Consider the following 230,686-nt stretch of genomic DNA (forward strand, 5'->3'; position numbering starts at 1 on the left):
GAAAGGCCACTACCTTAAGACCAACAACCAACAACCAACAACCAACAAGCGCAGAGCAAAAAACCAAGAACCTCAAGCCGCGACCAACATCCCATCCGCGGATCGAACCACGCTAACGGGCCGCGCAGCGAAAGCCTCCCCAATCATGAGCAAACTAGGCTGCGAAGCGTCAACCCACCTCTGCGCGTCGCCAGCGGCCAACTCTTCGAGAGTAAGAGAAAGCATGCGCTCACGAGCAGTAGAACAAGCCTCAACAATTGCCACGGGCGTGGCAACCGACCGCCCAGCATCGATCAACTGCTGCGCAATCTCAACCCCACTATCCCGGCCCATATAGAACACAAGAGAATCCGCATTAACCTGTTCGCGAATCTCATCAGACCCAGGCGCCCGACTAAAAGTAGCCAACGCCACACTGCGCGACACACCGCGAAGTGTCAAAGACCGTTTCAAAGAGGCAGCACTCGCCAGCGCAGCAGTAATCCCAGGCACGACCTCATACTCGATGCCAGCAGCCTCTAAAGCCCGCATCTCCTCATCAGCGCGCCCGAACAACATCGGATCGCCACCCTTGAGCCGCACGACAACCTCATGCTCCAAAGCAGCATCCACAATCTGCTTATTGATGAACTGCTGCGCCGTCGACAGCTGCCCGCAGCGTTTGCCAACAGCAATCCGCCGCGCATGCGAAGGCGCATAGTCCAACATAGCCGGCTCCACCAGCGCATCATGCAGCACGACATCGGCCAAACCGAGCAGCCGCGCCCCACGCACCGTAATCAGGTCCGCAGCACCCGGCCCTGCGCCGATCAGATAAACCTTACCCATTTGCCTAAACCTGTCCGTTAGGTCGCCAGCACGACGCAATGACGTGCCAAGCACTTAAGCCGAAAACGCCCGAATCATCCCCGCCGCGACGGTGTGATGCGTCGCTTCATCGATCAGCACGAACGCACCCGTACCCTGATGCGAGTCATACACATCGCACACCAGCGGCTTCTGCAACGTCAGCGCCACGCGGCCGATATCGTTCATCGTCAGGTCCTTGCGATCGGTCGCTTGCGACAACGTATGCACGTCGAGCACTTCCTTGATCGCACCGATCCGCGCGAACACCGTGTTGGTGGTCTGCTTCAACAGATACTTGCGTTGCGTCGACAGCGGCGTGTCGTCGAACCAGCACAGGTCGGCTTCCAGCTTCTTCGCCGGCTCCGGCGCCGCTTCACGCAGCACGAACGTATCGCCGCGCGACACGTCGACGTCTTCCGCCAAACGGATCGTCACCGTTTGACCAGCAAATGCGCGATCCACCGCAGCCGTGCCGCCGGGCACCGGCGCGATGATTTCGGCAACCGTCGCTTCGCGATTGGCCGGCAACACAACGATCGTATCGCCGAGCTTCACTTCGCCGGCTTCGACACGGCCCATGTAGCCGCGGAAGTCATCAGCCTGGCTGCCGTCCTGACGCGCCACCCACTGCACCGGGAAACGCAACGCCTGGCCCGTCGGCACTTCGACCGGCAACGCTTCGAGCAGGTCGAGCAGCGGCTCGCCCGCGTACCACGGCATGCTTTCGCTCGCCGTCACGATGTTGTCGCCCTTGAGTGCCGACACCGGCACGAAGCGCACATCGCTCAAGCCCAGTTGACGCGCAAGTTCGACATACGCGTCACGAATCTCATTGAAACGCTGCTCGCTGTAATCGACCAGGTCCATCTTGTTGATCGCGACGATCGCGTGCTGCAAACCCAGCAGCTTGACGATCGCGCTATGACGCTTGGTTTGCGGCAGCAGTTGCGCGACGCCATCCACAAACGTCACACGCGTTGCGTCGACGAGAATAATCGCCGCGTGCGCGGTCGACGCGCCCGTCACCATGTTGCGCGTGTACTGCTCGTGGCCCGGCGTGTCGGCGATGATGAACTTGCGCTTCGCGGTAGCGAAGTAACGGTACGCCACGTCGATCGTGATGCCTTGCTCGCGTTCGGCTTCGAGGCCGTCTGTCAACAGCGACAGATCGATTTCGTCGCCGACGGTACGCTTATTCTTCGCGCGCGACAGTGCCGAGAGCTGATCGCTCAAGACAGCCTTGCTGTCGTACAGCAGGCGGCCGATCAACGTGCTCTTGCCATCGTCGACGCTGCCCGCAGTGATGAAACGCAGCACGCCGAGGTCTTCTGGTTGGTGAATACCGCTCATGATTGCTTTACCCTCGTCCGTGTGCTTAGAAATAACCTTGCTTCTTACGCTGTTCCATCGCGGCTTCGGAGACCTGATCGTCCATCCGCGTCGCGCCGCGTTCCGTGATTTCGGTCACGGCCGTTTCGGCGATGATCTTCTCCAGATCATCCGCATCGCTTTCCACCGGGCACGTGCAGCTGATATCGCCCACGGTGCGGAAACGCACCAGCGCCGTTTCGCTGGTTTCGCCTTCACGCATCGGCGTGATCGGCGTAACCGGCACGAGCAAGCCATTGCGGCGCACGATCTCGCGTTGATGCGCGTAATAGATCGACGGCAGTTCGAGCTGTTCGCGAGCGATGTACTGCCACACGTCGAGTTCGGTCCAGTTTGAGATCGGGAACACGCGCAGGTGTTCGCCGTTATGCAGACGCGCGTTATACAGGCTCCACAGTTCCGGGCGCTGTGCCTTCGGATCCCATTGGCCGAACTCGTCGCGGAACGAGAAGATCCGTTCCTTCGCACGGGCCTTTTCTTCATCGCGGCGCGCGCCGCCGATCAACGCGGTATAGCCGTACTGTTCGATGGTTTCGAGCAGCGTCACGGCTTGCGCGGCATTGCGCGAATCCGTTTCACGACGCAGACGCACCGTGCCGCGCTTGATCGAATCTTCCACATGACCGACCACCAGTTCAGCACCGATCTCTTCCGCACGACGATCGCGGAAGTCGATCACTTCTTCGTAGTTGTGGCCCGTGTCGATATGCACGAGCGGGAACGGCAGCACGGTCTTGCGATTCGCGCCGATACCGAAGGCCTTCAGCGCGAGGTGCAGCACCACGACCGAATCCTTGCCGCCCGAAAACAGCAGCGCGGGCTTGCTGCATTCGGCGACCAGTTCGCGCAGGATGTGAATCGACTCGGCTTCGAGCCAGTCGAGGTGATCCATACGGTTTGCCGTGTTGGCGAGCGGTGCGTTCACAGTGGAATCGAGCGTGGTGCTCATGTTTGGGTCCTTCGTTGGTTCGCGTCGCAAGCGGTTGCTCGCGTCGCGGAGGTATTCAAATCGGTATGTGCGGCGTTCGGGCTAAAAACCAAGCCCCATTCGCTCAACCTTCAGGCCTGGGCGTTTGCGCTGCCGCCCACCGCGATCGGCGTAATCGTCGTGATGTGCAGTCCGCATTCCTTCGTATCGCGTGACTCCCACCACCAGCGCCCTGCCCGGCTATCTTCACCGGGACGCACGGCGCGCGTACAAGGCTCGCAGCCGATGCTCGGATAGCCGCGCGCATGCAGCGGATTGACCGGCACGTCGAACGCTTTCAGGTAAGCCCACACTTCGGCCTCCGTCCAGTCGGTCAGCGGATTGAACTTGGCGATATTGCGCGCGGCGTCGTGCTCTTCCGCATGCAGTTCGGCACGCGTCACCGACTGCTCGCGACGCTGGCCCGTGACCCATGCGCTGACATCCGACAGCGCGCGGTTCAACGGTTCGACCTTGCGGATTTCGCAGCAGCGCTTGCGCAGATCGACGCTTTCATAGAACGCGTTCAGACCATGCGAGCCGATGTATTCGTCGACTGCGGCAGCTTGCGGATGAAACTGTTCGATGTCATAGCCGTAACGTTCTTTCACGCGATCGAGCATGCCCAGCGTTTCCGCATGCAAACGGCCGGTGTTCAGCGAGAAAATGCCGATCTTCACGCCACGCGAGAGGATCGCATGCGTGAGCAGCATGTCTTCCGCCGCGAGGCTGCTGGCGAGCTTCACATTCTCATGGCGCGCGGCGATCGAATCGAGCAGCGCATCGAGGCGCTCGACCTTCGCAGCAAGTTCCGGCGTGAGGGCTTGAACTTCGCTCATGCCGATGCCTTGGCCAGTTCACCCGCTTCACGGCGGCGGAACAACGGCGACGAGTTCACCGCGCCCTGATAGTTGAAGCTGAATTCGTCGAAGGCTTTGAGCGCGTCGTCGAAGTCTTTATCGGCGCGCAACGCGTATGCGTCGAAGCCGCAACGGAACATGAACGCGAGTTGATCGCGCAGCACGTCGCCGATCGCGCGCAGTTCGCCCTTGTAGCCATAACGCTCGCGCAGCAGGCGGCCGATGCTATAGCCGCGGCCGTCGCGGAACACCGGGAAGTCCACGCCGATCAGCGCGATCTTGTCGAAGTCGGCGACGATATCCGCCGGTTCGCTATCCGCCGCGAGCCACACGCCGATTTCAGCGGCACCGCGCGAAGCGATCAATGCGTCGCGGGAAGCCTGCCACAACGCGAGCGGCACCAGCACCTTGCCTGCGGGCAATTCGTTCACCGCGGGCAGCGAGCCATCTTCCGCCGGGCGCACGACCGTCCAGTCATCGTTGACGATCGCGCGATTCTTGATGATAGAAGCCATCTGTTCAGTATCCTTTTCGCGGTTACGCGTGAGCCGGTTGACGCGAGGCGTACACACGTTCCTTGAACGGGGTGATGCCGATGCGGTTGTACGTTTCGATGAAGCGCTCGCCTTCGTGGCGGTTTTCCACGAACGTATCGATCACCTTGCTCATCACGTCCGGCATTTCTTCCGCCGAGAACGACGGGCCGATCACGCGGCCGAGATGCGCGCCGGTGGCGCCCGTGCCCTGCTCGCCGCCGAGTGTCACCTGATACCACTCCGAGCCGTCCTTATCGACGCCCAGAATGCCGATGTTGCCGACGTGGTGGTGACCGCACGCGTTGATACAGCCCGAAATGTTCAGCGACACATCGCCGAGGTCGTACACGTAGTCCAGATCGTTGAAGCGTTCCTGAATGGCCAGTGCGATCGGAATCGACTTCGCATTCGCGAGCGAGCAGAAGTCGCCGCCCGGGCACGCGATGATGTCGGTCAGCAAGCCGATATTCGGCGTCGCGAAACCTTGCGCCTTGGCCTTTTCCCACAGCGCGAACAGGTCGCGCTTCTTCACGTTGGCGAGGATCAGGTTCTGTTCGTGCGATACGCGGATTTCGCCGAGCGAGTACTCGTCGGCCCAATCGGCGACCGCTTCCATCTGCGCATCCGTTGCGTCGCCGGGAGCGATCGTGGTCGGCTTCAAAGACAAGGTGACCGACGAATAGCCCGACACCTTGTGCGGACGCACGTTGCGCTCGACCCAACGGGCGAACGCACGGTTTTCCAGCAGATGCTTTTCGAACGAAGCGTCCGTGTCGGCGAGCTTTTCATACACAGGCGGCTGGAAGTACTGCGACACGCGATCCACTTCGGCTTGCGTGAGCGTCGAAGGACCGTCCTTCAGGTGTTGCCATTCTTCTTCGACTTGCGCGGAGAATTTTTCCGGGCTCAACGCCTTCACGAGAATCTTGATGCGCGCCTTGTACATGTTGTCGCGGCGGCCGTAGCGGTTGTACACGCGCAGCACGGCTTCGCAGTACGTCAGCAGATGTTGCCAAGGCAAATCTTTGCGGATGATCGCGCCGATGATCGGCGTACGGCCCATGCCGCCGCCGGCCAGAATGTCGGCCACCAGCTCGCCCTGCTCGTTCTTCCTCAGATACACGCCCATGTCGTGAATCTGCACGGCAGCGCGGTCTTCCTTCGAACCCGACACAGCGATCTTGAACTTGCGCGGCAGCCACGCGAATTCCGGGTGGAACGTCGACCATTGACGCAGGATTTCAGCCCACGGACGCGGATCGACCACTTCATCCGGCGCCACGCCGGCGAACTGGTCGGCCGTGATGTTGCGGATACAGTTGCCCGAGGTCTGAATGCCGTGCATTTGCACCGCCGCGAGCTTGCGCAGAATTTCCGGCGTTTCTTCGAGCTTGATCCAGTTGTACTGGATGTTCGAGCGCGTCGAGAAATGGCCGTAGCCACGGTCGTGTTCACGCGCGATCTGCGCGAGCACGCGCATCTGGTCGCTGCGCAGGTTGCCGTACGGAATCGCGATGCGGTGCATGTACGCGTGGCGCTGGTAGTACAGGCCGTTCTGCAGGCGCAGCGGACGAAACTCCTCTTCGCTCAATTCGCCCGACAAGCGGCGGCGAACCTGATCGGCGTACTGCGCGACCCGTTCATCGACGATGGTCTGGTCGTACTGATCGTATTGGTACATTCGGGGACCCCAATTTTTTTGCAGTGATACACGGCGATCCGGGGGCCGGCTACCCGGTTTCGCCGCGCCTTGGATACCTCCGTTTGTCACCCTCTGCTTATGAACGTTTAGACCCATCGCTCATTTGCTTATGACAAATACAGATATCCATATTGAAAAAGATGGACAGATCGTAATAAACTCGCCTTATATTTCAAACGACTAAAAAATTCTTTTGATATGCGGAGAGGTTATATATGAACCTGCACCAATTCCGCTTCGTCCGCGAGGCTGTGCGGCAGAACTTCAACCTGACGGAAGCGGCCAAAGCCCTGTTTACAAGCCAGCCGGGCGTTTCCAAGGCGATCATCGAGCTGGAAGACGAGCTGGGCGTGGAAATCTTCACACGACACGGCAAGCGCGTGCGCTCGCTGACCGAGCCGGGACGCATCATTCTGCAGTCGGTCGAGAAGATTCTGCAGGAGGTTGAGAGCCTGAAGCGAGTCGGTAAAGATTACGCGGCGCAGGATCAGGGCAATCTGGTGATCGCGGCGACCCACACGCAGGCGCGCTACTCGCTGCCGGCGGCCATCGCCGAATTCAAGAAGCGCTTTCCCAAGGTTCACCTTTCGATTCTGCAAGGCAGCCCGACCCAGGTCGCCGAAATGGTGCTGCACGATCAGGCCGACCTCTGCATCGCCACCGAGGCGATCTCCAACTATAAGGAACTGGTTTCGCTGCCGTGCTTCCAGTGGCACCACGTCGCGGTGATGCAACCGGATCATCCGCTGCTCGACCGCAAACTTTTGTCGCTGGATGATCTGACCCAGTATCCGCTGATCACTTACGACAACGCGTTCGCCGGCCGCACCAAGATCAACGAGGCGTTCCGTCTGCGTGGACTGCATCCGGACATCGTGCTGGAGGCGATCGACGCCGACGTGATCAAGACCTATGTGGAATTGGGCCTGGGCGTCGGCATCATGGCGGATATCGCGTTCAACGCCGAGCGCGACCGCCATTTGCGCGCCATGCCGGTCGGCCACCTGTTCGGCAGCAACGTGACGCGGGTCGCGCTGAAACAGGGCGCCTATTTGCGCAGCTATGTGTATACGCTCGTCGAACTGCTGTCGCCGAGCATGAACCGCAAGCTGATCGAACAGGCGCTCAAGGGCGAACACGAAACCTACGAACTTTGATATCACCATCGCTTCTTGCTACGGAGACCTCTCGATGACGTCGTATAAGAAAAAATTCAGCGGCCTCGCCGCTTTTGGTTTTGGCGCGCTCCTGCTCGCCACCGCTGCACACGCCGACATCAAGGTCGGCATCGATCTGTCGAGCACCGGCCCCGCGGCCGTGATCGGCATCACCAGCAAGAACGCGATGCTGATGTGGCCCGCCACGATCGCCGGCCAGAAAGCCGACTACATCTTCCTCGACGACGCCTCCGACCCCGGCGCCGCCGTGCGCAACATCCGCAAGCTGATCAACGAAGACCACGTGGACGTGATCGTCGGCCCGAACATCACGCCGGCCGCAATGGCCGCGCTCGATCCGGTCGCCGAGAGCCAGACGCCGATGATCACGCTGATCGGCTCGGCCAGCGTGGTCGAGCCGCAGGAAGGCAAGAAGGTGTGGGCCTACAAGATGGCGCAGACCGACAGCGCAATGGCCGACGTGATGACGCGCTACATGTCGAACCACAACGTGAAGACGGTGGGCTTCATCGGTTTCGCGGACGGCTACGGCGAAAGCTGGCTCAACGAGTTCAGCAAGTTCGCGACGCTGCGCCATATTCAACTGGTCGCCACCGAGCGGTATAACCGCACCGACGCGAGCGTCACCGGCCAGATTCTGAAGCTGATGGCCGCCAAGCCCGACGCGATCCTGATCGCCGGCGCCGGCACGCCGACCGTGCTGCCGCAACGCACGCTGATCGAGCGCGGCTTCAAAGGCCCGATCTACCAGACGCACGGCATCGCCACGCCGGAGTTCATCAAGCTGGGCGGCAAGGACGTGGAAGGCACGCTGTTCCCGACCCAGCCGGTCGTGGTGGCGCGCACGCTGCCGGCCGATCATCCGGCGAAGAAGGCGGCGCTCGCCTTTACGAACGAATATGAAGCGAAGTACGGCGCGGGCAGCGTGACGCAGTTCGCGGGCGATGCAGCCGGCGTGTACCCGCGCTTGCAGGACGCCGTGGCGCGCGCGCTGAAGACGGCGCAGCCAGGCACGCCGGCCTTCCGAGCCGCGCTGCGTGACGAACTGGAGCATGCGCATGAGTTGGTCGTGCCGAACGGCGTGGTCAACACGAGCCCGAAGGATCACGTGGGGCTGGATCAGCGCGCGAGCGTGATGGGCACTATCAAGAACGGCAAGTTCGTTTATTTGAGCCAGTAAGCCAACTCGCCCACATTCGGCGTTCGTCGTTCTTCCCGATGTTTTGTTCGGGGTGAACCTCCTTACTGGTTCCTGATCGGTTCGAACGGCCGACAGTCAGGCGCGCGGCGTATTACTGTTAAAGTGGATAGCCTCAATTAGCCGTTTCCCCCACCATGCGCACCACCCGAGCCATCCACGCCGTCGAGCGGTTGAAAACCCGCAGCGGCAATCCGCAGTTCGCCGCGATCAGCCTGTCCGGCGGCCTGTTCTACCTGGTCGACAAATCGAGCGGCACGGACAAGAAGGTCTCCGATCCGCTGACGCTCGACGACTTCGTCAAATTCGTCGACGCTTTCGGGCCGCCGAAGCCACGCAAAGCGAGCAAGCTCGATATCGCGTTCGAAGAGCAACTCAAGAAGAGCAAGGGCGGTTGAGCGGAGCGGCCAACCCCCACTCTTGCAGCCGCAATATAAAGCTGCCTCAAGCGCTACGCGCAATCTCGCGCCACTGCCCATCCGCCGCGCTGCTCGCGAGCATGGCGTCGATAAACCGCAGCCCCGCCACACCGTCCTCCACCGTCGTGAGCAACAGGCTTTCGGCGGGCAACGCGCACCCCGCATCCAACGCTTCGATCTGCAACGCCGCGTCTTTGTACAACTGCGCAAACGCCTCCAGATAACCTTCAGGATGTCCCGACGGCACGCGGGTCGCATGGGCCGCAATCGCGCTCGTCACGCGCCCTCGTGTCAGGCGCACAGCCGAACCACCCAATGGCGTGAACCACAATTCATTGGGATGCTCCTGATCGAAGGTCAGGCTGGCTTTCGTCCCATACACCCGCAAACGCAAGGCGTTTTCCGCGCCGCTCGCCACCTGGCTCGCCCATAGCATGCCGCGCGCGCCATTCGGATAACGCAGCATCGCCTGCACATGATCGTCGATGCGCCGCCCCGGCACAAAGGTATGCACTTCCGCCGCGAGTGTATTCGGCGTCATACCCGTGACGAACGCAGCAAGGTGATACGCATGCGTGCCAATATCGCCGAGACATCCGGCCGGCCCCGCTAACGCGGGATCCGTGCGCCAGCCCGCCTGCTTGTTCGTGCCGCTCGTTTCGATCGGCTCCGCCAGCCAGTCCTGCGCGTATTCGACCTGCACGACGCGTATCTCGCCCAACTCGCCGCTTTCGATCAACTCGCGGGCATGACGCACCAGCGGATAGCCGGAGTACGTATGCGTCAATGCGAACAACCTGTTCTTCTCGCGAGCCAGCTTCGCCAGCGCCTCGCCTTCCGCCAGCGAGATCGCCAGCGGCTTGTCGCACACAATGTGAATACCAGCTTCGAGAAACGCCGTCGCGACCGGCGCGTGCAGATGATTCGGCGTGACGATCGCCACCGCGTCGATGCCGTCGTCGCGCGCGGCCTCGGCGCGCGCCATCTCGCGCCAGTCCGAATAGCTGCGCGCAATCCCGGCCTCATCGGCACTCGATTGCGCGCGCTGCGGATCGGACGACAGCGCGCCCGCAACCAGTTCGAAACGGTCGTCGAGCCGTGCCGCGATCCGATGCACCGCGCCGATGAACGCGCCCTGTCCGCCGCCGACCATGCCCAGCCTGAGCCTTCGTTGTGGCATCACCCTCACTCCTTTTGCGATCGCTCGCCGTCAGATGCCGAGCACGCGCTTTAACTGCGCGGCGTCGACGCCGCTGCCGGCGAAATCATCGAATGCATGCTCGGCCACACGGATGATGTGCCGGCGAATGAACTCCGCGCCTTCGCGTGCGCCATCGTGTGGATGCTTCAGCGCGCATTCCCATTCGAGCACCGCCCAGCCGGGGAAATCGTATTGCGCCATCTTCGAGAAGATCGCGCCGAAATCGATCTGCCCATCGCCGAGCGATCTGAAGCGCCCCGCGCGTTCGACCCAGCCGCTGTAGCCGCCATACACGCCTTGCTTGCCGGTCGGACGAAACTCCGCGTCCTTCACATGGAACGCCTTGATGCGCTCGTGATAGATGTCGATGAACGCAAGGTAGTCGAGCTGCTGCAAAACGAAATGACTCGGGTCGTACAGGATGTTGGCGCGCGCATGCTGCTTCACCGCGTCCAGAAAACGCTCGAAGGTCACGCCGTCGTGCAGGTCTTCACCGGGATGCAGTTCGTAGCACACGTCGACGCCGGCGGCGTCGAACGCATCGAGAATTGGCGTCCAGCGGCGGGCGAGTTCATCGAACGCGGCCTCGACCAAACCTGCCGGACGCTGCGGCCACGGATAGAGATACGGCCACGCCAACGCGCCGGAAAACGACACGTGCGTGCTCAACCCCAGACGCTGCGAAGCCTTCGCCGCGAGCTTCATCTGATCGATCGCCCACTGCGTGCGCGCGGCCGGATCGCCTCGCACATGCGGCGCGGCAAAGCCGTCGAACAAGGTGTCATAGGCCGGATGCACGGCGACGAGTTGCCCTTGCAGATGCGTCGAGAGTTCGGTGATCGTCACGCCCGCGTCGTCTGCGACCTCGCGCAACTCGTCGCAATACGTCTGACTCGCCGCCGCCTGTTCGAGATCGATCAGGCGGCTGTCGCACGGCACCTGAATCCCCTTGAAGCCAAGACCCGCAGCCCACTCGGCAAGATGCGCGAGGTTGTCGAACGGCACCTCGTCGCCCATGAACTGGGCGAGAAAGATCGCCGGCCCTTTGATGGTTTTCATCGTACGGTTCCTCGAACGAGGGCGCGCTCGCCGTGCCGTTGCCGCAGAAAGTCCGGCTCAGGCCCGGTGGCGCGCCCCGGATGCTCAGGTCAGAACGGCGAGTCCGGGAAATAGAACTGCTGCGCGTTTTCCTTCGTGATCAGCACCGACGGAATGATCGTGGTGGCCGGCAGCTTCTCGCCCTTCAGACGCGCTTCAGCGGTGAGCTTGATGGCGTCGTAGATGAACTTCGGCGAGTAGGACACGTCGGCCTTGATCATCGGCGCGCCGTCCATCACATTCTTCACCATGCCCTTCGACCCCGCGCCGCCGAACACGATCTTGATGTCGGTGCGCTTGGCCTGCTCGATCGCCTTGATCACGCCGACGGCCATGTCGTCGTCCGCGGCCCAGACGGCGTCGATATGCTTGAAGCGCGTCAGGTAATCCTGCATGACCTTGAAGGCGTCGTCACGATTCCAGTTCGCGTACTTGGCGTCGAGGATCTTGATGTTCGGATACGCCTTCAGCACACCGGTAAACGCGGTCCAGCGTTCGTTGTCGAGCGTCGTCGGAATGCCTCGCAGTGCAACGATATCGCCCTTGCCGTCGAGCGCTTTCGCCAGATACTCGGCGGGAATCTTGCCGAACGCGGTGTTGTCACCGGCCACGTACGCATCCTGCGCGCTGGTGTCGGTCAGGCCGCGATCCACCACCGTCACGTACACGCCCTTCTTCTTCACCTGCGCAACCGGCTGCGTGAGCGAGGCCGATTCGAACGGGAAGATCACGAGCGCATTGATCTTGTTGACCGTCACGAGATCCTGCAACTGGTTCGCCTGTTCGGGCGCGCCGGCCGCGGTCTTGACGATCACTTTCAGATCGGGATGCGCCTTCTCCAGATCAATCTTGGCCTTGTTCGCCCACCAGACGATGCCGCCCGTGAAGCCGTGATCGGCTGTCGGAATCGCAACGCCCAATATGACTTTTTCATCGGCACGCGCAATATTCGCCGTGCCCAGTATCCCCAACGCCAGCATGCCGGCGCCGACCGCTCGAATGACCTGCTTCATGGTTGTGTCTCCTTTTGTGAGGCGTTCATGCGCCCCGATTTTCAACTCACCGTGATTGCAAATTTGAAGCGCAATTTGAAGCGCCGCCGCTACCGCCGTCCACGTTGTACGAACGCGACGAAGATAATCACCACACCCTGCACCGCCGCGTTCAGATACACGCTGATGATGCTAGTCAGATTCAGAATGTTCGCGATCACCGAAAGCAGAATCGCGCCGATCACCGTGCCGATCACGCGGCCTTCGCCGCCCTTGAGCGCGGTGCCGCCGACCACCACCGAGGCGATCGCTTCGAGTTCCCACAGCAAACCGGTCGTCGGCGTGGCCGAGCCGAGCCGCGGCACGTACAACACGGTGGCGACGCCCACGCAGATGCCGAGCAGCACGTACGTGACGATCTTCACGGTATCGACGCGAATCGCCGCATAACGCGCGACCTGTTCATTCGAGCCGATCGCCTGCACGTGACGGCCGAACGCGGTGCGGTTGAGAATCAGCGCGCCGCCCGCCGCCACCACGAGGAACACCCAGATCGGCACCGGCACGCCGAACAGGCTCGCGTAATACACCGGGCCGTACAGATCGGATAACGAGTTATCGAGCGTCAGCGCGCCGCCGTCGGCAAGCCAGGTGAGCACCGCGCGAAAGATGCCCAGCGTGCCGAGCGTGACGATGAATGGCTCGATCCGTCCTTTGGTGATCAGCAAGCCGTGCGCACAGCCGAACAGGCTGCCGAGCACCAGCGCGCCCACGATGCCGAGCGTGAGAATCATCAGCGGAGGAAACGAGTGTCCGCCGACGCCCGCCGCGAGTCCGTTCATCAGCCAGATCATGCTGCCCGCGATCAGCGCCGCCATCGAGCCGACCGACAGATCGATGCCACCCGAAATGATCACGAAGGTCATGCCGACCGCGATGATGCCAATGAACGACGTGCGCGTGAGCACGTTCATCATGTTGTCGAGGGTGGCGAAATCGCGGTTGAGCAGCGTGCCGATCACGCACAGCGCGATGAGTCCAACGAGCGGCCCGAGCGCATACAGTCGATGCGCGAAGCGCAACGCGCGGCCGGATTGCACGGCTTCAGTGGGTGCCGGTCGCATGGGCGATCAACTCCTCTTCGGTCAGATGCTCGAGCGTGAGCGTGGCTTGCAGGCGTCCCGCGCGCATCACGGCGACGCGGTGGCATAGGCCGATCAGCTCGATCAGTTCGGATGAAATGACGATCACCGCGCGGCCCTGCGCGGCGAGACGATGAATCAGAAAATAGATGTCGCGTTTCGCGCCGACATCGACGCCGCGCGTCGGCTCGTCGAGCACGATTACGTTCGGGTCGGGTTGCAGGAATTTGGCGAGCGCGAGCTTCTGCTGATTGCCGCCGGATAGCATGCGCGCGCGGCTCGACAGGTCGCCGGTGCGGATGCCGAATTCGCTCACGGCTTTGGTCAGCGCGGCGCGTCCCGCTTTCATGTCGAGCAACGGATGCGCGTAACGTTCGAGCGTCATCAGCGTGACGTTGTCCTGCAGGCTCAGGTTCACGTGCAGGCCTTTGCCCTTGCGGTCCTCGCTGAGATACGTGATGCCGTGGCGCATTGCGTCGCGCGGGCTTTTCAGATCGGCGGGACGGCCGGCGACTTCAATTCGGCCCGCCGTGCGCTTGCGCAAACCGATGATCGCTTCGAACGCCTCGGTGCGCCCCGCGCCCACCAGTCCCGCGAAACCGAGCACTTCGCCGGCGCGCACGTCGAAGCTCAGGTCTTCCACCCAATCCGGCACGGCGAGCCCGTCCACCTTCAACGCGAGCGGCGCGTCGGCGGACACGGTGATCTTCTGGGGAAACATGTCCGACAGCTCGCGCCCGACCATCAGGTTCGCCATCTGCTGCCGCGCGAGTCCCGCGGTTTCGCCGCGCGCGACGAAGCGGCCGTCGCGCATCACGATCACTTCGTCGGTGATGCGCTCCACTTCGTCCAGCTTGTGCGAGATGTAGATGATGGTCACGCCGTCGGCCTTGAGCTTCGCCATCAGCGTGAAGAGGCGCTCGGTCTCGGACGGCGTGAGCGTGGCCGTCGGCTCGTCCATGATGAGCAGCCGCGCGCGGCGCGACAGCGCCTTGGCGATCTCCACCATCTGCTTTTCCGCGACGATCAATTCGCGCACCTTCCTGTCCGGCGCTTTTTCCAGACCGACTTGCGCAAGAAAACGCGCGGCCTCGGTATTCATCGCAGCGTCGTCGACGAACCAGCCGCGCTTTTTTTCATGACCGAGATACATGTTCTGCGCGATCGTCAGATGCTCGGCGAGATTGAACTCCTGGTGGATCAGCACGATGCCTTGCGCTTCGGCGTCGCGCGAACCGATGAACTGATGCGCGCGGCCATCGACCAGCAAGGTGCCCGAGGTGGCGGTTTCGTAGCCGGCGAGGATTTTCATCAGCGTGGATTTGCCGGCGCCGTTCTCGCCCAGCAGACCGTAGATGCGCCCCGGCGCCAGCTCGAAGCTCACGCCGTGCAGCACACGCACGGGCCCGAAGTCTTTGCGGATGTCGTCGAAACGGATCGCGAGGCTCATGGTTCACGCGCTCCCGCGAATCACGAGCCGATGCGGCAGCAGCACGCCCGGCACGTTCGCCAACGGATTGGCGAGCCGCTGCAGCAGCAGGCGCGCGGCGGTTTCGCCCAGCTCGCGCATGGGTTGCGCGATGGTGGTGAGCGGCGGATCGATCTGCGCGGCGAGCGAGATATCGTCGAAGCCGACCACCGCGATGTCGTCCGGCACGCGCTTGCCGACGCTGCGCAAGCCGTGGATCACGCCGATCGCGAGCGTATCGGAGACCGCGAAGATCGCGCTCGGCGCCTGCGGCTGATTCATCAGCGTGGCCGCGGCCGACGCGCCCGCTTCATAATCGAGGCTGTTCAGGTTCATGCGCCAGCGTTCGTCCGGCGTGATGCCCGCTTCGATCAATGCGTCCAGATAGCCCTGCTGACGCTGCCGCGCATAGAGGTAGTCGACATCGGAATTGATGAGGCCGATGCGGCGGTGGCCGCGCGCGAGCAGATGCCGGACGGCGTCGCCCGCGGCGCGGTAGTTGTCGATGCCCACGTACGGCACGCCCATCGCCGGGTCGAACTCGCAGCACGCGACCCACGGCAGCGCGCTGGAGGCCTCGCCGAGCGCCTGCTGGATGGTGGCCGGGTCGAGACAGATGGCGCCGTCCGCGCGGCGCCGCCGCAGCAGATCGAAATAGCTGCGTTCGCGGCCCGGATCGGCGCCGGTGTCGCACAGCAGCATGAAGTAGCCGTGCTGGCGCGCCACGCTGTCGATGCCGCGCACGATTTCCGCATAGAAAGGATTGCCCACGTCTGGGACCATGGTCAGCAGCAGCCGGCTCTCGGCAGTGCGCAGGTTGCGCGCGAGTTCGTTGACGCGATAGCCGCTCGCATCGATGGCGGCCAGCACCTTGTCGCGCGTGGCGGGCCGCACGTTCTCGTGGCCGTTCAGCACGCGCGACACCGTGGCCACCGAGACGCCCGCCTGCTCGGCCACGCCGGCAATCGAAATGCCATCGGCCGCGCCGCGCAACGGCTTGACGCCGGGCTGGGGATGCGCCGCGGACGCCGCTGACGGAGCCTTGGTGGACGACGATCTGGACAAGTGAACTCGCCTCAAAAATGTAATCGATTACATTTTTGAGCGATAGACACCGGAAGCGCAAGGACAGATCGCTAGGGATTAACACGGGGGGCGACGTGATCCGGCTGGTGACACGCTCCGGCCTGGGGATGGTCTTCCCTGCCCGCGAGGGCGCGGATCGGCACCGTCATTTGGTACAATCCCGCAGTTACCCTGACGGGCCTTGCGCGCCGAGTCGTGCTGCGAGGCCGGTGGTCAGTGGCTGATAGCAAACCCAGCAAACCCAGCAAACCCAGCAAAACCCCGCAAAACTCGCCAAACCATACAGCCGAACCCACCATGAACATCGAGCAAGCGCGTTTCAACATGATCGAACAGCAGATCCGCCCCTGGGAAGTGCTCGACCAGGACGTGCTGAATCTGCTCTCGATCGTCAAGCGTGAAAACTTCGTCCCCGCCGTGTATCGCGAGCTGGCCTTCGTCGACTTCGAAGTGCCGCTGCCGGCCGGCCAGCACATGCTGGCCCCGCGTGTCGAAGCGCGCGTACTGCAGGAACTGGCGGTGAAGAAACACGAAAGCGTGCTCGAAATCGGCGCGGGTTCGGGTTACATGGCCGCGTTGCTCGCGCATCGCGCACAGCACGTGCTGACGGTCGACATCGAACCGGAACTGGCGGAACTGGCGAAGACCAACCTGATCGCCAACGGCGTGCTGAACGCCGAAGTGACCACCGGCGACGCCGCGCGCGGCTGGGCCGGCGCCGCGCCGTACGACGTGATCTGCGTGTCGGGCGGCCTGCCGGTGCTGCCGCAGGAAATGCTCGACCATCTGAAAATCGGCGGCCGTCTGGCGGCGTTCGTCGGCACCGCGCCGGTCATGAAGGCGCAGATCATCACGCGTATCGACGAGAAGCAATACCGCATTGCCGACGTGTTCGAAACGTATGTCGAGCCGCTCATCAACGCCGTGCAGCCGTCGCGTTTCAAGTTCTGATTCACACGCTCCGGACGGGCGGCACGCCCGCCGTCCTCTGAACTGGATGTTCTGCTGATGCAAAATCTGACCGCTCCGGCGCTCGCCGAATGGCTTGCCGATACTTCGCGTCCCGCGCCCGTGCTGCTCGACGTGCGCGAGCCGTGGGAAATCCAGACGGCGTCGATCGCCGGCGCCGTGTTGATTCCGATGCGTGAGATTCCCGCGCGCAGCGAAGAACTCGACGACGACGCGCAAATCGTCTGCGTCTGCCATCACGGCGCGCGCAGCGCCCAGGTCGCGATGTTCCTCGAGTCGCGCGGCCATACCAACGTCTTCAATCTGCAAGGCGGGATCGACGCGTGGTCGCGTCAGGTCGATCCGTCCGTTCCGACCTACTGATCGCCCGGCGGCAATGACGGGCCAGCAGGCGCTGGTCCTCATCTCATGGCCGCTCTGGCGTTCGCCTGCCGCGCGCTTCGCACACTAGCCGCGCAGGCCGTCGGCTTCTGCCAGCTCTACGACGAAGCCTTCTCCAACGACGCGCAACTGCAAAGCGCGCGTGCTTCGCTCGCCGCCAACAGCGAAGAATTGTCGCGCGCGCGCGTCAAACTGCTGCTGCAAGTCTCGGCGTCATCCGGGTGTTGCGGCTAAAGGCGCTGCGGGCAAGGTTGGGCGGCGAGTGATGTCGGATGGGGGTCGTGCGGTAGGTGCTGTGCGCTTGCGGCCTTCGCTTCTCTTCCTGGCTTTTGTTTCCTGCTTTCCGTCCTTTGGCTCTCAGGCGCTTTTTTCGCTCCGGACGCTCCGGCGCCAGGTTGCGGCGCGGCTCGCACCCAGTTCAACTAGCGCCTCTGCACGCCCCTTCAGCAGAACACTAACGGCCAGCTTTCGTTGCGCCGCTTCTCGCCTTCGCTTCCGAAATTTCATACGGTTTCCTGCGCATCGCACAGGCACCATGCTTCCGACCTTTTGGGGAGCCATGTGATGAGATTTTTGAAGATCGCGATGCTGGCCGCAACCTTGTTGCCGCTCGCGTCGCATGCAACCCTGGGCCGTGCGCCGTCCACAGGCGCATCGTCGGCGACCCTGCTGCGCGCCACGCCGCAATCCGCCGCCGCGACGCCCGCGGCTCAACCCGCGAACGCAGCGCCCTACTCCATGCGCCAGTCGGTCGACGCCAACGGCGTCACCATCCGCGAATACGTGCTGCTTCAGAACGTCGTGTTCGCGGTCAAGTGGAACGGACCGATCCGTCCGGACATGACGGCGCTGCTCGGCAGCTACTTTCCCAACTTCGTGAACGCCGAGCAGAGCCATACCGCCGGTACAGGGCCGCTTATCGACGGCAACGACGACTTTCGCATCGAGTCCGCCGGCCGCATGGGACGCTTCAGCGGCATGGCGTGGCTGCCGCGCCTGATACCCGCCGGCGTGCGGCCTGGCGATCTGAAATAAGGCCTGCGTCGAGCGATGAGACAACGGAACATGAAGACATGGAAAAAGACGCTATGGGTCGCCGCGGCCTTTGCGGGCATCGCGCTTTCCGCATGCGGCGGTGGCGGAGGCTCGAGCGGCAACCAGGGCGGCAATTCCGTCGGCTGGAACGCCACGCCAGACTGGATCCCGCCGCCGGGTGGTTCCGGCGATTCCGGTAGCTCGACCAATTCATCCACTCCTGCTACCGGCGAGAACACCGTGCCGGTCCGCGTCGATAAGTCGACGGGCAACGTCAACCGGCTTCTCGCGTCAATCAAGGTTTGCGTGCCGGGCACACAAGGCGCGCCCCAGTGCGTGACCGTCGACAACATGCTGGTGGACACCGGCTCGACCGGCGTGCGCATTTCAGCCCGCGCGATACCCACGCTGGCCCCTCTGCTGCTTACCCAGGCCGGGGCGGTAGACGACAAGGTCGGCTCGGCGCCGATTGCCGAGTGCGCGCCGTTCGCGTCGGGCTATACGTGGGGTTCGGTCAAGCGCACCGATATCACGATCGGCAGCAAGACAGCGAGCAATATTCCGATCCAGGTGGTTTCCGATGGCGCTTTCTCCACGCCGCCCGACTGCATTGCGCACAACGGCGGCGACCTGGGCAGATCCCTTGACGTGATGGGAGTGAGCGGCATTCTCGGCATCGACAACTTCACGGGCGATTCCCTGGATGCCCTGACCAAGGCGGTGCCCGGTCTTTACTACTATTGCCCTTCGCAAAATAGCTGCGTCAGCACGCGCATGCTCGCTAGCAAAGAGGTTATGAATCCGGTCGCCGCATTCGCCACGGACAACAACGGCATGGTCATCCGTCTGCCGGCCGTGCCGGCCGCGGGCCAGGCAAGCGTGACGGGCCAATTGGTGTTTGGCGTCGGCACCCAGCAGAACAATACCTTGCCTGCAAATGCCACAGTCATTGCGTTGGACAAGTACGGTGCGTTCACGACTCAGTACAAGGGGCAGGTGTTCAACCAAAGCGTGATCGATAGCGGCACCCTCAGCTACGCGTTCCCGGATAACACGATTCCATATTCCGTTCTCGACCTGTACACGCCGGCGAGCTCGTTGAATCTGAGCGCGACGATCGAGCCGAACAACGGATCAAACGCGCCGCTGCAGATGCCCTTTTCGATCGACAACGCCAACACGCTGATGGCAAGCGGAAATGCAGCGTTTATCAACATCGGCCAGTACTTTTCGAATGGTGAAGACAACATGTTCCTGTGGGGACTGCCGTTCTTCTATGGCCGCGATGTCTACAACGTGATTGGCAATGCCAAGGTCGGCAAACTAACCGGACCATTCGTCGCGTTCTGACGACTGGCCGCATGGCCGGGCCAGGAGACGCTGCACACCAGCAGCGTCTCCTCAAGCCATTTCCGATTTTTCATTGAGACTTTTCCGGCACTCCCAATAAAGCCCCGCTGGCACCATGTTCCGACCTGTTTTCTGGAGCATCGTGATGAATTTTGTGAAGGTCGCGTTGGGCATTGCGAGCATGTTGCCACTCGCTTCTTATGCGGCATTGGGCGGTGCGCCGGGTACGGGCGCGGCCTCGCAGTCGTTGCTGCGATCGGCGGTTTCTATCGACACGCCCGCAGCTACCACGCCTTATACGATGCGCGCGACGTATGGCGCTGGCGGCGTCACGCTTCATGAATACGTCCTGCCCAGCAATGTGGTGTTTGCCGTCACCTGGCAAGGTCCGGTGCGCCCGGACATGAGCGCGCTGCTCGGCAGCTACTTTCCCAATTTCACGAATGCCGCGGCTGAGCGTGCGCACGGTATCGGCCCGATGATCGAACACAACGGCGATTTCCATATCGAGTCGGCTGGCCGAGCCGGCCGCTTTTTCGGCAAGGCGTATCTGCCACGCCTGGTTCCCGTCACCGTTCGCGTGGAGCAACTGCAATGAAGCGGCGCGCGGATTTATCCAACTCACTAAACATGACAACTTTGAACAAGACGCTTTGCTGCGCGCTTCTGGGTGGCAGCGTGGTGCTGTCTGCTTGTGGTGGCGGTGGTAGTGGCGATGATGGCAGCGCCAATGCGGCGAAGAATAGCGATAAGCCGGCAGCGGGGTCGATAGGGATACCGCCGGCTTCTCCGTCGGGCGCGAGTGGTGCGTCTATGTCTACGTCTACGCCTACTCCAACTCCGGCGCCAACGGCGGCTCCGACGCCTGCGCCGAGTCCCGCACCTGCGCCTGCACCTGCACCTGCACCTGCACCTGCTTTCAATCCTGCAGCGACGCCAATTCCAACGCCGACTCCAACACCGACGCCAACACCAACTCCTGCACCGACTCCAACTCCAGCACCGACTCCGACTCCTGCACCGACTCCACCCCCCACCTCCAACACCGTCCCCATCACCATCGAACGATGGACGGGCAACAACGCGAACATGCCGTACGTAACCGCCACGATCTGCTTCCCCGGCATTCAGGGCAGCAATCAATGCGCGACGGTCGATCACCTGCAACTCGACACCGGCTCGGTCGGCGTGCGCGTGCTCGGCAGCGCGTTGGGTTCCGCACTTGCTGCCCGCCTGCCGACGCAAACAGGCGCCACCGACGACCCAACCGGCAACGCGTCGATCGCCGAATGCGCCGTGTTCGGCTCGGGCTACACGTGGGGATCCATCAAGCGCGCCGACGTCACGATCGGCGGCAAGACAGCAGGCAACATGCCGCTGCAAGTGATTGCCGACGGCCAGTACTCGACGCCGTCGGACTGCCAGTCGCGCGGCGTCTATAACCTCGGTTCGGCAACGGCACTCGGCGCCAACGGCGTGATCGGCATTGGCCCTGCACAGCGCGATTTCCCCGCGGCGGCGCGGACCGTACTGCCATCGGCTTACTACTACTGCACGTCGGCGACGTCATGCGCGAATACACGTGTTCCGCTCGACACGCAGGTCATGAATCCAGTCGCCGATTTCACGTCCGACAACAACGGCACGATCATCCGTCTGCCTGCGCTACCCGCGGGCGGCCAGGCAAGCGTCACGGGTGAACTGGTGTTCGGCATCGGCACGCAGAAGAACAACGCCATGCCCTCGCAGCCGAACATTCTCGCGCTCGACCAGTACGGCTATTTCTCGACCACGTACAAGGGCAACACGTTCAGCAGCGCCATCGACAGCGGGTCGAACGCGAACATCTTCGCGGACTATACGGTTCCCTTTTCGGGCGACTGGTATGTGCCGGCCACCACGCTCAGCCTGTCGGCGATCTTGACAGGCGTCGACAAGGCCGCCGCGTCCGTCAACGTGCCATTCTCACTGGCTAACGGCTGGAATCTGATGGCAAATCAGTACGCGGCCTACGACAGCCTCGGTTCGCCATCGGCCGGCATGTTCATCTGGGGCTTGCCGTTCTTCTTCGGCCGCAGCGTATACACCGCGATCAACAACGTGATGATCGGCAAGCAACCGGGGCCATTCATCGCTTTCTGATCGAACGCACGCTCAGCAAAAAGGCCGGCGTCTCACGACGTCGGCCTTTTTGCGTGCCGAACAAAAGCGCTGCTATTTACTCCACCTCTTTCAACACCTCCGCCACCGTCCCAAAGATCTCCTCGATCTGCGCTTCATCGACGATCAGCGGCGGCGAGAACGCCAGAATGTCGCCCGTATAACGCGTCAACACGCCCTTCTCAAAGCAGCGCACGAAGACATCATAGGCGCGAGCCCCAGGCGCACCTGAACGCGACGCCAACTCCACCCCACCCACGAGCCCAAGATTGCGCACATCGATCACATGACGCTCGCCTTGCAGCTTATGGATCGCCTTCTCAAACACTGGCGCCATCCGCGCGGCCTGTTCGAACAATTGATCACGCTCATACAGATCGATCGTCGCGCACGCCGCGGCCGCGGCGATCGGGTGCCCTGAGTACGTGTAGCCGTGAAACAGCTCGATGCCGGCCGGCGCGCCGTTCACGATCGAATCGTGAATCTTCGCGCTCGCCGCCACCGCGCCCATCGGCGCGGCCGCATTGTTGGTGCCCTTGGCCATGGTCAGCATGTCGGGCGTGACGCCGAAGTACTGCGCGGCGAACGGCGCACCCAGCCGCCCCCAACCGGTGATCACTTCATCGAAGATCAGCAGGATGCCGTGCTTGTCGCAGATTTCCCGCAGCCGCTGCAAATAGCCTCGCGGCGGAATCAGCACGCCCGTGGAACCGGCTACCGGCTCGACGATTACCGCGGCAATCGTCGAAGCATCGTGCAGCGTGACGAGCCGCTCGAGTTCATCAGCGAGATGCGCGCCCCAACTTGGCTGTCCTTTCGAAAACGCCGCTTCCTTGATGTTCAAGGTATGCGGCAGGTGATCGACCGATGGCAGCAGGCCGCCCGAAAACGCCTTGCGGTTCGGTGCGATGCCACCCACCGAAATGCCGCCGAAGCCCACGCCGTGATAACCGCGCTCGCGTCCGATGAACCGCGTGCGCTGCCCTTCGCCGCGCGAACGGTGATACGCCAGCGCGATCTTCAGCGCGGTATCGACGGCTTCCGAGCCCGAGTTCACGAAGAAGATGTGCTTGAGATCGCCCGGCGTATGCCGCGCGATTTTTGTCGCGGCCTCGAAGGCCTTCGGATGCCCCATCTGAAAGGTCGGCGCGAAGTCCATTTCAGCCGCCTGCGCCTGCACGGCGGCCACGATCTCGTCGCGGCAATGGCCCGCGTTGACGCACCACAGCCCCGCCGTGCCATCGAGGATGCGCCGCCCATCGTGCGACGTGTAGTACATCCCCTTCGCGCTCGCCAGCAACCGTGGCGCGCTCTTGAACTGGCGGTTCGCCGTGAAAGGCATCCAGAACGCGGACATATCGGGTGGCTTGACGCCGGCGCGCTCATTCATGTCGTGTCTCCTCGCGTGAGTGGACTTTCAGTGTAGGCACAGCGCGGCCCATGCACAAAGGGGCGGCGGCCATGCACCGCTGATGCCCGCTGGCGGACACGCGCGCTTCGTTGCGGCGCGGCACGCACCCGAACGATGCGAAGCGGCCCGTCCTGCACCAATTCTGCGCCGCATTACGCATAAGCCGGCCGAGTCACAGCCGCGCTGCAGCATGCACCGCACGCCGTTCACGTCGAATTTACTGCATGGCATGTGCCTTGCAGTACACAAGCGGCAAGTCATGCGGGATAAGCCCTGCTGACCGAAATCGACGCCCATAAACAGTCACCATCAATGGCAAGGGGATATACATGAAACGTCGCAGTCTGTTGAAGTTCGGCTCCATGTCGGGCGCACTGGCGCTTGCAGGTCAGGTTCCTTTTGCGCAGGCGCAGTCCGGCAGCGGTCCGATCAAGGTGGGTATTCTGCATTCGCTATCGGGCACGATGGCGATCTCGGAGACCTCGCTCAAGGACACCGCGTTGATGACCATTGCGGACATCAACAAGAACGGCGGCGTGATGGGCCGTCAACTGGAGCCGGTGGTGGTCGACCCGGCGTCGAACTGGCCGCTCTTCGCTGAGAAAGCGCGTCAGCTGATCACGCAGGACAAGTGCGCCGTGGTGTTCGGCTGCTGGACCTCGGTGTCGCGTAAATCGGTGCTGCCGGTGTTCGAGGAACTGAACGGCCTGCTGTTCTACCCGGTGCAATACGAAGGCGAGGAAATGTCGCGCAACGTGTTCTACACGGGCGCGGCGCCGAACCAGCAGGCGATTCCGGCGACCGAATACCTGATGAGCGCGGAAGGCGGCGGCGCCAAGCGCTTCTTCCTGTTGGGCACCGACTATGTGTACCCCCGCACGACCAATAAGATCCTGCGCGCGTTCCTCAAGTCGAAGGGCGTGCAGGAAGCCGATATCCAGGAGGTCTACACGCCGTTCGGCCATAGCGACTATCAGACCATCGTCGCCAACATCAAGACGTTCTCGCAAGGCGGCAAGACCGCGGTGATCTCGACGGTGAACGGCGACTCGAATGTGCCGTTCTACAAGGAGCTGGGCAACCAGGGGCTGAAGGCGTCTGACGTGCCGGTCGTCGCGTTCTCGGTCGGCGAGGAAGAACTGCGCGGTATCGATACGAAGCCGCTGGTCGGCAACCTGGCCGCATGGAACTACTTCATGTCGCTGCGCAACCCGGCCAACGAGAAGTTCAAGAAGCAATGGGCCGCATGGGTCGCGCAGAACAACCTGCCGGGCGGCACCAAGCGCGTGACCAACGACCCGATGGAAGCGACCTTCGTCGGCATCCATTTGTGGAAGCAGGCGGTCGAGAAAACGAAGAGCACGGACGTCGACAAGGTGCGCGTGGCGATGGTCGGTCAAAGTTTCGCAGCGCCGTCGGGCTTCACGCTGGAAATGGACGGCAATCACCACCTGCACAAACCGGTGATGATCGGCGAAGTGCGTGCCGACGGTCAGTTCAACGTGGTGTGGCGGACCAAGACCGCGATCCGCGCGCAGCCGTGGAGCCCGTTCATTGCCGGCAATTCGAGCAAGCCGGATGTGGTCAGCTCGATCCCGGCGTTCCTGAAGCGCTCGCGCGTCGCCTGACAGGAAGGCGTGCCGCGGCGGCAAAGCCGCCGTGACATGCCGATGCCATCCCGCGACGGGCGTGCCCACCGCGCCCGCGTTCGTGCCGTGATCCGGCGGCCCGGCGGCACGGCCTTCGCGCGCAGCAACCCGACGGCGCGGCAACGGCGCTTGCCCACATACCGCGCCGCTCCGCCGGATTTTCTTCAAAGGCCACCATGGCGTTTTCGATCCTCACCTTCACACGACAACGCGCACGAACACTGGCACGACGACTCGCGCGGCTCGGCATCGCCGGCATCGCGCTCGTGCTGCTCGCCGGCGCGCCGCTGGCCGCCTTCGCGCTGACGCAAGCCGATGTCGCGCCGCTCGCCGGCGACGATTTCGATGCGAAATCCGCAGCCATCGACAAACTGATCGCCAATCACGACAAGGAATCGATGGCGGTGCTCAAAGCGCTATCCGAAGACAGCGCGCTCGCCACCGACGCGGGCGCCGTGCTGCTGCAGGACGGCGACACCGCGCACGATGCCGTCACCGGCAAGACCATCGCCGCGGGCGACGCCCAGCCGATCACGCTAAACAACCTGCTGCGCTCGAAAGTCGCCGGCGCGTTGTCCGGTCTGCAACTCGATGCACCGGACGTGGCGACGCGTGCCGCCGCAGTCACGGCGTTGCTGCAGAACCCCGATCCGTCGATCAAACCGCTCGTCGACGCGGCTCGCGCGAAGGAAACCGATCCCGCATTGAAGAAGCGCCTCGACACGCTGTGGGCGATGACGGCCCTGCACGACGCCGATCCGGCCAAGCGCCTCGAAGCCGTGCAACTGGTCGCCGCGCGGCACGACCTCGACATGAACGAACTGCTGCGGCCGCTCGTCGCGAAGAAGCCCGACGGCACCTTCGTGGAAGCCGACGACCGCGTGCGCGCCGCCGCGCAAAGCGGCATCGACGAACTCGATGCGATCCAGCGCCGCAGCCAGATCGCCGGCACGCTGTTCGCGGGCCTGTCGCTCGGCAGCGTGCTGCTGCTCGCCGCGCTGGGTCTCGCCATCACGTACGGGCTGATCGGCGTGATCAACATGGCGCACGGCGAATTTCTGATGATCGGCGCGTACGCGACCTATGTCGTGCAGAACCTGTTTCAGCGCTTCGCGCCCGGCGCATTCGACTGGTATCCGCTGCTCGCCATTCCAGCCTCGTTCGTCGCCGCGGGACTGGTGGGCATCGTGCTCGAACGGCTGGTGCTCAAGCATCTGTACGGCCGTCCGCTCGAAACGCTGCTAACCACGTTCGGCATCAGCCTGATCCTGATTCAGGCAACGCGCATGCTGTTCGGCGCGCAGAACGTGCAGGTGGTCAACCCGGCGTGGATGAGCGGCGGCGTCACCGTCTTGCCCAATCTGATCCTGCCGTACAACCGGCTCGCGATTCTCGCGTTCTCGCTGATCGTGGTCGGCATCGCATGGGCCGTGCTCACGAAGACGCGTCTCGGTCTCTTCGTGCGCGCCGTCACGCAGAACCGGCGCATGGCGGCCTGCGTCGGCGTGAAGACCGCACGGGTCGATTCGTATGCGTTCGCGTTCGGCGCGGGCATCGCGGGTCTGGGCGGCTGTGCGCTCTCGCAGATCGGCAATGTCGGACCGGACCTCGGCCAGAGCTACATCATCGATTCGTTCATGGCCGTGGTGCTGGGCGGCGTCGGTCAACTGGCCGGCACGGTGATCGGCGGCTTCGGGCTCGGGCTCATCAGCAAAGCGATCGAACCGTTCTGGGGCGCGGTGCTCGCGAAGATCGCCGTGCTCGTGCTGATCGTGTTGTTCATCCAGAAGCGTCCGCAGGGCATGTTCGCCCTCAAGGGCCGCAGCGCGGAGGCATGAGATGACATCGGCAACCTCATCGGCTCACGTCGGCGCAACGAGCGGCGGCGCACTAGCCGGCCGCGACCCGCAAGCAGGTTTCGCACTCGGCCTGCCGCCGCGCCCCGCGCTGTTGTCGCGGCGCGCATGGCTCGCGCTGATCGCGTTGATCATCGTCTTCGGCCTGGGCGTGCCGTTCGCCACGCTGGTGGTGCCGGAGACGAGCGCGCTGCATCTGTCCGCCTACGCGACGACGGTCACCGGCAAGTTCATGTGCTACGCGATCGCGGCGCTCGCGCTCGATCTCGTGTGGGGCTACTGTGGCATTCTGAGCCTCGGACACGCCCTGTTCTTCGCGCTCGGCGGCTACGCGATCGGCATGTACCTAATGCGCTCGATCGGTCACGAAGGCAAATACGGCAGCGACCTGCCCGACTTCATGGTGTTTCTCGACTGGCATCAACTGCCGTGGTACTGGCAAGGCACGCAGCATCTCGGTTACGCACTGCTGCTGGTGGTGCTGGTGCCGGCCGTGGTGGCGTGGGTGTTCGGCTTCTTCACGTTCCGCTCGCGGGTGAAGGGCGTCTATCTGTCGATCATCACGCAAGCCATGACCTTCGCCGCGATGCTGCTGTTCTATCGCAACGAAACGGGCTTCGGCGGCAATAACGGCTTTACCGACTTCAAGCGCATCGGCGGCTTTCCGATCACGCATCCGGGCACGCGCACCGCCCTCTTGCTGATCACCTTCGCGGTGCTGATCCTCGCCTTCCTCGGCGCGCGGGCGATCGTCACTTCGAAGCTCGGCCGCGTCGTGACCGCGGTGCGCGACGGCGAAACGCGTTTGATGTTCCTCGGTTACAGCCCGCTCGCCTACAAGCTGTTCGTGTGGACCGTGTCCGCCGTGTTGTGCGGCATCGCCGGCGCGCTGTACGTGCCGCAGGTCGGCATCATCAATCCGGGCGAGATGTCGCCGGGCAACTCGATCGAAATGGCGATCTGGGTCGCCGTGGGTGGACGCGGCACCTTGATCGGCCCGATCATCGGCGCCTTCGCGGTGAATGGCGCGAAGAGCTTCTTCACGGCGAACTTCCCTGAATACTGGCTCTTCTTTCTCGGTCTGATTTTCGTGCTGGTCCCGCTGTTCCTGCCGAACGGCATCATGGGACTGATCGAACTCGTGACGCGCAAGAGGAACCGCTCATGAACGAAAACCCGATGGTTCCTGATCTGGCTTTACCGGAAGAACCCGCTGAAACTTCGTTGAGCGGTGTCGCGAGCATGGGGCATGCGGTCGTGCCCGGCGAGATCGACGTGTCGCACGGCACGATCCTGTACCTCGAAGACGTGACCGTGAGCTTCGACGGCTTTCGCGCGCTGAATGCGCTGACCCTGCAGATCGATGCCGGCGAATTGCGTTGCATCATCGGTCCGAACGGCGCCGGCAAAACGACGATGATGGACGTCATCACCGGCAAGACGGAGCCGGATTCCGGCAAGGTGTATCTCGGCCAGTCGATCGACCTGACGCGCATGAACGAGCCGTCGATTGCGCGTGCTGGCATCGGCCGCAAGTTTCAGAAGCCCACGGTGTTCGAACAGCATCCCGTGTGGGAAAACCTCGAACTGGCGATGAAGGCCGACAAGGGCTGGTGGGCCTCGTTACGCGCGCGTCTGGATCGCGAGGCGCAAGCACGCATTGAAGAGACGTTGGCGCTGATCGGTCTGGAGAGCGAAGCGCGACGTCTTGCGGGCGAGCTGTCGCACGGTCAGAAGCAACGGCTCGAAATCGGCATGTTGCTGATGCAGCAGCCGGCGTTGCTGCTGCTCGACGAACCGGCCGCCGGCATGACCGACGACGAAACCATGCAGCTCGCCGAGCTGCTCAATCATCTGCGCGGCACCTGTTCGATGATGGTCGTCGAGCACGATATGGAGTTCGTCGCAGCGCTATCAGGCGAAGCCGGCAAGGTCACGGTGATGGCCGAAGGACGCGTACTCGCTCACGGCACGCTCGACGAAGTGAAGCGCGACGAGACGGTCATCGAGTCTTATCTGGGCCGGTGAAACGGGTCGGTGTAACAAAAGGGTCGAACGGACATGCTAGAAGTAGAAAACCTGAACCAGTACTACGGCGGCAGCCACATTCTGCGCGATGTGAAGCTCACCGTGCCCGACGGCAAACTCACCGTTCTGCTCGGCCGCAACGGCGTGGGCAAGACCACGCTGCTGCGCTGCCTGATGGGCGTCGTGCAAACGAAGAGCGGGTCCATCGCCTGGCGCGGTGCGTCGATCACCAAACTGCCCACCTACTCTCGCGTGGAAAAAGGCCTCGCTTATGTGCCGCAGGGGCGCGATATCTTTCCGCGGTTGACCGTCGAAGAAAATCTGCTGGTGGGCGCCGCCAGCAAGAAAGCGCCCAAGAAGATCCCGGATCGTATCTACGAACTGTTTCCGGTGTTGAAGGATATGCGCAGCCGCCGCGGCGGGGATCTCTCCGGCGGTCAGCAGCAGCAGCTTGCCATTGGGCGGGCGCTGATGAGCGATCCGCAATTGCTGATTCTCGATGAACCCACTGAGGGTATCCAGCCGTCGATCATTCAGGATATCGGCCGCACGCTGCGTCAACTGGTCGAGGAAATGGGCATGACGGTGCTGCTCGTCGAGCAGTACTACGACTTCGCCAAGGACATCGCCGATCGGTATTGGGTGATGAGCCGCGGCGAGATCATCGCGGGCGGAGAAGGCGCCAATATGGATGCGGATGGCGTGCGGACGTTGATCGCCGTGTGAGCGGCACCTGCGAGCCGGCGTGCTATTCTCACCGCATCCTGTGGCAACGCCGTTGAGCGTTGCCTGACGTGCGCAGGCACGATTTGCTTTTCTCCGTCTGGTCGCATTCCATTCGCATGTCGCTTCACGAAAATCACGTTACGCTCGCTGCCGCTCAGGCCGGTGCGCATTCGCTATGGCGCGCGCGTCTTGAACTTGGGTTCGTCAAAGATGGCGAACGGACTACGCTCAAGCACCGGTTGCATGATGGGCCGTTGCGGGTTCAAAGGGCGCTTTATCCTGAAGGACATGGCGTCTGTCATGCGGTGATCGTGCATCCGCCTGGAGGGATCGCGGGTGGGGATCGGCTTGCTATTGATGTCGATGTCGGTGACGGGGCGCATGCTGTTATTACCACGCCGGGGGCGACCAAGTGGTACAAGTCCAATGGACGTGAAGCGCAGCAGCATATCGCCGTGCGCGTCGGTGAGCGGGCTAAGCTCGATTGGCTGCCGCAGAATAATATCGTTTTCGATCAGGCGAATGCGAAGCTCGATTTTTCGTTGACGCTTGGTGAAGGCGCGACTGCGATCGGGTGGGATGCGACGCAGCTTGGGCGGCAGGCTGCTGGTGAACGGTGGTCCGATGGCCGCTTGTGTGCGGTGTCGCGGATTGTTGGGGCTAACGGGGAGTTGCTCTGGTTTGAACGGGCCAGTCTCTCGGCAAATGATTCGCTGCGCGATGCTGCTCAAGGGTTGGCAGGGTTTCCTGCCTATGGGACGCTTTGGGCCGTTGGGGATGCTTGTGATGATGCGCTTGCTGAAGCGTTGACTGCTCAACTGCCGTTTGATGATTCTGTTCGGGTCGCCGCTTCTTGTGTGACTTCTCGAGTGCTCGTCGTGCGCGGGGTTGCGAGGTCGATGGAGATGCTGCAGCGGGCGCTTATCAAATGCTGGATTCAGTTGCGGCCGGTTGTGCATGGGGTTGAGGGGGTGCCTTTGCGGATTTGGGCTACTTGAGGTTGGCCTTTCCTTGAAGTCACGGTGGTCTATTGGCGTTGCCCCTGTGCGGGGCGGCACCTACTTTCTTTGCATGCCGCAAAGAAAGTAGGCAAAGAAAGCGGCTTCACACCGCTAGCCCATAAGCGGGTCCCCCGCGCAGTCGCGGTAGTGGTGCATCTGGAATCCGTGCTCTCGCCCATTCCGCGTTCGTGACACAGCCGTCATTCTTCCGGCGGCGCTGCGCGCGCCGTCGCGGTCTTCGTACATGCATGTCTTGAAACGTCTGGACATTTAGATCGTATGGCCTAGCCTGGGTCCGTGCGGCCATTTACGTGCGAGGTCGCACATAACGCATTCCGCGATCCCCTTACAATCGTCCAGCGCAGATGAACGCTAAGGATCACCGAATGCGTTTCGTATACCTCGTCTTACCGGCCATCGTATGCTGCGCGTGCTCGCAGCATGATAGTCGCGCGGCCTTTTCTCCAGAGGATCGCGGTATCGAAAGCGCTGTGCACGAATGGAGAGACAAGTTCGACCCGCTGTGGCGATTTAACCGCACAACGTGCGGAGCCGGGAGCGTCGCGCTCGCTGATGTTAAAAGTCTGGTCCAGCAGCTCTTGCATGTGTCGACGGCGACTGCCTGCGATCGCTTGACAGCGCTGCCTGAAACCTACAACACGCAAGTCGACGGCAACCACGCGAACGTGGTGGTGCAAAACGTCGACGGCCGGCCGGGTAGTCGGATCCAGTTCGTTCTTGCTTCGTCGGCCGGCGGCTGGGCGGTGCAGAAAGTGTCGGCGGCAAGCCCGCTGTTCGCGACGACTATCTTCGACGCATCACAGGCAGGTTCTGGCGATGGGCGCATCGAGCCGGCTTATTCGGCATGGATTCCGCACGGCGCAGCGCCTTGGGACATCACTCACGTCATTAGCTACGGCCAATCGCTCAGCCAAGGGTTTTTTAATAAACCCGTGCTGTCCAACCGTCAGCGTTATTCCTCGTTACGATTCAACGGCGGCGTGCGGGCTCAAGACGGCGTGCAAAGCGAAGGCGTCGAAGTGGCGTACAAGCAGTTCGTACCGTTAGTCGAGACTCAATGGGGGGACAAGGCCGAGACGCCGACCAGCGGGACGCTGAATATGGCCATGCAATTGATCGAGCAGGAGAACCTGCAAAGTCATACGGAACTCCCCTACCGGTTCATTGGATCGGCACCGGGTGAAGGATCGATGGACATTGCGACGCTGTCGGCACCAGGGCGCTATTACTCACAGTTGCTGCGAGACATCGCCCAGGGAAAGCGGCTCGCAGACGCCCAAGGCAAGACTTACGGCGTCGGCGCAATCACGTGGACGCAAGGGGAAGCCGACGATTCCAGCCAGACATCGATTCCGACTTACATTGCGAAGCTAAGGAGCTTGCGGGCCGACGTCGATCGCGATGCCAAGGCATTGACGGGACAGAAACAGGACGTCGAGATGATCACCTATCAGGTGGCCACGCATCGCCATTTCGATCAGCGGTATCCGCACATCGCGCTCGCGCTGCTGGAAGCCAGCCACGAAGATCCACACATTCATCTGGCTGTGCCGATGTATCTCTTTCGTTACGTGGACGGTGGACATACCGACAATCGCAGCACCGAATGGATGGGCGCCTACTATGGGCTGGTCCTGAAGAGGATTCTGATCGACAAACAGACGTGGACGCCTCTCGAGCCGTTGAACTGGCGACGCGAGGGCACGACGGCCGTGCTGCGCTTCAATGTCCCCGCCCCGCCTCTCAGATGGGACACGACGCAGGTTGCGGGCAATTCGGACTATGGTTTCTCGTTGCGCCTGCCGTCCGGCGAGTTGCTGCCGATCCAGTCGGTATCGATCACCGGACCCGACGAGGTGAGCATTACGGCTAAATCGCCTATCCCTGCCGGTACGCACATTGAGTACGCATTCAACGGCGTTGGCGTCGCGGGAAGCCGTTATGGTCCGCGTGGCAATCTGCGGGATTCACAGGGCGACGCGATCCGCTTCAATGACGGACGCGAATCGATGCGCCTCGACAACTGGTGCGTGATTTTCGATGTGCAGCTTTAGCACTACATGAAGGCCCGGCCGCATCGCATGGCAACATGAACCCGAACGAGGGAATGGTGAAAGAAGAACGCATCAGAGGCGGCCTGGCAATTTCCATCATTGCGATCGTGTGCGCCGAAGTGCTGCACCGGATCAGCGACGCCGGTTTCCTGCAAGATGGTCACGTGTCTCGCGTCCTGAAGATTCTTCAGTACGCCGCAAGCACGTTGGGATACCCGACGGTCTTCTTCCTTCTCGGCATGAGTACGCTAGCGTGTTTGCAACTCTCTCGCGCTGCGCTGCTGAAATCAATCGCCCTGGCCGTGCTCTATCCCTATCTGCTGTGGTCGATATTGCAGATGGCTGTGCAGTGGCTCGTCGCGGACTATAAAGACTACGCCGCCGAGCAGTTCGAATTGACTCGTCTGGCATCGGCACCCGTTGGGCAATTCTGGTTTCTTTACGCGCTGTTCATCTGTCAGATCGTCGCGTGCATCACCGTATGGCCACGGCCCACAAAGGTCCGATGCGCGTTGACGGTGGCAAATCGCGGCCTGATTGCCGCGATGATCCTCGTCAGTGCCACCGTCGCGATACGAAGCCACTTGGGCATTGTCACAATGACGTGTTGGGGCCTTGTCTTCTTTCTGTCCGGCGTGCTGCTCGCCTCGCGGTCCGACCGGCAAAGCGGCAACGCCTCTGGCCTTCGCGTCGCGTTGGTATCGGGAATCGCATTTGCGGCCGCCGCGATCATGGGGCAACGTTCAGGCCACTATCTGAACTTATATTCTCTGCTGACAAGTTTTCTGGGTATCGCGGCGGCCCTTTCGGTTGGACGGTGCCTGCCGATATGGCGAACGTCGCGCTGGATCGCGTCGATCGGCTCCTCGTGGAAGCCGGTCTACCTCCTGCATGTGTTCGCAACCGCGTTGGTCTGGAACGCGTTGCTGGCCCGCGGCATCAGTCAGCCACTTGTCCACTTCGTGCTCGGGAGTGCGGCCGGTTTGGCGTTACCGATAGCGATCTATCTGATAACGAAGCGCCTTGGAATCGCGAGTTGGGCAGGCTTCGATGAGCTTGCGGCAGTGCGGAGCGAAGGCACGCCGTTTTCAGGCGCCGCTCCGCGGAGTCCTGACAAGGCCGCAAAGTCACGTGCGTGACTTTGGTCATTGGGACAGTCGTGTCGGCGTCAAGCAGGAGCGCTGCTTCACTGACACGTTGTGGCCTTTCACCGGCGTAAGACAGGGCACGCACCAATCCGGCGCATGTCGACGCCTCAACTGAGTGCATTGCTCGTTCTCCCGTCCCGCCAGCCCATGCTGCACCGCCATGGCACATACCTTGCATCGCCATTCCCCACGATGCTGCCGCGTCCTGACGGCAGCCGACCGGCTCGTCGCCACCACCGCTCACAGAACATGACTCGATCGACTCTTCGCCCCGCGCGTCGCGCCTGGCTCGCCGCACTGCTGCTCTCGCCCGTCCTCGCCGTCAATGCGCCCGCCGCTCACGCGGATACGCTCGATAACATCGCCAAGGCGGGTGTGCTCAAAGTCGCCGTGCCGGAAGACTATCCGCCGTTCGGTTCGGTCGGCGCGGACATGAAGCCGCAAGGCTACGACATCGACACCGCCGCCCTGCTCGCGAAGTCGATGAACGTGAAGCTCGAACTCGTGCCGGTCAATAGCGCCAATCGCATCCCCTATCTGCAAACTGGCAAGGTCGATCTGGTGATCTCGTCGCTCGGCAAGACGCCGGATCGCGAGAAGGTGATCGATTTTTCGACCGCCTATGCGCCGTATTACCAGGGCGTGTTCGGTCCCGCCGATATCAAGGTCAGCGGCCCCGCGGATCTGACCGGCAAGACGGTCGGCGCAACCCGCGGCGCGCTGGAGGAAATCGGTCTCACGCAAATGGCGCCGAACGCGACCATCAAGCGCTTCGAGGACAACAACGCGACTATCGCCGCGTTCCTGTCGGGACAGGTGCAGTTGATCGCCGCGGGCAACATCGTCGCGGCCGCGATCCTCGCGAAGAATCCGCCGCGCCGTCCGGAACCGAAGTTTGTCATCAAGAATTCGCCGTGCTTCGTTGGCATGAACAAGAACGAGCCACGCCTGCAGCAAAAAGTGAACGCTGCCATCGTGCAAGCGAAGCAGGACGGCACGCTCAACACGATGTCGAAGAAGTGGTTCAGCGCGCCGCTGCCGGCTGATCTGTAAGCGCGCCGTTAGCCGAACTTGATACCGTGACTGGCTTATCCGGCATTGCACTCGTCATGGACACATCCCGTGCAGCGCACGCGATCGCGGCCATGACGCGCAGCGTCTATCATTGTCGCGGCCGGTCCCGCCCGGGATCGTCACAACGACCGTTGCAACCCTACGCACTCATTCGATGAAGCTGACACCTCGCGAGAAGGACAAGCTGCTGATCTTCACCGCCGCACTGCTTGCCGAACGGCGCCGTGCGCGCGGCCTCAAACTGAACTATCCGGAAGCGATCGCCTTCATCACCGCCGCGCTGATGGAAGCGGCTCGCGACGGCAAGACCGTCGCCGAGGTGATGCACTACGGCACCACCCTGCTCACCCGCGACGACGTCATGGAAGGCGTGCCGGAGATGATTCCCGACATTCAGGTCGAAGCCACGTTCCCCGACGGCACCAAGCTCGTCACCGTTCACCATCCGATTCCCTAATCACCGAAATCACATAAGGCAGCCCCAGATGATTCCCGGCGAACTCCTCATCGACGATGGCGAACACGAACTCAACGCGGGCCGCGCCACCGTCACGGTGGTCGTGTCGAATACCGGCGACCGTCCGGTGCAAATCGGCTCGCACTATCACTTCTATGAAGTGAACGAGGCGCTCGCGTTCGATCGCGAAGCCGCGCGCGGGTTCCGGCTGAACATCGCGGCGGGCACCGCCGTGCGCTTCGAACCCGGCCAGGAGCGCACCGTCGAACTGGTTGCATTGGCGGGCGATCGCGTCGTCTACGGCTTCAACGGCAAGGTGATGGGCAAGCTGTGAGGCCCCTCCCTCTCTCGTCACGAGCCCAGATCGCCCTGTTCATTTCCGGACCCACACCATGACCTTACGCATTGGCCGCCGCGCGTACGCGGAAATGTTCGGCCCCACCACCGGCGACCGCGTGCGCCTCGCCGACACTGAATTGCTGATCGAAGTCGAGCGTGACTTCACCACCTACGGCGAAGAAGTGAAGTTCGGCGGCGGCAAAGTGATTCGCGACGGCATGGGCCAGTCGCAGCGCGTGCATGCCGACGTGGTCGATACCGTCGTGACGAATGCCGTGATTCTGGATCACTGGGGCATCGTCAAGGCCGACATCGGCATCAAGGACGGCCGCATCGCCGCGATCGGCAAAGCGGGCAATCCCGACATCCAGCCGAACGTGACGATCGCGATCGGCGCCTCCACCGAAGTGATCGCGGGCGAAGGCCTGATCGTGACGGCGGGCGGCATCGACACGCATATTCACTTCATCAGCCCGCAGCAGATCGAGGAAGCGCTCGCGAGCGGTGTGACCACCATGCTCGGCGGCGGCACCGGTCCGGCCACGGGCACGAACGCCACGACCTGTACGCCGGGTCCGTGGCATCTCGAACGCATGCTCCAAGCCGCCGACGGTTATCCGATGAATCTCGGCTTTCTCGGCAAAGGCAACGTGAGCCAGCCGCAGCCCGCGCTCGAACAGATCGCCGCGGGCGCCATCGGTTTGAAGTTGCACGAGGACTGGGGCACCACGCCGGCGGCGATCGACAACTGTCTCTCCGTCGCCGACGATACCGACACGCAGGTCGCAATCCACACGGACACGCTGAACGAAGCGGGTTTCGTCGAAGCGACCGTGGCCGCGTTCAAGGGCCGCACGATCCACACGTATCACACGGAAGGCGCGGGCGGCGGCCACGCGCCGGATATCATCAAGGTGTGCGGCGAAGCGAACGTGCTGCCCTCCTCGACCAATCCGACGCGCCCGTACACTGTCAACACGCTCGAAGAGCACCTCGACATGCTGATGGTGTGCCATCACCTCGATCCGTCGATTGCGGAAGACATCGCGTTCGCCGAATCGCGCATTCGCCGCGAAACGATTGCCGCCGAAGACATCCTGCACGATCTCGGCGCGCTGTCGATGCTGTCGTCGGATTCGCAGGCCATGGGCCGAGTCGGCGAAGTGATCATCCGCACGTGGCAGACGGCGCACAAGATGAAGGTGCAACGCGGCGCGCTGCCAGAGGACAATGCGCACCACGACAACTTCCGTGCGAAGCGCTACGTCGCCAAGTACACGATCAACCCGGCGATCACGCACGGCATCGCGCATGAAGTCGGCTCGATCGAGCCGGGCAAGTGGGCTGACCTGGTGTTCTGGGAACCGGCGTTCTTCGGCATCAAGCCGTCGCTGATCCTCAAGGGCGGCATGATCGCCATGGCGCAGATGGGCGATCCCAACGCGTCGATTCCGACGCCGCAGCCGGTGCATTATCGCGAGATGTTCGCGACGCGCGGCGGCGCATTGGGACGCACGTCGCTGACCTTCGTCTCGCAGATCGCCGCCGATGCCGGCGTCGGCGAACGCTACGGCCTGAACAAGCGTATCGTTGCGGTCAGGAACTGCCGCAACATCTCGAAGGCAGACATGATCCACAATGCGTGGCGCCCGGCGATCAGCGTCGATCCGGAAACCTATCAGGTGATCGCCGACGGTCAGTTGCTGACCTGCGAACCGGCCACCGTGCTGCCGATGGCGCAACGCTACTTTCTGTTCTAAATCATGCGCACCATCGACAAACTCATCGCGCCGCATCTGAAGCTCGCACCCGTGCTGGTCAAGCGCGCACCGACCCTGACGCTGGCGTTCGACGACCGGCGCAAGAGCCGGCTCGCGGCCACGCTCGATAGCGGCGAAGAAGTCGCGCTGCTGCTGCCGCGCGGCACTGTGCTGCGTGAGGGCGACGTCCTGGTCGCCGACGACGGCGGCCTCGTGCGCGTCGTCGCCGCGCCGGAAACGGTGCTCTACGTGCGCGCGAAAGATGCGTTGACGCTCACGCGCGCCGCCTATCACCTCGGCAATCGCCACACGCCGGTGGAAGTCGGTGCGGACTATCTGAAGCTCGAATACGATCCGGTGCTGGCCGACATGCTCAAGCGCATCGGCGCGACGGTCGATCAGGTCTCGATGCCGTTCCAGCCGGAATCCGGCGCGTATGGCGGCGGCCATAAGCATGGTCACGACGAAACCTTCGCCGAAGACTATGCGCTCGCGCAGCAGGTGTTCGGCGAGCATCATGGGCATGAGCATTCGCATGACCATGAGCATGGGCATAGCCACGCGGCGCAAGGGCATGCGCATTCGCACGGCCATGAGCACGGCCATGAGCACGCGCACGATCATGACCACGATCACGGCGATCACGTCCACGACGAATCGTGCGGTCACGGGCATCACCACCATCATGCGCATCGCTGAACTGACGGCGCTGCTGCATCTTGCGTCGCCGGCGCTGCCGATTGGCGCTTTCAGCTACTCGCAGGGTCTCGAAGCGGCCATCGAAGCACAACTGATCACCGATGCCGACTCCGCCCGCGAGTGGATCGCCAGCGGCTTGACCGACGTGCTCGCGCACGCCGAACTGCCTTTCCTTGCGCATCAGATGGAACGCTGGCGCACGCATGACGCCTCGGCCCTCGCGCACGCCAACAGCGAATTCCTGGCGAGCCGTGAATCCGCGGAATTGCGCCGCGAAACGGAACAAATGGGCTGGTCGTTGCGGCAGCTGTGCGTATCGCTCGAATGGGGCGATGCCGAGCGACGCGCGACGCTCGCCTCGATGACGCCGCTCGCTCAACCCACCGCGTTTGCCTTCGCCGCCTACGCCCACGACGCAGCCGTCGACGCCGCCCTCGCCGCCTACGCCTTCAGCTGGGTGGAAAACCAGGCGGCCGCCGCGTTGAAGGCCGTGCCGTTGGGCCAGCTCGCCGGTCAACGCATCATCGTCGCGTTGCGCGAGCCGATCGATGCCGCCGTCACGCGCGCCATGGCCACGTCGCCCGAAAACATCAACACCTTCGCGCCGCAACTCGGCATTCTCTCGGCGCGTCACGAGTCGCAGTATTCGCGGCTCTTTCGCTCATAACACGAACTACCATGAACGCACCTCATCATCCTGCCCATTCGTCCGTCCGCACGAAGAAACTGCCGCCGCTGCGCGTGGGCGTCGGCGGCCCGGTCGGCTCGGGCAAGACCACGCTGCTCGAAATGCTCTGCAAGGCGATGCGCGAACAGTACGACCTCGTCGCCATCACCAACGACATCTATACGAAAGAGGACCAGCGTCTGTTGACGGTAGCGGGCGCGTTGCCGGCTGAACGGATCATGGGCGTCGAGACGGGCGGCTGTCCGCACACGGCGATTCGCGAGGACGCGTCGATCAATCTCGAAGCCGTCGACCGCATGCTGACGCGTTTTCCCGATGCCGACATCGTGTTCATCGAATCGGGCGGCGACAACCTCGCGGCGACGTTCAGTCCGGAACTGTCGGACCTGACGATCTATGTGATCGACGTGGCGGGTGGCGAGAAGATTCCGCGTAAAGGCGGCCCCGGCATCACGAAGTCCGATCTGCTGGTGATCAACAAGACGGACCTTGCGCCGATGGTCGGCGCGAATCTCGAAGTGATGGCGTCGGACGCGAAGAAGATGCGCGGTGAGCGGCCCTTCGTGATGTGCAATCTGAAGGCGCTCGACGGCTTGGATGTGGTGGTGAAGTTTATCGAGGAGAAGGGGTTGTTGAAGGTGTAAGGCGCGGGCGCGCGTGCCGCGTTTGCGCCCACGCTCTCACTCCCCCTCCGGCAACAACGCCATCAACACATCCACGGTCCGCGCCGTCGCGCCGCGATGGCGCGCCGCGAACGCCGACGCTGCGCCGCCCATAGCCAGCCTGCGCGCCTTGTCGCCAAACAGTTCACGCAACGCGCGCCCCAGATCGGCCGGATCTTTCACCTGCACGGCGGCGCCCGCCGCCACGGCATCCGCGGTGGCTTGCGTAAAGTTGAATACGTGCGGGCCGATCAGCACCGGGACACCGACCGCGCACGCCTCGATCAGGTTCTGCCCGCCCAACGGCAACAGACTGCCGCCGATGAACGCCAGATCCGAAGCGGCATAGTAAGCGCCCAATTCGCCCATCGAATCGCCCAGCAGCACGTTCACGCGCGCAGGCAGCGCAGGCACGCCGCTGCTTGCCGCCGATGCCACGTTCGCATCCGGCGCCCACGCCGAGCGGCGCTCGAGCCGTAGCCCGGCCTTCTCGACCAGCCCCGCCACTTCGTTGAGACGTTGCGGGTGACGCGGCACGAGAATCAGCAGCGCGTTGTCGATACCGAGCGCCGCGAACGCCTGCAGCACCAGTTCCTCTTCGCCTTCGCGCGTGCTCGCCGCGACCCACACTGGACGCGCGCCGATCGCCGCGCGCCATGCATGCCCGCGCGCCGCCAGCTCCGGCGGCGTGCTCATGTCGAATTTCAGATTGCCGAGCACGGCGGCGTTGCGCGCGCCGAGCGCGGTCAGCCGCTCGGCATCCGATGGACTCTGCGCCAGCACGCGCGCAAAGCCGCCGAACACGTCCTTGGTCGCACTGCCGAACTTGGCCGCGCGCTTGTACGAGCGCGCCGACATCCGCGCATTGGTGAGCACCAGCGGCACATCCGCGCGACGGCATTCGTCGATCAGCGTCGGCCACACTTCGGTTTCCATCACCAGACCGAGCGACGGCCGCCACGTCCGCAAGAACCGCCGCACGGCATGCGGCATGTCGTACGGCAGATAGCTGCGCAACACGCGGTCGCCGAAAATCTGCTCGCCGGTGGCGCGCCCGCTCGGCGTCATGTGCGTCAGCAGAATGCGTGCGTCGGGACGCGCCTTCATCAACGCGTCGATCAGCGGTTGCGCGGCGCGCGTCTCACCCACGGACACCGCGTGCACCCAGATCAGCGGGGCATCGTCTTCAGGCAACCGGCCGCGCGAGTAACCGAACCGCTCACCGATATGCTCGCGATAGCCGCGTTCCTTGCGCGAGCGGATCATCAGGCGCAATACCGCCAGCGGCGCGATGATCCACCAGAGCGCGTGATAGATCGCCCTCAGCATCGGCGCTCCGTCCGACTGAAGGAACCAGCCAACGCGCAGAGCGGAATCGGCAAATGGAGGGGCGCGGCGCTCAAACCAGCGCCCTGCCCTTCAGGCGCTCGAGAATGCCGAGCGGCGCGCATTCCGGTTGCGCCATCGACTTGACCGGCAGGAAGAAGGTCTGCTCCAGCATGAACTGGCCGGACATCACCGCGTGCGAAGTCTGATCCGAGAAACACACCCACACGCTGCCGGGCGGAAACGGCATGGTCTCCTGCGGGCTCGACTTCTGATAGTCGAGATCGGCCTTCATGCCGTCGTGCAGATGCAGCATCAGATGGTCGTACTCGCTGCGCGGCGACTTGGTCACGTGCAGCAGGTTCAACAGCCACGCCGCGCCCGGCATCTGCGGCTTGATGCGCGGCAGGAAGCGTTTGGCCATGTCCTCGAACGGTTCGCCGACACGCCATACGCGCGGCGCGCCATGCGGATTGACGTTGGTGAACACGCGCAGAATGCGCTCGCCGTAGTTCGGCCGCGAAGGAAAGGCGTCCACATGCAGACGGCTATCGTCTTTGCGCCATGACGTCTCGCGCGTTTCCACCTGATGCAGCCGCAGGCTGGTCGGCGCCACGCGCAGCCTGCCGTTGTATTCGGGAAAAAGCCCGTCGACCAGCGTGCGCGCATTGGTCTGATAACGCGCGATCAACGCGCGCACGGCGGATTGCGTAACGGCGTCGCCGGCCACGCCGTGCAACGCGCCGCCATTGGGTTCGAGGCTGATGTTCTTGCGGCTCGGATCGGCGAGCGCGGGGTCGAGCAGCGCCTGTTCGCCGCCTTCGATCGCGAAGCGCAGATTGGGGAAATACAGCACTTTGCCGCGTTCGACGCCGGCAAGCAGCGTCTCGCGCGGCACGGACAGATTGCGTCCGTGCCAGTCGGCGTTCGCTACTTCGATGATCTGGGTTTCGTTCATGGTCGCCCTTGAAAACGGTTGGAGCGCAAGGCGAAGCGCCCCGGACGGGTCATAGCAGGCCGAAGCCCGCGAGTGCCGACTTCACCTGTTGCAGCGTGGGCGGCTGTCCGGCCGTGCCGAGATTGACGACGTCCGGCGACCAGTAGCCGCCAGTACGCCACGCAGTGGAGAAATTGTACAACTCGACCGTGGGCCGCTTCAGCGCCGCGGCGATGTGAACCAGACCTGTGTCAACACCGACCGTGGCGGCCGCGCCTTCGATCAGGCCGACCACCGCCGGCAACGAGAGCTTTGGCGGCACGATGGCCGCCGCACCGAATTCCTTGGCGAGGCGCTCGCTGGTGGCGCGCTCCTCCTCGCTGCCCCACGGCAGCACGATCGACGCGCCGCGCCGCACCAGCGACTGCCCCAGTTCGATCCAAGCGGTGTCGGGCCACTGCTTGTCGGCGCGCGACGTGGCGTGCACGAACACGACGTACGGCACCGGCAGATTCAGATTCGCCTCCGACAAAGCCAGCGCGGCGCGCCCGGTGTCGATGCCGAAGTCGATGTCGTCGGTGGGTTGCGGCGGCGGGTCGTCCAGCGCCGCGGCCACCAGTTGGCGCGTGCGCTCGACCACATGGGTGCGCGGCGCGATCGGCACGCGCTTGTCGTAGAAGAAGCGCACCGGCCATTCGAAGCCCGCGCCGTCGGTGCGGTTCGCAAGGCCGGCCAGCGGCCCGCGCGCCATGCTCGCGACCCACGCGGTCTTGATAAGCCCCTGGCAGTCGATCACGAGGTCGTAGTGTTCGGCGGCAAGCGCGCGGCGGAAAGCGCCGATCTCGCGCCAGTTGTCGACCGACAGAATGCGCTTGCGCCAGCGCCGCAGGGACACGGGAATCGCCCGCCGCACGCCGTTCACGAGTTGCACGAGGCCCACGAAGCTTTCTTCGACCAGCCAGTCGATCTGGGCGTCGGGATGGCGGCGTCGGATGTCGGCGATCACCGGCATGTTGTGAACGACGTCGCCCAATGACGACACCCTCACGATCAGTATCTTTTGCACGCTCAAGAGTGGGAAAACCGGCTATCCGGCCCGAAGATGCGTTGAGAGAGCCCCCGAACCCCGGTGGGCGATGAGAAAACCTAGGGCGGCCCGGCGTTTTCTCGCGAGGACGGCAATTCTAGCGCGTTACATGTAAATGGCATGAAAAAACGCGGCGCGGTAAGAGCAACCCGCGCCGCGTTCGACGGCCACCGCGGTTCGAACCGAACCGCGGCGCCGCTCATGCGTTTAGAACGGCAGCTTCGCGTCCGGCTTCTCCGCCATGATCACACGGCGGAAATCTTCCTGGATGCGCTTGAGCGCCGCGTCGTTATCGGCTTCGAAACGCATCACCACGACCGGCGTAGTGTTCGACGAACGCGCGAGGCCGAAGCCGTCCGGATACTCGACGCGCAGGCCGTCGATCTTCACGACGTCGTCCGCGCCGGTGAACTTGGCGTTTTGCTGCAGGCGCGCGATCAGTTCGAAGTTTTCGCCTTCTTCGAGCTTCAGTTGCAGTTCCGGCGTGGAGTTCGAGTTCGGCAGCGAGTTCAGCAGCTTGCTCGGGTCTTCCACGCGCGTGAGGATTTCGAGCAGACGCGCGCCCGTGTACAGGCCGTCGTCGAAACCGTACCAGCGGTCCTTGAAGAACACGTGGCCGCTCATTTCGCCCGCCAGCGGCGCGCCGGTTTCACGCAGCTTCGCCTTGACGAGCGAGTGGCCGGTCTTCCACATGAGCGGCTCGCCGCCCTTGTCCTTCACCCACTTGGCCAGGTTGCGCGTGCACTTCACGTCGTAAATGATCTGCGCGCCCTTGTTGCGCGACAGCACTTCTTCGGCGAACAGCATGAGTTGGCGGTCCGGATAGATGATCTGGCCGTCTTTGGTGACCACACCGAGGCGGTCGCCGTCGCCGTCGAACGCGAAGCCGATTTCAGCGTCCGTTTCCTTCAGCGCGCGGATCACGTCCTGGAGGTTTTCCGGATGAGCCGGGTCCGGGTGATGGTTCGGGAAGTTGCCGTCGATCTCGGTGAACAGTTCGACCAGTTCGCAGCCGAGCTTCTTGAACAGCAGGGGTGCGAGGCCGCCGGCCACGCCGTTGCCGGTGTCCACCACGATCTTGATGGGACGCGCGAGCTTGATGTCGCCGGCGATACGCTCGAGATAGGCGTCGGCGATGTCGTACTCGGTGTACGTACCGCTACCTTCGGAGAAGTTCTCGTCGACGATGCGCTGATGCAGCGCGAGAATCTGTTCGCCGTAAATCGCCGCGCCGCGCAGGACCATCTTGAAGCCGTTGTAGTCCGGCGGATTATGACTACCCGTCACGACGATGCACGAATCGACGCGGCGCTCGCCGCCGTCGAGCTGCAACGGTACGCTGGCCGCGAAGTAGCCGACCGGCGTGGGCACCATGCCCACGTTGACCACGTCGACGCCGGCCGCACGCAGGCCGTCCGACAACGCCTGGACCAGTTCGGGGCCCGACAGGCGACCGTCACGCGCGACCACCACGGCGTCGCCGCCTTGCGCCCGCACTTCGCTGCCAAACGCGCGGCCGATCGAACGCGCTGCATCGGCGTCGAGCGTCTTGCCGATTACACCGCGAATGTCATACGCCTTGAAAATAGATTTGGAGATCATGTTGGCTCACTTGCGTGCAATGGAAAATTTTGACCGGCGCACCGCTGATGAATCGGTAAAACACAGCGATGCGCCCTTGCCGGAAGCGATCCGGTTCCAACTTATAATTGCGCTTTTCGGACCAGCCTTATAGCACCATTCTAATGCTTAGACGCCCTCCAAATGTAAAGTTGCCGCGACAGTCGGCTGGGTGGGCAAACGCGCGCACGCCGCTCGGGTCATGCGCGCCGCTCGCGCTCACGGCGCCGCCGGCATGCCCGGCGCAAGCGGACCGGCGAGCGGCCAGAGGATGCTGACGCTCAAACGCTTCGCCAATCCGGACGTCACGCGCGCCTTCACGAATATCGTCTGGCTCGGGCTGGAGCGGCTCACGCAGATCGGCGTGGCGATCGTGATCAGCGGCATGCTGGCGCGCTACTTCGGGCCGGACACGTTCGGCAAATGGCAATACGCGAACACGCTGCTGCTGGTGCTCTCGCCCATTACCTGGGTGTGCGGCGCCGAGATTCTGGTGCCCACCATCGTCAACCGGCCGCCGGCGCAGCTCGGCACGGTGCTCGGCAGCGCCTTCGCGCTGCGCATTTCCGTGTCGGTCGCAGCCTTGCTGTTGACCTGGCTCGGCATCGCCCTGCACTTCTTCGAGCCGCTGGTCGGCGCCATGCTCGCCGGCCTCGCCGTGACCATGCTGTTTCGCGAACCGTTCGTCGGCGTGATCAACGCGTGGCTGCAAAGCATGACCTACAGCAAGCCGCAGTTGCTCACCAGCATGAGCACCGCGGTGCTCAAGGCCGCTCTGGTCTATCTGCTGGTGCGCGCGGCGGCCACGCCCGCGCGCTTCGGCTGGCTGTGGGCGCTCGAATCGGCGGCGATCGGCGCGGTCCTGCTGATCTATTACATGCGCCGGCATGGCGGCAAGCTTGGCTGGCATCTCGACCGTTCTCTGTTCAAGCACTTCGCGAGCGCCGGCACCGTGTTCTGGCTTGGCCTGATCTGTATGTATCTGTTCCTGAAACTGGACCGGTTGATGCTCGAACGAGCCATTTCCTTCGCTGATCTCGGACGCTATTCCGCCGCCCAGCAGTTGAACGAAAACTGGATCACGCTCGCCTTGATGCTCGCGCAGACCATTGCGCCCGCCTTCGTCTATCGTGTGCAGGAAGCCGCCCAGTTGCGCCGCAACATGTGGCGGCTCACCGCCATGACCGCGGCGCTGATGGTGAGTGGCGCGATCGTGCTGGATCTGCTCGCCGGACTGATCATCCGCCGTGTGTTCGGGCCGCAGTTCGAAGGCGCGATCGAGATTTTCCGCTGGGCCGTGTGGCTGTCGGTACCCGCCGGCATCGAGGCGATCGGCAATCTGATCGTGCTGAAATATCAGGCCAAGTTCGTGTTGCTCGCGAAGTGGCTGCTGGCGCTGGCCGTCGCGTTCGTAGTCAATCTGCTGGCCATTGCGCGACTTGGCGCGTACGGCGCGCTGGTGGGCCTCGCGGCCGGCTATCTGGCGGCCGCGTCGGTTAATCTTTATTACATTCGTTTCAAATTGCGCCCATGACGAACGCATCCGCCACCGCGCAAATGACTCTCGACGACGTCGCGGTCCTGATTCCCGCCTACAACGGCCAAGCCGACGTCGACCTCACGCTCGCGTCGTTCAGTGAAAGCGCGCCGGTGCACGTGTTGATCGTCGATGACGGCAGCTCGCCGCCGATCGTCGCGCCGGTCATCGCCAATATGAAGATCGAAGTGCTGCGCATGGCGCGCAACGGCGGGATCGAACGCGCATTGCAAACCGGCATCGACGCCCTTGCGCAGCGCGGCTTTCGCTATGCGGCGCGCATCGACGCGGGCGACCGCAGCGTGCCGCGGCGGCTCGCCAAACAACGCGTGTTCATGGAATTGCATCCGCGCGTGGCCGGCCTCGGCATGTGGACGCAGGTCGTCACCCGCGAAGGCAAGCCGCTCTTCATGCTGACGCCACCCGCTGAACCGGACGCGATCCGTCGCTTGCGCTTCTTCCGTTCATGCCTCGCGCATCCTTCGATGATGCTGCGCATCGACGCCGTGCGCGCGGTCGGCAACTACCGCGCCGAGTACCCCTCCGCCGAGGACCTCGATCTGTTCGTGCGGCTGATGGAGCGCTACGACTGCGCGAACCTGCCTGAGCTAGGGCTGTACTACGAACTGAACGAAGGCGGCATCAGCGCGACCAAACGGCGCCGCCAGGTGAGTTCGACGCTGCGGCTGCAACTGCGCTACTTCAACGCCGCCAATCTGTACGATTGGCTAGGCCTCGCCAAAAATCTGCTGCATCTGGTGACGCCTTACCGCGCGCTGCAGCGGATCAAACGCAGCCTGCTCACGCCGCGCGCCAGCCATTAAATCATTCACCACCCCATTCACCGCCGAGCTCGTTCCCGCATGAAGCCTGCCTTGAAGTCGACGCCCGCGTTGCGCATTACACTCGTCTGTAACACCGCCTGGGCAATCTATACCTATCGGCAAGGGCTGATCCGTATGCTGGTTGGACGCGGCGTCGACGTGACGGTGCTCGCGCCGCGCGACCGCACGTTCGAACTGCTCACGGCCATGGGCTGCCGCTGCATCGAATTGCCGGTCGCCTCCAAAAGTACCAGTCCACGCGACGACCTGCGCACGCTATACGCGCTCTACCGGCAATACAGGACCATCCGCCCGCACGTGGTGTTCCATTACACGATCAAGCCGAATATCTACGGTTCGATCGCCGCGAAGCTGGCGGGCGTGCAGTCGGTTGCGGTCACAACCGGATTGGGCTACGTGTTCATCCAGCACAGCCGCGCCGCGCAAGTGGCCAAAAAACTGTATCGTTTTGCGTTCCGTTTCCCGCGCGAAATATGGTTTTTGAATCGCGACGATCAAGCCGCGTTTGTCGAACGGAATTTGTTGGTGCATCCTGAGCGCGCGAGGTTGCTGCACGGCGAAGGCGTCGACCTCGCGCAGTTCGCCTTTACGCCGTTGCCCGAGCGGACCGATTACCGCTTCGTGCTGATCGGGCGGCTGCTGTGGGACAAGGGCGTGGGCGAATATGTCGAAGCCGCGCGGCGTTTGCATGAACGTTACCCGCACGCACGGTTCCAATTGCTCGGTCCGGTGGGCGTCGACAATCCCAGCGCGATTACACGCGAGGAAGTGGCGGCGTGGGAGCAGGAAGGCATCATCGAGTATCTTGGTGAGGCGCACGACGTGCGGCCTCTCATCGCCGAGGCGGATTGCGTGGTCCTGCCGTCGTATCGCGAAGGCGTGCCGCGCACGCTGATGGAAGCCTCGGCCATGGGCCGGCCGATCGTCGCGACCGACGTGCCGGGCTGCCGCGAGGTGGTGGCGGACGGCGTCAACGGATTGCTGTGCGAAGTGCGCAATGCAGAAAGCCTTGCGGCCACGCTGGCGCGCATGCTCGACATGAGCGGCGCGGAGCGGCGGGCCATGGCAGAACGCGGCCGGAAGAAAGTCGCGGAAGAATTCGACGAGCGCGTGGTCGTCGAAACGTATAAGGACCTGGTGCAGAAAATGACGGGCGTTTTACTTTAACGGAGCAACAGCATGACCACGAAGGGCACGATTCTGGTAACGGGCGGCGCGGGCTTTATCGGCTCGCACACCTGTGTCGAACTGCTGAACGGCGGTTACGACGTCGTGGTAATCGACAATCTCGTGAACAGCAACCGCGAATCGCTGCGGCGCGTGGAAAAGATCGCCGGCAAGGCGGTGACCTTCTACGAAGCCGATGCGCGCGACGAAGCGGCGCTCAACCGTATTTTCGACGCCCACCCGATCACGGGCGCGATTCACTTTGCCGCGCTGAAGGCGGTTGGCGAGTCGGTGGCCAAGCCGATCGAGTACTACAGCAACAACGTCGGCAGCCTGCTAACCTTGCTCGGCGTGATGCGCGACCGTCACGTCAAGCAGTTCGTGTTCAGTTCGTCGGCCACCGTCTACGGCGTGCCGAAGAGCTCGCCGATCGACGAGTCGTTCCCGCTGTCGGCCACCAATCCCTACGGCCAGTCGAAGCTGATTGCCGAGCAGGTGCTGCGCGATCTGGAACTCGCCGATCCGTCGTGGCGCATTGCCACGCTGCGCTACTTCAATCCGGTCGGCGCGCACGAGAGCGGCCTGATCGGCGAAGATCCCGCCGGCATTCCGAACAACCTGATGCCGTATGTCGCGCAGGTCGCGGTCGGCAAGCTCGAGAAACTGCGCGTGTTCGGCGGCGACTACGACACGCCCGACGGCACCGGCGTGCGCGACTATATCCACGTCGTCGATCTGGCGCGCGGACATCTGGCCGCGCTCGACGCACTGGTCAAACGCGACGCCAGCTTCGTCGTGAACCTCGGCACCGGCCAGGGCTATAGCGTGATCGATGTGGTCAAGGCATTCGAGAAAGCCGCCGGCCGGCCGGTGCCGTATGAAATCGTGGCGCGCCGCCCCGGCGACGTCGCCTCGTGTTTCGCCGATCCGGCCGCGGCCGAGAAGATCATCGGCTGGCGCGCTCAGTTCGGCATCGAGCGGATGTGCGAGGACCACTGGCGCTGGCAATCCACGAATCCACAAGGATTCGCGTAAGTTGAATGAAGTCGACGGCGGCGCGAAGGAGCCGCCAGGCAGGGGTTCCGCCGCCGTCGATTGAGGGATTGCACCACACGGGTAATTCCGCATATTACTAATACTTTACGATTTCTATACTGACTTACCGATTGACGGTCAGGCTTCCTAAGAACGTGTGAATCGGCGCGCATGAGCCCGCATCGAGGCTGCATGCAAGAAAAGACATGCTACGGAGACAGCTATGGGAATTCGCTTGAAAAGCGTTGTGGGTGCGCTCGCCCTTTGCACCCTCGCCAATGTCAGCTATGCGGCAGATCCGATCAAGATCGGCGTCGACGGCCCTTTCACCGGTGGCTCATCTTCGATGGGCGTGAGCATGCGTGACGGCGTGCGTCTCGCGACCGCGGAGATCAATAAAGCCGGTGGCGTACTAGGCCGCCAGATCGTGCTCGTGGAACGCGACGACGAAGCGAAGAACGAACGCGGCGTGCAGATCGCGCAAGAGCTGATCAACAAGGAAAAAGTCGTGGCGGTGGTCGGCTACATCAACACCGGCGTCGCGCTCGCTTCGCAGCGCTTCTTCCAGGAAGCGAAGATTCCCGTGTTCAACAACGTCGCCACAGGCAGCATCGTGACGAAGCAGTTCACCGATCAGCCGGATAACTACGTGTTCCGCAATGCCGCCGCGGATCGCATCCAGGCGCCGATGATCGTCGAAGAGGCTGTGACCAAACGCGGCTTCAAGAAGGTCGCAATTCTTGCCGACTCGACCAACTACGGTCAGCTCGGCCGCGAAGACCTCGAAAAAGCGCTCGCCGCCAAAGGCGTGAAACCCGTCGCCGTCGAGAAATTCAATATCAAGGACGTCGACATGACCGCGCAACTGCTCAAGGCCAAAGAAGCCGGCGCGGAAGCGGTGCTGACGTACGGGATCGGACCGGAACTCGCGCAGATCGCGAACGGCATGGCCAAGCTCGGCTGGAAAGTGCCGCTGATCGGCAGCTGGACCCTGTCGATGGCGAACTATATCGACAACGCGAGCACCAACGGCGAAGGCGCGCGCATGCCGCAGACCTTCATTCAGGAAGCGAACACGCCGAAGCGCAAAGCCTTTATCGAAGCGTACCTGAAGGAATTCAAGCCGAAGAACAACCGCATCGACTCGCCGGTGTCCGCCGCGCAGGGTTACGACTCGGTCTATCTGCTGGCCGCCGCGATCACCCAGGCCGGCTCGACCGACGGCCCGAAAGTGCGCGCCGCGCTCGAAAACCTCAACACCAAGGTGGAAGGCGTCGTGATGGTCTACGACAAGCCGTTCACGCATGACGACCACGAAGCGATCAGCCCGAACGTGCCGGTGGTCGGCGAGGTCAAGGGCGGCCGCGTGGTCTATGCGTACGAAGCCGACAAGAAAGGCGGCAGCCAGTTGCGCAGCAAGCAGGCGAGCTCGGCGAACTGAGCGTGGAATAAGCGCGGAACAAGCGCTAAGCAAGCGCGGCGGCATGTTACGAAGCCGCACCCGCCTCGAGGCGGGCGCGGCTTTGCTTCATATCCGGTGAACTCCAAGGCGTTCGACGATGGCCATTCTTCTGCAGCTCATTTATAGCGGCATTGCGCTCGGCATGATCTACGCCGTGATCGCATTCGGCTATCAACTCACATTCGCCACCTCGGGCACGCTGAACTTCGGCCAGGGCGACGCGCTGATGCTCGGCGCGCTGGTCGGTCTCACGCTCGTCACGCTCGGCGTCAATTACTGGCTGATGATTCCGCTCGTCTGCGTGTTCGGTCTGCTGCAGGGCGCGTTCGTCGAACGGATCGGGGTGCGGCCGGCGATCAAGATCAAATCCGAGTTCGGCTGGATCATGTCGACGATCGCGCTCGGCATCATCTTCAAGAACGTCGCGGAGAATCTCTGGGGCCGCGACGATCTGCGCTTCCCCTCCCCGCTGCCGGAAGCACCGCTAAAAGTGTTCGGCGCCAATGTGCTGCCGATGGAATTGCTGGTGGTCGGCGGCGCCCTCGTGATGATGCTGGCGGTCGAGTTCTTCAACCGCAAGACGATCTTCGGCAAGGCGGTGGTGGCCACGGCGAACGACCGCGATGCCGCGGCGCTGATGGGCATCAACACCGGTCTCGTCATCACGTTTTCGTATGCGCTGTCGTCGCTGACCGCGGCCTTTGCCGGCGTGCTGATCGCGCCGCTCACGCTCACCGGCGCGACGATGGGTGCGGTACTCGGGCTCAAGGCGTTCGCGGTGGCGATCATCGGCGGGCTGTCGAGCGGGCTGGGTATCGTGGTGGGCGGCGTGATTCTCGGGATCGCGGAGACCACGACCGGCTTCTACCTCTCCACCGGTTACAAGGACGTACCCGGGCTCGTCCTGCTGCTGATCGTGCTCGCGTTGAAACCTGCCGGCCTGTTCGGCAAGACGTCGATCAAGAAAGTGTGAGGACCGCCGTGAATCCGAAGAAACTCATTGTGTCCGCACTGGCGCTGATCGCGCTCGCGGTGTTTCCGGTGCTGTCGGGGAACCCGTACTACATCCACCTGCTCGAGACGATCATGATCTACGCGATCCTGCTCTTCGGTCTCGACATCGTGGTCGGCTATACGGGGCAAGTGTCGCTCGGGCATGCCGGGTTGTTCGGCGTGGGCGCTTACACGGCCGGTGTGTTGTTCTTCAAGCTCGGCATGCCGTTCATCGTCACCGCGCCGCTGGCGATTCTCATCACCGCGGGCTTCGGCGCGATTCTCGCGCTGCCGGCCTTGCGCGTGTCCGGTCCCTACCTCGCGATGGTGACGCTGGCGTTCGGCACGATCCTCCAGATTCTCATCAACGAGATGGATTTTCTGACCAACGGACCGATGGGCGTGAAGATCCCGAAACCTTCGATCGGCGGCCGGCCGATGAACGAGGTCGAGTACTACTGGCTCGTCGCGGCACTGCTGGTCGCCTCGCTGATCGTCGTGCACCGCGTGCTCAGATCGCATCTGGGCCGCGCGTTCGAGGCGCTGCGCGACAGTCCGATCGCGTCGGACTGCATGGGTGTCTCGGTGTACCGCTACAAGGTCTACGCGTTCGTGATCAGCGCGGGGTTCGCCGGCCTGGCGGGCTGCCTCTATTCGTATTCGGAGCAGTACATCTCGCCGAATACGTATAACTTCGAACTCACCATCCTGTTCCTGCTTGCGATCATCATGGGCGGCCGCAAGACCCGCACCGGCGCGCTGCTCGGCTCGGCGATCATCGTGCTGCTGCCCAAACTGCTCGACGACATCGACATGTTCCGCACCGTCGCCTCGGTGCTGGCAGCGGTCGTCGTGATCGGCGCGGGTGTCGCGCTGGCGCGCAAGGTGTCCACGCCGCGCAAGGTCGCGATTCCGGTTTTGGGCACGGTGGGTCTCGCCGCGTTTTCCTACCGGATCGACACGCTTGCCGACTGGCGGTTGACGATCTTCGGGCTGATGATTCTGCTGGTGGTGTATTACTTGCAGGACGGCGTGGTCGGTTTCGTGCGCAAGATCGTGATGCATGGCCGCGTCCGCACGGTTACTGTCGACACCACGAAACCGGCCACGATCGGTGGCGATGCGATTCAGGCGGTGCAGGCGAGCGGTACGGAAGACATTCTGCAATTGCGCGGCATCCTGATGCAGTTCAGCGGACTGAAGGCGCTCAACAACGTCGATCTGACCGTGCGGCGTGGCACGATTCACGGCCTGATCGGCCCGAACGGATCGGGCAAAAGCACGATGATGAACGTACTGACCGGTATCTATGTGCCGACCGCCGGCACGCTCGACTATCGCGGCGCGTCGCTCGCGGGCAAGACCTCCGCGCAGATTGCGCTGTCCGGTATCGCGCGCACGTTCCAGAACGTGCAGTTGTTCGGCGAGATGACCGCGCTCGAGAATGTGCTGGTCGGCCTGCATCACACGTTCAACGCCAATCTCGCGGATGTCGGGCTAATGTCGTCGCGCTATCGACGCGAGGAACGCGCCGCCCGCGAGCGTGCGTTCGGCATGCTGCGCTTCGTCGGTCTGGACAATGTCGCCGCCGAAGAAGCACGCAACCTGCCGTACGGCAAACAGCGGCTGCTCGAAATCGCGCGGGCGCTCGCGCTCGATCCGCAACTGCTGCTCCTCGACGAACCCGCCGCGGGACTCACTGCGCCGGATATCAAGGAACTGGTCGCGATCATTCGCAAAGTGCGCGATCACGGCATTACTGTCGTGCTGATCGAGCACCACATGGACGTGGTGATGAGCGTCTGCGATCGAGTTTCGGTGCTGGATTTCGGGCAGAAAATCGCCGAAGGCAAGCCTGCCGATATTCAGTCCAACGATAAAGTCATCGAAGCTTATCTCGGCGGCCAGCCTGCCGGCCAAGCGGCGTGAACCGACTCAACGCGCCTACAGGAACAGACATGTTATCGATCAGAAATCTGCATGCGGGCTACGGCAAGGTCAAAGTGCTGCACGGCATTTCGATCGATGTGCCGAAGGCGTCGGTTGTCACGCTGATCGGCTCGAACGGCGCGGGCAAAACGACGACGATGCGGGCGATCTCCGGCATGATCCGGCCGAGTGCCGGCGAGATTACGATGGGCATCGGCGCGAACGCGAAGCGCATCGACGCGTTGGAGTCACATCGCATCGCACGGCTCGGGCTCGCGCATTCGCCGGAAGGCCGGCGCGTGTTCGCGACCATGAGCGTGACCGACAACCTGATGCTCGGCGCGTTTCCGCGCCTGACATCGGCGCGGCCGCGCGGCGACGTGAAGGCCGATCTGGAGCGCGCGATCGAGATGTTTCCGCGGCTCAAGGAGCGGCGTCACCAACTGGCCGGCACGCTTTCCGGCGGTGAGCAACAGATGCTGGCCATGGCGCGCGCGATCATGATGAACCCGGAGTTGGTCTTGCTCGACGAACCGTCGATGGGACTCGCGCCCATTCTGGTCGAAGAGGTGTTTCGCATCATCGGGAATCTGAAGAGTCAGGGCGTCACCATGTTACTGGTCGAGCAGTTCGCCGCCGCGGCGCTCAATGTGGCCGATTATGGCTATGTGCTTGAGAACGGCAAGATCGCGGCGCATGGGCCCGCGGCGGAGTTGCGCAACGATCCCTCGGTGAAGGCGGCCTACCTGGGGGCCACTCACTGAGGTGCATCGGCTAGTTCGTGGCACGAACCGTGCAGGTTGCGCGCGCAACCTTCTCTTTCAACTCGACAAGCCAGATGAAAGATCTAGCATATTCCGTGCGAGATCGAACACTCTTCTGGCGGCCTAGCCAGCACACTTAAGGCAACGGAATTCTCGCCATAGGCGTGGCTGGAATCCGGAACACGAACGCGCAATACGTTGCGACGGCCATCCACACTCATCTCGTCGGAGCCCGGCGTCTGCGCGGCGAGCCGCTTTCATCATACACATGGACGCGGCGATTGACGCATGCCCTAACCGAGCTTTGTGTGCTGTACCGAACGGAGTAGCGGCATTCGTACAGATACTCTACGTCTACACATGCTCGACCAAACACGGAGCGGGCGCGTATTTATTGAATTGATCGCCATCGTGGGTCAATGCGGGAATGGCCAGAGGCGGCCTGCCACGTGAAACCGGTTTACCTATCGCATCCGGCTTCGGCTGCGACAATTGGAATTTTGATAACGATCAACATTTTCGCAGTGCCAACGGTGGCCGTCAAATGTATCGCGACACTGATTGGCATATCTTTCTGAGTCGGCCAAGACATCGGCATTTTACGACTTGTCCGCAAACGGACGCCGAATTGCCAAGCTATACTTTCTACTGAAATAATTAGGATTTATGTTGCCGGGGAATGCGATGCTTCGCATGCTTCTAGCGTGCGCCCCTGCTTCGTAGGAGAAGTTTTTTTATTAATTTTTCTTGAGCTTTTCTTCTTAATTATCCGAAGTACTTTTTATAGCAATTAAAGATTGCTATATCCCTATTTTCCTATCTCGCGTTGTCCGCCGAAATAACCGGCACGACCTGCAATGCCGAAACACTGATGTACTCGTCAACGAACTTCGCACCGGGGGCAGCAATGGCTTTAGTCGGCAAGGTATCGGAATCAGTGTCAAAGGACGTCAATCCTTTCGATGCCCGCTACGAAAGTCGTTCACACGCCGATCATCCTGAATTGGGCGGCCGCGGCTTTTCAGCTTCACATGTGGATAGCACCTCGGAATTGAACCGCGCCGACGAGTCCCTTTCTGCGGACGTGTCCGCGGATACCGCTGCAGGCCCCGTGGCTCGCCGTACGTTGTCGGCGGCTAATGACTCTGACATCCCGTCGAGAAAAGGTGACTTCACGAAACGCACTTTCGACATTCTCGGCGCATCCGCCTTGCTCCTTGTGCTGCTACCGATTTTTCTCGTCATAGCTTGCGTCGTGCTGAGCGACGGCGGGTCGGCTTTCTTTGGCCATCCGCGCGTTGGAAGAGGCGGACGATCGTTTCGCTGTCTGAAATTCCGCTCCATGGTGCCGAAGGCCGACGTCGTTCTTGCCGAGCTCCTTGCCACCGACGCCAATGCGCGCGAGGAATGGAATCGCGATTTCAAACTGAAGAACGATGTACGCATCACCACCGTCGGCCGGTTTCTGCGCAAGTCGAGCCTGGATGAACTGCCTCAACTCTGGAATGTCCTTCGGGGCGACATGAGTCTCGTCGGTCCTCGCCCCATCATCACCAAGGAACTGGAACGCTATGGCTCCGACGCCCACTATTACCTGTCGGTCAGGCCCGGCGTGACAGGATTGTGGCAAGTCAGCGGACGAAATAACGTTGACTACGCAACGAGAGTCGCACTGGACGTCTCGTACGTGAAGGAACGCTCGACCCTGCTCGACATCAGCATTCTGCTGAGAACATTCAAAGTGGTCTTCGACGGAAGCGGGGCGTATTGAACATCGTGTACGCCCGGCACAGCAAAGTAATCCGTATGGAGTGCCCATGCAAATTGTTCACGTCGTCGAATCGGCTTCTACAGGCACGCTCTCCGTGGCGTGCATGATCTCGAATCGTCTCGCCAGTGAAAGTCACGAAGACTGCGTTGAATTCTCACGGCGTAGCGAAACACCCGACAACTTACCTTCTCTCTCCCCTCGAACGTTCTGTCGCGGCAATTTCATATGAAGGCCGAGCGGTGAACGTTTGTGCTGGCTGACAGCGCCTTCTCGATGCTTACATCGACTGGCATACCGGAGCGATATCTGATGAAACAGTTAGCGGAGCGGTCCAACGTGCACCGGGAAGAGGCCCCCGTTCAGACTGCGTTGCCAGCCGACGCTAGCTCGGCGCGAGACTCTCATTGGCGGGGTCCGTCTGCTGGGTTTGCAATCAATGGCAAGTTTGCATCTCAACGCATAACAGGAGTGCAACGTGTCGGTTATGAACTGGCGATGGCGTTCCAGCGTCTGTTTCCTGAAGAAGCCGACCTGCCCTTGTTGATTCCCTCGAACGCACGAACTGACGTTGTCTTGCCGAAAGCAAAAATGATCGGCCGGTGGTTGAAGGGTTCTCTGTGGGAGCAACTGGCACTGCCATTCGCGATTGGCGGCCGAACGCTTCTCAGCCTTTGCAATATGGGCCCCTTATTCGCTCGTCGGCAGGTCGTGATGATGCACGACGTTGCGATCTACGATCTGCCGGAAAATTACTCGTGGAAGTACAGGCTCTGGTATCGCGTTGCGTTTTCTCTGCTGAAGCGCAACGCTAGTCACATCGTGACGGTGTCGGAATTCTCGAAGACACGAATCATGGAGCGCCTTGGCATCGACGCGTCACGCATTTCGGTGGTCCTGAATGGCGTGGACCACTTTGAAAAAATCACACCGGACACGGCGATTCTGTCGCGGTTGAACCTGCAGAACGATGGCTACGTGCTCGCTGTCGGAAATCTCTCAGTAGGAAAGAACCTTCCACGCATAGTTGCCGCGATGGAGCGCCTGAGTGACCGCCATGACTTGAAGTTTGTTGTCGTTGGCGGATGCGATTTGCGGGTCTTCAATTCACAGGCGAAGGTAGGGTACGACTTATCGAAAAACATCATCCCCGCAGGATTCGTATCGGACGGCGAATTGAGAGCGCTGTACGAAAACGCAGGCTGCTTTCTGTTTCCGTCCTTATATGAGGGCTTCGGATTGCCGCCGCTTGAAGCGATGTCTTGTGGATGTCCTGTCATCGTGTCACGTGAAGCGTCGCTTCCAGAGGTATGCGGCAATGCAGCGATGTACTGTGACGCGCATTCGGTCGACGACATCGTCGACAAAGTGACGCAGATGATGGAGGACGCCGCGGTGCGCGAAACCTGGCGCGAACGCGGAAGGGAGCATGCCCGTGGCTTCCGGTGGGAGTGGTCTGCACATCAATTGCTCGACGTTCTCGAGCGTGAGCTCGCGGGCGGAGTGGCTCGCCCGGTTCACGCGCGATCCGCGCCTTCGCGCGTTTAGCGCGGATCGCGCAACACCTATCAGGATGCGCCGGTCCAAGCATCTGCAAGCTCGTCGCGCCTCACTGCGGCAAGACCTTTTTTACGACCTATTCGAAGGAGCTTCGCAGCATGAATACGCCCGCCTCCACGATCGATCTTGCCGCCACGCTACGAGATCACTTCGCACGCGTCGTCCTGCCGATCTGGCGCGGGCCCGGCTTCAATACCGCGATGCATCTGCCTTACGAGGCCGTCAGCGCCGACGCGGGCCACGTTCCGATGCCGGTTGAACGCTATCGCGCGATGGCGTGCGCGCGGCAGTTGTTCGTCTTCTCGCAAGCCGGCGAAGCAGCCCATGCCCATGTGCTGTTCGAAGCCCTGCTGCACTACTTTCAGGACAAGCAGCGCGGCGGCTGGTTCTACAGCGTTGATGCACAAGGTGCGCCGCTCGATACGACGAAAGATCTCTATACGCACGCGTTCCTGGTCTTCGCGTGCGCTGAATATGCCGCAAGCTTCGGCAATCGCGATGCACTCAACCTCGTCCATAGCACCTCGGCGCTAATCGAAACGCGTTTCGCCGCGCAGCACGGATTGTTCAACGCGGCGCTCGATGCGGAATTATCGACGGTGACCGGTACGCCGGTGCAAAACCCGTTGATGCATCTCACCGAAGCCTGGCTCGCCGCGCGCGAAGTGACCCAAGACACTGCGTTCGATTCTGCGTTGCGCAAGCTGGCTGGCGCCATCGAACGCACCTTCGTGCATGCGCCGACCGGCTGCATCGCGGAACTGCCGTTGGGTGTCGACGACAACCGTCTGGAGCCCGGCCATCAGTTCGAATGGTTCTGGCTGATCAGGCAAGCGGGCACGCTATTGGGCGGATCGGGGCTCGACGACTCGCTCTCGCGCGCGTTTGAGTTTGCGCAGCAACATGGCGTGGATCCGGTCACGGGCGGCGTGTGCGCGTCGCTCGATGACGCCGGTCGAGTAAAGGACGCCACGCAGCGGATCTGGGCGCAAAGCGAATATCTGCGCGCACTCGCCACCCGCAACGATGACGCGGCGCGTGCGGTGTTGCCCGGGCAGATCGAGCGCTTCCGCGAGCGGTTTCTGCACGCGCAAGGCTGGTTCGAATGCAAGACGGCCGCGGGTGACGTGTCGCGCGCCGACATGCCGTCGACTACGCCTTATCATCTCGCCACCGCTTACGCGGCGCTACCGGCTGAAGTTCGCGACGCTCGCAGCATTGCTGCGGCGTGATTGCAGCCTGAGAAGGACAAGGTCCGCGCAATCGTCCGGTTCGCGGGACTGAACTCGTTCATTTCGGCATGCCAATCGATGTGGGCATCGAGCGGGAGCGGGTCACCAGCCGGCACAACGAGTCCACACCGTGTCGGCTCTCGACGTTCCGCTCACGTCTGCGCGTCAGGTGCTCACGTTACTCGGCTTTTCAGAGCGGGGTTTCGCTCGCCAAGGTAATAGTGAAATTCGCGCGAGAATATTGCCTCGACGTGCGGAATGCAAGTCAAGCTGCAGTGCCTGCTGGAGTTCGGGGCGACGGACCGTCGCGGTTCCCAATTTAGCCACGACGATGCCTGCCGCGACATTGGAAAGCACGACTGCTTCGTCCAGCGGCATGCCCGCGCCGAGCGCGGCACTAAGCGTGGCAACGACAGTGTCCCCGGCCCCCGTCACATCGAACACCTCGCGCGCGCGCGTTGGCAAATGCAAAGGGGCGTGGCCGCGAGAAATTAACGTCATGCCTTTCTCGCTGCGTGTGACGAGCGCCGCTTCGAATTCAAACGCATCGCAAAGGGCGGCACCCTTCTGCTCGATCGTGGCATCACTCTCGCACCGCCCAACGACAGCCTCGAATTCGGACAGGTTGGGCGTAATGACGGTGGCGCCGCGATAACGCTCGAAATCCGTTCCTTTCGGATCGACGATGACGGGTTTTCCTGCACGGCGAGCGGCGGAGATGAGGTTCTTCGAATCGTGCAGTGACCCTTTCGCGTAGTCGGATAAGACCACCGCATCGACTTCGTGCAACTGCCGCTCAAAGCTGAAAATCAGCTCATCTCCATTGCGTTCGGGAAAATGGTCCTCAAAGTCCGCCCTGATCATCTGCTGATGGCGGGAAAGAATCCGAAGCTTGGTGATCGTCTTGCTGCCCGCGACGCGTTGGAGAACGCAATCAACCCCGCCTTCGCGCAGCAACTCTTCGATCCGATCGGCGTGCGCATCCTGCCCGGCCAAGCCGAGAAGGCGAACACGAGCTCCAAGTGCTGCCGCGTTCAGCGCGACGTTTCCCGCCCCACCGACACGCGTCTCTTCAGCTTGCACATGGACGACGGGAACGGGCGCCTCCGGCGAGATCCGCGAGGTCGAACCGTGCCAATACCAATCGAGCATGACGTCGCCTACGACCATTAATTGAGCGCAGTCGAAATCAGGAGGCGAAAGCTTCACCGGCGGGTTTCTTGTCATGGCGGCCTAAATTGATCGAATAAACTTCACTCAGAACGTCGGCGACAGAAGCGACGCTTATTTTTTCCATCACGTACTTCGCATTTCTCGGATATTCAAATCCGAGGCTCAGGAACATTCCGCCTTCTCGCTTAGACACAGCAAGGACTCCACGCTCTTTGCCGACAGGGCCCCATCGAAACGGATTGGTAGGACCATGCAGACTAATCATCGGCGTATCCAGCATTGCGGACAAATGCATGATTCCGGTGTTCACACAAACTATGCATTCCGCCCGCCTTACTATTCCGACCACTTCAGTCAGACTCACCTTGGCTGCCACGCTTACGACCTTCTGGCTGCCGATCAGCTCAACCAATTGTTGAGCCCGTGTGGCATCTTCAGGACCGCCCGTGATGACAATGGCGTGCCCGTTATCAATCAATACATGCGCAAGATCGCGCCAGCACTCCATGGGCCATTCGCGCATGGCGAAATTTGTTCCAGAGGCCCACGGGTGAAAAACAACATATTTATCGTCAATGACGAACGGCAAACTGGAAGGACGAATAGCCTTGGTGATTTTCGGATGTTCCGTCGACTCGATGCCTAGGGGGCGCAATAGCCTTCTGAAATTATCCAGCTCATGAAGGCCTTCGCAATGCTCAACGCTGGCATCATAAGCATAATGGCGGAATTGATTCCTGGTCTTAAAACCAATCGTAAACTTCGTCTTCGTGAAAGCTGCCAATATGGCCGAAATCCTTGGCCATTGCGAAGTGTCGATTAAGACATCGACCTCGTATTTCTTTATTTCCTTGAGCGCGTTCAACGGGCTGGTCAAAGGGACTACGACAACTTCGTCGAACCCGTCGAACAGATCATAGATACGCGCGTTGCTTCGTGATGCAAATATCACTATTCTGGAAATCTTTTTGACTTTCCTCAACTCAGAAATAATTATCGACGACAAGATCGAGTCGCCAATTGCAGCGAAGGCAAAAATGCCTGCTGTCGTGCACTCAACCGGCAGGCGTCGTTTTTTGCGAAGCGCCCCTAATATGTACAAGAAAGCGCCACCGACAATAAGGTCGACGCGCTTGAGAAGGTTCTGTCCGCGCTCATTTTTCATTTCAGGTCCAGCAACATCGAGTTGAACGTCGAGCTAGAACCCGAGCGGCTGCATACCTTCGCCGGCCGGGGTGCGATAGGCGTGACGACCGTGCGCCTGGGCGAATGGGCTTGGCATGCCCCCGTGCGCTTGTCACCACAGGTCTTCACGTTGTCGTACTGTTCGAGCAATGTCGCCAATTCCGCCTCGGTCGTCTGGAGGGATGATCTGACAGGCACCGCGCTGGATCAGGTCACCCAGGCTACCCAACGTCGCCGCTGTACCGTTGTTCGCTGATCCCGTCAATTTGTGCCTTGACGGTGGATTCCCGTTAGCTGGTCGTGACTCTCGACAGGCACCGTGCTCGGCTTACCGCCGCTGCCATTCGACCGCCCCGCGTCAGTCCATACACCGGGTCCGACGATACCTTTGAGGGCTCACACTCCGAAGCAGAAGATCACAACAGTCGGCGGCATCGAGCGCCGAAAGTCTGCAATGGCCGATGATGCAACTGCATGATCCGTGCTGGAACGCGCGCTGTCTGTGCGGCGCCGAACGTTCGAATGCCCGAGTGCATGTGGGGCACCCATTGCGGAAAGCTTTTGCCGCAGAACGACCGGCACAGGAAGGTCGATCGATATACTAAGTACTACTTCTATATCCAGTCCGCAGAATTATTCCGCGAAGGACACTTGGTCTGCGCGAAGCTACCTATCTGTTTCTCCGCGCTTATGCGGATCACTACGACACCGCCTCACGAGGATTCAGGCATGGCGACACGAATTGAACCCGGCATCGTGCAGGGGCGCCGCCTGGTTGGGATATTGCCACTTCAGTAATTTATGCAGGCTTTCGTGGTTCCTATCGGGCGAAACTTCATACCGCCTATTAATGCAACTGTAATCAATCCTGCCACACCACTATTTGCGAAACAAATAGTTTTGCCCGCCTGTCGGCTATCCACCTACCTAAACTGATTCGGCGCCGCGCAACGTGCGCTAAACCACAGACTCCGACGTGGCAAAGGAGGTATTCCTATCACATTTGCGCAAGTCGCGATGGACGCGGCGAAGCTTGTCGCTCCATCGAGAAGCTTGCTACCCGCATCTTGGAGATGGCGCCTTTGAACACGCATATTCTCAGTTTTGGATCGTCTCGCGCAGACAACGAAGCGGGTAACTTTTCGTTGCGCGACATGCTTCATCTATTGCGAGACCCTGTCTGGACACTGCTGGCATTTATCGCCTTTGCGACGTTCGCAGCCTCTCCTATTTTCTTGCGGCGCCTATCCGGCCGTCAGAGCTTTTGGTCATGCACGACTTCAAGAAGGTCGCGGCTCAACTGACCGAGCAGTTCGATCTCGTACCAGTCGACGCTCCGCCTTGCCTGATCTACAAGCAGGCCGCGCAGTCCACACGCACCATCTGTTAGACAGACGAAGTGTCACGCTACAGAACAATCTCCAGTTGAGATCCACAGCAAGGGACTTCACGCAACTTGCTTATTGAAACACCTGGCGAGTTCGCCGGAACGCGGGGCCTTGAAGCCGGGCAGCTTCGAGATCCAAATATGTGTCGCAGCGAGAACTATTGATTCTCGATCATGTTGGGGTGAACTATTCATGAGCCGATCTACGCCGCAAATTGGAATCGAGGTAAACGAGAATCGTATTCCCTTCAATACGCCCGCTATGACGGGTAATGAACTGAAGTACGTCGCAGAAGCTCACTTCAGTAAAAAGCTCGCTGGCGACGGCTCCTTCACAGGACGTTGCAACGAGTGGCTGCAGGAAAGAAGCGGTGCCGGCAAGGCATTGCTGACTCACTCCTGCACAGCCGCGCTTGAGATGGCAGTCCTGTTGCTGGACATCCAACCCGGCGACGAAATCATCATGCCGTCGTACACGTTCGTCTCGACGGCGAACGCATTCGTCCTGCGCGGTGGCGTGCCTGTCTTCGTGGATGTCCGCGAAGACACTATGAATCTCGACGAGCGATTGATCGAAGCGGCGATCACGCCACGAACTCGAGCGATCGTCCCGGTGCATTACGCCGGCGTGGCTTGCGAAATGGACACGATCGTATCCATCGCTCAACGCCATGGACTCAAAGTCGTCGAAGACGCGGCGCAGGCGGTCATGGCAACCTATAAGGGCCGTGGCCTCGGCTCCATTGGCCACCTCGGAGCCTACAGTTTTCACGAAACAAAAAATATCATCTCAGGCGAAGGTGGCGCGTTGCTCGTGAACGATCCCGCCCTCACGAGGCGCGCGGAAATAATCCGTGAGAAAGGCACTGATCGAAGCCGCTATCTCCGCGGAGAAGTCGACAAATACACCTGGCAGGAAGTCGGCTCTTCATTCTTACCAAGTGAGTTGATCGCTGCCTATCTATGGGCTCAACTGGAAAGTGCTGAAAAGATTACTCAGGCGCGCCTCGCGCACTGGGAGCGATATCATGCGCTTCTCGAGCCGTTCGAGCGCCGAGGCGCGCTCCGTCGTCCGATCGTGCCGAAAGAGTGCCAGCACAATGGACATATGTATTACGTTCTGGTTGAAGACGAACATGTGCGCCAGCGTCTACTCGATGAATATAGAAGGCAGGAAATAGGTTCGGTATTTCATTATGTTCCGCTTCATTCATCGCCTGCCGGGCAACGGTACGGCAAAGCTGGCGGCCCATTGGACGTTACCATCGACCAGTCAAAACGCCTGATTCGGCTTCCCCTCTGGGCCGGCTTGACCGAAACGCAACAAATGCGCGTGGTCGATATTTTTAGCGCGCTGGTGAAATAGGGCTGAGCCATGCTAAACACGCATGTGCGAATCGCATCCGGGCGTTGACGAGAGGTCGTCGGCAGCGGCCCGGATGTGCTCACGCACCGGAAGGTGCGGGGGGGTGATGATGTTGCCGACCTCCGTCCCGGAGTTCTCTTATCTCGCGCCGTAGACTTTCGTCGCCATCGCTTGTGCCCGGGTGCGCGCCGGGAAATTGGCAGCACGCCGGAGTAACGAAGCGCTGCCACGCAGTCTTTCAGTCAATGATCGGCGACTGACAATGAGAAGCCGGCTCTAAGTCCTTTGAACACGCTCGATCTGGCCGCCGGCGAAAACTTCACGCATTTAACCGTCAACGTGACGACGGCATAGGCAATCGCAATTGCACGGTGTGCAGGTGCGAGGTGCTTGCGGCTGAAATAAACGCGATTGCGCGCCGTATAGAACAGGCTGAAGGGACTTTCATTGCCGCCGGTAGACACCGCCACCTTGTGACCGACACTCGATGTCGGCACGTATAGCAGGCCGATACTGGCACTCTTCATGCGCCAGACGAAGTCGCTGTCGTCGTAATAGACGAAGTACTTTTCGTCCATCATTCCGACTGTCTGAAAGATGCTTTTGTGCAGCAACATAAAGCAGGTCGGCGCGTATTCTGTAAACATTTCTTCGTCGAACTGCCCGCGATCTTCCTTCCGATCGCCCACGTGCGGCGTGGTGGCGGTAAGGGGCGAGAATCTTCCGCCCGCACACCATATCCGATTGGTGCCGTGATAGGTGATCTTGGGCACCGAGGCCAATGCGCCCGCCTCCTCGGTGTGCCGCACCAGTCCCGCGATCACGTCGTGATCCGGGAAATCGGTGTCGTTGTTGGCCAGCAGAACGTATTCGCATCCGTCTGCAAGCGCCATCTCTATACCCTGATTGTTGCCGCGAGCGACGCCGACATTGTCGTTATTGAACACGATATCGGCTTGGATATCGTTGAGAGCCGCAAGCTCGCGCGATATCGCACACCCCGTATCCTTCTCGCTGTTGTCGATCACGTACAGCTTGAAGTTCGCATCGCGCTGGGCCGCGAGACTCTTGAAAAAATCAGGAAGCACGGAATCGGAGCGATACAACACGGTGACAATTCCGATCAGCGGCGAACCATATCTCGTTGACATATCGCGTCCTTCAAATGAGTTGCGGAGGCGGCCGTCGCGGCGCCTCCGTCATAGCGCGTGAGGGCGTCACACCGATGTGTCATGCGGCGCGTTCACAGCCCTTGTATAGACCCTTCTCCCGCATCTCGGCGATGCTCTTCTCGTAGGTATCGGCCATCACCTCCTGCTGGTCGACCCACCGGGCAAACCGTGCGATGCCTTTGCTGAACGACACCTTGGGCTCGAATCCGAGCATGTCCCTTGCCTTGGTCAAATCGGCGTAGACATGGCGTACATCGCCCAGGCGGAATGCGCCCGTCACGGTGACGCTGACATCGCTGGCATACACCTCGCACAAAGTCTTGGCGACGTCCATGACCGAAGTGCGCACGCCCGAACCGATGCCGAACACGTTGTCCGCCGCGTTCGCGTTCGTGAGCGCTGCGTAGGTCGCATCCACCACGTCATCGATGTAGACGAAGTCACGGCTTTCCAGACCATCTTCGAAAATATTGATCGGATTGCCGTTTTTTATGCGCGTCGAAAAGATCGAGAGAATGCCCGTGTAAGGGTTCGATAACGACTGCCCCGGGCCGTAGACATTCTGATAGCGCAACGCCGATGCATCGATGCCGATAGAACGGCAAGTCGTCATCACCATCTGTTCCTGAGTCTGCTTGGTAATGCCATAAAGCGAGGTCGGATGGATTTTCGATTCCTCGTCGGTGGGCACGCATTCCATCGCTTCGCCGCTTACCGGGCAGAGATGCTCGAACTGGCCCTCAAGCATGTCCTTTTCCTTCCGCGGACCAGGATACAGAATGCCGGCGGCCGGGGAACGATACTTGCCTTCGCCGTAAATCGCGCGAGACGAAGCAACGACCACTTTGCGCACGGAATTGCGGCTATTTTTCACCAGTATGTCGAGAATCAGCGCTGTTCCATGCACGTTCACGTCGACATAGCGATCGACCTCGTACATCGATTGGCCCGTACCCGTCTCGGCCGCAAGATGAACGATCGCGTCCTGCCCCTGCATGACACGTTCGAGCATGGCTCGATCAGTCACCGACCCCTTCACGAAGTGCACGCTTTCCGGCAACGATGCGAAGATCGCAGACGTGACGCTGGGATTCTCTCCGTGAATCTGCGGGGAGAGGCTATCGAGGACCGTGACTTCCGCATTGTTGGCGCAGAGCTTGCGCGCCAGACTCGAGCCGATAAAGCCGGCGCCACCCGTAATCAGGACTTTCATTGTTTCTCCCTCTCCCAACATCTGGTTTCGAAGTTGTAGCGCTTGATGATTTGCGCCGGATTACCTGCGACCACGCAATAGTCGGGAACGTCGCGGGTCACTACCGAATGCGCGCCGACCACGACGTGGCGGCCAATTTTCACGTTGGGCAGAATGACTGCGCTAAATCCAATAAAAGCGCCCTGCCCGATCACCACATAGTTACCTCGCGTGCGAATACGCTCGCCAATGCGGGTGGTGTCGTTGACGTTCTCATACGGATGCTCGACATCGACAATGGCAACGTTGCCGGTAATGGTCGCGCCGTCGCCGATCTCGATTGAAGAGCCGCATACGATGTGAACGTTCTGCTCGATATTGACCCGGCTTCCGATCGTGAGCCGCGGCGGCGCAGCCGAATCCGTCACGACAAGTTCGATGCGCGCACCGGGCCGAATCAGTACACGCTCGCCAATCGACGCGTAATGCACGTTGACGAGTAGCATGGGACGAAAGATCGTCGTTTTCGCGCCGACCGACTTGAACACATGCGCGTACCACAGGCGTGTCTTGAGTCGGTACCAAGCGAGAAGCGCGCGGTTACACCGATCGAGAAGCCTCAATCTTTTAGTGGCACGACGCTCGTTCTCCTGTACGGTGGTACTCATGCGTGGGCCCGTTGTCGTCCGGTCACTTGCTTGAGCCGCGTATAGACAGCGCGTGACAGACGTGGCCACCGGCGCGTCGAGTACAAAACCAGCTGTTTCGTGCTGATTCTTGCCGCGCGCCAGCTCGACTCGATGCAGTCCTCGAAGTTATCCTCGTGTCCATGCTCCAGATAGAAGATGGCCGAGGTCAGATAGAACTTTGCGCGCCCCCGGTTGACTGTGTCGCTCGCCATGCCGAGATCGGCCGCAATCTGGCAGGTCTGGATCATGTCGGCCATGTATTCCCTATGACGCTCGGGATTGTTGATTCGTGTCGAGGTCATGCCGGTCCGGTTGACACGGTAAAGGCCCCACTCTTCCTCCAGGTAGCAGCCTTGCCAGCCGAACACCACCTGGAGCAGGTGTGCCACATCACAGACTGATTTCAGACCTACGTCAACGGGGCTGCGATGACGCAGATGGGCCCGATACATCTCCGAGCTATGAAAAAAGTACGGTCCGTTCTTGATGAGGAATTCGGCATCGAACGTTGCGGGCTTATTTTGGGGTAGTGGATACGGCACAGACTCCAACGTATCCTGGTCCACCGTGCGCATCCTATGGACCACGAGACCGCATTCAGGATGCTCTCTTAAGAAATCGAGTTGGCGCTGCAGCTTGCCAGGAAGCATGACATCGTCGCCGTCGATGTTGGCGATGTATTCGCCCTTCGCCATCGCGACGGTATCGGCGAAGTTCGCCGCGAAGCCGACGTTGGCGTCGTGCGAAATGACCTTGATCACATCCGGATAGCGCGATCGAAACGACTCGATGACGTCGAGGGAGTTGTCTGGCGAATTATCATCGCCCACGATCACCTCGAATGGCACATCGAGCTTCTGGTCGAGTACGCTTTGGAGGCACGGACCGACATACTCGCCTTGCCGGTAGCAGAGCACGATGACCGATAGTACGGGCGTGGCTTGCTCCTGGACCGGAGGGTAAAGGTTAGTATCCATGCTGTTGTCTCAGTTGAGGACCAGCCGCCCGGCCAGGTGGCGAGCCTTTCGTTGAATAATCGGCGAGACCGCGATGGTCAATGCGGCCATAGCGAGCCACGCTCCTGATAGAACAAAGAACAGACCAATACGCGAACAGCTTGTGAGATCCGCGAAACTCAACAACAGTCCGACGGGGGTGAGCGCAGCGATACGCGCAGCGAGGCCGCGATACCAACTGGCGTTGATACCGGGGATAAACTTTCGATGTACGATCGCAACCCAGCCGAACAGGAGCAGAAAGTTCATTCCCGCCCACGCATAGGCAGCGCCGACCGCACCGAGATGAATGCCGCCAAATAGGACCGCGGGCGCATAGAGGACAAGAAAGCCGATATTGCCTTTCAGATGCAGCGACAGGTCCCCTTTCGCGTACTGCACGATAAACGCCAGCGAAGCGATCGCTGAAAATGCGTTTCCTGCCGCATAGCATTGCATCGTTCGCAATGCGTCGGGACTCAACGGTGCGCTTGCGGACCAGAATCGAAGCACGGCCTCGGGCGCACAGATGAACACTGCCGCAACCGGGATCACCGCCAATGACGTCAGTTCAGTGGCCAGTGCATACATCTGGCGAATTCGTTCCCCGCCGCCGAAGCTTTCTGTAGTCAGCCGTGGAATGAACGCCTGTTGAATCGGGTTGGCCAACAACAAGATTCCGCTCGCCAACAGAGTCGCCAGGCTGAACACCGCAAAATCCGCCAGCGGCAAAATTTTCGAAAGGGCGATCTTGTCGATCTGTGTGGTGCAGGCCCAGATCACCGTCGCCAATGCAATCGACAGCGACAGCTTCGCGCGGGACGACAGTACCTTCCATGAAAAACGCGTCGACAGAAACGGTATGTCGATCGTACGGCCGAGCAGTGTCCGCATCGCGGCCGCTTCTACGACAATCGCCAAAAGTTGCCAAACAAAGAAGAACTCGATACGCGGCCAGATCATGATGATCGGCACAACGAGCACCGTGCGTATCACGGCAAAGGTGATGACAATTCCGTTGAGTGCAACCTGTCGATCGATGCCGACCACACCCCCACGGTATAGCGCACCGAGCCACCGCCCGATAGCAGTCAGCATCATCAGCACAAATGCCGTACGAATCACGCTCGGAGGCAGTGTGGACGCGTTCAACCATCGTTCGGCGAAATAAGGCGCGATGAAGATCGACAAGACGAACAGGATGGCGCTGGTGCCGAGAATCAGCTTTTCCAGTGATTCCAGCAACAACCCGACTTCAGCTTTCGAACCAGTACCGGCCCGGAGGCTGCCGAGCTCCCGGCACAACGTGGGCGAAAGACCGAAGTCCAGAACGAGTACCCATGCGAGAACCACCGCGTTTATCGCAATCAGCCCATAAGCTTCGACCCCGAGATGACGCACGTATATCGGGACCATGACGATGCCGAGCAACGCGGTCACCATCTGTCCAACGAAATTTGCGAGCAGGGTTCGTCTCAACATCGCGGTCTGCCAGTAAATTAGGTAAGGGCTGAAGGTACCGCCAGAGTCGCCGCGAATTCTGAATTGACATCGTTAATATCAACTCATCGCGAACGTGTCTTAGGGCGAGCGCTTGATCTGCCAAACGACCGAAAGATGTCACCTCCATTCCGGCCGGTCGATGCCGGAATGACAATTCGCGCTGACCACAACGCGTTTCGACGATAGGGAAAAATGACTACTTGTGAAACTTGATGTATTACGAAAGTATTTGATGCGGGCTCAGGGCGTATTGTGACTATCGGCAAAGCCCCTCGACTGCGTGAACAGACGCGCATATGAACACTTATGCGCAAGCCAACTTACGATGCGCATCACTGCGGTCTACGCCTTGAAGCGTACCTGTGCAGCTTCAATTTAAATGTGCGGCGGCGCACGTTCAGCAAGTTGCGGATGAGCTATCGCATGGAAGTCGGAAGCAGCTTCGCTCCATTCGAACATGACGGGGTCAACGGCTTGGCCACGCCACCTGATCCTTCGGAAGATTAAGCAGATACTGGCCATACGCATTCTTGGCGAGCGGTTTGGCGAGTTGGAGCAATTTCTCCTCGTCGATCCAATGTCGGCGAAATGCAATCTCTTCCGGACACGCCACTACCAAACCCTGACGCTTTTGCAGCGTTTCGATAAACGTAGCCGCCTGGATCAGTGAATCATGCGTGCCTGTGTCGAGCCACGCGTAGCCACGGCCCATGATTTCCACTTCGAGCGCATTGCGCCGCAGATAGCACGAGTTGACGTCGGTGATCTCGAGTTCGCCACGCGACGACGGTCTGATGTCCGCAGCGATGTGGCAGACCTGGTTATCGTAGAAATAGAGGCCTGTGACCGCATAGTTCGAACGCGGCTTTTCGGGCTTCTCCTCGATGGAGAGCGCGTGAAAACTCTTATCGAACTCGACTACGCCGTAACGTTCCGGGTCATGCACGTGATACGCGAACACGGTCGCGCCGCTGTCACGCGCATTTGCGCGCTCGAGCTGCGCGGCGAGATCGTGACCATAGAAAATGTTGTCGCCGAGAATCAGCGCCGACGGATCGTTGCCCACAAAATCCCGGCCGATGATGAACGCCTGCGCGAGCCCATCCGGCGACGGCTGAACCGCGTACTGGATGTTCATGCCCCACTGGCTGCCGTCGCCCAGCATCGCTTCGAAGCGCGGCGTGTCCTGCGGCGTCGAAATGATCAGCACGTCGCGAATGCCCGCCACCATCAGCGTGGAGAGCGGATAGTAGATCATCGGTTTGTCGTACACGGGCAGCAACTGCTTGGAGACCACATGCGTGATCGGATACAGGCGTGTGCCCGAGCCGCCCGCGAGAATAATGCCTTTGCGCGCCATTGCCGTGCCTTTACGCGCGCTGCGCGTAGTTGGTCTCAACCCACTTGCGATAGTCGCCGGAGGCAACTTCGTCCGACCACTCCTGATTGTCCAGATACCACTGCACCGTTTTCGCGAGGCCCGTTTCGAATGTTTCCGCAGGCTTCCAGCCGAGTTCGCGTTCGAGCTTGCGCGCGTCGATCGCATAACGGCGGTCGTGGCCCGGACGATCCTTCACATAGCTGATCTGATCGCGGTATGACGCGCCCGCCTTCGGACGCAACTGATCGAGCAGGTCGCACAGCGTATGGACGACCTCGAGGTTCTTCTTCTCGTTCCAGCCGCCGACGTTGTACGTCTCGCCCGGCGTGCCGCGCGCGAGCACCTCGCGGATCGCGCTGCAATGGTCGCCGACATACAGCCAGTCGCGCACGTTCTGACCGTCGCCATAGACCGGCAGCGGCTTGCCGCCGAGCGCGTTGGCGATCATCAGCGGAATCAGTTTCTCGGGGAACTGGTACGGACCGTAGTTGTTCGAGCAGTTCGTGGTGAGCACCGGCAGGCCATACGTATGATGGTAGGCGCGCACCAGATGGTCGGAACCCGCCTTGGTGGCCGAGTAAGGGCTATTCGGCGCGTACGGCGTAGTTTCGGAGAATTGCGGATCGGTAGCGGAAAGCGAGCCGAACACTTCGTCGGTCGACACGTGCAGGAAGCGGAATTCCGCTTTGCCGGCGTCGTTCAACCTGCTCCAATACGAGCGAGCCGCTTCCAGTAGCGTAAAGGTACCTACGACATTGGTCAGCACGAAGTTCTCCGGCCCGTGAATGGACCGGTCGACGTGAGTCTCGGCCGCCAGGTGGATGATCGCGCGCGGCTTGTATTCGGCGAGCAACTCGTCCATTGCAGCGCGATCGCATATGTCGGCGCATACGAAAATATGCAATGGATTGTGCTGCAGAGATTTCAGCGTGCGTAGATTGCCCGCATAGGTGAGCTTGTCGACATTCACGACGGGTTCATCGAAGATTTGCAGCCAGTCGAGCACGAAGTTGGCGCCGATAAAACCGGCGCTGCCTGTCACCAAGATCATGGAAGCCCTTTGGAAGCCGCCTTCATGCAGTTGCGCGGAAGGTCGATTGGAGTCTGGCTGACATCCGTTGAACGATGCGTCCACGGGACGTCGGTAAGCAGCTTTGATATAGCTTTCCATCGCGACTTCCAGCGCCGCGAACAGATGCAACCAGCTTAGTGTAGGGTTCTAGAAATCTTGTTTCAGTGCGGAAAGCAACATACACGCTTTCTCCCGCACTAACGGGGGTAAGGAGGAGAGCTTCGGCGGTCGGGCAACGCTTGCAGTGTTCACGTTGCCCGTGTCTCCACCACCCGGCGTTGACGGGGTTCGGCCTTATCGCCGATTGCCGGCCATTTCTTTTGCTGAGAGCCGCGCCTGCGTCGTCGCGATGATAGGCGCGGCCTTCATGGTTTGCGGCAGATGCCCCTGCCGATGCGCATCGGGACGCAGGCTGCCTGCGCGTCCCAAAGAAAGAGTTAGTTATCGTCTCGTGGCGTTCTGGAACGTGCGACACATAATGCGCATACGAAAACGCCAATCACCACGCCGAATATGAAGCATAAAAAATGTGTCAAAACGCTCGACATTTACCTGGTCCTTTCAATTGAGGCGAGATTGAATTTATAACGATTCACCTCCTTCGCGATTCACCGGAAGTCACCGCACGCAGCCGGTAGAACGTCAAAGACACACAGGCAGCAGCGATGGTATGACGCGGCGGTTAGCGCGCCAATCATCATACTTTACTAGAATCGCGACCAGGTCGGAAAACGGCACAACTGAAGCAGTACGCGTATGGCGTGGCAGTGGATGCGACATCAGGCTCCAGCCGGATGCGGATGATCGCGCCCGTTGGAGGTCACAGCGTGAAGCCAGCCGCGCATACGAGCATGGCAAAGTCGGCGAAAGCGCGGATTTAGTGCGACGCGAGGCAAGAACTGCAGGCCGCCGCGTAATGACAGTTTGACAGACAAAGCAGACGACGAACGGCAACTTCCGATCAGATCGCGCGGCCTATGCAAGGGCAGTAGGCCGATGAGTCTTGGGCGGGCGCTCCGCGCGAGTGTGATTGCTGACACGCGCGAATAGCTCTCCGCGGGAGAGAGAAACTGCCGCGCACGGTCCCGAGCACACGGACCGCGGCACGGTATTTCGTTGGCGAGTGCCTGACCATTTGTCTCCAGGCCTTCTTTCTTCTTGCGCTACAAGCACCGCGGCCGATCAATCGCGAGCTTACCGATATCACGACACGTGAGCGGCACGCCTACTCTTTCCGATACCGGCGTCAGGCTCCCTCAAGTCAGGTGCTCGCCACATTTTATAGTTCCGCAAGGCCAGCAATCTGTGCGAACACACAACATATTGCCGGCCGTCCCAGACTCCAATTCGATTTGTGAATACGGCAAAACCCTCAGCGCGTGACTTCCATCGCGTTGATACGCGGCAATAGCCGATCGAATTCGCGTTTCACGATCTCATAACATTCGCATGAGCGCGCCTCGAGTCCGGTCCGATCAAGGATCCGCACACGGCCACGGCTGTGATGGATGAGATCGGCTTCGCAAAGCTTGCCGGACGCCTCAGTCACGCCTTCACGACGCACGCCGAGCATGTCGGCAATGAGTTGCTGCGTGACTTGCAAATCGCTTGTGCCCGAACGATCGATATCGACCAGCAGCCACCGGCACAGTTGCTCGTCCAGTCGATGCAGCCTGTTGCACGCCGCAGTCTGTGCGACCTGCGTGAGCAGGGCCTGCATGTATAGCAGCATCAGTGAGCGCAGCGAAGCGCAATTGCGCAACGCTTCGCGCAGTGCTGTAGCGCTGATTCGATAAGCGAAACCCCGGCATTGAGCCTGAACGCTGGCTGGCATGGTGTCTCCGCCCGTCAGGATCGGCACGCCTGTCGTGCCATCCCTGCCGATCGCGGCAATTTCCACCGAACTGCCGTTTTCCATGGTTTGCAGCAGAGACACGATCGCTGTGGCCGGAAAATAGACGGTTCGTATGAGTTCACCGGATTTCGACAGCAGTTGCCCCGGACTCAATTCGACGAGTTCAAGATGAGGAAGTATTGCGTCCCATTCATGCGTTGGGAGCGCCTCGAACAGACGGTTGCCACGGCGGTATGACTGGAATGTCGTCATCATTTCCCTCACGTAAGTATCGCAGCCCGCCTTGGTACGGCAGGCCTCGCTCGAATCGAGGAACCAATGACGATGCATTGCCCTCATTCGCGCGGTCGGCAAACAGAAGCGGTAATGGAGACGATCAAAGCTTCGCATTGGTCATCGCGTTGCATTCGATGTCGCAGTGCAGCATAGCCGTCAAAGAAGGTCGCGCCAATAATGCTGGCGGAATAGCCCGCACGATCGGCGGATATAAGAGGACTTATTTGCGTTGAACGTTCGTTGAAACGCTGGACGCCAATGTCACTTTGCTGCAGACCGAAAGGACCCCGATGCTAGCTGAAGTGTCAATAGGTCGTAGTGTGGATTCACAACATGTCCAGTTTATTAAGGAGGTCTATGGGACGACATAAAGCGGACGAACCCGCCCTATCTCAGCGACTCGAGTCGGTGAGCCAGTGTGGTGCTGAGTGGTCATGCTTGCCCGTCAGTCAGCGGCGATGGTCCGCTCGGCCGCGACGTGGCCGGCCCCCGGCATGTGTGTCCTCATCCGCCGTCGCGATCATTTCCGCTTCCTGTGCAACAGCCTTCTCGGCCAGCGCTTTCAGAACGCCGGTCAGAATCCGCTTGCCGATTTCATGATGAAAGATCCAGACGCCATGGATTCGTCCGGTGAATGCGGCCTCGCTCCCGATCTCCGGGTCGGGCCGAAAGCCGGAACCCAGCCCAAACGTGAAGAGTCCGCGTACCACTTTGCCGTTCATGTCGAGCGGACGGCCGAATTTGTCGACCTCGATGCCGCCCTGGCGGAACAGCAGAGGAATCTCCGCCCCTCGATGGTCGACCAACGCGGACATGTTGGGCCCATAGCCGGCGCTATGAACCACGCCACATGACTGCGTGAGACAGGTGGCAGCACGGGCGCGCTCGCTTTCCCCGGAGGCGGCATCGATCAATTCGACACGCGGCTTCGTTCCCGCGACGCGGCCCTGCGACATCACCGAACATGCAATCTCGAATGCGCGGTAGCGCAGACCGCTCGAACGATTCACGCGCCGCGTGATCGGGCAAATATCGTTGACTGGGTCGACCATATAACCCCATGCGCGCGCTTCCTCCTCGGTTTCAAAAAACAGCCGGATCGGCGAGCGATGAATGATGGCGATTTCATCGAGTCCGGCGCCGCCGAGATCAGTCGCAAGACGCTCGGTCATCGTGAACGCGCTATGCGAGCCGCCGATGATCGTGATCCGGTTCGTACGCCGGGCCGCGGCAGGGGCGAACACGGGCGCGAAGGTGTCGACCAGTTGCGTGCTCGTGAGGCGAAGCAGTTCATCCGACGTGCAGGTGATGACGCCGTTGCCCGGCAATGGAATGTCCAGAGTGCGGCACAGATCATCGACCTCTTCGACGCGCTGCGTTCCGCCGAGATTCATCACGACGGTGTCGCTAATCACCATCCGGCGTGCCGCGGGTCTGCGCGTGTCGTGATAAGCGATTTCGAAGCGGCCGTCCCGGTTGTGACGAATCGCATCGATTTCGTGTCCGCGCAGTACATCGACGTCGAAATGTTCGACGAGGTGCGCGATGAGTCGCTCGGCAGCCAGCGTGAGGAGTTCGCCGACCTCGGAGAGCAGCGGCGCACCGTCGGGATCCGCGGCCAGTTTCCTATGCAACTCGTTGTACTCGCGGATGTCGCCGAACACTTCGTCGAAGCGTTCGTGCTCGAGGCACGCGAGGAAGGATTTTGCGACCGAGTTGCCTGTAACGTTCACATAGTCGCCGAGCTTGCCTGCTCCTAGGCTCGCGCGTTTGTCGATGATCAGCAGCCCGTTTCTGGCCACCTCTGCCAGCTTGCCGCTCTTGAACGCGTAGAACAGGAAGCCCATTCCTGCCGGGCCGGCGCCGCACAACACACACGAGTAATCGCTTGGTACGCTCCCGGAACTATCCGGATCTACTGCTGAGGACCTCTGCATGACTTTTGGGCTCGATAGTTGTCCGCTGTGAATTGATGCGCCCCATGCGCGTTGCCGGAGTCGAGGACATTCCTCGGATCGGATTCAACACACAATATCCCTTAACGAGACGCATCGCTCTGTGCGCTCGCGCACGGACAAAATTTCGAAACCTTACTGCAAGGTATCTATAGCCCAACATTTTGCTGTACGGAATAAATTTCCTGCCACGCATTGCGTCGGGAAATTGTTCTTTGAGCAAGCAATCGACGTACCACCGCAGCATAAAATGCCACACACATTGGCATATTTTACAAAATCTAACAATTAGGATTTCTGAATTAAATCGTCGTTAGTGCCCTGTTAAAAAACCGGCGCTCGCGAACAACGCGAGCGCGGCCCCTCCGCCATTACGCCATCTGGAATACCGCCACGGCGTCGCGCAATATGGTCGCCTGCTCTTCCAGCGATTTCGCCGCCGCAGCTGCCTCTTCCACGAGCGCCGCATTGTGTTGCGTAACTTCGTCGATCTGCGAGACGGCCTTGTTGACCTGTTCGATACCGTCGCTCTGTTCGAGTGCGGACGCCTCGATCTCGTTCATCACGCCAGTCACTCGCTCGACGGCGCTCATGGCTTCGTGAATCGTCTTCTGCGCGTCGGACACGAGGGACGCACCCTCCTGAACCTTGGCGGCCGATTCGCCGATCAGTTCCTTGATTTCCTTCGCCGCCGCACCCGAGCGCTGTGCGAGGCTGCGCACTTCCGAAGCCACCACCGCGAAGCCACGCCCCTGCTCGCCGGCGCGCGCCGCTTCCACCGCGGCGTTCAACGCCAGAATGTTGGTCTGAAACGCAATCCCCTCGATCATGCCGATGATTTCGGTCACCTTGCGCGACGACTCGCTGATCCCATCCATCGTTTCAGTGACACGCGAGACCACTTTGCCGCCACGCGTGACCGTGTCGAGCGCGCCGTGCGCGAGCCGGTTTGCCTGCTTCGCGTTGTCCGCGTTCTGTTTCACGGTGGCCGACAACTGCTCCATGCTCGCGGCGGTCTGTTGAAGCGCCGCTGCCTGCTGCTCGGTGCGTGAAGACAGATCCGCATTGCCCGACGCAATTTCGTTTGCCCCTTGTGTGATCGCCGTCGTGCTGCCGCGCACCTTGGACACGGTTTCGACGAGGCCGTCGCGCATCTTCGTCAACGCGCCCAGCAGCTGGCCCATTTCGTTGCGCGATTTGATCTTGATGGCGACAGTCAGATCACCGGCGGCGATGCGCTCGAAGTGCTTGACGGTTGCGTTGACCGGCTTGATCAACGCCACTGACAAACCGATGCGCGCCGCCACGCCGATCACGAGCGCGATAGCGCCGATCGCGGCGAACAGCAGCGTCGCGATCTGGAAGCGCTGCGCGGCCGTCTGGGCTTGCTGATGCTGGCTGTCGATCCGCGAATGTTCGAGCGCGTCGATCGCTTTCGAATAGGTGGCGTAAAAGCCGTTCGCCGTCTCGCCCTGAATGTTGCGGAAGGTATTGAAATCGAAGTCGGCCAGCGCCTTGAACTCCGGCTCGATCGCCTTATCGACCAGCGCGCCGCGTGCCTGCTCCACGTTTTGCGCGAGCTTCTGCTCGTTTTCGTCCGCGAACGGACCGGCCATGTAATTGCGGAAGTCTTTGTTTGATTCGACCAGCACCTTGTGCGCGGCCGGCAACAGGTCATCGGTCTGCTTGCCGACGCTAAAGAGCGTCTGATACGAACCCAATGCGAGTTGCACTTGCAGCAGCTTCTCGGAGCTTGCCTTCAGATGCGACAGCGCGGCCGCACTACGCTGCGTGTCGTCGAGGCTGCTGTTGGCGAGCTTGAGCGCGCCATAGCCGACACCGATCACTGTCAGCAGGAAAGCGACGAATACGCTGATCACCAGCGTCAGGCCGCCACGAATTGTGATGTTATTTAGCATTGGGTCTCCGGAACGTCTTGCCGATCGGCGGCGGAACAGATTGGCAGGCGCGCGCGCCGTCTTTTTTTGCGCGTGACTTACTCTTCGCCGCATCCAGGTTAACGACCTCGCACGAACCCTGCTAAATAGGTGGAATCCATGACCGGCGGGCGTTTGCGAGTGTCTTTCACCTCACTATCTGGGATATTCGTGCGACTACGCCGCATCGCTCGTTTTCCGGGCGTTGTGCGTTTCGTTTGTATAATTCGGCGTCTTCGCTCAGGCCCACTTTCATGCTTAGTTTTGCGCTCGGCTTTCTCGTTTCACTGCTGATCACGCTGTTGATCGTGCGCTACGCGCATCTGCATGAAAAATTCTCCACCGACACCGATCTGGCCGGCGTGCAGAAATTCCATGTTCGCCCGGTGCCGCGCATCGGCGGGACCGGGATTCTGCTCGGGCTGATCGTCTCCGCCGTGCAGTTGCATCACGCGTATCCCGCCGTGTCAGGCGGCATTCTCGGGCTGATTGCGTGCGGCATGCCGGCCTTCGGCTCGGGTCTGGTCGAAGACCTGACCAAGCGCGTGTCGCCGCTTGCAAGGCTGATCTGCACGATGGCCGCGGCCGCGCTCGCCTATTTCCTGCTGAACATCGCCGTGACGCGCATCAGCGTGCCGCCGCTCGACTTCCTGCTCTCGTACGCGGTGATCTCCTGCGCGGTCACGGTGCTGGCGGTTGCCGCGCTCGCCAACGCGATCAATATCATCGACGGCTTCAACGGACTCGCATCGATGGTCGCGTTCATGATGTTCGCCTCGCTCGCCTACGTCGCGTTCCAGGTGTCCGATCCGATCGTGCTGTCCGCCTCGTTCATGATGATGGGCGCGGTGCTCGGCTTCTTCATCTGGAATTTCCCGGCGGGGCTGATTTTTCTCGGCGACGGCGGCGCGTATTTCATCGGCTTCATGCTGGCCGAACTGTCGATCATGCTGGTGATGCGCAATCGCGACGTATCGGCGTGGTATCCCGTGCTGCTGTTCATGTATCCGATCTTCGAGACCTGTTTCTCGATCTACCGGAAGAAATTCATTCGCGGCATGTCGCCGGGCATTCCCGACGGCGTGCATCTGCATATGCTGGTGTACAAACGGCTCATGCGCTGGGCGGTCGGCGCGCGTACCGCACGTGAATTGACACGGCGTAACTCGCTGACGTCGCCGTACTTGTGGCTGCTGTGTCTGATCGCGGTCGTGCCGGCCACGCTGTTCTGGCGGCATACGCTGCATCTGTTCTGCTTCGTGGTGGTGTTCGCCGCGACGTATGTCTGGCTCTACGTGAGTATCGTGCGGTTCAAGTCACCGCGGTGGATGGTGGTCAGGAAGACCAGGCGGTAACGAAAAAAGGCGCTCGAATGAGCGCCTTTTGCTTTGTGACTTTCGAGACTTCCGCCTTGCGGTGTGAGGCCGCCGCGGAAGGCAGCCTCACAGGTTCATGCTCACGAAGCCCGCGTTGCCGGCGCCACGCTATGTAACGCCGGCGCGGCAGCCGGTTGATACTCCGGCACCCAGCGCCGCAGATCGCGGCGCACTTCCTGGTCGCTCGGCACACGATGCTGCATCAACCAGGGCAGCAGTTCGTCGAGCAGATTGTCGGGCGCTTCACGCGCCTGCGCGATGCGTAGTTTCGGATGCGGCGTGCGCGTGGTCGCTTCGTCGTCGGCCAGCAGTTCCTCGTAGAGCTTCTCGCCCGGACGCAGGCCAGTGAAGACGATGCGGATGTGTTCCTCGCTGAAGCCATACAGGCGGATCAGGTCGCGCGCCAGATCGACGATCTTGACCGGTTCGCCCATGTCGAGAATGAAGATCTCGCCGCCGTGTCCCATGCTCGACGCTTGCAGCACGAGTTGCGATGCTTCGGGGATCGTCATGAAAAAGCGCGTGATCTCCGGATGCGTGACCGTGACCGGCCCACCCTTCGCGATCTGTTGCTGAAACTTGGGAATGACGCTGCCCGCGCTGCCGAGCACATTGCCGAACCGCACCGTCTCGAACTGCGTGCGCGTGCTCGTCTGCTGCAGCGCCTGACACGCCATTTCCGCGAGGCGCTTGCTCGCGCCCATCACGTTAGTCGGGTTCACTGCCTTGTCGGTGGAGATCAACACGAAGTGCTTCACGTCATGGCGAATCGCCGCGCGCGCGACACGGTACGTGCCCAGCACGTTGTTGCGCACCGCCTGCCATGCGTTCAGTTCTTCCATCAGCGGCACGTGCTTGTAGGCCGCAGCGTGAAAGAGAATGTGCGGCGTATAGCGCGACAGCACCTGGTCGAGCAGCAAGGAATCTTTGGCGTCGCCGATCATCGGCACCACGGAGAGCTTCGGGAAACGGTCATGCAACTCTTCCGTGAGACGGTACATCGCGTACTCGGACAGATCGAACGCGATCAACTGCGCGGGTTCGAAACGCAGGATCTGTCGGCACAGCTCCGAGCCGATCGAGCCGCCCGCGCCGGTCACCATCACCACGCGGCCGCTCAACAGCGCTTCGACGTGCGGCATGTCGATACGTACCGGCTCGCGCCCCAGCAGGTCTTCCAGATCGATCTGACGCACGCGCGACAGAAACGCTTCACCTTGCGTCAGCGTGGTCAACGCGGGCAGCACCATGGCCCGCACACCGGCGCGCACGCACAGCGTTGCCACGCGACGCTGCGCGTCCACCGACGCCGAAGGGATCGCGATGATCGCGTGCTCGATCTTCATGTCCGAGGCCCACTGCTGCAGGTCGCTAATCGGCCCCCACACCTTGTAGCCGTAGATTTCGCGACCCTGCTTGGCCGGATCGTCGTCGAGCAGGCCTACCAGCCGCCATTCGCTCGAACGCGACAGTTCGCGGGCCAGGCTCGCGCCCGCGTTGCCCGCGCCGAGCACCACCACCGGCTTGCCTTGCCCGACCAGGCCGCCGTAGAGATAGAACTCCTTGGAGGCGCGATAGAGCGCGCGAGAGCCGCCCATGGCGAGGAACAGCAGAAGCGGAGAAACAGCGAGGACGGAGCGCGGAATAATGGGATGCGGCTGCGCCATGACGGCCACCATCATCATCAGGAATGCGCCGGCCAGCACCGCTTTCGCGATGCGCATCAAGTCCGGCAGGCTCGCAAACACCCACATGCCCCGGTACAGGCCGAAGATGCGGAACATCACACCGTAGACAGGGAGAGCCCAGAGCAGGGTTCGGACGGCGCCGGACCAGAACTCGACTGGAACGTAGCCATTGAAGCGGATCAGATATGCCGCGAGCCAGGCGCCTGCGACTGCGCATAGGTCGAAGGCGAAAGCGCTAAATGATAGCCATGAGGCTTTGTGTCGAAACATCGGCGTCACACCTCAGGTTGTTCGGAATCTGCTATCCGGAATCGACGCCAGCGTGAATCGACTCCGATACCAATCAATACCAGCACGATCACCCATGCGCCCACGCTACACCATTGGAGGGCCGAAGACCAGCCAAGCAACACGACAGCAAGTACTATACCAGCCGCCATTACTGCATACCATAGGATGGCTGTCTTCGAATGCCCAAGTCCGTACTGGACCATGCGTTGATAGTAGTGCTCGCGATGCGCCTGCCAGATTTTCTCGCCGCGCAACAACCGTCGCAGCAGCGTGACCGAAGCGTCGCCGATGAACGGCGAAAAAACCAGTGCGGGAAACCAGATCGGCCAGACGCCGTCGCTCCAGCCCCAATAGCCGAAAGCGCCCGCCAGAAAGCCGAGCGGAATCGATCCGGCGTCGCCGAGGAAGATTTTCGCGGGGTGGAAGTTAAAGAGCAGAAAACCCGCGGCAGCGCCTGCCACGGCGGCCGAAGCCATGCTGAGCTCTGGTGATGGATGCGCGGTGAGCGCGGCCCCAACGGCGTAGCCTGCAAAGCCGAACAGCGTCATGCCACCGGCCAGGCCGTCCGCGCCGTCCATAAAATTGTAAAGATTGACCAGCCAGAGCAGTAAAAACGACAGGGCCGCCAGCAGCCAGACCGGCACCGGCGCCGGATGTGCCCAGACGAAGACCACCACCGCGGCCAGGTGCGCCGCGAACCTGACCCGCGCGGGCAGTCCGCGCCGGTCGTCGATCTGCGAGACCGCCGCCAGCACGGCAGCGCACAGCGCGGCAAGCCATAGGTGTGGCGCGACGATCAGCGTCGCCACGACCACCACCGGAACGATGCCCCAGCCACCCACGCGCGGCGTGGGCCGTGTGTGCAACGAGCGGTCGTTGGGAACGTCGGTGGCCAGACGCCACGCGAGGCCGGTTCTGAGCAGCGTCCACAGAATCGCCGCGCAAGCGCAAGCGCAGCCGAGCGCGATCAGAATCACGCTCGGCCAGCCCGGCAACGTGGAATGGGACATCAGCATGCGCGCCTCAATGCGTGGATCGGTACCAACGGGCTGTCGCGGCCAGCCCTTCGTCGGTGGAATGCGGCGCCCGCCAGCCCAGCACCGTGCGGATCCGGCCTGTATCCAGCTGCAAGGATCCCACCAGCCGGTCGACGGCCGCTGTGCGCCCTGTCAAGCGGCCCGCCAGCCTCAGCCAGTTCGCGGGCACCGGCAGCAAGCGGGCGCGCTTGTGCAGATGCCGCCCGAGCGAACGTGCGAGCTCCGCCACGGTGAGGGCATCGCTGTCGGCCACGTGGAACGTTTGACCCGCGGCGCGCGGGTCGGTCGCGCAATGCATCAGCGCGTCCGCCAGGTTGTCGACGTAGACGAGGCTGCGGCGCGCGTCGATCGCGCCGAGCGGCAGCGGTACGCCCTTCCAGATCGCGTCCATCAGCCGCAAGAAATTGGCGCGCACTCGCGGGCCATAGACGAGCGGCAAACGCACGATCACCACCTCCAGGCCGGTTTCCTCGCCGTAGCGCACCAGCGCCTGTTCGGCCGCGAGCTTCGAGCGCCCGTAGGCGTCCTGCGGCGCCGGCAGGTCATCTTCGCGTAACGGACGACCCGCGTCCCCCTCGGCTAGCGCCTTGACGCTGCTGGCGAAGACGAAACGCCGCGCGCCATAACGCCACGCCGCCTTCGCGACGCGCAAGGCGCCCTCGACATTGGTTACGTGAAACGCGGCGTCGGGATCGGCCGCGGTGTCATGCATCACATGCACGCGTGCCGCCAGATGCACGACACAATCGACCTGAAGCGCGGCGGGCCAGCCGGCGTCGACGCCGGCAAAATCCGCCTGAGCCTCGACCCACTCGCTTACGCCCCGCTCGAGCTGCCCGGCCTGACGCACGAGTCCGCAGACCGTATGGCCGGACTGCATCAAGACGCGGCACAACGCCTCGCCGACGAACCCATTGGCGCCCGTCACCAGCACGCGGCTCATAGCCACTTCCAGCCGAAGCGGTTGAAGAACTTGTACGCAGACGCCAGGAACATCCGGACGTGCGCGGAGCCTTTGCGCGCGGCGCCGCCGCCGTGATGCAGCACGCGCACCGCGGGCGCGTAGGCGACACGGGTAACGTCATGCGCGCGTAAGCTCAAATCGTAGTCCTCGAAGTACAGAAAATAGCGTGTGTCGAAGCCTCGAAGCTTTTCCAGCACGTTCGTTCGAAACAGCATGAAACAGCCGCTGACAATGGGCGGATCCCAGCAGATGTCCCGATCGTTGATCACGTCGCGCATCTCGTAGCGGGCGATGCGGCGCTGGAACAGCCGTCGCAATCCTGCCGGCAGAAAGCCGCGCACGAACAGGTCCAGCAACGTCGGATAGCGGCGGCAGAGGAACTGCTGATGCCCTGCTTCGTCGCCGATCCACGGCGTCAACAAGCCCGCGGCCGGATTGGCCTCGAAAAATTCAAGCGCGCGCAGCAACGCGTGGCGGTCCAGATCAATATCCGGATTGAGCACGAGGTGGTAACGGCCGACGGCGCGCTCGATGGCCAGATTGTGGCCACGACCGTAGCCTACATTGCCGTGACCGCTAAGGATCGTGCTGGTGACGCCTTGGGCGCTCAATGCGTCCAACGCGGCACGTTCGTCCGGCAAGCCGCCGTTGTCGACGAGATAGAGGTGAACCGGCAGGCCCGGCCGCGTGGCGCGAAGTGCCTCGCAGGCATGACCGAGGCTGGCGAACGTGGTGGCCAGTTGTGCCTGATCCGGCCGATAGACGACCACGGAAACAGACAAGCCCTCGAGTTCAGGACGCGGCGCGCTAGTAGCATTCATGTAAGTTGGACTGCGTGCCTTATGGACGACACTTGGGAACGACAATTCGTTGTATGGCCGCAACAAGGCCGCAGTTTGCGCAAATCCGCCGCCTTCGGCAACTGGCTTTTCCTTTTGTTACGGCTGGCCGGATACGGTTACCGTCGAGCCTGAAAAAGGGGACCATTCGCGCGGCGCTGCCGCCCCGGCGGGACTCGGCGGCGCAGCCCTCACTGCGCAACCGGCCGCTGGCCGTGAACCGGCGCTATTTTATGCTGGATTCGTCTGGCCGGGCCGTCTCTCGGCCTCCTGCGGCGTCGTGCGCCTCCCACAAACCGGCCGCCTGCCGCTTACCCAAAAAATGGGACAGGATTGGCCCACTGTCCGCTTCGTGAAGGCCGGGTTTCGCACGATCCGCCCTCAGGTTCGGAATACACCGCCCTGTAGAATGTCGCCCTTTCCGAAGTCCACGACACCTTCATCGTGACGATGAACGACACGGTTCGCACGTCAGAACCATAATGAGATGCCGCGACATGCCAGACATAAAAGATACGGGCGATTCAACGCACCGCATTGCCATCACCGCTGTCATTCTGTTATGTCTTGCTCCGCTGCTAGTCAAAGCGCCGCTATTACTCGGCCTGCTGAACGCTGACCCGACCTTGCTCTACGCGGGTTTGCAACAAGGGTTGCAGCATGGTCCGTTCGGCGGATTCCCGCCTCTGCCCACGATCGACCCCAACATCGCGTTCACCAGTCATGCGCTGGGACATCGCGCGATTCTCGACATCCTGCATGGTCAGTGGCCATGGTGGAACTATTACGAAGGCGTCGGCACGCCGCTTGCCGGCGAAATGCAGTCCGCCGCCCTGTTCCCGCTGACATGGCTGCTGTACTTCGAGAACGGCCAGTTGTACATGCACCTTGCGTTGCAGATCATCGCCGGTGTGTCGACTTACGTGCTGTTGCGCAGAATGCGGATCGCGCAAGTCGGCTCGGTCGCCGCCGCGCTCGCCTTCCAGTTCAACGGGACGTTTGCGTGGCTCGCCAACGCGGTCATCAATCCCATTGCATTCTTGCCACTCACGCTGATCGGCGTCGAGATCGCCCTAGAACGGGTTGCCAGCGGCCGTCGCGGCGGCGCCTTCTGGATCACGCTCGGGCTTGTCGCAGCGTTGTATGCCGGTTTCCCGGAGATGGCCTATCTCGACGGACTGCTTATTCTTTGCTGGACGCTGGTGCGAACGGCAGCGCTGCCTTCGGCGCTGCGCCTGCGTTTTCTACTGAGGGTCTGTTTTGGCGGCGTGGTCGCGCTAATGCTGTCGGCGCCCATCCTGATCGCATTTTTCGACTATCTGCCGTTGAGCTTTACTGGCGGCCACGAGGGCGATGGTTTTGCATCCATGCACTTGCCCGCGTCGGTGTTGATCGCCACGCTCGTTCCGTACATTTTTGGCGGCATCTTTCAGGACCCCGCCGCGGGCAGTTTCTGGGGACACGTTGGCGGATACGCGGGCATTGTCCTCGTGATGCTCGCGCTGTGCGGCGTCGTCGGTCAGCGATACCGTGGCCTGCGGGTCATGCTCGCCCTGTGGGTCGTCGTGACCGTGTCAATGTCGTACGGTTTGCCCGGCGCGAGCGCGCTGGTGTGGATCATCCCCGGCCTCAAGCTGGCGGCGTTCTTCCGTTATTTGCCGCCTTCCTGGGAATTCAGTCTATGCGTCCTCGCCGCGCTCGCGCTAAACGACGCCGCGAGCGGGCTTCTGCAACGACGGCTCAAGTATGCCTATGGCGCGGTGCTCGTCCTACTCGTCGCGGGATGCGCAATTGCCCACGGCGCGGGCCTCAGGCCACATGGACGATATGTACTGGGCGCTGTGATCTTTACTGGACTGCTGCTGGCCACGCTTGCGCTCGTCCTTTTCGCTGGACGTCGCAACACCGGTTCGCGGCGCTTCGCGCTCACGCTGTCGATTCTTCTCGCCGGCGAAAGCGCGCTGTATTTCATCGCGCCGGTCATGAGTAATCCGTCGCATGGCACGGTCGATCTGGCGGGCGTGCGCTTCCTGCAGGCCAATCTCGGCATGCAGCGCTTCGTCACGTTTGGTCCGGTGCAACCGAATTACGGTTCCTACTTCGGAATCGCGTCGATCAACCATAACGATTTGCCGATTCCCCGCATCTGGACGGACTTCGTCACCAGCAAGCTAGACGCCAATGCTCCGCCTATTCTGTTCACGGGTTCGTCGCGCGTAGATGCGTCCGGCCCATCTTCGCAAGACAGCTTGCTGCAGAATTTGCCGAACTATCTTGCCATCGGCACGCGATACGTATTGACCAGCATCAATGCCCCGCTGCCGGAAGAAACCAAAGCGATCGGCATCAAGCAAGTCGCCGCCGACACCAACATGCGCATCTACGAATTGAGCAACCCGCGTCCATACTTCGACGCACCGGCGTGCTCGCTGGAAGCGGCAACGCGCGGCGAACTTCGCGCCAACTGTACGCAACGCACGACGCTCACGCGGTTGGAGCTCTATATGCCGGGCTGGCGAGCCTTCGTCAACGGACAGGACACCGCGATTCGTCAGGTTGACGAAATTTTTCAGCAAATCGACGTCCCCGCGGGCACATCCAAGGTTCAATTCGTTTTCCGGCCTCCGCATATCGAATGGGCGTTCGTTGCGTTCGCAATTGGCCTGCTGATGATGCTGGTGGAACTCGGCATGTCAGCCACATCGAGACGCGCCGCCATGCGCGTCTGACAGACCAACCGGAAAGAGCCGGCTTTCGTATGCGCTACCATTACGCCACTCGCCGAATTTGCGTCTGGCCCGCATAACACGCTTCGCGGCCAGCGCAAAAGCAGCTCGCCGCACTTTAGACCGTCAAACCAGAACACAATCGCCAATGCAAGACTTCAACCCAGGCACCGTCGCCGTCGTGATTCCCTGCTACAACGAGGCAGCTACGATCGCCACGGTGGTTCGCGATTTTCGACGCGCGCTCCCCGAGGCTTCCATCATCGCCTTCGACAACAACTCGACGGACGACACCGCACGTGTCGCTCGCGAAGCGGGCGCGGACGTCATCAAGGTTCCGCTGCAGGGCAAGGGCAATGTCGTGCGCCGCATGTTCGCGGACGTCGAAGCCGACGTGTACGTGATGGTGGATGGCGACGCGACGTACGACGCATCCGTTGCGCCTGCATTGATCGGCAAGCTCGTCGAGGAGCGGCTGGACATGGTGGTCGGCTCACGCGTCAGCGACGAACAGGCCGCATACCGATTGGGCCACCGCTTCGGCAATGTCATGCTGACGCAATGCGTGGCATCGATTTTCGGCCGCACGTTCAAGGACATGCTGTCGGGTTACCGGATCTTTTCGCGCCGCTATGCAAAGTCGTTCCCGGCCCATGCATCGGGCTTCGAAACCGAAACGGAATTGACAGTGCACGCGCTCGGCATGCGCATGCCCGTGGCCGAACTGCCCACGCGCTACATCTCGCGCCCGGAAGGCTCCGAGAGCAAGCTGAACACCTATCGCGACGGCTTCCGTATCCTGATGACCATTTTCAAACTGGTCAAAAGCGAGAAGCCTTTCGCGTTCTTCACGGTCGGCTTCGCGATCTGCGCGCTGCTGTCCATTCTGCTGGCAATTCCGGTCTTCGAAACCTACGTCGAGACCGGGCTCGTGCCGCGCCTGCCCACCGCGTTGCTCAGTACCGCGCTGATGCTGCTCGGCGCAATTCTGCTGATCTGCGGCATCGTGCTGGATACCGTGACGCGCGGCCGGATCGAGGTCAAGCGGCTGGCGTACCTCGCCATCCCTGCGTCACGCAAGCAGGAGCAAAGCCAGTAAATGCGCACCCAGTTTTTCAGGTTCGCCATTGCCGGCGCCATCGGCTTTCTGGTGGATGCCGGCGTGCTGTATGTGGCGCTGGCAGTCGGCCTCGGGCCATATCTCGGCCGCGCCGTCTCCTTTCTCTGCGCAGCTTTCGCAACGTGGCAGATCAACCGCCGCATGACCTTCGTGGTGAAGCGGACGGAGTCGCTCTGGACCGAATGGGTGCGTTATCTGGCCGCCATGTCGGTGGGAGGCGCATGCAACTACGGGACCTATGTGGTCATGCTGCTGTTCCTGCCGAAGGTGACCGTCGCGCCGCTCATCGCGCTGGGGGTGGGCTCGATCGTCGGCATGTTCGTCAACTTCGCATTTGCGAAGTGGTGGGTCTTTCGCGCCCAGCATTGAACGACAGCGCCGTAAGCTGTCAGGGATTATCGGCGTGTTCTTGCATGCTGATAGCTTGCTAAATCATCAGTACGCCCACGCATCTGGCCTTCCGCGGCCAATCAGTGCCCTGCTCCGTCACGAACGAACATTCACCCCATTCGCCGAATAAGCTGCCGTTTTCGGCGAGAACTTACGGCGCAGAGCTCGCGCGCCATTCTGCGAAGGCACTTCGACCAGCTTATTCATCGCGTAACCGAGGATAAGCGCTCCGAACACAGTCGCGAACCAGACTGGCACGGCGCCGAAGCGCGGATAGAGAATCACTAGCGACACGCTCAATACCACGTAGTGGTTGAGATACAGACTGTAGGAGATCTTGCCAAGCCAATGGCCCACGCTGAAGATCCGGCCCGGCTGGATCGTAAAGGACAGCGCCATCAACAGGAACGCGCCGGTCGACGAACCCAGATCGCCGAAGATGCGAGCGCCCATGCTCCAGGGATTGTCGAACGGATACGCGAACAGGGCCAACGCAACGATCCACAACATGGCACGAGACGCCGGCCGCAATGCATGCGCCCACGCCAGGATCCTGGAGCGGCATGAGTAGAACCACGCTCCGATCACGAAGAAAGTGCCGTAGTGCGTGGTCAATAGCGCATCCTGAAGCGGCCATGGAATATGGCTCGGCGATCCCGCCAGTGCCGCGATACCGATCAGCGTGGAACTGACGACCGCGAGAATGACCGCCTTGAATCGAAGATGCAGCACGAGAAACGCAATCACCGGAAACGCCAGCGACAGTCTCATCTCATGCACGATCGACCACATGGGCGGATTGATGATCGAGGTATCGTAGCTGCCGATCAATTTCAGATGGTCGAAGATCATCTGTTTGTCCGGATGCGGATGCGCCGTGTACATCCAGCCTTTTTCCCAGACGAAGCCGGCGCGCGCAACCAGCCAATAGAGGCCTAGCGCGACCACGAGCGATGCGACAAACGGCGGATACAGCCGCACGACTCGCGCAGCGGCAAAGGTCACGTAACGGCGCGCACGCTGCTCGCCATACATGTGCGCGAGTGCATAGCCGCTAAGCATGAAGAAGACGATCACCGCCTGGTGTCCGGCCCACAGAACGCGCAGGGGCGTCCATTTCAGGAAGCCCCAGAGCGGTTCGACCTTGTACAGGCCTGCTACCGTCGTATGGGAGATCACTACGATCAGCGCGGCATAGCCTCGCAATATGTCCAGCGAGGGGGCTCGGTCATTACCCGCGCGCGCCGAATCCACCATATGCCGCCTCTTCACCCAAGTCCTATTTGAGATAGCGATTCTATCAGCTATCGCTCACGTGACCGTCCGGGCGGCCTTTGGACGATGGCGGTCGGTCCCTTCTGGCTGGCGGTTTCGGTCGCCGCATCTCTTGCCGCCGATCTTTTCCATGGAAAGGATTGGCAAGATTCTGCAATAATAAGATAGGAATTGTGGCTGATCGGATAACGTAAATGAGTGAGAGAGACACGACGGTTGATGTGCTTCGGGGGCTTGGCATCATTGCTGTCGTGGCGGGACACGCGTGGAGTGGCACTGGCTGGGCGCCCTTCTCGCCTTATTCGTTTCACATGCCGTTGTTTTTCTTCCTCTCTGGCCTGTTTTTCCGAGAGGAAAAGATGGAGGCACCGGTCGCTTTCGTTCTGAGAAACGCTCGCACCCTGTTGCTCCCCACGACGATTTTCTTCCTTGTCTATGCGCTCGTCTGCCAGGTCATACGCGCCGCCGGTTTCGTGAGGCTGTGGCAGCCGTTTTCAATCTCGAATGTGCTGTTCAATCAGTTCGGTAGCGCCGCAGCGTATGGATTCACTTCGCCGTACTGGTTCATCCCATGCCTGTTCTTTGTCCGGGTGTACTTTGCGCTCGTGCACGCGCGAGTGAACGCGCCTCTCGCGCGTATGGCGCGCGGACGTGAAGCGGTTTTGCAAACCGCCTGGGTTTTGCTTTACCTGGCTGGAGCAGGCTGCGCCATCTATTTTGCACAGCGTATGTACGCCGAAGGCCCCGTCACTTATCGCGAAATCGGTCTGCTGCGCGTGATGTTCGCGGCTTTCTTCTATTACGTCGGCTATCTGGCCGCGCATTGGAAAGCAACGCGATTCCTGCCCAATGTCCTCGTGCTCGTCGCCTTATACGTGATTCAGCAACAACTGTGGGTGACGGGCAAGACGTTGGACTTCTGGATGCAGATCATGCAATTCGAGCATCCCGTTCTGCCCATCGTGACAAGCCTCACGGGCATCGCCTTCATGTACGGCGTGGCCGGCATAATCGCGAATAATCCGACGTCGAGAAGGATATTGGCTTTCATTGGCGTCAACGCCCTGCCGATCGTGTTTCATCAGCTGTTTGCGTTCTTTCTCGTCAACGCGGCGCTCTGCGGCCTTGGCATCATCAAGCCGGCGGACGTGACGGGCGGCGCCTTCCAATGGCATACCGAACACATGTGGTACGTCTACGTGCTGGCGGGTATCGTCGTGCCCCTCGCAATCGACCGGTATCTCGTGAAGCCGCTTGGTCTTCTCTTCAAGAGCGCCTGGCGCCGCCCCGCCGCTGAAACCTGACAGCGAGCCGGGCGCGCGGTTCGAACGTCTTACTTCGACGCAAACATCGACTTCAGAATGGCAACGATCTGCTCGCCAGCCGTACCGTCGCCAAACGGATTCTTGCCAGCCGACATCGCCTGATACGCGGCTTCATCATCGAGCAAACGCGCAGTCTCACGAACAATCGTGTCGACATCCGTACCCACCAGCTTGTTGACGCCGGACTCCACACCTTCCGGCCGCTCGGTCACATCGCGCATCACCAGAACCGGCTTGCCCAACGCGGGACCTTCTTCCTGAATGCCGCCCGAATCGGTAAGGATGATATGACTCGCCGCCATGAGCCGCTGGAACGGCTTGTAGGTCAGCGGCTCTTCCAGATAGACGCCGGCCTGATCGCTCAACACGCGGTTGACCACTTCCCGGACCTTCGGATTCATGTGCACCGGATAGACGATGCGCACGTCCGGATGCGCCTCGGCGATTTTCCGCAACGCCGTGCAGATGTTCTCGAACCCAGGCCCGAAACTCTCGCGACGGTGCCCCGTCACCAGCACGATCCGCCGCCCTTCCGAAAGCGCGGTCTCGACTCGCTCCGGCAATTCGACGTGCTCGTTCTTCAGGCGCTCGAGCATCAGATACAGCGCGTCCACCACGGTATTCCCAGTCACGAAGATCTGGTCCGCGGGCACCCGCTCCGCAAGCAGATTCTGCTTCGACAATTCCGTCGGCGCGAAATGGACGTCGGTCACGAGCGACGCCACACGGCGATTCAGTTCCTCCGGAAACGGCGCAGCCATGTCATGGCTGCGCAGCCCGGCCTCGATATGTCCCACGCGAATGCGTCGATAGAACGCCGTTAACGCGGCCACCTGGACGGTCATCGTGTCACCCTGCACGAGGATGATATCGGGCGACTGCGCGGCGAGGAACTCGTCGATCGCGGTGAAGAGCCGCGCACTCAATCCCGCCAGCGACTGATTCTGCGACATCACGTCCAGACTCGCGTCCGGCGTCACGCCGAAGTCCGCGAAAGCCTGCATCAACATTTCCCGATGCTGCCCGACCGAACACAGGCACACGTCGAAATCCTCGTGAGCCGCGCGTAGCGCCTGCACGACCGAAATGACCTTGATCGCTTCCGGCCGCGTGCCGGCAAACACCACTACTTTTTTCTTTGCCATGGTAAATATCCTTTGAAACCGGCAGCTTCAGACCACTTCGGGCCGCGCATCGGTCAACTTGAAGTAACGGCTTTGACGCTGAGGCAGAAACGACGCATAGCGAACGCAATCGGCGTTCGTGCGGGTCAGGATGGCCGCGAAAATCTCCGCGTGCCGCGTATAGGCTTCCGCCGGCGTCATCGACTGGAACGACTGCTGCAAGCCCTCGCGCGGCTGGCGCATCGGCCGCCCGGCGTGCTCGACAATCGTTCTGGCCAGTTCGTCGCGAACTGCCTGCAAGTCCCACTCGTTGGCGATGGCCTGATAGAACTGCGGACCGTCCAGCGTCGACCAGTCATCACGATAGGCGCGAATCACCGTGCTTGCCTCACCAATCAACTGTTCGCGGGCGCCGCCGACGTCGGTGGCGATAACCGGCGCGTTACGCTGAAGCGCCTCTGATATCGCCAGACTCCAGCCTTCGGTAAAGGACGGCATCACAACTGCGCGCGCCAGATCGACGAATCGATAGACGTCGGACCGGTAGCCGGGCATCGACACCGCGTCTTGCAGGCCGTGATGCGCGATGCGCTCCTGGAGCTGCGCGGCGTATCGGGCATCCGAGTGCTTGCCGAGGATCACGAGGCGGATATCGGGCCGCTTCGCATGCGCGATCGCAAACGCATCGATCAGCAAGCCCTGTCCCTTCACCGGATTGATCGAAGCGACGTTGACGAACACCGGACTATCCGCCGGAAACCCGAGTTCCTCGCGCAGCGCGACGTCGCGCTCCGGTTCGAGCAAGGGTTTTGCGCTGCCCGAGTCACAGCCGTTGGGGACGACGATCATGCGGTCCGCGCTCAAGCGCAGGTTCACGTCGGCGAACATCGCGACGTTGGCCGACACGCAGATATAGGCGTCTGTCATTTCGTCCACGCGACGCCACTGTTCCTTACCCGCCGCGTCGAGCCACATGTACATGTTATGCACGGTCTGGACAAAGGGGATTTTCAGCGAAGCGCAGACCTCGCCGAGCGACAGCGAATAGTGAGCGTTGACGAGCGCCACCTTCCGCTCGACCAGCACCGCGCGAAGCTCGGCGGGATCGCTGGGCAGGCGCACGTAGTTGAACTGCCGTTGCTTGAGTTCGGCCTCGGCCTCGTTCGCGATTTCGCCGGTGACGCCGAGCATGGGCTGAAAGCCCGCCTTGCCCAGGCGGTCCAGCAAATCGAAAACGACACGTTCGAGACCGCCGACCATGAAGCTGTCGACCTGCAACATGACGACCGGTGCGACCGACGGGTCGAAGGCGAGCGCGTCCGGCACCATCAGCGATTGCGTGCTATTGGTCGCCTTCCAGAAACGGCGCGCGGAGTCGACGACGTTCGCTGGAGTCGCCTCGATCACCATGGGATGCAGCAGCGCCAGTCCCAGGAATACCTGATGGTCGAGTGCGATACACAAGTCCACATGGTCGTAGACGTCGCTGCGTAATGCGTACGGATTGTCGCCCGCCTTGAACACCACGACGATCACCACGCCGGGCGCTTGCGGCGCCAAAGACGGCAAGTCGGCGGCGGCGATAATTTTCAGTTGCGCGTCATCGGCATTCAGGTCGCTCGCACCACGCTCACTAGCCGGCAAGACAGATGCGAGCGCCTGGCTCGACGCCCAGCGAGGCGCGTCCGTATCGAACTGACCGAGCCACTGCGCGACACGTTGTTCGTCGAGCAATAATGGCGCATTTGGAAAGCGCTTGACGGGCGTAGGGGCCGAGGCAACCGGCGTTGGCTGAGGCGCCTGGACTGCCACAGCCTTGACTGCCACGCGAGTCCGCCTGGCAAGCGTACGCAACACGCGACGCATCCGCGCCCCCAACGTTCGCGCCGCCGACGCGCGCAGCGCGTCGCCAACGCTCTGCTGTTCCTCGAGCGCCGCCACAAGACGAGTCTTCTCTGCTTCCCCAGCAGCAACGGTCTGTTTGAGAGCTGCCACTTCGCTATCCTTCTCTCTAATCACGCCTTCGAGGCGACCCGCCTCGATCTTAACTGCCTGAATCACGCCTTCGAGGCGAGCTTCCTCGTTCTTGCCTTGCTGAATGACGCCCTCCAGTCGATCGGCTTCGCCTCTCAACTCCTGGACGAAAGCCTCCAGACGTTGTGTCTCGCCATACAGGAAGGTGTTGCGATCCAACAGCGCCCCGATCTGCGTATCCTTTGCTTCGAACCCGCGCTCGTAAAATCCCCGGTGTTCACGCCACACCAGTCCGGGCCGATATCCGGCGTCGGCGAGATAGTTCAGAAGATACGCGCACCGCGCACCCAGTTCGGCCAGTTGCGAAACTTCCGGCAACCCGAAGCTCAATGGCTTCGTCACGTCGCCGAGGATATTGACCCAGTCACCCGACAGAACCCGCTGGACTTCCCGCACCGCCCGCTCGAGATACTGGCGCGCAGTCTCGTAGTCGCGGCGAGCCACGGCAAAGCTGGCCGCCAGGTCGAGCGCAGCAACCGTCTTGGTTGCCAGCAGCGGACTAAAAGGAACCGGGTCCATCGCGGCGCACTTCAATGCCCACGCCTCGGCACCCTTCAGATCGCCTATTGCCTGCAAGAGCTTGGCGGCGACATAAGTCTGCGATATCGACCATCGCAGATACTGCGCGTCATTCTTGTTCGTATCGAGGTACGCCTGAATTTCCGCCACACACGTGCGCACCGTTTCCGACGAAGCCCGCGCGGCAAGCACGCGATAGGCGTGGCCGCAAAGCGCGGCGCCGTAATCGGCGGTGTCGTGCGGCGCCTGCTGCAAGACTCGCGCTTGCAGGCTGCCCAATTCAGCGTCGTTGTTCATGCGCGTGCCGATGGTCACCATGCTCCTGAAGAGCCATGGATTCGCCATGCTGCGTCCGTCCGGCAACACATTGAACGCCGGCGAATCGGCGTGCTTGTACATCGTATCGACAAAAGCCGACGGATCCGCGCTGACGGGATCGCGCATCGAGACGACGATCAAATGACCGTCGCTGGCCACCGTGGGCTGGTCGAGTTCTATCTTGCGCCAGGCGACGTGGGACGGCGCATCCGGCCGCGAAATAAAAGCGCATTCCGGCAGCCAGCTTGTGTGGGCCGAACCGGTACTCGAGCACAGCAGTTCGACAGAAGACTGCGTTTTCACAGAAGCGTCGCCCGTGCTCTGCGGGGCCGTCAATCCGAGAATCAATCGTCCACCCGGCCGCACGATGTCGGCGAGCCGCGGCCAGTCGAGCGGCGCGAACCGGCGAACGTCGCGGCAAATCACGACGTCGAAAGAATGGTTCGTCAGGCCGTTCAATTCCTGACCGGACCACGGCTTGAAATCGACGCGACCCGCCACGCCATATTCACTCGACGCATAGCCGCACTGCAACGCGTCGGGCACGATGCCGAGCACGTGGCTCGCCGTCGAGTTCTGCGCAACGACGTAGGCGCCGCTGCCGGCCGTGTCGTCCAGCACGAGAACGGCGTCGCCGACCCGAACGAAACTGCCGACCTGCGTGAGCTCGGCGACTTTGGTTTGCGACGCCGCGTCGGTGTGCCGCAAGACGTCTTCAGCCATCGCGGGGCGTTGCTCCGTCGACGCGTTTGCAGCACGCTCGAAAGCGCAGACTTCGTAGCTGCCCAACGAGGGCAGCGGACAAGTCAGCCGCGCGAATGTCAAACGGGCGTGGATGCGAAACCCGAGTTCGAAGGCCCGTGCTTTGACGTGGCCGCTAGAAGCAAGGCCGGCTTCGTCTTGCGCGACCGGGCTCATCAGCGCGACGTTCGTGATACCCGCATCCGCAATCAGCTTGAGCCAGACTGCCGCCTCGGCGGCCTTGCTGTCCGGCGGGAGAACCACGATCGCCGCGTCGAAGGATTCGCGCTGGGCAATGCCGAGGGAAGGGGCCGTGACAGACGCCGCTTCGAGCCGATTTGACACGAACCGATGATCGGCTTGTGCCCCGCCATCCGCGTCGAGCGAAAGCGCGTACGGATCGGTTCCCGCGGCCAGCAGGAAGTCGAGCGCATCAGCGGCATGCGCGCCGATGTACAGGATCTTGCCGTGCCCGAAACAGGTTACGCACTGGCGCAAGCATGCTCGCACATCGTGGCTTGAAAACACGGTCATACAGTCAACACCAAGGTTTTGTACGGCGAGCCGTTTTGTCGAAGGACGCCAGCCGCCCCTCGTCGTTGCGACTGACAGGCGTTCACTTACGAGGCCTCGCCGGTGGGTGCTTCAAGTTCGGCGCGCATGTGCAGATCGCACACGCCACCGAAGAAATGCGTGTCGACACGCGCGCGGACCATGAAGAACGCGGCCTCGTCGATCCAGTGCAAGATTGCCTGATCGGAGAAGTTCATCGACTCCTGGTGGATCAGCGAGGCCTGCACCTCGTAGAAATTTTCGCCGAGCGAGCAGGAGTCCATCGTGAAGACGACGGAATGCTCTTCGCCCGCACGGAACTTCCGGTTCCAGAAAATGAAGCCGTCCTGCTTCCCGGCAATCAGTTCGGCGTCCTGGTTGAACGTCCCCCAGGAGTACATCTTGATGCCTTCCTTGTTGCGGATCCGCAGATTGACATAGAGCTTGTCCATGTCTTCCCGGATCGAGAATTTCACCACGATCTTGACCGTATCGCCGGTGTAGAACGTGGTGCATTGCTCGCCCGCGCCGTCCAGCACGGAGACGTCCGTAATCAGCGCTTCGAGGCTGCCGAATTCGAACTTGCCGCCTTCGTTGCGCGCGTCGGTTTCCATCTGATCCGCTGCGTCCGAGACATTCGACACGGCTTGCGCGAGGTGCCCTTCAGCGGCAGCGGCCTCGAGCGGCTCGGCCGTCGCGGCGGGCGCCGTCAACTGCGGCGATTCCACGGGCGCCGCGACCTTCGGTGCGGTGTCCGCCTTGACCGCCTGCTTGTGCTCGGCGATCTCCTTTTGCTTGGCGAGGTTTTCCTCGTCGTGCAACAGCTTGCGATAGGCCAGCACGACTTCGCCGGACGGCCCTGCCGCCATCACCTCGCCGTGGTGAAGCAAAATGGCGCGGTCCGTAAAGGTTCGGACCGACTCGATGTCGTGCGACACGAAGAGAATCGCGACGCCACGATCGCGCAGCTGGCGAATGCGCTGATAGCAGCGCTTCTGGAACAGCGCGTCGCCCACTGCTAATGCCTCGTCGACGATCAGCACATCCGGGTTCAGTTGCACCTGCACCGCAAATGCGACGCGCACCATCATGCCGCTCGAGTAGTGCTTGACGGGTTGGTCGAAGAAATCGCCGATCGCCGCGAAGCGGATGATCTCCGGCATGGCCGCGTCCATCTCCTTGCGCGACAAGCCGAGAATCGAGCCGTTCAGATACGCGTTCTCGCGCCCCGTAAACTCCGGATTGAAACCGCTGCCCAATTCCAGCAGAGCCGCGACCCGGCCGTGCACCTCCACGTCGCCCTGAGTGGGCGACAGGACGCCCGCGATGATCTGCAGCAGCGTCGACTTACCGGCGCCGTTGCGGCCCACGATACCCACCGCTTCGCCCTTCTTCACGTTGAAGGAGATGTTGCGCAGCGGCCAGAATTCGCCGAAAAACTGGCGACGGCCACGAAGTAGCATCTGCGCCAGCCGATGGTGAGGCTTCGCATAAAGTTCGTAACGCTTGCTCAGCTCGCGAACGTGGATAGCTATATCGTCCAAGACCACTCTCTTTGTTGATGAACAGCTTTAAACAAAGCTGTGATCGGGAGCCGCCCGCCTCTCGCGCGCGGCCCCGGTTAGCCGACTAAGTCAGCGCCTCGATCAGTTCCTTCTCGCCCGTGGCCTTCTGCTCGACCAGCCGCTCGCAGATCGCCCGATTATGCGCGGCCATCTCCATGCGCGTCGCCGCGTCCGGAATCAGCCCCTTGGCAAAATCCTCGACGTTCACGAAACGCATGCCGTACGTGTTGAAGTCGCCGATGTTGGGCGTATCCACGATGGGCACGATGCCGAACGCCAAATACTCGATCAACTTCGTCGGGCAGGACACGTGGTTCACCACCATGTCGTCCCGCAGAATGAAGCCGAAATGGCAGTGCTGATACACCTCATTGAGTTCGGCGCGCGTCGCGCTGGCCACATGGAAGTTCGGGTGGCTTTGAACCTCGGGCGCCGCCGCGTTTCTCATCACGTCGACGTCCGGCGTGTACATCCACCAGTCGGCGTGTTCGAGCGCTCGCGCGACCACGCTCATCATGGCAGGTACGTTTTGCCACTTCTGCGTGCCGCCGGCATAAATGACCGTCGGCCGGCCATCCTTGTAGGGCCGCACCGCTTCGCTGCCCTCTTCCAATGCGAAGATCGGCAACACGATCACTTTCGCGCGCAGCAGCTCGCGATACTTGTGCGCAAGATAGTTGCCCATTGCCTGCGACACGACGATCACACGGCTCGCCTTCTCCACCGCCGTGCGCTCGCAATCGTCATGGATGCGCGCGGAGAAGAAATCGTTGTGCATCCGAAATTCTTCCGGCACGACACCGTGCACGTCGAGCACCCATTTCAGGCCCGGCACGCGGAGCGCCGCCTCGGCTGCCGCATTCGGCATGCGCAAGACGCTGTGGAAATAAACGCGCTTGAAGCGGCGCGCCAGCAGCGCCACGACCCGGCATTGATTGACCGACTGCAGGGAAATATTGAGGACCCAGGCGTTATGCGCCGCCCTTTCGATAAAAGGCTTGGCCTCCGGATGACCGCGTACATCGCAATACACGCGGTGCTTCGTGGGAAACAGCGAATCGATCGCCTTCACGCGCTGGAAGTAGCCGTCGCGCTCTCGCTCCTTGGTCGGATACGGAGCGAAGAAAAGAATTCCTTCGCCGTGCAGCATCAGTTGCAACAATTCGTATCCGCGCACGAGGCGGCTCACCTTCGAGGTGGGGAACTGTGCCGCGCGAGCCAGCCGGTTGATCACGCGCTGCATGAGTCCGAGCGGCTTGTCTTGCGGCTTGGCGGCTTGCATTGCGGTTAGCTGGCGAGCCATGCCCGACGTCCTGGCGACCAGCGCGGTCAGTTCATGAGCGAGCGATTCGAACCGGACCGTCATGCGCTGTACGATCTCCGGCGCGACACCTTCGCCGTCCGTCGACAGGTATTGCTCGATGTCCGCGTCGATACTGTTGATCACGGGAAGCAAGGAAGCGGCCGACGCACGTTCGTCGACATGGCGCCCCATCACCAGCGAACGGAGGTCGGTCAACCCCTCCGCCTGGATGCGCGCGATTTCTCCGCTCAAGTGCTTCGAATAGTCCTCGAGACCTGCCACGAGCGTGCGCATCTGGCGCGCGTACAGGTGATGCGTTTCGAGGTGAATCGGAAACCGCTTCGGCGAGGCAATCGCAAACAACGAATCCTGCATCCAGGCGGTCACGGACAGGCGCGTGCGATCTTGCCATGCGCGGCCATGCTTCTCTTCGAATCGCGCGCGGTTTTGCGCGGCGAATCCTTGGGCCTCGACGACATCCAGCTTGCCGAACGACGCCGAGCCCCAGTGATGGATATACACATCACGCGCCACATGCATCTTGAAACCGGCTTCCAGAATGCGGACGCAATGGTCGTCGTCTTCGTAGGCGCCAGGAAAGAATCGTTCGTCGAGCGTGCCCACGCGTTCGATCAGCTCGCGCGAAAACAGCACGCAGTAATAGCTCAGAAAGTCGCTGTCGACCGTCAAGCCCAACCAGCCTTCGCGCCGGCGAATGGCGAATTCGGTGAGCACCGGCATATCGAGCGCGGCGCTGCCCTCGCCCAGTCGGTTGCGGTCGCCGAGATGGTAGGGAATCGGAATGCCCTGCTCATTGTTCGACGCGTTGGTCAGCGGGCCGATCGCATCCTTATCCGCCGCGACGAGGTAGTCCAGCCAATGGTCGGTGACGATGACGTCGCTATTGAGCAGGCAGATATGCGTGATCGCCGGGTCCGACAGGCAGTACTCGATACCGACGTTATTACCACCGGAAAATCCGAGGTTCTTGTCCTGCTGGAAGAATTTGCCTTGCAGGCCATGCTGGGCGACGGCGTTCTCGAACGTGGCCTGCACGGCGGCACGCTCGGCCGGCCGGGATGCGTTATCGATCGCGGCCACCACGAATTCCGTATCGCTTCGGGTCTTGATCAGGCTCTCGATCGCAAGCGCGAACACCTCCGCTGAATTGAAGGTTACGATAACAATACCAACACGCGCCTTCTTGCTATTCATTATATTAATCCAATACCTGCCGACGTTAATTCGACTTATACCTTTTAAGCGAATTTCTTAAAGCACATCAGGAAATCCTTTTTTGGATTTCATGAAAAACCAGTAGCACACGCATAGAAAAGCAATCGAAATCGCCAATTGAATAATCATGCCGACCGGATCGGGCCATTCGCCAAAGAAGAATGCGTGCCGTACGTTTTCCAGCACCGGAGTAAAAGGATTCATCGCGACCGCGAATCGCAGGATTTTCGGCACCATGTCGAGCGGATAAAACACCGGGCTCAGATACATGATCGCCATGGAGATTGGCGGCACCAGCAGCTTGATGTCGGGCAGATAGACGCCGAGCGACGCCAGCAGATACGTCACACCCAGCACGGCGAAAAACATCGGCAACAGGACAACCGGCAGCGCAATGGCGGACAGCGGCGGCAAGCCGACGAACACCAGGTTGAACAGGAGCAGAAGACCGTAGCCGATCGCCGCGTTCACGACCGCGGACAAGGTAATGGCGAGCGGCAATACTTCGAGCGGGAACACGACCTTTTTGATGAAGTTCGGATTCTCGCGCATCAGCATCGGCGCGCGCAGAAAGCATTCGGAAAAGAACGTGTAAGTGATCAGTCCGCTGAAAAGAATCAGCGCGGACGCCTTACTGTTTAACCCTTCGCCCGCCCAGCGCGCCTTAAACACGACGCTAAAAACAAAGAAATAGACCAGCAAGGTGAGGATTGGCGTAACGATCATCCAGACGGAGCCGAGCGCCGAACCGCGGAATTTAGTCGCAAGGTCACGGCGGACAAAGTCCCACAAGAGCGACCGATGCCGCAAAACAGAAATTTGCATTGATAGATTCCGACAAACCGTCTGCATTTCGATTGTCCAAACCGATGCAAACGGTGCTAAAAATTCCGGCGGCTCGTTGACAGGCGCGCCGGAACGTAATGAATATTTCTGGATACAGCCGCCGCCATCTTAACCCGGCATTCTGCCGTAGCGGACTGAACCCAGTCAAATCAGGCCCTGCGCGCCGCAAGGCCCTTCGTGCAGGCGTCAGGCCGCCTGAGCCGCGCCGCTATTCGAATTGACCGATGCGCGGCGGCGACGCCAGCGTAAACGGCAGAACCTCGCAGTTGAGCGACAGATTGGGGTTGTATGCCGGGTCCCGTTCGAACCAGCCCTCCCAACGTGCCTCCATGCGGCGAATCTCGCTGACGAAGCGCTCGTACTTCACCGGATCGTGGTCCGAGCCGCGCGTGGCCGATTCGTGGTGGTACAGCTCGGCGTACGGCGTCCAGATATTGCGGTAGCCCGCCTTCAGCAGCTTCATGCAGAAGTCCACGTCGTTGAAGGCGACCGCCAGCTCTTCTTCCAGGCCGCCCACTTCGTCGTAGACCGACTTCCTGACGACGAGGCAGGCGGCGGTCACCGCCGACAGATTCTGCGTCGCCACCGCGCGGCCGAAGTACCCGTAATGCCCACGCTTCATCATGTGATGCATGTGGCCGGCAATGCCGCCGAGACCGAGCACCACGCCGCCGTGCTGCAATGCATCACTCGGATACCACAGACAGGCGCCCACCGCGCCGGCGCGCGGCAGATTGGCCAGACTGACCATTTCATTCAACCAGTCCGGCGAGATCACTTCGATATCGTTATTCAACAGACACAGGAATTCGCCGGTCGCCACGCGTGCCGCGCGATTATTCAGAGCCGAGAAATTGAACGGCGATTCATCGCGCAAAACACGCACATTAGGACGCTGCGACACCTCGTCGAAATATCTCAGTGTCTCCGGCCTCACGCTGCCATTGTCGACGATGATGATTTCGAAATTCTGATAAAGCGTCCGCGCAAAAATACTGTCGAGACACTGCTTGAGCAGCGCGAGCCCATCGCGCGTCGGAATCATGATCGACACTTTGGGCTGCGGGCTCGGCAACGTATAACGCACGCGCAGCACGCCAAGTGTTTCGATCGGGTGCTCGACCGTCGCGCTGATGTTGGCCCGCTTCAGATGATCTTCCAGCGCGCGAATCGCGGCGATCAACGCATAAGGCTTCTCGCTGCCGCTGCCCGCCGTGCTGCCGGGCACGATGCGCCAGTGATACAGCACATGTGGAATGTGGATCACGCTGTCGTCGCCGGCAAGCTCCACGCAGCGCAACGCCAGGTCGTAGTCCTGGCTGCCTTCGAAGCCCTTCCTGAAGCCGCCCGCTTCCCGAACCAGCTTCGTCTCGAACACGCCCAGATGGGAAAACATGTTCTGCGTCAGGAACATTTGCGGGTTCCAGTCGCACTTGAAGTAAGGCGTGGTGCGCTTGCCCTCGGTGGTGAGCTTGTCTTCGTCGCTGTAGAACATCCGGCCTTGCGGATGCTGATTGATGTAGCGCGCCACCATGTAAAGCGCGTGCGGCGGCAGCAGGTCGTCGTGATCCAGCAAGGCGACGTATTCGCCGGTCGCGAGCGCGAGCGCACTATTGCTGGCTTCGGAAATGTGGCCGTTCGTCTCGCGGAAGACGACCTTGATGCGGCTGTCGGCAGCGGCCAACTCCTGCAGGACGACCTTGACGTGCGGCTGGGTCGACGCATCGTCCGCGATGCACAACTCCCAATGCGGATAGATCTGCGCCTGAACCGAGGCCACCATTTCGCGCAGCAAACGTTCGTCGCTATTGAACGTCGGCACGACGACGGAGATCAGCGGCTTGCGCGCCAGCCGGCCGATATCCGCTTCGATTTCGAGTTTCCTGGTCGGCGTGACCGTGTCGTACAGGCCGATCCACTCGTGATAAACCTCGTCACGCGGCGGACCGTCGGCGAAGCCGCGGCCGCTTTTGAGCCGGCGCACGCGCGCCACGACGCCCGGCAGACCTTCGCGCCGGATCGTCGACGCGTAGTAGCCCAACGCGCTACCCAGCCCGCCCCTGACCTCGGCCTGGCGGCTAATAGTGCTGAACGCGAGGCGCACCGCCTTCACGACGCGGGCAAGCGAGCGCAGCGGCGCCGTCACCCGCCACGAGGTCGAATTGATTAAAGCGGCATTCTCAACTTCCAGTTTCAGAATCCGATTGTTCAGCTTTGCGATCGACTCGCCATCGTGCAGCGCATCATCAAGCAGTTTTTCGAGCAGTGCCACACGCCCCTGAAGATGGCGCATATCCTCCGCGCCATGCGACAACGGCTCATCTTGGGAGACGTCCTGACTGACTACATCCTGCTGATGCTCACCAAATTTTGTGTTCATGCATTTCCTTCCTGCTCATCCGACGAGCTGACTGCTGCTCGTCGGTTTCCTGACCAATGGCACTGACTACCGCCGCACCGCGTTCTAAAGCCTGCCCAACCGCCCGCGAATGCCGTCCCACATTCCAAGCAACGCCATTTTCAAATGGGCCATCCGCTGCGAGGGCATCAATGAATAGATGACGAGCCGCACGGGAAATTTGACCAGTTCGGACGACTTCCACGTCCAGGGCACATAGGAACGGCCAATCAGCACAACGGCATTGCGGAACAGGTAGTAATGGCGCAACGGGCTATGCATCGGATACGCGCGGCCCAGTACGCGGACCGGCTCGCCGCCGAGTTCATGGCTCATGTGCACCCATGGCACGCCCAGCACCCGATAGCCCTTCTGCTTGGCACGCACACACCATTCCAGGTCGACAAAATCGATGAAAAGCGCGTCGTCCATCGGACCGATGCTCGACCACCAGCGCAAATTGATGCACGACCCCGACGAAATCAGGAAGTCGACCTCGATGGGCTGATCGCCCTGCGGCACGATGCGCTCCAGCGTGCCCCACTTGAAGCGCACGAACGGCGCGAGGCCGCGCAGGCGCGCATCTTCGTAGGCCGGGCCCGCCAGCGCGACACGCTCTCCCGATGCGTTGGCCGCGTCGATGACCTTCGGCAACTCCGTGAACAGCGACGCGGGCGGCTCGCTGTCCTGATCGAAGATGATCGCCATGTCGAAGCCGCCGCGAATCAGCGCTTCGACGCCCTGATTGATCGCTGTCGCGATGCCCGCATTCTCACCGTTGGGCAGGTACTCGATCGCGCCGGCTAGTCCCAGCTCGCTCGCTGGGCGCACGTCCGGCGTGTTGTCGACCACCACGCAGTGCATCCTTGCGGCGAGCCGGTTGGCCCGCTCGATACAGGCCGCATCGGGGTTGTAGAAAACAACGACGGCCCCCGTACGCGATGTCAGCGGCGTGCTGCTCAACGCTCGGCCAGGCAAAGTTGCAAGGCGTCGCGCCAGTCCGGCGCCTGCACGCCGAACGTCCGTGCAAGCTTGTCATTCGACATGCGCGAGTTGCCGGGCCGCTTCGCCGGCGTCGGATAGGAAGCAGCCGGGATCGGTTTGACGGTCGGCGTTTTCGCCAGACCCGACAGTTCGAAAATGGCCTCGGCAAAACCGTGCCACGATGCCGAACCCGTCGCGGTCAGGTGATAAACGCCCGAATGCTGCTGCCACCAGTCGCTCTGGCCCGGCGCCGCTGCCTGCGCGAGTACGTTCGCAGTGAGCGCCGCAATCGTTTTCGACCAGGTCGGCGCGCCGACCTGGTCGGCGACCACGCTCAGCTCGTCACGGTCCGCGCCGAGGCGCAGCATCGTCAACAGGAAGTTCTTGCCGCGCGTGCCGTACACCCAGCTCGTGCGGAAAATGAGGTGCGCGCAACCGCTCGCGGCGATGGCCTGCTCGCCGGCCAGCTTGGTGCGTCCATACGCGTTTTGCGGATCGGTGGGATCGTCTTCGACGTAGGCGCCGTCTTTCTCACCGTTGAACACGTAGTCGGTCGAATAATGGACCAGCGCTGCGCCCAGCTTCTTCGCTTCTTCAGCGAGCACGCCGGGCACTTCGCCGTTGATGCGCATGGCGAGATCGAGTTCCTCTTCCGCCTTGTCGACCGCGGTATAAGCTGCGGGATTGACGATCAGCGTCGGCCGGATGTTGCGCACCACGGCACGCACCTGATCCGGATCGGACAGATCCATCGCGGCGCGGTCCACCGCGACCACCGTGCCGAGCCCTTGCAGCGTACGCGCGAGCTCGAAGCCCACCTGGCCATTTACGCCGGTGACGAGGATCGTTCGCTTGGCATCATGTGCGCTCATGCTCCAGCCCCTTACTCGAACACGTCAGCATCGGCAAGGCGCTTGGCCGCCGCGTCTTTCGCAGCCAGCAGCGGCTCGGCGTCGATCGGCCATTCGATGCCGATCTCCGGATCGTTCCAGACGATGCTGCGCTCGTGCTCGGGATACCAGTAGTCGGTGGTCTTGTAGAGGAACTGCGCGGACTCGGACAGCACCACGAACCCATGCGCGAAACCGGGCGGCACCCACAACTGCCGGTGGTTATCGACCGACAAAACCACGCCGGCCCATTTGCCGAAATTCGGCGAACTCTTGCGGATGTCGACAGCGACGTCGAACACTTCACCTTCGACGACGCGCACGAGCTTGCCCTGCGCATTCTGGACCTGGTAATGCAATCCACGCAGCACGCCCTTCGCGGAGCGCGAATGGTTGTCCTGCACGAACTCGACGCCCGGCTCGACCTGCTCGGCGAACTCCTTCGCGTTGAAGCTCTCGAAGAAAAAACCTCTCGCATCGCCGAACACCTTCGGCTCGATGATCTTGACTTCAGGCAACGCGGTAGCGGTTACTTGGATGGCCATGCCACTTGATCCGTAAGAATGTTTTGCAGATATTGCCCGTAGGCGTTTTTGGCGAGCGGTTTGGCGAGCGCCTGCAACTGCTCGCCGTCGATCCACTGTTGCCGGTAAGCGATCTCTTCTGGACACGCGACCACGAGGCCCTGACGCTTCTGCAGCGTAGCAATGAACGTGGCCGCTTCGATCAGCGAATCATGCGTGCCGGTATCGAGCCACGCGTAACCACGACCCATGATTTCCACTTCGAGCGCGGCATTGGCGAGATAACGCGAGTTGACGTCGGTGATTTCAAGTTCGCCACGCGGCGACGGCTTGATGTTCGCGGCGATGTCGCAGACCTGCTTGTCGTAGAAGTACAGACCCGTGACCGCGTAGTTCGAACGCGGCTTGGCCGGCTTCTCTTCGATCGACAGCGCGCGGAACTGCTTGTCGAATTCGACCACGCCATAACGTTCAGGATCGTGCACGTGGTACGCAAAGACCGTGGCGCCTTCCGTTTTCTCGTTGGCTCGCTCGAGCTGTTTCGCGAGATCGTGACCATAGAAAATGTTGTCGCCGAGAATCAGCGCCGACGGATCGTTGCCCACAAAGTCCCGGCCGATGATGAACGCCTGCGCGAGCCCATCCGGCGACGGCTGAACCGCGTACTGGATGTTCATGCCCCACTGGCTGCCGTCGCCCAGCATCGCTTCGAAGCGCGGCGTGTCCTGCGGCGTCGAAATGATCAGCACGTCGCGAATGCCCGCCACCATCAGCGTGGAGAGCGGATAGTAGATCATCGGCTTGTCGTACACGGGCAGCAACTGCTTGGAGACCACATGCGTGATCGGATACAGGCGTGTGCCCGAGCCGCCCGCGAGAATAATGCCTTTGCGCGCCATTGCCGTGCCTTTACGCGCGCTGCGCGTAGTTGGTCTCAACCCACTTGCGATAGTCGCCGGAGGCAACTTCGTCCGACCACTCCTGATTGTCCAGATACCACTGCACCGTTTTCGCGAGGCCCGTTTCGAATGTTTCCGCAGGCTTCCAGCCGAGTTCGCGTTCGAGCTTGCGCGCGTCGATCGCATAACGGCGGTCGTGGCCCGGACGATCCTTCACATAGCTGATCTGATCGCGGTATGACGCGCCCGCCTTCGGACGCAACTGATCGAGCAGGTCGCACAGCGTATGGACGACCTCGAGGTTCTTCTTCTCGTTCCAGCCGCCGACGTTGTACGTCTCGCCCGGCGTGCCGCGCGCGAGCACCTCGCGGATCGCGCTGCAATGGTCGCCGACATACAGCCAGTCGCGCACGTTCTGACCGTCGCCATAGACCGGCAGCGGCTTGCCGCCGAGCGCGTTGGCGATCATCAGCGGAATCAGTTTCTCGGGGAACTGGTACCGACCGTAGTTGTTCGAGCAGTTCGTGGTGAGCACCGGCAGGCCATACGTATGATGGTAGGCGCGCACCAGATGGTCGGAACCCGCCTTGGTGGCCGAGTAAGGGCTATTCGGCGCGTACGGCGTAGTCTCGGAGAATTGCGGATCGGTAGCGGAAAGCGAGCCGAACACTTCGTCGGTCGACACGTGCAGGAAGCGAAACGCGGCCTTGTCGGCCTCGCCGAGCGCATTCCAGTAATGGCGGGCCGCCTCGAGCAGCGTGAAGGTGCCGACCACGTTCGTTTGCACGAAATCAGCCGGGCCATGGATCGAACGATCCACATGGCTCTCGGCGGCAAAATGCAGCACGGCACGCGGCTTATGCTCGGCAAAGAGCGCGTCGAGCGCGGCGCGATCGCAGATATCCGCGCGCACGAAAATGTGCTTCGGATTGTTTTGTTGCGACTTGAGCGTACCCAGATTGCCGGCGTACGTCAGCTTGTCCACGTTCAGTACCGCTTCGTCCGACGCATTGAGCCAGTCGAGCACGAAATTGGCGCCGATAAAACCGGCGCCGCCCGTTACCAGAATCATGAAATTCCCTTCTAGATGTTTGGTAGCAGGTCGAATTAGGCTGACTGACCTGCTCCCACGCGTTGTGGTGTCGGAATCTTGTCGACGCCCGCCGCCGCCCCTGACATTGCGGGCGGGCGCTCAAACGCCAATCTTATGAAGCCCCGATTATAAAGCCGCCTAAGGCAAAAACTAGAACCCTAACAACTTGAAACAGCTTGACAAGTTTGGTTTCCATCATTCAATCCCGCCGTCACTTTCATGATAAATGTCGCTGTGAACGGCCGTAGGCATGATGGAGCGCCGCGCCGATGGAACGGCTAGCGGCCTGATTCAACGCGACGCACCGGCAAAACGGGAGGCAACACCGCACACATCTGAACAAATCAGCATGCAATGCGAAGCATTATGATTGTTTATACGCGATCGAAAGTCGCGCGTCACCATGGCCCAAAAAGATGGCGGATTGCCGCGCGGGTGCGGCCGATTATGCCGCCAGCATCCAGCGCAGCGTATCCATGAACGGAATGGCCTCGACTTTCGGCACGAGCGTGCGCAGCTTGGCGGGCGAACCGGCCAGCATCTTTACATCGGTTTGTCGCACGAAGGCGGGATTGATCTGAATCTCGAGCTCATGCCCCGTCAGATTGCTTGCCGCCGAGAGAATTTCGCGCAACGTGAAAGGCGTGCCGGTGCAAACATTGACCGTTTCCGAAGCGGCCCCGGAGTCGAGCAACGCTTCATAGGCGTTCGCCACGTAGCGCACGTCGGAGAAATCGCGCGCAACGTCGATATTGCCGAGTTCGATCGACGGTTCGCGGCGCGCGAAGTGCTCGACGATCTTCGGCACGAGGAAGTTGGACGCCTGGCCGCGGCCGGTATAGTTGAACGGCCGCACGATCAGGATCGGCAGGCGGTCGAACCAGGTCCGCACCATGGTTTCCATCGCCGCCTTGCTGGCCGCGTAGTGATTGACCGGCGTGACCGGAAAGCTCTCGTCGATGGCGTCGCTCGTCACGTTGCCGTAGACGTTCGCGCTGCTCGCGATCAGCAGCTTGCGGGGCGTATGGCCGACTGCGGCGCACGCCTCCAGCAGATTCAGCGTGCCGATTACGTTGACGCGGTAAAAGTCGAGCGGATCGTTATGGCCTACGAAGCTGATCGCGGCCAGATGGACGATGTAGTCGGGGCGCGCGGTTTCGATCACGCGCCGGCAGGCATCCGGCGACGTGATGTCGAGCCTCAGGCGCGTCGGCGTTTCTGGCTCGTCGCGCCCGGCGACCGTTTCGATCACCGTGTGGCCGCGACCGAGCAGGTTATCGACCAGATAGCGGCCAGTAAAGCCGCTCGCCCCGGTGACGAGCGTACGGATAGGTTGCTCTGCATGAAAAGACGACATGCTTTCTCCGTTCATGAAAGTCATCCTGTTGTGTCGCAATATCGCGGGGTCCTGCACCAGGCCGCTTGCCAGCCGCGCCTGACGCGATATCAACCCTTCAAACGGGCTATTATGTCACGCTAATATGTTGCATTGCCCAACGCGGCACGCCTCGTGCGTAACAGCGTGTATCAACCGCACCCATTTCCTTGATGACACCGTCCACCACGTCTTCCGCTGTTTCCGATCCGTCCCCACTCCCGCTCGCTTTCGGCGATCTGCAAGGTTGCCGCACGCCGTTCCAGCAGCTGCTGGCCAAGGCCGCGCCGCCGACCGGTACGCCGCTGTGGTTCGCGGGCGACCTGATCAACCGCGGCACCGAGTCGCTGGCCACGTTGCGCGACGTCATCGCGCTCGGCAAGCAGGCGGTGCCGGTGCTGGGCAATCACGACCTGCATCTGCTGTCGGTGTCGGCGGGGATTCGCAAGTCGAAGAAAGGCGACACGATCGACGAGATTCTCGCCGCGCCGGATGCCGCCGACCTGCTCGAATGGATCCGCCACCGTCCGATCGCGCACTTCGACAACGGCATGCTGATGGTCCATGCGGGCGTGCTGCCGCAGTGGGATGTGAATCTGACACTCGAACTCGCCGACGAATTGCAGCGCGCCCTGCGTGCGCCGAACTGGAAAGAGACGCTCGCCGGTTTGTACGGCAACGAGCCGAACCGCTGGAAACCGGGACTGAAGGGCATCGAGCGGCTGCGTTTGACGTGCAGCGCGTTGACGCGCGTCCGCTTTTGCAACGCCGAAGGCGTGATGGATTTCAGCAGCAGCGGCGGCCTGAACGCGGCGCCGCCGGGTTGCATGCCGTGGTTCGATGTCCCGTCGCGCAAGACCGCCGATGTGACGGTGGTGTTCGGTCATTGGGCCGCGCTCGGACTGATTTTGCGTGACAACCTGATCGGTCTCGACTCAGGCTGCGTGTGGGGCGAACAACTGTCCGCCGTGCGTCTCGCGCAAAAGCCCGCGGAACGCACGCTGACGCAGGTCGATTGCGAAAACTGCCGCGCGCCGGGCGGCGGCAACTAACTCGCCGCGGTGACGCGGCCGGATGAAAGGCCCGAGGTCAGCCCAAATGTTAGGCCGAACGTCCTGACTGGTCGACCTGATCGACTGGTCCTTCGATCAGCGTTGCCACGGCGGCGGATGTGGCGGCCCGCTCCGCCATCACCGCGCCGGTTGTCGCGGTGCCGCTTTGCATCGCCTGCAATGCGGCCGCAATCACACCTTCCGCTTCTGCCGCCAGCGTGCGCCGGTCCGCGCCTGGCGCGAGCGGTGCGCAGACATAGATATGCGCGGTGAGCGGTCCGCCGCTCAGCAGCAGATTCAGAGAATCGGCGAGCGACAGATCGTCGATATAGGCAGGCGCGGTGGATTGCCGGCCCTGCGCGTCCTCATACATGATGCACAGCGGCTGCACTGCGGCCGACGCCGACACGGCCGCCTGAAACATGTTCGCGTGAAACGGCAGCAGCGCAAGACCATTGGACGTGGTGCCCTCGGGAAACACGCACATCAATTCGCCCGCGCCCAGGCGGTCGGACAGTTCATGCATGATCCGCTTCGCGTCGCTGCGCTTTTCGCGCTGAATGAACACTGTGTCCAGTTGCTGCGCGAGCCAGCCGACCACCGGCCATTGCCGGATCTCGGCCTTCGAGACAAACGGTGTGGGCCGCCACGCATTGATCACGTAGATGTCGATCCACGAGATGTGGTTGGCGACCACCAGCGCACCCCGATCGAGCCGTGCGCTGTCGTTATGCACGACGAGCCGCATGCCGCACAGGCGCAACATCTTCAGCGACCATTCGCGATTGAGCGTGTGACGCACATGGGCGCTGGCTTTGGGAAAGCGCGTCGCCACGATCCACATGCCGTGCAGCAGATGGGCGACGAGACGGGCCTTGCGTAACGCGAGCTTCATGGTCGGAGCGTTCCTGATTGGGCCACGAACTGGCTTATGAGCGGGACGATGAGAGTAGCAACACTGCGGCGATCAACGCTGTTCGAACGCGACGCGCCCGGACACGATGGTCGCACGCACGCGCGCCGGCAATTCGTAGCCGAGGAACGGCGTATTGTGCCCCTGGCTCTTCAACGCGCGCGGCTCGACGCGCCAGTAAGCATTTCGGTCGAACACGCAAAGATCGGCCACGCCGCCCACGGCGATACGACCGGCCGCGTCCAGATTGAGCACATCGGCCGGCGCCGTGGTGATTCGGTTCAGCGCCTTGGCGAGCGGCACGCCTGCTTCATCGGCCCACTTTACCGTCAGCGACAGGAACAGCTCCAGCCCGGTCGCACCGGGCGTGGCCTCGGCGAACGGCAGCAGCTTTTCGTCGTCGTCGACGGGCGTGTGGTCGGAGCAGATCGCGTCGATCGTGCCGTCGACCAGACCGGCGCGAATCGCTTCGCGATCGCGCTGTTGACGCAACGGCGGGTCGAGCCGGAACTGCGCGTCGAAGTAGCCGATGTCGAGGTCGATCAGATGCACGTGATTCACGGTGACGTCGCACGACACCGGCAGGCCCTCGGCCTTCGCCGCGCGCATCAGCGCAATGCCCGCCGCCGACGACACGTGCGACAGATGCACCCGTGCACCGGTCACGCGCACCAGTTCGAAGACGGTGTGCAGCGCGATGGTTTCCGCCGACACCGGCACGCCCGACAGCCCCAACCGCGACGCCAGCGCGCCGCTCGCGGCCACGCCGCCCTTGCCGAGATAAGCGTCCACGGGACGCAGCCACACGGTGTAACCGTAGGTCTTCGCGTATTGCAGCGCGCGCATCAGCACCTGAGTGTCGACCACCGGCACGTCGGCCTGCGAAAAGCCGATGCAGCCCGCTTCGGTCAACTCGACCATCTCGGTGATGACCTGCCCCTTGAGGCCGACCGTCAGCGCGCCGAGCGGATACACGTGCGCCTGATCCAGATTGCGCGCGCGGAACTTGAGCATCTCGACGAGGCCCGGTTCATCGAGCGTCGGATCGGTGTCCGGCGGACACACGAGGCTCGTCACGCCACCCGCGAGCGCCGCGGCCATTTCGGATTCGAGCGTCGCCTTGTGTTCGTAGCCCGGCTCGCGCAAACGCGCCGAGAGATCGACCAGACCCGGCACGACACACAGGCCTTTGGCGTCGATCGTCTTCGCCGCGTTGAATTCCGCGGGCGCGTTGCCGATGGCGACGATCTTGCCCGCTTCGATAAAAATGTCCTGCTGCTGTTCGGTGCCCGCTGCCGGATCGATCAGCGTGCCGCCTTGAATATGAATCTTCATGCGCTGCCTTATGTTCAGCTGAGTTCAGCTAGGTTCCGCGTCGTGTGTCGCGGGTTCGTGTGCGTGAGTGACGCGGCGCCGTGGCGCTCGACGTCTGCAAGATCAATCGTGGTTGCCCGCGACGATCCCCATCACCGCCATGCGCACCGCGATCCCGAAGGTCACCTGGTTCAGAATCACCGATTGCGGGCCATCGGCCACTTGCGAATCGATTTCGACGCCGCGGTTCATCGGGCCCGGGTGCATCACGATCGCGTCGGGCGCGGCGAGCGCGAGACGCTCCGGCGTCAAGCCCCAACTCTTGAAATACTCCTGCGCCGACGGCAGCAATGCGCCGCTCATCCGCTCGTTCTGCAGACGCAGCATGATGATCACGTCGACGTCCTTCAGACCTTCGTCGAGGTTGTGAAACACGCGCACGCCCATCTGTTCCAGGCCGCCCGGCAACAGCGTGCGCGGACCGATCGCGCGCACTTCCGGCACACCGAGTGTGGTCAGCGCATGAATGTCCGAGCGGGCGACCCGCGAATGCAGAATGTCGCCGACGATCGCCACGCGCAGCTTCGTGAAATCCTTCTTGTAGTGGCGGATCGTGTACATGTCGAGCAGCCCCTGCGTGGGGTGCGCATGACGGCCGTCGCCGGCATTGATCACATGCACATGCGGCGCGCAATGCTGGGCAATCAGATAAGGCGCGCCGCTCGACGCATGGCGCACGACGAACATATCCGCATGCATCGCCGAGAGGTTGTTGATCGTGTCGAGCAGCGACTCGCCCTTGCTGGTCGACGACGCATTGATGTTCAGATTCAGCACGTCCGCCGACAGACGCGTCGCGGCGATCTCAAAGGTGGTGCGGGTGCGCGTCGAGTTCTCGAAGAACAGGTTGAACACCGACTTGCCGCGCAACAGCGGCACCTTCTTCACTTCGCGATCGGTCACGCTGACGAACTGGTCGGCGGTGTCGAGAATGTGATTGACGATCGCCTTCGGCAAGCCCTCGATCGACAACAGATGTTTCAGCTCGCCATTTTTCGTGAGCTGCGGATTGCCCTTCAGGAAGCCATAACGGAAGCGCTCGGTGGCGCTATCGGCGGAATCCTTGGGAGCCTGGGAGGCGGTGTTCATGGTGTACCTGCTTCAAATACGGGCTTCAACGTGATCGGTGTCGATGCTGACTGCGTGTGACGATGCCAAGCCGGCTTTCGCGCGCGATGCCGCGGCGACCGGCTCGAAAAATCTCTCTTGTGTGGCGTGTGATGGCTCGATGCAATGCGCCGATTGCGACGGACTCGCTGCGCGCCTGGCGCATCGCGCCGTGTTCAATCGACGCGTGCTTCAGTGTGAAAAGTGAAACGCGGCTGACCGGGTGCGCCGCCTGCTTCAACGCTTTCCGAGCGGGCTAGCACGAGCGTGGCGTCGGCGGGAATGTTCACCACGCCGCCGACAAAGCGCGCCGCCATCGGCAATTCGCGCCCGCCGCGATCGGCGAGCACCGCCAGTTCGACCGATGCCGGGCGGCCGTAGTCGTACAGCTCGTTCAGCGCCGCGCGAATCGTGCGGCCGGTGTACAGCACGTCGTCGACCAGCACGATACGGCGGCCGTCGACCGAAAACGGCAGCGAGGTCGGGCTCGCCTGCGAGTGCAGGCCTTTCTTCGCGTAATCGTCGCGATGCAGCGCGACGTTCACCACGCCGAAGCTTGGCAGGTTCAGGTCGCGCGCCAGCCGCTCGGCAAGCCACGCGCCGCCGCTGTAGATGCCGGCCAGCACCGCGCCTTCGGTGCCGTCTTGCCCGCCGCCGAGCTGGTCGCCATACACCGCGCGAATCTGGTCGAGCAGCGCGCGATAAAGCGCTTCGGCGTCAATGGAACTCATGATCGTCGGAAAGTCCGTCTAGATATTGCTGGAGGATGATGCTGGCGGCTTCGGCGTCGAGCATGTCGGCGCGGCCGTTGCCGGCGCGGATTTCCGCCTTCGCCTCGACCGACGAATAGCGTTCGTCGATCCACGTGACCGGCAGATTGAAGCGGCCGTTCAGCTGATTGCCGAAGCGCTTCGCGAGCTGCGTCATTTCGTGCGGCGTGCCGTCCGGATGCATCGGCAAGCCGACCACGAGCGCGTCCGGCTTCCATTCGGCGATCAGTTTGCCGACCGCCTCGAAGCGGTATTCGCGGCTGCGGTTCTGCACGATCACGAGCGCCCGCGCGCGACGCGTCAGCGAATTGCCGACCGCCACGCCGATGCGTTTTTCACCGTAGTCGAACGCAAGCAGCGTCGCCTCACGTCCGCCCGGCAGGCTCATGCGTGACCCGCCTCGCCCGACAGCATGGACAGGTTGATGCCGAGCAAGGCCAGCGCGGCTTCGAGACGCTCTTCGGCGGGTACGTCGAAGACGATTTTCGGGTCGGCTTCGACCGTCAGCCAGCCATTCTTCGAAATCTCTTCTTCGAGCTGGCCCGCGCCCCAGCCGGCATGGCCGAGCGTGAGCAGGAAACGCTCGGGACCCGTGCCGCTCGCCACCGCTTCGAGCACGTCTTTCGAGGTGGTCATCTCGAGACCGCCCGGCACCGACATGGACGAGGTGTACGCGTTGCCATCTTTCGGATCGTGCAGCACGAAGCCGCGCTCGGTCTGCACTGGGCCGCCGAAATAAACGGGCACATGGAGAAGGGGTTCGATCTCGAGCTTGAGATCGATGCGACTGAAGAGCGCTTGCAGGTCGATATCGGTCGGCCGGTTGATCACGAGGCCGAGCGCACCGCGCTCACTGTGATCGCAAAGGTAGACCACCGTTCCTGAAAACGTCGGATCCGCCATGTTCGGCATGGCGATCAGGAACTGGTTGGTCAGATTGATGCGATCGGTACTCTTGGACATAGTTCGGATTTTAGCAAAGACGATGCAGGATGGCGGGCTTTGAGCGTGGAACCGCGATGTGTGCCATGGAGCGTGCCGCGAGCCATCGACGGCGATTCAAGTTGCACTCTATCACGCACGCGGGCGCTCGCCACGGTGCAGGTTCGCAGGGTTTCGCGGCACGCGTATTGCGTGCCGCCGGGATATGTCATTGCGGCCCGTTGCGTCCGGCCGGCAGACGGTCCGGCGGGCCGAATCCGCCACGCGTATTGTTCACGCGCCGCCCTGCTCGATCGAGCGCGTCAAGGCCGCCAGCGCGGTGTTGCCGCCGGGCGGCGCGACGCCCGCTGCGACTTTGTGAAGCGTGGCACGCAAAGCTTCGGCGGCCTGCTCGAGCGTGCTCGCCGCCGGCGCGCCGACTATCACATGCGCGCGCACCGCGGGCGTCGACACGCCGGCATGCGCGCGACGGCGCCACGCGAGCCCCAGCGCGTCGGCCAGCAGCGCCACGTGGCCGAGGCCCAGCGCGCACGCGGCGGAGCCGAGCCGGTAGGCGGCATCGCCCGCCTGCAGCGCTTCGCTCGGATCGGCTTTTTCGGGCTGGTCGGCGGCGCGGGCGTGCTCGGTCAATGCGGAAATCGAGGCGTCCGCGGTTTGCAGAAAATCTTCGTACGCGTTCGCGTTAACCGCCAGCACGCCCAACTCGCGCGTCAGTGCGCCACGGGTGGCGCTGATCGCCTGGGCCTGCACCGCGCCCGCTTCCCAAAGCATTTCGGATGCCTGGGTGCCCGCGACGTGCCAGTCGACGGTCAAGCCGTAGTCGTGCAGCACTTCCACCTGGTCGGCGTCTTCCGCTGCGGCGCCGAATAACGCGTAGTCGCGCCACAGCAGCGCAAGCGTCGCGCGCACGAGGGAGCGCGGCGCAAGTTCGATGCCGCGCGCATGATCGGCGAGCGCGAGGTTGCAACGGGCGTAGAAACGCCGCGCGTCGGTTTCCCCGGTGGCGCGGCCGCTGACCCGTAAAGCCTTGGCGCAGGCCTTGGCGAGGCGCCAGAAATCGTAAGGGTCCGGGCCGGCGAGTTCACTGAAAACGGCGTCCAGTTCGTCGAGTGCCGCATTGGTCACGGCCAGCGCCGCCGCACTGCCGGAATCGGCCTGCGAGCGCAGCACCGGCAGCAGCGCGCGCTCATAGCGAGCCCGCAGATGAGCCAATTGATCGGCGGACTGCGCGTGCAGCGAGACCGGTGGCACCGGCCGCGCGGTCAACGCGAGATCTTCGAACGCGACGGTGGAACCGGGCGTGTGCTCCGACAGATGCGTGCAGAGCGCCCGGTAATGATTGAACAGTACGGGCGAGCAGGACAGCTCGCGCAGATTGTGGCGTTCGAGCGCGGCGCGGAAGTCGCGCAAGGCCGCGCCGAACACGGGCCGCGCGTTGGCCGCATCTGCCGGGTCGCCCTCCAGGAGCGGCGACAGCCGCACCAGCGCGTCAGCAAAACGCTGCGCGCTCAGCCAACCGGCTCCGCGCAATGCGTGCGACGCACGCAGCAACGCCGAGGTGCTCTCGCTGTGCTGTTCGAATGCCAGCAGCGCCTCGGCCAGCGCCAGTTCGGCCGGACGCACAGCGCCGCCGCGCGGGTTCGGCAAGGCATCGAAGGAAACGGGTGCAGCGGATCGAAGAGTCATGGGCAGGCGACACGAAGCTGACGGGCCGTCGCCTCGCGCCGCACGCAGACTGATCGGCTAACGCGCGAACCGGCAACAGGACAATGACAGACTAACGTTGCGACACGGCACAGCCGAGGACGTTCCGCGTCGACGCGTTGGGGCAAACTTCAGAGCGCACCGGGTGCGTTCGATCCGGCGCGCCACGCCGGCTGCGAAACACCATGCCAATGCCGCGCCGCAGGCATGCGGCACGGCCTGCAGCCGGCATGCCGGCTGCTCCCGGACTTCAGATCTGGACCATCTCGAAGTCTTCCTTACGCGCGCCGCACTCCGGGCAGGTCCAGTTAATGGGGACGTCTTCCCAGCGGGTGCCCGGCGCAATGCCTTCGTCCGGCAAACCGGCTTCTTCGTCGTAAATCCAGCCGCAAATCAGGCACATCCAGCTTTGATATTCCATTCTTGTGTCGCGTCGTAGAGTCCGTGGAAACGGGAGCCATGATGGTACCGTGTTGCCGCCCCAATGCCTAGCAATCAGAAACGCGCAATCGTAGCGTGCTACGGCCTTTGGCTATGCAGTTTGCGTCGGCCGGCACGGTGGTTGCGGCGCCATGCCGCGCGCCGGCCGCGGCTGGCTTGCTGCAATGCATCGCGAGATGCGAAAAAACGCCCTCGCGACGGTTTAGGCCGCATAATTGAGTCGATTGCGCACTCTCTGCGCCTAAATTTAGCTCCTTTCTGTCAATCTTCATGCCCAGCGACACGCCTCCGATCGTCCTCACCTTCGGCCTTTCCGATCCCACTGGCGGCTCCGGCCTGCAAGCCGACCTGATGACCCTTGCCAGCATGGGCTGTCATGGCGTCTCCGTGCTCACGGGCTACACCGTGCGCGACTCGGCGAGCTGCGACGAAGTCACCGGACTCGACCCTGAAGTGGTCGCGACCCAGGCGCGAATGCTGCTCGAAGACATGCCGATCGCCGCGTTCAAGGTCGGCGCCTGCACCCGTGCGGAAGTGGTGAGCGCAATTGCCGAAGTCGTCGCCGATTACGACGACATTCCGCTGATTCTCGCCCCCGATTTCACGCTCGACGACGAGCACGTGCTGTCCGCCGACGAACTGCGCGAAGCGATCGCCGATCTGCTCGCGCCGCAAACCACGTTGCTGGTCGCCGATTCCGCCACGCTGCTCGCGCTCGCGCAGCCGGACGGCGACGCCGAAGCGCCGAGCCTCGACGCCGCCATCTCGCATCTGCTGTCGCAAGGCTGCGAATACATTCTGTCAACGGAAACCGGCACACACCGGCACGTCAACACGCTGTTCAGCGAAGACGGCCAGTTGCGTCAGGACATGTGGGACCGCGGCAGCCATCGGATCATGGGCTTGACGGATACGCTGGGCTCGGCGATCGCCGCGTTGCTGGCCAACGGCCAGGAGCCCGCTGAAGCGGTGCGCGAGGCGCAGGAATATTTGTACCAGGCCCTGCGCAACGCCTTCCGGCCGGGCATGGGTGCGTATATGCCGGACCGGTTCTTCTGGGCGCGCAGCAGCGACAACGATACGCCGCCGACAGCTGGCAAGGATGCGGCGCCGGGCGAAGCGCGGCACTGATAGCTGGCGCGAAGCACCGGCCGCTTTCCCGGCGCTTCAGCCCGCAGCAAGCGCCATAAAAAAACCCGCATTTCTGCGGGTTTTTTCTTTTGGGAAGCACGCCTCGCGGAGCACTCCCCCATGTGCTTCCAACTGGACCTCGTAACGAGGCCCAACTGAAATTACATGTCCATGCCCATGCCGCCCATGCCGCCGGGCATACCGCCGCCCATCGGAGCATCTTCCTTCGGCAGTTCGCAGACAGCTGCGTCGGTCGTCAGCAGGAGACCCGCCACCGAAGCTGCGTTTTGCAGCGCCGTGCGCGTCACCTTCGTCGGATCCACGACACCTGCGTCAACCAGGTCGACGTACTCGCCGGTTGCTGCGTTGTAGCCGTAGTTGCCCTTGCCAGCAGCAACAGCTGCCACCACGACGCTGGCTTCTTCGCCACCGTTCGTGACGATCTGGCGCAGCGGCTCTTCCATCGCGCGCAGCACGATCTTGATACCTGCGTCCTGATCGGCGTTCAAGCCCTTCAGGCCGGCGATTGCCGTACGTGCGCGGATCAGCGCGACGCCGCCGCCAGCAACGATGCCTTCTTCCACAGCTGCGCGCGTTGCGTGCAGTGCGTCTTCGACACGTGCCTTCTTTTCCTTCATTTCGACTTCGGTCGCAGCGCCGACCTTGATCACCGCAACGCCGCCTGCCAGCTTGGCAACGCGTTCTTGCAGCTTTTCACGGTCGTAGTCCGACGTTGCTTCTTCGATTTGCGTGCGAACTTGCTTCACACGTGCTTCGATGTTCGCACCTTCGCCAGCGCCGTCGATGATCGTCGTGTTTTCCTTGCCCACTTCGATGCGCTTCGCTTGACCCAGTTCAGCCAGCGTTGCCTTTTCGAGCGTCAGGCCGGTTTCTTCAGCGATGACTTGACCGCCGGTCAGGATCGCGATGTCTTCCAGCATGGCCTTACGACGATCGCCGAAGCCCGGAGCCTTGACAGCAACCGTCTTCAGGATGCCGCGGATGTTGTTCACCACCAGCGTTGCCAGTGCTTCGCCTTCGACGTCTTCTGCGATGATCAGCAGCGGACGGCCAGCCTTGGCGACTTGCTCCAGGACCGGCAGCAGATCACGGATGTTCGACACCTTCTTGTCGTGCAGCAGCACGAACGGGTTGTCCAACACGGCAACTTGCTTGTCCGGGTTGTTGATGAAGTACGGCGACAGGTAGCCGCGGTCGAATTGCATACCTTCGACCACGTCCAGCTCGTCTTGCAGCGACTTGCCGTCTTCAACGGTGATGACGCCTTCCTTGCCGACCTTGTCCATGGCTTCAGCGATACGATCGCCGATCGACGAGTCGCTGTTTGCCGAAATCGCGCCGACTTGTGCGATTTCCTTGTTGGTCGTGCACGGCTTGCTGATCTTGCGCAGTTCTTCGATCGCTGCGAACACAGCCTTGTCGATACCGCGCTTCAGGTCCATCGGGTTCATGCCCGATGCGACGTACTTCATGCCTTCGCGGACGATCGACTGAGCCAGAACCGTTGCGGTCGTGGTGCCGTCACCTGCGTTGTCGCTGGTCTTGGAAGCAACTTCCTTGACCATTTGCGCGCCCATGTTCTGGAGCTTGTCTTTCAGTTCGATCTCTTTCGCGACCGACACACCGTCCTTCGTGACCGTCGGGCCGCCGAAGCTGCGTTCCAGGACAACGTTGCGACCCTTCGGGCCCAGCGTGACCTTCACAGCGTTCGCGAGGATGTTCACGCCTTCAACCATCTTGGCACGGGCGGAATCACCGAATACGACGTCTTTAGCTGCCATCTTCTAACTCCTTGAATTCTTTAAGATATGACCGGGAAAAGTAGCGACCAGCGCTTACTTTTGCACCACGGCCATGATGTCTTCTTCGCGCATCACGAGCAGTTCGTTGCCGTCGACCTTAACGGTCTGGCCTGCGTACTTGCCGAACAGGACGCGGTCACCAACCTTCACGTCGAGCGCGATTTGAGCGCCCTTGTCGTCACGCTTGCCCGGGCCGACTGCCAGAATTTCGCCTTGATCCGGCTTTTCTGCTGCGGCTTCGGGGATCACGATGCCCGACGCGGTCTTGGTTTCTTGATCCAGACGTTTGACGATCACGCGATCATGCAAAGGACGAAGGTTCATACATACTCCTCTCTTGATTGAGACTGAAGAACGCTGAGAAAACCCGGCTGGCTGAGCCAACCGGCGATGTTGTTAGCACTCTCGTGCAGCGAGTGCTAATTATATGGACGGGTGGTGACAAATTCAAGAAGGGATGCTGCTGTTGGGTGAGATTCACTTAACTTTGGACCTTGTCCACTTAAGTCTGAGCGCCCGAGCGGCGCCCGGCCGCCATCATGAAAGGAAATATCATTTTGAAACAACGGGTTATTGTTAAACCAGCTGTTCCACAATGCCGCGAGCGCAGTGCGGCCGCGCGGCTTTTTCTGACCGCATCTGTCCGCGCGTCCGGGTGACTCACGCTAAATCCAGGGGAAAACCCCGCCCCGAGTGCAATCGTCAGTGATGTTCGGGCAAATCGAAAATCATGTTTCGGCCCCTGCCAGCACCTAACTCTCTCTCCCAGCCGGCTGAGGACGGAATTGACAGTCAGCTCGACACGCGCGGCGGTCATCGCGCTGCGCCAGAGACAAATTGTACGTTGTGTCTGTATTGGCTCGGTGTCACCCCTTGCTGACGAGCAAAGAAGCGCGTGAAGTTCCCAGGCGAGTCAAAGCCCAGATTGAGCGCAACATCCTGAAGTGCCATTTCCTGCTGCGAAACACTTTGAATCGACAGATCCATCCGCAGCATGCTGCCGAATGTCGCCGGCGTCATGCCTGTCTGCTTGCGGAATAGATGGAAGAAATGTGGACGCGATAGCCCAACCGTTTGTGCAAGATCATCGAAGTCGAGTGCGATGCCCCGCACCTCTTTCATCGCTTCGATCACGCGACGAATTCTGATGTCATAAGCGATTCCGCCAACGGATCCGACCGCTGACAGCTCATTCCTCTGGGGCAATACACCGACGAGTTCGCCGGTCATGTCGGCGATCAGCCCTTGGAGCGCTTGAAGCGACTGGCCCTCACGGTCGGTCAGGATGTCGAGCAGGTCAGTATGAAGGCGGCCAAGCTTCCCCTGCAACGCTACGGACGGCCTCGAAAAAAACCGGGGATGAATGCTGTAAGCGAAGCGCCGGTCGACCTCCCTCAACCAGTCCGGCTCCAGGTAAAGGGCCAGCAGCACAGTCGGCTGCGATTGTGGGCGATGCTCATAGAAGTGCGGCTCCCACGCATTCACGAGCAACACGTTCCTGTCCGACAAAACGTGCTCACGATTGCGGATTCCGAACTGGATGTCCGGACCGTCCTCCTTGAAGATAACGTGAGAAACCCGGTGTGCGTGCAAGACCATGCTTTTGTCCAGCATGAGCAACGCCACTCTTCCAACCGGCCCGTGAATGATTCGCAAAGGTTCCGACATGGTGATTGGCTCTTGCCGCCCCGATGAATTCAAAGCGCTCTTATTCGCTCGGCCGCTTCGCGCAAAAAATCATCATCCGGAATGATAAATCGGGCCCGTCCGGGACAAGTTTGCATACTGCAGGGACAAGGACAAGTGGGAAATTCGCCTACTCTGGCGGATAGGTTCGCCGCTATCGAAGTACGGTCCAGCGGCCAATCAACACGCTTCGAAGTCCGAACGTGAATGGCGTCTGCTGCGATGCAGAACGCCTCCCGTGACATTCGCAAATCAAGGAGACGATCATGGCTGGTGTCGGCAGTGAAAAGGTGTTGGAGAATGACAAGGTCATCGTATGGAATTTCGTCCTCGCTCCGGGCGAGGAAACACCGGTACATACCCATACGCATTCCTACATGTGGTACGCGATCGAAGGTGCCCCCTTGCATATCTTCGACGAAAACGGCGGGGACCTCGGTATCTTCGACGTGCCAACGGGCGCGATTTATTCCCTCAAATGCGAGGACGGATATCTGGAAGTCCTGTCCGAGATCGGCAAGGGCGCCAAGGTCCCTGCGACGCACAAGGCGCGCAACGAGGGAAGCAAGCCATACCGCGAGGTGCTCGTCGAATACAAATAGCAGCGCGTTTGATTGAGACGCCCTGGTACCCGATCAAGGTGACACTAACGCAGACGGCACGAGCGCGGGCCATGGCACACGCTCGACGGGACTGGCAACTTGAAGTCGCCAGGACGACCGGAGGCCGCCGCTGGATTCGCTGCGGTCCGGACATAGCTTAAGCCCGCTGCTGCAAGAGTGCGTTCATGTTGCGGGTCTCGAGCTCGGTGAACTGGGCCACGGCATCAGCGCCATCTAGCGACAGATCCGCGTCGAGCCCATCCGCCAGACGTTCGAGTTGCATGTTGTTCCATGGAAGAAGATGGAACGGATGGAGCATGGCTTCGGGACTGGACGCACGATCGACTTCGCCCGAGAGAATGCGCTTCGGAACTTCAGGATCGGCGATGATTGGGCGCCCGAGTCCGATGACGTCCAGTTCGCCGCGCTCCAGCGATTCGACCATGGCGGCCGTCGTGCGGAACCCGCCTACCACCATCACGGGCATCGTCGCCGCGGCACGAACCGAGGCCGCGAAATCCACGAAAAATGCTTCGCGCTTGACGGTACTTTCGCGCGGCGCGTCTTCTCCTTCGTCCTTCAATGTGAGGCCGGCGATCTTCGGCTGCTCGAGCGAGCCGCCCGAAAGTTCAAGCAGATCAAGTGTCGAATCGTTGAGCTTCTTCACCAGCTCGATGCATTCGGCATTCGTAAAGCCGCCCTTTTGAAAGTCCGACGAATTGAGCTTGATCGCAACGGGAAAGTCGGGTCCAACGGCGGAGCGGACCGCCGCCAACACTTCGAGCAGGAAACGCGAACGGTTTTCTAGCGAACCGCCCCAACGGTCGGTGCGTTTGTTGGCGAGCGGGCTCAGGAATTGCGAAATCAGATAGCCGTGTGCCCCATGCAGCGAGACACCCGTGAAACCGGCCTCGCGGACTTTCCCCGCCGCGAAGGCGAATTGCCCGATGGCCTGCTGGATCTGCTCTTCGGTCATCTCACGCGGCGTGGCAAACGAAAAGCCGGCGCCCCGTATCACATCGATATCCACCGAGGAAGGCGCCAGTGGCGACGTATTGATCGCGTCTTGCACCTGTCGTCCGGTATGACTGAGTTGAGCCCAGAAATGCGCACCTTCCGATGTTCCTGCCGCCGCGAGCCGCGCCAGTTGCTCCTGTCTGCTATCGTCATGGATGACGATGTTGCCCGGGCGCTCGAGGTGCCACCGATCGACCTGGATATTGCCGGAAAGCAGAAGGCCTGCGCCGGAATGCGCCCAGCGCCGGTACAGCGCCTCGAGACGCGGCGTCGAATGATTGTTGGTATCGGCCATGCCTTCGCTCATGGCCGCTTTGGCCAGGCGGTTTGTCAGGATCGCGCCGCTGGGTAACCGGAGCGGCTGTGAAAGGGCGTTGTTCATCCGAATGTCCTTCAGGGGAAAAATTGTATGAAGACCAAGCCCTTCCGTCGCAAAGCATAAGGGGTGGCTCGGCTGTCTAACGACAGTCATCGCTGTCGTTTGTTGTATAGTGATCGCTGTCGTATGATGCGTCAAGCAGATAAAAGAGGGACACGTTATGGTCAAGACCTGGTCGGATGACAATCCGAAAGCCGCGCTGATGTCGCGCAAGCGCACGATGATCGTCGACGCCGCGCTGCGGGCGTTCCTTGAGAATGGCTATGCGGAAAGCTCGGTGAACCGGATCGCCGAGGAAGCCGGCGTATCGATCAAGACGCTCTACCGGCACTTCGAGAGCAAGGACGATCTGTTCAGTGCGGTGATGGAAGCGGCCTGCTCGACGACCGGCACGCAGTCCGGTTCGGCAGAGGGAGTCGCAGAGCTTCGCGAGCCTGATTGGTTTAGCGAACCGCCGCCCGTCGCGTTGCCGATCGCGGGGGGCGAATATCTTCGGCACGCGCTTTCGGAAGAACAGTTGGCGCTGTATCGCGTCGTGACCCGCGATGCCCCTCGCTTCCCCGAACTCGCGCGCCGCTATCGCGAACAGGTTGCGGGTGCACGCGACGCGCTATTCGCGAGCTATCTTGACCGATGGCTACCTGTCACAGGCTGGAAAGTCAAAGACAAGTATGGTGCCGCGGCAACCTTCGCGGCACTCCTTAAGGCCACGCTTTTCGACGAGGCGCTGTTTGGCGTGAAGAGCGCAAGCGAGGAAGAAATTGCATCGTGCGCGAGGAACGCGGCCGTCCAGATAATGGTTCTCATCGAAGCCGGTCAGTTCTAATTCGTTCCGCTGATTCCAAGCCGCGATGGATTCGAGGCGTTGCGGAACATCGTGTGCTGGCCTGCCTCGCCGGCGGCGTGATGGAACAGCGGGCCGCTGCGGTCAACCACCATTGCCGCAATGCCGAACAGCGCCTTTCGCGACACATCGTCGAGCGACGCCTTGATGGCCGAATCGTCAAAAGATCCGTACGCGGGCAAGCGGGCCGATTTTGCGATTGACGGGATCGCCGCCCTCGATTGAGATCGCATCGACGCGTATCAGGACTTCGTCAGCCCCGCAGACCGCGCCGGCGACATCTTCATAACGGAAGATCTGCGGTCCTCTATTCCGAGAGCAGACGACGGCTTCCGTCTCTCTGCTCTCGTTGACAGAGAAAATCGGATCTACTGCGCAGGCGCCGGCACAGGCACGATCGACGCAATCCGCCACCCTTCCGGGGTTCGGACAGCGACTTCATAGACGAGGAACGGAGCGCTCCTCGCTGACGCTTCCGAAGCGCCAAGGGTAATCTGCGTAGGGGCGTACAACTGGGCAACGTCTGCGGTCAGGGGAACAATTTTGATGCTCTCGACGTTCGGCTCGAACTTCCACACCCCTTTGAAGGTTTCCTTGAAATGCTCGATGAGCGCGGGCTTCCCCCAGAACTGGTAGGCGCGAGCCACGAATGCGATCGGGTCGGGTTGGCCAGCTGGCGCGGATGCCAGTACGCGCTCGAACGCGACAATGTCATGCGCCGTAGCGGCCGCTGCCTGCCGGAGAAAGACGTCTTTGACCTCTTGCCTGTCTTTCTCCGTGAAACGATGCGTGGCGGCGGCGTATGCAGTCGCATTGGCGGCCGCAAGGATCACAACCGCGAAGAATGAAACGAGTGTTTTCTGTATGCGCATGTGCATCTCCCATTCACTCGGCAGGAACGGGAATTACCGCCGAGATCTTCCAACCGGATGGCGTCCGGATCGCAAACTCGTTGATCAGAAATGTCGCCGTTCTGGCGGGTTGGCCGGCTGCTCCGAGTGTGACGCGAGTCGGTGCATAGATCTGCACCGTGTCGCCGTTCAACGGAATGATGCTTATGGCGCTCTGATCCGGTTCAACGCGCCACGTACCCGTGAAAGCCTTGCGGAAGTGCTCCATGACGGCATCCCTGCCCCAGAACCGGTACGCGCGAGCCACGAACGAGACAGGGTCTGGCTGACCTGGAACGGCATGCGCCAGCGTGCCGTCGAGCGCGTCGATGTCATGGGCCGTTTCGGCGGCGGCCTGACGCAGGAACAAGTCATGAATCTCCTGCGTATCGCTTGCGGTAACTTCGGCAGCGTGCGCGGAAGTCACGGCAGTCATCAATGAAAAGGAAAGTGCAAAGAGGAGGTTGCGGCGCACACCCAACGATCGAATATCCACGATATATAGTCTCATATGCCCGTATATGGAATTTTTTTGCGGCGAGAGAACGGGATACTCTCGCCGCATGTCGCGGGGATCTCAATGCAGATGTGGCGCCCTTGACCTCAGAAAGTCTCTTGATCCATGGTCAGGTCCAGTTGCACGATTCGAGCCATGAATCGCCGCATCGCCAACGCGTCCTCCGTTCCAAATTCCTTTTCGAAGCGTGCTTGCGCCTTCTGCCACGATGGTTTGCTTTGCGCCTCTATCTTGGCGCCCAAGGTAGACAACGCTAGTTCTCGCTCCCGGCGATCTTCGCGCCCGACCTGAATCGTGATCAGCCCGTCGCGCTCGAGCGGGCGAACGTTGTGTCCCATCGTTGCCCGATCCATCGACAACACGTCGGCAAGCGCGGCCATTGTCGTCGGCCCGCGGCTGGCAAGGAGACTCAAGATCGTGTACTGCGTGGCCCGCAAACCGGTTTCCACCATGCAGGCATCATAGAAGCGGGTCAAGCGCCGCGCGGCTTTACGCAGAGCGGTGTTGTTACATACACCAGGATTGATTGCCGGCCGAGACGCAGTCATGTTGGATCAAACGTTAAGATCTTGGAGAAAATATTATGGGCATATAAGACCATTGTCAAGCGAGTTCATGCCGGCCGATTAGCACAGAAGTTCGCTTAGCCCACACCTGGCCGGCCGCGTTCGCAACGACGGCTACGTTGCCCGATCGAACTTGTGTGCAAACCGCTCCGTCGCCCATTCGATAAAGACGCGCAACCGCTGGCTCATATGCCTGTCTGGCGGATACACGAGGAAGAAAGGGTATGGATCCGGTTGCCACGTCGACAGAACAGGCAGGAGTTCGCCACGCGCGATCGCGTCCCTCGCGGCAAACGAGAAGGTTTGAATCACGCCGAGACCGGCCAGCGCAGCCGCGACATGGGCGTTGCTCTCGTTCACCCCCATGCCTTGTAAGCTGCCGATTTCGATTCGCTCGCTGCCCTTCTGAAAACGCATCGGCAACACGCGTCCCGTCCGTGCAGAAACGTAGCTCACGATCCGATGGCCGCTTTTCAGCTGGTCGGGATGCATCGGCCTGCCGTGCTCCTTCAGATAATCGGGCGTCGCGCATGTCACCCACGATGCACGGCCAAGCGGACGTGCGACTAGCGAGGGCTCGTCTACGCTGCCACCGCGGACGACACAATCTACGTTCTCGCCAATGAGATCGATCTGCCGGTCGCTCACGCCGAGATCGACACGAATGTCGGGATATCGCGCAATAAAGTCGGGCAGTGCCGGGATCAACACGCCGCTTGCGTTCGCCGAGCCGATGTCGATGCGCAACCGTCCGCGCGGACGCTGATGTGCGCTCGCGAAACCCGAGTCGATGTCCTCGAGTTCCTTCAACACGCGCGAGGTGCGCTCGTAGTACGCGGCACCCTCGGCCGTGACGGTGACGCGTCGCGTCGTTCGTTGAAGCAGTTTGACGCCGAGATGCTGCTCCAGTGAACGCACGAGTTTGCTCACCGTGGCGAGCGGCATCTCGAACGAGTCGGCGGCACGGGTGAATGCGCCCGCTTCAACAACACGGGCGAACACGCGAATGGCAAGCAGTTGGTCCATGTCGATTATCTATCCACGTAGATAAAGTTATCGGATTTACCCACTTTTTCAACAATCTCCTGCTTTGTACAGTAGCGCTCACGTCTTTGAAAAGGAAGTTGATCCTGACTACGAACGCACTTGAACGACTGCTTGCGCCCATTCGCCTCGGCAGGCTGGAACTGAAGAACCGTCTGGTCATGGCGCCGATGACCCGCAGCCGCGCCGGGTTCGACGGCACGCCGGGAGAGTTGGCCGCCGAGTACTATGCGCAGCGCGCGAGCGTCGGCCTGATCGTGACTGAGGGGACTCAGCCCTCGGACGATGGGCAGGGTTATCTCGCCACGCCGGGCATCTATTCCGACGCGCATGTCGCCGGATGGAAGAGGATCATCTCTGCCGTGCATGATCGCGGTGGCCGTCTATTCATCCAGCTCATGCACGCGGGGCGCATGTCGCACCCGGAGAACACGCCGCATCATCGCCAAGGCGTCGCGCCTTCGGCCATCGCGCCCGCTACGCCGATGTTCACGGCCAAGGGGATGCAGGATATTCCGGTACCGCGTGCGCTGACGACCGAGGAGGTGCGCCAGACCGTGGCCGACTTCCGCTTCGCGGCACGCCGCGCGATCGAGGCAGGCGCCGATGGCGTCGAGATCCATGGTGCGAATGCCTACCTGGTCCATCAGTTCCTCGCGCCAAGCGCCAATGCCCGCACCGACGAATATGGCGGCTCGATCCAAAACCGCGCCCGCTTTGCCATCGAGGTAGCCACTGCTATCGCCGACGAAATCGGAACTGACAGGACGGCCATTCGCCTGTCACCCGGCATGACGCGGTGGGGCATCGACGAAGGCGCCGAAGGACCGGCGCTCTACCACTATCTGGTGGCTGAACTGGACAAGCTCGGTCTGGCGTACCTGCACATCACGCATCAGGGCAATGAGCCGCTGGTCGCTGACATTCGCAAGCTTTGGACGGGCGTCTTGATCCTGAACCGGCCGGGCCGCCCCCGTGACGAGCTTGGAGCCGATGTAGCCTCGGGGCTCGCCGAGCTGGAAGCCTATGGCCAGATGGTGCTGGCCAACCCGGATTTCGTCGCGCGCCTGAAAACCGGCGCACCGATGAACGCTGCGAACCCCAATGCCTTCTTCGGCGGCGACGGGCGCGGCTATATCGACTATCCGGCGCTAGCCGAAGCCGTCGAACCCTGAGGGAGTGCGCGTTACCAATCACGCCGGGCGCGAGCCTACTTCGCATCATTGGCAAGATGCGGCTCGCGCCGGCAATCCCGCTCGACGGCGGTGCATGAGCCCCGAGTCAGTGCCTAACCGACATACCGCCACACGACAGACAGTCAGTCACTCGACCATGATCAAGGCAAACCACCTTGTGTACTTCGCCTGCGTAGTCAAGCACAGAAGCTTCAGCGTAGCCGCGAAGGAAGTCCGCGTAAGCAAGTCGACGTTGAGTCGTGCCGTCATCGACCTGGAACAGGCGCTTCGAGCATCACTTCTCACGAGAACGAGCCGGCGCGTGGATGTCACGCCCGCGGGCGAGCGGCTATACGCACGCTGCCTCTCCGTGTACAACGCCGTACTGGCGGCGCAAAAAGCCCTCGAAAATATCGAGGCGGAGCGCAATATCACTCCAACCGCTCACCGGGAAACCAGTGCAGTTGACCAATGAGGTGGATGACCGCTATCCGCGCCGTAACGACGTTTGAGTGACTACTCACGTCGTGCTTCGCGGCGCCTGAATCATCTTCCAGCCGTTGCCGGCGGGGTCGCGGAAACCGGCGTCGACGCTGCCGAATCGATCAACCGGCTCCTGGGTGAATTCCACGCCACTTGCCTTCAGCCGGGCGTAGCTGGCGCGGCAATCGGACACCACGAGGACGAGCGGCGGCATGGCGCCCTTCGCGACCATCGCTTGCAGGGTCTGCGCGGTGGCATCGTCGTGGATGGGCGGGCCGGGTTTGAACAGTCCGAGCTGGAACGAGGGCTGGTCTGGATGCTGGACCGTGAGCCACCGGTAGGGACCGTTGACCACGTCCGTATGGACGCGGAATCCGAGTTTGTCGACGTAGAACTTGAGCGCTTCGTCCTGATCGTCGACGTACAAGCCGACCACACTAATACCTTGGTTCATGACACCTCCTTGGTTGATGGCCGGAATGTACCTTTGGCCACGCGGCGGCGCTTCTCCAAAACTGCGATGGTGAGATCGGGACGCTGTGCGGCCTTCAGAACGCAGGCGGGCACGCGGTCGAGCTGCTGCATGGCGGCCTGCGCCTCCCGGCGCATGGCGCTGGGGCTTCGTCCAGTGATGTCGCGGAAGATGCGGCCAAAGGTACCCAGGCTCTCCCAACCGGTGGCGAACGCTATTTCCGTGACGCTGAGCCCAGTGTCGCGCAGCAGGGTATTGGCCTGCTCGATGCGCCGCGTCAGCAGGTAGCGATGCGGCGGGATGCCGAAGGCCCGCTTGAAGGAGCGAGCGAAATGGGCCTCGGAGACGCCACTGACCGCGGCCAGGCGTTCGACGGGCCAGGCCTCGTGCGAGGCGGCATCCATGCGGTCTTTGGCGCGTAGCAGGCGGCGCAGCAGGGCCGGATCCTGCAACGGGTCGACGACGGCCGGCGCTGGCGACGAGGCAGGCGGCTGATTGAATTCGGCCATGATCATTGGTCGGCATCCTTGGCTGCAAGGGCAGCCTATCGAAGAATGATTCCGGAACCTCTCGATACTTTCATCGGTCTGCGGCTAGAGCGAATCGGTCGGCACGATTGCCAATTATTCGAGCAAGTCCGTGCGTTCAACGCGCGGCATCGATGAGATCGATGAACAAGTGCGACGCGTTCGGACCGCCTGTGATCGTAGCATTCCGGACCCGCACACAAAACCGTTCGAGGCTGACCAGTATCTCATCAGTCGACTTGCTTCAGACAAACGGTTTGGGACTAGCGATATAGACGTCCGGGTAGTGACGCCTGCATGAAGCCATGCATCGCCAGCCGCGATCCGGCGCATTCGATCGCGCCTGCGGTTTCGCGATCCGGCGTGATCGACTGCCGACACGGCTCGTGTTCAATCAGTAGTGCTCTGTCGCTGCCGCGTTGCCGGTTGTGGGTGCGGGGCCCGCTGTCGTTACGCCGTGACTGTCAGCAACCGGTCGCGCGCCGGCGCCGCTCGGCCGCCCAGGACGCAACAACAAACCGCCCAGCACACCCGCCGCCGCCGCGAAGATCGCACCGACCAGAAACGCCACGTGATAGCCGCTGTTGAGCGCCGCAGTGGCGCTTTCGGAAGCCTGCATCGCGTCACTGCGCGCGGCGGCGAGACTTGCGAGCACCGCGAGGCCGAGTGCGCCCCCCATCATCAACGATGTATTGACGATACCGGACGCGAGGCCCGAATCGCTCGGATCGACGTCGCTCATGGCCGCCAGCAGCACGGCATTGAATGCGATGCCCGCACCGAAGCCGAACAGGATCATGCCGGGCAACACGTCGAGCACGAAGCTGCCGGTCATCGGTGCCCGTGCGAACAGCGCGAGGCCACACGCCGCGACGAGCAGCCCAACGGCAAGCGGAAGGCGCAGACCGAAGCGCATCACCACGCGCGCCGACAGCCCCAGCGAAAAGAACGCCATGATCAGACTGGCCGGCAAAAACGCGAGCCCGACCTGCATGGGCCGGTAGCCAAGCACGCGCTGCAGATACAACGCGGAGATGAAGAACCACGCGAACATCGCTGCCGCCCAGAGTACGCCGACCACATTGGCAGTCGCGAGATTGCGCAACCGGAACAGGCCGAGCGGCATCAACGGATGCTGCACGCGCGCCTCGATAACGAGAAACACGGCAAACAGCGCCAGCGCGGCAAACAGCAGGCCCAGCGTCTGCGCCGAGGTCCAACCCGCTTCATTACCGTTCACGACTGCGTACACGGCGAGCATCAGCGAAGCAGTTACCGTCACCGCGCCGGCCACGTCTAGCCGTTCGCCATGCGCATGACCGCGTGCCGCGGGCAAGAGCGCGACGCACAGCGAATAGACGGCGATGCCAATGGGCAAGTTGACGAGAAAGATCCAGTGCCAGCTCAGCAGGTTGGTCAACAGACCGCCGAGCAGTACGCCGATGCTGCCGCCTCCCGCGCAAACAAAGCCATACACGCCCATCGCTTTAGCACGCTCGCCGGGTTCAGTGAACAGGTTCATGATGAGCGACAGCGAAACAGCGGAGACGACCGCGCCGCCCAACCCCTGCACGGCACGCGCGCATACCAGCAGGAGTTGCGAATTAGCCATGCCGCATGCGAGCGACGCCAGCGTGAACAGCGTAATGCCGCCGAGGAACAGCTTGCGGTGGCCGTAAAGATCGCCCAGCCGCCCGCCAAGCAGCAGGCAGCCGCCGAAGGTCAGCATGTACGCGTTGACCACCCACACCAGCGAGGTTTCGGTAAAGCCGAGGTCCGCGGCGATCGACGGCAATGCAACGTTCACGATCGTCGTATCGAGCACGATCATGAGCACGCCGAGGCACAGAACGATCAGCGCTAGCCAGCGTTTATTGCCGTGGATGGAATGGGTCATGCAGAGACTCCTTTGCCTTGGTCAGACAACTGCAAGCGGATGCCGGCCATGCCGATACCACCAGAAGGCATCGGCATGACCGGTTCCCTTCCGGTTTCGATCAACGCTTGCTGAGCATCGCAAACTGCTGGCGCAACGCGTCCGCCATGTACGACCACGAACCTGCACCGTGACCCAGGAAGCAGGTAGGCAAGTGTGGAACGGACATGGCGGTGCTACGTCATGCAGCGAGTGCGGCGGTATCTTTCTTCGCCGAGGCAATGGCCCCATTGCGTGCCTCCTCACCCATCGCCACGCCCTCCGCGCGAATGAAAGTGATATCCGTGATGCCCAGAAAACCGAAGGCCGCCTTCAGATAGGTTTCCTGGTGATCGAAGAAGGCTGCAGGCGAGCCTTCGCTATAAACGCCGCCGCGCGACGAGGCGATGATCAGCTTCTTGCCGCCGCATAGTCCGACCGGGCCGTGCTCCCCGTAGCTGAACGTCTTCCCGGCGACAGAGATGCGGTCGATCCAGGCCTTCAGTTGAGAAGGCACGCCAAGGTTGTACATCGGTGCGCCGATGACCACGATGTCGGCGGCCAGGAACTCCTCGAGCGCGAGCTGGCCCGCGGCGACGTCGGACTTCAATGCGTCGTCGACCGGGGCGCCTTGCGCGGCCGCGAGGTGTGCGGCCGTCAGATGGCCGATCGGTGTGACGGCCAGGTCGAGATGAGTGACAGCAAGGTCGGCATGGCGGGCCCGGAAAGTTGCGGCAACCTCCGCCGACAGATCACGACTGACCGAGCCTTGCCCGAGGATGCTGGAGTCTACGTGTAGCAGTTTCATGCGATATCTCCGAAGTGGCAGACGATGCGTATGCCGGAAACCCGCACGATAGGCTCTGACCTCCAATCTGAATAGCCTATATTTCTAGATGAAACCCATCGCTCGGGTAGATACCCACCTCACTGAGTGACGCAGGCTGAGTGTGCCTTCAATGCTGGGCGAGCCGAGCCAAAAAGGCGTCGATCTGGTGTTCTTGCGTGGCCCAGGACGTTACCAGGCGAATCACCGAATGATCGTTATCCGACTTTCTCCAAACGTAGAAAGCAAAGTGCTGCGTCAAAGCCGAAATGACAGAATCGGGCAAGATTGCAAACACTTGATTCGTAGCCGTTTCCGCCTCGAGCGCGTAACCGCCGGACGCGATCCCGGAGGCGAGCTTGGCCGCCATGGCATTGGCGTGTTTTGCATTTTCGAAGAAGAGATTCTTGACGCCAAATAACTCCTGAAACTGGATACCTAATAGCCGCCCTTTGGCTAACATGCCGCCGCGCTGCTTGAGGTGGAAAGCAAAATCCTCCGTCAACGCCGGATTGCAAACAACAATGGCTTCACCCAAAAGCGCCCCTACCTTGGTTCCACCGATCCAGAAAATGTCGACGAGCGAAGCAATATCGGCCAATGTCGCGTCGCTCTTGCTTGACGCCAACGCCGCGCCCAAGCGCGCGCCATCGAGAAATAGAACGAGGCCTCGCTGCTTTGCTAGCGCCGAGATCTGCCGCAGTTCCTCGAGGGAGTAGACGGTGCCTGTTTCGGTTGCATTCGACAGATAGATAAGTCGAGGCTTTGCCATGTGCGGAAAATGAGCATTGCTGGCAAGCGCGGCCTCGATATTGGCGGGCGTGAGCTTCCCGTCTACAGCGGGAACGACGATGAGCTTGTGGCCAGTTGCCTCAATGGCACCGGCCTCCCTGACTACGATATGTCCCGAGCTCACTGCAATGACGGCTTCGTGCGGACGCAGGCAACTGGATATCGAAACGATGTTGGCCATGGTGCCGCTCGCGACGTAGTGGATCGCTCCGTCGAACGTGTCCCCCAGGCGAGCCCTGATCCGGGTCGTCGCCTCGGCAGAGTACGAGTCTTCCCCGTAAGGTGCCTGTTGGATGTAGTTGGAGTCAGTCAGGGCACGGAGAATGTCGGGATGTGCGCCTTCGCTGTAGTCGTCAAGAAAGCTGAAAGTAGTCATTCGGTGTTTCTGCCTTGGATGGAGGCCGCCCAGGATGGGCGCGAGGCCAAAAACCGAAGACTACCGATCCGTCAGCAAAACGCCTTGTAAAAAATTGCTGCCCCGCCGTCAGAAGCGAGCGGGAGTCACGCCGTACGCCTCGCGAAACGCCCGCGTGAAATGGCTTTGATCAAAGAAACCAACGGCGTGCGCGATTTCGGTGATTGGCATGTTCCTATTCGCGTTGATCAACGCCATCGCCTTTTCCAGCCGCATGCGCAGTAACCAGGCGTGGGGCGTCATGCCGACAGTGCGTTTAAACAGTTTCAAGAACCGGAATCGAGCGAGGCCAACAAGAAGAGACAGATCTTCCAGAACGATTTTGTCGGCAAGATGCGCCTCGACAAATTCCCGAACAAGTCGCAGTTGTTCAGACGACAGAGCACCGGCGATAGTTTGGGGGGACGGTTGCTTCAAACGGGCGAACAGCGACTCCAGCAATTCCAGAACGTAGGTCTCGTTCATGATCGGATCGTTTATCCCGTGCCGAAGGGTTGAATGCATCTTGAGCAACTGGTCTGCGAGGCGGCTATCTTGCAGCACCACTGCGGCCTGCGAGGGGAAATAGTGCTTGCCCGTGATTTCCTCGCCGAAGCCATTCAGCAGTGCAGGCGATAGTCGAAATGTCTGAAGCGTGTACGACTCGTCCGCATCGGCCACTCCGTCGTGAACCTCGCCCGGAGGCATGAGCTGAATGGTGCCACGCGTGAGCAACAGCGATTCCCCACGGAACGATTGACGCTGCACGCCGCTGGCAATGAGTGCGATATGGCTGTCGAGATGATAGTGCGGCTCAAAGCGAAACTCGGCGAACCGAGCCGTGCTGAGGATCAAACCGGGGATGTCGGCTGAGTGACTGTATTGGACTTCTTCGGGCATGACTCACCTCCGGTTCGCCGCCGACACCTTGGAGACTAGCCCCGAAAGTTGCGCCGTGAGGCCTTCATTATCCCAGCTTCCTTTGGTCTGCACTTACGCTGTCAGATTTCGCGCTTTCATGTGATCTCCCGATCGAGTTGATTAGCCGATTCGTTAGCGTAATCCGATTGCAGGCTTCTCCCTGGAAGTGCCTCCCGTCGACTCCTTCAACAAAGCGATCAATGCCCGCAGCCCTGCGGGAATATGGCGATTGCCAGGAAAGTACAGGAACAGACCGGGTACGAGCGGACACCACTCGTCCAGCACGGTAACGAGGCGCTTGCGGGCAAGCGCAGCGCGTGCGTACATCTCGGGCACGTAGGCGATCCCGAGCCCGTCGATCGCAGCCTCGATCATCAACGCATTGCTATCCAGTGTCAGCGCACCGGGCGGGTCGATCGTGAATTCCTGTCCGTGCCGCGAGAACTCCCAACGATACCGTTTGCCGCTCGGCAAACGCTGCCGGATGCACCGGTGCTAAAGAAGATCGTCTGGCGTGACCGGCTTTCCTTGTTGGCGAAGGTAGCCCGGCGACGCGACCGTCAGAAAGCGCATGTCGTCGCCGAATCGCACTGCAATCATGTCCTTGTGCAGCGCCTCGCCAAGCCGGACGCCCGCATCGAATCCGCCTTCAACGATGTCGACTAGACGTCCGTCGGCGACGAGGTCGAGTTCCATCGCCGGATAGAGCGCAAGAAAGCGCGGCACGACTGCCTGCAACAGTAACCTGATCGCCCCTTCACTGCCGTTGATTCTGAGCGTTCCGCTCACTTGTCCATCGGTGCGCGCGACGTCCTCCAGCACTTCCTCGAGATCGCCCAGCACCGGATTGAGACGTTTCAGGAAACGCTCGCCCGCGTCGGTCAACGAGACGCTGCGCGTGGTCCGATGCAGAAGACGCACGCCCAGGTCGTTTTCCAATCCGCGCATGGCGTGGCTCAGAGCCGAGCGGGACACACCCAGCTGGTCGGCGGCCTGCCGGAAACTGCGCCTTGCGGCGACTTCCATGAACGCCTGGAGGTCGGCCAGAGTTGGCTTGTTCATTGGTGAAAATTCCTCACCTCATCATGCAAATTGAAGGTGGTTCTCATCACAATCATACCGCTCTAGTATGAATGGCAAGAACTCAACAGGAGCTGAGCATGACAAAGAACTGGTTGATTACCGGCGCATCGAGCGGGCTTGGGCGCGAACTCGCCGAGCGGCTGCTGGCGCGCGGTGACCGAGTCGTGGCGACAATACGCAAAGAAGGGGCGCCGGACGATTTGCAGGCGCGGCATCGCGAGCGTTTGCATGTGGTGGAGTGCGACGTGACCAACGTGAACGCGGTCAGGGCCACGGTCGCCGAGGCGTTCGAAGTCATGGGACGGCTCGATGTCGTTGTCAGCAATGCGGCTTACGGGCTATTCGGTGCCGCGGAGGAACTGACCGACGCGCAGATCGACCGTCAAATCGCGACCAATCTGACCGGCTCGATTCAGGTGATTCGTGCAGCCCTTCCGTCCCTGCGGAATCAGGGCGGTGGCCGCATTGTTCAAGTGTCGTCGGAAGGAGGTCAAATTGCGTATCCGAGTTTCAGCCTTTATCACGCGACCAAATGGGGGATCGAGGGCTTTGTCGAAGCGGTTGCAAAAGAAGTCGCATCTTTCGGCATCGATTTTCTGATCGTGGAACCCGGTCCGACGCGGACAAATTTCGGCGCCGGTCTCGATCGCGCGACGCCGATGAGTTGCTATGACCCTACGCCCGCCGGCGAGATTCGGAATGCGATTGCGTCGGGGAACTTCGCCAGCTACGGAGACGCTGGGAAGACGGTGGACGCGATGATCGTCGCGATTGACAGCCCGAATCCGCCGTTGCGCCTGGCTTTGGGCCAGTCCGCTTACCACTCGGTACGCGAGGCACTCCTCGGCCGATTGAGGGTACTGGAATCGCAAAAGGAGGTCGCGTTGTCAGTCATGGAGCAGTCTTAGAACGCAGCAAGCATCCTGGCCGCACAGGCGAGCGATGCGAAGGCGATGCATCACGACTGTTCAATATGTCCGGCTGCGCCTACCATTACCGCAATAGCAGTAGGGAGGCGTATGGACAGCTTCGGTACCGATACTCGCTTCACGGGCTCGATCCCCGAGCTCTATGAGAGCCACCTTGTTCCGCTGCTCTTCGAACCTTACGCCGCAGATCTCGCGAACAGGGTGGCCGGGCGTCATCCGTCACGCGTGCTTGAGACCGCCGCCGGCACTGGCGCAGTGACCCGCGCGATGGCGCATGCACTACCCCTGAATGTCGAGCTGGTTGCGACCGACCTGAATCAGCCGATGCTGGATCGTGCGGCGGCCATCGGCACCCCAAGGCCGATCAAGTGGCAACAAGCAGACGCGACCCGGCTGCCGTTCGACGACGCGAGTTTCGACGTCGTCGTCTGCCAGTTCGGGGTCATGTTCTTTCCGGACAAAGCGCGTGCGTTTTCCGAAGCTCGGCGCGTACTTCGGAACGGTGGCGTGCTGTTGTTCAACGTCTGGGATCGCATCGAGGAAAACGACTTTGCCAATACCGTCACGGCAACGCTTGCCGGTCTCTTCCCCGCGGATCCTCCACTTTTCATGAGGCGCACGCCGCACGGCTATTTCGACACGAAACTGATCTCACGCGACCTCGCGGATGCGGGCTTCAGCGCGGCGCCCCACTTCGAAACGATTGCGGCGCGTAGCCGCGCGACATCGGCTCGCGTGCCAGCCGTCGGCCTTTGCCAGGGAACGCCCTTGCGCAGTGAGATCGAGGCCCGTTCTGGCGGCGGTGCGGACGACGCTACCTCCGCGTGCGCCACTGCGATCGCCGGGCGATTCGGCACGGGACCGGTCGACGGAAAGATCCAAGCGCACGTGGTCATCGCTCAGCGCTGAGAGGCCCGGCATTGCTGCAGCCGGTTGCAAAGTCAAACGGCCATTCACGCGGCGACTCGCATCCAACGGCTGCGAATCCGCGGACGCTACCTCCGTTATGTAAGCCCGTGTGACCAAAGCCGATACACAGACCAGCAGTACCAGTGCAGTGGGTGATCGCCACTAACCCAGCCCAAAGAGGCATCCGCCCACGCATGCTGACCTTCGTTAGCGCAGCCTCAGACATCACTTCCGCTTCCGCCTCCCCTGCACCCTGATCCCGAACCTCCAAATCCAGAATTGCGCGCTCCGAGTTAATATGGATAGCTGAATGACAACGTGAGGATAGTCTATGAATGCATCGGTTATCTCTGCCTTGGCTGCACTAGTCGGCGCCGCCATCGGCGGCATGACTTCGGTTCTTGCCTCGTGGTTGACCCAACGCACCCAGGTTCGCGCGGAGTGGCTAGCGCATGACCTCACCTGGCGGCAGGATCTGTACAAGGCGTTCATCGAGGAAGCGACGAAGTGCTATGTCGACGCGCTGCAACACAACCAGCCCGATCTCGCCGGGCTCGGCAACCTCTACGCGAAGATCAGCCGCATGCGCGTCCAGTCGTCGCTCGAAGTCGCGGACGAAGCCGACGTGATCGGACGCAAGATCGTGGACACTTATCTCGCGCCAGACAAGTCCTTCATCGAGATTCGCGAGATGCTCGCGGATGGCTCGATCGACATTCTCGGCAAGTTCGGCGACGTGTGCCGCGCGGAATTCGAATCGCTGCGCGCACAGCAGTTCTGAACAGAATACGTGCGCCGTTCAACGCGGCTTCAGTTCGACAGGCGGATCGGCGAGATAGCCGCCGCCGAGCGCCTTCGTCAACACAATCTCCTGACTGAGCACTTGACCCTTGAGCGTGAGCAGGGCGACCCGTTCCGCGACCACGGGCTGGCGCGCTTCGAGCGCCGCGAGCCGGCTCGTCAGCCCGCGTTGATAGTAGGCTTCGACGCTGTCCCTCGTGAACGCGACCGATTCGATCCGTTGTTTCTGCAACGCAGTCTCCGCGTCGAGGGACTGCAGACGGCTGCCCGTCTGCGCGACATCGCGTACGGCGTTGAGAACGGCCTGGTTGTACTGCTCGATCAACAGGTTGCTGCCCTCGCGGGCGCCGTTCAGGTTCGCGTTGAGCCTGCCGCCGTCGAAAATCGGCAAGGTCAAGCCCGGAATCAGGTTGATCTGCTGGCTTGCATGCGTGAAGAGGTCGGCGAGGTGCAAGGCGTTGAAGCCGAAAAATGCCTTGATATCGAAGCTTGGATAAAACGCCGCCTTCGCCGCGTCGATCCGGTCGAACGACGCCTCGACATACCATCGCATCGCCTGCAGATCGGGCCGCCGGGCCAGCAGTTCGTACGAGAGCGTCGTCGGCAAGGCAGCCTGCGAGCGCGGCAGCGCAACGGGTTCGATGGCGGGCAGTCCGGCGGGCCCCGCGCCGACCAGCGCGCGCATCGATTCGCGCAACTGCTTGATCTGCCCTTGCGCCGACACGATCTGCCCTTCAATGGCCAGTTGCTGCGCGCGTGCCTCTTCGAACTGGGTGCGGGCTTCGAGGCCTCGCGCCGCTCGCCCTTCGTGTGCTTGCACCGCGAACTCCGCGATCTCATGCGATTCGTTCAGCAGATCGATGAGCTGATAAGTCGTTTGAATGCCGTAGTAAAGCTGGGCGACATCCGTCGAGATTTCGATTTCGACAGCGGACGTCTCGGCGAGCCGCGCATTGCTCACGCCGAGCGACGCGGCGACCTCCGCGCGTTGCTTGCCCCAGATGTCCACGTCCAGGCTCGCGCCAAGCCCGACGACACCTTCCGTGTACCACGGCCCCGTCAGCCCCGCAGCCGGTTCGTTCCTCGCGAACGGGCCGAGAAAGCCGTTCGCCGAAATATGCTCGCGATCCAGCGACGCCAGCGCCGCTACCTGAAGATTGGATCCCGCTCTGGCAAGCTCCACATCCGACTTTGCTTGCGCGACGCGCGTGCGCGCGATCACCATGGTCGGCGCATCGGCGAGCGCCTGATCGATCAGCGCGTCGAGCTGGGCATCGCGATAGCGCGTCCACCAACGCGCGGCGGGCCAGCCGTCGCGTGCGAGGTGGATGTCGTCCGCGAGATTGATTTGCTCGGGCGCGATCTCGGTGTAGGGCGTGCCGTTGTGATGGATCAGCGCGCACCCCGACAGCACGGACGATATCCACGCGATGCATAGAAGGCACCGACGCCATCGCCAGTCGCACAAACCCGATCGCGCGTTCATGCTCGCACCGCCGGTGATGCCGACGCCGCGACCGGTGCCTCGACGCGCCAGTCCGGCAGCCCCGCGATCTGCCGCGACAGGTCGTCCGCTGCGGCGATGAGCGGCCGATCGGCCAGTTGAGCCGGTTCGACCGCTTGCGCAGCGACCTCGATGCGCCGCGGCGCGTGTGCATCGGGTGGGTTGGCCGCGAGTTCCTCCGCGTACCGGTTGAGTTCGGCGCTGGCCTGTTGCTGGGCCGCGTGCACTGCGTCGATGGTGTGTGGGCTCGACGATCCCGCTTGCGCCACGAGCGCGCTGCGCAACGCATCACCCGCCAGCATGATCTCGCGTCCCTGCGCGAGCACCGTTTGCGCGCGCAGTGTCAGTTGCGACTGCTCGCCTTCCTGCCAGGCGGGCTCGAGCGCGACACGCGAGAGCGTCGTCTCGCAATCGGCCAGCACGGCCCACGCCTGCAACTGGCGCTGTGCATACGGCAGATCATCCCCTTTCCCGGCGCCAACCTGCGATGGGCGCAACTGTGCGGCAATCGCGCGCAACAGGGTTGCGAGCTTCTGTCGCAGCACATCGCCCTCGCCCTCGCGCCAGAACGACATCTGCACGAAAGTCGCCACGCAAACACCCAGCAGAATGCCGACCATCCGGTCGCGGATTTCAGTGAGGTTCGTGGTTGGGCCGAACTCTCCGAGCAACGCAAGCGAGAACGTAAACATCACCTGGAGGCCGGCATAGCTGATCCTCTCCGAACCCGCCGTTATCCACGCCCCTAAGGCAACGATAGGCAACACGATCAACAGCAGGGCAACGATGTCGTCGAAATGCGGAACGATGAACACGACCGTGAACAACGCCAGCGCGCTGCCGACGGCGGCCCCGGAGAGCCGCAGCAACGCACGCTGCGTCGATGCGCCGAGGCTCGGCAGCGCGACGATCAGGCAGGTCAGCATGACCGTGTGGACGCCCTGCCAGTCCACGGCGTTGTAGAACACATAGCAGACAAGAACAGCGAGCAGCGTCTTCAGCGAAAAGCGCGTGTACGCAGGATTGGTCCATGCGTCGGGCGCGACCATCGGTTCGCTGGCGGGCGGCTTGCCGGCCGCAGCGGCACCGCTTGTAACAAGATCGGCGTACGCGCGCAGCGCTCGCTGCGATTCGGCAGCAGCAGGAATCGTGTCGGCGGCATTGCGCTCTTCAGGTGTCGCCGTGCTCACGTAGCGATAGGGCTCGCCAGTCATGACCGAGTCATCGAGCGCGCGGCAGTTCGCACGCAACTCGCGCAACATCGCCAGTTGCGCTGCCGACACGCCAGGCCAACTGAGCGGCAGTTCACTCGCTCCGCGATAAAGCCGCGACACGGTCGCAATGCACGCAAGCTGTGATGCCTGATGCTCGCGATAGTTTGCATCACGCATCGTCGTGAACCGCAGCAGCTTCTGCAGCGTGAGCGCGCCTTGCTGGACGGCCGCCAGCGTGATCGGCGCGGCGCTCGCCGTGCCGTCGATCAGCTGCGTCAGGCGCGCGTCCAGCGTCACGAGTTGCCGATGGATTTCCGCCTTGAGTTGCAATTGCGGTTCGGCAGGCAACAGCAAGGTATTGACCACGAGCGTCAGGGCGATTGGATAGTTGACGGCGATCCAAACCCACAACACCGCGCGGATCAGCAGGTCGGCCTGATCGGTCTGGTCCACGAAACTCTGCACGTAGATCACGACGATCGCGACGATGAAAAACACCACGCCGATCTTGAGCACCCGGAGCAGGTACACGCTGCCAAAGAACATCAGACTCGCGATGACGATGCGCAGCAACGGATAGTCGAATGTAAACTTCAACAGCAGGATCGACAGGCCGATGGCGAGCGTCGAGCCGACCATGAACATCACGCCGACCAGCCGCGTGACCACCACGTTCGACTGCGTGACATAGAACACCACGAGTAGCGACAACGCGAGTTCGGGCACCTCGAGCGACATCGACACGACGATCACGATGGCGCTCGTCAGCATGGAACGCAACATGACGTTCAGACGCCCTGGAAACGGTGCAAGCTCGCGGCTCAGGAAAGCGCCTGCATCGCGCAGCGTGACGGGCAGATAGTCGGCGGCGGTCATGGGTTCCTCAATGGTGCTCGCCGTCGTCGCCGCGCCCGGGTTCCAGCACGGCCACCGCCGACGTACCGACGCGAAACAGTTCCGGGTTCGGCTTGTCGATGCGGATCTTCACCGGGAAGCGCTGCGACACATGCACCCAGTTAAGCGTGCGTTGAATGCGCGGCAATCCGCCGGGCAATGCGAGGCCGGCTTCATCGGGCGCGATACCATAGCTGATCGAGTCGACGCTGCCCTGGAAACGCTGGCCCGTATCGCTCATCAGGTAGACCGTGGCAGGCGTCCCCGCCCTGACGCCCTTGAGTTCGGTCTCGCGAAAATTCGCGACCACGTACCAGTGGCGCGTATCGATCAAGGTGAAGACCGGTTTGAGCGCCGTGGCAAACTGGCCGGTCGATGTCTTCAATGACACGATGCGTCCGTCGAACGGCGCTCGCACCGTCGCATACTCCAGGTTCAGTTCGGCCGTCGCGATCTCCGCCATGACGACGGCGCGTTGCGCGACCAGCGCATCGACGCCGCTCACAGCCGCCGCCGCCTGCTGCGCCTGCAATTGCGCGGCGCTGAGTTCGGCCTGGGTGGAGCGTTGCGCGGTGCGCGCACGGTCGACGTCTTCCGCCGACACATAACCGTGTGACAACAGCGGCTCCATACGGTGCAGCGTATCGGACGCCTGGCCGGCTGCGGCTCGCGCGCGCTCGACGGCCGCACGCACCGACTGCGCGTTGTACTGCTGCGCATTGACCGTGCGCTGGGTCAGCTCGATCTGGCGGTCGAGCGCGACGAGGGACGCCTGGCCCCGCGCGAGCGCATCCTGGTACGGGCGCGGATCGATACGGAAGAGCAGATCGCCCTGCTTCACCGCCTGATTGTCGCGCACGGCCAACTCGACGATGCGGCCGCTGACTTCGGGCACGACGTCGATCGTATCCGCGTAGACATAAGCGTCGTCGGTGCGAGGCGCCCGGTCCCACACCCGGATGACGTAGACGAGCAGCAACAGCGTCACCACGACCATCACGATGGCCGGCCATTTTCTCTTCGATGTCCTGCTGGCTGGGGTCGCCATTCATCCACCCGACAAAAATTCAATGTTGGAAGAACATCAACCAGACAGCGAGCGCGAGGAATGCGACAAGCGTGGGATACACCACGGCGGAAGGTCCCATCAGATTGTCGGCCTGTAAGCGCTTGAGGATCAGATAGATGACGACCGTGAGCACGACGCCCGCGACGATACAGAACAGCCAGTCGGGAAAGTACGCGCCCAGCACGCCAATGGATGGCGAATTTGCGCACCCTGACATCGGAATGGCGGCAATCGCGGCCGCGCCGATTGCACGCTTTGAACATCTGCCTCTGGCTAGTGGCATGTGTCGTTTCAAAGTCGTCTCTATGGTTGAAATCAATGTTACGCCTTGCAGATACGCCGATGCGTCTCGCCTCGGATTTCGGGTTTTGGGCAGTGAGGGAAACGGCTTCGTGCGCACCGGAGATGTGACGCTTGCTTTGCATTTCCAACAAAGCGCCTTCATCCAAAGGCCTTCTGAAGAAACTGACAGCGCACCTTTCAAGATCGTAGCCTGTGGGCCGCCCGTCGACAGATGGCAGGCGCACCAAGCCGTCACAATAACGCCGAAAAAGGTATTCCGCATTACATGAATATGTAATGCCGCCGCCATGGCTCCTCTTCCTGGTCAAACCCTGACGCACTCCACATTCATGTAGTAGCGGCCCGCAAATGCGCTGACTATCATCAAGCCGGGGTCGAAAGTTGGCTCGAGAATCCGGCACGTCACATTGATTGTGCACGGTATCTTTTTGTCTAATGAGAATCGAGGAACCGCATCATGCAAGCGCCCTTTGAAGAAGACAGAACGTGGCAGTCCGCGACGGCGCGCCTCTCGAACGAACGCGAAACGCAACGGCCCATTGTGTCCAGTCGCGTCCGCCCGATGTGCGGCAAAGGCAAGTTTTCGAAATGCGCGATCCGGATTCTGGAGCGCAATGGACAGATCTCGGCAACCATTGCGTGGAGCGACGCGACCTCCTGCTGCTACGGCGAACAGACATGGCGGCGCTGCATCGCGAGGAAAGCCGGGGTTTGCGCACTGAGCGGCCAGACCATTGCAACAGGCGATGCCGTGTATCGACCCAGGCGTGGCCGACCTGCCCCACGAAACGTCGAAGCGATGATTCTGGCTACCGTCATGGACGCTACCCCCGTGGAGGAAACGGTCTGACAGGTCAAATCCGGCTCTGCGTCAACAACGATGACGTCATGCTCGGCCGACGTATTTCATATCTACGTAATCCGAATCTTGTTCCGGTGTCCTGCCGTAACTCAATCAGTGTCGAGCGCCAATAGCCTGTCCAGGCTGATTCCAGATTCATGTAATAGCCGCGCTTCGCCACGCTCACTAACATCAAGGACCTGACACTGCGGACCGTTCAAAACAGCCACTACGGCTGGGTGATTGCACCGCGCTCATGTGGACGTGTCTCTTTGGTCTCTCTGCGAAAGCATCGCACTCGTAGTAATTCATTCACCTATGGAGATGTGAAATGGCGACGATAGCTGCCGACTACATGGTTGGTGCACTAGTCAACGCGGGCGTGAAGCGCGTGTTCGGTGTCGTGGGGGATTCGCTCAATGGATTCACGGACTCGCTGCGCCGGGATGGTTCGATTGAATGGGTTCACATGCGGCATGAGGAAAGCGCGGCTTTCGCCGCTGGCGCCGAGGCTCATCTCACGGGGCAGCTCGCAGTGTGCTGCGGAAGTTGCGGTCCGGGGAATCTGCACCTCATCAACGGCTTGTTCGACTGCCAACGCAGCGGCGTTCCCGTTCTTGCTATCGCCGCGCATGTCCCAAGCACGGAAATCGGCATCGACTATTTTCAGGCGACTCACCCCGAAATCCTGTTCAAGGAATGTAGCCACTACGTCGAACTCGTCACCAGCCCGGACCAACTGCCGCAAATTCTGGGCCGCGCCATCCGGACAGCGGTTGCGCGTAAAGGCGTCGCTGTTGTCGTCATACCTGGAAATGTGGCGCTCGGACCTCTCACCAAACCTGTGCCGACCTGGAGCGCGCCTTCCGCTCCGGTGATTCACCCATCAAACGACGATGTGACGGAACTCGCAGGCCTGCTGAACCGGTCGTCGCGAGTGACGTTGCTGTGTGGGGCCGGCTGCAAGGATTCCCATGCGGAAGTCGTAGAACTCGCCCGCAAACTGCAAGCACCGATCGTGCACTCGCTGCGAGGCAAGGAATACATCGAATACGATAATCCATTCGATGTGGGCATGACGGGCCTTGTCGGTTTCGCTTCTGGTTATTCCGCGATGAAGAGTTGCGACATGCTCCTGATGTTGGGCACCGACTTCCCTTATCGACAGTTCTACCCGGAGAAGGTGACTATCGCGCAGGTCGATACAAGGGCGGAAGCGCTCGGCAATCGATGCCCGATAGAGCTTGGCGTATTGGGAACCGTCAAGGATACGCTCAATGAACTTCTTCCGAAGATTCAGCAGAAAACGGACAGCAGCTTTCTGAATCGCGCACTCGACGACTATCGCAAGGCTCGCCAGAGTCTGGATGCGCTGGCGGAGCCGGAAGCGGGCAGCAGCACGATCCATCCGCAGTACGTGACGCGGCTCGTCAGCGAACTCGCGGACGAAGATGCGATCTTCTCCTGCGACGTCGGCACGCCCATCGCATGGACCGCACGATATTTGAAGATGAACGGCAAACGACGACTGGTCGGTTCGTTCAACCACGGTTCGATGGCCAATTCGTTGTTGCACTCGATCGGCGCGCAGGCGGCTTTCAGGGACCGACAGGTGATTTCGATGTCGGGTGACGGCGGCTTCACCATGATGATGGGCGAGTTCCTGACGCTGATTCAAACCGGTTTGCCGGTCAAAGTCGTCGTGCTCAACAACGGAACACTCGGCTTCGTGGAAATGGAGATGAAGGCCAGTGGGTTCATCGATACGGGATGTGACCTGAAAAATCCGAACTTCGCCGCGATGGCCAACGCGATAGGAATCAAAGGCGTGCGCGTCGAGCATCCTGCGGAGCTGGAAGGCGCCCTGGCCGAAGCATTCGCCCATCCGGGCCCGGCTCTCGTCGACGTAGTGAGCGCGCGTCAGGAACTCGTGATGCCTCCCGCGACCACCACTGATCAGGCCTACCACTTTGGGCTGTTCATGCTTCGTGCCGTCATGGACGGTCGGGGCCAGCAGCTCATCGATCTCGCAAAGGTCAACCTGTTCCGGTAACGCGGTCCGCAAAACTCAACGGAAATCGAACCATGTCCAGCAAGGCCGTCAGCACCGTCAATGTTGCATCAGACCGCCAGCCCATCCACATGGGTTTCGTCATCGCCTGGCTTTTCTGTGCCGCGTTCTACTTCATGCAGTACATGCTGCGTTCGGCGCCGGGCGTGATGATACCCGAGCTGAGTGCGGCGTTCGCCCGCGATGCGCTGGGCGTGGGCGCGCTAGTCGGCCTGTACTACTACACCTATGCGCTGTTCTCGATCGTTTGCGGTGCGTTGCTCGATCGACTCGGCGGCAAGGCCGTCATTCCGGCCGGCATCGTTCTCGTTGCCGTCGGCGCGGCGCTGTTCGGTCTGGGCAGCGTGGAGGCGGCGCAGGTCGGCCGCCTGCTGCAAGGCGCGGGTTCGGCGTGTGGGTTCATCGGCGCGGTGTATCTCGCCACGCACGGCTTTCCCCCGCGTTCTCTTGCGACGGCGGTGGGATTCACTCAATGCTTCGGCATGCTGGGCGGCTCCGCAGGGCAGTTCGCCGTTGCCCCGCTGATTCACGGCCTCATCACGTGGCAAAAGTTCTGGTGGCTGTCCGGCCTTGTCATCCTTTTGATCGCCGTGCTGGTGTTCTTCGCGACGCCCGCAGTCCATGACGACAGCCCAGCCAACCAGGGCTCATGGATAAAGATGTTCGCGCCGTACAAGGAAGTGCTGTCCAATCCGCAGTCGTATCTCTGCGGTTTCTGCGCCGGCTTGCTGTTCCTGCCGACTACGATCGGCGACATGATCTGGGGCATTCCGTTCCTGCACAACGGTCTCGACGTCAGCTATGCGGAGGCCGTCAATCGTGCGAGCATGGTGCCGCTCGGCTGGGTGATCGGCTGCCCGCTGTTAGGTTACCTGTCTGACCGTCTGGGGCGTCGCAAGCCGGTGTTGATTGCCGGCGCGTTACTGATGCTTGTGTCGGGCGCGGGCATTTTCTATCTGCCAGCCGGTGTGGCGCCGCCTTATGTACTCGGGCTGCTCCTCGGCATCGGCTCCGGTGCGGCAATGCTGCCCTACACGGTCATCAAGGAAGTCAATCCGGACAACGTGAAGGGCAGCGCCAGCGGCGCGATCAATTTCCTGGTATTCACGTTCAGCGCCTTGCTCACGCCCGCGTACGGCAAGCTGCTTGCCCACGTCGCGAGCGGCGGCGCAATGGATCTGCCGGTGTTCCGCGCAGCCGGCTCGTGGCTGCTCGGTGGCATCGTGCTCGCAATGGTGCTGGCGATGTTCATGCGCGAGACCGGACCACGCGGACGTGCGAACGCGTGAGACTGTACGGCCAGGCTAGCGTTTTGTGATCCCATCCGAAGGATGGGCCGCCGACGCCGCGACGTTCGGGCGTTTGGTGGCCGCAAGATTTCCGTATCGGGTCGGTGCTAACACGCATCAGGCGTCAGGCATCGAACGTGGTTGTCGACGACGTTTCGAGTTGCAGTTTGCCGGCCTGCCGGACGAGAGTAGCAAACGAATCCGCCTGCATTTTTTTCATGATGTGGCCGCGATGCACCTGCACGGTGTATTCAGTGATGCCAAGGATTGCCGCCGCCTGCTTGTTGAGCAAACCGCTTGCGAGTAGCGGCAACAGCTCCTGCTCACGAGGTGTCAGCGATTGATAGAGCGCTTGAAGCGTCGCTGCATTCTGCGCTTCCTCGCGAAGAACGTATGCTCTCGCGAGAGCCGCGTCGACCGCGCGCATCAATGCATCTTCATCGACAGGCTTGGTGAGGAAGTCGACAGCTCCGCCCTTCATGGCAAGAACTACGGACGGCACATCTCCCACTCCGGTAATGAAAATGACCGGAATCGGAGAGTCCATGCGAAGAAGCTTCTGGACTTCCAGGCCATTCATGCCAGGCATTCTCATATCCAGGATCAGACATGCCACCACATTTCGATGCGGTTTGTCCAGAAACTCTCCACCGGAGCTGAATGCCTGGACGTTTCTTCCGTTTGCGCGCAGCAGCGCAGAGAGTGCTTCTCGCACCCGGCTGTCGTCGTCCACCACATAGACCAGTTCGTTTGCGGATTCCATGGAACCCCCTGTAGTCAGGCAAACCTCCCCTAACGTCGGTACAGTCGATCTGCGATAGACGCGCAGAATGTGCCTCTCAGGCGGGCGTGCCGACGAGAAATTATAGCCGTGGGAATCGTTGCCCGGAAGCGTAGGGAGCCGCATCGTGCATTACATGATTATGTAATGTCAGCGCCGTATATGAAATTGTAGGCTGAGCGTTCCGCCTTGTCCGCTTGATTGGAAAATCCCGATGCGGCGCACTCGGAAACACGTCATTGCTATCAGCCCACTATGCTCTTCCAAACCGCGTCTTCGAAAAGCTTTGATCCCCAAATGCAAGCAGCGAATCGCTATGGTATGACGGATCGCTGTCTCCTCGTATCCGATTCGTGCGCACTGCACTGCGCGCGACCAGGCCTCGCACGTACTACATAAAACAACCGACGACACCCCGCTAAGATCCTGCCATGGGCGGAGACATGCAAAAGTACCACCGTCCAATGCGCCGACGAACTCGGAGGTTGACATGCTTACCGTGTTGATACCACGCTCGTCTCGGGATATTGCCCTCAGCGTCGCCATATCCAGTGCGTCAAGCATCGCAGGGTTACTAGAACCGATTTCCGGCATCCTCAGCCTCCTCTTTGTTGTCCTGATCGCGCACTTTTTCGGCAGGAGTTTCGGGCGTCTGGCCGCTGGGTTCGCCTCGCTTGGGATAGCCGGAATGGCATTCACCGCCGGTCACCCTCCGCTTGACTCCGGCTCTATCACCCATTCCGCGGTCGCAATCGCGGCGGCATGGCTTTGTGCCGAGCTGGCCTCCCGGCGCCCCCCGCAGCCTGACTCAACGGCCGGATCGAAGGATGGACAGTTCGATGAGCAACTCCGCCAACTGAACCAGACACTTCAAAGTATTAGCAGTCTTTTTCCCGGCCATGTGTGGACCGCGCTGCCCACTGGTCACATCGAATACCTGAGCCCCAGCCTGTGCGAATACACAGGCATAAAGGAAGCACACCACTGCGACTCTTTCCGAGCCGCAATCCACCCTGACGACCTGCAGACAAACGACCGATACTGGGGGGCGCTTCTGGCCCGAAACGACATGGGAGAGCTCGAGCTTCGACTCCGACGTACTGACGGCGAGTACCGGTGGTTTCTCTGCCGTGTCAAAACGATAAGAAACGAAAGTGGACGGCTACTGCGATGGATCGGTGTGAGCTGGGACATACACGACCGGAAGACCGCTGAATCCCTGCTTCGAATCGAAGAGGAAACCTATCGGCGCATTGTGGATAGTGTGCCGGCCTGCGTATGTGTCGGTGGACCCACCGGCGAGCTTGTCTACGTGAATAAAGTCGGCGTCGCCGCGTTGGGACGACCGATGGAGGAAATAGTCGGCGACCGATGGATGGCTTACATTCATCCCGATGACCTGCCCGCCGCACTACAGCGATGGAAAGCGTGCATTGCCGCGCGTGAGCCGGTCGACATTGCCGTGAGGATGCTGCAGCACGACGGCATATACCGCTGGCAGCGTCTTCTCGCCGAGCCATCACGCTCGTCGAGCGGAGACGTCATCAACTGGTACCTCGTCGGAATAGAAATCGAGGAGACCATCAAGGCTCAACAGGCATTGGCGGCCAGTGAGAAAGAAGCCCGCGAACTCCTCGATCGATTACCCGGCCGCTTCGCTACCCGGACAGAGCACGAGTTCGACTACGTGAGTCAGCAGATTCTTGAGGAAACGGGTACGACGCTTGAGGGCATACAGAATCTCGGCTTTCTGAGTTTCATTCACCGCGATGACCGCGACCGGATAGAGGCGGGCCATCGTCGCTCTCTTCAGGAAAAGTGCGCGCACGATACGACCTATCGATGGGCAGACCGCGACGGTAACTATCGATGGCACCACGCGCGCTCGATCCCTTACTTCAACGATGACGGAAGCGTTTACAAGTGGTATGCCGTGACCATCGACATTGACGATCTTTACAGGTCTAAAGAGGTCATCCGCGAAAATGAGGTTCAACTGAACTGGCTGGCGGAAACCGTTCCGGGCCTGCTCTGGCGTACGGACTCCCATGGCCGCCTGCAATACGCCAACAAGCGCACTGAAGACTACACCGGGCTACGGCTCGATGATTTGGTGGCGAACGGCTGGCTTCACCTGGTGCACCCGGATGACTCCGCGTCGACCGTTGAAGCCTGGCAGGATTCCATCGATAGCGGGAGGCCTTTTGACTGGGTCTATCGGCTCCGCGCGGCAGACGACACGTATCGATGGTTTCAATGCAAAGGCGCACCTATGCGGGGTGCCAATGGTGACATTTTGAATTGGTATGGGCTTTCGACGGATATCCACGACCGGCAGTTAGCCGAGGAGGCGCTTCGCTCGGAAGAGCTTAATTTGCGAAGGCTCGTGGACGCATTGCCCGTGATGATCTGGCGCGCCACACCGCAAGGAGATGTCGACCGGTGGAATCGACAAATGCTGAAGTTTATGGGCAAGGGCGAGGAAGAATTCGACAGAGAAATGTTACTTAACCTCATCCCTGAAGCTGACCGCCTTCGCGTCCGTTCGCGCTGGAGGCAAGCTGTCCAGGAAGGTGTGTCTTATCAGGACACGTACCAGGTGACGGGCGCCGATGGGAAACTGCGCTGGTATCTCGCTCGCGGCGAACCGTTTCGCGACGAAAGCGGACAGATCCTGCACTGGTACGGCGTATGTACGGACATCAACGATCTCAAGCAAACGGAAGCAGTGCTCGAACAGCGGGAGCATCAGCTATACGAGCTTATCGAGACCATCCCGGCCATGCTCTGGTGCAACGACCCACAAGGCAGGCTCACTTACGTCAATCGGAAGACCTCCGAATTTGTTGGCCTGGATATTTCGCAACTCGAGAACCTCGGCTATCAGAAGACCTTTCATCCTGACGATCTGGACAGCCTGCTTCAGGCGTGGACACACTCGATCGAGACTGGCGAACCGTACTGCCATGTTGCGCGGCTTCGCCGAAAAGACGGCGTCTATCGCTGGTACCAGAACACTGCCGAAGCAATGAGAGACGCCGACGGCAACATTGTTCAATGGTATGGGCTCAGTCTTGATATCGACGAGCGCAAGCGCGCGGAGGACCGGCTCAGACAGACTCAGGCTGAACTCGCGCGTGCAACCCAGATTGCCACGGTCGCAGAACTCTCGGCGTCGATCGCACATGAACTCAATCAGCCTCTCACGTCCGTTATCGCCAATGCGCAGGCTTGCAAACGGTGGCTCGCGGCGTCTCCGCCCAATTTGGGCGAAGCCAGGGTTTCCGTGGAAAGCGTCGTTCGAGATGCCCGTTCCGCGGACGAGACGATGCAAAGCATCCGCGCATTGTTCAAGCGGCAAACATTCCAGAAACGGGAACGGAATGTGAAAGACATGGTCCTCGAAGCCGTCCGTCTGCTACGGGAAGACGAAACCAGGCGTAGCGCCGACATCGAGTTCGACTTGCCCGATGGCCTGCCTCCAGTGTTCGTCGATCAGATACAGATTCAGCAGGTCCTTCTTAACCTCATCACGAACGGCATAGAGGCCACGGAGAACTCGGGACGCACACCCAGGATTCTGATTGCCGCGAGCCCGGTTGACGACCGGTCCATACTGCTCGAAGTCATCGATAACGGCTCGGGCATCGTCGACGACGACGACAGCATATTCGACGCATTCGTCACGACCAAGTGCAAGGGGATGGGCATCGGACTTGCGGTGTCCCGTTCCATTATCGAGGCTCATGAGGGTCGGCTTACCGCCTCCAATAACGAGGGCTACGGAGCGACCTTCGGCGTCGTCCTCCCCGTCTTGCCTGTCCAGATTTCCCAACCGGAGGTGGGCGCGAGATAGTGCAACCGGGCGACTTTCGCCATGCGTCCGCCGCCTGCTCCAATGCCCTCCGTCGCTTCAACCACAGAGCCTCGTCGACAAAAACAGACTTGACTCCAGATTCATGTAATAGCGGTCAGACATACGGCCAACTACCATCGAAACCAGGTAGAACACTGGAGCGACCACGGCTCGATGACTTCAACGCTGCTATCGCAGTCGCCGGTCTGCGCCGGTTACTGTCCCAATACAGCGGCCTCAAACGAATGGATATTTAAGCAATGATTCGCATTGGAAATCTGACTGTCTTCCCGGACCGGCGAGAGATATTCGTCGACGGCTCGCCTGTCGAGCTTGGCTGCAGAGCGATGGATGTTTTTCTCGTCCTTATCGAAGCAAACGGCGCATTGGTGACAAAGGAGAAGCTGATAGATCAGGTGTGGCCGACCACCATAGTCGTGGACAACAATCTTCACGTGCACATCTGCTGGATTCGTAAAATGATGGGCGAGGATCGTAAGTTGCTGGTATCCGTACCTGGCCGCGGCTATCGTCTGTTGAGACCGGTTCAGCTGCCGCATGCCGCCTCGATTTTCGTCGACTGTACTGACTCAAGGCGGGGTGCGCAGTAGTTTTTTCTCTTCGAGCGCGCAACTCGCCTGGCGCGACACGTCCCGCTCAAAACAACTTGCCGGCGCCTGCAAGTCTGGCAGCGCTTGTCCTAAGGCAAAGGTGGACCGACCACCGACGCCTTCAGGCGATGCTGTCGAGCAGGTCCAGCAACGCGTCCCCGTCGACAGGCTTTCTGAAGAAACCTAGTGCGCCTCTCTGCTGATAGTAGTTCTCCGTATGCTCGCCCGGCTTGCCCGTGATAATGACGACGGGCATTGCTGCGCCAGAAAGAACCACACGCTCGAGTACTTGCAAGCCGTCGATGGGCCGCATTCCCAAATCCGTTATAACGCATAACAGCCCCAGGTAGCCGTCGGAAAAGAAATCTTGTGCCGATTCGTAGAGCCGTGTTCCATACCCGCCTGAGGCCAACAGGTTCGCTAGAGAGGTCAGAACCCGCCGATCATCATCAATCACGGCAACGGTTCGAACCGGAGGCGCGAGCATTTCTTTCCTCCGGGCCATGGAGTCTCACAAAGGTTTGGCGTTGGCGTCAGGCATCGAACGTGGTTATCGACGAGGCTTTGAGTTGGAGTTTGCTTGCCTGCCTGACAAGAGTCGCAAATGAATCCGCCTGCATTTTTTTCATGATGTGGCCGCGATGCATTTGCACGGTGTATTCGGTGATACCAAATCGAAAGGCTTTGTGAGGAAATCAACTGCCCCGTCCTTTATGGCAAGACCGTAGTTGAATGCCTGAGCGTTCGTTCCGTTTGTGCGCAATAGTGCAGAGCGTGCTTCTCGCACCCGACTGTCGTCGTCCGCCAGATAGACCAGTTCGTTTTCGGATTCCATAGAACCCCTCTGCGGTCAGGTAAAAACCTCTCCTAACTTCGGTACAGTCGATCTGCAGTAGGCCCGCTAAATGTGCTGCTCAAAGGGCGTGCCGATGAGAAATTATAGTCATCGGAATCGTCGTCCGGAAGCGTGAGGAGCCATGTCGTGCATTACATGATTATGTAGTGTCACCACCACGTATGAAGTTGTAGGCTTATTGTTTGGCCTCATCGGCCGCGGCGCATAGCGTCGGTCGTTCCAGATACACCATCTTCTACAGCGTAATCACGGCCGTCACCAGAGCCAAAGTAACTATTTATGCCTGAACGCTGCTTACAAGGGAATATTGGCACTTGTCCAACTGTTCAATGATTTGAGGCTCGATTGCGAGCTGAAGGCCAATCATTCTGGAGCGACTTTAGTATGAATTCAAACGCCAAGCATACTTACGTATTGATCGCGGGCGCGTGGCATGGTGGATGGGTATGGCGCGATGTGATTCCAGGCTTACGCGAATTAGGACACGCCGTGACCGCACCCACGCTGACCGGACTCGGCGAGCGTCGCCACAATGGCACCGGCGACACAGATCTTGATAGCCACATCGACGACGTGATTGCTCATATCGAAATGGAAGGCCTGCGCTCCGTCACCCTGGTTGGATGGAGCTATGGCGGTATGGTCATCACTGGTGTGACCGCACGAATCCCCGACAGGATCAAATCGCTGATCTACCTGGACGCCTTTGTACCCGAAGACGGAAAATCTCTGGTTGACTATATCCCGGCCGAGATGCGCGCCCAGTTCGATGAGTTTGTAAAAAAGGACAATTCAATTCCTCCAATCCCACCGGAAGTATTTGGCGTAACCGCCCCGACACTCGCCGAATTCGTGACGCCCCGCCTCGCCCATCAACCGTGGCAAACTTTCTATGAACCGGTGCGGGCTCGGCCTCTACGCCAGGACATTTCCGTCGGATACGTGTACTGCTCGGGGTGGAATGCGACTCCATTCACACAGTTCTATGAAAAGTTCAAAAGCGATCCGCGCGTTCAGACAGCCGTCATTGATACCGGCCATCACTGTATGCTCACCGAGCCATTGAAAACCATCGAGGTCCTCGCTAACCTCGCATAAGCGGGTGTCTCTCATTGCTGTCTACTGACCATGCTCGCAGATGTGCGGCGCGCATTGTCTTTGGATAAGCCGGGTCGAAATATAGTCGTGGTTCACTTGGCTTCCGAACGATGAGCGAGTGCGATCGCATCGAGACCCGCCAGCACGAATCGCACAAAATCCTCTGCAAGCGCATCCTTGTCCCTGGCGATAGCGGGCAATAGAGCGGACTGCATCTGCTTTGGCGCGATCATCATGGCGATGCAGGGCAACACTGAAAACATCAAAGCCCGCTGAACCACGGGCGTGGTCGGGTCCAGCCCCAACACGCCGCCGATCACCTTGAGCAGGAATGCGGCCTTCGGACGCACCGCTTTCTCGATGAGCGCCGGGATGGCTTTCGACGGTGACAGCACTTCGCGCAGCATCAGCATAAAGCCCCAAGGCGTGCCCGCGTTCGTTGAAAGACCGACGAAACGCGAAAGGACCGCGCGCAACTGATCCTTGGGATCGTCGAGGCCCGCAGCAAGCGCGGCCAGCTCGTCAAGACCCACGACTTGCCGGTGCGCCTCGACCAGCGCTGCTTCGTAAAGCGCTTCCCTGCTTCCAAAGTGATAGTTCACCGACGCCATCGGTGTGCCCGCGCGTTCGCAAATTTCCTTGCTGGTGGCATCCGCGAAACCACGTTCGGCGAACACCCGGCCTGCAGTCTCGAGCAGGTGCTGACGGGTCGCCGCGCCGTCAGGGCGCGAGGCCCGTCTAGGCTGGGTCGCGGCTGTCTTTTTCGGGGTGGTCGGCATGGTCGAAGACTTACATTCCAGAAATAGTTTGAATTTGAATTCAAATTCGCATAGTATCCATTCTACTTGATCTGCGTCCGGTCCGCGAACGGACGCGCCGGCATGAAATGCTCAGTCACCAAGGCAGCCGGATCGCCCTCGCGGAGACTGCAGATTGAACTCATCGCGCGCGTTCCGTCGTGTTGAGTCGATTCGCCCAGTGTCCCGATCGGGCCACCACAGGGTTTTAATTATGGATGACTTACTAAATAAACATCTCTCGGTGGGCGTTTTGTCTAACCCCACGCGAGCGCAACGATTTGCCGGCGCCGCACTTTCCGTGCTGCTCGTCGCCCTGCTATCGGCCTGCTCGCGTCACGAAACGGCGACTTACCAAGGCTACGTCGAAGGTGAATTCGTCTACCTCGGCTCCTCGCAAGCCGGCAAGCTCACGGCGTTGTCGGTCTCTCGCGGACAAACGGTCAAGTCGAACGCCTCGCTATTTTCCCTTGAAGCCGACGATGAAACCCACGCGCTCGTCCAGGCGCAGCAGCAACTCGCGGCGGCCCGCGCTCAACTCGCCGACATCCGGACCGGCAAGCGCGTGCCCGAAGTCGACGTCAACCGTGCGCAACTGGCCGAGGCCGTAGCCAACGCCCGCAAGGCCGCGCTGCAACTGACGCGGGACGAAGCCCAATACCGCGCGGGCGGCATCGCAAAAGCTCAACTCGACGATTCGCGCGCGAATGCCGACTCCACCGCCGCACAAGTTCGGGAGCTCACCCATCAGGTCGACGTGGCTCGCCTGCCGGCCCGTTCACAACAGATCGTCGAACAGGAGGCGCAAGTAGCCGCTGCCGATGCCGTGGTTGCGCAGGCGCAATGGAAGCTCGATCAGAAACGCGTCAGCGCGCCATCAGAAGGCCTTGTCTATGACACGCTCTATCGCCAGGGTGAATGGGTGTCCGCCGGCAGTCCGATCGTCCAGATGCTGCCGCCGCAGAACGTCAAGGTGCGTTTCTTCGTTCCGGAGACGATCGTCGGGCAACTAGCACTCAATCGCGGCGTGACGCTGCATTGCGACGGCTGCGCGGCTGACGTGCCAGCGAAGATCACTTACGTGTCGAATCAGGCTGAATACACGCCGCCCGTCATCTATAGCAACGAAAGCCGCGCCAAACTCGTGTTCATGGTCGAAGCCCACCCGTCGATTGTGGACGCGACGAAGCTTCATCCGGGCCAACCTGTCTCGGTGGTGCTGCAATGAACGACGACACCCGACAGTACGTGATCGACGTGCATGACCTGAACAAGCGCTTCGGCAACAAGCACGTTGTCAACAACGTCTCGTTGCAGGTCGGCCGCGGCGAAATCTTCGGCTTTCTCGGGCCAAACGGCAGCGGCAAGACGACGTCCATCCGTCTCATGTGTGGATTGCTTACGCCGGATTCGGGCAGCGGCACCTGCCTCGGCTACGACATCGTGCGCGAGAGCGAGCAGATAAAACGCAACGTCGGGTACATGACTCAGCGCTTTTCCTATTGGGAAGACCTGACCATCCGCGAGAATCTCGACTTTGTCGCGCGCATCTACCAGATGCGCAACCGGCGCGAGGCGGTGGATCGCTCGCTGGAATCGCTCGGCCTGCAAACGCGCGCGAACCAGTTGACCGGTTCGCTGTCGGGCGGGTGGAAGCAGCGGCTCGCGCTGGCCGCCTGCATGTTGCACGAGCCGAAACTGCTGCTGCTCGACGAGCCCACCGCCGGCGTGGATCCCACCGCACGGCGCGACTTCTGGGAAGAGCTGCACCGCCTCGCCGCCACCGGCATATCAGTGCTCGTCAGTACCCACTACATGGATGAAGCCGAGCGCTGTCACAAGCTCGCTTATATCGCTTACGGGAAGATGCTCGCGCGCGGCACCGCGAGCGAAGTGATCGAATCACAAGGCCTTTCGACGTGGTCGATCCATGGCGAACACCTGAGCAAACTATCCGAGCAGCTTCGCACGACGCCCGGCGTCGACCAGACCGTCGTGTTCGGTTCCGCGCTGCACGTCAGCGGGCGCGATCATGAAGCGCTCGAAGCCGCGGTGCGGCAAGCGGTGGTCGGAACCTCGCTGCGCATCGAACCGATCAGCGCGGGGCTCGAGGATGTGTTCATCTATCTGATGAGCCATTCGAAAGACAACTTCGGAGCGCCGTCATGAGGAATCGCACCGTCTTCTCTTTGACGCGCTGGTGGAGCATCGTTCTCAAGGAGTTTCTTCAGCTGAGGCGCGATCGCGTCACGTTCGGCATGATCGTCGGGTTACCGATCATCCAGCTGGCACTGTTCGGCTTCGCGATCAATACCGACCCGAAGCATCTGCCGACAGCCGTCATCATCCACGACCAGAGCGAGTTTTCCCGCAGCTTCGTTGCGGCGATGACGAACTCCGCTTATTTCGACATCGTCGAAATCTTGCCTGACGAGGAGGCCGGACGCCGCGCGCTCGCTCAGGGCAAGGTCCAATTCGTGCTCAACGTGCCGGTGGATTTCTCGCGCAAACTGCTGCGTGGCGAGCATCCGTCACTACTGGTCGAAGCCGACGCGACCGATCCCACCGCAACGAATACCGCCGTCAGCGCGCTGCCGAAACTCGTCCAGCCGGTCGCGAACAAAGATCTGACGGGTCCGCTCGCACACCTGAACGGCACGCAAAACGCATTCGACGTGCAGGTTCACAATCTCTACAACCCCGAAGGCGTGACGCAATACAACGTCGTGCCCGGACTGATGGGCGTGATCCTGACTATGACGCTCGTCATGATGACCGGCCTCGCCGTGACTCGCGAACGCGAGCGCGGCACGATGGAAAACCTGCTCGCCACTCCTGTTCTGCCAATCGAAGTGATGACCGGCAAGATCGTGCCCTATGTCGTCATCGGGCTCATTCAGGCGTCGATCATTCTTGCCGCGACGCGCTACGTTTTCCACGTTCCGTTTGTCGGCAGCGCGCTGGCCATCTATCTCTCGGCGCTGCTTTTCATCGCGGCGAATCTGACGGTGGGCATCACGCTTTCTTCGCTCGCACAAAACCAGTTGCAGGCGATGCAACTCACCGTCTTCTACTTCTTGCCCAACATCCTGCTTTCGGGCTTCATGTTCCCGTTCGCGGGCATGCCGGCATGGGCGCGGTTTATCGGCAACCTCTTGCCGCTGACCTATTTCAACCGGCTGATTCGCGGAATTTTGCTCAAGGGCAATGGCTGGGCCGACCTGTGGCCATCGGTGTGGCCAATGGCGCTCTTCACGGCAATCGTCATGGCCATTGCATTGCGCTTCTACCGGCGCACGCTCGACTAGGGGGACACGATCATGAAGCAACTCGTTTTCCTGTGTTCACTCGTGCTATGCGGCTGCGCAGTGGGACCGGACTTTCACGCGCCCGCTGCGCCGGACACGCAAACCTACACGCACAAGGCCGAGTCATCTCGTACGGTATCGGCCGGCGGCACAGAGGGTTCCTCGCAAACCTTCACGACGGCGGACACGCCGCTACCGATGTGGTGGCGCCAGTTTCACTCGGCGCAGCTCGACCGCCTCGTCGAGCAGGCGCTCAATCAAAGCCCTACCTTGGCGCAAGCCCGCGCAAAGCTGATCGAGGCGCGCGAAAACTACAACGCCCAGTCGGGTGCGACACGGTTTCCGAGCGTCGACGCGAAGATTTCGGCAACGCGTCAACAAGTCGATCTCGCGGCTTTCGGCATTCCGAATGTCGAGAACCCCGGGCCGTTTTCGCTATTCAATGCGTCGGTGATGGTGTCCTACACATTCGACGTTTTCGGCGGCAATCGCCGGGCGCTCGAAGCCACGTTGGCGCAGGTCGACTATGAGGCGTTCCAACTGGATGCAGCGCGCTTGTCCATTGCGGGCAATGTCGTGTCGACGGCCGTGCAGCGCGCTTCGCTGCAGCAACAGGTCTTGCTGACGCAGCGTCTTGCAGATGCACAGGCGCAGCAACTCGGCATCATGGAGGCACGCTTTGCCGCCGGTGGTGTGTCGCAGCTCGACGTGAACAGCCAGCGCACGTTGCTCGCGCAGACGCGTGCGTCGCTGCCGCCACTCGCTACGCAGCTCGCGCAGGCGGATCACCAGCTTGCGATCCTGGTGGGCGATGTGCCGTCTAAAGCAGATTTTGATCAACTCACGCTGGACTCGCTTCATCTTCCGGTTGAGATACCCGTCACGCTGCCATCGACACTTGCACGGCAACGTCCTGACATCCGCGCCTCTGAAGCGCTATTGCACCAGGCCAGCGCAAACGTGGGCGTTGCAACGGCGAATCTGTATCCGCAGTTTTCGCTATCGGCGGGAATCGGCTCTGAACGCACGAGTATTCAGGACATTGTGAATGGCCTGAACATCTGGAATATCGGCCTGAATCTGACGCAGCCGATTTTTCACGGCGGCGAACTGCATGCGAAGAAACGTGCCGCCCAGGCCGCCTACGATGCTGCGTTTGCGAGCTATCAGCAAACGGTACTTCAGGCGCTGCAACAGGTCGCAGATGCGCTGACGGCATTACATAACGATGCGCACGAGTTGCATGCACGCGACGACGCCGCGCGACAGGCTCGAGCGAACCTCGAGATTGCGCGCGCGCAGTATTCAGCGGGTGGCGTCAGCCAGTTCAGCCTGCTCGACACGCAACGTCAAGCGCTGCAGACCGCTCTCGACCAGACGCATGCGCAGGCTGCCCGGTTGGGCGACACGGCTGCGCTGTTTCAGTCGCTGGGTAGCAGCGAGTCCGACTTGACGTTAGGAAGCACGCCGTAAGGGCGAGAGGCCGCTTTGCGTGACCACATATATCATGGAGTGATATATAATCGGATCGAAGGCCCACGGCGGAATCCGGAGTGTGGCCTCGCCCCATGTGATATCGCCCTCTCAAATTCCTATTCGACACTTGTCCCGCTACGCTCTCATCCGCTGGCTCGCCAGCTTCGCCCCCCACCCCATTGCCGTCCGGTGGCCGGAGCGCCTGAGATCGGGTCTCGGCGCATTGCTCGGGATTGCGTTCACCGGCGGGACCATGCACGTCCTTCTCGGACCGGCGGCGAACATTCCGCTTCTCGTCGCGCCAATGGGCGCTTCGGCCGTGCTGCTGTTCGCGGTTCCCGCCAGTCCGCTTGCGCAACCGTGGTCGATTATCGGCGGCAATATCGTCTCCGCGACAGTCGGCGTGGCCTGCGCAAGCTGGATCGCCGATCCAGTGGGCGCGGCTGCCTTGGCCGTCGCGCTGGCGATCTGTGCGATGTTTGCGCTGCGCTGCGTTCACCCGCCGTCGGGCGCGGTCGCGCTGACCGCGGTCCTCGGCGGTCCGGCGGTGCACGCGTTGGGCTACCGCTTCGTGGCCGAACCGATTGCGATCCAGTCGGTGACGCTGCTGTGCGGTGCCATCATCTATCACGCTGCTACCGGGCATCGATACCCGCACGTCGCCCAGGCGAGTTCGGTCAAAGGCGCGGGCGCATCGGCTTCGGCGTCGAATGAAGGTTTCACGCGCGCGGACCTCGAAGCAGTGTTGAACCGGCGCGGCGAATTGCTCGATATCGACACGGACGATCTGGAATCCCTGTTGCGCGATGTTCAGTTGCAGGCCTACGCCCGCACGTTCAATGAATTGACCTGCGCGGACATCATGTCGCGGTCGCTTGTCGCCGTATCGGCCACCACGCGAGCTTCCGCCGCATGGAGTCTGCTGAAGCAGCGCCAGATCAAGGCACTTCCGGTCACTGACGAAAAGCAGCACGTGATCGGCATCGTGACCCGCGCCGACCTCGTCGACAAGCGCGCGTTCGGCAAAGCGCCCGGCCTGTCGTCTCCCATGCAGCGCTGGTTCAGGCGCAGCGTCACGCCGGCGCCGCTGGTCGGCGCCCTGATGAATGTCGACGTCCGTACCGTCGACGCAACGACGCCCATCGTCGAACTGGTGCCCGTGTTCGCGAACTATGGGCATCACCATATCCCGGTTCTGGACTCGAGACAGCGGCTTGCCGGAATGATCACGCAGGCCGATCTCATCGCGGGACTGTATCGCCAGGCTTACGCCAAGCAGCGAACCACGGCATAGCCACCGTCATACACACCGAGGTCGAACACGGACATACATATCACGTCATGATATAATTCGTGTTTCACTTCTTTCTCCACGGCACTACGATGAAAACACTCACGCGCGGCTTGACCAAGGCGAACTTCGAGCAACTGTCCGAGTTTCGCTACCAGATGCGGCGCTTCGAGCGTTTTTCTGAACAGGCCGCCCAGGGCGAAGGCATCACGCCGTTGCAGTATCTGCTGCTCCTGCATATCAAGGGTTATCCGGAGCGCGACTGGGCGACCGTCGGCGAGCTTGCGGAACGGCTGCAGGCGCAGCATCACGGCGTAGTCGCGCTCGTGTCCCGCTGCGAGGCGCTCGATCTGGTCCGCAGGAAGGTCAGTGAGACGGACCGCCGCCAGGTCGAGGTTCATCTGTTGAAGGCGGGCGAGCAGGTGCTCGCCCGTCTCGCCGAGATGCACCGTACCGAGCTGAAGTCGCTCAAAGGCGCGTTTAATGTCCCCCAGATCGATATTTGAGTCGCCATGAGTCTCGATACCCATAAGCGCGATTTTTCCATCAATGCGCGGCTTCCTGGCATTTCCGCGCTCGCCGCGGGGATCGGCGCTCTCAGCACGCTCGCGGCGTTCGTGCTGTTGAGCCTGATTCATCTATTCACCAATCTGTTTTTCTTTCAGCAATTTTCGTTTGCGGACCGCTCACCCGCCGTCAACACGTTGGGTGTCTGGGTGGTGGTCATCCCTGTGATCGGCGGTCTGATCGTCGGTCTAATGGCGCGTTACGGCTCGGAGAAGATTCGCGGGCATGGCATTCCCGAAGCGATCGAGGCCATCCTGTTCGGCAAGAGCCGCATGTCGCCGAAGGTGGCGATTCTCAAGCCGCTGTCTTCCGGCATCGTGATCGGCAGCGGCGGCCCGTTCGGGGCGGAAGGCCCGATCATCATGACAGGCGGCGCACTGGGCTCGCTGATCGCGCAGTGCGTGAAGGTCACGTCCGCGGAACGCAAGACGCTGCTGGTAGCCGGCGCGGCGGCGGGCATGACAGCGGTCTTCGGCACGCCGGTGGCGGCCGTGCTGCTGGCGGTCGAACTGCTGCTGTTCGAATGGCGCCCGCGCAGTTTTCTGCCGGTCGCCCTCGCGTGTGCCGTCGCGGGATTTGCGCGCGCGGGATTCTTCGGCACCGGGCCGCTGTTTCCGCTCGAAACCGCGCCGCCCGGCGCGCTGTCGCTGCTGTCCTGCGTCATCGCGGGTCTGCTCTCCGGTGCGCTCGCCTCGGGTTTGTCGGCCGCGCTTTATAAAGTCGAGGACCTGTTCGGCAAGCTGCCCATCCACTGGATGTGGTGGCCCGCGCTCGGCGGGCTCGTCGTCGGCATCGGCGGCTTTCTCGAACCGCGTGCGCTGGGCGTCGGCTACGACGTGATCGGCGACCTGTTGCATCAGCACATTGCAATCCAGATCGCGCTGGCGATTCTCATCGTGAAGGCCGTCATCTGGGTCGTGGCGCTGGGCTCGGGTACTTCGGGCGGCGTCCTTGCTCCATTGCTCATGCTGGGCGCGGGACTCGGCGTCTTGCTCGGCCATGTGCTGCCGGGCGGCGAACCCGCCCTGTGGCCGCTCGTCTGCATGGCGGCCACGCTCGGCGCGACTTTGGGCGCGCCGTTGGCCGCCATCGTGTTCGCATTCGGCCTGACGCACGACAGTAACGCACTGCTGCCGCTGCTCGCCGCGACGCTGATCGCGCACGGGTTCGCAACAGTCGTCATGAAGCGTTCCATCATGACAGAGAAAATTGCCCGGCGTGGTTATCACATTTACCGGGAATACGGTGTCGATCCACTCGAGCGCCACCATGTCGACGAGGTGATGTCGCGCACGGTCAAGACAATCGATGCCGACATGTCCGTGGCTGAAGCGCTGGCAACGTACTTCGGCGCGACGCAGACACATCGCGCCTATCCGGTGGTGCGTCAGGGCGCGCTGGTGGGCGTCGTCGATCGCGCGGTGCTGGAGAAAATCCGCGATGGCGACGCAAAAATTGCGCTCGACTCGCGACTCGCCGACGTATTGCGCCAGCGTTCGCCCGCTTTTGCATTACCCGGTGAAACCTGCCGGCTCGTCGCAACGCGGCTTGCGGTGCATGGTCTCGAACGGTTGCCGGTGGTTGCGGATTCCGCAACGTTGCAACTGATCGGCATCGTGTCGCGCAGCGATCTGATCAAGCCGTCTCTCGCGCACTTCGACGAAGAGCACAAGAAAGAGCGGTTCCGGCGCTTGCGAATGGACACCGGCAAGCGGCACTTCCCACCGGTTCCGTAAACCGCCAGAGCTGTCAGCGATTCTTCCGTGCCCCTTCGGGGGCACGCTTGCCTCCTTTTCCCCGCTGTTTCACAGCACTGTCTCCCGCACGACATCGTCCCGACGCCGCGAAGCCACGTCGCGCGTTTCATCGCTATTCGCAAGCGTTCCAAAGACACGCGCGTCGCAAGCCACAACTGGGAACGGGGCTCGCACACGTGACATCCAACACCATATTGACGATCGAATCAGCCGCCGATCGCGTGCGGACCGACCCGGACTCGCCATCATTATTCAGGAGACGCAAGATGAAGATGATCAGCGCAGCACTGCTCAGCGCACTCACGTTGACCGGCCTTCCATGCTGGGCGCAGAACGCCGGTCCCACCGATGCGCAGATCGCAGCCATCGTCGTGACGGCCAATCAGGTGGATATCGACGCGGGCAAGCTCGCGGAATCGAAAACGAAGTCGAAAGATGTCAAAGCGTTCGCGCAACGCATGGTCACCGATCACAGCGGCGTCAACAAGGCCGCCGCCGACCTTGTGCACAAACTGGGCGTGACGCCGGAAGACAATCCGACGAGCCAGAGTCTCAAGCAAGGCGGCGATGCAAACCTCGCCAATCTAAAGTCGCTCAAGGGCGCGCCATTCGACCGGGCGTATATCGATCACGAGGTCACCTATCACGAGAACGTTCTCGACGCGCTCGACAAGACGTTGATTCCGGACGCGCAGAACGCGGAATTGAAGGCGCTGCTCGTCAAGGTGCGCCCAGCCTTTGTCGCGCATCTCAAGCACGCGAGGCATTTGCAGGCTGCGCTGGGCAAGAGCGGTGGGTAATCCGACAGTTCGCGCGGCCGGGAAGCGCCGGAGCAAGAGACGTACGAGTGGTTTCGTTCGCGCCTGCGCGCTCCTTGCGATCGTCGTGACGTCACTGGCCGGCGTTTCCAACGCTGTGGCGAAAACCTATCTGATCGTGATCGAGCAGATGCGTTTCGATCCTCCGGTGCTCATCGTGCACCGCGGGGATCGTGTGATGTGGGTCAATAAGGATCTGTTTCCCCACACGGCGAGCGCCATGTCGAAAGCGTTCGATTCACGCGAAATCGCGCCGAATGCATCGTGGACCTATGTGGCACGGGAGACCGGCAGCTATCCGTATCGGTGCACCCTCCACGCCACGATGCGTGGCACAGTGATCGTGCAATAACGGATGCACAATGCGTGGAGGCAACCTGGCGAGGCAGTCATGACGAACATCGCTGAAGCACGTTCAAGCTTTGCCGCGGACGACGAACGTGAAACAGTCCGCCGCATCGTCGCGGGAGATCGATCGGCGTTCGAACTGCTGATGCGCCGGCACAACCGGCGCTTGTATCGTCTCGCGCGCGCCACGCTGCGTGACGCGGCGGAAGCCGAAGACGCGCTGCAGGCGGCGTATCTATCGGCCTACAGATCGATCGCCCGGTTTCGTGGCGATGCCACCCTTCTCACCTGGCTGTCCCGTCTGGTGCTCAATGAATGCTATGGACGCCTGCGCCGGGAAGCTCGCCGTCAGAACGTGATTCCGATGGTGGACGCCAACACTCACGTCGATATCGATGCCATGATCGCGCAAGATTCCGATTCCCCAGAAAAGGCGGCCGCGCGCGCCGAGTTGCGGACATTGCTCGAGCGCAAGCTGGACGAATTGCCGGAAGCCTTTCGCGTTGTGTTCGTGCTGCGTTCAGTCGAGGAAATGAGCGTCGAGGAGACAGCGCAATGTCTCGACATCCCGGAAGCGACGGTGCGCAGCCGGCACTTCCGCGCCAAGAGCCTGCTGCGCGAATCATTGGCGCACGAGATCGATCTCGCCGAGCGCGACGTCTTCGAATTCGGTGGTGCGCATTGCGACCGGGTGGTCGCCAACGTACTAAACCGGCTAGCCGATGAGGATGGTCAGCCGTTCACTTGTGGTTGAGATTTGTTTGCACGCTGTTGGCAGATGGAGAGAGTCGCCTATGCGCCGTCGATACAAATCGGCCGTTTTCGCCGACGCCATTCGCAGTGTCTGGGCGATCCTGGCCCTGCTCGCCGCGGCGGCAAGCTCGAGCGCCGAGGCGCGCGAGATCAAAGTCGTGTCGGGAACCTATGGCAAGAACTGCGGCGCGTCACGAGGCAACGCGACTGCAGACCTCGCCCGCCAGTGCAACGGTCTGCAGACCTGCCGGTACGTGCTGCACAAGGCACCCACAGGCACTCCATCCGAGCGCTGCCGCACGGACTTCCGCGCCGAATGGTTTTGCACCGGCACCGAATTCCATACCGCCGCGCTCAGCGCTCAAGCAGAGCCGGGCAGCACACTCGTGCTGAGTTGCGTCGAAGAGACCGGCGCGGGCAAATAACCGCCTCACTTCTGCGGACGGGCCCGCAGGGCGTTCTGCGCCATCCACCTGAGCCGCTCGCAGTCAGCCTTGACTCTCGATTTGAATTCCGCCGGATCGTGCAACCGCATGGCGTTCATCTGAATGCCTTCCTTCTCGCCGCGGCGCCATCCGGTCTGCCATTGCAGGTCGAAGTTGCTGGCATCATGCAGCACCTTGCGCAGGCGCTCCTTGTACGCGCCAATACGTTCGGGCGAGGTCCCGCAGAATTCCTGGGCGAAGTGAGCCCGCTCACCCGCGGCTTGCGCATTGGCGTTCGCGGTTTCCTCGTTCGCCACGCCCGGCAGTGGCCATGCCACCGACAGCAACAACACGGATGCCACCGGCAATAGCATTCGATAGCAGTACTGCCATTTCCTCATGTCCGACTCCTTATCGTCCACGACGGCGCATCCGTCCAATCAGCCCCGCACGGCCGCATCGCCCAGGGATACTCCCTACGTTTTCCGCCATTTCACGCCGATCTGTCTTGATTCGACTGCAGGATGGCGGTTTCGCGCGCTATGCCAGTGTATTGCGTTGACAATACACGGTGTTACGCTCAAGAAAGCAGCCTTCGCGGCAGTGAGCCGCCGTTCAGCGGCAGAACAGCAGCCATAGAACATACCGCGAAGCGCGAATGCCTACGAGAGGCGAAACATCGCTGCGGGAGCGACTGCGATGCAAATCAAAACATATACCGGACTGACGCTATTGGTGTTAAGCAGTGCTGCTTTCGCATGGCAGCCACTCACCTATCCAATTCGAAGTCAAAGCCCTTATCAGCGCAGCATCGATACCGCAATGTGTTACGCGACGGCGAACAAGCAGACCAAGGTCAACATCGTCCGCGAGCCGCAGATTCCACCGCGCAAGCCGGCTGCCACCAAGACGTCGTCGACCGGCGTGCCGTCGCGGCCGCCATTGCCGCCCAGCACCTTCTCGTCCGCGCCGATCGGCGCGAGCATGCCGGCCGCCGCCGCGCCGGGCGCGAGCGCGCCCGCAGAGACTACGGCGGCGACGGCGACGGCGACGAAGGGCGCCTCGGCGCCTACGGCGGCGAGCGCGACTTCGGCGGGCACCACGACCACGGCCGCCACGGCGGCATCGGCGACGAGCGCGGGCAACAGCGCCTCGGAAACGGCGGCTGCGAGCGAGGCGCAGATGGCTGCGGCATCCAGTGTGAAGCTGCCACCTCTGCCGGCGCCCGAGCCGCCAATGACACAGTATTGGGCCGCGTATGGCGCGTGCATGCAAGCGCGGGGTTACGTCGTCGCACAGTAACCCTGCTTGCAAGCCTCGTTACGGTGCCTTGTTTTTTTCTGATTGTGGCGCCGGCATTCGACGCCCCTTTGCGACACGGCGATGCTTAGCGACTTTACTTCCGATCAGCACGATCCCCTCCGATGCGGGCACTGCGGTGTCCCGCTAGCCGGTCGCTTCACGCCCTGTCCTTCGTGCCATCGGCGGCCGGTCGATTCGTTCGGCGCGCGTTCGGCGCCGCCTCCCTCGCTCAAAGTCCCGCTGAAGGATCGATTGGACGATCCACAGCCGCTCGTCGACAGCCGTCTGCCGACACGCAGGATCTGGAATCCGTCCTCGCGCGCGCTGGTCAATCCCTACGAGTTCATCGAGGAGCCCGTGGTCGCCGTGTCCGCCTATCAGCGACTGCGCCAGCCCCTCGTGCTGGGCGCATCGGTGCTGGTGGTGACGTCCGCGGTGTATCTGGGGTTCATCCATAGCAACGATTCGGATGTCGGCACGCCTATCGCGGTTTCCGGCAAGGTGCGCACGCAAAACGTCCCGCCGCTCGTCGTCATTCCGCAGAAACCCACGGCCGCTGTCGCGCAGCGGTCCGCGCCTGCCACCCCGCCGAAACCCGCGACCATCGTCGCCCAGAAGCCTGCAGCCGTCGCCACCCAGAAACCCGCCACCATCGCCACCCAGAAGCCCGCCACCGTCATCGCGCAGAAGCCCGCGGCCGCGCCCCCTGTCGTCGCACCAAAGCCCGCGGCCACCGTCGCCGCCGCGCGGTCCGTGCCCGTGCGTTCGCCGCCGGTTCTGCCACCGGCCGCCACGCCACCGCTTTCGCGCCGAGTCGCATCCGTTGGACCCGAGACGAAGCGAAATCCGGGCGGCCAGTCAGGCAACCCGCCGGATCAACCGCGCGCGGATGTGTCGCGGCATCTCAGAGCTGCCCGTGCCAATCTGCAGCAGAACAATCTTTCGGCGACCCGAGGGCGCCTCGCAGCAGCGATCGCCGCGCAGCCGGATAATCGCGACGCGTTGAACATGCGCTCGACAGTGAGCCAACGCGAACAGCAGCGCGACGCGCTACTGAGCCTTGCGCGAGGCTGCGGATATATCGCTCGATGGACGTGCGTCTCGCACAATGCCGGCACGGCACTGCAGATCGATTCGAGCAGCAAGGAAGCACAGCGTCTCGTGACGCTTGCACAGCGCGAAACCGAACTGCAGATGCCGCCGCCCGCGGAACCCGCACCCGAGCCGCCGCCCGACACACGCGACGTGGCCATCCATCATTGACGCAAGAAGCCGCTTCGATCAGGCCATTCAGGAATGGAACAGGAACAGGTGCGCGCTGCGCCCTAGCGGGCCGGCACGGCCAGACTCACCTGACGCGCGATCGCGCGATAGCGGTCAGCGGTATCCCTGAGCGTCAAGCCGGCCAGCGAGCGTTCCGCCCGCGCCTGCCCTAGCGCAACGATCACCGCCTCGGCATAGCACTGCACATTGCCGGTATCGACCAATTGGACGCCGGGAAATCCGCTCGCGAACGCGAAGGCCGGAATCTTGCTCGCCACGATCGGCACGCCGGAAGCCAGCGCTTCGAGAAAAGCCACACTGTGCGCCTCGGATTGCGACGGCATGACGAACACGTTCGACTCCGACAGCACGGTCGCGACATCCGTGCGCGGACCTGCCACCGCGACGCGCTCCGCGATGCCCAGCGTCTTCGCCAACGCGACGACCGCGCGGTGATAGTCGGGGTCTTCGATCACGCCGTACAACACGAGCCGTGCGTCTTTCTCGTGCTTGAGGACTTCGTTGAAAGCCCGCACCGTCAGCAGTTGATTTTTGACCGCCGCGTATCGGCCGATCTGCACCACCTGCGGCGTGTGGCCGTCGCGCTCCACGCCGTCGGTGAACGCGAAGCGCGCGATGTCCACGCCGTTCGGCACGACGGTCATCGACGGATGTGGCCCGATGGCCTGCACATAGTCCGTCACCCCCTGCTCCGACACGCCGATCACCATCCGGGCGCGTCCCGACAGGACATGTTCGACGCGTCTGAACAGCGGGCGCTCGAAGTCGTTGGTCGCCGAATGCATGACGTAGACCACCGGCACGCGCAACGGCAATGCGCGCGCGTAAAACGACGGAATGGTCGCGTGCGCAAAGATCACATCCGGATGAAAACGCCGCACGGCGCCGAACAGATGGCACAACTTGATGAACGCACGATGCCGCCGCTCTGGAAAGAAGCACTGCACGCCGTGGCTTTCGAGGTCGTTCTGCAAGGGCGCGAAATCGGCATGCGCCGGCAACAGCGAAGCCACGCACACTGCCATGCCTTCGGCACACTGATCGAGCGCGAGGTCCTTAGCCAGGACTTCAGCTCCCGACAGACGCGGCGCAAGAACCAGGTGAAAGACACGCATCATGGTGTCCTTGCCGTCAACGTCCTGAAGAGCATCCACGCGGCGGCGCAGCCAAGGCCGAGCGTCATGGACCAGGCAATGCCCGTCACGCCCCAATAATGCACGGCGGGAGGCGCGCTCAACACCAGCACCACGACCTGGATCGCCGACGCATGCACGGTCGCCTTCGCGTCTCCCACCGCGCGCAGATAGGCCACGAGCACTGCGATCAAAGCGCCGATTGCCATATTGATCACCAGGATCCTGAAGAGCGGCACTGCCGGCAGCCATGCCGCGCCGAGAATCAGCGAGAAGAGCGGCTCGGCGATCAGCCGCAGCACCGCGACGAAAGCCGCGAGCCCGATCGCGATCACCAGCAGATAGATCTTGATGATGCGCGACGCCGACTCCGGACTACGGCGATGATGCGCCGCGAAGGTCGGAAAGAGGTATTGCGACATGGCGATCGCGGCGTCGGCGAGCAGCATCTGCGCGAGCCGCGACGACATCTGATAGCTGCCCAGTTGCGCCGGCCCGAGCAGTTTGCCGACCACCACCTTGTCGAACTGATTGAGCAGTAGATTGATCACGCTGCTGGCCCAGATCCAGCGGCTGAAACCGACATAGTGGCCGATGCCCGACCACACCGCGCGGATCGGCGGACGCGGTTTCATGGTCGCCCAGGTCAGCGTGCTTTTCAGGCTCTCGCCGGCCACGAGGCCGATCAGCACCGAAGACGCGCCGGCGCCGAAATACGCGAGCGCGAGCCCCACCGTGCAGTCGACGAATGACGCCGCCACCTCCACACCGGCGATATGCTGGAAGCGCCGCTCGCGCTGCACCACGTAATAAGCGGGCGACGCCAGACCGCGCAGCAACGGCAGCAGCGCCGCGAGTTGGATCAGGATCAGCGAGCCGTCCAGATGGAACTGGCTGCTCAGCAATGGGGCGAGCGCGACCAGCAGCAGCGAAATGAGCACACCTCGCGCCGTCAATGTCGTCCACACCGCGCCGAGCTGCGAGCGCGACGGCGGATGTTCGCCTTGAATGACCGCTTGCGCGAGGCCGGTATCGGACAGCGCCTCGGCAATCGCCACCGCGAGCAGAGCCACGCTCACGCTGCCGATCGCCGCCGGCCCTAGCATCCGGCCAATCGCAAGAAATTTGATCGCTACAAGTCCACGCACGGCGAACTGCTGTAGCAGGACCCACGTCGCCGCACTCGCGCCGAAGCTGCCCGCCACCGAGAACGCCGGAAGCCTGATCGCCCGCAAGCTATTTCTCCGTCGAATCGGAGCGCCGTTGAATCGGCCGCGCAGAGCGATTTCAAGCATCGCTCTGCGAACGCCGCCGGCGCATAATTTGTTAGGTTGCACCAGCAAGCTGGCGAGGTTTTTTCATCGAACTCTATGCACGACCATACCGCGAGAGAATCGCCTACAACCGCCATCAGCTAGGCCGGTTCGGCCTAAGCCGACACCCCCTAGTACGCTGAACCACAAAGCCGGACAAATTAGTGGTTACACGGATTCCGGCGGTGCTAACGTTGCTCAGCTAGCGCCATGCGGGAACGGGCGCACGGGTACTTTTTTTGCAACGCAAATGGCTACCGAAGCGATGGAACAAGACTACGTCCTGATTGTGGAACCGAATCTCACCGGTCACCGCTGGCGATATGTCGAGTGGACCATGCAGGCCTGCGCTGAAGCCGGCTATCCGTGCATGCTCGTGACCGAGTGCGCGAACGAAGACCACCGGCTCCCGAGACAGATCACCGCCGCGAACCGCCCGGACCAGCAGATCGCGTTTGTCGATCCCGAGGAGCAACCCCGCGGCCTCATGCGCGATCCCAACGAATACTGGCGCTTTCACCGCTATTTCAAGCGCGTGCACACGATCATCAGCCGGATGCAGTCGATCCGCCTCGTGGTCGTGCCCTATGTCGATTATTTCTTCTATTCTCTGCCGTTTCTCGGCTCGCCGTTCGGCAAGACGCCTTGGATCGGCATCACGATGCGCTCGACGTTCCATCATCACAAGGTCGGCATCAAGGCGCCCGATCGTCCGGTCGTCAATGCGATCAAGGCGCTGCTCTTCAAGCGCGCGATTCGGACCACCGGCCTGCGCACGCTGCTGACGATCGATCCCACCTTGCCGGAATGGTCAGCGCGCAGTGCATCGAAGCACAGCGCGGCCATTGCCTACGTGGCCGACCCTTTTCCCGATGAACACGCGGAAAACCCCGTACTGGCCCGCGAGCGTCTGGGACTCGATCCCGAGCAGCGCTATCTGCTGGTGTACGGCTCGATCACGGAACGCAAGGGTATCTACGAACTGGTGCATGCGCTGACGCGTCTCGAGCATGCGCCCACGCTGATCGTTGCCGGCGAGCAGGATGCGGGCACGCGTCATTTCATGCGCAATCATGTGCGCAGCCTCAAGCCCGCGCCGCTGGTGCTCGACGCCTTCATTTCCAACGATATGGAACGCGATCTGTTCTCCGCGTGCGACGCCGTCTGGCTCGGCTATAAGGGGCACTACGGCATGAGCGGCGTGCTGGTGCAGGCGTACCGTTTCGGCAAGCCCGTAATCGCGACGGAAGACGGTTTGATCGGCTGGTTCAGCCGGCGTTGCGAGCTGGGGCCGATTCTGAGCGACCTGAGTTCCGCGTCGATCGGCCGCGCGATCACCGAGACCATGACCTCGTGGCCGCATGCGCCTCAAGCCACGCCGTCCGCGCGTGAAGACCTGCTGTCACGGCATACGCTCGGGCAATTCAAGCAGACCTTGCTGCAGCAGATGGCTTGATTGCACGGCAGGTTCTTCAATAAAACACGAGGCGTCCATCATTGCGATGGACGCCTCGTCACATGTGGCGTCGGTTTCGTCACTGACACGGCGAACTCATGTCTTGAAGTACCGCGGAAGTGGCTGGAATTGACGCGAAGGCTCCAAACGGTACGCGCTGTATGCCGCGAATCGAGGCCAGTAGCAAATCAGATAGGCGAGCGGAATAAAAGAGGTGACGGTAGTGACGCTGACGGTGGCGCTGATAAACAGAAATATCATCATGACGAAGCCGTCGCTCGCGGTAAATGCAATGACAGCGAAAACGACCAATGCGCTGAAGATCCCCAGTTCCGCTATCGTGCCGGGAAGACCACCAAACAGCGCACCGAGCGCCATGTCGTCCTGGATCAAACGGATATAGGGAAGGTACTTGTAGTGCGCCATCATGTCGGGTGCGCTGATGCCCTTGACGAGATCCTCCAGCCGCGCATCGAACACGAACGCATAGCCGGCCAACCGGTGGGCAAAGGTGTCCGACCCGAAGAAATTGTTGGACGCAAGGTACACCGAGATCGCTGAAATCACCGCATAGTAGCCAACCATGACCACCACTGGATGGAGCGAGCGCAATCTGTAACGGAAGGGATACAGCGCAGCGAAAAGGAAAAGCACCATCGACGACTTCGAGAAGCTGATGAAGAGGCCGAAAAGATAGAGAGCAATGAGTTTTTTATTGGGTGAATCGCTGAAGAGATGCAGGATAAGAGACGCCACCAGCAACGACGAGAAAAACCCCGCTTCGCGCGAAAATCCCGAGACCCGAGTGAAGTAGAACACCTCGTAGAAGTTCGTGTTGGTCATCGTCGCGTAGTCGCCCCAAATCAGTTTCGACAGATTGGTTGGCCCGAGCAGGAGCGAGAAATCACGATTGACGTAGTACATCGCGAATTGCACGGTTGCGAACAGGATATTGATGACCATCCACGGATGAAGGTAGCTGATGCGGCGCTCTGTCGTGTACATCAGATAGCCGATGCAGATGCCGATCGACAGGACCCGCACCGCCGCGGAGGGAGAAGTCAACGCGCTTGCCATAACCGCGATCAGCAATGGGCCGGCCCAGCGACGCGCCGTACCGGCGAGGAAGCGGGAAAAATCCAGATCGAGGAACGGGATCACGAGATAGAAATAAAGGGTGATTCCGTTCACCTGCGGATTGAGAATCACGCAGGTAAAAAACATGTAGAACAGCACGGATACTAGTCTGGAGTACATTGTTTTCTCAATGCAGGAACGCGCGACAACCGGCGGCCGACCGGCCGGCGGCGATCACGATGCGCCATGCTGTTGCGGTGGCGGAGCACTCGCCGCGGCATAGGCCGCTGCATAGCCGTAGCTGCGTTTCTCGCTGCGCCGTCGCGGCATCGCGTTGAATATCATGCCGATCAGACGCGCGCCGGCGCGATCAAGACTTTGCGCGGTGTCCTCGAGTTCCCGTTCGCTCTGGGCGCTCGGACGTACTACGAGCACCGTCGATCCGCCGAGAGAGGCGATCAGGTTTGCATCGCTCACCGCGAGCACCGGCGGTGTATCAACGATGATCACGTCATACAATTCGCCAAGACGGTCGAGGAGTTGTTGCATGCGGGGAGTCGAGAGCAGCCGGGACGGATTGGACGGGTACCGCCCTGCAGCGATAAACGAAAGTCCATGAACACCTGTGTTTCGAATCACGTGATTGACGTCGACCTGGCCAGCCAGAACTTCGGCGAGGCCACCCGCACCGGTCTGCTTCATGATGGCGGCCAATTGGCCGCGGCGCATGTCGCCGTCGATCAGCAGTACCCGTTTTCCGGCCTCCGCGCTGAGGACGGCCAGATTCGAAGAGATAAAACTCTTTCCCGTGCCGGGCGTCGCGCCTGTCACGACAAGCACGTTATTCGGCGCGTCCTGAATCTGCCGTTGCAACGACGCGCGTATGCCCCGTAAAGCTTCAAGCGGCATGTCATCGTACCCGTCGGTGGCGAGCAGGAAGCGGCCGCCGGCCAACACGGGATCTTGCGGAGCAGAGCCGCTATAGGCCAATCTGGGCGGCGATCCGGTTATCCTTTCGGCCCCTGTTTGCTGTGCTCTCCCCGAAAGGCCTTTCTTCGCCGGCTGCAAGTTCAGACTCTGCGCACGGTCCAGCCGGGCCTGCTCGTCACTGAACAACACGTGACCAAAGACAGGCAGGTTCAGATGGCGCTCGGCCGCCAGCGAGTTCTCGAGCGCCGACGACCATAGGCGCCGCACAAAGACGTACAGGAACGCCGCGATCAGACCGCCGGCGGCGCCCACGCCGATCACCAGCGGGCGCTTGGGTTTCACAGGGTCCACGGGCAACAGCGCGGTGTCGATGATGTGTACGTTCCCAAGCGTCCCAGCCTGCGTCACCGCCAGTTCGTTGGATTTGTTGACCATAGCAACATAGATATCTTCGGCGACCTTGACGTTGCGTGTGAGGTCGGCCGACCGGCGCTCGGACGCGGGCAACTGGTCAAAGCGCGCTTCGAACGCGCTCTTGGCATTCTGCAGAAGTTCGAGTTGGCTATTGACGGTCTGCACGTCACGCGAGTTTGCTGCAAAGTGACTTTCCAGCGCCGCTTTTTGCACCTTGAGCATCGCGATCTGACGGTCGAACTCAATGCTGCCCTGGAGGTAGGACGCGGCTTCGGTACCCGCCTGCATCGAGCTCGACGCGGTTCTGTACTGGCTCAGTTCGGCCTCCGCTTGCGTCAGGTTGGCGTGAAGCTTCGGCAGTTCTCCAACGATAAAGTCACGGGTCGTGAGGGCCTCGGTGCGGTGCTGCGCTATATGAGAAGCGATATAGCCCTGGGCGATGCCGTTGGCAATTGCGCGAGCCAGTTCCGGATCGGTGTTTTCATAGATGATCTGCACGACGCCGGTGTCCTTACCCGACTCGCTGACTTTCAACTGATGCTGGAAACGTTCGATTGCCTTGACGTCGCTAAAGCGCACGAGCGTGAATTCGGTTCCGGGGCGCCCGACGAGCCGATCCATCGTAAGCGCCACGCCGTTGGCCTGGGAGGGTACGCCGGGTGCGCCCGTGAGCAAGGTCCGCCCTTTCGGATCGGTGAGACGGTAGTGACCGCCAGCGAGAGCGGTCAACGTCAGTGATTCGTCTTCGAGCCAAGCCGGAACAGTCAGCGAACCGACCGACGCTTCCTCTCCGCCCCATGCAAAGGAGCCCAAACCGATGGGCGCCGGCATTGGCTCACCCGGCGTGGCAAATTGGCTGGTGATCGCTCCGATAACGGGGATGCGGTTCGGCGTGATTGAGGTGTCCTGCTTAAATTTCTTGATCACCGGCGCAATCACGCTCCGGCTTTGGATGATCTGAATCTCCGCCTCGGTAGGCAACGTGGGCGGAACGACCTGCTCCGGCGTCTTCGACGCTTGACCGAGCGCATTGGGCTGAGGGAAATCAACTTTGACCAACGCATCCGCGGAATAGACGGGGGTTGCTGCGAATGCATACAGCGCGGCCAGTCCCGTGACCACCGCGACAATGCCGACGATCAACCACACGTTGTCCACGATCAGGCGTGCTAGTTCGCCGGCGGAAAACGCATCGACGTTGTTCCGTAGCCCAACCGGCGCAGTACGGGAAACACTCGAATTCATACGACGAACTCCTTGTTTGTTAGAACCAGAGTGAACCACTGGCCGGGAAATCCTCTTCCCGAACGCGCCTCGCAGTTCGACAGGCGCATCAGATTGGATCAGGGGATCCGTCACGCTTGCGTGAGGATCAAGGGGTCGTTGGTGGCAGGGGTGGAGCGGTCCGGTCTCGCCTGACAGATTGCGGCGCCGCAGCGACATCGTCTGTGCTGTAACGCACACGACTTAAAAATCGCGCTACACAGAAGGGACGGACCAAAAGAAACAGCCCGCGGCTTATAGAAAGCGCGGGCTGCGGAGGTAGAAGGCTTGCTGCGCCGGGACGCCGGCGCGACGGATCGGGTTAGACCGGATTGGCGGCAACGAAATTCTTGAAGGCCGCATAAGACGGATTCTTTGTGACGCCGTCTGCCTGTATGAGGCCGAAGTCCGGATCGATCAGGCAGTACATCTGGACGGATTGAATGTTGTATTGATCCTTGAGCGATCGATACTCCGTCAGCGCCTTGGTTACATAGCTAGCCTGTTGCGCCGGGGTGACCTGGTTGCCCTGCCAGCCCCATTCCGTCAACCAGATCGGCAGGTTAAAGGAGTCTTTCAGAACTTGCAGTACATTCAGGCAAGCGTTGTTTCGCCAGCCACAAATGATATCGCCTGAACTCTGGTACCAGTGGTAAGTCGTGTAGTCCCAGCGAACCTGCGCTGCGCCTGAAACGCCGTTAGCCGAGCCGTTGGGCGTGATGCCGCTCCACAGCATCTGCAAGGCGCGATAGGCAAGCGGGACACCAACGTTGACGCCGCATTGGATCGTCGGGTCGATCGCCTTCACGCCGTCGATCATGCCCCGAATCACGCCGCGGAATGCCGGCCAGATCGCGGGACTATAGTTGTTCGTGTTGCTACCGTCACCGTTCGTAATCAGGCCGTTCGAGTCGAGCTCGTTACCGCACTCGATGTACTTGACGAGGCCCTTCAGCGGCTTGGCGATGGACGATCCCAGGTTGTAGCCCAACGTGTATGCGGCCGATTCGGAACCGTTCTGGTTATACGCCGTCGACCAGACGTTAATACAGGGCATGATGGACACGCCGCTGCCGGCAAACGCACCGGTCAATGCGTTGGCGACCGTCTGAGCCATGCCTGCGTCTGCTACGTCGACGCGATAGGTCGTAACGCCGAGATCCTTGAGCAACGCCAATTGGGCAGCTGCCGACATGGTGTGGTAGATACCGTCGGGCCACGCAAGGTGGCCATTCATGCCGTAGAACAGCGAGCCCGAAGTCGACCCGGAAGTCGCCCGGGTGACGTTGACCGTGATGGTCTGCGTGGTCTTGGTGCCGCCCGCTTGTCCCGCCGCAACGGAAAATGCGACCACATCGATCTGATGCGAACCCACGGTCAATTTAGTCGTATCAACCTGGATGGAAAATTTGCCGCTGCTCGGCGTCGTGTCCGCGCCGATCTTGGCGACCGTCGCGTGGTCGTAAACGGCCACGTTGCGCCAGTTGGTGCCGGCTGTGCCGGTCACTGTGATGGTACCGGAGATAGTCGCGTTGGCCGCAGGGGTCGTCACGGTGAAGCCGCTTGAGCCGGCCCTGTTGGCCACACTTGCGTCATTGGCTACCGCCGCGGGTGAGTCGCCGCTGCCACCGCCGCCGCATGCGGAAAGTGCAATCGACCCGGCACCTGCGACGAGACCGGCGAGGAACTTCCTTCGAGGTACTGATTCAGCAGGAACCAAAGAAGGGACGGACAGTGGAAGATGTTGCTGATTTTTCGGTCGGGTAGGTAAGGTCATGAGTACAACTTACGCAGTTCGGTTGGGGATCGCAGTATATGTGCCCGCCTTTTTCGTATGTTGTAACTGGATGTAAAAGCGCAGCGATAAGGCGAACTATCTCCAGACTTATGCGAAGAAGCAAATATCCGCATTACGCGTATCTAAAAAGAGAACATATGTGCGCCGCCGCACATACGAACTGTTGTGTCCGCGCAGCAGTAAAACAATTATTTACCTATTAATTAGGGGTTTTCAGCACTTAATTTTTGTGCTTCATCCCGGCTCCAAGCGAGTTCTCGCTTTGTTTTCGGACAACCCGTCCCCGATAAAAGATTAAGTATCGCGCGGATTTATTCAGACAAATACCAACTCCTCCTTCTATTTTGTCTGATGAATAAGGGTAAAAACTAACGACACAAAAAAGTCAGACCCTTAAATCGTTAGAGGGCCGACCGCATGTTCGCCATAGAAACTCTTTACGCGCGCACTTCTTCGAAGTCGATTACGCCATTGGCTTGAAAGAGTTTAAGTTTTCATAATTCATTTAAATTATTCTCCATACGAAATGCCGGCCGCCCTTTTGGATGCCCGTAGCCATGGGCAATCAACAAAATGCGAGTGCGCCTGTCTGCCGCGCGGAGTGCCTGTGCGCCGGCGTGACGCTACATACTCGAACGCAAGCGCGGCGGCGAATGCTCTGAAAGTTCGATTTCGTACTGACGAGTGGTCCGGCGCACCGTATTTTGGTTCTGCTTGCCGCTAAAGAACGCGGAGTTCCGCGTTGCCTTCAGGTGCCTGCAGACGCCTGCCTCTTGCTCATCGAACCGACTGAGCCATTTTCATAAGATTCAACGAGGATTGATCCGATGCCGACGATTCATCGCCGCCGCAGCCTATTCAGATCACGCATATTCGGGCGCGCTACGCTGTCTGCTCTACTGTTCCTGACTTTCTCAAGCGGTTCGTACGCGCAGGTGAAGCTGCAACTGGCCAACCCGGCGGGCTCGCAAGTCATGCTGACAAGCGGAAAGAAGACACTCCAGTTCAAAGTCGTGCCGCCGGACCATCTGCGCGCGGCGAAAATAACGGTGGGCGTTTATTCCTATGACGGCGACGGCAAGCCGGCGCCCACTCCAGTCGCCTCGTACGAGAAAACCATCGGCAGCATGCAGGGTGGTAAGGCGATCGACATCGACGTAGCGATCCCGCGTGCGGGTCTATTCCGCCTCGACGCAACCGTGGAATCGGCGCATGGGGAAACGCTCGGCAAGACAACGAGCACGCTGGCTGTCGTCGCGAAACGCGACGAGGTAGGGCCTTCCGACTTCGGGGTCGGCACGCACTTCGCTCAACACGTCACACCACCAGCGTCGGTGCTGTTGCCGCTCGTCAAGCAGGCTGGATTCTCGTGGATTCGGGATGACCTCTATTGGGCGGCAATCGAGAAAAAACCCGGTGTGTTCAAATTTCCCAAGAGCTACGACGACTATCTTGCCTTATGTAAGCAGCTCGGCATTTCGCCGTTAGTCGTTCTCGGCGAGGGTAATGAGGCCGCCTATCCGACACTCTTCCCAAAGTCGAATTTCCCGCTGTCAGCCGACGCTCGCGCGCGCTTCGCGGATTACGTCGACGCGGTGGTCTCCCGCTACGGTGACGATGCTGTGACTGCTCCCTACGGCGGAACAGTTAAACATTGGGAGGTGTGGAATGAGCCGGACTTCAACAAGATCAGCTACGCCGCCTACCTTTCACTACTATGGGAAACGTTCGGCGCCGTTAAGGATGTCAACGCCGATGCATCGGTCATTTCCTGCGGCGGTGGCGGCTCGGGCGGCGGCCCCGGCGGCGACTGTGTTGTCGGTTTACTCAAGGAAGGAGGACTGAACGATCAGACCGGATTTAGCGTACACCCCTATATGTCGCCGAATACGCCAGAAAGGGGTTACAAAACCGAAGGCGCTCCAATCGACTCCGTGAGCATTCCGACGGTGTGGCCCTACCTGAAAAACTTCACTGCCGACCGTGTAAAAGCAGACGGCCGACCTCTGCAAGTTTGGGTGACGGAGTTCGGCTGGCCTGTGAATCCTAAAGAGCCGGGGCAGGATGAGGCCACGCAGGCGGCCAATCTTGTGCGCAGCTATTTGCTATCGCGACGCTATGGCACAGTTCGCGTCATGTTCTGGTATGACTTCGTCGACGACGGCACCGACCTCAACAACATCGAACATAATTTTGGCTTGCTGCATCACGACCTGACACCCAAACCCGCATTCGTCGCGGCGTCCGTATTGAGCACCACGCTCGGCAAGCGTAACTGGGCAAGAGCGCTCGTCGACGAGGAGAACCTCAAGGCGTATCAATACGGAACCGATGATCCAGTTATCGTCGGCTGGACGGTCGACGGCAAGCAGCGCGTTGCATCAGTCAGCCTGCCGCCTGGAAAATATATTCTGCGCGACTGGCAAGGCGTCGACACACCGGTCACGATTACCGCGCAGAAATTCCAGTGGCGAGTGGGTCCGATTCCCCGTTACCTTGTGCCAAACCGACCGTAGTGTCAGTACACGCCAGTGCGCCGGACCGCCACGCAGAGCGGCATGCATGCACGCTCAGGATAACTGCCCACCCGCAGCAGCGGCGGGCACTTCCTCGCGCACCGAACTGCTGCGCTTTTCTGGGAACAGTGCATTGCGCATCAACAGGAACGGATACTCGATAGCACGCGTGGTCACATAGCCGATCGCAATCGCGATCGCAAACTGCGCCGTAAGCGCGACGACCCAAATGAGGCTCGGCGCAAAACCCAGCGCGGTCGCTTTACGAATCAGCATGTCGCCGGGCGCGAGCGCGAGCGAATGCCACAAGTAAATACCGTACGAATAGAGGCCGATCCACGCCACGCCGCGATAGATCCACGACTTACGCAGCGATCCGGAGTATTCGAGCACCAGCACGATCAGCGCAGCAAAGCCAAGCGCTTGAATCGTGTAGCCGATGCTTTCATCCAGTGCGAGGTTCTTGGTGGCGAAAGCGAGCCATGCGCAGAGCAGGACGACGCTGAAGATCAGCAGCCACTTGCGCTTGGCGAGCTGATGGTAGACGCCGGGTTTCATCCAGTAGATCGCGGAAAGAATCACGCCCACCAGCAAGCTGTCGATACGATATTGCGTGTAAGCAAACGCCCCATCGAGATTACCGCCCGCCACTGCGAAGCAACGCGCCGTGAGCACCACCGCGCAGATGCCGGTAAGCACGCTGACGATCGTCCACGCGCCGAGACGCCAACGCGCAAACACCAGCAGAAGCGCCGGCAGCACCAGATAAAAGTGCTCTTCGACCGCCAGACTCCACGTCTGCGTAATCGACGTGCCCAGATAGTTCTGCAAGTGGGTGAGGTTCTGGAACAGGAAGGTATTCCACGGGTGGCGGCCGGCCAGCACATGGAAGACGATCAGCACGTAATACGCGGGCCAGATGCGGAAAATCCGGCGGATGATAAAGCGCCGTGCATCGACCTGTCCTGTTTCGGCGTACTGTCGAAGCAGCAGACCGCCCACCAGAAAACCGCTCAACGTGAAAAACAGGTTCACGCCTTCACGGCCGAAACTCTTCAGTGGGTACTCAATAATCTGGATGAGGTAATTGCCGGTATGTACAGCATGAAAGTGAAAGCCCATCACCATGATGATCGCGATGCCGCGGACGAAGTCGAGTTCGATCGCCCGTCCGGCTTTTGTGGGTCCCGCCCCGCCGAATAACTTCATGTTGTGCTCCGGTCCCATGCAAATGCGGTCATGCAAGATTGCGGTCGTCTCTCGCGGGCCCATGTCCCTTTTTGCATCTTCGGTGTCGGCAAGCGTGCGTGCGCGCCAACTTCAAGGCATTGACCGACAACATACGCAAGTGTGCGCGCGTCTTGCAGAGCTTACGCTTGCCGCGACCGCCAGAACCCAGGCAATGGTCGACGAATGCGGTCCAGCCCACTAACAGGCGTGCAGATTCCTTCAAAATAACCCGATGCGAGACCGTCCACTGTAGACCGACGGCGAAACGACGGTGACGGGGAGGAACTCGGTAATGCGCCACCAGTATGCAACGCCCTGGATATGGTTTTTTCTGCTGCCGCTTGCGTTCGACTATAAGGCGACCGACGCGAATACGGGTCACTTCGCGCAGTTCATCTTCGTCCTGCCGGCGATCGCCGCAGGGATTGCCCTTCTTCTCATCGCGCCGCGTTTTCACGAGCGCTCGCGGCTGCGCTCGGTCGTCACTTGGAGCTTGATCCTGTGCGTGTTCGGCAGCATCGTCGCCCAACTGGTTCAGGATAACGACACCGGCAACTATTTACGGACGCTGCTGCCGTTCACTCTCTTCATGCTGGGTTATCTCGTGGCGTGCCGCCCGTGGAGCGAATTCCGCATCGCCCAGTTCGAAAAAGCCCTGTTCGTCGCCAACGTCATCAGCCTCGTGTTCACCATGGTCTACGGCATGGCGACGGGCGGCGGTCTCGACGACGTGCGCTTCCGTATCCTCTCCGTGACGCTGCTGGGTTTGCAAGGCGTATTGCTCCACGAATTCATCGTGGCAAAGCGTTTTTCGCTCTTTACCGTGTCGATCTTCGCGCTGAGCGTCGTGATCGAATTGCTGAGCGTGACCCGCAGCGTGATGGTCGGCACAGTGCTGCTGTTCCTGATCGCCATGGGACTGAGCGCGCCGTCGATCCGGCATATCTGGCGCGCAATGAGCCGCACCATGATCATCGGCGCCGTGCTCGCCGGCATGGCCGGCGTCGCGGCCCTGACTTTCCCGACCGTCGCCGAGCACTGGACGCAGCGCATTTTCTTCTCCGAGGAAACCCGCTCCGGCAAGGATCCGACCACGATCACGCGTCTCGCGGAAATGCGCGACCAGTACGATCAGGTCACCGCGCAGCCGGAGACCTTGTTGTTCGGCGAAGGTTACGGCCACTACTATCGCTACTCGCCGGTCTATCTGCCGGACCTTGCCGGCCAGATCAGCGAGAAGGACTTCTACGCGATCAACGAATGGGCCGCGGGCCACAACTTCTGGGTCTATCAGTTCTTCGCGGGCGGCCTGTTGTTCGGCATCGGCATGCCGTTGGCCACGCTCGCCGCACTGGCGATCTGCTTCTTCTCGTATCGCTATTGGCGCTCCGTCGTGCCCGACGCACCCATGCTGCCGGTGCTCGGGCGCGCCATCATGCTGTTTGCCGCGCTGCCGGCCACGTCGATCGGCGGCAATCCGCTTGGGCCGCGTTTTTCTGGCCTCATATTCGGCGTCGCGCTCGGCTTGATGATCGCCACCCACGCGCGTTTGCAGCGCGCGTTGCCGGCGCGCGCGCGGCGCTTCCGCAGGCCGCCTTACGTGCGCCCGGAAGCGATGCCGGAATTGCCCGGCCGGATCCAGCCGGGCATGGGCCGCGCGGACCTCACGTCCACGCTCGGCGTGTCGCGCACGGCCGGCTCCTCGTCCGACGCCGGCCAGTTCGGTGCGCTCGTCCCGCATACGCCGCCCAGGCATCGCTCCAACCGACCGAATATCGCCCGATGAAAATCCTCCACCTGCTTGCAAGCGTCGACCCACGCGCCGGCGGTCCCGTTGAAGGCGTCCGCCGCAGCGGCATGGCGATGCGGGAGGCCGGACACGAGATCGAAGTGGCGACCTGCGATGCCCCCAACGACGCCTACCTTGCGGCCTTTCCCTTTCCGCTCCACGTCTTCGGCCCGACCAAAGGCCGCTACAGCTTCAGCGAACGCCTCGCGCCGTGGCTCGCCGACAACGCGAAGCGCTTCGACGCGGTGATCGTCCACGGCTTGTGGCAATACCACGGCTTCGCGGCATGGAAAGCGCTGCACAAGAGCGAAGTGCCGTATTACGTGTATGTGCACGGCATGCTGGACCCGTGGTTCAAAGAGGCCTATCCGCTCAAGCATCTGAAGAAGTGGCTGTACTGGCCGTGGGCCGAATATCGCGTGTTGCGCGACGCGCGCGCCGTCATCTTCACGACCGAGGAAGAACGTACGCGGGCGCGCCAGTCGTTCTGGCTGTACCGCGCGCATGAACGGATCGTGCCGTTCGGCACGACGGTGCCGCAACTCGAAGCCGCGCCGCTGCGCGAAACCTTCCTCAAATCCATACCGAGCCTGCGCGGCAAACGCATCGTGCTGTTCCTCGGCCGCGTGCATGCGAAGAAAGGCTGCGATCTGCTGATCGAGGCATTCGCGCGCGTTGCCAGCCGCGATCCGGCGCTGCATCTCGTGATCGCAGGTCCAGACGAAACCGGCTGGGCCTCGACGCTGCGCACCCAGGCGCAGGCGGCCGGCATCGCGCATCGCGTGAGCCTGCCGGGCATGCTGCAAGGCGAACTCAAGTGGGGCGCTTTTCATGCGAGCGACGTGTTCGTTCTGCCGTCGCATCAGGAAAATTTCGGCGTGGCGGTAGCAGAGGCGCTCGGCTGCGGACTGCCGGCGCTGATCTCCGACAAGGTCAACGTGTGGCGCGAAATCGAAGCGGACGGCGCGGGGCTGGTGGCCGCGGATACCGTCGACGGTACGGAAAAGAATCTCGTGCGCTGGCTCGAACTCGACGACTCGGCTCGCGAGGCGATGCGCGCACAGGCGGCCCGCACTTTCAATGCGCGCTTCCGTGTCGAGACCATGGTCAGCGCGCTGACTGCCCTGCTCGAGACCAAGGGCGGCCACGACGACGTGCGTGAAAACGACAACACCCTCACCACGCTGCGCGAAGCAACCCAGCAAAGCCGCTGATCACCGGCGGCATTCCACGGCCTGAAGGCCTCACTTAAAACGAAGATGGCGCGCCTCGTGCGCGCCATCTTCGTTGGTCTTCATCAAACGCTCACTGCTCTTTCATCACCGGCGTCAAGGTCGAGGCCGCGATCGGCAACGTCTCGACTTGAGGCGGCGTCTGGAGCGACATGGTCGCGCTGTTCGCGGCTTCGGTTCGCGTACTGCCTACGGCGTCCGGCACATCCAACTGTCGCATCAAATGACCGGCGAGACGCAGCGACAACGCGGCAATCGTGATGGTCGGAAAATTGGCGCCGACAGTCGGAAACACCGAGCTGCCGCCAATGTACAGATTGCTGATCCCGTGCACCTTGCAATCGCGATCGACCACGCCCTCGCGCGGTGAATCGTGCATGCGCGTCGTGCCCATGTGGTGCCACGTGCCTTCCAGCTTCACCGGCCACGTCCGGCCTTCGAGCGGCGCATCGAGCGTGACGTCCGCGACGTTCGCCATCTGCAATTCCTGCGCGAGCAACTGGAACGTTTTATCGAAAGTGCGCTGCACCTGGTCGCCCAGGCGCCACTCCACCCGCACGCGCGGCATGCCGAAGTGGTCGCGCTTGTCGGCCGACAACGTGACGCGGCTATCCGGATTGGGCTCCGCTTCGACGATGGCCTGCAGCGTCACGTCGGTGATCAGCGCGGGCCATTGCAACAGCCGCGTCAAACCGAAACCGACAGTGTGCAGCGGGTGCGCGATCATGGTCTCGATGTCGCGCTTCACGCTGCGGCCGGGCTGATCCTTGCCCATCAGCGCTTCCTTGAAACGGATCAACGCCTCAGAACCCGCGCTGCCTTCGCCGTACCATTTCGAATAGAGCCACACGCGTGAATTGAGCAGCTTCTCGCGTTCCATCCACTCCTGCTTCGGCGCGAACTGGGACGAGATCTTCGTGCCGTGCGCGGAGACCGCCACATTCTGGTAGTGATACTTGATGTCGTACAGCTTGTTGCGCGCGATGCCCGGACGAAAGCGCACCTTGCCCGACATCATCCGCGGATGGTCCATGAAGTAGCGGCCGACCAGATCGTTGGCATTGCCGAGCCCCGCAGCCTGCACGTTGTTCGACGCAAGCAGTAGGCGCGCGTTTTCGATGCCGCCCGTGGCCAGCACGAAAATCCGCGCGCTCACCGACATCGCGCGGCCGCTGATGGTGGCCACCTTCACTCTGGAAATCGTCGTGCCTTGCGCATCCGCGTCGATATTGAGCACGTTCGCATGAAGGAACACGCGCACCCGTGTCGAGCGCGACAGTTCCTCGCGATACACCTTGCCGAAGCGCACCGGCGGGCTGAACTGCGCAACGGTATCACGCATGTCGCCGGTGGCGAGCGGCAGACGGCGCACGTCCTGACGCCCGATCTCCTGCTCCCAGTAACCAGGGTCGAAATTCTGCGGACCGAGCTTCAGCAGTTCATGCGTGCGCGCATAGTAAGGCTCCAGTTCGTCGAGGCCGAACGGCCAGCCGCTGTGCGCAATCCAGTCGCGCTTTTCGAAGTCCCAGGGATCGAGCGGGCGGCACCAGCCGCCCCAGCAGTTGCTGCTGCCGCCGAAATACCGGCTGCGCGAGCCGTCCGCGAACGTGTAGGGCAGCCCGATGTTCTCGCCGCGATAGAGGTCGCGGGTTGCGTCGTCAGGACCAAAACCACCGCTTTCGAGCATGCAGGCGTCGATACCCGCCCTCGACATTTCGAGCGCGAGCGTAATTCCCGCCACGCCTCCGCCGATGATGCAGACGGTCGTTTCAATGACCGTGTTTTGTTCAACAGTACGCGTATCGATGAACATCCGCTACTCCCCATCTGCTTCACGCATTTCCTGAGCGCGTCACGGTTCGCCAAGCGGAGCTGGCAACCAGGCCACGCAAACGTCGCGGCCGGAACTTGCATTGGTGCTGCCACGAACGCCGCTCATCATGCAGCGCGGCAATCCCCATTGTGGCAGTCGACATTCCGGCAAAACGACCTCGGCCTCCCAGCGTACAAAACGCTGTGGTTCTATGTCTGTGGTTCAGGTCACGGAATCGAACCGGTTCCTGATAAATCGGCAAGGATTTCCGCCGTACACGCCCTCCGCTTCCAGCGAACGATGCACGACCGACAAAGGTGTCACGACCGCCGAGCGGCCGATGGTCACGCCCATTTGCACGACGCACTTCGAAGTGATCCAGACGCCGTCCTCGATGATGATCGGCGCGACGTGCAGATCCATCGTCGTGCTCATGTCGTGAGAGCCCGCAGTGAGGAACGTGCCTTGTGAAATGCACACGTTCGAACCGATGCGAATCAGCGTCTGGTTGTAAATCCACACATCGACACCGAACCAGCAGTTGTCGCCCACCTCGAGATTCCACGGCGCCTTCACGCGCACCGGATGCACGAATCGGCAACCTGTACCGATCTTTGCGCCGAACAGTCGCAGCAACGCAACGCGCACACCTGAGAACGGTAGCAGTTTGTTGTTGATCACACAGGCTTCCAGCACGAACCAGATGAGCTCGATCAGCGCACCGCGCTTGGCCTGATAGTTTCCTTTTCCGGCCTGCGACAGATCGATGACGCGGCCGTCTTCGCGCGCGCCCTCGGCTTGCGGCATGCGCCCGACGTGTGGATCGTCGGCTACGTTACCCATCAGCTTTCTCCGAACCACGAACAGTGGTAAACATACGCAGGCATGCCAGGCAAACCTCTCACATTATGTTGCCGCGCCTGGCTCGACTTCGCGCGGTGGCTGTGAGGGCAAGCGTTTTGGCGGCTACACGCGTACCGGTCGGCGCACGATAGCTTTATCCCGACAGCATTTCCCTGGGGAATGAGATGATGACCTCGCTTCGACACACCGCTACCTGGACGTTTCTCGCGATCGCATCGTGCGCGATGCCGGCGTTCGCACAGAATGCCGCACCCAATCCCGCCACGGCCGCCCGCCCTCCCGCCGCGACGGCGGCCAACGGTTACGGTCTGAACGCACAGCTTCCCGCCGACCGGCGCGCCGCGCACCGCAACAGCGAGCAAGGCCTGCTCGGTGCCCCGAACCCATACGGCACCGACGGCGCGCAAGGCAATACCAACGACGCCCAACGCGCCGCGCTGCTCGACTCGCAACGCATGACGGTGCTGGGCGGTGATCAGGCTGCGCAACCGGCGGTGGGCAAGGGCAAAGGCCAGCGCAAAGCGCCGGCTGCGGCCAACGGCCAGGTCCGTGTAGCCGGCCAGCCGGGACGGCCGAATGCGGCCGACGGTCTGACGCCCGAAGGCGCCGCGAGAGCCACCTATACCGACCCCTACGCCAGCAAGCAGGGTGTCTACCGTTCTCCGTGGTGATTTCGCCTTCATGACAAGGGCCACGCGCCGGATCAATCCGGCGCGGCTTCCTCCGCAGTAGCCGGTTTTCGCCGGCGCCTCGCTGCAACACCTGAAGGCCGCGCGCCGAAAGACGGCGTGCCGCCTTTGCCGCGTTTACCGTCCACCTCAAGCAACAGCATCGCGAGCCGTTCCTCGAAGGCGCGAATCGTCGACTCCGGCGAGAGCGCGCGCTCCGCATAATTGCGCGCCGCCTTGCCGAGTGCCGTGCGCCGTTCCGCGTCGCTCGCCAGCACCGTGATCGCCGCCGCCAGCGCTTTCACGTTGTCCGGCGGCACGACCACGCCGCGCGGCGCCACGGCTTCGTAGAGCGCCGTGCCGCGACGCGCCATCGCCACGGTCGCGCGTCCGCTCGCGAACATGCCCGTGAGCTTGGACGGCATGACGAGATCCGCAGCGTCGCCGCGTTGCGGCAGCACGTGAATGTCGGCGAGGTTGAGCAGTTCGTTCAGGCGGTCCACCGGTTGCAGCGGCAGGAACACGCAATTCGTCAATCCTGAGCAGCGCGCGACCAGACTCTCTTTCGCGGCGCCGCTGCCGCAGAACACGAAGGTGAGGTCCGTGCGTGCGGCCAGCGCGACCGCTGCATCCGCAAGCGTTTCGATGCCCTGCTTCGCGCCCATGTTGCCGGAGTACAGAATCACTTTCTGCTCGGCAGGAATCCCGAGCAAACGCCGGAATTCGCTCGGCCGCGCGAGCGGAAAGATGGTCGACACGTCGACCCAATTGGGCAGGCAGACAACCCGTGACGCGTCGACGCCCTTGGTCGTCGCGCGCGCGCTCATCTGCCGCGTGATCGACGACACCGCGTCGAAGCGCCGCAGCAATGCACTTTCCACCCAGCGTGCGGTGCGAGCCGCGAACGAGCTTTTCAGCAATCCCAGATCAAATGCCGCATCGACCTCGTAGTCCTGAATATGCAGCCACGCGCGCGCGCGCGTGATGCGTGCGAGCATCAGCGAGCCCGGCGCGCACATCAAGGTCGGTGCGATCAGCATGACCGCGTGGGGGCGCCACAGCACGTGCCGCACGAGCAGCGGCAGCGAGGTCGCCGCGAAGGTCGCGAGATGCAGCATCCGCTTCAGGCCGCTCGGACGCGCCGGCACCCATAGCGGCGCGCGCCAGATCGCCACGCCGTCGCGCGTCTCGTGCTGATACCGCCACGAAACGTAGCCTTCCCCAATACGCCACTCCGGGTAGTACGGCGGCGCGCACACCACGCGCACCTCATGTCCGCGGCTCGCCAGCAGCACGGCCATTTCCGCCGTGTACTTGCCCACTCCCGTCAGCTCAGGCGCATAGTTGATGCCGTAAATCAATATCTTCATCGTGGCTGCCAGAACAAGTTAGGGCGTGATGCGCGCGACGTGGCTGGGCGGAGCGACTCAGTCGCTCAACATCAGTGCACAGCCGCGGGCGATGTTGGCAGCCGCGGAAGGCGGATCGAAACGGCGAATCACGTCCATGCACCGGCGCGCGGTGCCGCCCGCGTCGGCGAAGGCCTCCATTGCCTTGAGCATGGTGCGTTGCAGGCCAGCGACATCGCCCGCTGTAAACGCATAGCCGCTCACCCCGTCGATCACCAGTTCCGGCACGCAGCCGCAACTTTCGCTGACCACTGCCGGGCAACCATGCGCGAGCGCCTCGTTGACCACCAGTCCCCAAGGTTCGCTGTAACTCGGCAGCACCATGCAGGTGGCACCGTAGTATTCCCGTGTAAGCGGCTCGTCCTGCAGACTGCCGACGAACGTCACCGCGTCGCCGAGTTCGAGCTCAGCCACCTTGACATGCAACGCTTCGCACATCGGGCCGGTGCCGACAATGCGCAGCTTGGCCGCCGGAATACGCCGCCGTAATCCGGCGAGCGCCTCGATCAGCGTGCCGATACCTTTCTCTTCGGACAAACGCCCCACGAACAGAAACACCGGCGGATTACCCGCACGAGCGGCGACCCGCTCGACCAGCGCACGTTCCGGCGAAAACGAACCCGGCATCGCCGCGGCCTGACATGGCACGAAAATCTTGTCGCGCTTCGCGCCAAGCGACAGCAGATACTCGCGGCTGCGCTCGCCGAAGCCGAAATAGCCATCGCACAGCGAGAAAAACACGCGCTTCGGAATCGACGTCAGCAGCTTTTTAGGCCGGTCACGCGCGGTCGAGTCGCAGAACACCGCACGCCGTTTGCCGGTCACGATGCACGCCGCGAGCATCGCCCAGTATTCCGGGCGGTGATAGCCCGGCAGCACGATCAGATCCGATTTGGTGCGCAAGACTTCCCACGTGAGCCGTGCGATCAGTTTCATGGTGGGCACGTCTTCGTAGCAGCCGTCGAACAGCTTTTGCATCGGATAGCGATGAAACGAGTAATCGACGTCGGAAAAGCCGACGCGGTCGTGCTCCGTATCCGCGATCTGCACCATCGAATAGCGAATCGCTCCGGAAGCCGAAATGTTATGCAAGGCGGAAAACACGACACCCTTGTGGCGCGACCACACGACGTTGTGGAAGATCGTGACTGACGCTGTCATTTTTATGCCACTCCTCGAAAAATCGACCTGCGTGCCTTGCGCGTCCTGCGCATGCACAGCGTCCCAAGCGGTCCTTTACTCCAAAGCCGCGCGCCTAGGCCTCGATGGCGGCAGCCGGTGTCGAACCAGCGTGTGATTCGACGAAGTCCCGATACGTGGATGCGATTCCGTCCTCCAGACCGATCGTGGCCTGCCAGCCCATTTGCGCGAGGCGCGAGACGTCGAGCAGCTTGCGCGGTGTGCCGTCGGGTTTCGAGGCGTCGAATACGAGCTCGCCTTCAAAACCGACGACCTTGCAGATGCATTCGGCGAGCTCACGAATCGACAGGTCCTCGCCCACTCCGACGTTGAAGAGGCCCTCCGTCACGTTGTGCTCGAGAACGAACAGCGTGGCCGCGGCAAGATCGTCGACGTGCAGGAACTCGCGGCGCGGCGTGCCCGATCCCCACACCGTCAAAGCGGCGTCGCCATTCAGCTTCGCTTCGTGCGCCTTGCGCACCAGCGCCGGCAACACGTGGCTGCTCTTCAGATCGTAGTTGTCGTTCGGGCCGTACAGATTGGTCGGCATCAACGCGACGTACTGCGTGTTGTACTCGCGGTTGTACGCTTCGCACAGTTTGAGGCCGGCGATCTTCGCGATCGCGTAGGCGTCGTTGGTCGGCTCCAGCGGTGAGGTCAGCAGGTACTCCTCCCGGATCGGCTGCGGACATTGCTTCGGATAGATGCACGACGAACCGAAGAACACCAGCCGCTCGACTTTGGCGCGGTACGCGGCATGGATCACGTTGGTTTCGATCACCAGGTTTTCATAGATGAACTCACCCGGCTGCGTCGCGTTCGCGAGAATGCCGCCTACGCGCGCGGCCGCGAGCAGCACCACGTCGATCTTTTCGCTTTCGAAGAAGCGATTCACGGCCGCCTGATCCGTGAGGTCGAGCTCCTTGCGCGAGCGGGTGATCACATTCTGATACCCCTCGGCAGCGAGACGCCTGACCAGCGCGGAGCCCACCATGCCGCGGTGGCCCGCGACGAAGATGCGTGCTTGTTTGTTCATCGCAAGTTACTCGTGATGTTCCAGCGCCGTGAATCCGGCCAGCGTGACGAGCGCGTCACGTCGTGCAATCTGATAATCCGAGCGCACCATTTCCTTGACGAGCGACTCGAACGAGGTGGTCGGCCGCCAGCCGAGCTTCGCATGCGCCTTCGACGGATCGCCGAGCAGCGTCTCGACCTCGGCGGGCCGGAAGTAGCGCGGATCGACACGCACGATCACGTCGCCCTGCGACATCCTGATCTCGCGCCCTTCCACCTTCTCGACGACGCCGACTTCATCCACGCCGGTGCCTTCGAAACGCACGGTGACGCCCAGTTCAGCGGCAGCGTGCTGCACGAACTGACGCACGCTGTACTGCACGCCGGTGGCGATCACGTAATCCTCCGGCTGTTCCTGCTGGAGCATGCGCCATTGCATTTCCACATAGTCGCGCGCATGGCCCCAATCGCGCAGCGCCGACAGATTGCCGAGATACAAGGTCTTCTGCATGCCCACGGCGATACGCGCAACGGCGCGCGTAATCTTGCGCGTCACGAAGGTCTCGCCGCGCACCGGCGATTCGTGGTTGAACAGAATCCCGTTGCAGGCATAGAGGCCGTAAGCCTCGCGATAATTGACCGTGGTCCAGTACGCGAACAGCTTGGCGACGGCATACGGGCTGCGCGGATAGAACGGCGTAGTTTCCGACTGCGGCACCTGTTGCACGAGGCCGTACAGTTCCGAGGTCGAAGCCTGATAGAAGCGCGTCTTCTCCTGCAAGCCGAGAATCCGGATCGCTTCGAGAATCCGCAAGGCGCCGAGGCCGTCCGCATTGGCCGTGTATTCCGGCTCCTCGAACGACACCGCGACGTGACTCTGCGCGGCGAGGTTGTAGATCTCGTCCGGCTCGACGCGCTGGATCACGCGCAGAATGCTGGTCGAGTCGGTCAGATCCGCGTGGTGCAGAAAGAGGCGCTGGTCCGGATCGTGAGGATCGCGATAAAGGTGATCGATCCGGTCTGTGTTGAACAGGGATGACCTGCGTTTGATGCCGTGTACGTCGTAGTCTTTGGCGAGCAGCAACTCCGCCAGATACGACCCGTCCTGTCCAGTGATGCCGGTGATCAGCGCGACCTTACGTTTCATGGAGCCTTCTCCTCGTTAACCTTTGCAATGCGAGTGCCACAAGCTTTGCCGCGCGGCCGGCAGTCGGCCGCTGTCTCAACCGGCGATGCTGTCGTAGCCGTAGTAGCCGCCCTGATAGCCCGAGCCGAGGAACGCGCCTTCCTGCGGCACATCCGTCAGCAGCACGCCTCTGAGCCCCACGCCGCCATTGCGCAGCCGCTTGGCCGTCTCCATGACCTCGTTGAGCGGATGGCGGCCGTGGCGCACCACCAGCAGCGTCGTGCCCGCGTACTTGCCGATCACCGTCGAGTCGGTCACTGCCAGAACCGGCGGCGTGTCGACGATCACGAGGTCGTAGTGCGATTTCAGTTCTTCGAGCATCGTTTCGAAACGCTTGCTCATCAGCAGTTCGGCCGGATGCGAGGGCAACGTGCCCTTGGCGAGCACGTCTAGACCCGGCAGCACGTCGCGCTGGATCATCGAGCTCAGATCACCGCCGCTCAGCACGTCGGACAGACCCGGCTGATGCGCGACACCGAAATGCGAATGCACGTCGCCGCGCCGCATGTCGCCGTCGATGATCAGCACACGCTTGTTTGCCGACGCCACCAGCGCCGCCAGATTCACCGACAGGAACGACTTGCCGGAATCGGGCCGCGAGCCGGTGATCATCACCACGTTGTTCTCGGCGTGATCGAGCGAGAGCTGCAACGAGGTGCGCAGATTGCGCACGCCCTCCACGGCGATGTCTTCCGGTGCCTGCTGCGCCAGCACATGCAGCCCGCGACGGCGCAGCATGACGTTTTCCTGCAGCTTCAGCTGGGTCTGGCTGCGCGGCACCACCGCGAACACCGGCACGCCGAGCATGCCTTCGAGTTCGTCCGGACGTTCCACACCGCCGTACATGGCGCGCTTGAAGAAGGTCAGCAGAATGCCGAGCACGAGGCCGCCGCCGAGCGCGATCAGGATCGCGATCACGCGCTTCGGACGCACCGGTTCATCAGGTGCTTCGGCGAAGTCGACCACGCGCACGTTGCCCACTTGTCCCGCTTTCGCCACGCGCAGTTGCTGCGCGCTATTCAGCAGATTCGTGTACAGCTCCGTGTCGACGTGCACGTCGCGCAGCAGCCGCAATGCGGTTTGCTCCGTATCCGGCATCACCGCCACGCTGCGATTCATGTTGGCTGCCGCGCCTTGCAACGCGGCGATCTGCGCGTCGAGCGAGGCCACCGCCGGGTGATTCGCCGTGAAGCGTTGCGACATCTCCGCGCGTTGCTGCTGCAGATCCATCAGCTTGGTCTTGTTATCGACGATCTGTTGCAGCAGCAGGCGGCTTTCTTCGCCCAGATCGACCGTGCCGTGCGTGTTGCGGAACTTGTTGTAGCGTTGCTCGGCGTCGTCGAGTTCCTTGCGCAAGCCCGGCAGTTGCTGATCGAGAAAAGCCAGCATGTGCTCGGCCTCGGTCGAACGGCTCTCCACATCCTGACGCACGAACTCGCGCGCCATGCTGTTGACGATCGCGGCCGTCAGGCCGGCGTCGCCGCCTTCAAGGCTCGCGCGGATCACGCCGGATTGCAGCGTGGTTTCCTGCACCAACAAAGCCTTTTGCAAACGGTCCACGGTGCTCAGCGTCGAGGCTCGCTGCAATTCGAAACGCGAGCCGGCGGCGCCGACCAGCTTGTCGACGCGCAGCGTGATCGGGCCGTCGGCGGTATCCGTTTCCACGGTTTCGCCGACTTTCCCCGACAGAATCGCAATACCGTTCTTGTCCCGCAGCACGTACGACCCGTCATTGCCGGAAATCAGCGTGAAAGTCGCGTCGTACATTTCCTTCGAGGTGTCGAACCGCGACACCGAAATGCTCTCGTCACCCCATGCATAGCCCGACAGGTTGATGAACTGCGGCAACTTGAAGCCCCATTGCCCGTTCACCAACCCCGCAATCATTCCGCCGATGAGCGGAAAATAGCGCGGCGTAGCCGTGATATCGAGGTGCAGTTTCTTGACGGTTTCTTCCGTGACGAGCCGCGACTTCAGCAACTCGATCTCGGCCGCCGTCGAAGGCTTGGTGTCGAACATGCCGGTGAGCGGCGGCAAGGAATCCTTGCCGTTCGCATTGGCATTCGCCGTCTTGTCCTCGACGTGAAACAACACATCCGCGCGGTACGTCGGCGGCGCGAGGAAAGCGTACGCGCACCCCAGCGCGAGCGCGATCAGCGTCACCATCACGATCGTGCGCCAACCTCGCACGATCGTCCGCAGATAGTCCGACAAGTGAAGCTCGTCCGGACCGGACACGTCGGTGTAACGGTTTTCAAAGTTGATTGCCATTTTCTTCACCCAACAAAGCCCGGCGGTTCAAGATCACGTTGTACGGTTACTATTTCGCGAGGACGGCGCCCGTCACAGCCGCATTGATTGCCGGCAGCAGCAGGTTCAACACACGGTTGAAGCGGACCAGCCCGCCTTGACCGACATACACCACGTCCTTCGGCTGCAGTTCGAACTGATTGGCGAGCACCATCGACACCGGCGAGGTCGCGTCGAGGTGGTACACCTCAGGCGCTTCGCTCGTCGAGTTGCGGATCACGAACAGTTGCCGGGCCGCGGCCGTGTTCGAGTCGAAGCTGCCGCTGTCGGAGATCGCCTGCGAAAGCGTCAACGAGCCGTTGCGCATCGGCAGGATGGTCGCCGGTTTGTTGACCTCGCCCATCACGTAGACACCGCTGTCTTCGCGCGACGCCACCCGCAGCATGTCGCCCGGTTGCAGATAGATGTCCGACGGATTTTTGCCACGCTTGATCAGATCGTCGAGGTTGAGCTGATACGGGACGCCATTGCGGATCAACACCACGCGGCTGCGATCCGCATTCGCGCTGAGGCCGCCGCTCAAGCTGATCGCGGTCGTCAGCGACATCGGAATGTCGTTGACAGCCTGAGAGCCAGGCGTGCGCACTTCACCGTCGACATAAACCTGCTGCGCGCGGAACGAGGCCACCCGCACCGTCACTTCCGGCTTCTGGTACACCTTGCTCAGACGCTTCGCCAGGTCCTTCTGGATCGAGGCGACGTCCCTGCCCGCCACATGCACGTTGCCTGCGTACGGAAACTGCACATCGCCGTTTTCGTCGATCAGGAAGCCAGGTGCGGCATCCGTCGTCTTCGTGTTCTGTGCCGGCTGACCGAGTGCGGCAGCCAGTTCCGGGTGATCCCATACGACGATCTGCAGCACGTCGCCGGGGCCGACCTTGTAAACGGTCGGCTTGCCGAACAACGCGACCGTTGCCGGCGGCAGCGCCGAGCTCGTCTGAGCCTGGTTCATCTTGCGCAGCAGCGCGAGGTTGATATCGGTAATCGGGATCTGCTGTTGCGATGCCGCTTCAGTACTGTAATCACCACCCGTGTCCTGAATTGCGGCAGGCGTGACCATCCGCTGGCCCGGAGCGATGCCGCATCCGGAAATCAACGTTGCAGTAGCGAAAACCAGGAGACTTCCCGTGCGTAGACCAAGCGAGCTCATGATGTTTCCTCCTTGTGCCACGGCGTTTTTCCTCAAAGTAGAAAGCGCGTAGCGTTTTTAACAACTAATAAGCGTTTCGATGCACCAGTCCGGCGACTATCGTCGCGCCGATAATCCGCATGTCGAGTGCGAACGACCAATGGCCCAGGTAATACAGGTCATGTTCGACACGACGTTCCATCTTTTCGATGCGGTCGGTTTCGCCACGAAAACCGTTGATCTGTGCCCACCCCGTAATCCCCGGTTTTATGCGGTAGCGATTGATATAGCCCGCGACCACTTTCTGATAGAGGTCGTCGTGCTCGAGTGCATGGGGACGCGGTCCTACGACCGACATGTCGCCACGCAACACGTTGTAGAATTGCGGCAGTTCGTCGAGGCTCGTGCGGCGCAGGAAAGCGCCCACTTTGGTCACGCGCGGATCGTTGCGCGTGGCCTGCCTGACGGTGCCTTTTGGCTCGATATGCAAACGCATCGAGCGAAACTTGTAAATCGTGAATACGTGACCGTCTGCGCCTTTGCGTTTCTGCTTGAACAGAACCGGACCGCGCGACGACAGCTTCACCGCGATCGCAATGGCGAGCATGACCGGTGCAAGAGCGATCAGCGCGGTCAACGCGAACAGACGGTCGAAAATTTCCTTCTTCAGCATCGAACTGGCGGACAGCGGCGAAGCCACGAGATTGATCGCCGGCACGCCGAGCAGATCGATCACGCCGCTGCCCTCGAAGAGCGCGAGGCTGCGCACGTCCGGCATGAAACGGATGTTCACCAGATCGTCGCGGAATTCTCCGACCAGCGAACAGATCAACGGCTCTTCGGAAAGCGACAGCATCAGCCACAGTTCGTGCACGTCGTTGGTCCGCATGTAGCCGGCCAAAGCATCGACGGTATCGAACACCGGCACGCCCGGGCTCGCGACCGACGACACGTCCGGACGCGCGTTGTACACGGCCGTAGCGCGAAAACCGGTGGTCGGCGCGGCGTTGATCCGGCGAATGATCGCGTCGCACTGCGAGCCGCTGCCGACAATGGCGACCTGGTGCAGATTCATCCCGGCGCTGCGCGCGCTCGCCAGCACGGCGTGCGTCATCAGCCGGTACGCGATCAGCAGGCCGCCGGTCACCGCCGTCCAGTACGAGAACCACAGCCGCGACACGAAGTCGATCCGATGCAGCGAATACATCAACACGAGAGCGCTGCCCTGCACCATCAGCCACGCGAGCGACACCTGGCCGGCCAGCACCAGCTTGGAGCGGCCGCGCCATGATTCGTAGACGCCGAACGCCGGAAAGATGGCCAGCGCGAACGCCGCGGAAAACATCACGAGCGCCCAATAGAACCCGGATTGAGCGAGGTAATCAAAGCGGATCTGCGACGCCACCGCCGCTCCCGCCAACACCAATGCAACATCGAAAACCCGCGCGAGCAAATCCTGAAACTTGCGCATTCTGGTCACCTCGTTCTTGCCGTTCTTGTCCGCAGTTGAGTCCGGCGTGCTGTTTAGGAGCAGCGGCCGTAGTTGTCGTTAAACCTCACAATGTCGTCTTCACCGAGATAGGTGCCTGACTGGATTTCAATGATTTCGAGCGGCACCTTGCCCGGGTTTTCGAGCCGGTGGCGGGTGCCGAGCGGAATGTAAGTTGATTCGTTTTCACTCAACAGAAACTGCTCTTCACCGCGAGTGACGAGCGCCGTGCCGCGCACGACGACCCAGTGTTCCGCGCGGTGGTGATGCAATTGCAACGACAGTTGCGCGCCCGGCGTCACGACGATCCGCTTGACCTGGAAACGCTCGCCATGGTCGATCGAATCGTAGAAACCCCACGGGCGGCGCACCTTGCGATGCGCGTCGGCCTCCGGCGCGTGCTGCGCCTTGATGCGCGACACCAGACCCTTCACGTCCTGCACGTGCGAGCGGTCGACCACCAGCACCGCGTCGGCGGTTTCGACCACCACGACATTGGTGGTGCCGACGCAGGCGACCAGCCGCCCTTCCGAATGCGCGTAGCTCGATACCGCGCCTTCGAACGTCACCCGGCCGCGTCCTGCGTTACCGTTGGCGTCCTTCTCCATCGCGGCCCAGACGGCGTCCCAGGAACCCAGGTCCGACCAGCCGGCATCCAGTCCGACCACCACGCCGGCGGGCGTCGCCGGCGCGCTCGCAGCCGAGCCATCCGTCGTTTCCGGCTCGGCCGTCTCGGTCAGGCGCTCCATCACCGCGTAGTCGATCGAATTCGCCGGCGTACTGAGGAACGCGTCGACCAACGGCCGGAAATACGCACCGTCGACACGGCCACCGGTGAATGCGCGTTCGCAGGCCGCGTGCATTTCCGGTTGCAAACGCTTCAACGTATCGAGCCACACGCTGGCGCGGACGATGAAGATGCCGCTGTTCCACCAGTACATGCCCGCCGCGACGTACTTCGCCGCGAGTTCTTCCGCGGGCTTTTCGACGAAACCGTCGATCGCATGGCCGCCGCCCGCCAGCTCGGCACCGATGCGGATATAACCGAAGCCCGTGTCGGGGCGCGTGGGCGGCACGCCCAGCGTCGCGATCGAGCCCTGCTCCGCATAGCGTGCCGCGAGTTCCAGCGCGGCCTGCAAGGCGGGCACGTCGGCGATCGAATGATCCGCGGGCATGACGACCAGAATCGCGTCGCTACCATCCGCGCACGCCAGCGACGCCGCCAGCGTCAGCGCAGGCGCCGTATCGCGTCGCGCCGGCTCGACAATAAGACGAGCGTCGACGCCATTTTCATGAAGTTGTTCTGCGATCACGAAGCGATGTTCTTCGCCGCATACGATGATCGGCGATGCGTCCACGCTCCAGCCGGCCGGAAAGCCTTCCATGCGCCGCGCGGTGGCTTGCAGCAGCGAGTCGGAACCGACTACGTCGATCAGTTGCTTCGGATAGTTTTCCCGCGACACCGGCCACAGGCGCGTGCCCGAACCGCCCGCCAGGATCACCGGGACGATGCGCGCGCAACGCGCGCCTGCCGTCGCGCCATCCGCACCGGTCGGGGCGACCGACGCGGTGCCTACAGCTCCCTGATTCGACATATTCGCATTCCTTATAATTTCCAAAGATCAACGGAAGTACGGACCGGATGCCGTGTTGCCACGGCGATCCGGCTGGCCCCGTCGCGCTATTCGCCGACTAGTCGGCGACTTTGAATCCGAAATTCGGTCGGCGAAATTCTCATCCGCTTGCGAAACACTTTCGCGAGGCGGTCGCCGTTACCCATACCCGTGCGCCGGGCAATCTTGTCGACCGGCAATTCCGATTCGGTCAACAGGCTGCAAGTCACCGCAAGGCGTTCGTGCAACAGAAAACTCGAGGGCGTAATGCCCATTTCCATCTTGAAGCGGCGCAGAAAGTTGCGCTCGCTCATCGCGGCGAACTGCGCCGCGTCGGCAATCGAAATCGCCTGCTGGCAGTTCTCTTGCAGCCAGCGAGCTGCCGCGCGCACCTTGTCGCCGGGACTCAGACCACCGTCTTCGCCGAGCAGCGGCGCGAGATTCGAGCACGAATCCGCCAACAGGCGCTCGGCAACCGTACGCGCCGTGGCGCCGCCGAGATCGCGCTTGATCATGGCGAGCGCGCTTCGCATCGATTCGAGGCGATCGCCCGCATCGGCCGTCTGTTCCGGCTGGCGCGCCGACACCGGCTGCGCCTGTGAGTCGCCACCTTCCTTGCTGTCGGGCACATACGCCGCCTCGAGCAGCGCGCGGCCCTCCGCGATCGGCCGGATCATGCCGGTGTTGCGGCGCACACGGCGCAGCCACGCGATCAGGCGTTCATCGCCGGCGGCGGCGAATGCGCCTTTGCCGCCCGCCACATACAACGCGTCGAAACCACCGTAATGCCGCGCGTCGAGGCCGTCTGTCCAGACCCGCAGCGCGGACGACGAAGTCACCATGCCGCCATCGGCCGACAGGAAGGACACGTCGTATAACCAGCCGCCCGAGCCAGACGAAGCCATTTCGTTCGCTGCCTGGAACACCTCGGCAACGACCCCGGCTCCCTGCAGCGAGCAGTCGTTGAACATCAGTATCGCGATGCGACGCATACCCTTGTTTGGAGCGTGCACCCAGCGCAGCATTGCGGACTCGAGACTCGCGCAGGTCATAGTCATCCTCTCACCAGAAAACGGATCTACTTTTCACCTTGGACGGCCGCAGAGAGGCCGGCCTCTGTGCAGCGCATCATAGTCACCGCCAATCAAGCATTTAGCCGCCATGACCGAAAGCGCAGACATGTTGGCGTATGGACAGGGTGACCAACCAGGGATTTTCGGAACACCCCCACTACCGCCGTCTTTTCAACGAATTAATTGCCGATTCCACATAGGAATGAATTGGCATTCTGCGAATGTTAATGCAAATAAAAGCGCCATTTCGTACGCCACCGCACACACCACGACTACTCGAAAACGGCGCAATTACAATTTGATCCATCCATCGCCATGCCGATTTGAAGTGACTTTTTCCCATCGGGACGCCAGAATGAGCGCAACCTGCTTCGCTATTCCAGCGCCCGCCGCGCCCCTTGCCTACTTGGGTTTCTTCTGACGATATATCCGCGGGGATGGCAATAAGTAAAACGAACATCCAATATAAGCACTTGAGAGTGCGACAAAATTATTTAGTTGGTTGTTATTGGATCTCACGGATATAAACGTGACGATTAATGTTTCAAACGTGAAACACGGGAATAAGACCACTTTAGGCGGCACGGCAATAGACGGGCCAGTGGCGGAATGTGTCGAGTGGCAACCGGGCTATTTCCGCCAGCGGTTTGCGGAAATACACTATGCGGTTTCCGCAACACATTGCTTCGAGAGGCGGGTCGAGGCGGCTTTGACCTGGTGAACTAGTAGTTCGGCGACGCGTCTGTTGCCTTGGAAGGACAGCGAACGACACGGGGAACACATGTCGAATGTACGCGAACAGCGCGCGCCGCGAAAGCGCGTCGACGGCTTTTCCGGCGGCAGTCGAGGACTGAGGAGTGGCATTGCCGCCTCGGTGACGGCCGTCGTCCTGCTCGGCCTCGCGGCCGGTCGATGCGCTGCGGCCGATGCTGCGCCGCAGGCAAATGGTGGGGGCAATGGCGAATTCACCGCGGACGGCAGAAAGTGGACGCCGTGTGCGGCGGAATACGGCACCTGCCGTTTCAACGGCACGCGCGACGTGCTGTATGGCACTGCACAACAGCACGTCGTCAAAACGTTCTCGAACAGCGCGGAGTGCAACAACGGCGTATTCGGCGATCCTGCACCGGGCGTGGAGAAGCGTTGCGCGATGGCGCCAACGGTGGCGAATAATGCAACCGCGTCTGTCGCGAAGCAGGACGCAACGCCGAATGCGGCAATGCAATCCGCCACACCCACGGACCTGAAGGCGCCGCCCGGACAAGGGCTGCGTTGCTCAGCGCCTTCGTCACAGGTCCCCACGGCCGCGAGCGGCGATCTGCTCGAAGCCGACACGCCCAGCGACGGCACGCGTCTCTTCGCCATGAACAAACCGTTCGCGCTGGTTTTCGCCACCCGCCCAGCGCAAGCCGACACGCTCAACTGGCAGATACGCGACACATGGAATGCCGTGCGCGCCAGCGGACGCTTTCCCGTTGCAGCTGGTGCGACGCTGTCCACGTTGAGCTGCGCGTCGAGCGTGGCGGGCTACTTCGCGGTGTCCGCATCGCTGGAACGCGGACACGGGCAGTTCGAATCGCGCGGCACGCGTCCCGCGGGCATCGTCACCTTCGGCGTGCTGCCGGATCCCTCCGCTGCGTTACCCGGCGTGCGTTTTCCGTATGAAGATCTGCATCGGTTCGGCGGACAGGGGGCCGCTTATCTTGCGCCGGGTCAGCACTGCTGCGACGGCGACGGCTATCGGCCGGTCTATACCGCTCTCGGCCTCACGTGGGTCAACGACAATCGCAACTGGTATATGGAGGAGCCGAAAAAAACCGGCACGTTCGACCCCGCGAGCAAACAGCTCACGCCCTTCTTCCGGCGCGGCGACCTGCTGCGGCTGATCCAGCTCGACGGCATTCCGCAGTGGGCAAGTCCGACGAACAAGGAGACCCACAGCTATGTGCCGACCTCGCTCGCACAAATGAAGGACTACATGGCCAAAGTGGGCGCCGAGTCGAATCGCGTTCGCATGACTTACTTTCCCAAACAGCGCGACAACTACTATCAGGTGACGTGGGAACCGGACGCCGACGGCGGTCTGCCGTGGCGCGACACGGACGCGAATTTCATCGCCATGTACAAGGCGGTCTGGGAGGGCATCCATCAGACGGATCCGCATGCGGTGGTAATGGGTCTGACCTATTCGTCGGTGCAGGGCAACGTCACATGGATGCGCAAGCTCGGCCCGCTTGGAATCGGCCGCTATATGGACGGCATGACGATTCACGGTTACTACGACATCGGCACGACGCCTTCGCATCCGCCCGAGCGCGCCGCGGATTCCGGCAATCAGGGCACGGTGCCAGGCGCGTTGCCCGCCGCGATGCGGGCGCTGCGCCACGAAATGCGTCTTTACCTGAAGCCCGGCGCGCCGCTCTTCGTGACTGAAACCGGCATCAGCTACGACATCGGGCAGTCGTATGGCAAGAACTATCCGGGCGCGAACGTGCTGTATGCACAGGCTGCCGTGACGGCGCGCACGCATCTGATTTTGCTCGGCGAAGGCGCCGACATGACCTACGTGTTCTATCTAGCGGATATGCCGGACGCCGCGCCGGGCTACGGCATTTTCTTCGAGCTCGATCATCCGAAAGGCGCCTACGGTCCTTCCCGCATCAGCCCGAAACCCGCGGCGCTCGCGGTGGCGGCGATGACGCGAATCATCGACGGCACCGACACGCTCGGCCCGCTCAAGGATCTGCCCCAAGGCGTCTACGCCTACGCGTTCCGCCGGCTCGGCGGCGGCAAGATCGTGACCGCGTTATGGACGCATGACAACGACAAGTGGAACGCCAAAAGCGGCTTCGACGCGAGCCGCAGCGTGGACTATCGGCTGCGGGTCGACGCGCCCGGCACGACCGGCGAAGTGACGGCGTTCGACATGATGGGCAACGCGACGAGCGTGCCCTACCGCGACGGAATGGCTAGCCTGAAACTCTCGCCCGCGCCGGTCTATGTCGTCTCCGGCAATGCCGAAGTCTTCAGGAACGCAGTCACCACGCCCGAGGGTTACATGGCGCATTAGCGGCGCGATGTGACGATAGTTCGGCGTGATGTGACAGGTTCTGTGGCCCTTGGCGCACATAGTATGCAGGCGGAGGCACGTTAGCATGCCTATCAACACGCTGGAGCCGAAACATGAGCGGCCTTGCATGGATGATGCTGATACTGGCCGCGATGATCGGCGCATTTCTCTTTGCGACGATCGGCGCGATTGTGCTCGCGCTTCTTCTGACGAGCGTCTCAAGCCGGCTCACGCGGGACGATGATCAACATCGTGACTACTAGCTGACCTGGCGCTCAACCAGCGCGAGAAGCGGGGGAGATGACATGCTGCTGACCGAGATCGATTTCCTGGACGTGGTCCGCCTCACGCCCCTGGTCGCATTCGATCTGATCGTCAGCGATGCTCAAGGGCGCGTGCTGATCGGCCGACGCCGCAACCGCCCTGCCCGTGGCACATGGTTCGTTCCCGGTGGCCGCATTCATAAAGACGAAACACTCGACGCCGCGTTCACGCGCATCGCCGACGCCGAGTTGGGCATTGCGCAACTGGCGCGCTCGACGGCACGCTTCGAAGGCGTGTTCGAACATCACTACAGCGACAACTTCGCGGGCGAGCCGGACGTGTCGACGCATTACATCGTGCTCGCCTATTCGCTGACGCTCACGGGCACCGCACCGCTCGGACGGCCCGAGCAGCACAGCGAATATGTGTGGCTTGCGCCTTCGGAACTGCTCGCGCGCGCGGACGTCCACGAAAACACCAAGGCCTATTTCCGCTGATACGGGAGCAAGCCATCACGCGGGCCTGAACCCGCGCCGCATCGCAATCTGGCGCTGACTGTGAGTTCGGTAACGTGCCGGCCACGGTCGCTACAGTATGATGCGAGCTCACCGTCAGAGCTCGAATCACTATGCGACTACCGGCAATCAGGCTCGTTCGCGATTCTTTCACTGCTTTACTCGCGGTTTTCTTCTTCACCTTCCTGCCGGGCACGGCGCGCGCGGCCGATTGCGGCGCCGGCACGCTGGTCACTGTGGTCGCGCACCTCGACGACGATCTGCTCTTCGTGGACCCCGCCATCAGCGAGCGTCTCGACGCGGGCTGGTGTATCACCACGGTGCATCTGATCGGCGGCGCCAACGGCGGGGACTTCGCTTATGTTCAAACGCGCGAGCGGGCCTCGCGGCTCGCCTATGCGCGCATGGCAGGCGTGCCTGACGAGTGGCTCGAATCCAACGTGACGATTGCCGGCAAGCTCGTGCATCAAATGGTGCTGAAGGCCCGGCCGCAGGTGCGCCTGCTCGAATTGCGCCTGCCCGGCGGCGCCGTGCGCGGCGGCCGCGTGCCGCTCGGCCTGCTGTGGGAGCAGCACGCCACGATCTCCACTTATCCGATGAACGCGGACGGCTCCGTACGCGTGAAATACGATCGCGACGCGTTGTCGGCCACGTTGAAAGTGATACTCGCGCAAGCGACGCTGATCTACACGCTCAATCCGGACACCGTTCCGTTTATCGAGCATCCCGATCACATCTATTCCGCGCGCATTACCCGCCACGTCGCGCAGACGCTCGGCAAAGGCGTCCCGATCGTCTATCACGTCACCTATCCGACCGGCGGCTGGCCCGGCAATCTTCCCGCCGCCGAAGTGCAGCGTAAGCGCGACATCGTCGCCAGCTATTTTTCGATCGACGGCAGCGAGTCGTCGCATGTATTCGGCGAGTTTCAATGGGACGGCAACTGGATTTCGCGCCGCTATGCGTTTGCCGATCGCTCCGATCGCCGCGTGCCCGATTTCGTGTCTCATCCGATTCAGCTCTTCAATGCGGCGGCGAGCCGCTGCCTGACCTCCGCGGGTCCAGGCCGCGCGCCGACACTCGCCGCGTGCACGGACTCGTCCACGCAGCAATGGCGATGGGATCCGCTGACCGTGTATCCCGGCAATACGCGCAACGCGGCGCTCGTGAGCGTCGCGACTTCGCAATGCATCGCCGAGCGCGACGGCTATCTGGTCGCCGAGACTTGCGATCAATGGGACCTGGCACAGCGCTGGACGCCGTGGGACTTCGGCCTCGTCTATACGCCGATGCGGCATTGCCTCGGCGAAAACGATGGCAAGCTGACCATGCGCGGCTGCACCGCGCTCACCACCCGCTACCGTTGGGCCACCACGCAACGCACCCAGGCGAACGACCTGAGGCTCGCCACGGCGATGGTCGGCGACATCGCCGGCTCGGGCGAGCAGTCCGCCGTGTACGTTCAGCGGCAACACGACGGCCCGGGATTCGACGTGTATGCCGCGTCGCTCGCGAAAGCGTCGCCGCCCGCGCTCTGGTACGCGGGCGCCGTCCCATTCGATCCTCTGGCTACCGCACCGAGCTGTGCCGGCGACAAACTGTGCTTCGACAGCGTGCGCTTCCTGCTCGGCGATTTCGACGGCGACGGCAAGGCGGATCTGATGATCGTCGCGGCGCGCCAGGGCGGGACCGCATTCTGGTTGCTCCGCAGTGCCGGCGACCGGTTCGAGGCGCCGCGCCTCTGGCTGCAGACCAGCAATGCGTTCAAGCCGGAACTGACGCAGCAATATGTGGCGGCGGACTTCACGGGAACGGGACGGGCCAGCGTGCTGATCGCGCAGAAGCGGCCCGACAGTGGGCTCGATCTGTGGATCGCGTCTTCGCAAGGATCGGGCGTCTCAACGGGAGCGGCGCCGGCGCTCTGGGCGCAGGCCAAAAACCTGCCGCAGAACGTCAATCTGCTGGTGCGCGAAACGGCGGGCGCGCGCGCCTCGCTGGTCGCGGTCGACGGCGCGAACCGCCGCCTCGCGCTCACGCCCATCACCAACGAGGGCTCGCGCATGAGCGTCGGCGAACGCAACGTCTTGCCGGCAAGTTTCGCCCCCAACTTCGTGAAGGTGACAATGGGCGCCGTGCACGGCCGCGACAGCAACACGCTGATTTTGCTGAGCCCGCATCTCGACGAGTCGAGCGAAGAAGCGATGGTCGACGTCGCCACCCTCGACCTGAGCGGCGCGGCGAGCGCGCCAGCCCAGGCGGCGATATTGCACGGCATGACCTGGTCGGATGTGTTTCCGCAATTCGTGCGCGACAGACAGGGTGCCGCACTCGTGCTGTTTCGACGGACGGACGCGACTCTCGGCGATTTCTATTTCACCGGCGGCGCGCCCGCGCTCACGCGCTATCCATCCGGAAACGGCCTGACACTGGGCGAAGCTCAGGAACTCGGCAAACTGCCGGGGCTTTTCTCGGAGACAGTGCGAATCGACCGGCTCGCGCAGTAGCGCGGACCGGCCGGTCCGATAGACGTCAGGCCGAAACCTGTAGCTGAACGAACTTGCGCGCGATCGTCATGTAACGATCCGCGGTGTCGTGCAGCGTGTAGCCGGCCAGTTGCCGGTTCGCGCGCGGCGTGTCGAGCGCGTGCAGCAGCGCGCGGCCGTAGGCTTCCGGGTCGGTCGTATCGACCAGGTTGACGCCGGCGAAAGCGCTCGCAAAGCCGAACGAGGGAATCCGGCTCGCCACGACTGGAATACCCGACGCAAGTGCCTCGAGAAAACCAATGCTCTGCGCTTCGAAACGCGATGGCATCGCGAAGACACGCGAGGCGCGCAGAATCGCGGCGACGTCGGAACGCGGCCCGCCCACCGTCACCTTGCTTTCCAGGCCGAGCTGACAAACGAGCGACAGCACCGCCCTGTGATAGTCGAGATCTTCGACAACACCGCAGAACAGCAGATGCGCTTCCGGCTCCGATTGCAGCACGCGCTCGAACGCGCGGATCGTGTCCAATTGGCTCTTGCCTTCGATATAGCGGCCGAGCTGGACGATCTGCTTCGCGTGCATGCCGATATCCGGCGCGACGGCGTCGTTGGCTTGCGCGAATAATTGCGCGTCCACGCCATTCGGAATCACGACCATGGACGGATGCCGGCCAATCTCACGAAGGTAGTCGTCGATATTCTGCTGCGACACGCCGATGATCGCTCTCGCCCGTCGCGAGAGGAGGCGTTCGGCCCGCTTGAGCGCGCCGTTCTCGAAGTCGTTGACGCCGGAATGCATCACCCACGCAATCGGCGTATGGACCGGCAGGAGGCGCACATACAGCGCGGCAAGCGTGGCGTGAGCCACGATGAAATCGGGCCGGAACCGCCGTACCACGCGATACAGGTGCAACAGCTTTCCCACCCTGCCGTAGCGAACCTCGGGAAACAGACACGTGACGCCCGCCGCCTGAAGTTCTGCGTGAATGGCGGCGAAATCGTCCTGCTCTGGGAGCAGCGACGTCATGCAGACTTCATGGCCACCGCGCTGATGGTGAATGGCCAATCCTTTTACGAGTACTTCTGCTCCGGACAAGCGCGGTGCATGAACCAGTTGAAGAATCCTCACGATTTATCTCTCTGGATAACCGCCTTTTTTGCGCAGCGGAGGGATACCGCCCCCGTTATTGCAGACCCCAAATAACGTCGGCATCCATCATCGTGTATCGCGCGTTCCCTTTCGCGGAGCGCGTCAATGGCTCAGTAAAACAGCGACAGTTCCGCTGCGAAGTCCATGTCGCGAGGAAACGTTACACCCAAGGCCCAGCACTTTTACGCCAACCCCAAGAGCTTTTCGGCGGGTCAATGAGCGCTAGCGCCCATTTCTCAGTCGATTAGCCGTGCCAGATAGTTAGGCATCCGTTTCAAATTATTGCGACCCCAATTCGTTATGGCGAAAAAATACTAGTTTCGCCTGACGGATATTTTCATGCGATCAAAGCAATTAGTACTGCATTAATGTTCATACGTAACGACTCGTTACTTCTTTTAAACACACTAATGCGTATTGTTGCGGTCGATTCTTCCCAAATTGAGCTTTTCTAGCTTACAGGACAGTAAAAAATTCATCGGCTCGCGCCGTGAATTCATGTAATGCGATCTGAATCGCGCTGTTCCTCAACTCGCTGGCCGTTTTCGTCGTACCTTCCCCGGTCGTCCGATTCCGCCAAATCCGCTTCTGTCAGCGGTTCGGTTTCGTATGACGAGAGTTTCTCTACAGAGAAATGCGTTCGGGGCCGACATCCCGGGAAGGCATCACCTTCGCGCAGCCGCAAAGCTGCGCACACAGGACGCCAGTGTCGAAGCCTCGGTCATCGGCTGGCTTGCAAATGAACCCCGATGTTCGCTCCACCTCCCGACGCGCTTTGCGCGAGGACACGGACGAAGCATCAGCTAACGCATTGCTTACAGATTGATGAAATCGCACCTACTCGCACTCTCGACACTCTCCCTCGCACTCGCCGCATGCGGCGGCGGTGGCGGTGGCAGCACCACCGGCACCGCGGCAAGCCAGTCCAACGGCAACAGCAGTAGTTCGAACAGCTCGGCCAGCACGTCTGCCGCTAACAACCCCAGCACCGGCACCACTGCGCTGAACGCCACGGGCGGCACCGCGGCCATGAGCTGCGCCTCGCCCTCCACGTCGGCCGGCTCGGGCAGCGCGACGATCTCCGCCGATACGCCCAGCGCCGACGGCACGCGCATCTTCGCGGCCGGCAGCACCTTCCAGCTCGCCTTCAACACCAACGCGCCGAGCGCGGACACGCTGAACTGGGCCGTCACCGACACGCTCGGCCGCGTCGCCGCGAGCGGCAGCACCGCCGTGCCGAGCGGCGCGAAGACCATCACGTTCAATTGCACCTCGACGCTCGCCGGTTATTTTGCGGCGACGGGCACGCTCGCCAAGAACGGCGGCCAGCTGCCGCAAGCCGGCACGCGTCCGGTCGGCATCGCCAGCTTCGGCGTGACGCCGAACCTGTCCGGCGTCGTTCCGGCCGTCACCTATGCGCGCCAGGAACAGCATCGCTTCGGCATGCAGGGCGCAAACGACAACGGTCCGCTGCTTGCCGCGCTGGGCATTTCGTCGACGATCGACGACCGCCAGCTCTCCACCATGGAACCGAACGGACCGAACACGTTCAATCCGTCGGCCAGTAATCTCGATTCGTTCTACAAGAGCGGCAACGTGATGCGCCTGATCCGCCTCGACGGCATTCCCGCCTGGGCGAGCAGCACCGGGGCCTTCCAGGACGACACGACGCTGCCAACCGATATTTCGTACTACCAGAGCTATATGAGCCGTGTCGGCACGGAATCGAACGCGATCCGCGCCGCGTACTTCCCGACCCAGTCGGCGAACTACTATCAGGTGACGTGGGAACCGAACCAGATGTGGACCGATACCGACGCCAACTTCGTCGCGTTGTACAAAGCGGTCTACCAGGGCATTCATTCAACCGATCCGCACGCGATGGTGATGGGCCCGGCCGATGCCTTCCCGAGCCTGACCACGACGCACCTGAAACGCCTCGCGCCGCTCGGCTTCGGCCAATACATCGACGCGGTCGCCACGCACGGTTACTACGACGCGGGCACCTCGCCGTCGCACCCGCCTGAGCGCTACGACAGCGACCCGTCCACCGCGGATGGATCGTTGCGCGGCCAGATGCGCAACCTGCGCACGGAGATGGCCACCGACTATCGCACCGGCATGCATCTGTTCTCGACGGAAGCGGGCATCAGCTACGACCTCGGCAGCTCGTACGGCCCGAACTATCCGACCGCGAACGTGCTGTACGCACAAGCGGCGGTCGCGGCGCGCATGCACATCATCACGCTCGGCGAAGGCGCGGATCAGACCTACGTGTTCTACGGCGCGGACTATCCGGATGAAGTCGGCTACGGCACCTTCTTCGACCTGAGCGATCCGCAAGGTGCGTTCGGCGCGTCCAACATCAGCCCGAAGCCGGTTGCCATGGCGATCAGCGCGATGACGCACACGCTCGACGGCACCACGACGCTCGGTCCGGTGAACGGCACGCCGACCGGCGTGTACGCCTACGCGTTCCAGCAGGTGGGCAACGGCGCGGTGGTCACCGCTTTGTGGGCGCATAACAACAACGTGTGGAGCGCGAGCGCGGGCTTCAGTTCGACCTATAGCGTCGCGTACAGCCTCAACGTCGATGCGCCGGGCACGAGCGGCACCGTGAAGGTGGTCGACATGATGGGCAACGCGACGAATGCGAATTACAGCAACGGTGTGCTGACGCTCAACCTGACCGAATCGCCGGTGTATGTGGTGTCGAACAATGCGTCGGTCGCCAAGGCCAACGCCACGACGCCGGTGGGATACGTCGCCATGTAAGTGGCGCGTTTGATGGACCCGAATTCGGGTACTCGGCGGACATGAAAAACGTCAGCCGGCTCGTGGGCCGGCTGACGTTATTTTTTGGACGCTCGAAACAGGGAAGACATGCTCGGCGTCGAGATCGAGTCACGATGTTCTCGTGGTGCTGGCGATTGCTTTCATCGCGCTGGCAAAAACCGGTCAGATTTCTTGCATGACTTGTGCGCCAGCCAAACTGCTGGGCCTGATGTGAGCTTCGCCGAGACCACAGCCAGGCAAGCGCCTTAAAAACCAGAAACCCCAACATAAAGCACAAAACAGGCGCACACTACCTTATTGCTCCCCTGCGGAGCAAAAACCGCCAATTTGGGAGTCCATCATGGCAAAAGGTCAAATGCGCAGTAACCGCGAAGTCAAGAAACCGAAACAGGCGAAGAAACCCCAACCCGCCACCTCGCCATCAGGCGCGCCGCCGATTCGCATAGCACCGAGCGTGTCAGCGACCCAGAAGAAGCACTAAAGCGAGCAAGCCCGCCCCACACAGGCGGGCATCCTCCTCGACAAGCTACTTCGAAATATCCTCCAACGCCACGTCCCGCGTCTTCGGCCCAAGCGTCCCGATGGCCAGCATCACCACTGCCATCGCGCCGGAGATAAACACGAACACGCCGTCCACGCCGAAGCGGCTCAAACATCCCGCGATCACGAACGCGGAGAACATCGCCGAAATCCGGCTCCACGAATAAACGAATCCCACGGCCCGCGCCCGAATGCTAGTCGGAAACAACTCGGCCTGATACGCGTGATAGCTATACGAAATAATATTTCCCGCTAGCACGAGACAGACGCCCAGGCTCACCAGCAACACCGTCTCGCGCGCCTGGCTGAACGCCAGCCCGCACACCACGTTGACCGCCGCCATGCAGATAATCACTGTCTTGCGCTCGAAGCGGTCGGCGATCAGCAATCCCAGCAACGGCCCGAGCGGTGCGGCAATCGCGATGATGCTCGCGTACATCAGACTCGTCGTCACCGTAATGCCCTGCTTGATCAGCAAGGTCGGAATCCAGTTTGCGAAGCCGTAATAGCCCATTGTCTGGAACACGTGGAAGATGATCAGCATCAGCGTGCGCTTGCGATATGGCGGCACCAGCAGATCTCGAAACGCCGCCCGTGCGCGCACCGGTTCGGGCGAGGCCGGCTCCGGCAACGGCCGTCCGTATTCGCGCGCCACGCGTGCTTCGAGCCGCGTCATGATCGCGTCCGCTTCGTCGATGCGGCCTTTCTGCGCGAGCCAGCGCGGGCTCTCCGGCAAACGCAGGCGGATCCACCACACCACGATCGCGCCGACCACGCCGGTCAGCACGACCAGACGCCAGCCATCCAGGCCGAAGTAGCGATGCGGCGCCAGCAGATACGAGAGAAACGCGACGATCGGCACCGCGCAAAATCCCACCGCCTGTGAACACGCCGACGCGCGTCCGCGCACATGCTTCGGCACGAGTTCGGAAATGTACGTGCCGATCGTGACGATCTCCACGCCAATGCCGATCCCCGCAATGAAGCGCCACAGGTTGAGCCCGAGCGCCGTGTCCTGGAACGCCATGATGATATTGGCCGCCGTGTACCAGAGCAGCGACCACGTGAAGATCGCGCGCCGGCCAAAACGGTCGGCGAGAAAGCCGCACGCCGCCGTGCCGATGAACAGACCCGCGAACAACGCCGCGATGAAACTCGCGACGCCGCTGGTGCCGAACAGACCGTGCGTGGTCGCGGTGAGAATGCCGCTGCGCACGAGTCCCGGCGCGATGTAGCCGGAGAACATCAGGTCGTACAGTTCGAAGAAGAGCCCGAGGCTCAGCAGCATCACCAGCTTCCAGATCGAACGCGTGGCCGGCAAGCGGTCGAGCCGTGCGGAGATACGCGCGCCATCGAGCGCGATTTCGTCCGCGCGGCCGTCCGCCGACGCACCCGCGCCAGAGGGCAAACCGCCGAGCGCGCCGGCATCGCCGACCGCTGTTGCATACACCGCATGATTCGACGACTTCATCGTCTGTCTCCTTTGTCCGGTCTTGCGCCGGATGAGATTGATTTGATTGCGTTCCATGCATCGAACGCCGCACTCATGCAACGGCCTCACGCGGCTTCCTGCGGCGCCTGCTTCGACCCGCCGCCCAGCGCCACGATCTGCGCCTCGTCATAGCCGAGATCGCGCAGCACTTGCGCCGTGTGCTCGCCGATCTTCGCGATCGGTTGACGTGGCTGCAGACGCGCGCCATCGAGTGAAATCGGCAGCAAAGGCATGCTGGTTTCGCTGCCGTCATCGAGCGTGAGGCGAGCAAGACCACCGCTCTGGTTCAGATGCGGATCGTCGAACAGCTCTTCGGGTTTCGTGATCGACGCGAACGGAATGTGGTCGCGCTCGAACTGGGGCGCGAGCGCCGCGCCTTCGAACTGGCTCAGCGTTTCGCCGAGTGTCTTCAACAGCCATTCGCGCGCCAGCACGCGGTCGTTGTTGCTGGTGAGGCGCGGGTCGGCCAGCAGATCCGCGCGGCCGAGAATCGCACACAGCGCGCGCCACTGTCCGTCGCCGGTCGCGGCGATGAACATCTGCTCGTTGTTGGCGAGCGTGAACACGTCGTACACGGCCCACGCGCTGATGCGCTCGGGCATCGGCGCGGCTGGCACGCCGGTCGCGGCGAACTGCTGCATGTGCTGCGCGGACAGCAGCACGCAGTTCTCGAACAGCGCGCTCTGCACTTCCTTGCCGCGTCCGCTCGCATGCCGTTCGTGCAAGGCGGCGAGCACGCCGATCGCGCCGAACATGCCGCCCATGATGTCGTTGACCGAACTGCCCGCGCGCAGCGGACGGCCCACCGGCCCGGTCATGTAGGCGAGGCCGGCCATCATCTGCACGACTTCGTCGAGCGCGAGACGGTGTTCATACGGACCGTTCAGGAAGCCCTTGTGCGAGACGTAGATGAGCTTCGGATTGCGCTCGCGCAACGTCGCGTAGTCGAGACCGAGGCTCGCCATGCGGCCCGGTTTGAAGTTCTCGACGAACACGTCCGTGGTATCGACCAGCTTGTGCAACGCGGCCAATCCCGCTTCGCTATCGAGGTCGAGCGCCACGCTCTTCTTGTTGCGATTGAAGGTGCGGAAAAAGCCCGCGCCGGTGCCGAGCAAACGGCGCGTACCGTCGCCGCGCGGCGGTTCGACCTTGATGACTTCAGCGCCGAGATCGCCGAGAATCATCCCGCAGGTCGGGCCCATCACCATATGCGACAACTCGATCACACGAATGCCCGCGAGCGGCAGCGCGCCTGGCTGCGGCAAAGAGGTGGAAGTAGAGGAAAGCGGATTCATTGCAGTACCTGCGAGTCGGAGGATTCGAAACGTTGACGGGCGGCGCTGAACTGCTTCGGCAAGCCGGCGCGCGCCAGATAGCCGTACAGCGGTTCGCCGGGCAAAGCGTCGGCGAGCACGGCGCGCGACGCGAGCAGAAGGTCGAGGTCGATGCCGGTCGTGTAGCCCATGCTGTCGAGCATGAAGACGAGGTCTTCGGTGTTGACGTTGCCGGTCGCGCCCGGCGCATGCGGACAGCCGCCGAGGCCGGCCAGCGACGCGTCGAATTCGCGGATGCCGTGTTGCAGCGCGACCAGTGTGTTGGCGAGACCGAGGCCACGCGTGTCGTGGAAATGCAGCGAGCGCAGCTTGCCGCCCGCGACATCGCGCACCAGTTCGATGATCTCGCCGACCTGGCGCGGCGTCGCTTCGCCGGTGGTGTCGCCGAGCGCGATCACATCGGCGCCTGCTTGCACCGCGGCGTCGGCGATCGCGGCGATATCCGCGTACGGCACCGCGCCTTGCAGCGTGCAGCCGAACACCGTGGACAAGCCGGCGATCAGTTCGACGCGTCGCGCGTCCGCGTGTGCCGCGCCGTCGATCAACTCGCGCATCGCCGCGAACGCCTCGATCATTTCCGCCGGCGTCTTGCGCACGTTCGCAAGGCTATGCGCGGCGCTCACCGAAATCGGCGCGACGATCCGATGCACGCCGCATTCGAGCGCTCGTTGCGCGCCCTTCAGATTCGGCACCAGCGCCGTGACGATCAGATCGTCGTAGGTGAGCGCGTGGGCGATAACTTCGTCGGCGTCGGCCATCTGCGGCAGCAGCTTCGCCGGCACGAAGGAGGCGACTTCCATATGGCGCACGCCGGCAGCATAGGCGGCGTCGATCCAGCGCCGTTTGAACGCGGTGGGCATCGTGCGGGCCATGCTTTGCAGACCGTCTCGCATACCGACTTCGGTCACGACGACGCGCTCCTGGGTGTCACTCATGGTCTTGAATCCCGGTCTTGACTGCGGCGGAGAATGAGGGGAATGAAGCAACTGAGTGACAGCGTGCCCGCGCATCGACGCGCGGCAAAGTCTGCGTTGGCGACGTACTCCATCGCCGCTCGCGATGGCGGCTCAGGCAGGCCGGACGGGCGTGAGCCGCCGCAAAGGGGAAACCCTTAAGGGCTTTTCAGAGGGAGGAGAGCAGGCAGATCGCGGCCGGGTTTCAGCTCAGACACTCAGCCCGCCTTCAGCAGATGATCGAGCAGATGTGACGCCGCGAGCGTGAGCGCCTGACGGTCGCGCATGCAAATCACGAAGCGCCGTTCGGCCCAAGCTTCGCTCAAGGGCACGGCCATGATGCCGTATTCGTCGGCGGCGTGACGCGGCAGCGCTTCGCGCGGCAGGATCGCGACGGCGAGGCCGGCCTGAATGAAACGATAGGCGGCGTCGAACGTCGATACGTAGGTGCGATAGTTGAGTTCGCGGCCCTTCTCCACCGCGATGCGCTGCATCAGTGCATTCACCGAGGCGTTCGACGAGAGTCCGAGGTGGTCGAACGCCAGCGTCTGCTCGAAGCTGACCGCGCCCTCGCCCGCGAGCGGATGGTCGCGCGGCACGATCAGCGCGAGATGATCGGCGCGATAGGGCAACGCGTCGAGACTGCCCATCGGCACGACATCGCGGCAAATGCCGAGATCGGCGACGCCTTCTTCCAGCCCTCGAACGATCTCCGCGCTCACGCGCTCTTCGACGTCCACGCGAATTCGCGGGTTCGCCTTTAGAAACGCCGAGAGCGCCTCAGGCAGAAACTCCACCATCGACGACACGTTCGCCAGCACCCGCACATGGCCGCGCGCGCCGGCCGCGTATTCACTGAGTTCGGCTTGCAGGCGTTCGTGGCCGCGCATGATGAGCCGCGCATGCCGCAGCAGCGCCTCGCCGGCAGCGGTCGCGCGCACGCCGCGCTGGCTGCGCGAGAGCAACGCGACATCGACCAACGCCTCGAGATCCGCGAGCCGTTTGCTGACCGCCGACGGCGCGATGAACTCGCGTTCGGCCGCGCGCGCAATCGTGCCTTCCTCGCAGACGGCAATGAACAAGCGCAAGGTCACCTGATCGATCTGCCACATGAGCGGGCGTGCTCCCAAGGTCTGAAGTGGGAAAATTATGCCCGACGATGACGGCGGCCGAGGCCCTCTCAGGGTATCCACCGCGGAGGTTGCTGGGGTTGCTGGGGTTGCTGGGGTTGCTGGGGTTGCTTGGGCTGTTTGAGCCGCTTTAACCCGCGATCATTCCCGCACTTGCCCGGCTTTTCCGGTCTGGCTATGCTGAGGGCCTTGCCGGCCGCGAGCCTCTGCGCAGCACGCGAATCGCGGCACGAACCAGAACAATCGACCAGAACCAGAGAGAGCCATGTCCACCACCAGTCTCTTCCTCACCGCCGCAGGCGTCGGCCTCGCGATTGCCGCGCCGGTCGGCCCGATGGGCATGCTGTGCATCCGCCGCACGTTGACCGGCGGTCCGCGTGCCGGGCTAGCCATCGGTTTCGGCATTGCAACCGGCGACGCCGCTTACGGTCTGATTGCGGCACTCGGCCTCGTCAGCATCTCGCAGTTCATGCTCGCGTACGACCGGCCCTTGCATCTGCTCGCCGGATTGTTCCTGTTGTATCTGGGCGTGCGCACGCTACTGCAGAAAGCACCTGCCGACGCGTCGAACGGCGACGGCAACGGCAACGGCAACGGCAAGCTCGCGCAAGTGGGCCGCGCCGGTGCGCTGCGCGCCTATGCAAGTTCATTGCTGCTCACGCTGACCAATCCGCAAACGGTCATCATGTTCGCCGCGCTGTTCACGACGCTCGCCCCGCGCGGCGCGTTTTCATCGAGCATCGCGCTGACCACGGTAGGCGGCGTGTTTTGCGGCTCGATCGCTTGGTGGTGTTTCCTCGTGACGGTGGTGTCGCTCGCGCGCCATGCGATCGGCAGCAAGCTGCGCGTTGCCATCGACCGGATCGTCGGGTTCACGCTGGCGGCGTTCGGCGTCGTGGAAATTCGCCGGGCGCTTTGAGCAAGCATCCGCGCACAGCACCACGTGTTAGCGCTGCGGCTGGGTCGGCCGCTACGCTCCCAGCCGCAGCCTCACGAGCGCCCGCGCAACGCCACGAGCACCACACCGCAGATCGCCAGCAAACCACCGCATAGCGTCGCGAGCCCCGGGCGTTCTCCGGTCAGCAGCGCGGACAAGACTGTCGCCACGGCCGGCGTCAGATAGAGAAAATTGGCCGCGCGCGCCGCGCCGAAATGACCGAGCGCGAAGGTCCACGTCGCATAACCGAGCGTCGCGGGAAACACGCCGAGCACCAGCACCGCCTGCAGCGTCCCGCGCGGCGCACCGTCGAGCGAATGCACCGCGCCCGGCAACCAGGGCGTCAGCAGCAGCGCGCCGGCCAGCAATGTGTAGGCGGTGCAGGTCAGCGCGCCGTAGACCGGAATCAGACGCCGCTGCAGCACGAAGTAACTCGCGGAACACAGCGCGGCGCCGAGAATCAGAGTGCTGCCCGCGCCGAGCGTCAGCCCGCCCGGCTGGCCGCGCGCAATCACGGCGATACCCGCCAGGCTTATCAGCGACCCGAGCCATCCCCAGCGGTTGAAACGCTCGCCGAGTACGACGGCCGCCAGCAACGCCGTAAAAATCGGCAGCGTATTGACGATGAAACTCGCCGCGCCCGCAGCCACGGTCTTTTCACCGGTATTGAGCAGCGCGTTGTAGAGCGCGATGCCGAGAAAACCGCACAACGCGAAGCGCAGGCCATCGGGCCATGTCGGCAGACGCGGGCGCCGGTAGGCGAGCCACGCGAGCACCAGCAGCGCCGCAGTAGCGAATCGCGCGGACGCCAGTTGCAAAGGCGGCAAGCCCTGCAATCCGATCCGAATGAATGGAAAAGCGGATGCCCACGACACAATCGTGAAAGCGACCGCACCTGCCGCCAACAGCGGCTGACGCGCAAAGCGCGAGGGACGAGGCGAAGTGAGTGTGTTCATGCCGCGATCGTGCCTCGCCATGAGCTGCTAAGCTAGAACACAAATGAACACCGTGATGTGAATATGGCTCACACCTCGCCACACGCCGCGTCCGCGCGGCCGCCGCTCGCCAGCCTCGAAACCGTCTGTCACGTGGCCCGTGAAGGCTCGTTCCTCGCCGCCGCGGAAGGCGCCGGACTCACGCACGGCGCGATCAGCCGGCGCGTCGCGGCGGTAGAGAACTGGCTCGGCATGACATTGTTCGAACGCCATGCCCGCGGCGTGCGGCTGACACCGGACGGGCAGCGTTTTGTTGGGCGGATCGAGCAGGCTTTCGGCATTATCGACAGCGCTGCGGACCAGTGGCGTTCGCCGCGCAGCCCGCAACTGGTCAAGCTGAGCGTGGTGCCCGCGTTCGCCAAGCTGTGGTTCTTCGAGCGCCAGGCGGCGTTCGAAAGCGAGGCGCCGGCGCTGCGCATTCAACTCGACATCGACCATCGCAACGCGGACATCGTCAGCGGCGACGCGGATCTGGCCATTCGCTACGGGCGCGGCAACTGGCGTCATGTGGAGGTCAAGCCGTTCCTGCCGGAGAAGCTCTATCCGTTGGCGCATCCCGCACTGGCCGCGCAACTGGCGAAGCAGCGGCATAAGCGCGGCGACGCGGCGCTGCTCGACGTGCCGCTGCTGCACGACTCGGACGTGACAGGCTGGCGCGCATGGTTCGATGCGCTGGACATGCCGTTGAAACCTCGCCCGCAGGACCGGCGCTTCGAAGACTACACGCTGGTGCTGGCCGCCGCGGAAGCGGGACTCGGCGTGGCGCTGGCACGCGTGCCGCTCGCCGACGCCTATCTGCAGCGCAGCGGCCTCGTACGCGTGAGCCGCCATGAAGTCGCCTCGCCGCTGACCTACTACTTCGTGCATGCGAAAGGCGAAAACCGGCCCGAAGTCCTCGCGCTGATCGATCGTATGCAGGCCGCGCAGCGCACCGCTTCATACGCAAACGCGGCAGTTTTGCGACAATAGCGGCTTTCGCCGCGCCGCGGCGGCCTTTGCGCCGCCCTCCATCGACTGTCGAAGGCCGGCGCGCCGGCCTTGCCTCCTATAACCCGTCCCACCCGACCGCCAGCGGTCCGCTCAATGGCACTTCCCCACATCGATCTGCTGTACTCCGTCTCCGGCCTGTTCGTCGGCTTTCTGGTCGGACTGACGGGCGTCGGCGGCGGCTCGCTGATGACGCCGATCCTGGTCCTGCTGTTCAATGTGCATCCGGCCACCGCGGTCGGCACCGACCTGCTGTACGCGGCGGCCACCAAGGCCACCGGCACGCTCGTGCACGGCCTGAAGGGCTCCGTCGACTGGCAGATCACCCTGCGCCTCGCCGCCGGCAGCGTGCCGGCCGCCACGATCACGCTGATCCTGCTGCATCGTTATGGCATGGACACGCCGGGCGCGAGCCGGCTGATCCAGGTCGTGCTCGGCGCGGCGTTGCTGGTGACGGCGGTGGCGCTGGTGTTTCGTCCGCAACTCGCGGCGCTCGGCGCGCGCAAACAGCGCACGCCGCGTCAGGGACGCACGCTCGCGCTGACCATACTGACCGGCGCGGTGCTCGGCGTGCTGGTGTCGCTGACTTCGGTCGGGGCGGGCGCGATCGGCGTGACGGTGCTGTTGCTGCTGTATCCGCTTTTACCGACCACGCGCATTGTCGGATCGGACATCGCGCACGCGGTGCCGCTCACCCTGCTGGCGGGCGCCGGCCATTGGCTGCTGGGCTCGATCGACTGGTCGATGCTGCTGTCGTTGCTGGTGGGATCGCTGCCGGGCATCGCGATCGGCAGCTATCTGTCCTCGCGCGCGCCGGACGCGCTGCTGCGCAACCTGCTCGCCGCCACGCTCACACTGGTCGGCGTACGCCTCGTGCTGGCCTGAAACCGCCCTAAGGATATCGACGCACCGCGGCGCGAAGTCCAGCGGCTACTTGAAGAACCGGCAGGTCAGATCGGCCTCGAACTGCCGGATCCATTGACCGTGACGATCGTGATAGGACTGCGCCCAGCCGCCGCGCCGCACGGTGACGAGGCGCTCGTGCGCTTCATCGCTCGGATCCGCGCAGGCACTGATGTCGAAATGGACCGGTGCAAAACCGTGCCGCGCGCACACCAGTTCGAAAGCCGCCCGATCGCCGATGGGCAGATCGGTATAGCGCAAAAGCGAGGTGTCCATGACTTTGACTCCGGTTCCTTACGCATCACAGTACGCTTTGCAACGCGTCAGCAGTGTGTCACAGCGCACAGACGGACCGTGGCCGCGCCGCCGTCCCATTCGAAACGGCTGAGCCCCATCATCGCCGCTTCAATAATCGCCAAATAAATAAAAAAAGGCCCCGGTTTTTTGCCGGAACCTTGGTGCACGCCTGCATCACGATGGCGCATGACGGCGTGAGCCGTCCGCGCCAGGTGCCGCAGCCTGCTTACTGCTGCACAACGGTCAGCTTGTTCGACACCGACGTCACGCCGGCGACGCCCTTGGCCGCCTGGCCGGCAGCGTCGATCTGGCCTTCGTCAGGCACCGAACCCGTGAGGGTCACCGCGCCGCCACGAGCACGCACGGCGATGTTCGACACGTCGACGCCTTGTGTCTTGGCCAGCGCGCTACGCACCTTGCGGCCCAGCTGGCTGTTCGCCTTCTTGGTCGACTTGGCGCTGGCAGCCGGCGCGGCGGTCGTGCCGGTTGCCGTTGCGTCGCTTGCCTGAGCGTACACATTGCACGCCACCACCATTGCCACAACCGAGCCCAGCGTTTTCAGAAAACCGACCGATTTCATAGCTTTTCTTCTCCTTAGCTTCACATTGGACCGCATATACAAGCGGCTTCGTTACGACTACCGGCAGCCATGCTGGGCGCGCACGACAAGGCGCTTCCGAGCAACGGCCGACTAGGGCTGTAACACGATGTGCGAGAGGCGAGAGAGGCCGGTTGCCGTTGCCGCCTGCGATGACCGATGACCGATGACGGGCATGCAGTGCGGTACGAAACCGGCAAGCCGCGAAGTCCGCCGACGCGCCCGGTTCTTGTGTGTCGTGCCGGGTCGCGCCGCGCAAACATCTGTTCGCGGCAGCGATGCACAATTTAATCTAGCCGGGCCAGAAGCGCAAAGGGTTTAGTCGGGTTTAGTCACACTCGAGATGCGAATCGCGTCAGACGCGCGGGCTGTCACGCCACGTTCACGATTTGTTACGGGTTTGTCGGCGCTGGCAGCCGCCGCGCGTTCCGCCGTGCGGTCAATCTCAGGTACCATCGGCGCGACGCAAGCTGCCGCGCGGCTTGCGTGCCCTTCGCGGCAGCCTGGCCACAAGCCGCGCGTGCTTCGCACCGCTTGGCGCGCGGCGGAGCGCCGTTCCTGTTCACTTTCGACCGTAGCCCGTCACGTCATCTGATGAAGCCAGCCTCCGGCCGCAAAAGCCCTCCCCGTCTTGTCGCCCGTTTCGTCGCGATCTCCTGGCGCGATCTCGCGGTTTCGTTCGGGCCGATCCTGCTGATCGCCGCCGTCGCGATCTGGGTCGCCGTGCGGCTGATCCAGCCCGCGCCGCCCAGCACGCTGACCATCAGCGCCGGCCCCGAAGGCAGCACCTTCTGGACAGCGGCGCAAAAGTACAAGGCGATTCTGGCGCGCAACCGCATCACGCTGAACGTGCTGTCGTCGGAAGGCTCGCTGCAGAATCTCAAGCGGCTGTCTGATCCGAAGTCCGGCGTCGATGTCGCCTTCGTGCAGGACGGCGTCGCGCCCGGCCCGGCGGCCGACGGGCTGATGTCGCTCGGCAGCGTGGCCTATGTGCCGCTCGCGATCTTCTATCACGGGCCGACCGTCACGCGGCTCTCCGAGTTCAAGGGCCAGCGGCTCGCAGTCGGCGCCGTAGGCAGCGGCACGCGCGAACTGGCGCTCGCGCTGCTCAAGGCGAACGGCATCGTGCCGGGCGGCGCAACCAAACTCCTGCCGCTTTCGGGCGACGACGCCGCCGAAGCACTCGTCTCCGGCAAGGTCGACGCGGCGTTCCTCGCCGGCGATTCGGCGCAACCCGCAGTGATGGGCAAGCTCTACCGCACGCCGAACGTACAGTTCTACGATTTCTCGCAAGCCGACGCCTACACACGCCGCTTTCCCTACCTGACGCAACTCGAAATGCCGATGGGCGCGTTCGACCTCGGCAAGAACCTGCCGTCCGCGCCGATTCACATGGTGGCGCCGACCGCCGAGCTGGTGGCGCGCGACTCGCTGCATCCCGCGCTTTCCGACCTGTTGATCGAAGCCGCGCGCGAGGTGCACGGCAAGGCGAACATCATGCAGCGCGCCGGCGAATTCCCCGCGCCGCTCGCCCACGATTTCCCGATCAGCGACGACGCCGCGCGCTACTACAAGTCCGGCAAGAGCTTCCTCTACCGCATCCTGCCGTTCTGGCTCGCGAGTCTCGCTGACCGCCTGCTGGTGGTCGTGGTGCCGCTGATCGTGTTGCTGGTGCCGGCGTTGCGTCTGGTGCCGTCGCTGTATGCGTGGCGGGTGAAATCGCGCATTTATCGCTGGTACGGCGCGCTGATCGCGATCGAACGCAGCGCGCTCAGCGACCATTCGCCCGCCGAGCGCGCGTCGCTGATCGAGCGGCTCGACGCGATCGAGGAGTCGGTCAACGGTCTGAAGATGCCGCTCGCCTATGCGGATCAGTTCTACGTGCTGCGCGAGCATATCGGCTTCGTGCGCCAGCGGCTCATGCAGGCCCGCGACGCCCAGCGCGACGACGCCGCCAACGAAGCGGAAGGCGCGGAGAACGGATCAGACGAAGCAGGCGCCGGACCCACGCCGCCCGCCGCGAACGAAGCGGCTGAAATCGGCGAAACGCGCGACGACCGCGACGCGAAACCATATTGACGGGTGCAAGCCGCGGCTGCACCGCGTAAGATCATTACAAATCCGACGGTGCAGCAGACGCGCCGTGCGGAACCGGCAATTCGGGAGACATTTATGACCGTTGGCATCGACGCCAGGCAACCGCTGTGGTTCTACGACTTTGTCTCGCCGTTTACCTACCTGTTGCTGGAGCAACACGACAAATGGCCGGGCTTCGACTTCGTGTTCACGCCGGTCGTACTGAATGATCTGTATCGTCACTGGGGACAGCGGCCGGCTTACGGCGTGCCCTCGAAACGCACCTTCCTGTACCGGCACGCGCTGTTTCGCGCGGAGCAACTCGGCATTCCGTACAAGATGCCGCCGGCGCATCCCTTCGATTCCATGAAGCCGTTGCTGCTCGCCACCGCGGCGAATGGCGACATCAACTTCGTGCGCGAGATTTTCCGATTCATCTGGCGTGAAGGCCGCGATCCGTCCACTGATGAAGCCTTTGCCGAGTTGTGCGACCGCGTCGGTATGCCCGACGGTCCGGAGATCATCAGAAGCGCAGCCGTGCTGGCGCAATTGCAGCGCAACACGGCGGATGCGATCGGCCTCGGCGTCTACGGCGTGCCGACCTTCTTTCTGAACGATCAGTTGTTCTGGGGTGAGGACGCGTTGCCCATGGTGCTGTACTGCGCGCGCACGCCGAACTGGCTCGAATCGAGAGAAGTCAAACGGATCAGTTCGCTGCCGTCGGGGCTTGCGGACATTCAACCGTAGGCGATACGTAAGCGTAAAGCGGGCTAAACGCGCGCCGCACGGCGCTTGCGCGGGCCGATTGCAGGTCGATAGCGGCAAAACAGCCTTGCTGATGCCGGCCATACCGTGCCCGCTATGCCGCTACACCGCAAACGGGCCTAAGGTTATGACCTTCGCGCCGTGCGCGTTGGCGCTGCGCTCTCGCGAGACTCTCGCGGGCGGCTCCGTGCGACGCCTTATCGAATGATCCGTTTGCCCCGCCTCGCTTAAACCATGGACGACACCGCCGCCTCCCTCGATATCTGGCTCGTGCGCGTGCTGCGCACGCTGCTGGTCGAGCGCAGCGTCACGCAGACCGCGTTGCGTCTGAATCAGACCCAGCCTGCCATCAGCACCGCGCTGCGCAAACTGCGCGAGACGCTGAACGACCCGATCCTCGTGCGCGGCAAGTCGGGCATGGTGCCGACCGAATACGGCGAATCGCTGCTGGCTTCCGCGCAGCGCGTGCTGCGCGAAGTCGATTTCGTCGCGACACCGCATGGAGACTTCGATCCCGGCCGCTCGCGCCGTACGTTTCGCGTGGCCGCGCCGGATTATCTGAACGACTTCTTCATGCCGACGGTGATCGCGCAGTTTCGCGAGGCGGCGCCGCACGCGCGGCTCGAAATCGATTCGCTGAGCCCGATGCTCGATCATTCGGCCGCGCTCGATGCCGGCGAACTCGATCTGGTGATCGGCAACTGGCCGAAGCCCGAGCCGCGCTTCGAGCGCAGCGATCTGTTCTCCGACACGGTCGTGTGCATGATGCGCGCCGATCATCCGCTGACGCGCATGCCGTTGACGCGCGAGGCGTATCTCGCCGCGCCGCATCTGGCGCCGACGGCGTATAGCGGCGCGAGCAGCGGCGCCATCGACATCGGTTTCGCGCGGGCGCGCGCCGAGCGGCGTATCGTCGCCACGCTGCCCTACTTCGGATTGGTGCCGCAAACGCTGCTGCAATCCGATCTGATCTTCACGACCACGCGCCGCTTTGCGATGCACTATGCGGACATGCTGCCGCTCGCGGTCGTCGATGTGCCGATTCCGTTTCCGCGCATCAAGTGCTATCAGTTGTGGCATCCGCAGCCGGACCGGCCGAGCGATGTCGGCTGGCTGCGTACGCTGATGTCCGAGGTGTCGGATACGCTGGTCGCGCAGAAGGTGCGGCGCGCGAAACGGGCGCCCAAAAAGGAAACGTCAGCCGCGATGGGCTGACGTTTGGGTTTGCAGTGCGATCGGCGGCGGTTGAACGCCTTCGTCTTGATCGACTTCTAGCTATCGGACACTCGCGCAGAGCTGCTGCGTTGCGAGCTGCGCCACGACCTGCCGCGTACGAATCTGCAGCAACTCCGCGCACACCGCCACGGCGATCGCCGAAGGCGCCTTATCGACGATACCGGCCACGCCGATCGGACACGTCATCTCCACCAGCCGGTCCAGCTCCACGCCACGATCGAGCAAACGACGCTCGAATTTCACTCGCTTCGTCTTTGAACCGATCATGCCGAAGTAGGTGAAATCGCGCCGCCGCATGATGCGTGCGGCGAGCGAGAAATCGAGCGCGTGATTGTGCGTCATCACGAGAAAGTACGCGCCGGGCGGCGCCGTATCGACGATCGCGTCCGGCGTGTCGGTCGCTTCGATTTGCACGTTGGCGGGCGTTTCGTCGGGGAACAGTTCGTCGCGCTCGTCGACCCACTGGACGACGCACGGCAAGCTGCCGAGCAGCTTGATGAGCGCGTGCCCGACGTGCCCCGCGCCGAACAGCACGATATGCATCGGCGCCGGACGCGGCGTCTGCACGGCGCTGGGTCGGCCGATCTGAACGGATGAAAAATCGTTCATGGCGATCATTCCAGTGAGTGTGTTGTTCACGCGCTTCTTTCCCGGCTCATTGTTACGCTGATTGCCGCAGTGTTGCGGTTGCGGCCCGCACCGCGCCGACCGCCTTGAGGATTTCCTCGCTGGTCGCCGGCGCATTCAGCGGCGGATTGACCTTATGGTCGCCCACGGCCGACACTGCATCGCGCACGGCGAAGAACACCGAGAACGGCAGCAGCAGCGGCGGCTCGCCGGTCGCCTTCGAGCGATGGATGCTGTCCTCCGCGTTGCGGTTCTTGAAGAGACGCACGCGGAAGTCGGGCGGCGTATCGTTGACGGTCGGAATCTTGTAGGTGGACGGCGCATGCGTCATCAACTTGCCGCCGGCGTTCCACCACAGTTCTTCGGTCGTGAGCCAACCCATGCCCTGAATGAACGCGCCTTCCACCTGGCCGACGTCGAGCGCCGGATTCAACGAGGCGCCCACGTCGTGCAACGCGTCCGCGCGCAGCACGCGCATTTCGCCGGTCAGCGTGTCGATCACCACTTCCGACACGGCCGCGCCGTACGAGTAGTAGTAGAACGGCCGGCCTTGCAGCTTCGATTGATCCCAGTAGAGCTTCGGCGTCGCGTAGAAACCGTCCGACCAGAGCTGAATACGCGCGACGTAAGCCTTCGCGATCACTTCTTCGAACGGCACGATCGCGTCGCCCACCACCACGCGGTCATGCACGAAGCGCACTTCCGACGCGCTCACCTGGCCTGCGCCGAAACGTTCAGCGGCAAACGCCGACAGACGTTCGCGCAACTGACGCGCGGCGTCCTGCGCAGCCTTGCCGTTCAGATCGGAACCCGTCGAGGCCGCCGTCGCCGACGTATTGGCGATCTTGCTGGTGTCGGTGGCCGTGACGCGAATGCGGTTGAAGCCAATGCCCAGTTCATGCGCGACGACCTGCGCGACCTTCGTATTCAAGCCCTGGCCCATTTCGGTGCCGCCGTGGTTCACCAGCACCGAACCGTCGGTGTAGATGTGAACCAGCGCGCCGGCCTGGTTGAAGTGAGTCACGTTGAACGCGATGCCGAACTTGACCGGCGTGAGCGCCATGCCCTTCTTCAGTATTTCGTTATTCGCGTTGAACTCGTTGATCGCCGCGCGACGCGCGCGGTATTCGCTGGTCGCTTCGAGTTCGTCGATCAACTCGTGAATCACGTTGTCTTCGACGATCTGACCGTACGGCGTCTGGTTACGCTCCGTCTTGCCATACAGATTGCGGCGGCGCACGTCGAGCGAATCTTCACCGACCGAGCGCGCGACGTTGTCCATGATGTATTCGATCGCGAACGCGCCTTGCGGACCGCCGAAACCGCGGAACGCCGTATTCGACTGCGTGTTGGTCTTGCCGCAGAAGCCGTCGATCGTGACGTCCGAGAGCCAGTACGCGTTGTCGAAGTGGCACAGCGCGCGCGTCATCACCGGACCGGACAGGTCGGCGGAGAAGCCGCAGCGCGAGGTCATGTCGACCGTCACGCCGTCGATCACGCCCTTGTCGTCGTAGCCGACTTCATACGTGTAGTGGAAGTCGTGGCGCTTGCCCGTGACCATCATGTCGTCATCGCGGTCCGGACGCAGTTTCACCGGGCACAGCAGCTTCCATGCGGCGAGCGCCGCGCAACACGCGAACAGACCCGATTGCGATTCCTTGCCGCCGAAACCGCCGCCCATGCGGCGGCATTCGATCAACACGTTGTGCGACGCCACGCCCAACGCATGCGCGACCATGTGCTGCATTTCGGTCGGGTGTTGCGTCGAACAGTAGACGTGCATGCCGTCATCGTCCTTTGGCACCGCGTACGAAATCTGGCCTTCCAGATAGAACTGTTCCTGACCGCCGAGCAGCATTTCGCCGGCTTCGCGACGCGCGGCGCGGGCGATCTTGGTGTCCGCCTCGCCGCGCGCGAGTTTCATCGGCGGCAGCACGTGCTGGTTCGCGGCGCGCGCCTGCTGCGCGGTCAGAATCGCCGGCAGTTCCTCGTAGACGACTTCGGCGCGGCGCGCCGCGAGACGCGCGGTTTCATGCGACGTCGCGACCACGATGAAGATCGGCTGGCCGATGTATTGCACGAGACCGTCGGCGAGAATCGGATCGTCGCCGTGGATGATCGGACCAACGTCGTTGACGCCCGGAATGTCGTCGGCGGTGAAGATCGCGACCACGCCCGGCGTGGCGCGCACCTTGTCGAGCGACATCGAGACGATCTTCGCATGCGCTTTCGAGGACAGGCCGAGCGCGGCGTGCAGCGTGCCGGCGAGCGTCGGAATGTCGTCGGTGTACGTGGCGCGGCCGCTCACGTGCAGATGCGCGGACTCGTGCGGGCGCGAGATGTGCACCTGGGTGAAGTCGTCGAGATCCTGAAGGTCTTTCAGGAATGGTTCGGCTTGCTGATTCATTGTTGTGTTCTCCGTATCCTTTGGGCTTCTGCTTAGACGGCGGCCGGCGCACAGGCCGCGGCGACCGCGCGCACATCCAGCGCGCTCTTGGGCAGCGGATTGTTCGGACGCGTTTCGAGCCAGAAGCGGTACAGCGTGTTCTTCGCCGATTCGAGGCGGTAGTTGCTGGTCGCGCGCATGTCCGAGAGCGGCGCGTAGTCGTTGCCGAGCGCGAGCATCGCGGCCTGCGCGGTGGCTTCGTGCCATTCGGCGTCGCGCAACACGGCTTCCGCATGCGTCGCGCGCTTGGACGTGGCAGCCATGCCGCCGAACGCAATGCGCGGCTCGCGGATCAGATTACCGTCGGCGATGAACGCGAACGCGGCGCACACCGCCGAGATGTCCGAATCGAAGCGCTTCGAGAGTTTGTAAGTGCGGAACTGCAGGTTCTGACGCACGCCGGTGCGCGTCGGCACTTTCAGTCCGACGACGAACTCGTGCTCCGCCATGTCCTTCTTCTGATACGCGAGGTACAAGTCTTCGAGCGGCATTTCGCGCTCGATCTCGCCGCCGCGCACGATCACGCGCGCGCCGAGGGCGATCAGGCCCGGCATCGAATCGCCGATCGGCGAACCGTTGGCGATATTGCCGCCGAGCGTGCCGGCGTTACGAATGGGCAGCGACGCGAAACGCTGCCACATCTCGTTCAGTTCGGGGTATTGCTTCGCGATTTCCGCGTAAGCCTTTTCGACGCTCACGCCCGCGCCGATCTCGATCCATTCGTCGTTGGTCCCGATCTTCTGCAGTTCGGCGATCTGCCCGACATACACGATGTTGCCGAGGTCGCGCATCATCTTGGTGACCCACAGGCCGATGTCCGTGCTGCCGGCGAGAATACGCGCGGCCGGTTCGGCTTCCTTGATCTTCGCGAGCGCTTCGACCGTACGCGGCGCAGCGAACTGCTGGCCGGCGTGCTGGTAGTGGAAAGTGTCCTTACGTTCGAGCGTGGCGAGCGTTTTCGACAATGCTTCGATGTTGACCGGCGCTTTCGGCGCGGGCGCTTCGAACATGCGCACTGCCGCGTCGACAATCGGACGATAGCCCGTGCAGCGGCACAGATTGCCGGTCAGCGCGTTGCTGATCGCGTCACGCGACGGCACGCTCTTGTTCGCGCAGCTATGTTCGTGGCCGTGCTTTTCGTACAGCGACCACATCGACATGACGAAGCCCGGCGTGCAGAAACCGCACTGCGAGCCGTGGCACTCCACCATCGCTTCCTGCACGGGATGCAGCGAGCCGTCCGGTTGGCGCAGGTCTTCGACGGTGT

At 61.8% G+C, this 230,686-nt stretch carries 195 protein-coding genes and 2 pseudogenes (1 of these 197 cut by a window edge); 89 read left to right on the forward strand and 108 right to left on the reverse strand.

Annotation, left to right across the window (positions count from 1 at the left end):
- Positions 1–72: 72 nt before the first annotated feature.
- From cobA to P0D80_RS09110, 6 genes are all read right to left on the reverse strand, one after another.
- Positions 73–828 (reverse strand): uroporphyrinogen-III C-methyltransferase, encoded by a 756-nt coding sequence (gene cobA / locus P0D80_RS09085; protein WP_408179450.1) that lies wholly within the window; start codon positions 826–828, stop codon positions 73–75.
- 54 nt (positions 829–882) lie between these two features.
- Complete coding sequence (locus P0D80_RS09090) at positions 883–2,199, reverse strand: sulfate adenylyltransferase subunit 1 (RefSeq protein WP_116119209.1); 1,317 nt, start codon at positions 2,197–2,199, stop codon at positions 883–885.
- Positions 2,200–2,224: 25 nt separating this feature from the next.
- Positions 2,225–3,187: a sulfate adenylyltransferase subunit CysD gene (cysD, locus tag P0D80_RS09095; RefSeq protein ID WP_132375747.1), complete on the reverse strand. Its 963-nt coding sequence runs from the start codon at positions 3,185–3,187 to the stop codon at positions 2,225–2,227.
- Between the two features lie 110 nt (positions 3,188–3,297).
- A complete protein-coding gene (locus tag P0D80_RS09100) occupies positions 3,298–4,044 on the reverse strand; it encodes a phosphoadenylyl-sulfate reductase (RefSeq protein WP_408179446.1) in 747 nt (248 codons plus the stop codon).
- Positions 4,041–4,580: a DUF934 domain-containing protein gene (locus P0D80_RS09105; protein WP_132375751.1), complete on the reverse strand. Its 540-nt coding sequence runs from the start codon at positions 4,578–4,580 to the stop codon at positions 4,041–4,043. The genes P0D80_RS09100 and P0D80_RS09105 overlap by 4 nt, the downstream gene beginning before the upstream one ends.
- A 22-nt stretch (positions 4,581–4,602) precedes the next feature.
- On the reverse strand, positions 4,603–6,282 hold the full coding sequence (locus tag P0D80_RS09110) for a nitrite/sulfite reductase (protein WP_342960081.1): 1,680 nt from the start codon (positions 6,280–6,282) through the stop codon (positions 4,603–4,605).
- A gap of 236 nt (positions 6,283–6,518) precedes the next feature.
- On the opposite strand from P0D80_RS09110, the gene P0D80_RS09115 reads away from it, so the two are divergent.
- From P0D80_RS09115 to P0D80_RS09125, 3 genes are all read left to right on the forward strand, one after another.
- The gene (locus tag P0D80_RS09115) at positions 6,519–7,460 is read left to right on the forward strand and encodes a CysB family HTH-type transcriptional regulator (RefSeq protein ID WP_132375752.1); all 942 of its coding nucleotides are present in this window, start codon (positions 6,519–6,521) and stop codon (positions 7,458–7,460) included.
- 34 nt (positions 7,461–7,494) lie between these two features.
- Entirely contained in the window at positions 7,495–8,661 is a 1,167-nt protein-coding gene (locus P0D80_RS09120) for an ABC transporter substrate-binding protein (RefSeq protein WP_408179441.1), read from the forward strand.
- Positions 8,662–8,816: 155 nt separating this feature from the next.
- Positions 8,817–9,077: a hypothetical protein gene (locus P0D80_RS09125; RefSeq protein WP_310700318.1), complete on the forward strand. Its 261-nt coding sequence runs from the start codon at positions 8,817–8,819 to the stop codon at positions 9,075–9,077.
- A gap of 46 nt (positions 9,078–9,123) precedes the next feature.
- Here the strand turns inward: P0D80_RS09125 and P0D80_RS09130 are convergent, their stop codons facing one another.
- The 6 genes from P0D80_RS09130 to P0D80_RS09155 form a co-directional block, all read right to left on the reverse strand.
- Positions 9,124–10,278: a Gfo/Idh/MocA family protein gene (locus P0D80_RS09130; RefSeq protein WP_408283022.1), complete on the reverse strand. Its 1,155-nt coding sequence runs from the start codon at positions 10,276–10,278 to the stop codon at positions 9,124–9,126.
- A 30-nt stretch (positions 10,279–10,308) separates the two neighbouring features.
- Positions 10,309–11,358, reverse strand: coding sequence for a sugar phosphate isomerase/epimerase family protein (locus P0D80_RS09135; protein ID WP_408283025.1), 1,050 nt, complete (start codon positions 11,356–11,358; stop codon positions 10,309–10,311).
- A gap of 89 nt (positions 11,359–11,447) precedes the next feature.
- Positions 11,448–12,410: a substrate-binding domain-containing protein gene (locus P0D80_RS09140; RefSeq protein ID WP_408283028.1), complete on the reverse strand. Its 963-nt coding sequence runs from the start codon at positions 12,408–12,410 to the stop codon at positions 11,448–11,450.
- A gap of 89 nt (positions 12,411–12,499) precedes the next feature.
- A complete protein-coding gene (locus P0D80_RS09145) occupies positions 12,500–13,513 on the reverse strand; it encodes an ABC transporter permease (RefSeq protein ID WP_132375762.1) in 1,014 nt (337 codons plus the stop codon).
- Positions 13,494–14,981 carry a sugar ABC transporter ATP-binding protein gene (locus P0D80_RS09150; protein ID WP_408283031.1) on the reverse strand — a complete coding sequence of 496 codons (1,488 nt, stop codon included), beginning with the start codon at positions 14,979–14,981 and terminating at the stop codon, positions 13,494–13,496. The genes P0D80_RS09145 and P0D80_RS09150 overlap by 20 nt, the downstream gene beginning before the upstream one ends.
- A 3-nt stretch (positions 14,982–14,984) precedes the next feature.
- Complete coding sequence (locus tag P0D80_RS09155) at positions 14,985–16,064, reverse strand: LacI family DNA-binding transcriptional regulator (RefSeq protein ID WP_408283034.1); 1,080 nt, start codon at positions 16,062–16,064, stop codon at positions 14,985–14,987.
- 318 nt (positions 16,065–16,382) lie between these two features.
- On the opposite strand from P0D80_RS09155, the gene P0D80_RS09160 reads away from it, so the two are divergent.
- The 7 genes and pseudogenes from P0D80_RS09160 to P0D80_RS09190 all read left to right on the forward strand — a co-directional run.
- The gene (locus P0D80_RS09160; protein ID WP_132375767.1) at positions 16,383–17,036 is read left to right on the forward strand and encodes a protein-L-isoaspartate O-methyltransferase family protein; all 654 of its coding nucleotides are present in this window, start codon (positions 16,383–16,385) and stop codon (positions 17,034–17,036) included.
- Between the two features lie 57 nt (positions 17,037–17,093).
- On the forward strand, positions 17,094–17,417 hold the full coding sequence (locus P0D80_RS09165; protein ID WP_064269005.1) for a rhodanese-like domain-containing protein: 324 nt from the start codon (positions 17,094–17,096) through the stop codon (positions 17,415–17,417).
- Between the two features lie 45 nt (positions 17,418–17,462).
- A complete protein-coding gene (locus tag P0D80_RS09170) occupies positions 17,463–17,669 on the forward strand; it encodes a hypothetical protein (RefSeq protein WP_408283038.1) in 207 nt (68 codons plus the stop codon).
- 330 nt (positions 17,670–17,999) lie between these two features.
- On the forward strand, positions 18,000–18,470 hold the full coding sequence (locus P0D80_RS09175) for a DUF2844 domain-containing protein (RefSeq protein ID WP_408283040.1): 471 nt from the start codon (positions 18,000–18,002) through the stop codon (positions 18,468–18,470).
- Positions 18,471–18,500: 30 nt separating this feature from the next.
- Positions 18,501–19,820: a DUF3443 domain-containing protein gene (locus P0D80_RS09180; protein WP_408179424.1), complete on the forward strand. Its 1,320-nt coding sequence runs from the start codon at positions 18,501–18,503 to the stop codon at positions 19,818–19,820.
- A 145-nt stretch (positions 19,821–19,965) separates the two neighbouring features.
- A complete protein-coding gene (locus P0D80_RS09185) occupies positions 19,966–20,418 on the forward strand; it encodes a DUF2844 domain-containing protein (protein ID WP_408283044.1) in 453 nt (150 codons plus the stop codon).
- Between the two features lie 449 nt (positions 20,419–20,867).
- Positions 20,868–21,962: pseudogene (locus P0D80_RS09190) on the forward strand (DUF3443 domain-containing protein); the annotation flags it as partial.
- 76 nt (positions 21,963–22,038) lie between these two features.
- On the opposite strand, the gene aptA reads toward P0D80_RS09190, so the two are convergent.
- Positions 22,039–23,370, reverse strand: coding sequence for an omega-aminotransferase AptA (gene aptA, locus P0D80_RS09195; protein ID WP_408283046.1), 1,332 nt, complete (start codon positions 23,368–23,370; stop codon positions 22,039–22,041).
- Positions 23,371–23,720: 350 nt separating this feature from the next.
- Here aptA and urtA point away from each other — a divergent pair, with 350 nt between their 5' ends.
- The 15 genes from urtA (at position 23,721) to ureG (ending at position 39,535) form a co-directional block, all read left to right on the forward strand.
- Complete coding sequence (gene urtA, locus P0D80_RS09200) at positions 23,721–25,019, forward strand: urea ABC transporter substrate-binding protein (RefSeq protein WP_408283048.1); 1,299 nt, start codon at positions 23,721–23,723, stop codon at positions 25,017–25,019.
- A gap of 197 nt (positions 25,020–25,216) precedes the next feature.
- A complete protein-coding gene (urtB, locus tag P0D80_RS09205; RefSeq protein ID WP_408283051.1) occupies positions 25,217–26,878 on the forward strand; it encodes an urea ABC transporter permease subunit UrtB in 1,662 nt (553 codons plus the stop codon).
- Between the two features lies 1 nt (position 26,879).
- Positions 26,880–28,064 (forward strand): urea ABC transporter permease subunit UrtC, encoded by a 1,185-nt coding sequence (gene urtC, locus P0D80_RS09210; protein WP_408179417.1) that lies wholly within the window; start codon positions 26,880–26,882, stop codon positions 28,062–28,064.
- Positions 28,061–28,924: an urea ABC transporter ATP-binding protein UrtD gene (gene urtD, locus P0D80_RS09215; protein WP_132375785.1), complete on the forward strand. Its 864-nt coding sequence runs from the start codon at positions 28,061–28,063 to the stop codon at positions 28,922–28,924. Before urtC ends, urtD begins: the two co-directional genes overlap by 4 nt.
- A 33-nt stretch (positions 28,925–28,957) precedes the next feature.
- Entirely contained in the window at positions 28,958–29,650 is a 693-nt protein-coding gene (gene urtE, locus P0D80_RS09220) for an urea ABC transporter ATP-binding subunit UrtE (RefSeq protein ID WP_408179416.1), read from the forward strand.
- Positions 29,651–29,766: 116 nt separating this feature from the next.
- Positions 29,767–30,648 carry an urease accessory protein UreD gene (locus tag P0D80_RS09225; RefSeq protein WP_408179415.1) on the forward strand — a complete coding sequence of 294 codons (882 nt, stop codon included), beginning with the start codon at positions 29,767–29,769 and terminating at the stop codon, positions 30,646–30,648.
- 635 nt (positions 30,649–31,283) lie between these two features.
- Positions 31,284–32,726: a hypothetical protein gene (locus P0D80_RS09230; protein ID WP_408179414.1), complete on the forward strand. Its 1,443-nt coding sequence runs from the start codon at positions 31,284–31,286 to the stop codon at positions 32,724–32,726.
- A gap of 35 nt (positions 32,727–32,761) precedes the next feature.
- Positions 32,762–33,865: an acyltransferase family protein gene (locus tag P0D80_RS09235; RefSeq protein WP_408179413.1), complete on the forward strand. Its 1,104-nt coding sequence runs from the start codon at positions 32,762–32,764 to the stop codon at positions 33,863–33,865.
- A gap of 258 nt (positions 33,866–34,123) precedes the next feature.
- Entirely contained in the window at positions 34,124–34,927 is an 804-nt protein-coding gene (locus P0D80_RS09240) for a transporter substrate-binding domain-containing protein (RefSeq protein ID WP_132375792.1), read from the forward strand.
- A 175-nt stretch (positions 34,928–35,102) separates the two neighbouring features.
- A complete protein-coding gene (gene ureA / locus P0D80_RS09245) occupies positions 35,103–35,405 on the forward strand; it encodes an urease subunit gamma (RefSeq protein ID WP_011487082.1) in 303 nt (100 codons plus the stop codon).
- Positions 35,406–35,433: 28 nt separating this feature from the next.
- Entirely contained in the window at positions 35,434–35,739 is a 306-nt protein-coding gene (locus P0D80_RS09250) for an urease subunit beta (protein WP_408179412.1), read from the forward strand.
- Between the two features lie 58 nt (positions 35,740–35,797).
- Positions 35,798–37,504, forward strand: coding sequence for an urease subunit alpha (gene ureC, locus P0D80_RS09255; RefSeq protein ID WP_132375796.1), 1,707 nt, complete (start codon positions 35,798–35,800; stop codon positions 37,502–37,504).
- Between the two features lie 3 nt (positions 37,505–37,507).
- Positions 37,508–38,203: an urease accessory protein UreE gene (ureE, locus tag P0D80_RS09260; protein WP_408179411.1), complete on the forward strand. Its 696-nt coding sequence runs from the start codon at positions 37,508–37,510 to the stop codon at positions 38,201–38,203.
- Positions 38,190–38,870, forward strand: a complete 681-nt coding sequence (locus tag P0D80_RS09265; RefSeq protein WP_408283448.1) for an urease accessory protein UreF — start codon at positions 38,190–38,192, stop codon at positions 38,868–38,870. The genes ureE and P0D80_RS09265 overlap by 14 nt, the downstream gene beginning before the upstream one ends.
- Positions 38,871–38,881: 11 nt before the next feature.
- Positions 38,882–39,535, forward strand: a complete 654-nt coding sequence (ureG, locus tag P0D80_RS09270; RefSeq protein WP_132375800.1) for an urease accessory protein UreG — start codon at positions 38,882–38,884, stop codon at positions 39,533–39,535.
- A 36-nt stretch (positions 39,536–39,571) separates the two neighbouring features.
- Here the strand turns inward: ureG and waaA are convergent, their stop codons facing one another.
- From waaA to P0D80_RS09290, 4 genes are all read right to left on the reverse strand, one after another.
- On the reverse strand, positions 39,572–40,882 hold the full coding sequence (waaA, locus tag P0D80_RS09275; protein WP_408283057.1) for a lipid IV(A) 3-deoxy-D-manno-octulosonic acid transferase: 1,311 nt from the start codon (positions 40,880–40,882) through the stop codon (positions 39,572–39,574).
- Between the two features lie 70 nt (positions 40,883–40,952).
- Positions 40,953–41,837, reverse strand: a complete 885-nt coding sequence (gene kdoO / locus P0D80_RS09280; protein WP_132375803.1) for a Kdo hydroxylase KdoO — start codon at positions 41,835–41,837, stop codon at positions 40,953–40,955.
- A gap of 49 nt (positions 41,838–41,886) precedes the next feature.
- Complete coding sequence (gene waaC / locus P0D80_RS09285; protein WP_408283060.1) at positions 41,887–42,882, reverse strand: lipopolysaccharide heptosyltransferase I; 996 nt, start codon at positions 42,880–42,882, stop codon at positions 41,887–41,889.
- 228 nt (positions 42,883–43,110) lie between these two features.
- Entirely contained in the window at positions 43,111–44,505 is a 1,395-nt protein-coding gene (locus P0D80_RS09290; RefSeq protein WP_132375807.1) for a phosphomannomutase/phosphoglucomutase, read from the reverse strand.
- A 289-nt stretch (positions 44,506–44,794) separates the two neighbouring features.
- Between P0D80_RS09290 and P0D80_RS09295 the strand changes: the two genes are divergently transcribed.
- From P0D80_RS09295 to P0D80_RS09345, 11 genes are all read left to right on the forward strand, one after another.
- Positions 44,795–46,057 (forward strand): oligosaccharide flippase family protein, encoded by a 1,263-nt coding sequence (locus tag P0D80_RS09295; protein ID WP_408283451.1) that lies wholly within the window; start codon positions 44,795–44,797, stop codon positions 46,055–46,057.
- A complete protein-coding gene (locus tag P0D80_RS09300; RefSeq protein ID WP_408283063.1) occupies positions 46,054–46,884 on the forward strand; it encodes a glycosyltransferase in 831 nt (276 codons plus the stop codon). The genes P0D80_RS09295 and P0D80_RS09300 overlap by 4 nt, the downstream gene beginning before the upstream one ends.
- Before the next feature lie 39 nt (positions 46,885–46,923).
- On the forward strand, positions 46,924–48,072 hold the full coding sequence (locus P0D80_RS09305) for a glycosyltransferase family 4 protein (RefSeq protein ID WP_342960083.1): 1,149 nt from the start codon (positions 46,924–46,926) through the stop codon (positions 48,070–48,072).
- 12 nt (positions 48,073–48,084) lie between these two features.
- The gene (gene galE / locus P0D80_RS09310) at positions 48,085–49,107 is read left to right on the forward strand and encodes a UDP-glucose 4-epimerase GalE (RefSeq protein WP_408283066.1); all 1,023 of its coding nucleotides are present in this window, start codon (positions 48,085–48,087) and stop codon (positions 49,105–49,107) included.
- Positions 49,108–49,330: 223 nt separating this feature from the next.
- Positions 49,331–50,548 (forward strand): ABC transporter substrate-binding protein, encoded by a 1,218-nt coding sequence (locus P0D80_RS09315; RefSeq protein ID WP_408283068.1) that lies wholly within the window; start codon positions 49,331–49,333, stop codon positions 50,546–50,548.
- Positions 50,549–50,666: 118 nt separating this feature from the next.
- The gene (locus P0D80_RS09320) at positions 50,667–51,542 is read left to right on the forward strand and encodes a branched-chain amino acid ABC transporter permease (RefSeq protein WP_132375813.1); all 876 of its coding nucleotides are present in this window, start codon (positions 50,667–50,669) and stop codon (positions 51,540–51,542) included.
- 8 nt (positions 51,543–51,550) lie between these two features.
- Positions 51,551–53,491, forward strand: coding sequence for a branched-chain amino acid ABC transporter ATP-binding protein/permease (locus P0D80_RS09325; protein WP_408283071.1), 1,941 nt, complete (start codon positions 51,551–51,553; stop codon positions 53,489–53,491).
- A gap of 29 nt (positions 53,492–53,520) precedes the next feature.
- Complete coding sequence (locus P0D80_RS09330) at positions 53,521–54,255, forward strand: ABC transporter ATP-binding protein (protein WP_408179405.1); 735 nt, start codon at positions 53,521–53,523, stop codon at positions 54,253–54,255.
- A 907-nt stretch (positions 54,256–55,162) separates the two neighbouring features.
- The gene (locus P0D80_RS09335) at positions 55,163–56,026 is read left to right on the forward strand and encodes a sugar transferase (RefSeq protein WP_408179455.1); all 864 of its coding nucleotides are present in this window, start codon (positions 55,163–55,165) and stop codon (positions 56,024–56,026) included.
- A gap of 309 nt (positions 56,027–56,335) precedes the next feature.
- Positions 56,336–57,571 carry a glycosyltransferase family 4 protein gene (locus tag P0D80_RS09340; protein ID WP_408283074.1) on the forward strand — a complete coding sequence of 412 codons (1,236 nt, stop codon included), beginning with the start codon at positions 56,336–56,338 and terminating at the stop codon, positions 57,569–57,571.
- Positions 57,572–57,681: 110 nt separating this feature from the next.
- Entirely contained in the window at positions 57,682–58,815 is a 1,134-nt protein-coding gene (locus P0D80_RS09345) for an AGE family epimerase/isomerase (protein WP_408283077.1), read from the forward strand.
- Between the two features lie 165 nt (positions 58,816–58,980).
- On the opposite strand, the gene rfaE1 is transcribed toward P0D80_RS09345, so the two are convergent.
- Together rfaE1 and P0D80_RS09355 are read right to left on the reverse strand one after the other, a co-directional pair.
- The gene (rfaE1, locus tag P0D80_RS09350; RefSeq protein ID WP_116142685.1) at positions 58,981–60,042 is read right to left on the reverse strand and encodes a D-glycero-beta-D-manno-heptose-7-phosphate kinase; all 1,062 of its coding nucleotides are present in this window, start codon (positions 60,040–60,042) and stop codon (positions 58,981–58,983) included.
- Positions 60,005–61,153 (reverse strand): glycosyltransferase family 9 protein, encoded by a 1,149-nt coding sequence (locus tag P0D80_RS09355; protein ID WP_408283081.1) that lies wholly within the window; start codon positions 61,151–61,153, stop codon positions 60,005–60,007. Before P0D80_RS09355 ends, rfaE1 begins: the two co-directional genes overlap by 38 nt.
- 21 nt (positions 61,154–61,174) lie before the next feature.
- Here P0D80_RS09355 and P0D80_RS09360 point away from each other — a divergent pair, with 21 nt between their 5' ends.
- Together P0D80_RS09360 and rffA are read left to right on the forward strand one after the other, a co-directional pair.
- On the forward strand, positions 61,175–61,429 hold the full coding sequence (locus P0D80_RS09360; protein WP_408283085.1) for a hypothetical protein: 255 nt from the start codon (positions 61,175–61,177) through the stop codon (positions 61,427–61,429).
- Positions 61,430–62,753: 1,324 nt separating this feature from the next.
- Positions 62,754–63,926: a dTDP-4-amino-4,6-dideoxygalactose transaminase gene (gene rffA / locus P0D80_RS09365; protein WP_408283089.1), complete on the forward strand. Its 1,173-nt coding sequence runs from the start codon at positions 62,754–62,756 to the stop codon at positions 63,924–63,926.
- 242 nt (positions 63,927–64,168) lie between these two features.
- On the opposite strand, the gene P0D80_RS09370 is transcribed toward rffA, so the two are convergent.
- The 10 genes from P0D80_RS09370 to P0D80_RS09415 all read right to left on the reverse strand — a co-directional run bounded on the left by P0D80_RS09370 (position 64,169) and on the right by P0D80_RS09415 (position 77,935).
- Positions 64,169–65,077, reverse strand: coding sequence for a glycosyltransferase family 2 protein (locus P0D80_RS09370; RefSeq protein ID WP_408283092.1), 909 nt, complete (start codon positions 65,075–65,077; stop codon positions 64,169–64,171).
- A 79-nt stretch (positions 65,078–65,156) separates the two neighbouring features.
- Entirely contained in the window at positions 65,157–66,311 is a 1,155-nt protein-coding gene (locus tag P0D80_RS09375; protein WP_408283095.1) for an NAD-dependent epimerase/dehydratase family protein, read from the reverse strand.
- Positions 66,308–66,958 carry an acyltransferase gene (locus P0D80_RS09380; protein WP_408283097.1) on the reverse strand — a complete coding sequence of 217 codons (651 nt, stop codon included), beginning with the start codon at positions 66,956–66,958 and terminating at the stop codon, positions 66,308–66,310. The genes P0D80_RS09375 and P0D80_RS09380 overlap by 4 nt, the downstream gene beginning before the upstream one ends.
- A complete protein-coding gene (locus tag P0D80_RS09385; RefSeq protein ID WP_408283099.1) occupies positions 66,955–67,956 on the reverse strand; it encodes a glycosyltransferase family 2 protein in 1,002 nt (333 codons plus the stop codon). Before P0D80_RS09385 ends, P0D80_RS09380 begins: the two co-directional genes overlap by 4 nt.
- A gap of 9 nt (positions 67,957–67,965) precedes the next feature.
- On the reverse strand, positions 67,966–69,456 hold the full coding sequence (locus tag P0D80_RS09390) for a lipopolysaccharide biosynthesis protein (protein WP_342960092.1): 1,491 nt from the start codon (positions 69,454–69,456) through the stop codon (positions 67,966–67,968).
- A 487-nt stretch (positions 69,457–69,943) separates the two neighbouring features.
- Positions 69,944–70,837 (reverse strand): glucose-1-phosphate thymidylyltransferase RfbA, encoded by an 894-nt coding sequence (gene rfbA, locus P0D80_RS09395; RefSeq protein WP_408283103.1) that lies wholly within the window; start codon positions 70,835–70,837, stop codon positions 69,944–69,946.
- A 10-nt stretch (positions 70,838–70,847) separates the two neighbouring features.
- Positions 70,848–71,909, reverse strand: coding sequence for a dTDP-glucose 4,6-dehydratase (gene rfbB, locus P0D80_RS09400; protein WP_132375826.1), 1,062 nt, complete (start codon positions 71,907–71,909; stop codon positions 70,848–70,850).
- Between the two features lie 1,393 nt (positions 71,910–73,302).
- Complete coding sequence (locus P0D80_RS09405; RefSeq protein WP_121308590.1) at positions 73,303–74,037, reverse strand: Crp/Fnr family transcriptional regulator; 735 nt, start codon at positions 74,035–74,037, stop codon at positions 73,303–73,305.
- A gap of 473 nt (positions 74,038–74,510) precedes the next feature.
- A complete protein-coding gene (locus tag P0D80_RS09410; protein WP_408283106.1) occupies positions 74,511–75,998 on the reverse strand; it encodes a hypothetical protein in 1,488 nt (495 codons plus the stop codon).
- Positions 75,999–76,387: 389 nt separating this feature from the next.
- Positions 76,388–77,935 carry a methyl-accepting chemotaxis protein gene (locus tag P0D80_RS09415; RefSeq protein WP_132375828.1) on the reverse strand — a complete coding sequence of 516 codons (1,548 nt, stop codon included), beginning with the start codon at positions 77,933–77,935 and terminating at the stop codon, positions 76,388–76,390.
- Between the two features lie 272 nt (positions 77,936–78,207).
- On the opposite strand from P0D80_RS09415, the gene P0D80_RS09420 reads away from it, so the two are divergent.
- The gene (locus P0D80_RS09420) at positions 78,208–79,308 is read left to right on the forward strand and encodes an MraY family glycosyltransferase (protein WP_408283109.1); all 1,101 of its coding nucleotides are present in this window, start codon (positions 78,208–78,210) and stop codon (positions 79,306–79,308) included.
- A 101-nt stretch (positions 79,309–79,409) separates the two neighbouring features.
- Here the strand turns inward: P0D80_RS09420 and P0D80_RS09425 are convergent, their stop codons facing one another.
- The 4 genes from P0D80_RS09425 to P0D80_RS09440 are packed head-to-tail and all read right to left on the reverse strand — an operon-like array spanning position 79,410 to position 84,130.
- The gene (locus tag P0D80_RS09425) at positions 79,410–81,287 is read right to left on the reverse strand and encodes a polysaccharide biosynthesis protein (RefSeq protein WP_408179392.1); all 1,878 of its coding nucleotides are present in this window, start codon (positions 81,285–81,287) and stop codon (positions 79,410–79,412) included.
- A gap of 5 nt (positions 81,288–81,292) precedes the next feature.
- The gene (locus tag P0D80_RS09430; RefSeq protein WP_408179391.1) at positions 81,293–82,324 is read right to left on the reverse strand and encodes an MraY family glycosyltransferase; all 1,032 of its coding nucleotides are present in this window, start codon (positions 82,322–82,324) and stop codon (positions 81,293–81,295) included.
- A gap of 7 nt (positions 82,325–82,331) precedes the next feature.
- A complete protein-coding gene (locus P0D80_RS09435; RefSeq protein ID WP_408283112.1) occupies positions 82,332–83,288 on the reverse strand; it encodes a UDP-glucose 4-epimerase family protein in 957 nt (318 codons plus the stop codon).
- Positions 83,285–84,130: a glycosyltransferase family 2 protein gene (locus tag P0D80_RS09440; protein WP_408283115.1), complete on the reverse strand. Its 846-nt coding sequence runs from the start codon at positions 84,128–84,130 to the stop codon at positions 83,285–83,287. Before P0D80_RS09440 ends, P0D80_RS09435 begins: the two co-directional genes overlap by 4 nt.
- Positions 84,131–84,645: 515 nt before the next feature.
- Here P0D80_RS09440 and P0D80_RS09445 point away from each other — a divergent pair.
- From P0D80_RS09445 to P0D80_RS09455, 3 genes are all read left to right on the forward strand, one after another.
- Positions 84,646–86,877: a hypothetical protein gene (locus P0D80_RS09445; RefSeq protein ID WP_408283118.1), complete on the forward strand. Its 2,232-nt coding sequence runs from the start codon at positions 84,646–84,648 to the stop codon at positions 86,875–86,877.
- 145 nt (positions 86,878–87,022) lie between these two features.
- Positions 87,023–87,973 (forward strand): glycosyltransferase family 2 protein, encoded by a 951-nt coding sequence (locus P0D80_RS09450; RefSeq protein ID WP_408179385.1) that lies wholly within the window; start codon positions 87,023–87,025, stop codon positions 87,971–87,973.
- Positions 87,974–88,363 carry a GtrA family protein gene (locus tag P0D80_RS09455; RefSeq protein ID WP_408179384.1) on the forward strand — a complete coding sequence of 130 codons (390 nt, stop codon included), beginning with the start codon at positions 87,974–87,976 and terminating at the stop codon, positions 88,361–88,363. It begins immediately after the preceding gene.
- Positions 88,364–88,480: 117 nt separating this feature from the next.
- Here the strand turns inward: P0D80_RS09455 and P0D80_RS09460 are convergent, their stop codons facing one another.
- The gene (locus P0D80_RS09460) at positions 88,481–89,656 is read right to left on the reverse strand and encodes an acyltransferase family protein (RefSeq protein ID WP_408283121.1); all 1,176 of its coding nucleotides are present in this window, start codon (positions 89,654–89,656) and stop codon (positions 88,481–88,483) included.
- A 197-nt stretch (positions 89,657–89,853) separates the two neighbouring features.
- Here P0D80_RS09460 and P0D80_RS09465 point away from each other — a divergent pair, with 197 nt between their 5' ends.
- A complete protein-coding gene (locus P0D80_RS09465) occupies positions 89,854–90,963 on the forward strand; it encodes an acyltransferase family protein (protein WP_408283124.1) in 1,110 nt (369 codons plus the stop codon).
- A gap of 29 nt (positions 90,964–90,992) precedes the next feature.
- On the opposite strand, the gene wecB is transcribed toward P0D80_RS09465, so the two are convergent.
- The 12 genes from wecB to P0D80_RS09525 all read right to left on the reverse strand — a co-directional run bounded on the left by wecB (position 90,993) and on the right by P0D80_RS09525 (position 109,367).
- Positions 90,993–92,129 (reverse strand): non-hydrolyzing UDP-N-acetylglucosamine 2-epimerase, encoded by a 1,137-nt coding sequence (gene wecB / locus P0D80_RS09470; RefSeq protein WP_408283127.1) that lies wholly within the window; start codon positions 92,127–92,129, stop codon positions 90,993–90,995.
- Between the two features lie 27 nt (positions 92,130–92,156).
- Positions 92,157–96,254 carry a glycosyltransferase gene (locus P0D80_RS09475; RefSeq protein ID WP_408283130.1) on the reverse strand — a complete coding sequence of 1,366 codons (4,098 nt, stop codon included), beginning with the start codon at positions 96,252–96,254 and terminating at the stop codon, positions 92,157–92,159.
- 86 nt (positions 96,255–96,340) lie between these two features.
- Positions 96,341–97,816 (reverse strand): ABC transporter ATP-binding protein, encoded by a 1,476-nt coding sequence (locus P0D80_RS09480; RefSeq protein ID WP_408179376.1) that lies wholly within the window; start codon positions 97,814–97,816, stop codon positions 96,341–96,343.
- An 85-nt stretch (positions 97,817–97,901) separates the two neighbouring features.
- Entirely contained in the window at positions 97,902–100,355 is a 2,454-nt protein-coding gene (locus tag P0D80_RS09485) for a glycosyltransferase (protein ID WP_408283133.1), read from the reverse strand.
- 57 nt (positions 100,356–100,412) lie between these two features.
- A complete protein-coding gene (locus tag P0D80_RS09490) occupies positions 100,413–101,201 on the reverse strand; it encodes an ABC transporter permease (protein WP_342960110.1) in 789 nt (262 codons plus the stop codon).
- 229 nt (positions 101,202–101,430) lie between these two features.
- Positions 101,431–103,602 (reverse strand): glycosyltransferase family 2 protein, encoded by a 2,172-nt coding sequence (locus tag P0D80_RS09495; RefSeq protein ID WP_408283136.1) that lies wholly within the window; start codon positions 103,600–103,602, stop codon positions 101,431–101,433.
- Between the two features lie 84 nt (positions 103,603–103,686).
- On the reverse strand, positions 103,687–104,583 hold the full coding sequence (locus tag P0D80_RS09500) for a glycosyltransferase family 2 protein (protein ID WP_408179372.1): 897 nt from the start codon (positions 104,581–104,583) through the stop codon (positions 103,687–103,689).
- Positions 104,580–105,476, reverse strand: coding sequence for a dTDP-4-dehydrorhamnose reductase (gene rfbD / locus P0D80_RS09505; RefSeq protein ID WP_342960113.1), 897 nt, complete (start codon positions 105,474–105,476; stop codon positions 104,580–104,582). The genes P0D80_RS09500 and rfbD overlap by 4 nt, the downstream gene beginning before the upstream one ends.
- Before the next feature lie 11 nt (positions 105,477–105,487).
- Complete coding sequence (rfbC, locus tag P0D80_RS09510) at positions 105,488–106,039, reverse strand: dTDP-4-dehydrorhamnose 3,5-epimerase (RefSeq protein ID WP_132375865.1); 552 nt, start codon at positions 106,037–106,039, stop codon at positions 105,488–105,490.
- The gene (gene rfbA, locus P0D80_RS09515) at positions 106,024–106,917 is read right to left on the reverse strand and encodes a glucose-1-phosphate thymidylyltransferase RfbA (protein ID WP_408283141.1); all 894 of its coding nucleotides are present in this window, start codon (positions 106,915–106,917) and stop codon (positions 106,024–106,026) included. The genes rfbC and rfbA (P0D80_RS09515) overlap by 16 nt, the downstream gene beginning before the upstream one ends.
- Before the next feature lie 10 nt (positions 106,918–106,927).
- A complete protein-coding gene (gene rfbB, locus P0D80_RS09520) occupies positions 106,928–107,989 on the reverse strand; it encodes a dTDP-glucose 4,6-dehydratase (protein WP_408179367.1) in 1,062 nt (353 codons plus the stop codon).
- A gap of 466 nt (positions 107,990–108,455) precedes the next feature.
- Positions 108,456–109,367, reverse strand: a complete 912-nt coding sequence (locus tag P0D80_RS09525) for a GDP-mannose 4,6-dehydratase (protein WP_408283145.1) — start codon at positions 109,365–109,367, stop codon at positions 108,456–108,458.
- A gap of 191 nt (positions 109,368–109,558) precedes the next feature.
- Here P0D80_RS09525 and P0D80_RS09530 point away from each other — a divergent pair, with 191 nt between their 5' ends.
- The gene (locus tag P0D80_RS09530; protein ID WP_408283148.1) at positions 109,559–110,437 is read left to right on the forward strand and encodes a symmetrical bis(5'-nucleosyl)-tetraphosphatase; all 879 of its coding nucleotides are present in this window, start codon (positions 109,559–109,561) and stop codon (positions 110,435–110,437) included.
- Positions 110,438–110,486: 49 nt separating this feature from the next.
- On the opposite strand, the gene P0D80_RS09535 is transcribed toward P0D80_RS09530, so the two are convergent.
- The 8 genes from P0D80_RS09535 to P0D80_RS09570 all read right to left on the reverse strand — a co-directional run bounded on the left by P0D80_RS09535 (position 110,487) and on the right by P0D80_RS09570 (position 117,668).
- On the reverse strand, positions 110,487–111,332 hold the full coding sequence (locus P0D80_RS09535; RefSeq protein ID WP_408283151.1) for a lysophospholipid acyltransferase family protein: 846 nt from the start codon (positions 111,330–111,332) through the stop codon (positions 110,487–110,489).
- A gap of 72 nt (positions 111,333–111,404) precedes the next feature.
- Positions 111,405–112,685 carry a dihydroorotase gene (locus P0D80_RS09540; protein ID WP_408283154.1) on the reverse strand — a complete coding sequence of 427 codons (1,281 nt, stop codon included), beginning with the start codon at positions 112,683–112,685 and terminating at the stop codon, positions 111,405–111,407.
- A 102-nt stretch (positions 112,686–112,787) separates the two neighbouring features.
- Positions 112,788–113,813 (reverse strand): aspartate carbamoyltransferase catalytic subunit, encoded by a 1,026-nt coding sequence (locus P0D80_RS09545; RefSeq protein ID WP_106310148.1) that lies wholly within the window; start codon positions 113,811–113,813, stop codon positions 112,788–112,790.
- A gap of 194 nt (positions 113,814–114,007) precedes the next feature.
- Entirely contained in the window at positions 114,008–114,562 is a 555-nt protein-coding gene (gene pyrR, locus P0D80_RS09550) for a bifunctional pyr operon transcriptional regulator/uracil phosphoribosyltransferase PyrR (RefSeq protein ID WP_408283157.1), read from the reverse strand.
- A complete protein-coding gene (gene ruvX / locus P0D80_RS09555) occupies positions 114,549–114,989 on the reverse strand; it encodes a Holliday junction resolvase RuvX (RefSeq protein WP_408179357.1) in 441 nt (146 codons plus the stop codon). The genes pyrR and ruvX overlap by 14 nt, the downstream gene beginning before the upstream one ends.
- A complete protein-coding gene (locus P0D80_RS09560) occupies positions 114,986–115,564 on the reverse strand; it encodes a YqgE/AlgH family protein (protein ID WP_007178990.1) in 579 nt (192 codons plus the stop codon). The genes ruvX and P0D80_RS09560 overlap by 4 nt, the downstream gene beginning before the upstream one ends.
- A gap of 252 nt (positions 115,565–115,816) precedes the next feature.
- Entirely contained in the window at positions 115,817–117,229 is a 1,413-nt protein-coding gene (locus tag P0D80_RS09565; RefSeq protein ID WP_408283161.1) for a FimL-related protein, read from the reverse strand.
- A 268-nt stretch (positions 117,230–117,497) separates the two neighbouring features.
- A complete protein-coding gene (locus P0D80_RS09570; protein WP_006047743.1) occupies positions 117,498–117,668 on the reverse strand; it encodes a rubredoxin in 171 nt (56 codons plus the stop codon).
- A gap of 290 nt (positions 117,669–117,958) precedes the next feature.
- Here P0D80_RS09570 and P0D80_RS09575 point away from each other — a divergent pair, with 290 nt between their 5' ends.
- On the forward strand, positions 117,959–118,819 hold the full coding sequence (locus P0D80_RS09575) for a hydroxymethylpyrimidine/phosphomethylpyrimidine kinase (RefSeq protein ID WP_408283164.1): 861 nt from the start codon (positions 117,959–117,961) through the stop codon (positions 118,817–118,819).
- 161 nt (positions 118,820–118,980) lie between these two features.
- Here the strand turns inward: P0D80_RS09575 and groL are convergent, their stop codons facing one another.
- The 3 genes from groL to P0D80_RS09590 all read right to left on the reverse strand — a co-directional run bounded on the left by groL (position 118,981) and on the right by P0D80_RS09590 (position 122,256).
- A complete protein-coding gene (gene groL, locus P0D80_RS09580) occupies positions 118,981–120,621 on the reverse strand; it encodes a chaperonin GroEL (RefSeq protein ID WP_132375877.1) in 1,641 nt (546 codons plus the stop codon).
- A gap of 54 nt (positions 120,622–120,675) precedes the next feature.
- Entirely contained in the window at positions 120,676–120,966 is a 291-nt protein-coding gene (groES, locus tag P0D80_RS09585) for a co-chaperone GroES (RefSeq protein ID WP_007178996.1), read from the reverse strand.
- Between the two features lie 489 nt (positions 120,967–121,455).
- Positions 121,456–122,256, reverse strand: coding sequence for a helix-turn-helix transcriptional regulator (locus tag P0D80_RS09590; RefSeq protein ID WP_408283167.1), 801 nt, complete (start codon positions 122,254–122,256; stop codon positions 121,456–121,458).
- Between the two features lie 338 nt (positions 122,257–122,594).
- On the opposite strand from P0D80_RS09590, the gene P0D80_RS09595 reads away from it, so the two are divergent.
- A complete protein-coding gene (locus P0D80_RS09595; RefSeq protein ID WP_408283170.1) occupies positions 122,595–122,930 on the forward strand; it encodes a cupin domain-containing protein in 336 nt (111 codons plus the stop codon).
- Positions 122,931–123,087: 157 nt separating this feature from the next.
- Here the strand turns inward: P0D80_RS09595 and P0D80_RS09600 are convergent, their stop codons facing one another.
- A complete protein-coding gene (locus P0D80_RS09600) occupies positions 123,088–124,329 on the reverse strand; it encodes an NADH:flavin oxidoreductase/NADH oxidase family protein (protein WP_408283174.1) in 1,242 nt (413 codons plus the stop codon).
- Positions 124,330–124,486: 157 nt separating this feature from the next.
- On the opposite strand from P0D80_RS09600, the gene P0D80_RS09605 reads away from it, so the two are divergent.
- Both P0D80_RS09605 and P0D80_RS09610 read left to right on the forward strand, forming a co-directional pair.
- Positions 124,487–125,152 (forward strand): TetR/AcrR family transcriptional regulator, encoded by a 666-nt coding sequence (locus P0D80_RS09605; protein WP_408283179.1) that lies wholly within the window; start codon positions 124,487–124,489, stop codon positions 125,150–125,152.
- Between the two features lie 120 nt (positions 125,153–125,272).
- Positions 125,273–125,395, forward strand: coding sequence for a hypothetical protein (locus P0D80_RS09610; RefSeq protein ID WP_408283182.1), 123 nt, complete (start codon positions 125,273–125,275; stop codon positions 125,393–125,395).
- Positions 125,396–125,538: 143 nt separating this feature from the next.
- Here P0D80_RS09610 and P0D80_RS09615 read toward each other — a convergent pair whose 3' ends face one another.
- The 4 genes from P0D80_RS09615 to P0D80_RS09630 all read right to left on the reverse strand — a co-directional run bounded on the left by P0D80_RS09615 (position 125,539) and on the right by P0D80_RS09630 (position 128,169).
- The gene (locus P0D80_RS09615; RefSeq protein ID WP_408283184.1) at positions 125,539–126,042 is read right to left on the reverse strand and encodes a YybH family protein; all 504 of its coding nucleotides are present in this window, start codon (positions 126,040–126,042) and stop codon (positions 125,539–125,541) included.
- Between the two features lie 13 nt (positions 126,043–126,055).
- A complete protein-coding gene (locus tag P0D80_RS09620) occupies positions 126,056–126,556 on the reverse strand; it encodes a Cif family virulence factor (RefSeq protein ID WP_408179345.1) in 501 nt (166 codons plus the stop codon).
- Positions 126,557–126,663: 107 nt separating this feature from the next.
- Positions 126,664–127,053 (reverse strand): MarR family winged helix-turn-helix transcriptional regulator, encoded by a 390-nt coding sequence (locus P0D80_RS09625; RefSeq protein WP_408179343.1) that lies wholly within the window; start codon positions 127,051–127,053, stop codon positions 126,664–126,666.
- A gap of 204 nt (positions 127,054–127,257) precedes the next feature.
- Complete coding sequence (locus P0D80_RS09630) at positions 127,258–128,169, reverse strand: LysR family transcriptional regulator (RefSeq protein ID WP_408283188.1); 912 nt, start codon at positions 128,167–128,169, stop codon at positions 127,258–127,260.
- A gap of 98 nt (positions 128,170–128,267) precedes the next feature.
- Here P0D80_RS09630 and P0D80_RS09635 point away from each other — a divergent pair, with 98 nt between their 5' ends.
- Both P0D80_RS09635 and P0D80_RS09640 read left to right on the forward strand, forming a co-directional pair.
- A complete protein-coding gene (locus P0D80_RS09635) occupies positions 128,268–129,362 on the forward strand; it encodes an alkene reductase (RefSeq protein ID WP_408283191.1) in 1,095 nt (364 codons plus the stop codon).
- A 157-nt stretch (positions 129,363–129,519) separates the two neighbouring features.
- Positions 129,520–129,837 (forward strand): LysR family transcriptional regulator, encoded by a 318-nt coding sequence (locus tag P0D80_RS09640; RefSeq protein ID WP_408283194.1) that lies wholly within the window; start codon positions 129,520–129,522, stop codon positions 129,835–129,837.
- A 45-nt stretch (positions 129,838–129,882) separates the two neighbouring features.
- On the opposite strand, the gene P0D80_RS09645 is transcribed toward P0D80_RS09640, so the two are convergent.
- The 7 genes and pseudogenes from P0D80_RS09645 to P0D80_RS09675 form a co-directional block, all read right to left on the reverse strand.
- Positions 129,883–130,299 (reverse strand): VOC family protein, encoded by a 417-nt coding sequence (locus P0D80_RS09645; RefSeq protein ID WP_408283197.1) that lies wholly within the window; start codon positions 130,297–130,299, stop codon positions 129,883–129,885.
- Entirely contained in the window at positions 130,296–130,826 is a 531-nt protein-coding gene (locus P0D80_RS09650; RefSeq protein ID WP_408283455.1) for a helix-turn-helix domain-containing protein, read from the reverse strand. The genes P0D80_RS09645 and P0D80_RS09650 overlap by 4 nt, the downstream gene beginning before the upstream one ends.
- Before the next feature lie 412 nt (positions 130,827–131,238).
- Complete coding sequence (locus tag P0D80_RS09655; RefSeq protein ID WP_408283200.1) at positions 131,239–132,741, reverse strand: DHA2 family efflux MFS transporter permease subunit; 1,503 nt, start codon at positions 132,739–132,741, stop codon at positions 131,239–131,241.
- 220 nt (positions 132,742–132,961) lie between these two features.
- Positions 132,962–133,567, reverse strand: coding sequence for an FMN-dependent NADH-azoreductase (locus P0D80_RS09660; protein ID WP_408283203.1), 606 nt, complete (start codon positions 133,565–133,567; stop codon positions 132,962–132,964).
- 148 nt (positions 133,568–133,715) lie between these two features.
- Positions 133,716–134,753, reverse strand: a complete 1,038-nt coding sequence (locus tag P0D80_RS09665) for a threonine aldolase family protein (protein ID WP_408179337.1) — start codon at positions 134,751–134,753, stop codon at positions 133,716–133,718.
- Between the two features lie 108 nt (positions 134,754–134,861).
- Positions 134,862–135,671, reverse strand: coding sequence for a helix-turn-helix transcriptional regulator (locus P0D80_RS09670; protein ID WP_408179336.1), 810 nt, complete (start codon positions 135,669–135,671; stop codon positions 134,862–134,864).
- A gap of 153 nt (positions 135,672–135,824) precedes the next feature.
- Positions 135,825–136,754, reverse strand: a pseudogene (locus tag P0D80_RS09675) (LysR family transcriptional regulator).
- A gap of 98 nt (positions 136,755–136,852) precedes the next feature.
- Here P0D80_RS09675 and P0D80_RS09680 point away from each other — a divergent pair.
- The 3 genes from P0D80_RS09680 (at position 136,853) to P0D80_RS09690 (ending at position 139,394) form a co-directional block, all read left to right on the forward strand.
- Entirely contained in the window at positions 136,853–137,683 is an 831-nt protein-coding gene (locus tag P0D80_RS09680; RefSeq protein WP_408179334.1) for an SDR family oxidoreductase, read from the forward strand.
- A gap of 111 nt (positions 137,684–137,794) precedes the next feature.
- Complete coding sequence (locus tag P0D80_RS09685) at positions 137,795–138,613, forward strand: class I SAM-dependent methyltransferase (RefSeq protein ID WP_408179333.1); 819 nt, start codon at positions 137,795–137,797, stop codon at positions 138,611–138,613.
- A gap of 331 nt (positions 138,614–138,944) precedes the next feature.
- Positions 138,945–139,394 (forward strand): hypothetical protein, encoded by a 450-nt coding sequence (locus tag P0D80_RS09690; RefSeq protein WP_408179332.1) that lies wholly within the window; start codon positions 138,945–138,947, stop codon positions 139,392–139,394.
- An 18-nt stretch (positions 139,395–139,412) separates the two neighbouring features.
- Here P0D80_RS09690 and P0D80_RS09695 read toward each other — a convergent pair whose 3' ends face one another.
- From P0D80_RS09695 to P0D80_RS09710, 4 genes are read right to left on the reverse strand one after another with little or no spacing between them, the layout of a single operon-like run.
- On the reverse strand, positions 139,413–140,900 hold the full coding sequence (locus P0D80_RS09695) for an MdtP family multidrug efflux transporter outer membrane subunit (protein WP_408283208.1): 1,488 nt from the start codon (positions 140,898–140,900) through the stop codon (positions 139,413–139,415).
- Entirely contained in the window at positions 140,897–143,008 is a 2,112-nt protein-coding gene (locus P0D80_RS09700) for an FUSC family protein (protein ID WP_408283210.1), read from the reverse strand. The genes P0D80_RS09695 and P0D80_RS09700 overlap by 4 nt, the downstream gene beginning before the upstream one ends.
- A 7-nt stretch (positions 143,009–143,015) precedes the next feature.
- The gene (gene mdtN, locus P0D80_RS09705) at positions 143,016–144,074 is read right to left on the reverse strand and encodes a multidrug transporter subunit MdtN (RefSeq protein ID WP_408283213.1); all 1,059 of its coding nucleotides are present in this window, start codon (positions 144,072–144,074) and stop codon (positions 143,016–143,018) included.
- A 19-nt stretch (positions 144,075–144,093) separates the two neighbouring features.
- On the reverse strand, positions 144,094–144,312 hold the full coding sequence (locus P0D80_RS09710; protein ID WP_408283216.1) for a YtcA family lipoprotein: 219 nt from the start codon (positions 144,310–144,312) through the stop codon (positions 144,094–144,096).
- Positions 144,313–144,316: 4 nt separating this feature from the next.
- Between P0D80_RS09710 and P0D80_RS09715 the strand changes: the two genes are divergently transcribed.
- The 4 genes from P0D80_RS09715 to P0D80_RS09730 all read left to right on the forward strand — a co-directional run bounded on the left by P0D80_RS09715 (position 144,317) and on the right by P0D80_RS09730 (position 148,599).
- A complete protein-coding gene (locus tag P0D80_RS09715) occupies positions 144,317–144,667 on the forward strand; it encodes a hypothetical protein (protein WP_408283219.1) in 351 nt (116 codons plus the stop codon).
- A 188-nt stretch (positions 144,668–144,855) separates the two neighbouring features.
- The gene (locus tag P0D80_RS09720; RefSeq protein ID WP_408283221.1) at positions 144,856–145,248 is read left to right on the forward strand and encodes a DUF3331 domain-containing protein; all 393 of its coding nucleotides are present in this window, start codon (positions 144,856–144,858) and stop codon (positions 145,246–145,248) included.
- Positions 145,249–145,570: 322 nt separating this feature from the next.
- The gene (gene poxB, locus P0D80_RS09725) at positions 145,571–147,292 is read left to right on the forward strand and encodes a ubiquinone-dependent pyruvate dehydrogenase (protein ID WP_132375896.1); all 1,722 of its coding nucleotides are present in this window, start codon (positions 145,571–145,573) and stop codon (positions 147,290–147,292) included.
- A 134-nt stretch (positions 147,293–147,426) separates the two neighbouring features.
- Positions 147,427–148,599, forward strand: a complete 1,173-nt coding sequence (locus P0D80_RS09730) for an MFS transporter (protein WP_408178883.1) — start codon at positions 147,427–147,429, stop codon at positions 148,597–148,599.
- Between the two features lie 124 nt (positions 148,600–148,723).
- Here P0D80_RS09730 and P0D80_RS09735 read toward each other — a convergent pair whose 3' ends face one another.
- Positions 148,724–149,362 carry a response regulator transcription factor gene (locus P0D80_RS09735; protein ID WP_408283224.1) on the reverse strand — a complete coding sequence of 213 codons (639 nt, stop codon included), beginning with the start codon at positions 149,360–149,362 and terminating at the stop codon, positions 148,724–148,726.
- 508 nt (positions 149,363–149,870) lie between these two features.
- Here P0D80_RS09735 and P0D80_RS09740 point away from each other — a divergent pair.
- Both P0D80_RS09740 and P0D80_RS09745 read left to right on the forward strand, forming a co-directional pair.
- Positions 149,871–153,236: a PAS domain-containing sensor histidine kinase gene (locus tag P0D80_RS09740; RefSeq protein ID WP_408283227.1), complete on the forward strand. Its 3,366-nt coding sequence runs from the start codon at positions 149,871–149,873 to the stop codon at positions 153,234–153,236.
- A 260-nt stretch (positions 153,237–153,496) separates the two neighbouring features.
- A complete protein-coding gene (locus P0D80_RS09745; protein ID WP_408178785.1) occupies positions 153,497–153,847 on the forward strand; it encodes a winged helix-turn-helix domain-containing protein in 351 nt (116 codons plus the stop codon).
- A gap of 121 nt (positions 153,848–153,968) precedes the next feature.
- Here the strand turns inward: P0D80_RS09745 and P0D80_RS09750 are convergent, their stop codons facing one another.
- Together P0D80_RS09750 and P0D80_RS09755 are read right to left on the reverse strand one after the other, a co-directional pair.
- Positions 153,969–154,334 carry a response regulator gene (locus P0D80_RS09750; protein ID WP_408178786.1) on the reverse strand — a complete coding sequence of 122 codons (366 nt, stop codon included), beginning with the start codon at positions 154,332–154,334 and terminating at the stop codon, positions 153,969–153,971.
- 46 nt (positions 154,335–154,380) lie between these two features.
- The gene (locus P0D80_RS09755; RefSeq protein ID WP_408178884.1) at positions 154,381–154,494 is read right to left on the reverse strand and encodes a hypothetical protein; all 114 of its coding nucleotides are present in this window, start codon (positions 154,492–154,494) and stop codon (positions 154,381–154,383) included.
- Positions 154,495–155,087: 593 nt separating this feature from the next.
- Here P0D80_RS09755 and P0D80_RS09760 point away from each other — a divergent pair.
- Positions 155,088–155,801 (forward strand): alpha/beta fold hydrolase, encoded by a 714-nt coding sequence (locus P0D80_RS09760; RefSeq protein WP_408283231.1) that lies wholly within the window; start codon positions 155,088–155,090, stop codon positions 155,799–155,801.
- A 92-nt stretch (positions 155,802–155,893) separates the two neighbouring features.
- Here P0D80_RS09760 and P0D80_RS09765 read toward each other — a convergent pair whose 3' ends face one another.
- Positions 155,894–156,580: a TetR/AcrR family transcriptional regulator gene (locus P0D80_RS09765; RefSeq protein ID WP_132375902.1), complete on the reverse strand. Its 687-nt coding sequence runs from the start codon at positions 156,578–156,580 to the stop codon at positions 155,894–155,896.
- A 271-nt stretch (positions 156,581–156,851) separates the two neighbouring features.
- Between P0D80_RS09765 and P0D80_RS09770 the strand changes: the two genes are divergently transcribed.
- The 11 genes from P0D80_RS09770 to P0D80_RS09820 all read left to right on the forward strand — a co-directional run bounded on the left by P0D80_RS09770 (position 156,852) and on the right by P0D80_RS09820 (position 167,341).
- Positions 156,852–157,826 (forward strand): HlyD family secretion protein, encoded by a 975-nt coding sequence (locus P0D80_RS09770; protein ID WP_408283234.1) that lies wholly within the window; start codon positions 156,852–156,854, stop codon positions 157,824–157,826.
- Positions 157,823–158,767, forward strand: a complete 945-nt coding sequence (locus P0D80_RS09775) for an ABC transporter ATP-binding protein (protein ID WP_408283237.1) — start codon at positions 157,823–157,825, stop codon at positions 158,765–158,767. The genes P0D80_RS09770 and P0D80_RS09775 overlap by 4 nt, the downstream gene beginning before the upstream one ends.
- The gene (locus P0D80_RS09780; RefSeq protein ID WP_408178790.1) at positions 158,764–159,906 is read left to right on the forward strand and encodes an ABC transporter permease; all 1,143 of its coding nucleotides are present in this window, start codon (positions 158,764–158,766) and stop codon (positions 159,904–159,906) included. Before P0D80_RS09775 ends, P0D80_RS09780 begins: the two co-directional genes overlap by 4 nt.
- A gap of 12 nt (positions 159,907–159,918) precedes the next feature.
- A complete protein-coding gene (locus tag P0D80_RS09785) occupies positions 159,919–161,379 on the forward strand; it encodes an efflux transporter outer membrane subunit (RefSeq protein ID WP_408178791.1) in 1,461 nt (486 codons plus the stop codon).
- A 130-nt stretch (positions 161,380–161,509) separates the two neighbouring features.
- On the forward strand, positions 161,510–162,676 hold the full coding sequence (locus P0D80_RS09790; RefSeq protein ID WP_408178792.1) for an HPP family protein: 1,167 nt from the start codon (positions 161,510–161,512) through the stop codon (positions 162,674–162,676).
- Positions 162,677–162,765: 89 nt separating this feature from the next.
- Positions 162,766–163,179 (forward strand): MarR family winged helix-turn-helix transcriptional regulator, encoded by a 414-nt coding sequence (locus P0D80_RS09795; protein WP_408178793.1) that lies wholly within the window; start codon positions 162,766–162,768, stop codon positions 163,177–163,179.
- A 6-nt stretch (positions 163,180–163,185) separates the two neighbouring features.
- Positions 163,186–164,976 carry a chloride channel protein gene (locus tag P0D80_RS09800; protein ID WP_408283243.1) on the forward strand — a complete coding sequence of 597 codons (1,791 nt, stop codon included), beginning with the start codon at positions 163,186–163,188 and terminating at the stop codon, positions 164,974–164,976.
- A gap of 287 nt (positions 164,977–165,263) precedes the next feature.
- On the forward strand, positions 165,264–165,797 hold the full coding sequence (locus P0D80_RS09805; protein WP_408283246.1) for a DUF4142 domain-containing protein: 534 nt from the start codon (positions 165,264–165,266) through the stop codon (positions 165,795–165,797).
- Entirely contained in the window at positions 165,790–166,167 is a 378-nt protein-coding gene (locus P0D80_RS09810; RefSeq protein WP_408283249.1) for a cupredoxin domain-containing protein, read from the forward strand. The genes P0D80_RS09805 and P0D80_RS09810 overlap by 8 nt, the downstream gene beginning before the upstream one ends.
- A 39-nt stretch (positions 166,168–166,206) precedes the next feature.
- Positions 166,207–166,917 carry an RNA polymerase sigma factor gene (locus tag P0D80_RS09815; RefSeq protein WP_408283252.1) on the forward strand — a complete coding sequence of 237 codons (711 nt, stop codon included), beginning with the start codon at positions 166,207–166,209 and terminating at the stop codon, positions 166,915–166,917.
- 40 nt (positions 166,918–166,957) lie between these two features.
- A complete protein-coding gene (locus tag P0D80_RS09820) occupies positions 166,958–167,341 on the forward strand; it encodes a hypothetical protein (protein ID WP_408283254.1) in 384 nt (127 codons plus the stop codon).
- 5 nt (positions 167,342–167,346) lie between these two features.
- Here the strand turns inward: P0D80_RS09820 and P0D80_RS09825 are convergent, their stop codons facing one another.
- Positions 167,347–167,694, reverse strand: coding sequence for a hypothetical protein (locus P0D80_RS09825; RefSeq protein ID WP_408178799.1), 348 nt, complete (start codon positions 167,692–167,694; stop codon positions 167,347–167,349).
- 346 nt (positions 167,695–168,040) lie between these two features.
- On the opposite strand from P0D80_RS09825, the gene P0D80_RS09830 reads away from it, so the two are divergent.
- Positions 168,041–168,643 carry a hypothetical protein gene (locus P0D80_RS09830; protein WP_408283257.1) on the forward strand — a complete coding sequence of 201 codons (603 nt, stop codon included), beginning with the start codon at positions 168,041–168,043 and terminating at the stop codon, positions 168,641–168,643.
- Positions 168,644–168,895: 252 nt separating this feature from the next.
- A complete protein-coding gene (locus P0D80_RS09835) occupies positions 168,896–169,906 on the forward strand; it encodes a hypothetical protein (RefSeq protein ID WP_408283260.1) in 1,011 nt (336 codons plus the stop codon).
- A gap of 62 nt (positions 169,907–169,968) precedes the next feature.
- On the opposite strand, the gene P0D80_RS09840 is transcribed toward P0D80_RS09835, so the two are convergent.
- Together P0D80_RS09840 and P0D80_RS09845 are read right to left on the reverse strand one after the other, a co-directional pair.
- The gene (locus P0D80_RS09840; protein WP_408283261.1) at positions 169,969–171,042 is read right to left on the reverse strand and encodes a glycosyltransferase; all 1,074 of its coding nucleotides are present in this window, start codon (positions 171,040–171,042) and stop codon (positions 169,969–169,971) included.
- Entirely contained in the window at positions 171,042–172,295 is a 1,254-nt protein-coding gene (locus P0D80_RS09845) for an oligosaccharide flippase family protein (RefSeq protein ID WP_408178802.1), read from the reverse strand. The genes P0D80_RS09840 and P0D80_RS09845 overlap by 1 nt, the downstream gene beginning before the upstream one ends.
- A 328-nt stretch (positions 172,296–172,623) precedes the next feature.
- On the opposite strand from P0D80_RS09845, the gene P0D80_RS09850 reads away from it, so the two are divergent.
- Positions 172,624–173,829, forward strand: a complete 1,206-nt coding sequence (locus tag P0D80_RS09850) for a glycosyltransferase (RefSeq protein ID WP_132375915.1) — start codon at positions 172,624–172,626, stop codon at positions 173,827–173,829.
- A gap of 96 nt (positions 173,830–173,925) precedes the next feature.
- Here P0D80_RS09850 and P0D80_RS09855 read toward each other — a convergent pair whose 3' ends face one another.
- The 3 genes from P0D80_RS09855 to P0D80_RS09865 all read right to left on the reverse strand — a co-directional run bounded on the left by P0D80_RS09855 (position 173,926) and on the right by P0D80_RS09865 (position 179,290).
- Positions 173,926–175,038, reverse strand: a complete 1,113-nt coding sequence (locus tag P0D80_RS09855) for a hypothetical protein (protein WP_408283266.1) — start codon at positions 175,036–175,038, stop codon at positions 173,926–173,928.
- Positions 175,039–175,140: 102 nt separating this feature from the next.
- Positions 175,141–177,495 carry a polysaccharide biosynthesis tyrosine autokinase gene (locus P0D80_RS09860; RefSeq protein WP_408283268.1) on the reverse strand — a complete coding sequence of 785 codons (2,355 nt, stop codon included), beginning with the start codon at positions 177,493–177,495 and terminating at the stop codon, positions 175,141–175,143.
- Between the two features lie 340 nt (positions 177,496–177,835).
- Entirely contained in the window at positions 177,836–179,290 is a 1,455-nt protein-coding gene (locus P0D80_RS09865) for a glycosyl hydrolase (protein WP_408283271.1), read from the reverse strand.
- Between the two features lie 848 nt (positions 179,291–180,138).
- Here P0D80_RS09865 and P0D80_RS09870 point away from each other — a divergent pair.
- Positions 180,139–181,827 carry a glycoside hydrolase 5 family protein gene (locus tag P0D80_RS09870; protein ID WP_408283275.1) on the forward strand — a complete coding sequence of 563 codons (1,689 nt, stop codon included), beginning with the start codon at positions 180,139–180,141 and terminating at the stop codon, positions 181,825–181,827.
- Between the two features lie 54 nt (positions 181,828–181,881).
- Here the strand turns inward: P0D80_RS09870 and P0D80_RS09875 are convergent, their stop codons facing one another.
- Positions 181,882–183,036 (reverse strand): acyltransferase family protein, encoded by a 1,155-nt coding sequence (locus P0D80_RS09875; protein WP_408178808.1) that lies wholly within the window; start codon positions 183,034–183,036, stop codon positions 181,882–181,884.
- A 313-nt stretch (positions 183,037–183,349) separates the two neighbouring features.
- Here P0D80_RS09875 and P0D80_RS09880 point away from each other — a divergent pair, with 313 nt between their 5' ends.
- Both P0D80_RS09880 and P0D80_RS09885 read left to right on the forward strand, forming a co-directional pair.
- Positions 183,350–184,843, forward strand: coding sequence for an O-antigen ligase family protein (locus P0D80_RS09880; protein WP_408178809.1), 1,494 nt, complete (start codon positions 183,350–183,352; stop codon positions 184,841–184,843).
- On the forward strand, positions 184,840–186,060 hold the full coding sequence (locus P0D80_RS09885; RefSeq protein WP_408283280.1) for a glycosyltransferase: 1,221 nt from the start codon (positions 184,840–184,842) through the stop codon (positions 186,058–186,060). Before P0D80_RS09880 ends, P0D80_RS09885 begins: the two co-directional genes overlap by 4 nt.
- Before the next feature lie 91 nt (positions 186,061–186,151).
- On the opposite strand, the gene P0D80_RS09890 is transcribed toward P0D80_RS09885, so the two are convergent.
- Both P0D80_RS09890 and P0D80_RS09895 read right to left on the reverse strand, forming a co-directional pair.
- Positions 186,152–187,891, reverse strand: coding sequence for an FAD-dependent oxidoreductase (locus P0D80_RS09890; protein ID WP_408283283.1), 1,740 nt, complete (start codon positions 187,889–187,891; stop codon positions 186,152–186,154).
- A 222-nt stretch (positions 187,892–188,113) separates the two neighbouring features.
- Positions 188,114–188,734 (reverse strand): DapH/DapD/GlmU-related protein, encoded by a 621-nt coding sequence (locus P0D80_RS09895; RefSeq protein WP_132375924.1) that lies wholly within the window; start codon positions 188,732–188,734, stop codon positions 188,114–188,116.
- A gap of 185 nt (positions 188,735–188,919) precedes the next feature.
- Between P0D80_RS09895 and P0D80_RS09900 the strand changes: the two genes are divergently transcribed.
- Complete coding sequence (locus P0D80_RS09900) at positions 188,920–189,426, forward strand: hypothetical protein (RefSeq protein WP_408283286.1); 507 nt, start codon at positions 188,920–188,922, stop codon at positions 189,424–189,426.
- Between the two features lie 32 nt (positions 189,427–189,458).
- Here the strand turns inward: P0D80_RS09900 and P0D80_RS09905 are convergent, their stop codons facing one another.
- The 9 genes from P0D80_RS09905 to P0D80_RS09945 form a co-directional block, all read right to left on the reverse strand.
- Positions 189,459–190,793: a glycosyltransferase WbuB gene (locus P0D80_RS09905; RefSeq protein WP_408178812.1), complete on the reverse strand. Its 1,335-nt coding sequence runs from the start codon at positions 190,791–190,793 to the stop codon at positions 189,459–189,461.
- 57 nt (positions 190,794–190,850) lie between these two features.
- On the reverse strand, positions 190,851–191,993 hold the full coding sequence (locus tag P0D80_RS09910; protein ID WP_132375927.1) for a glycosyltransferase family 4 protein: 1,143 nt from the start codon (positions 191,991–191,993) through the stop codon (positions 190,851–190,853).
- A gap of 94 nt (positions 191,994–192,087) precedes the next feature.
- Positions 192,088–193,047 (reverse strand): GDP-L-fucose synthase, encoded by a 960-nt coding sequence (gene fcl, locus P0D80_RS09915; protein ID WP_408178813.1) that lies wholly within the window; start codon positions 193,045–193,047, stop codon positions 192,088–192,090.
- A gap of 6 nt (positions 193,048–193,053) precedes the next feature.
- Complete coding sequence (gene gmd / locus P0D80_RS09920) at positions 193,054–194,172, reverse strand: GDP-mannose 4,6-dehydratase (RefSeq protein ID WP_408283291.1); 1,119 nt, start codon at positions 194,170–194,172, stop codon at positions 193,054–193,056.
- A 75-nt stretch (positions 194,173–194,247) separates the two neighbouring features.
- On the reverse strand, positions 194,248–196,482 hold the full coding sequence (locus P0D80_RS09925; RefSeq protein WP_132375930.1) for a polysaccharide biosynthesis tyrosine autokinase: 2,235 nt from the start codon (positions 196,480–196,482) through the stop codon (positions 194,248–194,250).
- Between the two features lie 49 nt (positions 196,483–196,531).
- Positions 196,532–197,671, reverse strand: coding sequence for a polysaccharide biosynthesis/export family protein (locus P0D80_RS09930; RefSeq protein WP_408178814.1), 1,140 nt, complete (start codon positions 197,669–197,671; stop codon positions 196,532–196,534).
- A 64-nt stretch (positions 197,672–197,735) separates the two neighbouring features.
- On the reverse strand, positions 197,736–199,121 hold the full coding sequence (locus P0D80_RS09935; protein ID WP_342960127.1) for an undecaprenyl-phosphate glucose phosphotransferase: 1,386 nt from the start codon (positions 199,119–199,121) through the stop codon (positions 197,736–197,738).
- A 53-nt stretch (positions 199,122–199,174) separates the two neighbouring features.
- Positions 199,175–200,734, reverse strand: coding sequence for a mannose-1-phosphate guanylyltransferase/mannose-6-phosphate isomerase (locus P0D80_RS09940; RefSeq protein WP_408178815.1), 1,560 nt, complete (start codon positions 200,732–200,734; stop codon positions 199,175–199,177).
- An 86-nt stretch (positions 200,735–200,820) separates the two neighbouring features.
- The gene (locus P0D80_RS09945; RefSeq protein ID WP_132376975.1) at positions 200,821–201,804 is read right to left on the reverse strand and encodes a helix-turn-helix domain-containing protein; all 984 of its coding nucleotides are present in this window, start codon (positions 201,802–201,804) and stop codon (positions 200,821–200,823) included.
- 802 nt (positions 201,805–202,606) lie between these two features.
- Between P0D80_RS09945 and P0D80_RS09950 the strand changes: the two genes are divergently transcribed.
- The 4 genes from P0D80_RS09950 to P0D80_RS09965 all read left to right on the forward strand — a co-directional run bounded on the left by P0D80_RS09950 (position 202,607) and on the right by P0D80_RS09965 (position 208,178).
- Positions 202,607–204,895: a hypothetical protein gene (locus P0D80_RS09950; RefSeq protein ID WP_408283296.1), complete on the forward strand. Its 2,289-nt coding sequence runs from the start codon at positions 202,607–202,609 to the stop codon at positions 204,893–204,895.
- 113 nt (positions 204,896–205,008) lie between these two features.
- On the forward strand, positions 205,009–205,158 hold the full coding sequence (locus tag P0D80_RS09955; RefSeq protein WP_408178817.1) for a hypothetical protein: 150 nt from the start codon (positions 205,009–205,011) through the stop codon (positions 205,156–205,158).
- Positions 205,159–205,203: 45 nt separating this feature from the next.
- Positions 205,204–205,656, forward strand: coding sequence for a GDP-mannose mannosyl hydrolase (locus P0D80_RS09960; RefSeq protein WP_132376976.1), 453 nt, complete (start codon positions 205,204–205,206; stop codon positions 205,654–205,656).
- Between the two features lie 131 nt (positions 205,657–205,787).
- Positions 205,788–208,178: a PIG-L family deacetylase gene (locus tag P0D80_RS09965; RefSeq protein ID WP_408178818.1), complete on the forward strand. Its 2,391-nt coding sequence runs from the start codon at positions 205,788–205,790 to the stop codon at positions 208,176–208,178.
- A 25-nt stretch (positions 208,179–208,203) separates the two neighbouring features.
- On the opposite strand, the gene P0D80_RS09970 is transcribed toward P0D80_RS09965, so the two are convergent.
- Both P0D80_RS09970 and P0D80_RS09975 read right to left on the reverse strand, forming a co-directional pair.
- Positions 208,204–209,286, reverse strand: a complete 1,083-nt coding sequence (locus P0D80_RS09970) for a glycosyltransferase family 4 protein (RefSeq protein ID WP_408283300.1) — start codon at positions 209,284–209,286, stop codon at positions 208,204–208,206.
- An 836-nt stretch (positions 209,287–210,122) separates the two neighbouring features.
- Complete coding sequence (locus P0D80_RS09975; protein ID WP_408178820.1) at positions 210,123–210,572, reverse strand: hypothetical protein; 450 nt, start codon at positions 210,570–210,572, stop codon at positions 210,123–210,125.
- On the opposite strand from P0D80_RS09975, the gene P0D80_RS09980 reads away from it, so the two are divergent.
- Positions 210,541–212,082, forward strand: coding sequence for a hypothetical protein (locus P0D80_RS09980; RefSeq protein WP_408283304.1), 1,542 nt, complete (start codon positions 210,541–210,543; stop codon positions 212,080–212,082). The genes P0D80_RS09975 and P0D80_RS09980 overlap by 32 nt on opposite strands.
- A gap of 547 nt (positions 212,083–212,629) precedes the next feature.
- Here the strand turns inward: P0D80_RS09980 and P0D80_RS09985 are convergent.
- The 4 genes from P0D80_RS09985 to P0D80_RS10000 form a co-directional block, all read right to left on the reverse strand.
- Positions 212,630–214,114 carry an MFS transporter gene (locus P0D80_RS09985; protein WP_408283306.1) on the reverse strand — a complete coding sequence of 495 codons (1,485 nt, stop codon included), beginning with the start codon at positions 214,112–214,114 and terminating at the stop codon, positions 212,630–212,632.
- Positions 214,115–214,200: 86 nt separating this feature from the next.
- Entirely contained in the window at positions 214,201–215,430 is a 1,230-nt protein-coding gene (locus P0D80_RS09990) for a CaiB/BaiF CoA transferase family protein (protein WP_408283309.1), read from the reverse strand.
- Positions 215,427–216,404: a hydroxymethylglutaryl-CoA lyase gene (locus P0D80_RS09995; protein ID WP_408283311.1), complete on the reverse strand. Its 978-nt coding sequence runs from the start codon at positions 216,402–216,404 to the stop codon at positions 215,427–215,429. Before P0D80_RS09995 ends, P0D80_RS09990 begins: the two co-directional genes overlap by 4 nt.
- Before the next feature lie 236 nt (positions 216,405–216,640).
- Complete coding sequence (locus tag P0D80_RS10000; RefSeq protein WP_408283314.1) at positions 216,641–217,534, reverse strand: LysR family transcriptional regulator; 894 nt, start codon at positions 217,532–217,534, stop codon at positions 216,641–216,643.
- A gap of 283 nt (positions 217,535–217,817) precedes the next feature.
- Here P0D80_RS10000 and P0D80_RS10005 point away from each other — a divergent pair, with 283 nt between their 5' ends.
- Positions 217,818–218,471: a LysE family translocator gene (locus P0D80_RS10005; RefSeq protein WP_408283317.1), complete on the forward strand. Its 654-nt coding sequence runs from the start codon at positions 217,818–217,820 to the stop codon at positions 218,469–218,471.
- 71 nt (positions 218,472–218,542) lie between these two features.
- Here the strand turns inward: P0D80_RS10005 and P0D80_RS10010 are convergent, their stop codons facing one another.
- Positions 218,543–219,445, reverse strand: coding sequence for a DMT family transporter (locus P0D80_RS10010; RefSeq protein ID WP_132375942.1), 903 nt, complete (start codon positions 219,443–219,445; stop codon positions 218,543–218,545).
- Positions 219,446–219,508: 63 nt separating this feature from the next.
- Between P0D80_RS10010 and P0D80_RS10015 the strand changes: the two genes are divergently transcribed.
- Positions 219,509–220,453, forward strand: coding sequence for a LysR substrate-binding domain-containing protein (locus P0D80_RS10015; RefSeq protein ID WP_408283319.1), 945 nt, complete (start codon positions 219,509–219,511; stop codon positions 220,451–220,453).
- 114 nt (positions 220,454–220,567) lie between these two features.
- Complete coding sequence (locus P0D80_RS10020; protein WP_408283322.1) at positions 220,568–221,356, forward strand: sulfite exporter TauE/SafE family protein; 789 nt, start codon at positions 220,568–220,570, stop codon at positions 221,354–221,356.
- A 45-nt stretch (positions 221,357–221,401) separates the two neighbouring features.
- On the opposite strand, the gene P0D80_RS10025 is transcribed toward P0D80_RS10020, so the two are convergent.
- The 3 genes from P0D80_RS10025 to P0D80_RS10035 are packed head-to-tail and all read right to left on the reverse strand — an operon-like array spanning position 221,402 to position 222,251.
- Positions 221,402–221,650, reverse strand: a complete 249-nt coding sequence (locus tag P0D80_RS10025; RefSeq protein WP_132375945.1) for a hypothetical protein — start codon at positions 221,648–221,650, stop codon at positions 221,402–221,404.
- Positions 221,651–221,697: 47 nt separating this feature from the next.
- Positions 221,698–221,859, reverse strand: a complete 162-nt coding sequence (locus tag P0D80_RS10030) for a hypothetical protein (RefSeq protein ID WP_408283325.1) — start codon at positions 221,857–221,859, stop codon at positions 221,698–221,700.
- 38 nt (positions 221,860–221,897) lie between these two features.
- Entirely contained in the window at positions 221,898–222,251 is a 354-nt protein-coding gene (locus P0D80_RS10035; RefSeq protein WP_408283327.1) for a BON domain-containing protein, read from the reverse strand.
- Between the two features lie 612 nt (positions 222,252–222,863).
- Between P0D80_RS10035 and P0D80_RS10040 the strand changes: the two genes are divergently transcribed.
- The 3 genes from P0D80_RS10040 to P0D80_RS10050 all read left to right on the forward strand — a co-directional run bounded on the left by P0D80_RS10040 (position 222,864) and on the right by P0D80_RS10050 (position 226,325).
- A complete protein-coding gene (locus tag P0D80_RS10040; RefSeq protein WP_408283330.1) occupies positions 222,864–224,348 on the forward strand; it encodes a TAXI family TRAP transporter solute-binding subunit in 1,485 nt (494 codons plus the stop codon).
- Positions 224,349–224,441: 93 nt separating this feature from the next.
- Positions 224,442–225,092: a 2-hydroxychromene-2-carboxylate isomerase gene (locus P0D80_RS10045; protein WP_132375948.1), complete on the forward strand. Its 651-nt coding sequence runs from the start codon at positions 224,442–224,444 to the stop codon at positions 225,090–225,092.
- 252 nt (positions 225,093–225,344) lie between these two features.
- Entirely contained in the window at positions 225,345–226,325 is a 981-nt protein-coding gene (locus tag P0D80_RS10050) for a LysR substrate-binding domain-containing protein (RefSeq protein WP_132375949.1), read from the forward strand.
- 60 nt (positions 226,326–226,385) lie between these two features.
- On the opposite strand, the gene xdhC is transcribed toward P0D80_RS10050, so the two are convergent.
- The 3 genes in view from xdhC to xdhA are tightly spaced (at most 52 nt apart) and all read right to left on the reverse strand, a layout consistent with a single transcriptional unit that may run on beyond the window.
- Positions 226,386–226,955: a xanthine dehydrogenase accessory protein XdhC gene (gene xdhC, locus P0D80_RS10055; protein WP_408283460.1), complete on the reverse strand. Its 570-nt coding sequence runs from the start codon at positions 226,953–226,955 to the stop codon at positions 226,386–226,388.
- A 52-nt stretch (positions 226,956–227,007) separates the two neighbouring features.
- Positions 227,008–229,380, reverse strand: coding sequence for a xanthine dehydrogenase molybdopterin binding subunit (gene xdhB / locus P0D80_RS10060; RefSeq protein WP_408283332.1), 2,373 nt, complete (start codon positions 229,378–229,380; stop codon positions 227,008–227,010).
- 32 nt (positions 229,381–229,412) lie between these two features.
- Positions 229,413–230,686, reverse strand: the 3' portion of a protein-coding gene (gene xdhA, locus P0D80_RS10065; RefSeq protein WP_408283334.1) for a xanthine dehydrogenase small subunit. 250 nt of this gene lie beyond the right edge of the window; only the last 1,274 of its 1,524 coding nucleotides appear in the window; the start codon falls outside the window, past its right edge; it ends in the stop codon at positions 229,413–229,415.

It is taken from the genome of Paraburkholderia sp. RL17-373-BIF-A (genome assembly GCF_046030175.1).
In the GTDB taxonomy this organism is placed as follows: domain Bacteria; phylum Pseudomonadota; class Gammaproteobacteria; order Burkholderiales; family Burkholderiaceae; genus Paraburkholderia.

What these genes read in the sequence shown, in the direction of transcription:
- cobA (WP_408179450.1), bottom strand. Translation starts at nt 828, where the DNA reads ATGGGTAAGGTTTATCTGATCGGCGCAGGGCCGGGTGCTGCGGACCTG.
- P0D80_RS09090 (WP_116119209.1), bottom strand. Translation starts at nt 2,199, where the DNA reads ATGAGCGGTATTCACCAACCAGAAGACCTCGGCGTGCTGCGTTTCATC.
- cysD (WP_132375747.1), bottom strand. Translation starts at nt 3,187, where the DNA reads ATGAGCACCACGCTCGATTCCACTGTGAACGCACCGCTCGCCAACACG.
- P0D80_RS09100 (WP_408179446.1), bottom strand. Translation starts at nt 4,044, where the DNA reads ATGAGCGAAGTTCAAGCCCTCACGCCGGAACTTGCTGCGAAGGTCGAG.
- P0D80_RS09105 (WP_132375751.1), bottom strand. Translation starts at nt 4,580, where the DNA reads ATGGCTTCTATCATCAAGAATCGCGCGATCGTCAACGATGACTGGACG.
- P0D80_RS09110 (WP_342960081.1), bottom strand. Translation starts at nt 6,282, where the DNA reads ATGTACCAATACGATCAGTACGACCAGACCATCGTCGATGAACGGGTC.
- P0D80_RS09115 (WP_132375752.1), top strand. Translation starts at nt 6,519, where the DNA reads ATGAACCTGCACCAATTCCGCTTCGTCCGCGAGGCTGTGCGGCAGAAC.
- P0D80_RS09120 (WP_408179441.1), top strand. Translation starts at nt 7,495, where the DNA reads ATGACGTCGTATAAGAAAAAATTCAGCGGCCTCGCCGCTTTTGGTTTT.
- P0D80_RS09125 (WP_310700318.1), top strand. Translation starts at nt 8,817, where the DNA reads ATGCGCACCACCCGAGCCATCCACGCCGTCGAGCGGTTGAAAACCCGC.
- P0D80_RS09130 (WP_408283022.1), bottom strand. Translation starts at nt 10,278, where the DNA reads ATGCCACAACGAAGGCTCAGGCTGGGCATGGTCGGCGGCGGACAGGGC.
- P0D80_RS09135 (WP_408283025.1), bottom strand. Translation starts at nt 11,358, where the DNA reads ATGAAAACCATCAAAGGGCCGGCGATCTTTCTCGCCCAGTTCATGGGC.
- P0D80_RS09140 (WP_408283028.1), bottom strand. Translation starts at nt 12,410, where the DNA reads ATGAAGCAGGTCATTCGAGCGGTCGGCGCCGGCATGCTGGCGTTGGGG.
- P0D80_RS09145 (WP_132375762.1), bottom strand. Translation starts at nt 13,513, where the DNA reads ATGCGACCGGCACCCACTGAAGCCGTGCAATCCGGCCGCGCGTTGCGC.
- P0D80_RS09150 (WP_408283031.1), bottom strand. Translation starts at nt 14,981, where the DNA reads ATGAGCCTCGCGATCCGTTTCGACGACATCCGCAAAGACTTCGGGCCC.
- P0D80_RS09160 (WP_132375767.1), top strand. Translation starts at nt 16,383, where the DNA reads ATGAACATCGAGCAAGCGCGTTTCAACATGATCGAACAGCAGATCCGC.
- P0D80_RS09165 (WP_064269005.1), top strand. Translation starts at nt 17,094, where the DNA reads ATGCAAAATCTGACCGCTCCGGCGCTCGCCGAATGGCTTGCCGATACT.
- P0D80_RS09170 (WP_408283038.1), top strand. Translation starts at nt 17,463, where the DNA reads ATGGCCGCTCTGGCGTTCGCCTGCCGCGCGCTTCGCACACTAGCCGCG.
- P0D80_RS09175 (WP_408283040.1), top strand. Translation starts at nt 18,000, where the DNA reads ATGAGATTTTTGAAGATCGCGATGCTGGCCGCAACCTTGTTGCCGCTC.
- P0D80_RS09180 (WP_408179424.1), top strand. Translation starts at nt 18,501, where the DNA reads ATGAAGACATGGAAAAAGACGCTATGGGTCGCCGCGGCCTTTGCGGGC.
- P0D80_RS09185 (WP_408283044.1), top strand. Translation starts at nt 19,966, where the DNA reads ATGAATTTTGTGAAGGTCGCGTTGGGCATTGCGAGCATGTTGCCACTC.
- aptA (WP_408283046.1), bottom strand. Translation starts at nt 23,370, where the DNA reads ATGAATGAGCGCGCCGGCGTCAAGCCACCCGATATGTCCGCGTTCTGG.
- urtA (WP_408283048.1), top strand. Translation starts at nt 23,721, where the DNA reads ATGAAACGTCGCAGTCTGTTGAAGTTCGGCTCCATGTCGGGCGCACTG.
- urtB (WP_408283051.1), top strand. Translation starts at nt 25,217, where the DNA reads ATGGCGTTTTCGATCCTCACCTTCACACGACAACGCGCACGAACACTG.
- urtC (WP_408179417.1), top strand. Translation starts at nt 26,880, where the DNA reads ATGACATCGGCAACCTCATCGGCTCACGTCGGCGCAACGAGCGGCGGC.
- urtD (WP_132375785.1), top strand. Translation starts at nt 28,061, where the DNA reads ATGAACGAAAACCCGATGGTTCCTGATCTGGCTTTACCGGAAGAACCC.
- urtE (WP_408179416.1), top strand. Translation starts at nt 28,958, where the DNA reads ATGCTAGAAGTAGAAAACCTGAACCAGTACTACGGCGGCAGCCACATT.
- P0D80_RS09225 (WP_408179415.1), top strand. Translation starts at nt 29,767, where the DNA reads ATGTCGCTTCACGAAAATCACGTTACGCTCGCTGCCGCTCAGGCCGGT.
- P0D80_RS09235 (WP_408179413.1), top strand. Translation starts at nt 32,762, where the DNA reads ATGAACCCGAACGAGGGAATGGTGAAAGAAGAACGCATCAGAGGCGGC.
- P0D80_RS09240 (WP_132375792.1), top strand. Translation starts at nt 34,124, where the DNA reads ATGACTCGATCGACTCTTCGCCCCGCGCGTCGCGCCTGGCTCGCCGCA.
- ureA (WP_011487082.1), top strand. Translation starts at nt 35,103, where the DNA reads ATGAAGCTGACACCTCGCGAGAAGGACAAGCTGCTGATCTTCACCGCC.
- P0D80_RS09250 (WP_408179412.1), top strand. Translation starts at nt 35,434, where the DNA reads ATGATTCCCGGCGAACTCCTCATCGACGATGGCGAACACGAACTCAAC.
- ureC (WP_132375796.1), top strand. Translation starts at nt 35,798, where the DNA reads ATGACCTTACGCATTGGCCGCCGCGCGTACGCGGAAATGTTCGGCCCC.
- ureE (WP_408179411.1), top strand. Translation starts at nt 37,508, where the DNA reads ATGCGCACCATCGACAAACTCATCGCGCCGCATCTGAAGCTCGCACCC.
- P0D80_RS09265 (WP_408283448.1), top strand. Translation starts at nt 38,190, where the DNA reads ATGCGCATCGCTGAACTGACGGCGCTGCTGCATCTTGCGTCGCCGGCG.
- ureG (WP_132375800.1), top strand. Translation starts at nt 38,882, where the DNA reads ATGAACGCACCTCATCATCCTGCCCATTCGTCCGTCCGCACGAAGAAA.
- waaA (WP_408283057.1), bottom strand. Translation starts at nt 40,882, where the DNA reads ATGCTGAGGGCGATCTATCACGCGCTCTGGTGGATCATCGCGCCGCTG.
- kdoO (WP_132375803.1), bottom strand. Translation starts at nt 41,837, where the DNA reads ATGAACGAAACCCAGATCATCGAAGTAGCGAACGCCGACTGGCACGGA.
- P0D80_RS09290 (WP_132375807.1), bottom strand. Translation starts at nt 44,505, where the DNA reads ATGATCTCCAAATCTATTTTCAAGGCGTATGACATTCGCGGTGTAATC.
- P0D80_RS09295 (WP_408283451.1), top strand. Translation starts at nt 44,795, where the DNA reads ATGCTGACGCTCAAACGCTTCGCCAATCCGGACGTCACGCGCGCCTTC.
- P0D80_RS09300 (WP_408283063.1), top strand. Translation starts at nt 46,054, where the DNA reads ATGACGAACGCATCCGCCACCGCGCAAATGACTCTCGACGACGTCGCG.
- P0D80_RS09305 (WP_342960083.1), top strand. Translation starts at nt 46,924, where the DNA reads ATGAAGCCTGCCTTGAAGTCGACGCCCGCGTTGCGCATTACACTCGTC.
- galE (WP_408283066.1), top strand. Translation starts at nt 48,085, where the DNA reads ATGACCACGAAGGGCACGATTCTGGTAACGGGCGGCGCGGGCTTTATC.
- P0D80_RS09315 (WP_408283068.1), top strand. Translation starts at nt 49,331, where the DNA reads ATGGGAATTCGCTTGAAAAGCGTTGTGGGTGCGCTCGCCCTTTGCACC.
- P0D80_RS09320 (WP_132375813.1), top strand. Translation starts at nt 50,667, where the DNA reads ATGGCCATTCTTCTGCAGCTCATTTATAGCGGCATTGCGCTCGGCATG.
- P0D80_RS09330 (WP_408179405.1), top strand. Translation starts at nt 53,521, where the DNA reads ATGTTATCGATCAGAAATCTGCATGCGGGCTACGGCAAGGTCAAAGTG.
- P0D80_RS09335 (WP_408179455.1), top strand. Translation starts at nt 55,163, where the DNA reads ATGGCTTTAGTCGGCAAGGTATCGGAATCAGTGTCAAAGGACGTCAAT.
- P0D80_RS09340 (WP_408283074.1), top strand. Translation starts at nt 56,336, where the DNA reads ATGAAACAGTTAGCGGAGCGGTCCAACGTGCACCGGGAAGAGGCCCCC.
- P0D80_RS09345 (WP_408283077.1), top strand. Translation starts at nt 57,682, where the DNA reads ATGAATACGCCCGCCTCCACGATCGATCTTGCCGCCACGCTACGAGAT.
- rfaE1 (WP_116142685.1), bottom strand. Translation starts at nt 60,042, where the DNA reads ATGACAAGAAACCCGCCGGTGAAGCTTTCGCCTCCTGATTTCGACTGC.
- P0D80_RS09355 (WP_408283081.1), bottom strand. Translation starts at nt 61,153, where the DNA reads ATGAAAAATGAGCGCGGACAGAACCTTCTCAAGCGCGTCGACCTTATT.
- rffA (WP_408283089.1), top strand. Translation starts at nt 62,754, where the DNA reads ATGAGCCGATCTACGCCGCAAATTGGAATCGAGGTAAACGAGAATCGT.
- P0D80_RS09370 (WP_408283092.1), bottom strand. Translation starts at nt 65,077, where the DNA reads ATGTCAACGAGATATGGTTCGCCGCTGATCGGAATTGTCACCGTGTTG.
- P0D80_RS09375 (WP_408283095.1), bottom strand. Translation starts at nt 66,311, where the DNA reads ATGAAAGTCCTGATTACGGGTGGCGCCGGCTTTATCGGCTCGAGTCTG.
- P0D80_RS09380 (WP_408283097.1), bottom strand. Translation starts at nt 66,958, where the DNA reads ATGAGTACCACCGTACAGGAGAACGAGCGTCGTGCCACTAAAAGATTG.
- P0D80_RS09385 (WP_408283099.1), bottom strand. Translation starts at nt 67,956, where the DNA reads ATGGATACTAACCTTTACCCTCCGGTCCAGGAGCAAGCCACGCCCGTA.
- P0D80_RS09390 (WP_342960092.1), bottom strand. Translation starts at nt 69,456, where the DNA reads ATGTTGAGACGAACCCTGCTCGCAAATTTCGTTGGACAGATGGTGACC.
- rfbA (WP_408283103.1), bottom strand. Translation starts at nt 70,837, where the DNA reads ATGGCGCGCAAAGGCATTATTCTCGCGGGCGGCTCGGGCACACGCCTG.
- rfbB (WP_132375826.1), bottom strand. Translation starts at nt 71,909, where the DNA reads ATGATCTTGGTGACAGGCAGCGCCGGTTTTATCGGCGCCAACTTCGTG.
- P0D80_RS09405 (WP_121308590.1), bottom strand. Translation starts at nt 74,037, where the DNA reads ATGACGACATTCCAGTCATACCGCCGTGGCAACCGTCTGTTCGAGGCG.
- P0D80_RS09410 (WP_408283106.1), bottom strand. Translation starts at nt 75,998, where the DNA reads ATGCAGAGGTCCTCAGCAGTAGATCCGGATAGTTCCGGGAGCGTACCA.
- P0D80_RS09415 (WP_132375828.1), bottom strand. Translation starts at nt 77,935, where the DNA reads ATGCTAAATAACATCACAATTCGTGGCGGCCTGACGCTGGTGATCAGC.
- P0D80_RS09420 (WP_408283109.1), top strand. Translation starts at nt 78,208, where the DNA reads ATGCTTAGTTTTGCGCTCGGCTTTCTCGTTTCACTGCTGATCACGCTG.
- P0D80_RS09425 (WP_408179392.1), bottom strand. Translation starts at nt 81,287, where the DNA reads ATGTTTCGACACAAAGCCTCATGGCTATCATTTAGCGCTTTCGCCTTC.
- P0D80_RS09430 (WP_408179391.1), bottom strand. Translation starts at nt 82,324, where the DNA reads ATGCTGATGTCCCATTCCACGTTGCCGGGCTGGCCGAGCGTGATTCTG.
- P0D80_RS09435 (WP_408283112.1), bottom strand. Translation starts at nt 83,288, where the DNA reads ATGAGCCGCGTGCTGGTGACGGGCGCCAATGGGTTCGTCGGCGAGGCG.
- P0D80_RS09440 (WP_408283115.1), bottom strand. Translation starts at nt 84,130, where the DNA reads ATGAATGCTACTAGCGCGCCGCGTCCTGAACTCGAGGGCTTGTCTGTT.
- P0D80_RS09445 (WP_408283118.1), top strand. Translation starts at nt 84,646, where the DNA reads ATGCCAGACATAAAAGATACGGGCGATTCAACGCACCGCATTGCCATC.
- P0D80_RS09450 (WP_408179385.1), top strand. Translation starts at nt 87,023, where the DNA reads ATGCAAGACTTCAACCCAGGCACCGTCGCCGTCGTGATTCCCTGCTAC.
- P0D80_RS09455 (WP_408179384.1), top strand. Translation starts at nt 87,974, where the DNA reads ATGCGCACCCAGTTTTTCAGGTTCGCCATTGCCGGCGCCATCGGCTTT.
- P0D80_RS09465 (WP_408283124.1), top strand. Translation starts at nt 89,854, where the DNA reads ATGAGTGAGAGAGACACGACGGTTGATGTGCTTCGGGGGCTTGGCATC.
- wecB (WP_408283127.1), bottom strand. Translation starts at nt 92,129, where the DNA reads ATGGCAAAGAAAAAAGTAGTGGTGTTTGCCGGCACGCGGCCGGAAGCG.
- P0D80_RS09475 (WP_408283130.1), bottom strand. Translation starts at nt 96,254, where the DNA reads ATGACCGTGTTTTCAAGCCACGATGTGCGAGCATGCTTGCGCCAGTGC.
- P0D80_RS09485 (WP_408283133.1), bottom strand. Translation starts at nt 100,355, where the DNA reads ATGAATAGCAAGAAGGCGCGTGTTGGTATTGTTATCGTAACCTTCAAT.
- P0D80_RS09490 (WP_342960110.1), bottom strand. Translation starts at nt 101,201, where the DNA reads ATGCAAATTTCTGTTTTGCGGCATCGGTCGCTCTTGTGGGACTTTGTC.
- P0D80_RS09495 (WP_408283136.1), bottom strand. Translation starts at nt 103,602, where the DNA reads ATGAACACAAAATTTGGTGAGCATCAGCAGGATGTAGTCAGTCAGGAC.
- rfbD (WP_342960113.1), bottom strand. Translation starts at nt 105,476, where the DNA reads ATGAGCGCACATGATGCCAAGCGAACGATCCTCGTCACCGGCGTAAAT.
- rfbC (WP_132375865.1), bottom strand. Translation starts at nt 106,039, where the DNA reads ATGGCCATCCAAGTAACCGCTACCGCGTTGCCTGAAGTCAAGATCATC.
- rfbA (WP_408283141.1), bottom strand. Translation starts at nt 106,917, where the DNA reads ATGGCGCGCAAAGGCATTATTCTCGCGGGCGGCTCGGGCACACGCCTG.
- rfbB (WP_408179367.1), bottom strand. Translation starts at nt 107,989, where the DNA reads ATGATTCTGGTAACGGGCGGCGCCGGTTTTATCGGCGCCAATTTCGTG.
- P0D80_RS09525 (WP_408283145.1), bottom strand. Translation starts at nt 109,367, where the DNA reads ATGTCGTCTTTTCATGCAGAGCAACCTATCCGTACGCTCGTCACCGGG.
- P0D80_RS09530 (WP_408283148.1), top strand. Translation starts at nt 109,559, where the DNA reads ATGACACCGTCCACCACGTCTTCCGCTGTTTCCGATCCGTCCCCACTC.
- P0D80_RS09535 (WP_408283151.1), bottom strand. Translation starts at nt 111,332, where the DNA reads ATGAAGCTCGCGTTACGCAAGGCCCGTCTCGTCGCCCATCTGCTGCAC.
- P0D80_RS09540 (WP_408283154.1), bottom strand. Translation starts at nt 112,685, where the DNA reads ATGAAGATTCATATTCAAGGCGGCACGCTGATCGATCCGGCAGCGGGC.
- P0D80_RS09545 (WP_106310148.1), bottom strand. Translation starts at nt 113,813, where the DNA reads ATGAACACCGCCTCCCAGGCTCCCAAGGATTCCGCCGATAGCGCCACC.
- pyrR (WP_408283157.1), bottom strand. Translation starts at nt 114,562, where the DNA reads ATGAGTTCCATTGACGCCGAAGCGCTTTATCGCGCGCTGCTCGACCAG.
- ruvX (WP_408179357.1), bottom strand. Translation starts at nt 114,989, where the DNA reads ATGAGCCTGCCGGGCGGACGTGAGGCGACGCTGCTTGCGTTCGACTAC.
- P0D80_RS09560 (WP_007178990.1), bottom strand. Translation starts at nt 115,564, where the DNA reads ATGTCCAAGAGTACCGATCGCATCAATCTGACCAACCAGTTCCTGATC.
- P0D80_RS09565 (WP_408283161.1), bottom strand. Translation starts at nt 117,229, where the DNA reads ATGACTCTTCGATCCGCTGCACCCGTTTCCTTCGATGCCTTGCCGAAC.
- P0D80_RS09570 (WP_006047743.1), bottom strand. Translation starts at nt 117,668, where the DNA reads ATGGAATATCAAAGCTGGATGTGCCTGATTTGCGGCTGGATTTACGAC.
- P0D80_RS09575 (WP_408283164.1), top strand. Translation starts at nt 117,959, where the DNA reads ATGCCCAGCGACACGCCTCCGATCGTCCTCACCTTCGGCCTTTCCGAT.
- groL (WP_132375877.1), bottom strand. Translation starts at nt 120,621, where the DNA reads ATGGCAGCTAAAGACGTCGTATTCGGTGATTCCGCCCGTGCCAAGATG.
- groES (WP_007178996.1), bottom strand. Translation starts at nt 120,966, where the DNA reads ATGAACCTTCGTCCTTTGCATGATCGCGTGATCGTCAAACGTCTGGAT.
- P0D80_RS09590 (WP_408283167.1), bottom strand. Translation starts at nt 122,256, where the DNA reads ATGCTGGACAAAAGCATGGTCTTGCACGCACACCGGGTTTCTCACGTT.
- P0D80_RS09595 (WP_408283170.1), top strand. Translation starts at nt 122,595, where the DNA reads ATGGCTGGTGTCGGCAGTGAAAAGGTGTTGGAGAATGACAAGGTCATC.
- P0D80_RS09600 (WP_408283174.1), bottom strand. Translation starts at nt 124,329, where the DNA reads ATGAACAACGCCCTTTCACAGCCGCTCCGGTTACCCAGCGGCGCGATC.
- P0D80_RS09605 (WP_408283179.1), top strand. Translation starts at nt 124,487, where the DNA reads ATGGTCAAGACCTGGTCGGATGACAATCCGAAAGCCGCGCTGATGTCG.
- P0D80_RS09610 (WP_408283182.1), top strand. Translation starts at nt 125,273, where the DNA reads ATGCCGAACAGCGCCTTTCGCGACACATCGTCGAGCGACGCCTTGATG.
- P0D80_RS09615 (WP_408283184.1), bottom strand. Translation starts at nt 126,042, where the DNA reads ATGCGCATACAGAAAACACTCGTTTCATTCTTCGCGGTTGTGATCCTT.
- P0D80_RS09630 (WP_408283188.1), bottom strand. Translation starts at nt 128,169, where the DNA reads ATGGACCAACTGCTTGCCATTCGCGTGTTCGCCCGTGTTGTTGAAGCG.
- P0D80_RS09640 (WP_408283194.1), top strand. Translation starts at nt 129,520, where the DNA reads ATGATCAAGGCAAACCACCTTGTGTACTTCGCCTGCGTAGTCAAGCAC.
- P0D80_RS09645 (WP_408283197.1), bottom strand. Translation starts at nt 130,299, where the DNA reads ATGAACCAAGGTATTAGTGTGGTCGGCTTGTACGTCGACGATCAGGAC.
- P0D80_RS09650 (WP_408283455.1), bottom strand. Translation starts at nt 130,826, where the DNA reads ATGGCCGAATTCAATCAGCCGCCTGCCTCGTCGCCAGCGCCGGCCGTC.
- P0D80_RS09655 (WP_408283200.1), bottom strand. Translation starts at nt 132,741, where the DNA reads ATGACCCATTCCATCCACGGCAATAAACGCTGGCTAGCGCTGATCGTT.
- P0D80_RS09660 (WP_408283203.1), bottom strand. Translation starts at nt 133,567, where the DNA reads ATGAAACTGCTACACGTAGACTCCAGCATCCTCGGGCAAGGCTCGGTC.
- P0D80_RS09665 (WP_408179337.1), bottom strand. Translation starts at nt 134,753, where the DNA reads ATGACTACTTTCAGCTTTCTTGACGACTACAGCGAAGGCGCACATCCC.
- P0D80_RS09670 (WP_408179336.1), bottom strand. Translation starts at nt 135,671, where the DNA reads ATGCCCGAAGAAGTCCAATACAGTCACTCAGCCGACATCCCCGGTTTG.
- P0D80_RS09680 (WP_408179334.1), top strand. Translation starts at nt 136,853, where the DNA reads ATGACAAAGAACTGGTTGATTACCGGCGCATCGAGCGGGCTTGGGCGC.
- P0D80_RS09685 (WP_408179333.1), top strand. Translation starts at nt 137,795, where the DNA reads ATGGACAGCTTCGGTACCGATACTCGCTTCACGGGCTCGATCCCCGAG.
- P0D80_RS09690 (WP_408179332.1), top strand. Translation starts at nt 138,945, where the DNA reads ATGAATGCATCGGTTATCTCTGCCTTGGCTGCACTAGTCGGCGCCGCC.
- P0D80_RS09695 (WP_408283208.1), bottom strand. Translation starts at nt 140,900, where the DNA reads ATGAACGCGCGATCGGGTTTGTGCGACTGGCGATGGCGTCGGTGCCTT.
- P0D80_RS09700 (WP_408283210.1), bottom strand. Translation starts at nt 143,008, where the DNA reads ATGACCGCCGCCGACTATCTGCCCGTCACGCTGCGCGATGCAGGCGCT.
- mdtN (WP_408283213.1), bottom strand. Translation starts at nt 144,074, where the DNA reads ATGGCGACCCCAGCCAGCAGGACATCGAAGAGAAAATGGCCGGCCATC.
- P0D80_RS09710 (WP_408283216.1), bottom strand. Translation starts at nt 144,312, where the DNA reads ATGTCAGGGTGCGCAAATTCGCCATCCATTGGCGTGCTGGGCGCGTAC.
- P0D80_RS09715 (WP_408283219.1), top strand. Translation starts at nt 144,317, where the DNA reads ATGGCGGCAATCGCGGCCGCGCCGATTGCACGCTTTGAACATCTGCCT.
- P0D80_RS09720 (WP_408283221.1), top strand. Translation starts at nt 144,856, where the DNA reads ATGCAAGCGCCCTTTGAAGAAGACAGAACGTGGCAGTCCGCGACGGCG.
- poxB (WP_132375896.1), top strand. Translation starts at nt 145,571, where the DNA reads ATGGCGACGATAGCTGCCGACTACATGGTTGGTGCACTAGTCAACGCG.
- P0D80_RS09730 (WP_408178883.1), top strand. Translation starts at nt 147,427, where the DNA reads ATGCAGTACATGCTGCGTTCGGCGCCGGGCGTGATGATACCCGAGCTG.
- P0D80_RS09735 (WP_408283224.1), bottom strand. Translation starts at nt 149,362, where the DNA reads ATGGAATCCGCAAACGAACTGGTCTATGTGGTGGACGACGACAGCCGG.
- P0D80_RS09740 (WP_408283227.1), top strand. Translation starts at nt 149,871, where the DNA reads ATGCTTACCGTGTTGATACCACGCTCGTCTCGGGATATTGCCCTCAGC.
- P0D80_RS09745 (WP_408178785.1), top strand. Translation starts at nt 153,497, where the DNA reads ATGATTCGCATTGGAAATCTGACTGTCTTCCCGGACCGGCGAGAGATA.
- P0D80_RS09750 (WP_408178786.1), bottom strand. Translation starts at nt 154,334, where the DNA reads ATGCTCGCGCCTCCGGTTCGAACCGTTGCCGTGATTGATGATGATCGG.
- P0D80_RS09755 (WP_408178884.1), bottom strand. Translation starts at nt 154,494, where the DNA reads ATGCATCGCGGCCACATCATGAAAAAAATGCAGGCGGATTCATTTGCG.
- P0D80_RS09760 (WP_408283231.1), top strand. Translation starts at nt 155,088, where the DNA reads ATGAATTCAAACGCCAAGCATACTTACGTATTGATCGCGGGCGCGTGG.
- P0D80_RS09765 (WP_132375902.1), bottom strand. Translation starts at nt 156,580, where the DNA reads ATGCCGACCACCCCGAAAAAGACAGCCGCGACCCAGCCTAGACGGGCC.
- P0D80_RS09775 (WP_408283237.1), top strand. Translation starts at nt 157,823, where the DNA reads ATGAACGACGACACCCGACAGTACGTGATCGACGTGCATGACCTGAAC.
- P0D80_RS09780 (WP_408178790.1), top strand. Translation starts at nt 158,764, where the DNA reads ATGAGGAATCGCACCGTCTTCTCTTTGACGCGCTGGTGGAGCATCGTT.
- P0D80_RS09785 (WP_408178791.1), top strand. Translation starts at nt 159,919, where the DNA reads ATGAAGCAACTCGTTTTCCTGTGTTCACTCGTGCTATGCGGCTGCGCA.
- P0D80_RS09795 (WP_408178793.1), top strand. Translation starts at nt 162,766, where the DNA reads ATGAAAACACTCACGCGCGGCTTGACCAAGGCGAACTTCGAGCAACTG.
- P0D80_RS09800 (WP_408283243.1), top strand. Translation starts at nt 163,186, where the DNA reads ATGAGTCTCGATACCCATAAGCGCGATTTTTCCATCAATGCGCGGCTT.
- P0D80_RS09805 (WP_408283246.1), top strand. Translation starts at nt 165,264, where the DNA reads ATGAAGATGATCAGCGCAGCACTGCTCAGCGCACTCACGTTGACCGGC.
- P0D80_RS09815 (WP_408283252.1), top strand. Translation starts at nt 166,207, where the DNA reads ATGACGAACATCGCTGAAGCACGTTCAAGCTTTGCCGCGGACGACGAA.
- P0D80_RS09820 (WP_408283254.1), top strand. Translation starts at nt 166,958, where the DNA reads ATGCGCCGTCGATACAAATCGGCCGTTTTCGCCGACGCCATTCGCAGT.
- P0D80_RS09830 (WP_408283257.1), top strand. Translation starts at nt 168,041, where the DNA reads ATGCAAATCAAAACATATACCGGACTGACGCTATTGGTGTTAAGCAGT.
- P0D80_RS09840 (WP_408283261.1), bottom strand. Translation starts at nt 171,042, where the DNA reads ATGCGTGTCTTTCACCTGGTTCTTGCGCCGCGTCTGTCGGGAGCTGAA.
- P0D80_RS09850 (WP_132375915.1), top strand. Translation starts at nt 172,624, where the DNA reads ATGGCTACCGAAGCGATGGAACAAGACTACGTCCTGATTGTGGAACCG.
- P0D80_RS09860 (WP_408283268.1), bottom strand. Translation starts at nt 177,495, where the DNA reads ATGAATTCGAGTGTTTCCCGTACTGCGCCGGTTGGGCTACGGAACAAC.
- P0D80_RS09865 (WP_408283271.1), bottom strand. Translation starts at nt 179,290, where the DNA reads ATGACCTTACCTACCCGACCGAAAAATCAGCAACATCTTCCACTGTCC.
- P0D80_RS09870 (WP_408283275.1), top strand. Translation starts at nt 180,139, where the DNA reads ATGCCGACGATTCATCGCCGCCGCAGCCTATTCAGATCACGCATATTC.
- P0D80_RS09875 (WP_408178808.1), bottom strand. Translation starts at nt 183,036, where the DNA reads ATGAAGTTATTCGGCGGGGCGGGACCCACAAAAGCCGGACGGGCGATC.
- P0D80_RS09880 (WP_408178809.1), top strand. Translation starts at nt 183,350, where the DNA reads ATGCGCCACCAGTATGCAACGCCCTGGATATGGTTTTTTCTGCTGCCG.
- P0D80_RS09885 (WP_408283280.1), top strand. Translation starts at nt 184,840, where the DNA reads ATGAAAATCCTCCACCTGCTTGCAAGCGTCGACCCACGCGCCGGCGGT.
- P0D80_RS09890 (WP_408283283.1), bottom strand. Translation starts at nt 187,891, where the DNA reads ATGTTCATCGATACGCGTACTGTTGAACAAAACACGGTCATTGAAACG.
- P0D80_RS09895 (WP_132375924.1), bottom strand. Translation starts at nt 188,734, where the DNA reads ATGGGTAACGTAGCCGACGATCCACACGTCGGGCGCATGCCGCAAGCC.
- P0D80_RS09900 (WP_408283286.1), top strand. Translation starts at nt 188,920, where the DNA reads ATGATGACCTCGCTTCGACACACCGCTACCTGGACGTTTCTCGCGATC.
- P0D80_RS09905 (WP_408178812.1), bottom strand. Translation starts at nt 190,793, where the DNA reads ATGAAGATATTGATTTACGGCATCAACTATGCGCCTGAGCTGACGGGA.
- P0D80_RS09910 (WP_132375927.1), bottom strand. Translation starts at nt 191,993, where the DNA reads ATGACAGCGTCAGTCACGATCTTCCACAACGTCGTGTGGTCGCGCCAC.
- fcl (WP_408178813.1), bottom strand. Translation starts at nt 193,047, where the DNA reads ATGAACAAACAAGCACGCATCTTCGTCGCGGGCCACCGCGGCATGGTG.
- gmd (WP_408283291.1), bottom strand. Translation starts at nt 194,172, where the DNA reads ATGAAACGTAAGGTCGCGCTGATCACCGGCATCACTGGACAGGACGGG.
- P0D80_RS09925 (WP_132375930.1), bottom strand. Translation starts at nt 196,482, where the DNA reads ATGGCAATCAACTTTGAAAACCGTTACACCGACGTGTCCGGTCCGGAC.
- P0D80_RS09930 (WP_408178814.1), bottom strand. Translation starts at nt 197,671, where the DNA reads ATGAGCTCGCTTGGTCTACGCACGGGAAGTCTCCTGGTTTTCGCTACT.
- P0D80_RS09935 (WP_342960127.1), bottom strand. Translation starts at nt 199,121, where the DNA reads ATGCGCAAGTTTCAGGATTTGCTCGCGCGGGTTTTCGATGTTGCATTG.
- P0D80_RS09940 (WP_408178815.1), bottom strand. Translation starts at nt 200,734, where the DNA reads ATGTCGAATCAGGGAGCTGTAGGCACCGCGTCGGTCGCCCCGACCGGT.
- P0D80_RS09945 (WP_132376975.1), bottom strand. Translation starts at nt 201,804, where the DNA reads ATGACCTGCGCGAGTCTCGAGTCCGCAATGCTGCGCTGGGTGCACGCT.
- P0D80_RS09950 (WP_408283296.1), top strand. Translation starts at nt 202,607, where the DNA reads ATGTCGAATGTACGCGAACAGCGCGCGCCGCGAAAGCGCGTCGACGGC.
- P0D80_RS09955 (WP_408178817.1), top strand. Translation starts at nt 205,009, where the DNA reads ATGAGCGGCCTTGCATGGATGATGCTGATACTGGCCGCGATGATCGGC.
- P0D80_RS09965 (WP_408178818.1), top strand. Translation starts at nt 205,788, where the DNA reads ATGCGACTACCGGCAATCAGGCTCGTTCGCGATTCTTTCACTGCTTTA.
- P0D80_RS09985 (WP_408283306.1), bottom strand. Translation starts at nt 214,114, where the DNA reads ATGAAGTCGTCGAATCATGCGGTGTATGCAACAGCGGTCGGCGATGCC.
- P0D80_RS09990 (WP_408283309.1), bottom strand. Translation starts at nt 215,430, where the DNA reads ATGAATCCGCTTTCCTCTACTTCCACCTCTTTGCCGCAGCCAGGCGCG.
- P0D80_RS09995 (WP_408283311.1), bottom strand. Translation starts at nt 216,404, where the DNA reads ATGAGTGACACCCAGGAGCGCGTCGTCGTGACCGAAGTCGGTATGCGA.
- P0D80_RS10000 (WP_408283314.1), bottom strand. Translation starts at nt 217,534, where the DNA reads ATGTGGCAGATCGATCAGGTGACCTTGCGCTTGTTCATTGCCGTCTGC.
- P0D80_RS10005 (WP_408283317.1), top strand. Translation starts at nt 217,818, where the DNA reads ATGTCCACCACCAGTCTCTTCCTCACCGCCGCAGGCGTCGGCCTCGCG.
- P0D80_RS10010 (WP_132375942.1), bottom strand. Translation starts at nt 219,445, where the DNA reads ATGAACACACTCACTTCGCCTCGTCCCTCGCGCTTTGCGCGTCAGCCG.
- P0D80_RS10015 (WP_408283319.1), top strand. Translation starts at nt 219,509, where the DNA reads ATGGCTCACACCTCGCCACACGCCGCGTCCGCGCGGCCGCCGCTCGCC.
- P0D80_RS10020 (WP_408283322.1), top strand. Translation starts at nt 220,568, where the DNA reads ATGGCACTTCCCCACATCGATCTGCTGTACTCCGTCTCCGGCCTGTTC.
- P0D80_RS10025 (WP_132375945.1), bottom strand. Translation starts at nt 221,650, where the DNA reads ATGGACACCTCGCTTTTGCGCTATACCGATCTGCCCATCGGCGATCGG.
- P0D80_RS10030 (WP_408283325.1), bottom strand. Translation starts at nt 221,859, where the DNA reads ATGCGCCATCGTGATGCAGGCGTGCACCAAGGTTCCGGCAAAAAACCG.
- P0D80_RS10035 (WP_408283327.1), bottom strand. Translation starts at nt 222,251, where the DNA reads ATGAAATCGGTCGGTTTTCTGAAAACGCTGGGCTCGGTTGTGGCAATG.
- P0D80_RS10040 (WP_408283330.1), top strand. Translation starts at nt 222,864, where the DNA reads ATGAAGCCAGCCTCCGGCCGCAAAAGCCCTCCCCGTCTTGTCGCCCGT.
- P0D80_RS10045 (WP_132375948.1), top strand. Translation starts at nt 224,442, where the DNA reads ATGACCGTTGGCATCGACGCCAGGCAACCGCTGTGGTTCTACGACTTT.
- P0D80_RS10050 (WP_132375949.1), top strand. Translation starts at nt 225,345, where the DNA reads ATGGACGACACCGCCGCCTCCCTCGATATCTGGCTCGTGCGCGTGCTG.
- xdhC (WP_408283460.1), bottom strand. Translation starts at nt 226,955, where the DNA reads ATGAACGATTTTTCATCCGTTCAGATCGGCCGACCCAGCGCCGTGCAG.
- xdhB (WP_408283332.1), bottom strand. Translation starts at nt 229,380, where the DNA reads ATGAATCAGCAAGCCGAACCATTCCTGAAAGACCTTCAGGATCTCGAC.